This window comes from Hyphomonas johnsonii MHS-2 (assembly GCF_000685275.1).
Taxonomy (GTDB): Bacteria; Pseudomonadota; Alphaproteobacteria; order Caulobacterales; family Hyphomonadaceae; genus Hyphomonas; species Hyphomonas johnsonii.
Genome location: NZ_ARYK01000002.1, coordinates 230,687 through 418,710, shown reverse-complemented (window position 1 = coordinate 418,710; position 188,024 = coordinate 230,687). Strand labels below are relative to the sequence as shown.

General features: G+C 58.2%; 151 protein-coding genes, 5 tRNA genes, 6 pseudogenes and 1 riboswitch (1 of these 163 cut by a window edge). Of the genes and pseudogenes, 72 read left to right on the top strand and 90 right to left on the bottom strand.

The features are described 5' to 3' along the window. Nucleotides 1-89: 89 nt before the first annotated feature. The gene (locus HJO_RS06770) at nucleotides 90-1,070 is read left to right on the top strand and encodes a hypothetical protein (protein WP_156945453.1); all 981 of its coding nucleotides are present in this window, start codon (nucleotides 90-92) and stop codon (nucleotides 1,068-1,070) included. A gap of 364 nt (nucleotides 1,071-1,434) precedes the next feature. On the opposite strand, the pseudogene HJO_RS06765 reads toward HJO_RS06770, so the two are convergent. The 3 genes and pseudogenes from HJO_RS06765 to HJO_RS06755 form a co-directional block, all read right to left on the bottom strand. Further along, nucleotides 1,435-2,139, bottom strand: a pseudogene (locus tag HJO_RS06765) (IS6 family transposase). 383 nt (nucleotides 2,140-2,522) lie between these two features. Beyond that, nucleotides 2,523-5,765, bottom strand: coding sequence for a DEAD/DEAH box helicase (locus tag HJO_RS06760; RefSeq protein ID WP_035615216.1), 3,243 nt, complete (start codon nucleotides 5,763-5,765; stop codon nucleotides 2,523-2,525). Then, complete coding sequence (locus HJO_RS06755; RefSeq protein ID WP_206741818.1) at nucleotides 5,758-6,627, bottom strand: hypothetical protein; 870 nt, start codon at nucleotides 6,625-6,627, stop codon at nucleotides 5,758-5,760. Before HJO_RS06755 ends, HJO_RS06760 begins: the two co-directional genes overlap by 8 nt. 244 nt (nucleotides 6,628-6,871) lie before the next feature. Between HJO_RS06755 and HJO_RS06750 the strand changes: the two genes are divergently transcribed. Next, nucleotides 6,872-7,765, top strand: coding sequence for an IS481 family transposase (locus HJO_RS06750; RefSeq protein WP_035615214.1), 894 nt, complete (start codon nucleotides 6,872-6,874; stop codon nucleotides 7,763-7,765). Between the two features lie 34 nt (nucleotides 7,766-7,799). Here the strand turns inward: HJO_RS06750 and HJO_RS18920 are convergent, their stop codons facing one another. Together HJO_RS18920 and HJO_RS18915 are read right to left on the bottom strand one after the other, a co-directional pair. Continuing rightward, complete coding sequence (locus HJO_RS18920; protein ID WP_084141690.1) at nucleotides 7,800-8,069, bottom strand: RNA polymerase sigma factor; 270 nt, start codon at nucleotides 8,067-8,069, stop codon at nucleotides 7,800-7,802. 332 nt (nucleotides 8,070-8,401) lie between these two features. After that, nucleotides 8,402-8,649 (bottom strand): annotated as a pseudogene (locus HJO_RS18915) (IS6 family transposase); the annotation flags it as partial. A 71-nt stretch (nucleotides 8,650-8,720) separates the two neighbouring features. On the opposite strand from HJO_RS18915, the pseudogene HJO_RS18910 reads away from it, so the two are divergent. Continuing rightward, nucleotides 8,721-8,894: pseudogene (locus HJO_RS18910) on the top strand (CRISPR-associated protein Csx16); the annotation flags it as partial. A gap of 198 nt (nucleotides 8,895-9,092) precedes the next feature. Here the strand turns inward: HJO_RS18910 and HJO_RS18380 are convergent. Beyond that, nucleotides 9,093-9,201: transfer RNA gene (locus HJO_RS18380), tRNA-Ser, on the bottom strand. Then, nucleotides 9,180-10,262: a tyrosine-type recombinase/integrase gene (locus HJO_RS06745; RefSeq protein ID WP_035615212.1), complete on the bottom strand. Its 1,083-nt coding sequence runs from the start codon at nucleotides 10,260-10,262 to the stop codon at nucleotides 9,180-9,182. The genes HJO_RS18380 and HJO_RS06745 overlap by 22 nt, the downstream gene beginning before the upstream one ends. A 1,362-nt stretch (nucleotides 10,263-11,624) precedes the next feature. Here HJO_RS06745 and HJO_RS06740 point away from each other — a divergent pair. The 6 genes and pseudogenes from HJO_RS06740 to HJO_RS18120 all read left to right on the top strand — a co-directional run bounded on the left by HJO_RS06740 (nucleotide 11,625) and on the right by HJO_RS18120 (nucleotide 20,677). Then, nucleotides 11,625-14,249, top strand: coding sequence for a hypothetical protein (locus tag HJO_RS06740; protein WP_156945452.1), 2,625 nt, complete (start codon nucleotides 11,625-11,627; stop codon nucleotides 14,247-14,249). Between the two features lie 1,064 nt (nucleotides 14,250-15,313). After that, nucleotides 15,314-15,844 (top strand): hypothetical protein, encoded by a 531-nt coding sequence (locus HJO_RS06735; protein WP_156945451.1) that lies wholly within the window; start codon nucleotides 15,314-15,316, stop codon nucleotides 15,842-15,844. A 641-nt stretch (nucleotides 15,845-16,485) separates the two neighbouring features. After that, complete coding sequence (locus HJO_RS06730; RefSeq protein ID WP_162173789.1) at nucleotides 16,486-17,748, top strand: hypothetical protein; 1,263 nt, start codon at nucleotides 16,486-16,488, stop codon at nucleotides 17,746-17,748. Nucleotides 17,749-18,110: 362 nt separating this feature from the next. Next, nucleotides 18,111-18,221 (top strand): annotated as a pseudogene (locus HJO_RS18905) (SEC-C metal-binding domain-containing protein); the annotation flags it as partial. Between the two features lie 57 nt (nucleotides 18,222-18,278). Beyond that, entirely contained in the window at nucleotides 18,279-19,844 is a 1,566-nt protein-coding gene (locus tag HJO_RS06725; protein WP_035615201.1) for a DUF3892 domain-containing protein, read from the top strand. 242 nt (nucleotides 19,845-20,086) lie between these two features. Next, on the top strand, nucleotides 20,087-20,677 hold the full coding sequence (locus HJO_RS18120) for a hypothetical protein (RefSeq protein ID WP_084141684.1): 591 nt from the start codon (nucleotides 20,087-20,089) through the stop codon (nucleotides 20,675-20,677). Nucleotides 20,678-20,720: 43 nt separating this feature from the next. Here HJO_RS18120 and HJO_RS06720 read toward each other — a convergent pair whose 3' ends face one another. The 10 genes from HJO_RS06720 to HJO_RS06675 all read right to left on the bottom strand — a co-directional run bounded on the left by HJO_RS06720 (nucleotide 20,721) and on the right by HJO_RS06675 (nucleotide 31,399). Then, the gene (locus tag HJO_RS06720) at nucleotides 20,721-21,344 is read right to left on the bottom strand and encodes a tyrosine-type recombinase/integrase (RefSeq protein WP_035615198.1); all 624 of its coding nucleotides are present in this window, start codon (nucleotides 21,342-21,344) and stop codon (nucleotides 20,721-20,723) included. 141 nt (nucleotides 21,345-21,485) lie between these two features. Next, nucleotides 21,486-24,608: an efflux RND transporter permease subunit gene (locus HJO_RS06715; protein WP_035615195.1), complete on the bottom strand. Its 3,123-nt coding sequence runs from the start codon at nucleotides 24,606-24,608 to the stop codon at nucleotides 21,486-21,488. An 11-nt stretch (nucleotides 24,609-24,619) separates the two neighbouring features. Beyond that, nucleotides 24,620-25,858, bottom strand: coding sequence for an efflux RND transporter periplasmic adaptor subunit (locus tag HJO_RS06710; RefSeq protein ID WP_035615193.1), 1,239 nt, complete (start codon nucleotides 25,856-25,858; stop codon nucleotides 24,620-24,622). After that, the gene (locus HJO_RS06705) at nucleotides 25,855-27,147 is read right to left on the bottom strand and encodes a TolC family protein (protein WP_035615191.1); all 1,293 of its coding nucleotides are present in this window, start codon (nucleotides 27,145-27,147) and stop codon (nucleotides 25,855-25,857) included. The genes HJO_RS06710 and HJO_RS06705 overlap by 4 nt, the downstream gene beginning before the upstream one ends. Before the next feature lie 69 nt (nucleotides 27,148-27,216). Then, the gene (locus HJO_RS06700) at nucleotides 27,217-27,573 is read right to left on the bottom strand and encodes a hypothetical protein (RefSeq protein ID WP_156945449.1); all 357 of its coding nucleotides are present in this window, start codon (nucleotides 27,571-27,573) and stop codon (nucleotides 27,217-27,219) included. A 302-nt stretch (nucleotides 27,574-27,875) separates the two neighbouring features. Then, complete coding sequence (locus tag HJO_RS06695; protein WP_035615188.1) at nucleotides 27,876-28,604, bottom strand: DUF6994 family protein; 729 nt, start codon at nucleotides 28,602-28,604, stop codon at nucleotides 27,876-27,878. Continuing rightward, complete coding sequence (locus HJO_RS06690) at nucleotides 28,583-29,221, bottom strand: hypothetical protein (protein WP_035615185.1); 639 nt, start codon at nucleotides 29,219-29,221, stop codon at nucleotides 28,583-28,585. Before HJO_RS06690 ends, HJO_RS06695 begins: the two co-directional genes overlap by 22 nt. Before the next feature lie 81 nt (nucleotides 29,222-29,302). After that, nucleotides 29,303-29,920: a hypothetical protein gene (locus tag HJO_RS18375; protein ID WP_156945448.1), complete on the bottom strand. Its 618-nt coding sequence runs from the start codon at nucleotides 29,918-29,920 to the stop codon at nucleotides 29,303-29,305. 162 nt (nucleotides 29,921-30,082) lie between these two features. Beyond that, nucleotides 30,083-30,664, bottom strand: a complete 582-nt coding sequence (locus HJO_RS06680; RefSeq protein WP_035615182.1) for a recombinase family protein — start codon at nucleotides 30,662-30,664, stop codon at nucleotides 30,083-30,085. A gap of 306 nt (nucleotides 30,665-30,970) precedes the next feature. After that, nucleotides 30,971-31,399: a MerR family transcriptional regulator gene (locus HJO_RS06675; RefSeq protein ID WP_035615180.1), complete on the bottom strand. Its 429-nt coding sequence runs from the start codon at nucleotides 31,397-31,399 to the stop codon at nucleotides 30,971-30,973. Between the two features lie 83 nt (nucleotides 31,400-31,482). Here HJO_RS06675 and HJO_RS06670 point away from each other — a divergent pair, with 83 nt between their 5' ends. From HJO_RS06670 to merA, 4 genes are read left to right on the top strand one after another with little or no spacing between them, the layout of a single operon-like run. Further along, on the top strand, nucleotides 31,483-31,860 hold the full coding sequence (locus tag HJO_RS06670) for a mercuric transporter MerT family protein (protein ID WP_051618362.1): 378 nt from the start codon (nucleotides 31,483-31,485) through the stop codon (nucleotides 31,858-31,860). A gap of 15 nt (nucleotides 31,861-31,875) precedes the next feature. After that, entirely contained in the window at nucleotides 31,876-32,211 is a 336-nt protein-coding gene (locus HJO_RS06665) for a heavy-metal-associated domain-containing protein (protein WP_035615426.1), read from the top strand. Nucleotides 32,212-32,214: 3 nt separating this feature from the next. Further along, nucleotides 32,215-32,415: a mercury resistance system transport protein MerF gene (merF, locus tag HJO_RS06660; protein ID WP_035615178.1), complete on the top strand. Its 201-nt coding sequence runs from the start codon at nucleotides 32,215-32,217 to the stop codon at nucleotides 32,413-32,415. A gap of 24 nt (nucleotides 32,416-32,439) precedes the next feature. Further along, entirely contained in the window at nucleotides 32,440-33,861 is a 1,422-nt protein-coding gene (gene merA, locus HJO_RS06655; protein WP_035615176.1) for a mercury(II) reductase, read from the top strand. A gap of 453 nt (nucleotides 33,862-34,314) precedes the next feature. Here the strand turns inward: merA and HJO_RS06650 are convergent, their stop codons facing one another. Beyond that, entirely contained in the window at nucleotides 34,315-35,364 is a 1,050-nt protein-coding gene (locus HJO_RS06650; RefSeq protein WP_035615174.1) for a hypothetical protein, read from the bottom strand. Nucleotides 35,365-35,725: 361 nt separating this feature from the next. Here HJO_RS06650 and HJO_RS18115 point away from each other — a divergent pair, with 361 nt between their 5' ends. Then, nucleotides 35,726-37,240, top strand: a complete 1,515-nt coding sequence (locus HJO_RS18115) for a caspase family protein (protein ID WP_162173788.1) — start codon at nucleotides 35,726-35,728, stop codon at nucleotides 37,238-37,240. Nucleotides 37,241-37,824: 584 nt separating this feature from the next. Here the strand turns inward: HJO_RS18115 and HJO_RS06640 are convergent. From HJO_RS06640 to HJO_RS06620, 5 genes are all read right to left on the bottom strand, one after another. Then, nucleotides 37,825-37,914, bottom strand: a tRNA-Ser gene (locus tag HJO_RS06640). Between the two features lie 73 nt (nucleotides 37,915-37,987). Then, a complete protein-coding gene (locus HJO_RS06635) occupies nucleotides 37,988-38,749 on the bottom strand; it encodes an ABC transporter ATP-binding protein (RefSeq protein ID WP_035615170.1) in 762 nt (253 codons plus the stop codon). Further along, entirely contained in the window at nucleotides 38,742-39,734 is a 993-nt protein-coding gene (locus HJO_RS06630; protein WP_035615168.1) for a FecCD family ABC transporter permease, read from the bottom strand. The genes HJO_RS06635 and HJO_RS06630 overlap by 8 nt, the downstream gene beginning before the upstream one ends. Next, nucleotides 39,731-40,558, bottom strand: coding sequence for an ABC transporter substrate-binding protein (locus tag HJO_RS06625; protein ID WP_156945447.1), 828 nt, complete (start codon nucleotides 40,556-40,558; stop codon nucleotides 39,731-39,733). Before HJO_RS06625 ends, HJO_RS06630 begins: the two co-directional genes overlap by 4 nt. A gap of 10 nt (nucleotides 40,559-40,568) precedes the next feature. Further along, nucleotides 40,569-42,413, bottom strand: a complete 1,845-nt coding sequence (locus HJO_RS06620) for a TonB-dependent receptor plug domain-containing protein (protein ID WP_035615164.1) — start codon at nucleotides 42,411-42,413, stop codon at nucleotides 40,569-40,571. Nucleotides 42,414-42,582: 169 nt separating this feature from the next. Further along, nucleotides 42,583-42,774: riboswitch (cobalamin riboswitch) on the bottom strand. 77 nt (nucleotides 42,775-42,851) lie between these two features. On the opposite strand from HJO_RS06620, the pseudogene HJO_RS18110 reads away from it, so the two are divergent. Further along, a pseudogene (locus HJO_RS18110) lies at nucleotides 42,852-43,001 on the top strand (DsbA family protein); the annotation flags it as partial. A 39-nt stretch (nucleotides 43,002-43,040) separates the two neighbouring features. Here the strand turns inward: HJO_RS18110 and HJO_RS06615 are convergent. From HJO_RS06615 to HJO_RS06555, 13 genes are all read right to left on the bottom strand, one after another. Then, nucleotides 43,041-46,292, bottom strand: a complete 3,252-nt coding sequence (locus HJO_RS06615) for an error-prone DNA polymerase (RefSeq protein ID WP_035615162.1) — start codon at nucleotides 46,290-46,292, stop codon at nucleotides 43,041-43,043. Continuing rightward, nucleotides 46,289-47,902, bottom strand: a complete 1,614-nt coding sequence (locus tag HJO_RS06610; protein WP_051618361.1) for a Y-family DNA polymerase — start codon at nucleotides 47,900-47,902, stop codon at nucleotides 46,289-46,291. The genes HJO_RS06615 and HJO_RS06610 overlap by 4 nt, the downstream gene beginning before the upstream one ends. Continuing rightward, nucleotides 47,799-48,449: an ImuA family protein gene (locus HJO_RS17620; RefSeq protein ID WP_051618360.1), complete on the bottom strand. Its 651-nt coding sequence runs from the start codon at nucleotides 48,447-48,449 to the stop codon at nucleotides 47,799-47,801. The genes HJO_RS06610 and HJO_RS17620 overlap by 104 nt, the downstream gene beginning before the upstream one ends. Nucleotides 48,450-48,606: 157 nt before the next feature. Further along, on the bottom strand, nucleotides 48,607-49,377 hold the full coding sequence (locus HJO_RS17615) for an energy transducer TonB (RefSeq protein WP_051618359.1): 771 nt from the start codon (nucleotides 49,375-49,377) through the stop codon (nucleotides 48,607-48,609). Then, nucleotides 49,374-49,793 (bottom strand): ExbD/TolR family protein, encoded by a 420-nt coding sequence (locus HJO_RS06595; protein WP_035615158.1) that lies wholly within the window; start codon nucleotides 49,791-49,793, stop codon nucleotides 49,374-49,376. The genes HJO_RS17615 and HJO_RS06595 overlap by 4 nt, the downstream gene beginning before the upstream one ends. After that, nucleotides 49,790-50,191: an ExbD/TolR family protein gene (locus tag HJO_RS06590; RefSeq protein WP_035615155.1), complete on the bottom strand. Its 402-nt coding sequence runs from the start codon at nucleotides 50,189-50,191 to the stop codon at nucleotides 49,790-49,792. Before HJO_RS06590 ends, HJO_RS06595 begins: the two co-directional genes overlap by 4 nt. After that, on the bottom strand, nucleotides 50,166-50,870 hold the full coding sequence (locus HJO_RS06585; RefSeq protein ID WP_051618357.1) for a MotA/TolQ/ExbB proton channel family protein: 705 nt from the start codon (nucleotides 50,868-50,870) through the stop codon (nucleotides 50,166-50,168). Before HJO_RS06585 ends, HJO_RS06590 begins: the two co-directional genes overlap by 26 nt. A 36-nt stretch (nucleotides 50,871-50,906) precedes the next feature. Further along, complete coding sequence (locus HJO_RS06580; protein WP_035615149.1) at nucleotides 50,907-51,587, bottom strand: Fe2+-dependent dioxygenase; 681 nt, start codon at nucleotides 51,585-51,587, stop codon at nucleotides 50,907-50,909. 19 nt (nucleotides 51,588-51,606) lie between these two features. Beyond that, entirely contained in the window at nucleotides 51,607-53,793 is a 2,187-nt protein-coding gene (locus HJO_RS06575) for a TonB-dependent receptor (RefSeq protein ID WP_035615146.1), read from the bottom strand. Nucleotides 53,794-53,929: 136 nt separating this feature from the next. Beyond that, nucleotides 53,930-54,889: an FAD:protein FMN transferase gene (locus HJO_RS06570; RefSeq protein WP_051618356.1), complete on the bottom strand. Its 960-nt coding sequence runs from the start codon at nucleotides 54,887-54,889 to the stop codon at nucleotides 53,930-53,932. Between the two features lie 2 nt (nucleotides 54,890-54,891). After that, nucleotides 54,892-55,710: a DUF4198 domain-containing protein gene (locus HJO_RS06565; RefSeq protein WP_035615144.1), complete on the bottom strand. Its 819-nt coding sequence runs from the start codon at nucleotides 55,708-55,710 to the stop codon at nucleotides 54,892-54,894. Nucleotides 55,711-55,755: 45 nt separating this feature from the next. Beyond that, on the bottom strand, nucleotides 55,756-56,277 hold the full coding sequence (locus tag HJO_RS06560) for a DUF2271 domain-containing protein (RefSeq protein WP_035615141.1): 522 nt from the start codon (nucleotides 56,275-56,277) through the stop codon (nucleotides 55,756-55,758). A gap of 7 nt (nucleotides 56,278-56,284) precedes the next feature. Next, a complete protein-coding gene (locus HJO_RS06555; protein ID WP_241764685.1) occupies nucleotides 56,285-56,965 on the bottom strand; it encodes a PepSY-associated TM helix domain-containing protein in 681 nt (226 codons plus the stop codon). A gap of 188 nt (nucleotides 56,966-57,153) precedes the next feature. Between HJO_RS06555 and HJO_RS06550 the strand changes: the two genes are divergently transcribed. The 3 genes from HJO_RS06550 (at nucleotide 57,154) to HJO_RS06540 (ending at nucleotide 62,800) form a co-directional block, all read left to right on the top strand. After that, the gene (locus tag HJO_RS06550; protein WP_035615138.1) at nucleotides 57,154-58,344 is read left to right on the top strand and encodes a CaiB/BaiF CoA transferase family protein; all 1,191 of its coding nucleotides are present in this window, start codon (nucleotides 57,154-57,156) and stop codon (nucleotides 58,342-58,344) included. A gap of 205 nt (nucleotides 58,345-58,549) precedes the next feature. Next, nucleotides 58,550-59,665 (top strand): efflux RND transporter periplasmic adaptor subunit, encoded by a 1,116-nt coding sequence (locus HJO_RS06545; RefSeq protein ID WP_084141668.1) that lies wholly within the window; start codon nucleotides 58,550-58,552, stop codon nucleotides 59,663-59,665. A gap of 6 nt (nucleotides 59,666-59,671) precedes the next feature. Beyond that, nucleotides 59,672-62,800: an efflux RND transporter permease subunit gene (locus HJO_RS06540; protein ID WP_035615135.1), complete on the top strand. Its 3,129-nt coding sequence runs from the start codon at nucleotides 59,672-59,674 to the stop codon at nucleotides 62,798-62,800. A 55-nt stretch (nucleotides 62,801-62,855) separates the two neighbouring features. Here the strand turns inward: HJO_RS06540 and HJO_RS06535 are convergent. The 10 genes from HJO_RS06535 to HJO_RS06490 form a co-directional block, all read right to left on the bottom strand. Continuing rightward, nucleotides 62,856-62,932, bottom strand: a tRNA-Arg gene (locus HJO_RS06535). Nucleotides 62,933-62,948: 16 nt separating this feature from the next. After that, a complete protein-coding gene (locus HJO_RS06530; RefSeq protein ID WP_035615132.1) occupies nucleotides 62,949-63,257 on the bottom strand; it encodes an ETC complex I subunit in 309 nt (102 codons plus the stop codon). 524 nt (nucleotides 63,258-63,781) lie between these two features. Further along, nucleotides 63,782-64,939 carry an alpha/beta hydrolase gene (locus HJO_RS06525; RefSeq protein ID WP_162173787.1) on the bottom strand — a complete coding sequence of 386 codons (1,158 nt, stop codon included), beginning with the start codon at nucleotides 64,937-64,939 and terminating at the stop codon, nucleotides 63,782-63,784. Between the two features lie 167 nt (nucleotides 64,940-65,106). Then, nucleotides 65,107-65,331, bottom strand: a complete 225-nt coding sequence (locus tag HJO_RS18530) for a hypothetical protein (RefSeq protein ID WP_162173786.1) — start codon at nucleotides 65,329-65,331, stop codon at nucleotides 65,107-65,109. A gap of 149 nt (nucleotides 65,332-65,480) precedes the next feature. Then, a complete protein-coding gene (locus HJO_RS06515) occupies nucleotides 65,481-66,152 on the bottom strand; it encodes a DUF6796 family protein (protein WP_338390242.1) in 672 nt (223 codons plus the stop codon). After that, complete coding sequence (locus HJO_RS06510; protein ID WP_035615124.1) at nucleotides 66,149-67,783, bottom strand: CRTAC1 family protein; 1,635 nt, start codon at nucleotides 67,781-67,783, stop codon at nucleotides 66,149-66,151. Before HJO_RS06510 ends, HJO_RS06515 begins: the two co-directional genes overlap by 4 nt. Nucleotides 67,784-67,808: 25 nt before the next feature. Next, nucleotides 67,809-68,342 carry a DoxX family protein gene (locus HJO_RS06505; protein WP_051618354.1) on the bottom strand — a complete coding sequence of 178 codons (534 nt, stop codon included), beginning with the start codon at nucleotides 68,340-68,342 and terminating at the stop codon, nucleotides 67,809-67,811. Continuing rightward, complete coding sequence (locus HJO_RS06500) at nucleotides 68,339-69,124, bottom strand: HvfC/BufC N-terminal domain-containing protein (RefSeq protein WP_035615120.1); 786 nt, start codon at nucleotides 69,122-69,124, stop codon at nucleotides 68,339-68,341. The genes HJO_RS06505 and HJO_RS06500 overlap by 4 nt, the downstream gene beginning before the upstream one ends. Continuing rightward, nucleotides 69,114-69,971: an MNIO family bufferin maturase gene (bufB, locus tag HJO_RS06495; RefSeq protein WP_035615117.1), complete on the bottom strand. Its 858-nt coding sequence runs from the start codon at nucleotides 69,969-69,971 to the stop codon at nucleotides 69,114-69,116. The genes HJO_RS06500 and bufB overlap by 11 nt, the downstream gene beginning before the upstream one ends. Nucleotides 69,972-70,007: 36 nt before the next feature. After that, complete coding sequence (locus HJO_RS06490; RefSeq protein ID WP_035615115.1) at nucleotides 70,008-70,379, bottom strand: BufA1 family periplasmic bufferin-type metallophore; 372 nt, start codon at nucleotides 70,377-70,379, stop codon at nucleotides 70,008-70,010. 371 nt (nucleotides 70,380-70,750) lie between these two features. Here HJO_RS06490 and HJO_RS06485 point away from each other — a divergent pair, with 371 nt between their 5' ends. Continuing rightward, nucleotides 70,751-72,262 carry a hypothetical protein gene (locus HJO_RS06485; RefSeq protein ID WP_156945444.1) on the top strand — a complete coding sequence of 504 codons (1,512 nt, stop codon included), beginning with the start codon at nucleotides 70,751-70,753 and terminating at the stop codon, nucleotides 72,260-72,262. 89 nt (nucleotides 72,263-72,351) lie between these two features. Here the strand turns inward: HJO_RS06485 and HJO_RS06480 are convergent, their stop codons facing one another. Both HJO_RS06480 and HJO_RS06475 read right to left on the bottom strand, forming a co-directional pair. Beyond that, nucleotides 72,352-73,308 carry an alpha/beta hydrolase gene (locus HJO_RS06480; RefSeq protein WP_084141663.1) on the bottom strand — a complete coding sequence of 319 codons (957 nt, stop codon included), beginning with the start codon at nucleotides 73,306-73,308 and terminating at the stop codon, nucleotides 72,352-72,354. Next, the gene (locus HJO_RS06475; RefSeq protein ID WP_051618352.1) at nucleotides 73,305-74,102 is read right to left on the bottom strand and encodes an IclR family transcriptional regulator; all 798 of its coding nucleotides are present in this window, start codon (nucleotides 74,100-74,102) and stop codon (nucleotides 73,305-73,307) included. Before HJO_RS06475 ends, HJO_RS06480 begins: the two co-directional genes overlap by 4 nt. Before the next feature lie 164 nt (nucleotides 74,103-74,266). On the opposite strand from HJO_RS06475, the gene HJO_RS06470 reads away from it, so the two are divergent. From HJO_RS06470 to HJO_RS06460, 3 genes are all read left to right on the top strand, one after another. Continuing rightward, entirely contained in the window at nucleotides 74,267-76,453 is a 2,187-nt protein-coding gene (locus HJO_RS06470) for a TonB-dependent receptor (protein WP_035615111.1), read from the top strand. A gap of 72 nt (nucleotides 76,454-76,525) precedes the next feature. Next, entirely contained in the window at nucleotides 76,526-79,078 is a 2,553-nt protein-coding gene (locus HJO_RS06465) for an alpha-L-rhamnosidase-related protein (RefSeq protein ID WP_156945443.1), read from the top strand. Further along, nucleotides 79,075-80,478, top strand: coding sequence for an MFS transporter (locus HJO_RS06460; RefSeq protein ID WP_035615106.1), 1,404 nt, complete (start codon nucleotides 79,075-79,077; stop codon nucleotides 80,476-80,478). The genes HJO_RS06465 and HJO_RS06460 overlap by 4 nt, the downstream gene beginning before the upstream one ends. Nucleotides 80,479-80,627: 149 nt before the next feature. Here HJO_RS06460 and HJO_RS06455 read toward each other — a convergent pair whose 3' ends face one another. Genes HJO_RS06455 through HJO_RS06445 form a run of 3 tightly spaced genes read right to left on the bottom strand, consistent with a single transcriptional unit; the run spans nucleotide 80,628 to nucleotide 84,877 of the window. After that, entirely contained in the window at nucleotides 80,628-81,416 is a 789-nt protein-coding gene (locus HJO_RS06455; RefSeq protein ID WP_035615407.1) for a DeoR/GlpR family DNA-binding transcription regulator, read from the bottom strand. Between the two features lie 45 nt (nucleotides 81,417-81,461). Beyond that, the gene (locus tag HJO_RS06450) at nucleotides 81,462-82,760 is read right to left on the bottom strand and encodes a sugar isomerase (protein WP_035615405.1); all 1,299 of its coding nucleotides are present in this window, start codon (nucleotides 82,758-82,760) and stop codon (nucleotides 81,462-81,464) included. A gap of 11 nt (nucleotides 82,761-82,771) precedes the next feature. After that, entirely contained in the window at nucleotides 82,772-84,877 is a 2,106-nt protein-coding gene (locus HJO_RS06445) for a bifunctional rhamnulose-1-phosphate aldolase/short-chain dehydrogenase (protein WP_035615103.1), read from the bottom strand. Between the two features lie 104 nt (nucleotides 84,878-84,981). Between HJO_RS06445 and HJO_RS06440 the strand changes: the two genes are divergently transcribed. Beyond that, on the top strand, nucleotides 84,982-86,394 hold the full coding sequence (locus tag HJO_RS06440) for an FGGY-family carbohydrate kinase (protein WP_035615101.1): 1,413 nt from the start codon (nucleotides 84,982-84,984) through the stop codon (nucleotides 86,392-86,394). Between the two features lie 83 nt (nucleotides 86,395-86,477). On the opposite strand, the gene HJO_RS06435 is transcribed toward HJO_RS06440, so the two are convergent. Both HJO_RS06435 and tesB read right to left on the bottom strand, forming a co-directional pair. Further along, nucleotides 86,478-86,554, bottom strand: a tRNA-Pro gene (locus HJO_RS06435). A 126-nt stretch (nucleotides 86,555-86,680) separates the two neighbouring features. After that, the gene (gene tesB, locus HJO_RS06430; protein ID WP_035615091.1) at nucleotides 86,681-87,553 is read right to left on the bottom strand and encodes an acyl-CoA thioesterase II; all 873 of its coding nucleotides are present in this window, start codon (nucleotides 87,551-87,553) and stop codon (nucleotides 86,681-86,683) included. Nucleotides 87,554-87,734: 181 nt separating this feature from the next. Here tesB and HJO_RS06425 point away from each other — a divergent pair, with 181 nt between their 5' ends. Next, the gene (locus tag HJO_RS06425; RefSeq protein ID WP_035615089.1) at nucleotides 87,735-89,522 is read left to right on the top strand and encodes a long-chain-acyl-CoA synthetase; all 1,788 of its coding nucleotides are present in this window, start codon (nucleotides 87,735-87,737) and stop codon (nucleotides 89,520-89,522) included. Nucleotides 89,523-89,526: 4 nt separating this feature from the next. Here the strand turns inward: HJO_RS06425 and HJO_RS06420 are convergent, their stop codons facing one another. The 4 genes from HJO_RS06420 to proB form a co-directional block, all read right to left on the bottom strand. Continuing rightward, a complete protein-coding gene (locus HJO_RS06420; protein WP_035615087.1) occupies nucleotides 89,527-90,996 on the bottom strand; it encodes a RimK family protein in 1,470 nt (489 codons plus the stop codon). 121 nt (nucleotides 90,997-91,117) lie between these two features. Further along, the gene (locus HJO_RS06415; RefSeq protein WP_035615085.1) at nucleotides 91,118-91,597 is read right to left on the bottom strand and encodes a GNAT family N-acetyltransferase; all 480 of its coding nucleotides are present in this window, start codon (nucleotides 91,595-91,597) and stop codon (nucleotides 91,118-91,120) included. Between the two features lie 9 nt (nucleotides 91,598-91,606). Beyond that, nucleotides 91,607-92,746, bottom strand: coding sequence for a hypothetical protein (locus tag HJO_RS06410; protein ID WP_156945442.1), 1,140 nt, complete (start codon nucleotides 92,744-92,746; stop codon nucleotides 91,607-91,609). Nucleotides 92,747-92,883: 137 nt separating this feature from the next. Next, nucleotides 92,884-93,999, bottom strand: a complete 1,116-nt coding sequence (gene proB / locus HJO_RS06405) for a glutamate 5-kinase (RefSeq protein WP_035615080.1) — start codon at nucleotides 93,997-93,999, stop codon at nucleotides 92,884-92,886. 89 nt (nucleotides 94,000-94,088) lie between these two features. Here proB and HJO_RS06400 point away from each other — a divergent pair, with 89 nt between their 5' ends. Then, complete coding sequence (locus tag HJO_RS06400) at nucleotides 94,089-94,319, top strand: MJ0042-type zinc finger domain-containing protein (RefSeq protein ID WP_035615078.1); 231 nt, start codon at nucleotides 94,089-94,091, stop codon at nucleotides 94,317-94,319. A 17-nt stretch (nucleotides 94,320-94,336) separates the two neighbouring features. On the opposite strand, the gene obgE is transcribed toward HJO_RS06400, so the two are convergent. The 4 genes from obgE to HJO_RS06380 form a co-directional block, all read right to left on the bottom strand. Further along, on the bottom strand, nucleotides 94,337-95,371 hold the full coding sequence (obgE, locus tag HJO_RS06395) for a GTPase ObgE (protein ID WP_035615076.1): 1,035 nt from the start codon (nucleotides 95,369-95,371) through the stop codon (nucleotides 94,337-94,339). A gap of 9 nt (nucleotides 95,372-95,380) precedes the next feature. Next, nucleotides 95,381-95,905, bottom strand: a complete 525-nt coding sequence (locus HJO_RS06390) for a GNAT family N-acetyltransferase (RefSeq protein WP_051618351.1) — start codon at nucleotides 95,903-95,905, stop codon at nucleotides 95,381-95,383. Nucleotides 95,906-96,028: 123 nt separating this feature from the next. Next, entirely contained in the window at nucleotides 96,029-96,298 is a 270-nt protein-coding gene (gene rpmA / locus HJO_RS06385; RefSeq protein WP_035615072.1) for a 50S ribosomal protein L27, read from the bottom strand. A gap of 38 nt (nucleotides 96,299-96,336) precedes the next feature. Further along, nucleotides 96,337-96,999, bottom strand: a complete 663-nt coding sequence (locus HJO_RS06380) for a 50S ribosomal protein L21 (protein WP_035615069.1) — start codon at nucleotides 96,997-96,999, stop codon at nucleotides 96,337-96,339. A 181-nt stretch (nucleotides 97,000-97,180) separates the two neighbouring features. On the opposite strand from HJO_RS06380, the gene HJO_RS06375 reads away from it, so the two are divergent. Next, nucleotides 97,181-97,270, top strand: a tRNA-Ser gene (locus HJO_RS06375). Nucleotides 97,271-97,580: 310 nt separating this feature from the next. Here the strand turns inward: HJO_RS06375 and HJO_RS06370 are convergent. Next, entirely contained in the window at nucleotides 97,581-98,327 is a 747-nt protein-coding gene (locus HJO_RS06370) for a FadR/GntR family transcriptional regulator (protein ID WP_035615067.1), read from the bottom strand. A gap of 516 nt (nucleotides 98,328-98,843) precedes the next feature. On the opposite strand from HJO_RS06370, the gene HJO_RS06365 reads away from it, so the two are divergent. The 8 genes and pseudogenes from HJO_RS06365 (at nucleotide 98,844) to HJO_RS18900 (ending at nucleotide 111,397) form a co-directional block, all read left to right on the top strand. Then, nucleotides 98,844-101,075: a chondroitinase-B domain-containing protein gene (locus tag HJO_RS06365; protein ID WP_051618350.1), complete on the top strand. Its 2,232-nt coding sequence runs from the start codon at nucleotides 98,844-98,846 to the stop codon at nucleotides 101,073-101,075. A 2-nt stretch (nucleotides 101,076-101,077) separates the two neighbouring features. Continuing rightward, entirely contained in the window at nucleotides 101,078-103,300 is a 2,223-nt protein-coding gene (locus HJO_RS06360) for a heparinase II/III domain-containing protein (RefSeq protein ID WP_051618349.1), read from the top strand. A 1-nt stretch (nucleotide 103,301) separates the two neighbouring features. Further along, nucleotides 103,302-103,667 (top strand): cupin domain-containing protein, encoded by a 366-nt coding sequence (locus HJO_RS06355; protein WP_035615065.1) that lies wholly within the window; start codon nucleotides 103,302-103,304, stop codon nucleotides 103,665-103,667. After that, nucleotides 103,664-104,977: an MFS transporter gene (locus tag HJO_RS06350; protein ID WP_035615063.1), complete on the top strand. Its 1,314-nt coding sequence runs from the start codon at nucleotides 103,664-103,666 to the stop codon at nucleotides 104,975-104,977. Before HJO_RS06355 ends, HJO_RS06350 begins: the two co-directional genes overlap by 4 nt. 51 nt (nucleotides 104,978-105,028) lie before the next feature. Continuing rightward, nucleotides 105,029-105,784, top strand: coding sequence for an SDR family NAD(P)-dependent oxidoreductase (locus HJO_RS06345; protein WP_035615061.1), 756 nt, complete (start codon nucleotides 105,029-105,031; stop codon nucleotides 105,782-105,784). An 89-nt stretch (nucleotides 105,785-105,873) separates the two neighbouring features. Then, nucleotides 105,874-106,893: a sugar kinase gene (locus tag HJO_RS06340; RefSeq protein ID WP_035615058.1), complete on the top strand. Its 1,020-nt coding sequence runs from the start codon at nucleotides 105,874-105,876 to the stop codon at nucleotides 106,891-106,893. A gap of 547 nt (nucleotides 106,894-107,440) precedes the next feature. Continuing rightward, entirely contained in the window at nucleotides 107,441-110,395 is a 2,955-nt protein-coding gene (locus HJO_RS06335) for a TonB-dependent receptor (RefSeq protein WP_156945456.1), read from the top strand. Between the two features lie 297 nt (nucleotides 110,396-110,692). Further along, a pseudogene (locus HJO_RS18900) lies at nucleotides 110,693-111,397 on the top strand (IS6 family transposase). 72 nt (nucleotides 111,398-111,469) lie between these two features. Here the strand turns inward: HJO_RS18900 and HJO_RS06325 are convergent. Further along, on the bottom strand, nucleotides 111,470-114,100 hold the full coding sequence (locus HJO_RS06325) for an ATP-binding protein (protein WP_035615054.1): 2,631 nt from the start codon (nucleotides 114,098-114,100) through the stop codon (nucleotides 111,470-111,472). A gap of 296 nt (nucleotides 114,101-114,396) precedes the next feature. On the opposite strand from HJO_RS06325, the gene HJO_RS06320 reads away from it, so the two are divergent. The 4 genes from HJO_RS06320 to HJO_RS06305 all read left to right on the top strand — a co-directional run bounded on the left by HJO_RS06320 (nucleotide 114,397) and on the right by HJO_RS06305 (nucleotide 121,821). Further along, on the top strand, nucleotides 114,397-114,969 hold the full coding sequence (locus HJO_RS06320; RefSeq protein WP_035615052.1) for a hypothetical protein: 573 nt from the start codon (nucleotides 114,397-114,399) through the stop codon (nucleotides 114,967-114,969). 42 nt (nucleotides 114,970-115,011) lie between these two features. Further along, nucleotides 115,012-117,276, top strand: a complete 2,265-nt coding sequence (locus HJO_RS17610; protein ID WP_084141657.1) for a M12 family metallopeptidase — start codon at nucleotides 115,012-115,014, stop codon at nucleotides 117,274-117,276. A gap of 24 nt (nucleotides 117,277-117,300) precedes the next feature. After that, nucleotides 117,301-118,872, top strand: a complete 1,572-nt coding sequence (locus HJO_RS06310) for a hypothetical protein (RefSeq protein WP_156945441.1) — start codon at nucleotides 117,301-117,303, stop codon at nucleotides 118,870-118,872. 228 nt (nucleotides 118,873-119,100) lie between these two features. Continuing rightward, nucleotides 119,101-121,821, top strand: coding sequence for a hypothetical protein (locus HJO_RS06305; protein WP_156945440.1), 2,721 nt, complete (start codon nucleotides 119,101-119,103; stop codon nucleotides 121,819-121,821). Nucleotides 121,822-122,112: 291 nt separating this feature from the next. Here the strand turns inward: HJO_RS06305 and HJO_RS06300 are convergent, their stop codons facing one another. Both HJO_RS06300 and HJO_RS06295 read right to left on the bottom strand, forming a co-directional pair. Further along, nucleotides 122,113-123,261 (bottom strand): acyl-CoA dehydrogenase family protein, encoded by a 1,149-nt coding sequence (locus tag HJO_RS06300; protein WP_084141654.1) that lies wholly within the window; start codon nucleotides 123,259-123,261, stop codon nucleotides 122,113-122,115. Between the two features lie 200 nt (nucleotides 123,262-123,461). After that, the gene (locus HJO_RS06295; protein WP_035615043.1) at nucleotides 123,462-124,139 is read right to left on the bottom strand and encodes a Fe2+-dependent dioxygenase; all 678 of its coding nucleotides are present in this window, start codon (nucleotides 124,137-124,139) and stop codon (nucleotides 123,462-123,464) included. Between the two features lie 81 nt (nucleotides 124,140-124,220). Here HJO_RS06295 and HJO_RS06290 point away from each other — a divergent pair, with 81 nt between their 5' ends. Then, nucleotides 124,221-125,087 (top strand): hypothetical protein, encoded by an 867-nt coding sequence (locus HJO_RS06290; protein WP_035615041.1) that lies wholly within the window; start codon nucleotides 124,221-124,223, stop codon nucleotides 125,085-125,087. Nucleotides 125,088-125,341: 254 nt separating this feature from the next. Here HJO_RS06290 and HJO_RS06285 read toward each other — a convergent pair whose 3' ends face one another. After that, entirely contained in the window at nucleotides 125,342-126,340 is a 999-nt protein-coding gene (locus HJO_RS06285; RefSeq protein WP_035615039.1) for an LLM class flavin-dependent oxidoreductase, read from the bottom strand. 151 nt (nucleotides 126,341-126,491) lie between these two features. On the opposite strand from HJO_RS06285, the gene HJO_RS06280 reads away from it, so the two are divergent. The 3 genes from HJO_RS06280 (at nucleotide 126,492) to HJO_RS06270 (ending at nucleotide 128,438) form a co-directional block, all read left to right on the top strand. Further along, nucleotides 126,492-127,070, top strand: coding sequence for a hypothetical protein (locus HJO_RS06280; RefSeq protein ID WP_035615036.1), 579 nt, complete (start codon nucleotides 126,492-126,494; stop codon nucleotides 127,068-127,070). Nucleotides 127,071-127,262: 192 nt separating this feature from the next. Further along, complete coding sequence (locus tag HJO_RS06275; RefSeq protein WP_035615034.1) at nucleotides 127,263-127,607, top strand: hypothetical protein; 345 nt, start codon at nucleotides 127,263-127,265, stop codon at nucleotides 127,605-127,607. 123 nt (nucleotides 127,608-127,730) lie between these two features. After that, nucleotides 127,731-128,438 carry a Crp/Fnr family transcriptional regulator gene (locus HJO_RS06270; protein ID WP_084141651.1) on the top strand — a complete coding sequence of 236 codons (708 nt, stop codon included), beginning with the start codon at nucleotides 127,731-127,733 and terminating at the stop codon, nucleotides 128,436-128,438. Nucleotides 128,439-128,472: 34 nt separating this feature from the next. Here the strand turns inward: HJO_RS06270 and HJO_RS06265 are convergent, their stop codons facing one another. Then, nucleotides 128,473-132,375, bottom strand: a complete 3,903-nt coding sequence (locus HJO_RS06265; RefSeq protein WP_084141648.1) for a FecR domain-containing protein — start codon at nucleotides 132,373-132,375, stop codon at nucleotides 128,473-128,475. 44 nt (nucleotides 132,376-132,419) lie between these two features. On the opposite strand from HJO_RS06265, the gene HJO_RS06260 reads away from it, so the two are divergent. The 9 genes from HJO_RS06260 to ccoS (HJO_RS06220) all read left to right on the top strand — a co-directional run bounded on the left by HJO_RS06260 (nucleotide 132,420) and on the right by ccoS (HJO_RS06220) (nucleotide 142,234). Continuing rightward, a complete protein-coding gene (locus HJO_RS06260; protein WP_162173785.1) occupies nucleotides 132,420-134,387 on the top strand; it encodes a CHASE2 domain-containing protein in 1,968 nt (655 codons plus the stop codon). Nucleotides 134,388-134,521: 134 nt separating this feature from the next. Continuing rightward, on the top strand, nucleotides 134,522-134,887 hold the full coding sequence (locus tag HJO_RS06255) for a hypothetical protein (protein WP_035615028.1): 366 nt from the start codon (nucleotides 134,522-134,524) through the stop codon (nucleotides 134,885-134,887). 496 nt (nucleotides 134,888-135,383) lie between these two features. Beyond that, complete coding sequence (gene ccoN / locus HJO_RS06250) at nucleotides 135,384-137,027, top strand: cytochrome-c oxidase, cbb3-type subunit I (protein ID WP_084141645.1); 1,644 nt, start codon at nucleotides 135,384-135,386, stop codon at nucleotides 137,025-137,027. 5 nt (nucleotides 137,028-137,032) lie between these two features. Then, complete coding sequence (ccoO, locus tag HJO_RS06245; protein WP_035615026.1) at nucleotides 137,033-137,776, top strand: cytochrome-c oxidase, cbb3-type subunit II; 744 nt, start codon at nucleotides 137,033-137,035, stop codon at nucleotides 137,774-137,776. A 4-nt stretch (nucleotides 137,777-137,780) separates the two neighbouring features. Further along, entirely contained in the window at nucleotides 137,781-137,954 is a 174-nt protein-coding gene (locus HJO_RS06240) for a cbb3-type cytochrome c oxidase subunit 3 (protein WP_035615023.1), read from the top strand. After that, nucleotides 137,954-138,844, top strand: a complete 891-nt coding sequence (gene ccoP / locus HJO_RS06235) for a cytochrome-c oxidase, cbb3-type subunit III (protein WP_035615020.1) — start codon at nucleotides 137,954-137,956, stop codon at nucleotides 138,842-138,844. Before HJO_RS06240 ends, ccoP (HJO_RS06235) begins: the two co-directional genes overlap by 1 nt. 227 nt (nucleotides 138,845-139,071) lie before the next feature. After that, on the top strand, nucleotides 139,072-139,863 hold the full coding sequence (locus tag HJO_RS06230) for a DUF2189 domain-containing protein (protein ID WP_035615019.1): 792 nt from the start codon (nucleotides 139,072-139,074) through the stop codon (nucleotides 139,861-139,863). Beyond that, the gene (locus tag HJO_RS06225; RefSeq protein WP_051618345.1) at nucleotides 139,860-142,085 is read left to right on the top strand and encodes a heavy metal translocating P-type ATPase; all 2,226 of its coding nucleotides are present in this window, start codon (nucleotides 139,860-139,862) and stop codon (nucleotides 142,083-142,085) included. The genes HJO_RS06230 and HJO_RS06225 overlap by 4 nt, the downstream gene beginning before the upstream one ends. Further along, complete coding sequence (gene ccoS / locus HJO_RS06220; RefSeq protein WP_035615017.1) at nucleotides 142,085-142,234, top strand: cbb3-type cytochrome oxidase assembly protein CcoS; 150 nt, start codon at nucleotides 142,085-142,087, stop codon at nucleotides 142,232-142,234. Before HJO_RS06225 ends, ccoS (HJO_RS06220) begins: the two co-directional genes overlap by 1 nt. Nucleotides 142,235-142,242: 8 nt before the next feature. On the opposite strand, the gene HJO_RS06215 is transcribed toward ccoS (HJO_RS06220), so the two are convergent. Together HJO_RS06215 and HJO_RS06210 are read right to left on the bottom strand one after the other, a co-directional pair. After that, a complete protein-coding gene (locus tag HJO_RS06215; RefSeq protein WP_035615014.1) occupies nucleotides 142,243-142,704 on the bottom strand; it encodes an RrF2 family transcriptional regulator in 462 nt (153 codons plus the stop codon). 269 nt (nucleotides 142,705-142,973) lie between these two features. Then, nucleotides 142,974-144,701: a chloride channel protein gene (locus HJO_RS06210; RefSeq protein ID WP_035615011.1), complete on the bottom strand. Its 1,728-nt coding sequence runs from the start codon at nucleotides 144,699-144,701 to the stop codon at nucleotides 142,974-142,976. 360 nt (nucleotides 144,702-145,061) lie between these two features. Between HJO_RS06210 and HJO_RS06205 the strand changes: the two genes are divergently transcribed. Beyond that, entirely contained in the window at nucleotides 145,062-145,418 is a 357-nt protein-coding gene (locus HJO_RS06205; protein WP_035615008.1) for a DUF488 domain-containing protein, read from the top strand. Between the two features lie 90 nt (nucleotides 145,419-145,508). Here HJO_RS06205 and HJO_RS06200 read toward each other — a convergent pair whose 3' ends face one another. Continuing rightward, nucleotides 145,509-146,438 (bottom strand): LysR family transcriptional regulator, encoded by a 930-nt coding sequence (locus tag HJO_RS06200; RefSeq protein ID WP_035615005.1) that lies wholly within the window; start codon nucleotides 146,436-146,438, stop codon nucleotides 145,509-145,511. Between the two features lie 313 nt (nucleotides 146,439-146,751). Here HJO_RS06200 and HJO_RS18100 point away from each other — a divergent pair, with 313 nt between their 5' ends. Continuing rightward, a complete protein-coding gene (locus tag HJO_RS18100) occupies nucleotides 146,752-146,934 on the top strand; it encodes a YdcH family protein (protein ID WP_084141636.1) in 183 nt (60 codons plus the stop codon). Nucleotides 146,935-147,036: 102 nt separating this feature from the next. Continuing rightward, entirely contained in the window at nucleotides 147,037-147,465 is a 429-nt protein-coding gene (locus tag HJO_RS06195) for a GreA/GreB family elongation factor (protein WP_035615002.1), read from the top strand. Nucleotides 147,466-147,572: 107 nt separating this feature from the next. Here the strand turns inward: HJO_RS06195 and HJO_RS06190 are convergent, their stop codons facing one another. Together HJO_RS06190 and HJO_RS06185 are read right to left on the bottom strand one after the other, a co-directional pair. Further along, on the bottom strand, nucleotides 147,573-147,806 hold the full coding sequence (locus tag HJO_RS06190) for a hexameric tyrosine-coordinated heme protein (protein WP_035615000.1): 234 nt from the start codon (nucleotides 147,804-147,806) through the stop codon (nucleotides 147,573-147,575). 76 nt (nucleotides 147,807-147,882) lie between these two features. Further along, complete coding sequence (locus HJO_RS06185; RefSeq protein WP_035614998.1) at nucleotides 147,883-148,299, bottom strand: RrF2 family transcriptional regulator; 417 nt, start codon at nucleotides 148,297-148,299, stop codon at nucleotides 147,883-147,885. A 226-nt stretch (nucleotides 148,300-148,525) separates the two neighbouring features. Between HJO_RS06185 and HJO_RS06180 the strand changes: the two genes are divergently transcribed. The 6 genes from HJO_RS06180 to HJO_RS06155 all read left to right on the top strand — a co-directional run bounded on the left by HJO_RS06180 (nucleotide 148,526) and on the right by HJO_RS06155 (nucleotide 154,386). After that, nucleotides 148,526-149,014 carry a hemerythrin domain-containing protein gene (locus HJO_RS06180; protein WP_035614996.1) on the top strand — a complete coding sequence of 163 codons (489 nt, stop codon included), beginning with the start codon at nucleotides 148,526-148,528 and terminating at the stop codon, nucleotides 149,012-149,014. Next, on the top strand, nucleotides 149,014-150,213 hold the full coding sequence (locus HJO_RS06175) for an NnrS family protein (RefSeq protein WP_035614994.1): 1,200 nt from the start codon (nucleotides 149,014-149,016) through the stop codon (nucleotides 150,211-150,213). The genes HJO_RS06180 and HJO_RS06175 overlap by 1 nt, the downstream gene beginning before the upstream one ends. A 305-nt stretch (nucleotides 150,214-150,518) precedes the next feature. Next, nucleotides 150,519-150,875: a hypothetical protein gene (locus tag HJO_RS06170; RefSeq protein WP_035614992.1), complete on the top strand. Its 357-nt coding sequence runs from the start codon at nucleotides 150,519-150,521 to the stop codon at nucleotides 150,873-150,875. Between the two features lie 45 nt (nucleotides 150,876-150,920). Then, a complete protein-coding gene (locus HJO_RS06165; protein WP_035614990.1) occupies nucleotides 150,921-151,331 on the top strand; it encodes a hypothetical protein in 411 nt (136 codons plus the stop codon). A 117-nt stretch (nucleotides 151,332-151,448) separates the two neighbouring features. Beyond that, nucleotides 151,449-152,033, top strand: coding sequence for a sigma-70 family RNA polymerase sigma factor (locus HJO_RS06160; protein ID WP_035614987.1), 585 nt, complete (start codon nucleotides 151,449-151,451; stop codon nucleotides 152,031-152,033). Then, nucleotides 151,999-154,386, top strand: a complete 2,388-nt coding sequence (locus HJO_RS06155) for a protein kinase domain-containing protein (protein ID WP_084141633.1) — start codon at nucleotides 151,999-152,001, stop codon at nucleotides 154,384-154,386. Before HJO_RS06160 ends, HJO_RS06155 begins: the two co-directional genes overlap by 35 nt. An 11-nt stretch (nucleotides 154,387-154,397) precedes the next feature. Here the strand turns inward: HJO_RS06155 and HJO_RS06150 are convergent, their stop codons facing one another. The 10 genes from HJO_RS06150 to ccoN (HJO_RS06105) all read right to left on the bottom strand — a co-directional run bounded on the left by HJO_RS06150 (nucleotide 154,398) and on the right by ccoN (HJO_RS06105) (nucleotide 163,867). Continuing rightward, nucleotides 154,398-155,102, bottom strand: a complete 705-nt coding sequence (locus tag HJO_RS06150) for a metallophosphoesterase family protein (protein WP_035615390.1) — start codon at nucleotides 155,100-155,102, stop codon at nucleotides 154,398-154,400. Nucleotides 155,103-155,254: 152 nt separating this feature from the next. After that, nucleotides 155,255-155,629 carry a hypothetical protein gene (locus HJO_RS06145; protein ID WP_035614983.1) on the bottom strand — a complete coding sequence of 125 codons (375 nt, stop codon included), beginning with the start codon at nucleotides 155,627-155,629 and terminating at the stop codon, nucleotides 155,255-155,257. 334 nt (nucleotides 155,630-155,963) lie between these two features. Then, nucleotides 155,964-156,158, bottom strand: a complete 195-nt coding sequence (gene ccoS / locus HJO_RS06140; protein ID WP_051618342.1) for a cbb3-type cytochrome oxidase assembly protein CcoS — start codon at nucleotides 156,156-156,158, stop codon at nucleotides 155,964-155,966. Continuing rightward, the gene (locus HJO_RS06135) at nucleotides 156,155-158,458 is read right to left on the bottom strand and encodes a heavy metal translocating P-type ATPase (RefSeq protein ID WP_241764682.1); all 2,304 of its coding nucleotides are present in this window, start codon (nucleotides 158,456-158,458) and stop codon (nucleotides 156,155-156,157) included. Before HJO_RS06135 ends, ccoS (HJO_RS06140) begins: the two co-directional genes overlap by 4 nt. Then, on the bottom strand, nucleotides 158,377-158,880 hold the full coding sequence (locus tag HJO_RS06130; RefSeq protein WP_035614978.1) for a FixH family protein: 504 nt from the start codon (nucleotides 158,878-158,880) through the stop codon (nucleotides 158,377-158,379). Before HJO_RS06130 ends, HJO_RS06135 begins: the two co-directional genes overlap by 82 nt. After that, entirely contained in the window at nucleotides 158,877-160,334 is a 1,458-nt protein-coding gene (gene ccoG, locus HJO_RS06125) for a cytochrome c oxidase accessory protein CcoG (RefSeq protein ID WP_051618340.1), read from the bottom strand. Before ccoG ends, HJO_RS06130 begins: the two co-directional genes overlap by 4 nt. A 22-nt stretch (nucleotides 160,335-160,356) precedes the next feature. Further along, nucleotides 160,357-161,241 (bottom strand): cytochrome-c oxidase, cbb3-type subunit III, encoded by an 885-nt coding sequence (gene ccoP, locus HJO_RS06120; protein ID WP_035614976.1) that lies wholly within the window; start codon nucleotides 161,239-161,241, stop codon nucleotides 160,357-160,359. Then, nucleotides 161,234-161,395 (bottom strand): cbb3-type cytochrome c oxidase subunit 3, encoded by a 162-nt coding sequence (locus HJO_RS18800; protein WP_035614973.1) that lies wholly within the window; start codon nucleotides 161,393-161,395, stop codon nucleotides 161,234-161,236. The genes ccoP (HJO_RS06120) and HJO_RS18800 overlap by 8 nt, the downstream gene beginning before the upstream one ends. 12 nt (nucleotides 161,396-161,407) lie before the next feature. Then, the gene (gene ccoO, locus HJO_RS06110; protein WP_035614972.1) at nucleotides 161,408-162,178 is read right to left on the bottom strand and encodes a cytochrome-c oxidase, cbb3-type subunit II; all 771 of its coding nucleotides are present in this window, start codon (nucleotides 162,176-162,178) and stop codon (nucleotides 161,408-161,410) included. A gap of 12 nt (nucleotides 162,179-162,190) precedes the next feature. After that, nucleotides 162,191-163,867 (bottom strand): cytochrome-c oxidase, cbb3-type subunit I, encoded by a 1,677-nt coding sequence (gene ccoN / locus HJO_RS06105; RefSeq protein ID WP_051618339.1) that lies wholly within the window; start codon nucleotides 163,865-163,867, stop codon nucleotides 162,191-162,193. Between the two features lie 412 nt (nucleotides 163,868-164,279). Between ccoN (HJO_RS06105) and HJO_RS06095 the strand changes: the two genes are divergently transcribed. The 3 genes from HJO_RS06095 to HJO_RS06085 all read left to right on the top strand — a co-directional run bounded on the left by HJO_RS06095 (nucleotide 164,280) and on the right by HJO_RS06085 (nucleotide 166,538). Then, nucleotides 164,280-165,422, top strand: coding sequence for a PAS domain-containing sensor histidine kinase (locus HJO_RS06095; RefSeq protein WP_084141626.1), 1,143 nt, complete (start codon nucleotides 164,280-164,282; stop codon nucleotides 165,420-165,422). Then, nucleotides 165,419-166,045: a response regulator transcription factor gene (locus tag HJO_RS06090; RefSeq protein ID WP_035614970.1), complete on the top strand. Its 627-nt coding sequence runs from the start codon at nucleotides 165,419-165,421 to the stop codon at nucleotides 166,043-166,045. Before HJO_RS06095 ends, HJO_RS06090 begins: the two co-directional genes overlap by 4 nt. A gap of 100 nt (nucleotides 166,046-166,145) precedes the next feature. Next, the gene (locus HJO_RS06085) at nucleotides 166,146-166,538 is read left to right on the top strand and encodes a response regulator (RefSeq protein ID WP_084141623.1); all 393 of its coding nucleotides are present in this window, start codon (nucleotides 166,146-166,148) and stop codon (nucleotides 166,536-166,538) included. Nucleotides 166,539-166,699: 161 nt separating this feature from the next. On the opposite strand, the gene galK is transcribed toward HJO_RS06085, so the two are convergent. Next, nucleotides 166,700-167,734 carry a galactokinase gene (gene galK / locus HJO_RS06080; RefSeq protein WP_035614967.1) on the bottom strand — a complete coding sequence of 345 codons (1,035 nt, stop codon included), beginning with the start codon at nucleotides 167,732-167,734 and terminating at the stop codon, nucleotides 166,700-166,702. Then, the gene (locus HJO_RS06075; RefSeq protein ID WP_051618335.1) at nucleotides 167,731-168,810 is read right to left on the bottom strand and encodes a galactose-1-phosphate uridylyltransferase; all 1,080 of its coding nucleotides are present in this window, start codon (nucleotides 168,808-168,810) and stop codon (nucleotides 167,731-167,733) included. Before HJO_RS06075 ends, galK begins: the two co-directional genes overlap by 4 nt. 117 nt (nucleotides 168,811-168,927) lie before the next feature. Here HJO_RS06075 and HJO_RS06070 point away from each other — a divergent pair, with 117 nt between their 5' ends. Continuing rightward, a complete protein-coding gene (locus HJO_RS06070; RefSeq protein WP_156945436.1) occupies nucleotides 168,928-171,003 on the top strand; it encodes an alpha-galactosidase in 2,076 nt (691 codons plus the stop codon). Then, nucleotides 171,000-172,973 (top strand): beta-galactosidase, encoded by a 1,974-nt coding sequence (locus tag HJO_RS06065; RefSeq protein WP_035614957.1) that lies wholly within the window; start codon nucleotides 171,000-171,002, stop codon nucleotides 172,971-172,973. Before HJO_RS06070 ends, HJO_RS06065 begins: the two co-directional genes overlap by 4 nt. Before the next feature lie 21 nt (nucleotides 172,974-172,994). Here HJO_RS06065 and HJO_RS06060 read toward each other — a convergent pair whose 3' ends face one another. From HJO_RS06060 to HJO_RS06050, 3 genes are read right to left on the bottom strand one after another with little or no spacing between them, the layout of a single operon-like run. After that, a complete protein-coding gene (locus HJO_RS06060; RefSeq protein WP_035614954.1) occupies nucleotides 172,995-173,198 on the bottom strand; it encodes a YgaP family membrane protein in 204 nt (67 codons plus the stop codon). Beyond that, the gene (locus HJO_RS06055) at nucleotides 173,195-173,662 is read right to left on the bottom strand and encodes a thioredoxin domain-containing protein (protein WP_084141620.1); all 468 of its coding nucleotides are present in this window, start codon (nucleotides 173,660-173,662) and stop codon (nucleotides 173,195-173,197) included. Before HJO_RS06055 ends, HJO_RS06060 begins: the two co-directional genes overlap by 4 nt. A 9-nt stretch (nucleotides 173,663-173,671) precedes the next feature. Further along, nucleotides 173,672-174,946, bottom strand: coding sequence for an NAD(P)/FAD-dependent oxidoreductase (locus HJO_RS06050; RefSeq protein WP_035614952.1), 1,275 nt, complete (start codon nucleotides 174,944-174,946; stop codon nucleotides 173,672-173,674). A gap of 153 nt (nucleotides 174,947-175,099) precedes the next feature. Between HJO_RS06050 and HJO_RS06045 the strand changes: the two genes are divergently transcribed. From HJO_RS06045 to HJO_RS06015, 7 genes are all read left to right on the top strand, one after another. Then, the gene (locus tag HJO_RS06045; RefSeq protein ID WP_035614950.1) at nucleotides 175,100-175,459 is read left to right on the top strand and encodes a rhodanese-like domain-containing protein; all 360 of its coding nucleotides are present in this window, start codon (nucleotides 175,100-175,102) and stop codon (nucleotides 175,457-175,459) included. After that, nucleotides 175,446-176,447 carry an efflux RND transporter periplasmic adaptor subunit gene (locus tag HJO_RS06040; protein WP_035614947.1) on the top strand — a complete coding sequence of 334 codons (1,002 nt, stop codon included), beginning with the start codon at nucleotides 175,446-175,448 and terminating at the stop codon, nucleotides 176,445-176,447. The genes HJO_RS06045 and HJO_RS06040 overlap by 14 nt, the downstream gene beginning before the upstream one ends. After that, complete coding sequence (locus HJO_RS06035; RefSeq protein ID WP_051618332.1) at nucleotides 176,444-179,701, top strand: efflux RND transporter permease subunit; 3,258 nt, start codon at nucleotides 176,444-176,446, stop codon at nucleotides 179,699-179,701. The genes HJO_RS06040 and HJO_RS06035 overlap by 4 nt, the downstream gene beginning before the upstream one ends. Continuing rightward, a complete protein-coding gene (locus HJO_RS06030) occupies nucleotides 179,701-180,021 on the top strand; it encodes an ArsR/SmtB family transcription factor (RefSeq protein WP_035615369.1) in 321 nt (106 codons plus the stop codon). Before HJO_RS06035 ends, HJO_RS06030 begins: the two co-directional genes overlap by 1 nt. A gap of 177 nt (nucleotides 180,022-180,198) precedes the next feature. After that, on the top strand, nucleotides 180,199-182,124 hold the full coding sequence (gene asnB, locus HJO_RS06025; RefSeq protein ID WP_035614946.1) for an asparagine synthase (glutamine-hydrolyzing): 1,926 nt from the start codon (nucleotides 180,199-180,201) through the stop codon (nucleotides 182,122-182,124). 160 nt (nucleotides 182,125-182,284) lie between these two features. Next, nucleotides 182,285-183,601 carry a serine hydrolase domain-containing protein gene (locus HJO_RS06020; protein WP_084141617.1) on the top strand — a complete coding sequence of 439 codons (1,317 nt, stop codon included), beginning with the start codon at nucleotides 182,285-182,287 and terminating at the stop codon, nucleotides 183,599-183,601. 139 nt (nucleotides 183,602-183,740) lie between these two features. After that, on the top strand, nucleotides 183,741-184,817 hold the full coding sequence (locus tag HJO_RS06015) for a bile acid:sodium symporter family protein (protein WP_241764679.1): 1,077 nt from the start codon (nucleotides 183,741-183,743) through the stop codon (nucleotides 184,815-184,817). Nucleotides 184,818-184,836: 19 nt separating this feature from the next. Here HJO_RS06015 and manD read toward each other — a convergent pair whose 3' ends face one another. The 3 genes in view from manD to uxaC are tightly spaced (at most 5 nt apart) and all read right to left on the bottom strand, a layout consistent with a single transcriptional unit that may run on beyond the window. After that, the gene (manD, locus tag HJO_RS06010; protein ID WP_035614942.1) at nucleotides 184,837-186,045 is read right to left on the bottom strand and encodes a D-mannonate dehydratase ManD; all 1,209 of its coding nucleotides are present in this window, start codon (nucleotides 186,043-186,045) and stop codon (nucleotides 184,837-184,839) included. Beyond that, complete coding sequence (locus HJO_RS06005) at nucleotides 186,042-186,977, bottom strand: sugar kinase (protein WP_051618331.1); 936 nt, start codon at nucleotides 186,975-186,977, stop codon at nucleotides 186,042-186,044. Before HJO_RS06005 ends, manD begins: the two co-directional genes overlap by 4 nt. A gap of 5 nt (nucleotides 186,978-186,982) precedes the next feature. Continuing rightward, on the bottom strand, nucleotides 186,983-188,024 hold the 3' portion of the coding sequence (uxaC, locus tag HJO_RS06000) for a glucuronate isomerase (RefSeq protein ID WP_035614940.1). 398 nt of this gene lie beyond the right edge of the window; only the last 1,042 of its 1,440 coding nucleotides appear in the window; its start codon lies beyond the right edge, outside the window; it ends in the stop codon at nucleotides 186,983-186,985.

Genomic DNA, 188,024 nt, shown 5'->3' with positions numbered 1-188,024 from the left:
CCAACTGCTCGAAGCATCGAAAACGACTGCTGTCGAATAGAGCGGCGGGGCACCCACAGGACAATCGTGACTTAAGTTAGGAAATGCTCATGATCAATAAATTAGTATGCGCTGGATTGCTGACCGTGGCATTCACGGCATGTGCCTCAACGTCCGTATCGGCGGTCCCCACGGCGACAACAGAGGAATTCCGGACCGTTAACTGGGCCGTCGTCAAGGCTACCGAAGTGCAATCCTTGAATGCTGATCTGGAGGTTGGGAAGCCTACGGTTGATGTCGGTCTGTATTATCCGTCCAATCTCCACAAGGATGCAGTTGCGATATTGCCGCTGGATGGCCTTCTGGAGGAGTTTGCAAAGGCCAAACGGGTCTTTGCGCCCACGGGTGTGCAGCTCAAGCTACTGTGGGTCAAGACCGGAGAAGTGGATCCGGGGTTTCTTGCGATCAACTCGACGAGTGTCCGTTCAGAGATGCCCTCGGGTGGCTATGGCAACATGTATGTTCAGAGTGGGCAAAGTCCGTCTGAATTGTCGGAAGGGGCACTCGCGGCATTCGAGAGTATAATCGAACCAGCCGAGAACAATAACAGGACGGTGTATCTCCTAGCGTTGCAAAACGTCTACATGACCTATTTCGAAAAGCTGGATGAGAATGGACGCAACTGGGCGCCGAAGGTCGTGAATACGTCTGGCCTTTCATTTCCGTCCTATATGTACGGAGACAGCATACCGGATCGCATCCGTGGAGTGATAACGCTGACCAAGCACGATGCGAAGAACAAGCTAACCATCGCGCACGAACTCGGCCACAAGCTCATGAATGTGAGCCATGAATACATGTCCGTCAGTCCCCAGCATGAAATTCGGTCCGAAGACGGCTTGATGCTGTATGGGGCTGGTACCCAGATCCCAGCGGGTCTGGACGGCCGCTGGCATCAGGAACGTCTGCTTTTGTCTCCATACATTTACCGCCAGGATTCTTCAGGAGAGAAGACCTGGAATGAGGACTACCGTGCTGGTGGATTCTACTACGATCCGCTTTACGAAGACTACGCCGTAGAATTTGAATAACCCCTCGGGGGAGATTGGCTAAAGTGCGACCCCCACTCGAGTCGGGTTTCTGGCAACGGTACGTTCACGCCACACTATGCCAAACCCTGCCTTTCTCCCCCACCCATTTTCAGGTGTTAAACAGGCGCTGTCAGTCAAATGTGAGCTCCGTCTCCGCTATTCGCGGTCCAGCGGGTGCTAGGCGACGAGAAGGTCGCGCCATTCGCGAAGAGCGGCGTCTCTTTTTTTGTTCGAACCGGGTTCTGGTGTTGATGTGCCTTTCGAGATTGAAGTGATTGTACACTGACGAATGGATTGAAACGAACTCTGCAGGTGCTGTCAGTCGAATACGAACCAGTCTCCGATATTCGCGGACGAGCAGGTGCTAGGCGACGAGAAGGTCGCGCCACTCGCGAAGCGCGGCGTCGCGTTTCCGTTTGAATCGAGTTCGGGAGTTGATGTGCCTTTCAAAATTGAAGTGATTGTACACTGACGAATGGATTGAGATGAATTTCTGCAAACTTCGCATCCGCCGGAAACGTGGCATGGCCCTCTCCCGTCTTCGGAACGGTAAGTGCGAATTCTCGGCCCGGTTGTTGAGATGACGACCGGTTTCCTGGCGCGTCTCATTTCCAATCATCTTCATTGCCGCCCGATAGGAGGGACATTTGTCCGTTACGACGACGTGCGGATTGCCATACCTCTTCATTGCTTTCTTTAGAAATTTCAACGCCGCAGCCTTGTCACGCTTCTTCGTCACGTACGATTCAAGGACTTCGCCCTCGTGATCCACCGCGCGCCAGAGGTAGTGTCGCTCGCCTGTGATTTTGACGAATACCTCGTCCAGGTGCCACTGCCATTGCGGACTCCGACGCATCGATTCCGACCGACGTTTCCGGATCTTGTGTGCGAATTAAGTGCCGAACCGATCGACCCAGAGACGGACGCTTTCGTGGCAAATGTCGATCCCACGCTCATGTAGTAGGTCTTCGACATTGCGCAGAGACAGCGGGAATCTGACATACATCATCACGCCAAGCTGGATGATCTCAGGAGAGGTTTTGAAGTAGCGGAACGGATTTTTCGACATGGGATGAGGCTACTCGCCGAGATCGATCACCTCAAGGTCGTTTGCGCTGACAGTGCCCTTGATGGTGTCAGAGAAGAGGTTTCAAACGTGTCCTCCTTTGACGAACTCGAAACGTTGCAAAATGAGGCAGAAAACCTCGCATCCAATGCCGGAGTCCTATGGTCTTCTGTAAGCGCCCCCTTTGATGACAAAAGAATGGAGATGGAGGTACGTTATGGAGACCACGATCCGAACTATGAGCGGTCAACAACAAAGACGTCTCGAGCTGTATCCGACGAGGCAAGCATTCGTAGTCTTTTTGGCACTTTACGGGATCGTTAGCCTTTAACCTGAAGCCTGAGGCTCCCTCACTCATCGGGCGAGTCTGCCCCTATTTACCGTTGCTATAAATTATTATTGAACGCTTTACTTATCCTGTTATCCCAAGCTGCGTGAGTTTGAACGCGCCCCAGAAGCCTCTTGTTGTCGGAGGCGAAGAACAGCATCTCCACTTCATTGAAGCCTTTGCGTACAAGTGTGCCGAGACAATCAATCAGTTGACGATCAAGGGTCTCTTGCTGTCCGAAAGGATCAACGTCTTCGACCATGTGGGCAATGAGGCCTATGGCAAAGGAGATACCTCGCTGGACTATGGTGCCTGCAAGCTCGCGTGCGCGCGGGCACGTCTTTTTTGTCTCGGATTTGTCATCCGGTGATCCTCCAAAAATTATTTCAATCTCGCGCAAAGGCTTGCCATCCACCCACGCGATTAGAGCTTCTTGAAGCATGTCGAGGTCATCGTTTGTAAGCTCGAGGGTCTTTGCTTTACCACAGGCGGTAAGAATACTGCGCCTAATGTCTTCAAGCAGCGCCGCTCGGGCACTTTCGTCCTCCTGCAGCCATTTGATCATCCATTTCAGCCAGTCGCTTACTGTCGTTGGCAGCGACCCCATATCGCCTGTAATCCTCGCCTTAAGATCGATGAGTAGTTTTGCGGGCAGTCCACTTTGCGACGAAAGAAGCGCTACGTTCTGATCGACACCATCTATCTCTTCGCTTGTAATAGCCTGCTTCAAAGCCTCGATCTTGTTGTCAAAAGTTTGTGTCTCCCCCTTTTGCTTCGCTACAAATGCGCCGAGAGATTTACGCAAATCAAAGAGGGGTATCGTCGTGCTCGCCTCTTCTGTGCCTCTCAAGACCGCCATGCGATTGATCGTGTAATTGACATCGGGATCAGTCATCTGACCTTGCATCACCCGGTCGAGTACAACTTCGAGGGGATCAGAGATAGTCACGCAATGGTCGTCTTCCGGCAGAATCGCCTGGAGTTTTTGTACGACTTGGTCGTCCAATGGTTTGTCTTGCTGAAAAGAGATAATGGGCTCGGGGATGAGGAGCACCAAACCGTTCGCAAGATGGCCCGCCCTTCCTGCTCGCGCGGCAGAGTTTAAAATCTCATGGGCTTCAAGACTCTCGCGCCCACCTTTCAATGTGTTGGCACGCTTGTCTCCTGCTAGTATGGCGAGCTGTGCGGGCAGATTGAGGCCTTGTGCCAATGTCGGCGTAGCGACAATGACCTGTGCGCCGGCATGACGCTTGAACATCTTCTCTGCGATGTCTCGCTCCAGTCTAAGCATGGCGGAGTTGTGAGGGACTGCCGAAGTTGGCCCCGTAAGAAGGGAGTGGTCGAGTCCCCCAAGTTCGGTTTCTAGAGCATCCCAGCGTTCTTGCTCATTCGAAGTAATCTCGATTTCGCTTTCCAACTGGTCAGAAATATCGTTCGCCACAGAAACGGCATCCCGCTTTGTGTTGACAAAAACAATAGTTTTCAGGCCGCGCTTAGCGGCAACAATGGCAAGCTCCACAGCGACCTGATTGGCATTAGGAGTAAGTTGAAGGGGGCCATATTTAATGTGCCCAGCAATAGTGACCCGGTATTCGAGAAGTTGGGTGCGCATGCAGTGAGCCGTTGCCTCCTCTCGGGACAGCCAGTTATGTTGAAGCCCCCAAATCGCATACGGAATGGCGGTTAGCTCTCGCGCTGCAAGTTTCCGCAAATCTTTTGCACGCTTCTTCTTTTTCTTGTCCTCTAAATCCTGCACTTCGAGCGCGCGCTTGCGTGCATCACTGAGATCACTATCATTGTAAATGATAACGCCGCGCGCTTGGCGGCTAGGCTTCCAGAGCAAATCGACCGTGAGGGCCGACCTCCCGGTAAGTTCTTGGAGCCATTGGGCCAAATTATTGCCATTCTTGACCATGGCAGACAAGAGCAGCAAATCTGCATTTGGGGCGACATTACAAAAGCCGAGCACACACAACATTGCATCAAGCGCGCGCCGGATCTTCCCAGTCTCCGGGCTAAGAAGGTGACATTCGTCAAAAACTAGTAATCCTACGTCCTTGAATGCATCAGGAGCAAAGGAAAGCATGGCCAGACACCGTTCAGGCGTCATGACCTCGATCTCCTTGAAAACCGCATCTTCTAGCATCAGTAAGTCAAAGTCGTTGGAGACTACCGATCCGAGCAGCTCGCTCGGAAACATTTCCTGTAGGTCCTCGGTCAATTGCTCGACGAGAGCGTGGGTAGGAGCGAGGAACGCCACTTTTTTGCCACGCGCAAGTACGCCCGCAATCTTGAGAGATGACACTGTCGTCTTGCCCGCGCCAGTGGGCAGAATGACAACCGAAGAGACGCCTGTCTCATGGAACCCATTTTCGATCGCTTGGCGATGATTTGACCAGACAAATGGAAATTTCTCTGCGCGGAAACGCAACCACTGTTCCCAGATTCCCACATCGGCGCCGGAGGGCGCGGGGGTGTTTAAAAGGCTGGCGCCTGTGATCGAACCAGCTGCAGCGAGCAATAGGGACGCGAGATGATATGGCCCTGGATAGGAAACTATCAGACCTTCATATGTGACTTCCGCGATATCGTTACTGGACGATGCGAGGGAGAGGACGCGCCTAAACGCGTCTTGGGGTGAATCGAACCGCACACTTATTTGCTCGGGGGCGTCCACGCGAAGGATCTGCGCAGCCAGCATTTCAATTCCGGCACAGAGTGCCTCTAGCAACGCTGCAACTGCTCGGTCTTCCAAGTCGACGTATGTGACGTCGCGACGCCATCTCGATGCGCGCTCCAGGATCGAAGTGAGCCGACCTCTCGCGAGGTCTTTGATATGCTCGGATAAGATCGTTGCCTCGTACCACTGCACAAGGCTGTCTGTTTTTATATTGGCGGCGGCCTCATTGGCATCGGCATATTGTTCGGAAGCCAAAAAGAGAACGGCTGCTGCCAAACTTGGATCAAGCCGATCCCGGTCGATGTTCGGCGGCAACTCTTCATCGGCGATTGCTGCCACTTGTCTTCTGGAAAGGATTTGCTGTGCCGTTCCAGCAACAAACGCTGCCGCTGCGCGCGACGGCCCTGCCGGTTGCAATGAAACAACCAGTTCAAAAGTGTCCGCAATCCGTTCGAGACTCCAGACGCTTTCATCTTTGTCTTCTTGTGCTTCACCGCCCCTAAGGCGTATCGACGCTAATTCAGCATAGTGCGCAGTCAGGATGGCGGGCAACTCGTCGGGATCAAGACCCGGCAGTTCCGGCGCAGATCGCAACAAGCTGGCGGTGGCCGCGTCAAACATTGGCCTCTCCTTCGCTAAGTGATTCGATATATTCGATTGCCAGCACAGCCAACTTATCGAACCAATCCCGTAACTCAGGGGCGACGACGAGGCACGCACCTACTCGTTGCTTCTGTTCGATCTCACCTATTTTGCTATAATCCTCAAATAGTTCCTTCCTGCTTTCTTCGCTATCGAGATCGGTCGTGACCGCAAATGCTGCACGATACCGACGCTTAGTCCGGTCGGTTACCGCCGCCGCAAGGCGGGCTGCCGTTCCATCATCAATGCCTGCTTTTCCGAGCAAGGCTGCCGCAGCAGCTATGATTTCCGCACTTCTTTTATTATCGTGACGATCCCGAAAGGCTGGGATCACCTTATACTTGAACGTCTCAATCGGATTGTCTGAGCACTTGTCCTCAAAAACCGTTACTCGGTCGATTCGCGTCTTATCGCCTGATAGCTCCAACATAAGTCCATCGAGACCCTGCGCTGTGGCGCTGACATGAGGGGCTTTCATGTAGGCCGATTTCCCGTAGGTTTGTCGTGCGGCAATCCATGAAATAGCTTCGAAGATGAAGCCATCACGTTGCCAACGCGGATATCCCATTCGTGGGGTTTGCTTTTTTTCCTGAACCGTCAGCCTGATCTTGGCCTCAGTACTCAATTCCGGCAGTGTGAATGCTGGGGTCGCAGCCTGCAATTCAGAGAGGATGTGACTGGCCTGCGCGGCTTGCCCCATCGCGATAATAACGATCAGTTGGGCAAGCTGTTGGTCATCATCAACGCACCAACGCTCTCCGATGCAGTGCTCGTTTATTGAGCTTGGTTCGACACTGAGAGGTGGCTCCGAAATACCTTCTTCGATTTCAACGGTGCCCAACTGCTTTTCTCCTCAACCTTCGGTATATATTATCAGGCCTCGACAAGATTATCAGCTTGGTCAAGTGGCTCGGACTGAAAGTATCCACAGCCAGCCTAGTAGATAAGAACCTTAGTCTTAAAGTCATCTCGCTGAACTAGTGTTGGGGAGATCATTTTGAGGACATTGAAAAGGACTGTAGATAGGTACAATTCAGCGAGACACCTTCTTTAATCTCCCTCGACGGGGAAGAAAGGTGTTTTCAATGAACAGCGATCAGCGCGAGATACAGCGTAAACTTCGGGTTTTGGAACATGCCGACAGGATCGGTGATGTCAGCAAGACGTGTCGGTATTTCGGGATTGGCCGCGCCAGTTTTTATCGATGGCGCAAAGCTTACTCTGAAGGTGGCGAAGCTGACCTGGCGGCAAAAAAGTCCGTGCCACATAATCATCCGGACAAGATGCCGTCTGAGGTCGAAGAGAAGATCCTCCATCTCCGGCGCAAGTATCACCTCGGCCCGATCCGGTTCGTCTGGTATCTGGAGCGCTATCACGGCATCAAAGTTTCCGATGCGGGTGTCTATCGAACGCTCAAGCGACATGGCATGAATCGTCTGCCTCGGGGGACCCGATTGAGGAAAGTGCACACCCAGCGCTACAGTAAGCAAGTGCCCGGACACCACATCCACATGGACGTTAAGTTCCTGATCTTCAAAGGAAAACAGGGTCAAAAGGTCAACCGTTACCAGTATACGGCAATCGACGATGCAACGCGGGTGCGTGCCCTGAAGGTCTATAAGCGACACACCCAGGCCAGCGCCATCGACTTTGTTGATCACATCATCGAAAAACTCCCCTTCCGAATCCAACAGATACGGACCGACAATGGTCATGAGTTCCAGGCCAAGTTCCACTGGCATGTCGAGGACAAGGGAATCCGACATGTGTATATCAAGCCGAGCAGTCCTCAACTCAATGGAAAAGTTGAGCGCTCCCATCGATCCGACCAGCAGGAGTTCTATCAGTTACTGTCGTACAAGGACGATGTTGATCTCGAGGCAAAGCTGGACGAATGGGAGCGCTTCTATAACTTCGCAAGACCACATGGAGCCTTTGCAGGAAAAACGCCTTACGAAGCGCTCCGGGAAAGGCTATGATAGCCTAATCAGGTGTCTCGCTGATTGGTCTATATTACAATCGCTTTCTCCAATGGTCCCGCCATACGGATGATGCCGTCTGCATCAAGTATGCTTCGGCGTTAAGAATTTCCTGATCCGATAATCGGCTCGCGAGCCTGACAAAGACATCCTGCGTCAGATCCTCAGCCGTGGAGGGCTGGCACCCACGGCGCAGAAATGACCGTTTCAAAATGATCGCATACCGGCGATTCAAACCGTCCAACTGTTCACTCGACAGTCGGGCGCACTTTATTGGCTCCCTGTTTTCCCGGCGGTGCGTCATGAGACAGTCCTGGTTACGTTATCGCCAACAAAGCATGAGACACGCGTCGGAATCTGACAAATGGCTTTTGCAATTCGGATTGCCGCGCTTCGCACCGAGTATGAGAAAATGAGGCGCGACGGGTGAGGGCCTCAGGGGGAGGCCCGCCGCGCCTCTGAGGCGCTTGGAGTATACCTTCTTCATTCTAACCCGCTCTGCTGAGAGGAGATTGGACATTACGGCGCATTATCCTGCATATCAGGCGCCTTGGGATAGTAGACGCAGCGCAACTCAGTTTCCTCATTTTTTTCGCACCGCGTGTCGACACCCATTTCTGTTCATCCCTTATATCTCTCCAGACGCCACTGCGATTGCGGACTTCTCCGCATCGATTCCGACCGATGTTTCCTGATCTTGTGAGCGAAGTATGTGCCGAACCGATCGACCCAAGTGCGGACACTTTCGTGGCATATATTGATGCCCGCTCGTGAAGAACGTCTTCAGCATTACGAAGCGAGAGCGGAAATCGGACATACATGAGTACGGCGAGCTGGGCGATTTCGGGCGTTGTGTTAAAGTACCGAAACGGGTTCTTGGCCATTTCCTAAGGGCAATCACCAGGATCGGTCACCTCAAGTCCGATTCCCCTGAAAACACCATGACGGAGTTTATGGAACCCTGCCCGTCGATATTGCCTGCATCATATGTGAGCGAGGCGCCCGCTTCTTTTCCTTGCTGTTCGATCGGACCGGCACGGTGCGAGACGGTGAACTCGGGACCGAGGAAATGGTACAGCGAGGCATCCGTTTCGAGGAAGTTATAATCTGGCGACCTGACCCTGAATGATTTCGCCCTTCGTTATTGCAAAATGCGCAACGCGATAAATTCCTGTGCCGGATGCATCACAGGCAAATTTGCATGATCGATTGGTAAACATAAGAGCGACATGAAAAAGCGCCCCAATTTTTTGTGGTATAAAATGATGGCCGCGCAGCCGAAAAAAGAATAATATTCTTTATATTACAATGATTTGATGGGAATTGCTGGCGGAGAGGAAGGGATTCGAACCCTCGATACGCGTTAACGTATACGCCCTTAGCAGGGGCGCGGAGCATGTCCACAAGGCGCTGATTAACCGGCATTTTTTTCCTCCGGTTCGGCCACCTGCACAGCTTCTGCACTTTTTGCCTCCCAATCCCACCCATATTTCCGGGCTTCGTCTCCGATACCTGGGGCGACATGCGCGTAGCGTTCGAGCAGCTTTATCGACCCCCATCCGCCAGCCTGACGCACGCCCATATAGTCCTTCGTCTGGTCGAGCCGCCATGTCGCGAACCCGTGCCGGATCATGTGCGGGTTGAAGTCCTTGACGCCCGCTGCCTCGGCTGCATTCCGAATGAACGCCATCTTGGCCCCGCTGTCCTTGCGGACCACGTAGGGATTGCCACCACGCGCCCGGAACAGTTTGCCGGCCTCTCGCAGGTTAGGCAATCGTGACAGGGCGGCCATCGTTCGGGCTGGCAGCTTGACCGTCCGTTCCCGGTTGGCCTTGGTGTTCTCGGCCCGGAACCGGAGCGTGGCATAATCCATGTTCAGATCCGATGTGTCGAGCAGCAGGGTTTCCCCGATCCGCGAACCGCCACCTATGAGGGCTTCCAGCAATGCGGCCTGCCAAGGCGATCCGCGCCGACTGGTGGCGGCGTGCAGGATCATGGCGTCCATCTGTGCCGGCGTCACGAAATCTGTCGTGGCGGCCCCATCTGGCGGCCTGTCGATCGGCAGGGCGACCTTGGAATAATTGCAGATGGCTTTCAGCGGCCCGTGCCATTGGCGGCGCAGGGTGGCCGGAACGACGCCCGGATAGGCGAGACGCCCTTCCTTGTCCACAATGGCCTGTGTCAGCCGGTTCACTTCGTAGTGCCCAAGGCGCTTGATGATCGGTTCGAGGTAGCGGGTTTGCTCACGTCCCTCAATGTAAGCGACTGCTAGGTCTGCGACGGTTGCCGGGGTCTCCTGGTTGTCGAAGTTTGCGCGCTGGTATCTGGCGGCGATCTGTAGCAGGATTGCTTCTGCCTCGTCCTTGTCAGCAGTTCCAGTGCTCTCGCGCTTGACGGTGACTTTACACTTTCGACCGTCACGCCAAACGTAGAGGAATCCCGTGACGTACCAGTTGCCGTTGACGGCATCCGGTCGCCTCCAGAGTTTGATTGGCATTTCAGACCCTCCTTGAGAGCATTGAGTGTGTCATAGGTTATCTTGGATTTGCGTCCCCTTCGTTCGACAGGCAAGCCGAGGCGGCGCACCTGATCCCGGACCCATCGGGTAGGATTGGTGCTAACCGTCTCATCCACACCAAGCATTTCTGCGGCTTGTGGAATGGAAAGAAGGGGCTCTGGCACGACCACGGATCAGGCCCTTTTTCCTGCCAGCGAGGAATGCGTCCTACGCTTGTGGGGTTGGAGAATGTTTTCACCAATGCCCAATTGGCGGAAGTTCATCGCGGATGTGCCAGCGTGAAGGCTGGCGAACTTCGCTATCACGTCTCTCACAGTCCGGTGCATCCTCTTGGACGATCGGCGAGACGGGCATGTATCCTTTTCGACCTTGCGAACTTGCTCGTATAGGTCCTCTGCGGCTGCTTCTGCGGTAAAGTAGCAACGACACTGTGGGGAACCGCAATACGGGCAAGTAAGAGGTGTCCAATCGACGGATAATCCGTCACCATCTGGCGGGTCGATCCCGGCACCAATTCCAAATGAATCGTGTTCGTGTACTCTGTCTTCAAAGTCTCCGTCGAATACCCTACGCCCGATGGGCGAGATTGATGTTGTCTGAAATGGCATGATGCGCCTCCTTTCAGACTCTCAATAGGACAATGCCGAGGAACTTTACTGCGAATGGTCAGGATGGGGTCCATGGCCCTCGTTTTGTGAAGGGGGCCGGTCTGTTTTCTTGAACGACGTCAGCAATCTCTGGCTGCCCTGACGAAATTTCGTTGAACGGGTCAGATAGCAGGCAAACCACTGATCATGGTTGGATGCTGTCTTCGACCCCAATTTGAATAGTTGTTGTACACGCTAGGAATACCTTGAGTGAGTTTCATGACTTTCGCCCCACTAATACATGGGCATCAAGAACAATACATGGTTCGGGCGCAACGAAGTCTTTCAACACAAGACCTTCGTCCAGGAAGTATTACCGGCCTCGCTGGTCTCGCATGAACAATGAATGTCTAAAATGGAACATGGTTCATGTCGGATACCCGCCATTGGCACGCGGTCGTGTACATATCTGCGTCCCGATGAATGGGTGTCGAAAGGCGTTACAAGCCATCAATACATTGTCATGTAAAATGCAAATGAAACATGCGCCCCGCCAATTTGAAGGCCGATGCTCTTTTCAAACCCTTGGCCAGTTGATGCGCCATACGTTTCAGGTATTGCCAAGCTGCCGCTGGGTGGCTCCTGCTGGCGTTGTGCTTCATCGGCCCCACCACGATTCTTTGTTTTGCTTTCGAAACAATTCCCTTACACTCAACCTCGGATGGAGGGGGGGCTAGTGGGGATAATTAGGGTAATGCTGGGTGCGGTGGATCGCTGGCTTCGTCGATTTGGTCCATTGATCGTGACCTTCGGGACGGCGGTGCTCCTTTGCGGGCTGATGTTGTTTTGGCTATTCGGGCCTAATCTTGCGCCCTTCTTCAAGCCTGAATTTCCATTTGCGTTTCAATTCGATGTCGAGACTTGGCATTGGATCGCCGCGTGGGGCGGCCTATGGACCGCTCTGTCACTCGGTATCGGGCGAGTTGGTGGCCGTCGTAGGGGCATAATTGCGAGTGGCTTTCTGGCAATGTTCATGGGGGCTGGAACCTGGGCCGTTGGGCAGACGACCTATTTGGATTTTTCAAAGGCGGACATCGCAGCATCCGCTATTTCGGCATTCTGGATTGGATGGTTGGTTTTTCAGTTCGCAAGGCTTGAATTGCTATGGTCTGCGCCCGCTCCGGACCATGACACCACAAGACAGCCCCTCCTGTCCCTGGCCGACGGGAGGGACTTCACCGAGAATTTTGCCTATACATTTCTGAGTCTGTTCGGACTTGCTCTCGACGCTAGTCAGCGAATTTGGCCAGGCGCCGAATTGGCCAGCCGGAAAGCCATCGGACAACAATTCACGCCGTCACTAGTGTTCGCGATACTGATAGTCACGGCGTTCTTGCCGCTCCTGACGGGATTCTGGTTACGTGCTAGCCGAGACGCCAAGCGTCAGAAGCAGTCTTTCTGGCGTAAGGACGTCGTTACACCCCTCTGGTTCGCCCTTATATCCACAAGCGTCTTGGGCATCACATTGTTGGCCTATTACGCCGCGCTCTATGCTTCGGATACAATCAGTGCGGCGATCAGTTACGCCACCTTTGTTGGCGTGTTCTTGGTATTCGTAATGGTGATCGTTCTGCCACATGTAATGAACTATTACCGGCGCCGCAGCGAGGACTCCATCGCTGCGTACGACCAGACGCCGATTCAGCCGATGGGTATAGCAACTTTCGACGCGCCAGCATTGTGGCTCAGCTATCTCGACACGCTTTTAGTCAAGGTGGTGGCGCCGCTCTCGGGTGGGACACAACGGCGGTTTGCGCACGGCTACGTCATCTTGACCCTCTGCCTTCTTAGTTTGCTCGGTTTGGTGATTCCTAGACCATTTGGCCTCGTGCCCGTTGTCATCGGGATACTGTTGGCGATTGCGCTGGGACGACGCTGGGCCTGGGTCGAAGAGGATCGGGAAACCGCATCACGGCTCGAAAGCACCCGAGGGTCGAACATTCACTTGGGTTTCGAAAACGACCTGAAAGACGAAGCCCTGACCGGTTACGCCGGCTTGTTTATTCTCGTTCCGCTGACTCTGTACCAGATTCAGGACATTACCGGATTTGAACCAATATTCGACGAGCAGCCGGGTAACATACTTCTTACTTGGATTGTGTTTTTCGGCGGAGAATTAGCGAAGGCTGTACCGTTCGTAGACTGGTGGGATATTTATGGAAATAGTGAGGTGTCATCCACCGGAAAACATTTGACGTTTCTCTCCCGCGCTGCTGTTGACCTCGTGATTATGGCTGCGTTGTTTCAGGCGCTGAACATCTGGCAACGCAATCGAGTCCAGTCCATGCTTTTCAAGGACGGCCATCTCGATGCTTTCGACCCTTTCAAGGAAAAGGAGTTTTTCCAGGATGGCATCGTACGTTTAAAAGGCACGATGCCCCAAAGCGGGATGGACGACGCCGAAGATGCAAAGGCCAGATCATTCGAAACCAGAGTCGAAGAATTACGAAAAGCACATCGTCTTTTTGTTGAGCGCACCAAAAACGGACATCACGTTTACTATGAAATTCGCAAGTCTTTCGAGGAAAAGATCGTCGAACATGTCAAGCAGCGCGAGCGATTGCTAATCGAATCCTCGAGCGTCTATGAAAGTCCTGCGCCGTACAGTCGTCAGCGCTTGGCGGAATTGATCGACCCGAGCCAGCATGAGGATTTGCGTGCCGGCGCCCAATGGATGATTGAACGTTGGAACGTCCTCGTCGGCAGGCCAATTGATAAGCTTGGGCAAATTGCACGAAGATGGGAGACTTTGAATTTTCCGGACGCTTTCGATGATGAAAAGGCAATCGCTACGAGGGCGCGCCGAATACAGAAGATGGAGTTTGAGAAAATTTTGGTTGAACTTGCCGATCCTCAGTGGAGCAGTGGATTGCGTAAGAAGGAGATTAGCGACTTGATGCAATGCCTGCGACGGGTGCGCGCCGATGTCGAATTCGACTTTTCAAGAATCCTCTCATTTGAACTGTTTGGACGTATGAAGACGGTCTACGCGGTGATGTTCCTCTCCAAGTTCGTTCTAACGAAAGACCATCTCGACGACGATGAATCTTGGCGCCTGCGATTGATCGCCCATGCGGAGGGACCTGATACCGAAATCCAACTAGGTCGTGCCGCAATGCGTGCGCGTGTATATGATTCTGCAGCGAGAATTGCCTGCAATCACAGTGCCGGTGATCAAGCCCGCCGAGATGCGTTCGCCTTATTGGACTGGATGAGCCGGGCGGATGGATCGAAGTCGGGACGAAGCCACGCCTCCATGCGCGCCCTCGAGGTCCAACAATTTATAGCACAAGACGGTCTTTTTGGTGTCGACTCGTGATTGATGCGTCCGGCCAACTTTTCATTAGCTACCGAAAGTCACGTTAGCGGTCTTCGACAAAACGTTGCCGCATGTACGGTGTAGTAAATTTGTCGGCTGGGAATCGTCAGGCAAACGTTTTGACGTGCGGGGCAGGGGCGCTTTAGCCCGTAGGGCAAAGGTCCGGGACCGATCGTGGTGAGCGGGGGTATACGCGAGCGCTCATCGTTGAAGTGATGCCGGATCACTCTACGAGTCATCATGAATAGGTGAAAATTTACACATTGAAACACATAATAGTGCGTGTTTTGTGAATAATTTTTTCTTCTTCCAAAAGGAGACTCTCGAGTACCTCCAGTTGTGAACACCTTCAACCATATCGGAATCGAGTTTGTCCCAGTTCACGCTGGAAAAGACATTGGTGCTGCTGATTTTTCTGTCGCGAATTAATGCGTCGGGTATGTGAAGACGTAGCCGATCAACCATCAGGCGATTTTGCAGTCAGCGTTATAAAGCCTTGGGTGAACGTCATATATAATTATGGATGAGACATTCACGACGCCGAAAGCCAGAAAATAATTGCTCCCTGAAAAGGTCTGTCGCCATAAACAGGCTGCTCAGAATGGTGGCGGCCGACCCCAGACTCCGACCTGTACCTTTCAGGGCTCGCCAGAAGCCGATTCAGAAGATTGAGCAATATCCTGTTGCCCCTACAGCCATGCCGTCTCAGGACGTTGACGGGCGATCTTTTGCCACCGGTCTATCGGGTGAGATTCCTGCGACAACAGTTTCAATCAGGGAAGATTCCAAAGGATTGCACCTGATTGATAAATACTATCGCCCCGCAAATTGGAGGGGGGGCGGTATGAAGATGTGTCTGCTTTTACCAATACCATCGTCGTCTGAATTTTTTCAGTACGACAAAGGTGTTCTGCCGGATCATCGTCGCTGGAATCACGTTCAGTCGTGCATGAGTTCGTTGAGCCCGAAGGCTAATAGGATTCAGTTCACCGAGGCTTTCTGCATTTTGGCGGACGCTCTTCGAAATGTGATTGATCTGGACGCTGGCGATCGGGGATCAATCGATGGCTAATGTACAACCGATCGCCCTTTCCGATTACCATCCTCGCATTCAAGCCTTGGAAACAAGGAATTGGGCCAGAGGTCTTGTTCCTAAGGACATCACACATTTTCTGACAGTGACCCTGAAGAATCCGGACAGCAAATCGGACCCGGAAAAATGGAATGTGAGCAGTTCTCCTCAGCGTAGGGAGTTAATTTCACATATCCTATTTCGTTTCGATAAGCGACTGTACGGGAAAAGCCACATCAATCGAGAAGCGTCGAAGAAATTTCAATTCTTCATGCTCGAAGAAAATCGAGATAAGTGTGGGCACCCGACCTTTGCGCACATACATGGGGCCTTCGCATTTGGTGCTTCCGAACTGGTGAAATTGGCCGATAAGTGGCCCACAATCGAGACCGACATCATACAGCTAGTCCTGGATGAAGGATTGGAGCCCAACGTTTGTTGGCAAACGGCAGACGACGGAATTGCCAAATACATAACAAAAAACGCTGAGGCTTGCGTTGAAACTATTGCCATACGTGCGTGAACAAAAAGGTAGGTCACGGACCCGTGTCTACTTCGATCGCATGGACAATTCCTAAAGAACGCGTCTGATTTCTGCGAGGCGCCGGGAAAGAATAGTATCAAAATATTGATCAACATTCTTTTGCAAGATGAAGCAAACATGATTGAGAAGACCATCCGAAAACAGACGATAATTGTTCAAACAAGATTGCTTCGGTCAGAAAAACAATTGTTTCGAGTTTTTCAAAGAAAGTCTCCACAAGTATATCAGCCAATGATCAACAAACGCGCCCTCTTTACGAAATGTGACACTGATATTTGTTTTAAAGAATTCAGTACTGGTGCGCCCAATAATATAGGAGACTGACCAGTCAATACGTCCAGCAGGGACGGACACGGTCAGATGGTTACCGGCTTGTCGATGCGAAGCCCTTGGTTACATCGTCGGCATTTCATTGGCTCGAACCAGGTTGATATTCGGAAAAGCCGAAGGCGCCTAGTGAATGAATAAGCTTGTCCAAAAATGGTCCTGTTGCACTAACCCTTCCGGATAACGACCATTCTCGCAATTGATGAGTTTTCATTGCAAACATCACCGTGAGCTTCCGCCCTAAATACTCTTGCACGGCCGAGTCAGAGCGCCGCCCGCTGGAGGAATACGGTATGATAATCAGCAACGAGTCGGTAAACGGCATGTTCGGAAAACCCTATCAATCATGTAGAAATGATCGCCCCGCCGAATCGCCGTTCGGACATCGGAATTTCAACGAACTCGCTACCAGTGAATCCCATTTGGTTTACACAGTATGTGAATTGATCGGCCGGGAAAACCTGGCCTGGGTGACGCAATTTCTTGATTGCGCAATTCATCACGGCCCTGGCTCAATTCAGCACGACCCGAAAAAGCTTCAACGTGATTGGTACCGCTTCCTCCGTCAGGCATTTCCCAAGCACCATATTCTGACCTTTGCATTATTTGAAAATATCCTGCGCCAATTGAACTTGTCCGGCACGTCAAAGTCGTACCGATTCATTCATGACGTGACGACGATGCAGTCAGGCGAGGAGATTGGGGGAATCGACCCAGCTGGTGGGGGATTTTCGTCGGAGCGATGGCTCACTGAAAACATTCTAGGGTTCATAAAGAACCAATTGCCGCCCGAGATGTGGTTATCTATCGAAGCAAGCTCCTGGGCAGGATCGGAAGGCAGGGCATCCATCCTGCTTGAAATCCCCCATGTCTACTATCTGGTGGCTGTGTTTGATTCTGAAGGTGCACTGGTTCCGTATGACGTGATCCGGGAAGCCCTTTCGGGTCAGACGCAGGCGCGCAATGAGATGTTTATTCACCAGTTTTATTCGGCGACACGTTTGTTCGGGAGGGATGTAACCCGTCAGTGCGAAGCCAGGAACACCGCCATTCAAGCGCAACAGTGCATATATAACGCAATCAGGCGATCTGACCGTTACCTCAGCGATCGTGACCTACAGTTCCGTGCCGCCTTTCGAGGCGCGTCACCCGATCATGGGATTTCAGACAGTCTGATTATTGGCGAAAGCCTTGCTCGAGCCAACCGGGAGTACCGCTCCATCCCGGCTGGATCAGCGCTGGATCAGATCATCGTAGAGCGCCGACGCTTTCACGAAATGGCCGGCTTGATTTGCCCCAATGGCGGGCAGCCGGAACTGATTAAGCAGCAGGAACGCAGGATAATGCGGACCCCATGCCCAATGAAATGGAAAGATGGGAAAGTCGCTCTTTCGAATGACCCGGCAATCGGAGAATCTCATAATAACGATGGTCAGCCTACAATTTCAGACAAGAAAGCGTTGGGTGGGGTCATCGACGGATTGTCTTCGTATCCGTCTTACTGCGTCAACGGGTTGGCGACGTGGGTGAAGAACAAGATGCGGCCGAAGCCATGAGAACAATCTGACAAGCACTCAAAGTTCTTTCCCATTATCGCACAAAATTCCGCCGGTTATTGTCGGGGGATTCTGTCTCAATGCCTGGGCTTGGTTCGCAAGTTCAGGCTCAGAGGAATGACCGCTTGATCCCGGAAGCAGACGAAGGCGGGGCGGTTCTCGAAGGGCGGAAATTCGCCGCGGGCGGCCTTATGGCCAGTGGGGACAGATAAAGATCAGGACGACCGAAGCGTTGGATTGCGTCGTCCATGCTGTCGCGGTGTGCGGACTCGTCAGCGCTCGATTGAGTGACCGCGAAAGCGAGTTGCAAGGCATACGAAACTCGGCGACAATCGCGGAACTGATTCGATCAGCTTGGCTAGATCGTCATTGACAGGAGAAACACTGCAGTTAATTCGCAGAACAACCCAAAAATCGGTCGCAATGCGCCCTGTCCCTGTGGATCGGGGAAGAAGTTCAAGAGGTGCCATGGTGCCCCAAATGCGCAGGCGCAGTCAGGTCCTGCCGCGGAACCAGGACTTATTGCAGATATGGCCAAGGCGAAGGCGCTTGGCGCGAAAATCCAAAAAGCGGCGCATCAGAGAGAACAGGGGTTCGGTAAGCCGATTATTTCTGTCGAAGCGTCCGGCCAGCGCTTTTTGGTAGTCTGCAATCGCATCTACCATTCGCCGAACTGGCAAACATTTCACGACTTTTTGAGGGAATTTCTGTTCTCCCTTCTGGGGCCAGAGTGGCTCCGCGAGGAAACTGCTAAGTCACTGGAAATCCAACACCCTATTGCTCGCTGGGTTGTGATGGCCCAATCGGACGTGACTTCTGTGCCAATCATCAATGGCCTACGGCATGGTGATATGACCGGCTCGATGAAAGCGTTCATGCAACTTGCCTACAATCTGTATTTGATCGCTCACAACTCGCCCCCTGACGATGCGTTTGATCGTGTTCGTGGATACGTTGCGCGGCTTAAGCAGAGGCATTTCGGGAATTTCCTGGGCGCACTGTATGAGACCTATGCTGCTGCGGCCTTTTTGAAAGCTGGATTTAATATCCAGTATGAAGAGGAAAGCAAAGGCGAGAGAAGCTATACTGAATTTGTAGCAGTGTACCCGCAAACTGGCCGTACATTTTCGGTGGAGGCAAAGGCGAGGAATTCTTCTGGGGCGCCGCAAGATGACGAAGTTAAGCGACTGAGGGTGACGAGTAAGTTGATCACTGCTCTGAATAAATATTCAGAACATGAGCGGATTGTGATGATTGAACTGAACGTACCTGACGAGGTGAGCGAGGATTTAGCTAACCAGTGGCCCGCAGCCGCGATGGATCAAATTCGGTCGGCGGAAGGGCTCACGAACAACGACGGGCAAGAGTTTGATCCTGCCTACGTGATCGTCACCAATCACAACTATCACTCCCGGCTGGATGCCCGCGTGCAAACGCAAGCCTTGGGCTTTGGGTACAAGATTCCGGATTTCGCACCCGCGGTGCCAATCTCTAGCTTCTATGAATACGTGTGCTCGCAAGAGAGGCATGTGGAAATTGATGCGCTCATGAGCTCATTGAAAGATCACTCTCATATTCCCGCGACCTTTGACGGCCAGCCGCCGGAGTTGGCATTCGATCCAGACCAACGCCCGAGGCTGACGGTTGGCGAGGTTTATGAAATCCCATCTGCCGATGGTGATCCGGTTGCAGGTTTGCTTGAGAGCGGGACGGTGATGGAATCGCAGCAGTTGGCGTATTGCGTGCACCGCTTGGAAAACGGCACCCGCATTATCGCGACGCACCCCTTGTCAGACTCGGAAATGACCGTCTGGCGGCGTAATCCTTCGATTTTCTTCGGCGAGGAAGACCGGGTTAAGAAGCCAGCAGAGTCACCGCTCGACTTCGCAAAATTCCTGTATGAATCCTACAAGAATACCGACCGCACGAAATTGGAAGAGTGGCTTTCGCCTTGGGTGCCAGCGGCTGCGTTGGCGGAAATGGATCAAAAGCAATTAGCCGCGAGGTATTGCGAGGACATGGCAATGCAAATGTGGAAGACGACACAAGCAAACAAACCCGGTGGAAAAGTCAGTCGGAACTCCGCTGGGGACTGAAAAGTCAAAACCTGTTTTTGATAATGTGGGATGGTGCCCCGGGGGCGGAGAATGCCGCCCCAGACACCCGCGGGAAGGCAAGGGTAATCGTCCGCGCATGCAGCCGAATGGCTGAATAGGGCCTCGGTCATTGAGGCGTTTGCGAGTCGATGTCCCCTTTTGCGCCCGGAGCGGACGACAGGACTATTCGGCTTGGAGACATTTCAGTGGACCGCAGTTCGAATGAATGAGAATTAAGATCAATGACGACGTCACGCAAACCATCCAATCACATAGTCAACATCGACAAACTGCCCGAGCGCTATCCAACCCATGCGCACACTGAAGGCTTCTGGACTGAACTGGGACGCGCAGTAGCAACATTTGGATTTCTCGAAGAGATGCTAGGCAAAGCAATCTTCGCATTGAGTGCGACAAGGGAGTACGCGCAAGACGATCTCGATGCTGCCTATGAGAAGTGGTTGCCTCTTTTAGTCAAAGCTGTGTCTGACCCCTTGGGCTCGCTGATTGAAGAGTATGGGAAAGTCGCACGAGACTATACACAGCCGTTGATCGAAAACTTTGAAGATTTGATCGAAGAACTCAAACAAGCTAAGAAACTTCGAGATGTAATTTGCCACGGCTCATGGCGCATGCCTGATCAATCTGGCCGTTCACTCCCCTTATTTGTGAATCGAAAGGGGGAGATATTCGAAACATCTGTTGACGCTGAGTTTTTGGAGCAACTTCAACGCCACGTAGCTGAGCTAAGTTGTTTGGTTGTGAATTCGGTAACTCACAATGGCTGGCAATTTCCTGGATCCGGTGGTCCTGGCAATCCTGTATGGAGATAGAGTTGGCACCGCAACTAATGTCTCCTTTTGCGCCCCCTGGGGACTATAATTCAATGCTCTCGGCGAGCGCTAACGCATCTTCGACTTCGACGCCCAAATAGCGGACAGTGCTATCAATCTTCGTGTGCCCAAGCAGCAACTGCACTGCTCGTAAATTGCCGGTCTTACGATAGATCAAGGTCGCCTTAGTTCTACGCATGGAGTGCGTTGCATATGACGACCGCGGTAGCCCAATCGACCGGATCCAGCCTTCGACCAGGCGTCCATACTGCCGAGTGGACAGGTGTCGTGCCAGGTCTTTGCGGCTCGGGAACAGCCAATCATGGTGGTTCAGAGGCTTTTCTGCACACCAGTCTTCGATTGCGTCTCGGGTTTGCTTGGTCACTTCAAACTGGACAGCATTGCCTGTTTTGCTTTGGATGATTTTCGCGCGACTGCGGATTTCTGCGCCCATCCGAAGATCGGAGACGCGCAAGCTGAGCAAGTCGCACCCGCGTAGCTTGCTATCGATGGCTAGGTTGAACAGCGCGAGATCTCGTTTTTTGTCCGCCAACTGCAAGCGAATTCGGATTGCCCAGACCTGCTGGGGTTTCAACGGAGCTTTCTGGCCTACCAACTTGCCTTTGTTCCAAGGAATCCATTGTTCTGACGACTTGTCGAATGGCATCTGTCCTCTCCCCTCATGAAAGGGAAAGAGCGATGCAATCGATTTGCCAAAGCTCGGCGAGGTTTGATTATAAGCCAACCTGACTGCTATCGGCGATGATCCGCCGTGGGCTGCAATATCCACGACGGTCAACCTTCTCGATCAAACCGATACCGCATCTGTCACATGCGATGACTCGATCAGCGAGTGATGGCTGTCGGCCTCCGGCGCGAACCATCGATGCAAGGCGGGCATGACCAGCAGCGTGAGTAGGGTGGATGTCACCAAGCCGCCTGTCACGACGGTAGCGAGGGGGCGCTGCACCTCAGCCCCAACGCCTGTGGCGAAGAGGAGCGGCGCGAGGCCAAGCGCCGTCGTCATGGCGGTCATCAGCACGGGCCTGGCACGCAGCCCTGCGGACTCAATTGCCAGCTCGTCCAGGCTTCTGCCTGCACGGGCAAAGTCATCCATGAAGCTGACCAGCACCATTCCGTTGCCAAGGGCAATGCCGAACAGGGCGATGAAGCCGACCGTTGCTGGTACGGAAACCGGTAGGCCCGCGAGCCAAAGTGCAAGCGCGCCTCCGGTCAGGGCCAGCGGAATGTTCAGCAGGATCAGGATAGCCGATTTCAGCCGCCCGAATGTCATCAGCAGGATGAGAAGCACGATTCCCAGTGTGATCGGGATCACGACCGCGAAGCGGGCATTCGCCTGCTGCTGCAGCTCGAATTGTCCGCCCCAGACCAGCCGGTAGCCGGGCGGCAAGGCCAGTCGCGCATCGGTTATTCTTTGGGCTTCTTCCACGAAAGACCCGATATCCCGTCCACGTACATTTGCCTGCACGGCGATGAAACGTTCGCCATCCTCCCGCGTGATCTGACGCGGGCCAATGACAGTTTCGATCTGGGCCACCGTTGCGAGGGGTACACGTGCACCTGTCGGCGAGACAAGCACGACCCGGCTGATGGCTTCAGGCGTATCCCGGCTGTCCTCGCGCAAGCGCACGATGATGGGAAACTGCCGGACACCCTCGAACAGAGACCCGGCTTGCGCGCCGCCGACGGACGCGCGCAACGCATCCAGCGCATCTTCGACATCCAGCCCGTAGCGTCCAAGGGCGACGCGATCGACAGTGACGACCAGTTGCGGCGCCCCCGTAATCTGGTCGGCTTGCACTTCCGACGCGCCATCCACGCCCTGAAGCAGGGCTTGCAGGTCCCGCGACTTTTCCAGCAGGATCCCGGAGTCAGGCCCGAATATCTTCACCGCCAGTTCGGCGCGCGTGCCGGTGATCAGTTCGTCAACGGCCATGGCGATGGGCTGGCCGATACTCACGACAATGCCGGGATAGGATTCAAGATCCTCGGATATGGCCGTACGCAAGGCCTCGGGCGTCATCCCCTTGCGCCATTGATTGTGCGGCTGCAGTTCGACGAACGCCTCGGCGCTGTTTGTCGGATCGGCATGCGCGCCGACTTCACCCCGGCCAATGCGGGTGACGATCGACTTTATTTCCGGGAAATTGGCGAGAAGCCGCTTCTCGATCCGGGTGGTTGTCTGCGCCGCTTCTGTCAGAGAGATGGAAGGCGCCATCGTCACGCGCAACAGGATGTCACCTTCTTCAAGTGAAGGCGTAAATTCAGACCCGAGGCGCGATCCGGCAAGACCGCCCGCCAGCAGGAGCGCGACCGCCAGTCCGACCGCCGCGAACCGCTGCCGAACAAAGAAGCCTGAAACCCGGCTCACGCTATCGGCCAAGTATCCATTGCCGGCTTTGCCCACGCTGGATGATCGTCGCATCAGGCCATTCGCCATGGAGGGCGCGATCAGCGCCGCATAGAAAAGCGATCCTGTCATCGCCAGCGCCGCTGATGCGGCAAGCGGCCGGAAAGTCTTGCCCTCCACGCCCTGAAGCGAGAAGAGCGGCAGGAACACGACGATCACCACGGCGACGGCGGCAATCAGGGGCGCGATCACCTCTGCCGTGGAGCGTGCCACGATGGAGCGCTTGTCTTCGGGCGGCGTCGCTTCGCGCAATCCCCGATCCACGTTTTCCGCGATCACAATGGCCCCATCCACCATCATGCCGATAGCGATGGCGACGCCGCCCAGCGACATGAGATTGGCGCTTATGCCAAGCACGTGCATGGCGATGAAGGCGAAGCCTACAGAAAACGGGATGGACAGGACGACAACCAGGCTCGGCCGCCACCCGCCAAGGAAGATGAAGACCACGAGGGCAACCAGCAGGGCGCCTTGCCACAGGGCAGTTGTAACCGTGGCAGCTGCCTTGTTCACCAGCGTTCCCTGATCATAATAGGGCACAGCTTCGACCCCTTCCGGCAGGCTGGCATTGATCTCTTCAAAGCGCTTCTGAACCCGGGCAATTACATCCGAGGTGTTGGTGCCGTACAGTTTGAGAACAAGCCCGGCGACGACTTCGCCTTCGCCATTGGCTGTTGCGAGCCCCTGTCGTACGCCGCCGCCGACAATCAGGTCGCCGACGTCGCCCACCCTGACAGGGCGGCCATCATCCACTTTCACGACGATTTCGGACAGATCATCAACACTATGCGCAAGGCCGACCCCGCGCACCGTGAACTGCTCTGACCCGATCTCGATGAACTGGGCGCCTTCGGTCCGGTTACCACGCTCCAGCGCGGTCATCACGTCATCGATCTGAATATCGTAGGCCAGCAATGCATCCGGATCGAGCTGGACCTGATATTGCTTTTCGAACCCGCCAAGTGACAGAACTTCTGTCACGCCGGGCACCGTCTGCAGCTGGTACTTGATGATCCAGTCCTGGATCTCACGCATCTCAACGAGGTCTCGCGTGCCGGTTTGGTCGTCCAATCTGAAATAGAGGATGATGCCAAGCCCTGTCGAGATCGGCCCCATCTTGGGGTCACCGAAGCCTTCAGGAATGTTTCCGCGCGCCTCGGCAAGGCGTTCGCCGACCACTTGCCGGGCAAAATAGACGTCCGTTCCATCTTCGAAATAGATGTTGACGACGGACAAGCCGAAATTGGAGACCGAGCGCATGTTCTTGAGTTTGGGCAAGCCCGACATGGCCGTTTCGATAGGGTAGGTCACGTATCTCTCGACCTCTTCCGGGGCCAGCCCCTCGGTTTCGGTGAAAACCTGAACCAGCGAAGGCGTGACATCCGGGAAGGCGTCAACGGGAAGGGCCCGGAAGGCAAACAGGCCACCGAGCGTCATGGCGAGGGCTGCAATGGCCGCTAGAAGACGTCCACCTGAAATGCGGTGCATAAAATTGATCATGGTGCTGAATCCTAGTGTGCGTGTCCGTCGCCAAAAGCGTCTTTCTCAAGCTGGGCCTTCAGGGTGAAGGCGCCGCTTGAAACGAAAGGCTCGTCCTCGGAAAGGCCTGACCTGATCTCCACGAAGCCCCCGGAACTTGCGCCGGTCGTCACAGGTCGCGGAGCAAAGCCACCCTCGACTGGCACGAAGACGGAGGGCTGCTCTTCAACGGTTTGCACGGCATCTTGCGGGACGCGCAGGACGTCACTTTGACTTCCAACACCGATCTCTGCAGTTATGAACTGGCCGGGACGCAAGTGTCCCTCAGGATTGTCGACGATGACGCGTGCTGTCGCCGTCCGGGAGCCCTCGTCGATGACCGGAAGGATGAACGCGACAACTGCCTGCGTGATCGCTGTACCGTCATCCGCCTTTAGCGCCACCTGTGCGCCAACGCGAATGCGGGCTATGTCCTGCTTGTAGACCGCGATGTCTGCCCAGACGACACTGTCATCAAGGATGGTGAAAAGGGTATCCGCGCCGGCATCGCCTGCAGACACTGTTTCCCCAAGTGTGACCGTGCGCTGAACGACCATGCCTGCAATCGGTGCTGTCAAATAGGCATTTGAATTGTCCCCGTCATCCGCACCTGCAATGCCAGCCAGGGCCGCATGACTGACGCCGGCCGCATGCAATTCATTCTCGGCGGCGTCGCTTGCGGCTTTTGCTGCGTCATATACTGCACGCGCTGTTTGAACGTCTGCCTCCGACGTAATCTTGTCCGCCCAAAGCTGCTCTTCTCGGGCCAGCGCCTTGGCGGACAGTGACCTGCTGGTCTCGGCATTCAGCCAGGTTGCTTTCAGGCTTGCAAGTTCCCGGCTTGTGATCAGTGCCAGCGTGTCACCCCGCTCGACCACATCTCCTTCGTTGGCATAAAGCCGGGCAATTATGCCGCTGACTTTTGGAGATACTTTTGCAACCCGGTCACCGTCGAAACGGATTTCGGCTGGCAGGCTCAATGTTTGCCCCATGGCGCCGGTTGAGGCGTTTTCCACAGCAATACCGGCTTCGTCAGCGGCCTGCGCCGTTAGCCTGACAATGTCATCATGTTCTTCCGCAGCCGGTTCCTGATCATGGCCTTCCTCAATTTCATCATGCGCATGCTGGTCCGTTTCTGCCGTAGCATCTGTACGGGTTCCATTTGCGCCGCATGCAGCCAGAAGGATCGCCAGCGCCGCGATTGCCGCCTTTGGCGTCAATGTCTGTCTCATTGGAAATCTCCATCAAAAGGGGCAGCACCGATGATGCTGCGCAGGCGCAGGCTTTCGGCATTGAGGTCCCGGTTGGCCGCAATCACCGCCATCGAGGCTTCGATGAGCCCCTTGCGGGCATCGAGGGTGGTGGTGAGGTCGAACTTTCCTGCCGCGTAGCCCTGGACCGAGGCGTCATAGGCAGAGCGGGCAGCCGGCAAGGCAGCGTCTTCCAGCAGCGTGAGGCGCTCGCGCGCCGCCCGCACCTGTGCCACGGCGGCCCGCTGGCTGGCCAGCAGCTTGGCCTCCACCGCGAGCCGGTTCAGCCTTTCCGCATCGACGCGATAGCCTGCGGCCCGTGCGGCATCCCGGTTCTGGTCGAACAGTGGAACGGGAACACGAACGCCCACAAGAAAGGCATTCTCGCCCGACTCTTCAAACTGCCTGATCCCGGCAGAGACCGTCAGGTCGGGCATCAAAGACGCTCGGGCGACGTCGCGCTCCGCCCGCCTGGCGGACTCGCTGGCGGCGGCCATGGCGATTTGCGGGTGGGTCTCTTCACGGCGACCTCCCGCTCGCGGTTCAGATAAGGCGGTCCGGTCGATATCTGGCAAGGCGAATCGCGGCTCCGAACTGCCCCAAAGGGCAGCAAGATCATAGCGCTTCTGCTCAACCGCGGCGCGAGCCTGGTAGACGGCTGCGCGCAAGGCGGCCGCATCAGCGTGCGCCCGGGATTGTTCGGGTGGCGCAGCGGCCCCCGCCTCCACACGCTTCGACACCGTCTCAAGGAGCGTGTCTGCAAGATCGGCAGCCTGTTCTGCCAGGCCAGCGACCTGCGAGGCGGCCAGCAGGTCGTACAGCAGCAACGCTGCTTCCAGTTCCGTTTCGCGCAGGATCACAGCGCATTCAGCGGCACCCAGCGTCGCATTGGCCTGCGCAGCCTGCTGACGCTTCGAGCGCTTTCCTCCGAGCTGGAAGGTCTGCTCTATCGAGAACGTTGTTTCACTCTGGTCGAATCCCGCAAGCGGGCCGGATCCCGAGAAGTTCTCGACTTCCAGGCCAATGGAGGGGTTGAACCCGCGGCCCGCCTGCACGGAGTCTGCCTTTCGTGCCTGCGATTCCAGTGCGGCTCGGCGCACGTCGGGAGAGGCGCCGCGCACTTGCTCCAGAACGATATCGAGTGTGAGCGGCGTACCCGGTGTTATAGCCTGCGCATCGGCCTGAGGCCCGCTGCACGGCGCGGCAATCGCACCACCCGCAAAGGCGGTTGCGATCAGGATGCACAATGCACCCTGTCTGAATTTTGACATGGAGAATAAGTCCTCGTGGTAATCTGAATGACAGACGGGCAGCGCAAGAAGCGCCGCTATCGGGTCAGATTAGGCACGCGGTGGTCGATAGAGGCCCATGGGCTCGGCGAGCAATGCGGAGTCTTCACCGCGCAGGCGCAAAATTCCGTTCAGGTGAGGGGCGAAAGCAAACGGAGACAGTCCAGTTCCGACAATATGGAAATGACAACTGCCGCAACTATGCGCGTGGTGCTCATGGTCAGGCTTGTCTTTGTCATCAGGGGTTTCCAGACCGATGATCTGAGCTGCCAGATCAGCTGACGCGCATTCGATATCGAAGGCATCGACCGGATGGATGTCTGCGGCAGCCGAGCCGAATCCCATCATCACCATCAGCACGATGGCGAGCGCAATCCTGCTCATATAGGCTAGCGGTCCAGTCATCATGTCTGAGCCCATAGCAGACCCCGGTCCAATACTCACTACCGAAATTCACTTGCGATACGCGACAATCAATTGCGCGCCTTACTTGCCGTTGAATTCTGCGATTGGGATCAAACGGTCATTCCGGAGGTCGGCGCCGAACGGAAGGGGCCAAGAGGCGTCGTTTGACCGTCAATTCCTTATGTCTGGTTATGCGCCCATTGCAGAAGTTTAGGGTTAGCCGAAGTAGTGGCAGGTCGTCGCTGAAGCCAAACCTCGACATGCGCCACTTGGCAACTAGAAGGAAACGGGCTTCTACCGGGATATCAAGACGCGTTAACCTGGCGGTGGATTCGATGGTTACGTGCAGTCACAAACTGAATGCTACGACGTCGGTAATCTCTATACGTTTCCTCATTTGTCGGCACGGAGGTCGTGTTGAAGTCGTCGAATGGCATAAAGAACTCTACAGTGCTTCCATCCTCGGATAACAGGTCCTGTAGTAAGAAGAAGTCGACATAGCCATCAAAGTCATCAAACAAAGCAAAGAAACCGGGGTATCTCCCCAGCGTGTCGGCGAGAGGGCTTGTCTGCCCGATATAATGCCGGCGAATGCATTCCAGAGTGAGATCAAACCGGTCTGAGATTTTCCGATTGAAGCCTCGTGCTCCGTTAATACTCAGCTTGCCATCTACCCGGTTAGCCGGGAAAACCATCATCCCACCGATTGTGTAGCCAATTTTACGGAATGCCTCATTCTCTTCCTCATGAAACAAATCAATGATGTGCCTGAGAGCGTCGTATCCCGTATATGACGGGATTACAGAATCGCTGGAAAGCGAGAATTCGCCCAAATCGGAACGGTGATAGAGATATGCGCCTGGTGTCGTGTCATCCAACGCGAAAGTGCGACCATTCGGCAAAGACTTGCTCCAAAGATGCCGGTGATAACGCCGCAGTGTGGCACTGTGCGCGTCGGGGTCTTTACCGAACGCGTCAGTTCTAAAATCGAAACTGGTGTTAATTTGCACAACTATTCTCCCTGCCTCGGCCATGGCCGGTAAACCTCACTTCCCCACAGCACCCATACCTCACTGAAGGACGAACTGGCCGGTTTCGTTGCCACCTCGAAGCAGGCTTCAATCTCACCCGCATCAAAGCCATATGTCGCAACGTTGAGGAAGATCACCAGGCCCCATGAGGGATCATAGCCGCCACCAGCTTTGCCCAAAGCCCGTGCCCTGAGCGCACCTGGTACGGCGGCGATGTTGGCGTTTATCTCGGCGTTCTCGACATGGATCAAGGTGTTGGGCTTGCCGAGCGAGGCCTTATATTCATCCCCACGCCTGCGGCCCGGTAGGTCGGCCTCGGTGGCCTCATACAGTTGAGTCACATTCCCAACCTCAATCTCAAAGTCAGGCCGCTCACCACCGCACAGCCTTACACGATTGGCTCTGCGCGCTTTGCCGAACGTCGCAGCTATGTGGGAGTCACGGATGAATTGAAGCCCGCCTTGTATGAAAAAGTATTCTCCGGAAACAGCGGACAGGACGTCAAACCGCGCCTCCATCTCATCGGGCGTCATCCACAATTGAAGAGCCGCATGCGCCGCCTTCAATTCATTGGGGGTCTGGTAGCGGCCCTTGATCGGTACTGGGTTGGGGTTGTTCATGGCTCACGTTCCAATTCGCCCAAATGTATGTTCGGCAATTTTAACATTTTTCAAGCCGCTGCAGATTCATCGGGCAGAAACCTAGTGAGGTGGGGGCGCAATGGTTTGTGCATCGTGCCGTATACCGAACACGGACATCGGCATATCTAAAAAGTTACAGGTCTCAAGAATCAATTTTACGAAGGGGTCCTTAGGCTTTCGCTTGTCCAATGCTCCAAATAACTGTTCGACCAGATCGGGTATCGCTTTGCATTTACGGCAACCGTGGCAGTTACGGTGCTCCAGCCATATTGCCGCTAACTTATGTAGATAGGGGTCATCGAGTCCGACCAAATCATCCCGACCAATGTATTTGACCATTGCATCCGTCACCTCGTCGTTGGAGGCTTCGACGCGTTTCTCCGGCATGGGAAATTTCCCAGCACAAACCTCACAGCCAGAACAAGTGGCATGGTCATCCCACCATTCACAGGTATCCGGATCGACAGCGCACTCGGTATGAGTGCGTTGAGTAGAAGCAGAGCGGCCCACGAACCTATTTATCATCTTCTGGAATAAATCCTGGGTCAGACCATCGGCATACTTTCCACCATAGCCAGCCCATACTTCTGATATTCTGTCCAAATATGGATTGTTTGATTCACGTAAATCTTGCCGATCCATATGGACAAGCATTTCTTCTGTCAGTTTACTAATCATTCGATTACTCCTTCTGCCGATACATATAGGACAATCGATTAGTGATCTGCAGCGAAGGACGGACAGAATGTTACGGCGGATGGGGGGTAGGGGAGGACACCCAGTTCTTCATGCGCTTACAGGATGCCGCCAACCCTAGGAGGCATTCTATTATGTGCCCGGCTATGCAGCGTTTTTACTTACTGCTGAACGCCCACCGTTAGGCAGGTACCGATAAAGGGTCGTCCGAGACACACCCAGCTTTTCGGCAACGTCCTTCACAGAGATAGAGGCATCCCGCAGCATGGCGGTGGCAGCTTTCAGGTCTGAGGCAGACATTGCTTTCTTTCGTCCGCCAACCCGACCCCGGGCGCGAGCGCTCGCCAAACCTTCAAGTGTTCGTTCTCTCAAATGGGCGCGCTCGAATTCTGCAAGAGCGCCGAACACGTGGAAGATCAATCGGCCGGAAGGAGTGGTTGTATCGATTTCTTCCTTCAGCGACTTGAAGCCGACACCGACCTGTTCGAGGTGTTCAATCGTCTCGAGCAGCTGGCGCAACCCTCGACCCAGTCGACTCAATGACCACACGACCAGAACATCGCCCTCCCTGGCAAAGGTCATCGCCTCCTTCAAGACAGGGCGGTCACGTTGAGCACCGGAGGCGGTTTCGAGGAAGATGCGACCGCATCCACGTTTCTCGAGCGCGTCCATCTGGAGATCAGTATTTTGTTGGTCTGTTGAAACTCGGCAATATCCAATTTCCATGATGTGTCTCTCAAACGGTGATGCCTGACTATATGGAACACCTGGGAATGGAGACGCGGTTTTGAAACACTATCCAGAAACGAAATATGCGTTTTTTGATATATCGTCGGGGCGTCACGAAAACGAACGTTTCTGCATCGTTCGATATGCGACAGGCAAATCTCCTGGACCCACGTTACGACAATCCCCGCCACCATGAGAAGCAGGGCAATCCGCATAGATTCACCTTGGGGTGTTGTCGAAGTTGAACACTTGACCACTGACTGGAGGTCGAAGAAGGCAACTCGCACCAACGTGGCGAATGCCTTATTGGTTCGCTGCTCCCGCCAGCGCGTCAATGATTGGGCAATCGGGTTCGTTTCCTTTGGCGCATTCTCCGGAAATGCGTTTGAGGGTGCGTTCGAGTCTGCGCAGGTCTGCGATCTTCCGAGAGACCGATTTCAGGTGATTGGTGGTGAGCGCATGGATTTCGGCGCAGCTGTAATCTCCGTCGTCGACCAGCGAGAGAAGGCTGCGTATCTCCTCGATCGTGAAGCCGAGTTCACGACTTCGCAGGACAAATCTCAATCTTGATTGATCTGCTGCGGAATAGATGCGGTGTCCAGAATCCGTACGTGCGGGCTTATTTAGGAGACCGGTTGTCTCATAATACCTGATTGTTTCGGCATTGCAGCCCGATCGCTTGGCCAGCTCTCCTCGCTTCACACCTGATCTCGAAACCGTGAATTGTGCCATGTATTTTTCCCTTGAGCCTGTAGCCCCTACAGGGGTTAGCTTGTCACCCTGAGCCGCAACCGACAAGAGGACATCAAGCCATTTTGACCGAACTGACGCAAAACACGACAGACAAAGACAAACGGAGCGGCTTGCTGGCCACGGGCGGCGTGCTCGGCGCCATCCTGGCGTCATCCTGCTGCATCGTGCCATTCGCACTGATCAGTCTTGGCGTATCAGGCGCCTGGATCGGACAGCTTTCAGCGCTTGAACCGTTCAAGCCGTATTTTATCAGCGTGACCGTTCTACTGCTCGCGCTCGGATTCTGGCATGTCTATTTCAAGAAACCGAAGCCCTGCGACGACGGCTCCTATTGCGCGCGGCCAGAGTCCGGCCGGCTCACGCAACTTGCGCTCTGGACAGCTGCCGCCCTGGTTATTCTGGCGACCACTATCGATTTTTGGGCCCCTCTCTTTTACTGAATGCGGAGCAAGACCATGAAGAAAAGTATCATCGCTATGGCAACCATTGCCATCGTCGGGATGGGCGGATTGTCCGTTGTCCTCTCATCGGGATCGACCAGTGAGGCGCAGACCGTCTCGGCTGAAGCACCCCTTGCGACGGCATCCTTCTCGATCGAGAACATGACCTGCGCCACCTGTCCGATCTCGGTCAGGAAGGCCATGATGCGGGTGGACGGTGTCGAGACAGTTGATGTTGATTTTGCCACCAAGATTGCCACCGTCACCTTTGACCCGGCCGTCACCACAGCCGACACGATTGCCGCTGCGTCTACGGATGTTGGCTACCCGGCAACGCGCTCGGGCGCCTGATTCATGCGTGCCCTGTTAGGTGTTGGCGTAATTGGGACACTGATCACCGCCCTGTGCTGCTTTACGCCGATCTTGATCATGATTCTCGGGATTGTCGGCCTGTCAGCCCTCACCGGTTATCTCGATTATGTCCTGTTGCCGGCTCTTGGCGCCTTCATCCTGCTCACGCTTTATGCCCTCTGGCGTCGCAAGAGCCGGACCTGACCCCCAGCCCAGAAAGCTCATTCTATGACTCATACTTCTTCCGAAGGCCGAGACCATTACGACCTCATCGTCATTGGTGCCGGATCAGCCGGCTTTTCAGCGGCCATAACCGCAGCTGAAGCGAATGCGAGAGTTGCCTTGATCGGCTGGGGAACGATCGGGGGAACGTGCGTCAATATCGGTTGCGTGCCGTCCAAAGTCATGATCCGCGCCGCAGAAGCCTTGCACGGAGCACGCACTGCAAGCCGGTTCCAGGGGCTATCAGGCGAGGCCAGGATTGATGACTGGACAGCGCTGATGGCCGATAAGGACAATCTTGTCGAAACTCTGCGGAACAAGAAATATATCGACCTTCTGTCCGACTATGAGACTGTCGACTATATTGAGGGCAAAGCGGTTTTGACCCAAGGCGGTGTGATGATAAGTGAGCGGTTTGTAAAAGCAGACCGGACAATCATCGCAACTGGTGCCTCACCAGCCATTCCTGATCTCCAGGGCCTGTCCGAAACACCTTACCTTGACAGCACAGCCGCACTCGAACTGGGCGCCTTGCCGGAGTCCCTGCTTGTAATGGGCGGGGGCTATATCGGGTGCGAACTCGCCCAGATGTTCGCCCGGGCAGGCACGCAGGTCACGCTGGTCACACGCAGCCATCTGTTGCCAGAGGCCGAGCCGGAAATTTCGTCTGCCCTCACCGACTATCTTGCGGATGAGAACATTACCGTCAGGACCGGCCTTGATTATGTCAGTACTCGAAAAACCGAAGCGGGCGTTGCGCTGACGATTTCGGTTGGCGGTCGGGAGGAGACACTGGAGGCGGGGCATTTGCTCCTTACGACAGGTCGCCGTGCCAATACGGCCAAGCTTGGCCTCTCGGGCATGGGTATTCAGACCCATGCAAATGGCGCCATCCTGGTGGATGAACGCATGCGCACAACCCGGCCGGGCGTCTACGCAGCCGGCGATGTCACCGGACAGGACCAGTTCGTCTATATGGCGGCCTACGGTGCGAAGATTGCGGCCAGGAACGCTCTCGACAGCAATTCGCTTGCCTATGACAACGCTGCCATGCCGTGGGTCGTCTTTACCGATCCGCAAGTCGCGGGGGTCGGACTGAGCGAGGCCCAGGCGATCAAGGCCGGCCATTCGGTCAAGACGTCGATCGCGCCGCTGGGCCAAGTGCCACGCGCCTTGGCCGCGCACGATACGCGTGGCCTGATCAAGCTGGTCGCTGATGCGGATACGGACGTGCTGCTCGGAGCGCAGATTCTCGCCCCTGAAGGCTCTGATTCCATACAGACGATGGTAATGGCATTGAAATTCGGCATGACCGCCAAAGCCCTGGGGGAAACGCTGTTTCCTTACCTGACCACCGTCGAAGGTCTTAAATTGGCCGCCCAAGGGTTCGGCAAGGACGTCGCCAAGCTTTCCTGCTGTGCAGGTTAACATTAAGCGTGAAGAACATGCCTGAAGTATCGCCAGTGAGCACAGCCTTGGAACGGTCACGCAGCGCAACCTCATGCGTATGATATCGCTCTCACCAACAAAGCCCGGCCTCCATGCGCATAATGCGCACCTCACCGTGAACAGTAAGCCAACATTCTCACTTGTGTGCGCCATAACTCTCTGAAATACGTCGATTAATCAACGTTCGTGCGCAAGGTATCCGCCCTCCGAAGGCAGAGGTTTCAGGTTCAGACCCTACTGAGTGTATCAACAATGCGTCGATTGTGAAGAAGTCCAGCAGTCCGCCTGATGTCAGGCAAACGAACATCTTTGATGTTGACGCCATCAGGCAACAGCAACTTTGTTCCAGCGATTGTCGACCAATATGTGAGACGAAACCCGATAAGTCATTTCGAATAAAGTCGGGTGCTTTACGGCACCAGATCGTCGCCTTCACAGTTCAGGCCCATCGTCCTCGGTCGCCAAAAGCTGCCGGCACGCTCTATCGATTCCGTGGTGATCATCACATTCAATTGAGCGCAGACGTTCCAAGTTCCATTTGATCCGGCTGTGTCGGCAATCGTCATCCAGCACTCTAATGCCACTGGAGGTCAAAGCTGTATGAATCAGGCTCATGGTTGCATTGCTGACCGAGCTGTTCCGCATGCCACGGACTTCGGTGATGACGTAACCCCCGATGCGGGGTTCAATCGAAAACACTGCGGGTTCGGGGCCGCCGAGCACGTAGAACGCCACCTTTCCGGCCGCCACTTCATCGATAAAACTCCGCAGGCAGTTGCGAAAGCGAATGGCAACGTCGGAAAGCTGGCGGGCGTTCCAGATCGGTTCGATTAGGTCGTGATCAATATGTGGCGGGATCGGAAACACTGTTGACCTGTCGACGAACTCAACCAGCTTGGCGAAAAAATCCGCACGCCTCTCGACATGCCGGAGCATACGCAACAGAGTCTCGGCTTTGATGTCGTCATCGCAAATGCGCGCCAGAACAGCGACCTCGATCGGGCGGCGCAGATGGCGAACCACCTTTTCTGCACGAAGCGCAGGACGAAGTTCATCCAGGATAGAAACCAGAATGGGGGAAATGGTTTTGGTGTGGGTCAGAATCTTCTTTGCTTTGGCGCATTGCAACACGTTCCAGAGTGTCCGGTAGGACGCAGCAGGCCACAACGGGAACGTCAGAGACGCCAGGATGCCATGCAGACCGATGGGATATGGGTCTGCAAGAATGCGGACGGCGTCGATCCACCTCTTGGCAGTCAGTTGTTCGAAATCGATTGCATCAGCATGGATGCCAGCGACCGCAATACCGATCAGGTGCATTCGGGCCGGCGAAAGGGCCAGAAAATCGAAGTGGGGGAATTCGAACAATTCAGCGATATCGGCGGCCATTTCGCCTGCCGAATTGATCAAGCTGCAAGAGACACGGATGTCTACAGCGCTGCGGCGTTCGCCAACGCCGAGATTGTGTTTGGAGGTTGGCATGAGACTGAGGTCCTTTTGAAACTCATAAACTCATGATCGTCTCCTGGTTGGTTTGGCCGCCGGGATAGCCTGGCGGAAACATTGATGTGGGGGACCTGTATCGCTGTTCAATAGAAAGGTTGATCGTTAAGACATGTAGACCATGCCCGATGCATCGTCAGAGAGTACGGCCTTGGGACGGTCGGGGCCGTTTAGCCCTAAGGCGCTGAATGTGAATAAACGTTATAGCATGGCAGAGGAAATACAGCCGGATCTGAAAAGTGGGCTTAGTCCATAATAAGGATATTGCAGGTGCGTAGATTATTGGGTGACTTATCAAAGCTGTCGAAAGTATAGTGAAGTGTTTTGAGGGGACAAAATCGTGTCACTTTGGCAGGTGCTTCTTATTGCAATCATATTGATAGCCAATCCCCTCGCAGCAGCGGAGGCGCCTGCACAAGAACCACGAATTGCGCTTATTATTGCAAACTCTGACTATGTTTCTTCTGGGTGGGACCTATCGAACCCATCCAATGATGCGACTCTAATGGCGGAGGCGTTGATAAAAGTGGGCTTTGAAGTTCATACGGTTATCAATGCTTCCCGCAGTGAAATGGAAACGGCATTTCATGAGCATGGAGATAGACTTGCCTCCGCAGGAAGCGATGCGACCGGTTTCTTCTTCTATGCTGGGCATGGGGTTCAATCCCAAGGATTGAACTATCTCGTTCCTGTCGATGCAAAAGCATTAACTGAAGCTGATATATGGGCTCAGGCGCCTAGGCTTGAAAATGTATTCCGTCACTTGGCCCGCGCGAAAAACAGGCGAAACTTTGTCGTATTGGATGCATGCCGGAACAATCCGCTCCTGTCGTCAACCCGAGGTGTGACAGGCGGATTAGCATCAATGAATGAGGCCTCTGGCACTTTGATTGCTTATGCCACTGCTCCAGGTGCCGTGGCCGAGGACGGTAACGTGAACAGTCCTTACGCCCAAGCGCTTGCAACAATTATCGTTACCCCAGGCATATCTGTAGAATCACTGTTTCGCCGAGTGCGAACAATGGTCGAGGCCGAAACTAAGAACCGTCAACGGCCTTGGATGGAGAGCGGCCTCTCAGGATACGCTGATTATTGTTTCGCTGGATGCTCAACAACAAGCGAGCAGTCGGATGCCGAAGCGCAAGCCTTCGCAACGGCGATCACGGTGAACACGCTAAAGGCATTAACGGATTTCCGTTCGAATTTTCCAGCAAGCCGAAATTTGAAGTATGTAGATGAGCAGATAAGCCAGCTACGATCCATTTCGGACCCACTAGAAAATCGTCAAACGATCGATCGAAATATTATCGAATCTTCAGCCCACATGGCTGGACGCACAGTTGCTGAACAAATCGATGACCTTCGCACCAAGCGTATTGGACAAAAGTTTTATATCAGGAAAAGCGGAAGGCTTGGCAATGGGTCTACAAAGATCGGCGACTTCATGATCCTGTCTGAGCCGTGTTTGGGGAATGCCTACTGCGCAGGTGCGTCCTGGAGTGGCAGCGCTGATACATGGTCAGCTTCGGCTGGAAAAGGCCCGCCATTTTCAACAGAGAAATTCTCTTCTGAACCGCTCTTGGGCGACGACTACTTTACCGTGGTTGGCATAAAAGAGATCACTGATTTTTCAAAGCTGAATCGGAACATTTACGGGATAGATTTCACAAGAATGACAGGACAATCTCATTACGTTTATGAACTGAAAATGCGTTCAAAAAAGTTCTATTTGCTCATTGGTGGTCACCAAAATATGGCACTTATTCCTGACGAAGAAGCGGTCGTATTTGACCCGCTTTCGTTGGCAACGCGCGAAACTGAAAATGGTATGATAGTAATAACTAACGATCGGTGAGAAGCGAATAGCGGTCGGAAAGGGCGTTTTATCATCGTCGCAAGGGATCATGCGATGTTGACACGTTTCTGTTCAGTTCTCGTCTGCAATGGGTGCTTTTGAGTGGTTGTCGACCGCTAGTGCATTGAAGTCATGGTCTTCCCACTTCGTTTACACCGAGAGGGTCAGCGACTTCGTTCCGGCAGTCGAACACGCCTTACCGAGTGATTCTGACATGGCCTCGTCAGGGGGTGGTGATACTTGTACTGACGGGGACGAGAGAGAAAAAAATGCGGCCGCCGTCGTTCTATGACAGAATCAACACCTTCATAGGAGAGTGCGGTATTTCTGTAATACTAGCGGGTTCCGTCCCGAAACCGGAAAGGCTGTACTCACTTCGTCGGAGCGCCCTTCAAATACGGGACTGACGTTTCAACTTTGAAACAGTTCGTCAGAACGGTCCGAGAACACACCTGCACCGTTTCTGCACCGTCTTGAACGAGAATCTCCCGTCTGTTCACGTTGTGAGCCGTCAGTGTCTGGATGCGGCTCGGCGAGAGTTTCCAGCGGCTGTTCGTCAATTCTGCTGTATTTATTGGGATTGCTGGCGGAGAGGAAGGGATTCGAACCCTCGATACGCGTTAACGTATACGCCCTTAGCAGGGGCGCGCCTTCAGCCGCTCGGCCACCTCTCCACGCGAGCATGTCTCTAGCCATCATCGGCCGGTCGCGCAAGCGTACATGGGCATCGTGCAGCAGCTCCGGTTTTCATGCTGCCCCGTCAATCTCGACGCTGAGCCCGCTCACGCGCGCCCGGACACCATACACGGATTCAAGGCGACCGGCCGTGAGTGTGTCTGCCGGCGATCCGTCGGCCACGATCCGCCCCTCCTTCATCCAGAGGATGCGACTGGCATAGCGCGCAGCCAGGGAAATATCGTGAAGCACCACGAGGGCGCCTCCGCCGCCGGCAACATAGTCGGCGATAAGTTCCATGATCCTGAACTGGTGGCGCGGATCAAGGGCGGCGACTGGCTCGTCCGCAACCAGGAGAGGGGCGCCGGCCGCAAAGGCGCGGGCGCAGTGGACGCGGGCAATTTCACCCCCGGACAGCGTATCCGTCCGTCTGTCGGCAAGGTGCTCCAGATCGCAGGCCGCCAACGCCTTTTCAACGGCGTCCCGGTCCGTTGCCTGAAGCCGGCCCAGCGCAGCGCCATGGGAAAAGCGGCCAAGCGCCACCACATCCCGAACAAGGTTCGGCCAGGCGAGCGGGCGGATTTGGGGCAGGTAGGCGATGCTTTCGGCCCGGGCCATGGGCGAAAGCTGGCTCGTGTCGTGCCCGTCGATCGTCGCCGTGCCGTTGGAGCGTCGTTCGAGGGCAAGCGCTGCACGCAGCAGACTGGTCTTGCCGGCGCCATTCGGACCGAGCGCGACGATGAGTTCACCAGGCTGCAGCTGGAACGACGCATTGGAGACAAGCGAGGCGCCGTCACGCACGACAGAGAGATTTGTGACGCACAATTCAGTCATGGACCGCCCGCCTTTGCATGGCGATCCAGGCAAAAGCCGGTGCGCCGATGAGGGCGGCGACGACGCCGAGCTTCAATTCGTTGGTGGTTGGCAGGACGCGAACGAAAATGTCTGCGACGACAAGGATCAGGCCGGCCAGCAGCGCGGAAGGCATGAGAGAGCGGGCGGGGTCGTACCCGACGAAGGGCCGCACGATGTGTGGCGCGACGATGCCGACAAACCCGATGGCGCCACCCAGGGCAACGGACGCCCCGGTCGCGAGCCCTGCGCCGAGAACGGTGAAGATGCGCTGGTGGCGCAGGTTGAGGCCGACACCACTGGCGGCCTCTTCGCCAAGCGTCAGGGCCGAGAGCCCCCGGCGCGTCGCGAGCAGGATTGCACCGCCAGCGAAGAAGAATGGCGCCGTGAGGCCGATTTCGGTGAAGCTGCGATTGGCGACGGAGCCCAGCATCCAGTTGATCATGTCTGACAGGGAGAAGGGGTTCGGCGCGAGGTTCATGAGCAGGCTCATCGCTGCACCGGCAAAGCTCGACAGGCCGACACCGATGAGGATGAGTGTCACCACGGACTGCGTTCGTATGGCGGCGAGGGCGATCAGGGCGGTGGCAGCCAGAGCGCCGGTGATCGCGGCGACGGGGAGTGCCCAAGGGGAGATGGCGGTGAGGCCGTAGTAGAGCGAGAAGGTGGCGGCAAGGGAGGCGCTGGCCGAGACGCCAAGCACGCCAGGCTCGGCGAGCGGGTTGCGCAGGAGTCCTTGCAGAGCCGCACCGCTGATCCCGAGTGAGGCGCCGACAAGGAATGCCGCGATTGCCCGGGGCAGCCGGATCTGCCACACGACGAGGCGGTCACCGGCATCTGCGCCGCCAACAAGGGCCGCAAGGACGCGGTCGGCCGGGAGGGGAGTGGAGCCAATGAGGCAGGCCGCGACAATCGCAACCAGGCAGGCGGCGGCGAGCGCGGGCAACAGCAATGCGCGGGTGGTCATTCGGGTGTTCCTTCCGCCAGGGCCTCGATGGCATCCATCAGGAACCATCCACCGCAGGTTGTCCATGCGCCCTGCAATGGCACGACGTCCCGATCGCTGAGTTGGGCCTGCGCAACCGGGTGGTTCATCGGGCTCCAGGCATCGGGATGGTTGGCAAGGCTTCCGAAGAAGGCCGCGACCACGACGTCTGGCTGATCATAGGCAAGGCGTTCGAGGGGGATTGCCCGCCAGCCGGATGTTTCCTCGAAATTCGTGAGCCCCGCTGCGACCAGCATGGCGTGAATGAGTGAGCCTGGCCCGGACGTTACGCCCGCCGGCGTAAGGTAGAGCGCCCGCTTCTGATCCGACCGCACGTTGAGGGCGTCCAAGCGTGCTCGCATGTCTGTCACAAGCGCCTCGCCGCGCTCTGGCTCGCCCAGGCCATCGGCCATTGACTGTATATTCGTCATGACGGACGGAATGTCGCCGGCCCAGCCGACATTGAGAACCGGCACGCCGGCCTGTTCAAAGAAGGCTGCTGCATTCGGTCCGCCGCCATAGGAGCGGACCACAAGGTCGGGTTTCAGGATCAGGACGTCCTCGGCGAGCGGCCGGACAGTTGGTGCGCCCTTCGCGGCTGCATGCATGTAGGAGAAGTCCTTTGCCGCGTCTGGTGACACGGCGAGTATGCGGTCGCGGTCCGCCAGTTTCAGCACGAACTGGTCGGCGCAATAGTCGAGACTGACGATCCGGCTCGGGCGGTCGGTCCCGTTCACCTGCGGCGCATCCCGGGCGCTGCAGGCGGCAAGGCAGAGCCCGACCAGAAGGATCATCAGTCTCGACACGTTTGCTTCCTCAGTAGTGCAGGCGAATTCCGACAGAACCTGACAGGCCGGGGGTGCCGTATCCCAGGATCTGCTGGTAGTCTTCGTCGAAGAGGTTCTCAACCCGGCCGAAGACCTCCACCCCGTTGGAAAGTTGGTACCGACCGGTAAGATCCACCCGGGTCCAAGCATCCGATGTCGATCCGTCAAAGGCTGGCTCTTCACCATTGTACCTGACAAGGACAGCTCCGGAGAGCGGACCATCCGGATCGAGCGAGAACGTGATGTCACCCGACTGTTCCGGCACTTGTATCAACTTGGTGCCGGTTCCGTCCTCGGCATTGATATAGGCGTAATTTGCCGCCACGCCGAGCCAGCTGGTGAACTGGTAACCTGCATATGCTTCGACGCCCCGGGAGTTGACCTTGTCGATGTTCTCGTAGCCGCCGACCGCGAACGCGAAATTGATCATGTCATCTGTCGTCTGATCGAAGTAAGTAATTCCAGCTTCCGCACGCCCGTCTCTCGACCGCCAGTCGGCACCCAGATCGAAGGCTTCGGACGTTTCCGCCTTGAGGCCGGCATTGGGGCCGGTAGCGCCACAGCAGAAGAAGGTTGTCTGGAAGATGGTTGGCGCCTTGAATCCCTGGCCCCAGCTTGCGCGCAGGGTGACCTGTTCTGTCGGATTGAACGCCGCAGCGACGCGACCGGTCGTTTCGGATCCGAAGCGCTCATGGTCGTCGAGCCGCAAGCCACCGGTCAGCGTCAGGGACTCGACCGGTTTGTATTCATAGAGCGCAAACAGGCCATTGATCCACGTGCTTTCGCCATCGGCCGACGAATCTTCACGTTCGGCGCCGAAGGCCATCTTGTTGCGATCGTCGATGTTCAGGGTTCCCTGGTAGCGATAAACGACGCGGTCTCCATCGGTCGAAAAGCTCTCGGTTCCGTTTGTGAAGTTCTTGCGATCGATCTGCGCGTAACCGACGAGGAGCAGGTTTTCGAGCCGCCCGTCGAACAGGGGCGCCTTGAGGGAGATATCGCCAGAAAGCTGTCCGGTTTCGCTGCTTTCGTCGCCGTCGGCAACGCTGCCCTGTGCCGTGCCGTCGAAGCTGTCGAACTCCGTTTCAGCATCGTTCCACAATAGGGTGGCGCTGAGTCGCGCGTTGGATGGCAGGTTCAGTCCCGCCTTCGCCGAAGCGGTCAGCGAGTCGAACCCGTCGTCTTCTGTATTGCCATTCTGCTCGTCGGCCCTGGATATTCCGTCAGTGCTCATGCCGGTCAAGGCAACGCGGAAATCACCAGCGTCACCGGAATTGCCGATCGAAGCGCCGCCGCGAAAGGTGTTGAATGAACCGTATTCGCCAAAGGCAGAGCCAGCCAGACGCTTCTCGGGTTCCTTTGTCGTGATGGAAACAACACCGCCAATCGCGTCTGTGCCCCATAGCGTTGATTGGGGGCCCTTCAGGATTTCGATTCGGGCTATGTTTTCGGTATCGAGGCGGGCGAAGTCATATCCGCCGCCGGGGGCCGTTGAATCATTCACGGGTACGCCGTCAATCAGGACAAGAGTCTGCTCGCTTGACGCCCCGCGGATGCGCACCGTGGCGGTGCCGCCAAAAGTGCCGTTCTGATTGACCGTCACCCCCGGCGCAGCTGCGATCGCATCACCGGCAAAATCAAAGCCCAGCCGGGAAATGTCGTCGGCCGTGATGATGGACACGCTGGATCCCATTTCGGTCGCGGGCTGTTCCAGACGTGATCCTTCCACGATGATCGTGTCGAGCTTGGTCGTGTCAGTGTCGTCGGTTTGTGCGAACGCCGGCGTCACGCCAGAGAGTGCAACAGCGCCCAGGAGGGCTGCTTTGTAGTACATGGTTTATTCCCCCGCACCCGCCGCCCGTCATGGAGGTGCGTTCAATAGCAACATGCTGGCCCCACCGTTGCCGGTGCGGGCGGCCAGGCCAATTTTCGGAGTCGCTACAGAGGAAGGGCGCCTTATGGCGAAATCCCTATCCCGCCCGCTGAGAACTATTCCCGGTCTCCGGACGAACGACGCGATGGCAGGTCTCCTGGCTCACCGATCAATGCGTCTGGCCGTCTTCCCAGGAGACTCGTCTCCCAGTGACTTGTTTGGCCATCGGCTCCCGGCTGACAGTTGCGGGTACAGCACCGGAATTACACCGGCTTCCCTCTTAGCCCCCTTTAACAGGGGCACCATCTGAGAGACGTCATGTTGCAAGCGCGAAAGGCTGTCAATAGACGTTCAGGCATCTGGGCTCGGCGCGCGTGACGGGGCTGATTGATGCTGACGCAGGATCCGGACGTGAAAGCTGAACTGGTTGCGAATACGGCGCGGGCTGTCGAGCGTGGTGCCTTCGGATCGCCGACATTCCTCGTCGGTGACGAGATGTGGTTCGGCAAGGACCGGTTGCGTGATGTCGTGGAAGCGGCGGCAGTGTAAGGGGGGCCTTGGCGGCCCGGTAGCGAGTCCTGTTATTGCCTAATGAAAGTCGCGGCTGGGCGGGATGATGCGCACGTTGCGGGGATGGTTCCGCGATGGCGGAGGCGGGTTACGTCCTTCCCTAACAGAATGGGCAATCTCGTCGGCATTTGCCAGAACCGATTTCAGCGGATCTCCGCCGGTATTTTCGGACAGGCGGTCCAGGTCCGCTGTCCGGTCAATCAGTTCGGTTGCGACGATGTGGGTGACATTGTCCGCTGTCTGGACCCTGCCGCGGACCATGAGAATGCGGGCTCCCATCACGACGGCGCGGAAACGGTCAAAGACTTTCGGCCATACGACAAGATTGGCGATGCCGGTCTCATCCTCGAGCGTGATAAAGCAGACCCCGCTGGCAGAGCCAGGTCGCTGGCGCACGAGCACGACGCCGGCTGTCTGGACCCGCGCGCCATTCTTCAGGCCGGTGGCCTGTTCCGTCGTCACAAGCTTCATGCGGGCATAGTCGGATCGGAGAAACCTCAAGGGGTGGTCCTTCAAGGACAGGCGCATGGACTGGTAATCCTGCAGCACATGTTCTGATGCCGGCATGGCGGGAAGGCTGACCGGTGTTTCGGCGCTCTGCTCGGCGATGTCGGCGGCATGGAAGAGGGGGAGCGTACGCTCAGCGGCTTCGCCCCGCACCGCCCACAGGGCCGCCCGGCGGTCGCGTGCCATAGACCGGAACGCATCGGCATTGGCCAGCAATTCGACGGCTCGTCTTGCGATGCCGGTGCGGCGGCGAATGTCCTCCGGTGCGTCATAGCCACCGCCGCGTTCCGCCATCAGGATTTCCATTTCGTCCTCGCGCAGGCCGTCGACCTGCCGGAAACCCAGCCTCACCGCGCAATGGCCTGTACCGCCGGGTTCCAGCGTGTTGTCCCAGTCAGAGAGATTCACATCCACCGGCCGCACTTCCACACCATGTTCCCGGGCGTCGCGGATGATCTGGGCCGGGGCATAGAACCCCATTGGCTGGCTGTTCAGCAGCGCTGCGCAGAAGACATCCGGATGATGGCATTTCAGCCAGGCGGAAACATAGACGAGAAGGGCAAAGGATGCGGCATGGCTTTCCGGGAAACCATATTCGCCGAAGCCCTTTACCTGGTCGAAACAGCGCTGGGCAAAGACCGGGTCGTATCCCCGGGCGATCATCCGGCCGACCATCATGTCTTCATAGTTCCGGATCGTGCCGAGCTTGCGGAATGTCGCCATGGACCGGCGCAGGCCATTGGCCTCATCAGGTGTAAAGCTGGCGGCATCGATGGAAATCTGCATCGCCTGTTCTTGGAACAGCGGCACGCCCAATGTGCGTTTCAGGATGCGTTCCAGTTCGTCGGGCGGGCCGTGCTCCGGTGACGGCGACGGGTAAGAGACCGGCTCGATCTTCTTCCGGCGTCGCAGATAGGGGTGCACCATGTTGCCCTGGATCGGGCCAGGCCGCACGATCGCGACTTCGATGACAAGGTCATAGAATACGCGCGGGCGCAGCCGCGGCAGCATGCTCATCTGCGCCCGGCTTTCGACCTGGAAGACGCCGAGGCTGTCGGCCTTGCAGAGCATGTCATATGTTGCGGTGTCTTCCGGCGGCAGGCTGGCAAGATCGAGGTCGATGCCCTTGTGGAGACGCAGCATGTCGAAAGCCTTGCGGATGCAGGTCAGCATGCCGAGAGCGAGCACGTCGACCTTCATGATGCCAAGCGCACTGATGTCGTCCTTGTCCCATTCGATGAATGTGCGCTCGTCCATCGCCGCATTGCCGATCGGGACTGTCTCGGTGAGAGGCCCGCGCGTCAGCACAAAGCCGCCGACATGCTGCGACAGGTGGCGCGGGAAACCGATCAGCTGGCGGATCAGGATGATGGCCCGGCGGATCATCGCGTTCGCGGGGTCGAGCGCCGCCTGCCGGATCTGGTCTTCCTTTATCGTGCTACCCCAACTGCCCCAGACCGTTCCGGCAAGGGCTGAGGAAATATCCTCCGACAGGCCGAGCGCCTTGCAGACTTCACGCACGGCAGAGCGGGGACGATAGGAGATGACGGTCGCCGTGAGGGCGGCCCTGTGGCGGCCATAGCGGCGGTAGACATACTGGATCACCTCTTCGCGCCGCTCGTGCTCGAAATCGACATCGATATCCGGTGGTTCGCGGCGTTCCTTTGACAGGAACCGCTCGAACAGGAGGCTGGTTGTGCCGGGATCGACACTCGTGATGCCGAGGCAGAAGCAGACAGCGGAGTTCGCCGCCGATCCGCGCCCCTGGCAGAGAATATCCTTTCCACGGGCCCAGGCCACGATGTCATGGACGGTCAGGAAGTAGGGCGCATAATCAAGGGCGGCGATCATGGCGAGCTCCTTGTGAAGCGCGGCGCTGACGGCTTCCGGAATGCCGGTCGGGTATCGCCGGTCCGCCCCTTTCCAGGTGAGGGTTTCAAGATGCTCCTGCGGGGTCTTTCCAGGTGGTACGGGCTCGTCCGGATACTCATAGGCGAGTTCATCAAGGCTGAATGTGCAGCGGTCGGCAATCACCTGCGTACGGGCGAGAGCCGGCTCGAACCCCCTGAACAGGCGCGCCATCTCGTCCGGACTCTTGATATGGCGTTCTGCATTCGCGGCGAGGCGGAACCCGGCCGCATCGATCGTGCAGTGTTCGCGGATACAGGTCAGGACATCCTGCAGCGGACGGCGTTCCGGCATGTGGTAGAGCACGTCATTGACGGCGACGAGCGGCACGCCGGCCCGTGCGCCAAGGTCGGCCAGCCGCGCGATGCGTTCCCGGTTGCGCCCGCCATAGTCATGCCGCGCAGCGAGATAGAGGCGGCGGGGCCATTCGCGGCCGAGCCGTTCCAGGGTTTCCGAAAAGGCGGTGCCGGGGTGGTCAGGGGGAATGGCAATGAAGACCTGGCCTTCGCCATGGGTGATGATGTCTTCAAGGGAAATCAGGCAGTCGCCCTTTTCGGCGCGCCGCTTGCCGAGGGACAGGAGGGCCGAGAGGCGCCCGTAGGCGGCCCGGTTCTCCGGGTAGCAGATCAGGTGCGGTCCATCGGTCGGCACCAGCCGCGCGCCGACCAGCAGTTTCAGCCCGGCCTCCTTGGCGGCGACATGCGCGCGCACGACTCCCGCCAGCGTGTTGTGGTCCGCAATGCCGATGGCCGAAAGGCCAAGGGCCTTGGCCTGGATAACAAGTTCCTCGGCGTGGGATGCCCCGCGCAGGAAGGAGAAATTGCTCGTGACGGCCAGTTCGGCATATCCGCTCATGCGAACAGCCCGTGTATGTACCAGGCGGGCGGCCCGCCCCGGCCATCGTCGTAAAGCCCGTTGCGGAACAGCCAGTAGCGCGCCCCGGCAGCATCCTCGACGCGGTAATAGTCGCGGGCGCGGGGCAAGTGCCTGACGCGCTCGCCGGGGCCGTCCTGTTCGGGCGGCGGGGGGATGTGGCAGCGCCACCATTCCGGGCTGATCCGCTCGGGCCCGTCCGCCCTGAGCACAGTGCGGGGCAGGCGGCGCCAGGTGAAACGCAGGGGCGGGCCGTCGGGCACTTCGGCCAGCACGTTGATCGGCTCGGGGCGCGACAGGAACCGGATTGGCCTTGGCCCCGCGGCGGATCTTTTCATGGCACCGTCGACGAGGGTTCCGTCGAAAGGGGCGTATTGCTCGGTCCGCTCGGGCAAGTGGCTTTCCACCGGGACAGCGATTCTTACGACGTCTTCGCCCAGCCGCGCCATGATCCGATCGGCCAGTGCGGCGAGGACGACATGATCTGTGTCGACGCCAGCCAGGTCCCCGGAAAGGGCAACCGTGCCAGCCTCCATCGGTCCGGTGCGGTGGGCTTCGAGCAGCAGGAGGTCGATGCCGAAACCCGGGTCGAGTTGGTCAACCCGCTCCCTGAACAGGCGGAGGATATGCAGGGGATTACGCACCGCCCGGGCGACTGCGATGCCGACGGCGCCTGATGTGCCATCCGAGCGAAAGGCATGCAGCGTGAATTTCCGGGCGCCCTTGCCGGAGACTTCAAGTTTTGTGCAGAGTTCTGCGGCCAGTGTTTCCAGGCCCAGCCGGATGGCGTCAGCACTGAGCAGGGGGTCAGGGCAGGAAAGGCGTACGGCGCAGGCGGGGGTGGGGCGCAGGGGGTGTATGGGTTCGATGCGGCGGCCGAGGGCCTGGTCGAGCCGCAGGAGGACAGCATCTGCGGTCGCCTTCGACCGGAAGCGCCGCGCCAGCGCCTTGCGGTCGATAGCGTAGAGCTGGCCAATATGCCTGAGGCCGAACCGGCGCAGCAGGGTGTCAGTCTCAGGCGACAGGCGCAGGGCGGAGACGGGCAGGGTGGCGAGGCCGGCCTCTTCCTCTCCCCTGTCCAGGATCATGCCGGGCGCTGCGCGGGCAAGGGCGCTTGCCGCGCCGGGTGTACTGGCGAGGCCGGCGCGGTGAGGAATGCCGCCCCGGTCCAGCAGTTTCGTCACCTGCGCCAGCATGTCTCTTTCCCCGCCATAGAGGTGGGCACAACCTGTCACTTCCAGCATCAGCCCGTCCGGCCCATCGAGGGCGACCAATGGCGCGATCCGGATCATCCAGGCGGCAAGGGCTTCTAGCGCGAGCTTGTCGGCCGCGCGGTCCACCTCCTCTGACACAATCGCGGGAACGCGCGCCCGGGCATCGGCAAACCGCAGGGGTTCGGATATGCCTTTTGCCCGGGCGGCGGCATTGGCGGCGACAACGCACAGCCCGTGTGCCCCCGGTTCGGTCAGGACAAAGGGAACCTGCGGATCAGGCGCGCTGGCGGTGACCGTGTGGGAGGGCTGCGCGCGCCGGGCCCGCATGAGCCGGGTCAGTGGCCATTCCGGAAACCATAGAGAGAGATAGCGTTTCATTGTTCAGCTCGATGTCGAAAACCTTGCCCGTCATGTGCGGGGCCTGCCGGGCGCGCTCGAGAACAGCCCGCCAGCGCGGAAAGCCGGGAGCGCGGGGGTCGAACCTGTTGGGCGCAGACGGGCGGGCGCTGACCCGCCAGCGGGCAGAGGCGGCGGTTGCACCCGCGCATGTGTAGGGCATGAGCAGGATGACCGGCACATTGTGGCGGCCGGAGGCGAGGGCGAGCCGGCGGCTGGCGGTGAAGTCAATGGCCTCCAGTTCTGCGACAACCAGGCTGACAGCGCCGGACCGCACGGACTCTTCGGTGGCCCAGAGCGTGTCGGACAGCTTGTTCGTGCAGATGGACAGGATGGCGGGCGGTTTCGCGCGGAGGTCGGGCAGGCCGGCCTGCATCAGGTGGCCGTGTTCGCGCGTGACCCGGCCCTGTGCGATCCAGGCAACGGGGCCGGGGCGGATTGCGCTGGCCGCCATTGAAAATCCGGTCAGGGCCGGCCAGCAGCCAAAGGCGGCCTCGCACACTTCGTGGACGCCCATGCTGCCGGGCATTGGCGGGCAGGCATCAGGCTGTGAGGCCCGGTAAACATTGGGGGGAAGGCAGGTTTCTCCACGCATATGTTCTTATTTTGTTCTTTTGGTCCGGAGTCAAGCGGAGCACCGGAAAAGAGCGTATTTTGCGGTGGATTACGCCGGTCGGATCCGCCGGTCAGTTCAGCGAATAGGAGATGGGCACCGTGAAGGTGAGATCAGTACCGTGCAGGGGAGGCGGAGGGGGTGGCACGGGGGAGGCGCGTTCGAGCAGGGCCAGTGTGGCCTCGTCGAGGATGCGGAAGCCGGAACCGGTATCGATCCGCTGTTCAAGGATATTGCCCGCACTATCCACCCGGAACCAGACCTTCACAACGCCCTGCTGACGGCGCGACCTGGCGGGATAGGGATAACGCTTGTGCTTCATGAACCAGGCCTGCAGCAGCCCTGCATATTCGGCCTGGCGCTTGTCGACGCCGCCGGGCACGCCGAATTGCGGGCCGGGGTTGGTGCCAGGCTGGCCAGTCGTGCGTGCAGGTGTGGCGGTGGCGGTGCGGGGGCCGGAGGACGAGGTGCGGGCAGGTTGCGCCGTCGTCACTGGCGCGGCCGCAGGGGCTGTGTCCACAGGGGCCGGTGCGGGTGTGGGGAGGGGGGGAGGTGCGGGTGTTGTGGTCGGGGCCGGTTCGGGTGTGGGTGGTTCGGGTGCGGGAAGGGGGCGCTGTGGGGGTGGTGGAGCCGCTGGTTCGGGGTCGGCGGGCGCTTCACTCTCATCACCGGCATCTTCGAGTGCGCCGTCCAGCGTGCCGATGGGCGCGAGGAGGATTTCGTGCTCGGTCTCCACGGGCGGGGGAGGTGTATCGGACGTGATGTGGATTCCAGCAAGCCCGACGGCATGCGCGGCGAGCGCACACAGGAAAGCTCCGATCCAGACAGCCGCGCGCCAGTTCATGGCGCGGCCTGCAACCTGGTCGTCAGTTTGACCCGGCTGGAACCGGCGGCGCGCAGTGCTTCGAGAACTTCAACCACTTTCACCGCCTCGACACCCTTGTCGGCAACGATGCGGACGGGCTGGTCAGGATCCGCGCCGAGGGCGCCGGCCAGGGCCTGGTTGAGGTCCACGCCTTGCAGGACACGGTCACCCAGTGCGAGGCGGCCATCGGCGGACATGTAGATCATCAGGGCGGCGGCGTCGCTGGTGGCTTCCGCTGTGGAGGCTGGCGGATCAACCTCCATGGGCTCGGCCTCGCGGATGGCGCCGGCGACGAGGAAGAAGATCAGAAGCAGGAACACGATATTGATGAGCGGCATGATGCGATCATCAATGCTGGCCATTCGTTTCGTGTCTGATCCGGCGCGCAGCTTCATTGGAGGCTGTCCTGCCGGCGCAGCGAGATCGACCGGGCCCCGGCCGCTTCGAGGGCGTCCATGACCGATACGCAGGCTTCAAGGCCGACGCCCGGCGCAACCTGGATGACGACAGGGTCGCCCGAGGCAAGGCGCGGCTGGAGCGTGGCGACAAGCGCGTCCGGTGCCACGCTCTGCCCTTCGAACCGGATGCCTTCGGTCGTGAGGTCCAGCGTGACGAGCGCGTCTGTCACGTCCGGCACGGATGCCAGGGCGGGTGTCACCATGTCCATGCTGCGCCGGTCAGCGAACGTGGAGGTCAACATGAAGAAAAGGAGCAGGATGAAAACGACGTCAATCAGCGGCGTCAGGCTGATCTTCGTCCCTGCCGGCTTAAGCTGTGGCTGCGCGAATTTCATCTGGTGCGCTTTCGGTGCGTCGGGTGAGGTCAGGCGTGAAGATGCGGGTGACGGCGTCCTCGGTGCGCCGGGCAACCAGCAGGATGGAGCGGTCAAACCAGTTGGCGACGGCGACGACGGGGATGGCGACGATGAGGCCCGCCGCGGTGGTCAGCAGGGCTGCCCAGATGCCGCCGGACAGGATTGCCGGATCGACGTTGCGGCCGGCCGCCTCCATCGCGCGGAAGGCCTCGATCATGCCAAGCACTGTGCCGAGCAGGCCAAGCAAGGGTGCCAGCGACCCGATGATTTCGAGCAGGCCGATGTGCGAGCGCAGGGTGTTGATCTCCGACGAGGCGACGCGCTCGACCTCTTCGCGCACGGCCGCCTCTGTCACATCGCTGCGCAGGGACCCGCGAATGGCCGTGGCGACCGTGGCCGAAGCCGGATCCTTCGCGCCCTGGACGGCGGCGAGCGCTTCACGCTTGCGACCGTCGCGGAACAGGCTGACAGCCTTTTCGACATTGTTGCGGCGGGCGAGACCAGCGACCGCGAACTGGACCAGTTTGTAGATGATGATCGTCAGCGCCACCACGGACATCGCGATGAGCAGCCAGACAACCGGACCACCGGCAATGACAAGGTCGAAAGGACTGCTCACCGTTTGGGCGGTGGCGGGTAGGGGGGTGGTTGAGTCCATGGTCAGTGGCCTTTCAGGATCGGTCGGGACTGTGGGTCAGGCATCGGCCCACCGGCGTATGAGGTTGTGGTAGACGCCGGTCAGCTGGACGACCGACGGATGATCGGGAGTGGTAGCGTTCAGGGCCTGGATACTGCTGTCCAGTTCGAACAGGAGCGTCCGCTGGCCGTCATCGCGCACCATGCTCTGGACCCAGAAGAAGGAGGCGACCCGCGCGCCGCGTGTCACCGGCATGACACGGTGCAGGCTGGTCGACGGATAGAGGATCATGTCGCCCGCAGGCAGCTTGACCGAATGCGAGCCGTAGGTGTCATCAATGACGAGTTCGCCGCCGTCATACGTGTCCGGCTCGGCCAGAAAGAGTGTCGCAGAGACATCCGTCCGGATACGAAAGTCGTTGCCACGCATCGGCCGGATTGCGTTGTCGACATGGTTGCCGAAATTCTGGCCGCCTTCGTAACGGTTGAACAGGGGCGGGAAGACCTTGAGGGGCAGGGCGGCCGAAATGAACAGGGGATGGCGCTGCAGCGCATCGAGCACCCGGTCACCTGCCTCGCGCGCCTGCGGACTGTCATCCGCCAGCTGGGCATTGCGCTTTGCGCGCGCTGCCTGGGCGCCGGACGTGGCGTTGCCATCGCGCCAGTCTGCGCCGTCGATCAGCTGACGGATGCCTGTGACATCCGGCTTGGTGAGGACTTCTGGAATTCGGATCAGCATGCAGGGATTTCCGCCGGGGCTAGAACTTGAATTTGAGACTGCCGACAACCGACCGGCCTGGCGCAATGGTGGCCATGTGCGTGGTGTAGACGCGGTCATAATAGCGTTCGTCGGTCAGGTTGTTGACGTTGAGCTGGAGCGCGATGTGCGAGGTCAGGTCGTAGGACGCCATGGCGTCATACTTCCAGTAGCCATCGACGCTCTTCGTGTTGGCCGTATTGCCGAAGCGTTTCGACACATAATTGGTGCCACCGCCGACGGTGAGGCGCGGGAGGACGTCATATGTCGTCCAGAGCGTGAAACTGTTTTCCGGCGTGTTCGGCATCTGGTTGCCGACATCGGCCGTGTTGATCGGACCCGCGTCGATGATTTCAGAGTCGAGATAACTGTACCCGGCAAAGATGTCCCACGCGTCGGTGATGGACCCGGTGGCGCTGAGTTCGATGCCCTGGACGCGCTGTTCACCGATCGCCTGCTGCGGTGCGCCCCGGCCGGCCTCGACGGCAACGTGCCCGTCAACGACCTCTGTTCGGAAGATCGCGGCATTCAGGGCGATGTCGCGGCCCTCCGGTTCCCATTTCACGCCGAGTTCGTAATTGCGGGCCCGTTCCGGTTTCAGGTCTTCATCCGAAATCGAAATATTGTCGCCGCCGTCGCCCGCCGTCACGCCGGACGGACTGGCTGAGGTGGCGAAGGAGGCGTAGACGCTGGTGTTGAACGCCGGCTTGTAGACGGCGCCGACCTGATAGGTGAACAGCGTGTCGTCATTGTTGAGGTCGGTGGACGTGTCAGTGCGGAAATCATCGAGCCGGAGGCCGAGATTGAGGATCCATTTTTCGCTGAGGGTGATCGAGTCGAAGACATAGGCACCGAACGTGTCGACGTTCGTGCGGGTGACAGGATTGCGTGAGATGGCACCCGTCCACGGATCGTTCGGGTTCGGATTGTAAAGGTCTGTGCAGTTGTAGCCACTCGGTGCGCCGGCGCCGAACAGGTCGCATTCGCCGCGCGGGATTGCGATTCCGCCGGGCGCAAGCTGGGACACGGCATAGGTGCTGCGGTCCGTGGTCTCGTAGGCGAATTCGACGCCGGTCGAGAGGCTGTGGTCCAGGCCGCCGAGGCTGAAGCCTGCCTGCAGGTCGGTCTGGTTGACGAAGCTTTCAGTGGTGGAGTTGGAACTCTTCACGTTCCTGAGGACAAGGCCGTTGACGATATTGCCCTGGCTGTCGTCCGGGTTGCTGGCGATGTAGGCGTTGCTGGAGCGCGAGACACGCGTGATGTTGCGGAGTGTCACATAGTCGTTGAGGGCGTGGGAGACCTCGAACTGGCCGGAATCGGTCTTGGTATCGTGGAAGTCGCGGTTGAGCAGGCCGTAGAAATTGTCGGGGTCGATGCCGCTGACGGGCTGGCCGGTGTCAAGATCGAGCGGATGGCCATAGTCGATGATGCCGTCGCCTTCATAGTGGGAATAGCTGGCGGTGAATTCCGTTGGCGTATTGAGGCCCCAGGTGATGGTCGGCGCGAATCCCCAGCGGTTGTCAAAGACCGCGTCGCGGCCCGGAATGCCGGAATCCTGCCACATGCCGTTGACGCGAACGGCGACCGTGTCGGAGAGCGCCTCGTTGATGTCGAGTGTGGCGCGCTGGTGGTCTGCGTTGCCGACAGCGGCAGAGCCGGCGATGAAGTCGTCCGCCTTGGCAGTCTTGGTCACGAGATTGAGGCTGCCGCCCGGTGCCCCACGGCCGGCAAGCGCGCCATTGGCACCGCGCGAGACTTCGATCTGTTCGAGATTGAATACGTCGCGTGACTGGGCCGAGGCGTCACGGATGCCGTCGACCATGATGCCGCTGGTGGACTCGTATCCCCGTATGAAGGGCCGGTCGGCGAAGGGCTGGCCGCCCTCGCCCATGGCCATGGTGATGCCCGGCACGGTGCGCAGCGCATCGACGAGGGTGGTGGCGTTTGTGTCCTCGAACACTTCCTCGGTGACGACGGTGACAGAGCGTGGCGTGTCGATCAGGGGCGCGGTGTATTTCGGCGACTCGGGCTCGGCCTTGTAGTCCGGCGCTTCGGCTTCGATCGTGACTTCGCCGATCTCGACCGGGTCTGCCTGTGCGGCCAGCGGAAACAGAACGAGCCCCAGCGCGGTGGTTGCCAGAAGCGTGTTGAGTTTGGTTTGGCCGGTTTCGGCAGTCTTGAACGGCATCGTTTGGTTCCCTTGGTGACCCATATTGAGAATGCGAATTACTCGCAATAAAAAGTTGGCGCAACCCCTTTTGAGAATAATTCTCAAATAGTTTTGATCGGCCCGATGGCGCGGGGCAGCGCATTGCCCCGAGGCGTCAGGCCAGCATCTGCGCCAGGACGGGAGACGCGCGCGCAGGCTGGTTGCGGAACTGGAAAAGGGCCGCGAGGCCGTGCTGAGTTGCCAGGTCAAGGCCGGTCGCTGCGCCGCCCGCGAAGAGGCCCGTGGCCCAGGCGTCGGCCAGGGCGCAGGAAGCATGCAGGACGGTCACGCTGGCGAGGTCGCCGCTGTGGTGCGTGGCGTCAGCGTGGCTGACAATGTGTGACACGCGCTCGCCGTCGCTGAAGCGCACCTTGCGGTAATCGCCGGACGTGGCGATGGAACGCCCGCAGAGGGCGACGCGCCAGCCGGGACCGGTGGTGGGTGTCTCGATATCGACCCACCAGGGCAGGCCGTCAGGCTTCACGCCGCTGGCGGTGAACTCGCCGCCGATGTCGGCAAGATAGCTGGTGATGCCGAGCGCGCGCAACGCCCGGCCCATCTCGTCGACGGCGTAACCCTTGGCGACGCCGGAAAGGTCGAGAAGGGCAGGTGTGGTGCGCGTGAGCGACGCGGCGGTGAGAGCGAGGTGGCGCCAGGCGGCGTGGTCGCCGTCAGTGGCAGCGGTGCCGCCGGTGTCGGGGCCAAAGCCGCGCCTTGCCACTTCGGCGCCGAGGCAGGGATTGAATGCGCCGTCGGTCAATTGGGCGACGTCCAGCGCTATGGCGAGCACCTGCCGGAATGCGGGCGGGACGTCCATCCGGGTGCCGGGGGGCAGGCGGTTGAACCGGCTGATCAGGGAGTCCGGCTCCCATGTGCTCATCTGGTGGATGATCTCGTCGAAGACCGATTCCATCCGACAGCGGATGTCCTGTGCATCCAGCCGCGGTGGCGCGTGGCACGCCAGCGACCAGTTCGTGCCCATCGTCTCGCCGCGCAGGTGTATCGACGCCGTACCGAGCACAGGGCGCACGGAGTCGGCACGCGATACATCGTGCGGGACGAGCAGGTTCAGCATGGCTAGAGCGGCAGGGCTTCGAATGTTGCGGTGTAGGACGTGCGCACTTTCATCGCCATGCCGTCGACGGTTGTCTCGCCTTCGGAGCCGGTCGTGAGCCAGTAAGGGCCGGGCAGCTCAGGCGTGAAGGTGAAGACGCCATCGGCATCAGTCTTCACTGACAGCTCGCCGGGCGTGTCGCGGTAGCGGTCATTGCCGGGCAGGATGGTGACGTCGAGGCCGCTGGCAGGTGCACCGTCCAGCAACAGCCTGAAGCTGACAGGTTCACCGGTGAAGACATCGTTCGGATGGGTGACAGGCTGAAATTCGAGACCCGTTCCCGTTGGCGAGAAGACCTCTGTGGAGGGCGCGCCGAGCGTAACGAAGGTTTCGACGCTGCGCTGGGCCTGGGACACTTCAACGCCCGGCTTCTTGTCGATGCCTTCGGCGCGGAGTGTTTCGAGCGTACCGCGCCAGCGCTTGCGCTCGCCATTCTCCATCCAGCCGGCGAAATAGGACGGCGCGCCGGCCGTTGAGATGCGGTAGGTGCCTTGCTGGTCCATCCGGACATCGAACATGGACCGGATCTCGCCCTCAGCGGCATGCGCGATCGCGACATGCGAGCCATCCGGCGCTGTCACGGTGATCGAGGCCGGGTCGATGGCGTGGTGATTGGGGAAGAAGAGGTCGTTGGAGATGGCCGCGTCAACGGTCACCCATTGTGCATCGCCTGACAGGGTGAATGTCGAAGGCAGCAGCCAGGCGCGGTGGGCGCTCGCGCTGCCGGCCATTGCGATCACCAGCGACGAGGCGGCAAGCAGTTTGAGGGTGAGGCGTTTCATCGGATCATTCCTTGTGTGGCGTCACGCGGCCGGACCGCATTCAGGTTAGTTTTCGGGGATGAGTTTCAGGGCGACGGTGCCGAGTTCGGTCTCGCCGCTCACCGTCAGGTCTGCCTGTCCGTCGGACGGCCAGTGGAAGGGTATCTGCACCATTTCCCGTCCGCCGACTTCGCGGACAGCTTCCACAGTCAGGACATAGTCGCCCGGTGTAAGCGCCTGGATCGCGAGGGAATCGCCGGGGATGCGCAAAGTCTGCAGGCCGGGCGCCTGCGTCGGGCCCGACACGCCATCGACCGGCATCTGGAGGTCGCGACCAGCGCGGCGCCACCATTGGCGCAGGTCCTTGAGCCAGGTTTCACCCTCGTCCGCGCCACGTTTTTCCTGCTGGTACCAGACGGCGAGATTGGCCGCGACAGTGTGGTCAGGCCGGGCGATCCAGGCGGCAATGTAGGGGCGGTGGTATTCCGCGACATTGAGCTGCGGGATGCCAATCTCGATTTCCATGGAGTCGGCGAGAGCGGGTCCCGACAGGAGGGCCATTCCGGCCAGGCTGAATAGTGCGCGCATGATATCCTCAGGTGTGAGCAAAGAAGATGAGAAGGAGGGCAGGGATGCCGAGGCCGGCGAAGGCGAGCGGCCATGTGCTGGCGCGCCGTGTCGAATGGATCTGCAACAACCACAGGCCGGACAGGCAGAACAGGATGGAAGCGACGGCAAAAATGTCGAGGAACCATGACCATGCCGTGCCTGTATTGCGGCCCTTGTGCAGGTCGTTGAGGTAGGCGACGGCGCCGCGCCGAGTGGTTTCGTAGGTGACCTCGCCGGTTGCCCGGTCGATGCTGAGCCAGGCGTCGCCGCCCGGGCGGGGCAGGCCGACATAAACATCGACATCGGTCCATTCAGCCGGCTGCCCGGACGCGTGGACACCGAGGTTGCGCTTGAGGAACCGCGTGACCGTTCGCGGCAGGGTATCTGTCGTGCCGTCAGCCGGCCCGGACGAAAGATCACTCACCAGGTCGGGTGTCAGGGTGGCGGTCGATTCCTTCACCTGCGGGTGGGCCGGAATGTCGGCCGCATGGTTCAGCGTGATGCCCGTCGCCGCAAAGAGGACCATGCCGATCAGGCAGATCGCGCCCGACATCCAGTGGATCGTGCGCACCTGCCGCTTTACGAAGGCATACCGGAGGGCACGCTGGCCGGCCGCGTTGCTGCGGCCCCGTTTCACGGTGGTGGTCTCGGTCAATTGTGAGGTCACGGCTGTCAGGTGTCCTGAGGAATAAACATGCGGGTGCCTATCATGCAGAGGTTTGCTAATGCAAGTCATTCTCATAAATTAGGTGTGCGTCATTCTGCGGGTGCCGCGTGCCTGAGAGGCCATGGGCGTCTTGCCCCTGCGCCGTTCCATGCCTAGTCACCGCGCAGTCAGTGAGTGAGGAGACAACAATGCCGGGCACAAATTTCCTGTCGGACATTCGGGTGGCGGACATGACGACCGTGATCTTCGGTCCCTATTGCACACAGACGCTGGCGGACATGGGCGCGGATGTCATCAAGGTGGAGCCGGACGGCGGCGATGATTTTCGCGAAGTCGGCAAGCCGGCGGCGACCAGAGGCATGGGGCCGTGCCACATGACGATCAACCGCGGCAAGCGGTCAGTCGTCTGGGACCTGAAGTCGGAAGCCGGGCAGGAGGCCATCCGCGCCCTGATTGCGGGCAGCGACGTGTTTATCCACAATATCCGCCCCGATGCGGTCGAGCGACTGGGCCTGACGTTCGAGGAGGTCAAGACGATCAAGCCGGATATCGTCTATGTCCATTGCCTCGGATTTGGCACGGATGGTCCCTATGCTGGCCGCCCAGCCTATGACGACCTGATCCAGGGCCTGTCCGGCGCCGCGAGCCTGCTGCCCCGTGTGGACGGTAATCCCAAGCCGCGGTTCATCCCGACAGCCTTCGCCGACAAGGTATCCGGCCTGCATGCCGTGTACGCGACCCTGGCGGCGCTGCGTCAGCGCGACAAGACGGGCGAGGCGGTGCATGTCGAAGTGCCGATGTTCGAATGCATCACGCACTTCCTGCTCGAAGAGCATTTCTACGAGGCCGTGTTCGACCCGCCGGTGGGCCCGGTCTGCTACCAGCGCCAGGTGGACCCCTCGCGCCAGCCGCTCCAGACATCCGACGGCTGGATCGTGGTGGCCCCTTATGTCGATGCCCGCTGGGTACGGCTGTTCGATGTGCTGGGAGCGCCGGAGGAGCTTCAGGATGAGCGCCTGTCCGACCGTCGCGGCCGATATTACAACATGGCCTACATGATGGAGCGCGTTCAGTTCCATCTCACGGCGCAGCCGACCCGGTACTGGCTGGATGCGTTTGCCGCGAGCGATATTCCGGCCGCACCCGTCAATGACATGGGCGAATTGCAGGACGATCCGCACTTGCAGGCGGTCGGGTTCTTCCGGAAGCGCGAGCATCCGACCGAGGGTGGGTATTGGGAAACCCAGCCGCCGGTGACATTCCGGGGGGCTGCGTCCCGCACCATCCGTCCGGCCCCCCTTGTCGGCGAGCATACCGATGAAGTGCTGGCAGAGCTCGGATTGGGCGTTCCGGCGCGTCGCGAAACGGATGCGAATTAGGCCGGAATTCGTGCAGGTTTTGCCGACGTCCTTGGTAATATGTTCGTTATTTGCTGGCAGGATGCAATTGACACATACTGCTTTACATTGCCGGTGTCCGGGCTAATTGCGAAATTGTACCGCATTTGCCCTCGGTCACCGTTTCCGACGTTGGACGGCGGCCGGAAGGCTGTCCGGTGGTAAAAGGACCCGATAAGGCACCCAGATGGCGCGACTTGTCTCCCGTTCCCGTGCGCACAGGCCGTTGGCATTGCTCGTGGCGCTGCTTGCCGTGTTTGGCCTGTCGGCCCTGACAGCAGCGGCGCAGGCCCGCGCGCCGGCCAGCGTGTTTGCCGCCGAGGTGGCCGAGCAGGAATTTTCGATGCGGATCGAAGCGCTGGGTACGCTGATGGCGAACGAGCGCGTTGACCTGACGCTGAACGTGGCCGACCGGGTGACCGCGATCTATTTCGACGATGGCGAGCGTGTACTGGCTGGCAAGACGCTGCTGTCGCTGGCCCAGCGTGAACAGGTGGCACTGGTGGAATCGGCCGAGGCGACAGCAGAAGAAGCGCGCCGCCAATATGACCGGACACTGCAGCTGTCGAAGCAGGATGCCATTGCGCAAACCAGCCTGGATGCCGCGCGCCGCAACCTTGATTCCGCCAATGCGCAGTTGCGCGCAGTGCAGGTACGCCAGAAGGACCGCGTGCTGGTGGCGCCATTCGACGGCGTGCTGGGGTTCCGCAATGTCAGTGTCGGATCCTATGTGCGGCCGGGCGATGTTGTTGCCACGCTGGTCGATGACAGCCAGATGAAGATGGACTTTACCGTGCCATCGACATTCCTGCGCGCCCTGACCGAGGGCACGACCGTGCAGGCGTCGACCGATGACCTGCCGGGCATGGCGTTTTCAGGCACGATTGCCAGCGTCGATAACACGATCGATCCCGTGACCCGCTCCGTGCGGGTGCGCGCGATCCTGCCCAATCCAGACCGGTTGCTGAAGGCCGGCATGTTCATGCGTGTGGCGGTTCTGGCCGACTCCCGCATGGCCCTGTCGATACCCGAAGGCGCGATCCAGCCGGTGGGACCGGATAATTTCGTGCTGCTGCTGGAGACGTCGGGAGACCAGACCATCGCGGTGCGTCACAAGATCGAGATCGGCCTGCGCCAGGGCGGCAATGTCGAAGTGATTGCGGGGCTGGGACTCGGTGACCGGATCGTCACGGAAGGCGCAATACGTGTGCGGGACGGCGCCCCCGTTATCGTGCGCGAACGCTCTGCCGTCCTGCCCAGTGCCGGCGCGTCAGGCAATGGCGCGGCAGCGAACGCGAACTAGGCCCGGATGCTGCTCTCAGACATCTCCGTCAAGCGCCCGGTTTTCGCCTCGGTCCTGTCGCTCGTCCTGATCATTTTCGGCCTGGTGGCCTTCAACCGTCTGCCCCTGCGCGAATATCCGGACATTGATGCACCGATCGTATCGATCGATACGCGCTATCCCGGTGCCGCGGCGAACGTGATCGAGACCCGGATCACACGGGTGATCGAAGACCGGATCGCCGGTGTGTCCGGTATCCGGTTCATCGATTCAAATTCCACGGATGGCCGTTCGCGTATCAGCGTCGAATTCAGCATCGACCAGGACATCGATGCGGCCGCCAACGATATCCGCGACCGGGTATCGGGTGTGCTGGACCAGTTACCTGCGGAAGCCGACCCGCCGGAGATCGAAAAAGCCGATGCAAATGACGACGTCATCGTCTGGCTGAACCTTGCAAGTGACAGCCTGACCACGCCGGAACTGTCGGACTATGCCGACCGCTATCTGGTCGACCGGTTTTCGGCGCTGGACGGTGTGGCGCGGGTGCGTGTTGGCGGCGCGCGTGACTATGCGCTGCGAATCTGGATCGACCGGCGCGCACTCGCCTCGCGCAATCTCGCCGTCAGCGATATCGAACGCGCCCTGCGTAGCGAGAATATCGAGGCGCCGGCCGGCAGCCTTGAATCGGACTCGCGGACATTCACCGTTCGCATCGAGCGCGCGTTCAAGACACCGCAGGACTTTGCCAACCTCGTGATCACCGAAGGCGACGATGGCTATCTTGTCCGTCTTGGTGACGTGGCCCGCGTCGAGCGCGGAACGGTGGAGGATCGCAACACGTTCCGGGGCAATGGCGTGCCGATGGTCGGGCTGGGCATCGTGAAGCAATCGACAGCGAACACGGTTGAGGTTGCGGCCGCGGCGCGCGCGCTGGCCAACCGGCTGAATGACACCCTGCCCGAGGGCATGAACATTTCCCGCAGTTTCGACAGTTCGGTATTCATCGATGCGTCGATCACCGAAGTGTATCGCACATTGTTCATCGCCGTCGGCCTGGTGACACTGGTGATCTTCCTGTTCCTCGGCAGCCTGAGAGCGACGATCATCCCGGCGATTACCGTTCCGGTATCAATCATCTCGACATTCATCGTCCTGTTCGCCCTGGGGCTTTCGATCAACCTGCTGACGCTGCTCGCGCTGGTGCTGGCGATCGGCCTGGTCGTCGACGACGCCATCGTGGTGCTTGAGAACATTCACCGGCGGATGGACGAGTATGGAGAAACCTCGCTGGTGGCGGCCTATCGCGGTTCCCGGCAGGTCGGGTTCGCCGTGATCGCAACAACGCTCGTGCTGATCGCCGTCTTCATCCCGATCACGTTCCTGCAGGGCGATATCGGGCGCCTGTTCACCGAGTTCGCGCTGACCATGGCGGCGGCTGTTGCCTTTTCGAGCATCCTGTCGCTGACCATCGTTCCGATGCTGGCGTCCAAGATCCTGAAGCCTACAGCATCGGGCGGCATTTTCAGCTTCATCCCGTTTCTCATCAATGGCGCGTTCGGCGGGCTGAAGGCGGGTTATGCCTGGATACTCGACCGGCTGGTGCACCGTCCGATCCTTGCGGCAATCATGCTGTGCGGCATTTTCGGGGGCGCCGTCTGGCTGTTCCAGAACATCGACGAGGAATACGTGCCGCGCGAGGATCGTGGCAGCTTCTTCGTCAGCGTGCGCGGCGAAGAGGGCGCATCCTTCGACTACATGTCGACCTATCTCGACGAAATCGAACGCCGGTTGCTGCCCTATACGGACTCAGGTGAAGTTTCGCGCCTTCTGCTGCGAGCGCCCGGATTCGGGAGCTCCGGTTTCAACCAGGGCTTCGTCATAGTTGTGCTTGATGACTGGGCGAACCGGCGGCCGGCCGACGAGATCATCCAGGAGGTCAACGGAAAGCTGTCCGACCTGCCGGGCATTCGCGCATTCGCGATCATGCGGCAGGGCCTTGGCGGCGGGAACAGCAAGCCCGTGCAGTTCGTCATTGGCGGCCCTTCGTATGAACAGCTGACGCAATGGCGCGACACGTTTGTTGCCGCCCTCGAGGCGAATAATCCCGGACTGGTCGATATCGACTGGGACTACAAGGAAACCCAGCCGCAATTCCGCATTACGATCGATTATGACCGCGCGGCGGACCTCGGCGTGACGGTCGATGAGATCGGGCAGACCCTGCAGACCATGCTCGGCTCGCGCCGGGTCACGACCTATACCGACGACGGTGAAGAATATGACGTGATCCTGGAGGGTGTCAGATCAGACCAGAATACGCCAACTGACGTGCAGAACATTTACGTCCGTTCGTCGCGGTCCGGCCAACTGATCCCTCTGTCGAGCCTGACGACGATGCAGTCGATGGCCGACAGCCCCAGCCTCAACCGCTACAACCGCGTGCGATCGATCACCATCGAGGCCGGCCTCGCGCCGGGTGTGTCGCTGGGCACGGCGCTTGCCAACATGGAGCGGATCGCCCGAGAGTCACTGCCGCAGGAAGCGACGATCGACTTCAAGGGCCAGTCGCTGGACTTCAAGGCGTCCGGCACCTCTATCGTGTTCGTCTTCGGGATCGGGCTCGTGATCGTGTTCCTGGTGCTGGCCGGGCAGTTCGAGAGCTATCGGCACCCGATCATCATCATGCTGTGCGTGCCCGCGACGATCGGTGGCGGGCTGCTGGGCCTTTGGCTGACCGGGAATACGCTGAACATCTATACGCAGATCGGCCTGATCATGCTGGTCGGCCTGGCGGCCAAGAACGGCATCCTGATTGTCGAATTCGCCAACCAGCTGCGCGACAAGGGGATGGAATTCGATGCGGCGCTGCGGGAGGCGGCGCTGGCGCGGTTCCGGCCGATCGTGATGACGAGCCTGACCACGGCGGCCGGGTCGATACCGCTCATCCTGTCGGCGGGGGCCGGCGCGGAGACCCGACAGGCCATCGGCGTGGTGATCCTGTTCGGTGTGACGGCGTCGATCTTCGTGACGGTGCTGTTCGTGCCGACGGCATATGCCCTGCTTGCACGCAAGTCCGGATCGCCGGGAGACGTTGCCCGGCGCCTCGACAAGGAAGAGGCGCAGGCCGATCTCGGTGCGGCACCGGCTGAATAGCGCGTCTCATTTACCGGCTTCCGGCAGCGCTCGCCGGATCAGGTGGCCAGGCAAATGGTGACCCCTGCAGGACTTGAACCTGCAACCGTCGGATTAGAAGTCCGGTGCTCTATCCAGTTGAGCTAAGGGGCCGGATGGGCGCCGGACCCTAATGGGTCCAAGGCTGCTTGCGGTCAAACGAGAAATTCTCGCTATACGACTTCACCAGACGCTTGCGCTCGCGGGATTCTTCGACGCGGAAGACCAGGCCTTCCCGACGGGCATAATCCACCGCTTCTTCCTGGGTCTCGAATTCGAGACGAACCTGGCCCGACGTATCGTCGATACTGGTCCAGCCCATAACGGGGTCTGCGGTCCGCCGGGCGTCGGGCTTCACGAATTCCAGGTACCAGGTATGCGTCTGGCCACGTCCGGAAGTCATGGCACTTTTCTGGGGTCTGTAAATCCGCGCTTCCATCTGACAGCCTCTTGCCTCGAGAAAGTTCTGGTCGGAGCGAGAGGATTCGAACCTCCGACCCTCCGGCTCATGCCAGACAGGTTGGTGGAAGGAGCCCTCCGCAAAACCACTGTAAACACTATACATCAAGTGGGTTTGGACCCCGCTTTCCGCAATGCCCCCAAACGCCTGATGCCAAATAGGCCGCGATCCGAGGTGCAATGAAGCCGGAATAGCGAGGCTCGGCCCCGCCCGCAACCATTATAGTGAGTTGGTCCATTGATGTGCCCCTTGCGATTTTTCGGCTGCAACAGGCGGAATCTGCGACGGAATGGGCACGAACCGGCGGGCCTCCGGAAACCACCCGGACGTGTCGAAATGCCTGAACAGGATCAGTCGACCCTTGACCACGCATATTTGCCCATCAAGCTCGACCTGTTGGCGAGAGGCGCAGCGGTCCGAGTCCGTTTTCGCGCGCGTCCGCGAGTTTCGACCATCGAAATGTGATCGTCTTCGGCAACACGCGTTTCTCAACTCCGTGGGATTCAGGGGGTTATTTGCGGAGCGTCTATCAAACGGCAGCCGTCAGGGCTGTGCAAGGATCCGAAGTATGAGGGCGTGTAAGTCTTGTCGATGCTCCAGAAATTGAGATCGAGGTGCTTGAGTGGGCGCTCCGCGTCGGCCGGCCTGGCGCCCGTGCGCATCGTGATCGCAATATCCGATAATACGCCGGGGTGGCGCCGAAAATAATTATGCCGGTCATAGTCTCCGGCGTCCTGAACGAGGATGAAGTGGACAGACTTTACGCCCTGAAACACGGCGCGCGATTCCGCAGACATCTGATCGGGTCGGGCCGCGCCAAACCGGGGCGATCCGAAGACCCAACTTGCGATGCCAAGAGCGTTGTCTTCCGGATAGAGGTATACATCTATCTGCCCGAATCCGATCCCGAACGTTTCGGCGACGAGGCGTTGCTCCATGACGCCGAGGTCAATATCCGGAGCGGCCAGAATGAGTGTTTCGATCCGGTAGGTGTCGCGCATCGACAGGTCTGCCCCACGGGATTCAATCAGCAATTCCCTCAAAGCCGTCGTGACGATCGATGCGCCATGACTGTGGGCGATCACCACGACTTCATCGACGGCCTCTGTCGCCGCAATCAGTCGCAACGTTTCCTTCAGGTGGTAGACCGAGAAATCGCCATTCTGGGTGTCACCAAGATAGCCAAGGGCCTTGTGCCCGCCCGTCGGCCAGCTGAACAGCAGGGGAATGCCGGACCTGCCAGACGCAGACCAGAGTTCAAACAGGTTGATTGCGCCGTCTTCAAAGCTGTTATTGAAGCCGTGCACGAAGAGCACAACTTTTCCGGTTCCGCGCTCCGCCAGCTCGCCGGTCAGCTCGTCCTGGAATTGCGCGCCAGCGTTTTGGTATTCGGCAATAGCTTGCCTGTCACGGGTGAGCACGCCCTGTTCTATCGCAAAGGCGAGCGGCGTGCCTGGGAACCGAACGGCTTCCGCAATCCGCGCGTGAGCGTAGGTCGGGGGGGCTTTGTCGATTGCGTGCCCGGAAATGTAATCTGCATAGGCCTCTGCACTCATATTCGCAGGCTCTATCGTGACGTATCCGAAAGCCATCGAACTCGACCGGTTGTTGCCATAACCTTCCGGATCGTCGGCGCGGTTTCGGTTCGTGATGTAGAGCATCTCCGGATTTTCGCGGCAGATTGACGGGGCGCGCTGTGGCAAAGACGGGGCGGGCATTTCCCAGGCGTTCGGCGAAATGGCCGCAGGGTAGGTGCTCGCGCAACCTGCGACGAAGAAGCATACGAACAAGAATGGAACCAGTCTCATGTGCGTGCCCTCATGCCAAATCATGGATCGCCAAAGTGCAGTAAGCCTGATGCCCAGGTTCCGCCAATCAAGATCGCAAGGATGAGCGACACATAGCATTGCGGAAGCACCGCAAACGCCAATGGGCAAACATGCCCGGCGGTCAGCTCGAATCCGGATGCGATCACGGCGAGGCCGACAACCGGCAACCAACCCGTGAGGAAAACGACCTGACGCGGCCTGCCGGTCAACAGCGTCGATACCAAGACAAGCCCATATCCAGCCAATACCACGAAACAGGCCGGAAGGGGGCCAAGCATGGGGCACGCAGATCCGGTGGACATGTGCGTGCCTGCCAGTGATGCAGCCGGAACCAGGCCGAGTATTGAGAGGAATGCGAGAACAAGGCGGTGCTTCACAATTCACTCGCTTTACGGACGTTCAGCAGGGACAGAATGAAAAGCACTGCATGTGCCGTATTCATGGCCGTTGGCAGCACGAGCCAGCCAAATTCCGGCGCAACTGTGTAAAACCCGAAGATGAGTGCCAGCAGCGCAGCAGGACTGAACAGGGCCATCCAGCGTGGGTAGCGCGACACACCCTTCAGGATGACGGCGATCCAGACGATAGAAAATGCCGTCGTCACGATACGAAGCGCATTGACGAGCGGTTCGTGCAACGACACCTGTCGCGCAAGCAGGTCTGGATCGGCCCCGCCGACCTGGATCGCCTGGACAGTTGCGGCAAGCAGCGCGCGCTGACCCATCCAGACAGTCGCCAGGATGAATGCCCATGCACAAACAGCAAAGATGATGAAACGGATCTTCGGCGATGCGGGCAGAAGATTACCGGTCAGATGCCAGTATCCCATGAGGTAAAGCGGCGCAGAGGCGATGGCTAGAAAGTGCCCGACCATCAGCCTGCTCCGACTGATCTCCAGAAAGTACCCATAGGCGGGATCGGTAAAGACCCCGCCTGGAACCATCTGGATCAGGCCCTCGCCAAGGCCGGTCATCACAGCGCCGGCGAGGCCAGCCAATCCGAACCAGAAAAGCCCTTGAGAGCGAGTGGGAGTGTCCCCTGTCATGGCCGAACCGTCCGCCAGTCGATGACCTGGCCTGCTGCGACATTGTCGAGTGACCTTGTGGCGCCTGTGGAAAACCGGATCGACACACGGTCAGCTGATGTTGCGTCACCCAGTCCGACAAACATGTCTGACGAACTGTCTGAAGAAAGGCCTTGAGCGGGCACTACCTGGCGAACGAGTGACCGCCCGGCGACTTCCACGTCGATGCGGGCAGTATATGCGGCCACTGAATCATCCAAGCGTATCCTGATGCCATGACGATCCGGTGTGCGATTGAGGAGCGCCCGGGTGGGCCCTTGGAGATTGGCCCATATGAGGTCCGGCAGGCCGTCGCCGTCGAAATCGCCGACGAGTGGGGCGATTGCGAACAGCCTGTTCGCGGCGCCCGCGCGCTTCTCGACCGGGTGGAATCTCTTGCCCTTGGCGTTCTGCAGGACCTTGCCGGCATACCTGTGAATAATGGCCGGTTGTCCAAACTTTGCGTAGTTTTGCGCGACGGCAATATCTTCCCAGCCGTCGAGATTGAAGTCGGCGGCGACCACGCCCCACCCAAACCCGATGCGGGCAGCCCGCATGGCCTGTGCCTGGTCACTGAACGCGCCATGGCCATCACCTGCAAACAGCATGTAGTCGGGATTGAACCGGGCCGATTTTTCAAGGTCACCGCGCAAGAGTGCCGATGGCAGCGTATGCCCGACATTTGAGAAATAGAAGTCCAGACGGCCATCGCCCGTAAAGTCTCCGGCCGCAATGCCCATCGGGTAAGAGTAGACTGACGGGTTCTCCAGGGGCTTGAAAGGCGGTGCGCCGTCATTTCTCCAGGTTTCGACCCGGCCAGTGTCCTCGGCGACAACGAGATCTGAATCACCATCGTCATCAAAGTCGGCAAAGACGGCCGTAAACGTATTGTGCTGACGCCTTATGCCCCATTTAGTCGACACGTCCTCGAACATGCCCATGCCGTCGCCCTGCAGCAAGTAGCTGTATCCGCCGTAAGGGCGGGTGAAGATCGTTTGTCCTTCCACCCTGTCGTTGCTGACATAGCCCGAAACGTAGAGATCGACGTCACCGTCTCCATTTACGTCTCCTGGCGCAATCGAAAGGGCGGTCGTGCCATCTTCGGGTGTGAATATGATCTTGCCGTCGCCCAGCCGGCCTGACGTGTTCCGGTACAACCAAACGCCGCTCTCTCGCGCAACAATCAGGTCGGTCCAGCCGTCTCGGTCCACGTCAACAGAAACACCGCCCATGGTCGCGTCTCCGGCTGGTTTTGAGAGGTCATGCGCCTGGCTCCTGCTCTCAAATCTTCCAGACACGCTGCTATAGCTGAACAGGCCATCCGGCTGGTCGCGCCCCCCACCCAGAAAAACGTCTTCGTGAAGATCGTGGTCGGTGTTGATGACGACCCCGGCCATGAAGGGGAGTGCGCCCGTCTCGGCCTGGATGTCGGACCGGTTGTGGAATGCCAGATCAACCGCAGAAAATGTCAGATCGGTTTTACCCTGCGGTTGCCATTCGAGTTGGAACAGCCGAAAACCAAGCCAGCTCGAGCTGAGCAGCATGACGAGGATCGTTCCAAGGCCGAATGCTCCACAGCCGAACCAGAACCATTTGCGCACAAAACTCTGCATGTCCTTCTTCCCCCCGGTCCTGAGTTCAAACGCCGGGGCGTTCGAGTTTGATCAGCCTGTCGACCGAGAATAGACCCGGGCCACGGGCCAGGATGACAAACAGAAGCGCTGCCCACCAAACGTGGCTGCCCCACCAGCTGTCTGCGTCTGGAAAAACAAGGCGCTCGATCACCAGCGTCATCGTCAGGAGACCAGCGGCGGCGAAGCGTGAGGTCAGCCCGAATATGAGCAGGATCGGAAGAAGGATCTCCATGATACCCGCCATGTTGGCGAACCGCTCGACGATCCACTGCATCGTCGGCGCGTACGTTCCCTCGACTTGGTCTGTGCAAAGCACGAGGGCCCCGGCGCGCTTTTCCTCCGGGCAGAAGAACTCGTAGAGGAAGAGGTCGTACTTGTCGGGATTGAATGACAGGAAACCGTTCCATTTAGTGAAACCGGACATCAGGAACACCCGGGCGACTGCCAGGCGGGCCGCCAGTAGGGCAAAGGGTTCAAGAAGGTCTGCCTTCTGTGTGAACCAGGTATATCCGGATATCAAAGTTGTTCTGATCTTCATTGTGAGGTCCCCTGAAGTGATGTGGCGTTGACAAAGATGCCGGATGCGAACGTGCCGGCGATAAGGCTGGAAAGGTCAATGTCGGGCTGGGCAGAGAGAGCCATTTCGCACGCCGCGCCAATGGCGTGGCCCCGTGCCAGAGATTGGAGGAATGTGTACTCTCCGTGGCTGAGCTGGCGCATTCGGACCTCTCCATCTGGTCTCCAGAACAGGACATATTCTGTCCGTTGTGGGATCGGCGTCTCCCGAGACGGAGCGTTTCCAGCGTCGAGGGCGGACCAGAGAGCGGTAAGCCCCCAGTCCGTTTCAACAAGGCGAGCGCTGGGGCTCAAATCGATAAGGGTGTGCATCAATGCGTCGGGGCCATGCCTGGCGACGCTGTCTGCCGACAGTGGCCTGGCGTCGCTGGCCAGATGCGCCGCAAGCCATGCGCGGTCGAGGAGTGCCAGGTTCGATAGCCAGGGCAGGCCGTGCTGTGAATCGGCTGCGGCGAGGAAGGGGGGCAATGAGGCACCATAGCCCACGAGGCTCCGAACCGAAGGCGGCTTGGAAGCGACATAGGCACGCGCCATTGCGCCAAAGAATTCGTCACCCATCATCCGCGCGAGACGCGAGTAATTGGATCGCAATGCCTCGACACAGGCTAGTATGCCGGAATTCCGATAAACATTCGCGCGCTGCCCCGGGTGTGCATGATCTTTCATGAGGGGCTGCAGCGCCACGGCGCCAGCCTGGCCTGATGCGAATTCCGAGACGGTCTCAATGTGCTTTTCAAGTCGCATTTGGAGCAACCTCCCGGGCGTCTGTCAGGATGCGAGAGGCATTATGGACCTCAACGAGCAGGTCGTTGAATTCCGGAATATTGCCATCACGCTCGATCAGCACGGGCTTCGGCCCCCATGTGCGCAATGCCAGAGCAAGCAAGCTCCAGACATCCTCGCTGACAGGCGCGTCATGACTGTCGATCAGGAATTCGGCGCCAAGCGCTGGATCCTGTGAATGTCCTGCGACATGGATTTCACCGACGAGATTGGCCGGGATGGATCTGATGTATGCGCAAGGATCGATGCCAACATTGTTGGCGCTTACCCAGATATTGTTGATGTCCATGAGAAGTCCGCAGCCGGAGCGCCGGGCGACGTCGGTCAGGAACTCGGGTTCATCCAGGTCGCAAGCGAAGGGCAGGTAGTTGGTCGGGTTCTCAATGATGATGCGGCGACCAAGTGCAGTCTGAAATTCGTCGACCCGATTCGCGAGATGCTGCACAGCTTCCTGTGTCCGGGGAAGAGGCAGCAGATCGGCGTGATAGCGGTTCTTGTGAGCAGAGAACGTCGCGTGCTCTGATACCTGAAATGGTTCGAACCGGTCGATCAGGGCGATGAGTGCCAACAGGTGTTCGGGATCGAAAGGGTCCAGCCCGCCGAGGGACGCGCCGACGCCGTGAAAGCTCAGTGGGCGCTTGTCACGAATGGCGGCGAGCCAGGCCAGGCGAGGACCGCCTTCAACCATATAGTTCTCGGGGTGAACCTCGAACCACAAACCTTCGACCTCGGTCTCGAGCGCCGGCCGGAAGTGTTCCGGCTTGAGCCCGAGACCGGCGCTGGGAGGAGGGGGCGCTGGAAATCTCATGAATGTGATCCGAGGAACTGTGTGGCCGCGCCGGAATCAGGCGGGCGTGTTACGGTCGAGTTCGTTGAGCGAGGCAGCGCCTTCGGGCGTCACGATGAATTCGCAGGACCCTTTGGGCGCGTAGGTCCAGGCGTTACCCTGGAAGTCGACTGTTGATGTGCCTTCACAGCTGGTGCCTTTGCCAGCTTTGCAGTCATTCTCGCCAGCAAGCGCAATGCCGTAGCATTTGTCTTTCCGGCCAGCGAGACGTTCGCCACCCAGCCATTGGGTGATTGCGGATTGAACGTCTGCAGGCGCATTTTCAGCGACTGTCAGCTGAGCGTTCGGTTTGGCATTGGCTGCGCCTGCGACAGCGGCGAGTGCGAGACCGGCAAAGACCGATTTGGCGATAAAGCTGGTTTGGGACATGAATCGTTTTCCTCTTTAGTGGCAATGGTTCGCCCGGCGAATTGCCGGTGCGAAGCCACTGCTATCGGGCGCAGGAGGAAAAGGACAATCACGACATGCCCAGTCGTGTTCACGGATACGCGAGTCGAGATTGATCGGCCCCGAATTCAGTCCATTCGTCAGTGTGCAGGCACTTCAATTTCGAGCGGCAGGTGATGTCCGAATGGGCCTGCACAAGTATACGAGCCAGCTTCCGCACGCCCGAAACACGTATACCCGGGGCGGTGAGAGAGGATGCGAAGGGGTTTCTTTTGACAAGGGTTGCTGCACCGGTACAAACCGGACGATGATCGGCACGGACTGCAAACCCGGGATCAGATCAGGAGCAACGCATGAAGACCATGACCCGTCGCGATCCAGGAACGCGCCCGTGCGCACGCCAGCCAATGCGCAGCCAGGCGATTGGTGCGGCGCGGCAATGTCTCGTGGTCCTGGCAATGATGTTGTTTATTGGGCCCGCGGCGATGGCTCAGACAAAATTCGGTGGCAATGCCCAGAAACGCTGCCAGGCGCTCCAGCAATGGGTTGGTGTGCAGGACACGACAGTCGATCTGGCCCGTATATTCAGAGACGAGCACTTCGTGCCGGTGTTCGGCAGGTCCTATGACAGCATGAAGGACAAGCATCTCAGAGGCGTCTATCGAACCCTCTATGGGTGTGCCCTTCCGCGGAATGTGTCTGACGCCCTCTACACCGCTTTCGCTCCCATCTCATATCGGACACTGGACAAGAACGGCGCTAAAAATCGCTACATCACGTTCAGGCAGCTTGTGGATTCGGCCCGCGGACAAGGCCCACAGCCCAAAGGGCCTTATCTGTTACACAAAGCTGGTCTCCGCATACATTCCCAGCCCGATCTGGATATTCATTTTCGCGCCGGAGAATGGCAACAGGCGAACGAAAAACGATGCGGCGCAGACGGAGACGCGACCAGACTGGTTGCCGTACACAAGGTGGACGATGACTTTCCGATCACAGAAGAATATCTCCGCCGGGTGCTTTACAGCGGCCTGATAGATGAACTGATGTCCAAGTCTTGCCCAGCCTCGACGGCGACCAATGTCAGTCACTACTTTTCGGAGCATCCGATCAACAGGGATGCTCAGGAACTGTCGGAGGAAGCGGCCGTCAATACATCTCTGCAACGAAAGGTGCTTTCTTCCTGGAGCCGTCCGTCCAGGCCCGGAGACGTGAGCTTCCGCGGTTTGCTCAAGGATATTCGCGGGTACGCCTACACCGATGTGACCAGATATGTTCGCAATGGACAGAAGGCTGATTGGCAATTGCAGCTGGCAGAAGAGAAGCTTAGAGAAGCCGAAGCAGCTCGTCTCGCCCGAGAAGCGCGCATTGTGGCGCGCCAAGCCTGGTTTGAGAAAGAGAAGCCGGCGTCGAACTGGCCGCTTGGGGATGATGCCCTGTTTGACATCTACATGCTGGGCGGTGCGTCGACAGTGCCGGCGCCGCACTTTCGCGAGCGTCCCGAAAATGACCGCAACAGCGGTGGTTCCAGGATCGTGGAAAACCGGTTCACGGTGCTGGCCTATGTCGAAACCGCTTCCAAGCGCTGCGGTGCGAAGACACCGAATGGCGCCACAGTATTTGAACTCAGTTCGCAGAGGGGCGATGGTCCCATCAGCACGGCACAGGTAACGGTGGATCGGTCGCTCGCCGACACATACGAAACGACCAAGCGGCTGATGGGCATCTCATACAGGATACTGGACCTGTATGAGGTGAAGCAGGCGAGCGCCCGCATGGAGCCCTTGTTCGACCAGTGGGTATGCGGGGGGCCAGAGTGGGCGCGCTTCATCCGCGGGCTGGACGTCATTTCAATCAATCGATGAGCGATGTGGGGATTTGCGAGTCGACGCCTGGTGCCAGGCTTCCTCGTCTCCACGCCGCCAGCGGCGGAATGCCCGTGAGACAGATTCGCTCATGTTTCGAGTGTCTGCTTCAGCCAGTTTGCCGCGTCGTGGATGGCCTTGTCAGCGTGAGGCAAGACAGCGCTCATCGACGTGAAGCCGTGAATGGTGTCCGTGTACTCGTGAAGCTCGTGCGGAACGCCAGCCTTGGTCAGGCGATCGGCCAATGCGTGGCTATCGTCACACAACGGATCGTTTGTAACGGCATTCAAAAAGACCGGGGCGAGCCCCTCGAGCCTCGCCAGGCCGGGGGAGGCTTCCGGATCACTCCAGCGCGCAGCGGAGTCACCGACATACAAACTCCGGAAATATTCCATCGCCCGCGTCTCGAGGACGAATCCGGTCGCATTTTTGATGAAGCTCGGATGAGTGTAGCGAAGATCATAGACGCCGTAAAATAACGCAATTGCGCTCAATGGTTGGCCTGCATCCCGGAGCGCGATTGCTGCCGAAAGCGCAAGATTGGCACCAGCTGAAGCACCGCCAATCCCGAGCCGGTCCGGGTCAATTGCCAAACTGCCGGCGAGGGAGGCAATGGATACAGCTGCCGCCACGATGTCATCGCGCGGTTCGGGAAAAGGGTGCTCCGGCGCAAGAGCATAGTCGATTGAAATGATATCTACGCCAGACCAGGCGCACAGCTTCAGCAGTTTGAGGTGCTCGAAGTCAAGATCTCCCACGATCCAGCCCCCTCCATGCGCATAGATCAGCGCGGCATTCTGTGTGCCACGATCACCTGGTTGATAATGCCGCGCCGCAATCTGCCCGCGATCGGTATTGATCGTCAGGTTGTTGTATCCGGCACCATCAACGGAGCCTGCATTCCAGGCCTTGGCCTTGGTGCTCGCACCGATACGCGCCATCGCGGGGGGGATGTCCCACAGGCTGGGGGTGCCGGGTGTCGCAAGTTGGGCCGCTGCCTCCAACATTTTGCTGACTTCCGGATGGAGACTCACTTTTGCGGTCATGTTCTGCCGAGTTCCTTTTCAGTTTGTCGGGCGATGCTCTTGATCTGGGAAATGACGGTTTGCGTGCCCGCTAGGTCGGGATGCAGTCTCATGCCCATCACATTGAGAACTGCGAAGAGGTTGCCTGACTCATCCATGATCGGCGCCGCGATTGCCGATACGAATGGTGACAAGCTGCCCTTGATATATGAGAAGCCATCTTCGTGAACTTTGGCTTTCAGGCGATCGATCGCGCCTTTTTCGAGCAGGCCTGGAAACACTTCGCCGCCCTTCAGGGCGGCTAGCTCATCGCGTACGATGGCTTCAGTGTGCTCAGTGGGCAGGAAGGTCAGAAAGATCCTTCCCATGGCTGTCGTGAGCAGGGGTGGGTTGAGGCCAGAATTCATGACGAGCAGTGTCAGCGGTTCCCGGCCGCGAGACCAATGTGCGACCGTCGGGCCGCGTTCCGACCAGATTGCCAGATACACCGTGCGACCGGTTTCGTCGCGGGCGCGGCGGGTCGCAGCAAGCAGGACGTCATATTGGTCGCGATGGTCTATTGCGGCGAGGCCGATCTGGCGCGCTTGCGGACCGAGGATGTATTCGCCTGAGCCGGTATCCTGTTCAACGAGCCCGGCGCGTTTCAAGCTCACGAGGTAACTGTGCGCACGGCTCGGCGACAGACCGGCATCGGCTGAGATGCGTTTGAGCGCCGCTCCGCCTCCCGCCCGAACAAGCGCATCGAGCAAACGTGCAGCAACCTCAACGGATTGAACACCTTTCTGATTGTCGCTCGGTCCTGACGTGCTGGCCATCTCTATCCCCCGCGGACCCATTCCCTCGTTTCACTATTAGCGAACGTAATCGCGATTGACAAAATTCGCAATTCCTTATTCGTTCACATCAAGCGAAAGTTTTCGCGAATAGAGAATGTTTGCGTCGGGCGACGGGTACAGACACCATTTTTCAGGAGGAAATCATGAACGGCAACAAGATCAGGGCAACAGCTTTTCGACTGATCGGTGTCTCGGCGCTGGCGCTTGCGGCGTCCATGCCCGGCATCGCGCAGGAGCAGGATGAGGACACGGCGCGACTGGGTACGATTACCGTAACCGCCGAACGCAGAGCGGAGTCGATCCAGAGCGTGCCCATCGCGGTTACCGCATTGGATGCTGCCGCGCTCGACGCGCGCCAGATCGCGGAAGTTCAGTCTCTCAAATCGATCGTACCCAATATCGTGATCGAGGACGCGCCAGGCAGCGGGACGAGTGTCAAACTGTTCTTGCGCGGCGTCGGCACGGACAATCCGGTCTTTTCCGGGGATGGGGCTGTTGGCGTGTATATCGACGACGTCTTCATCGCGCGCGCGCTGGGTGCCAATTTTGACTTGTACGACGTTGATCGCGTTGAAGTCCTGCGCGGGCCGCAAGGCACTCTTTATGGACGGAACTCGTCCGGTGGTGCTCTCAAGATACAAACAGCTGACCCGGTAATGAACGAGACGCTGGTCAAGGCAGAGGTCGCAGCCGGCAATATCGGGCAGATCGAAGCCAAGGCGGCGTTCAACCTCCCGGTCGTCGAAGACAAGCTTGCAGCGCGCGTATCGCTCTTCAGTTCGAGCCACGATCCGATTCAGGAGAACATTCTCGATGGCAGTGGCGCCTTCGACAAGAGCACTCAGGGCGGCCGTGCCAAGTTGCTTTGGACCGCTTCGCCGGACGTCAGGGTCGTGTTGGCGGCAGACTTTGTAAGGGAGCGGAGCTTGCCGGGCGAGGGCGTTTCGTTCAGGGACGAGGACCTGAATTTTGACGGCATCGTCGATTATTCCTATGATGGAAGTCTTTATACGTACTATAGCGGACTCAGTAATCCCTACCAATCGGTGGATAATTCCGGACTGACGGCACATGTCGACTGGGATCTCTCCGGGGGCATGAAATTCACATCCATTTCCGCCTACCGTGAGTTGGATTTTGGTGTTCGCGCAGATTCGGATGGAACTGTTGCGGCGCGTTTTGAGCCTAACCAGAGACTGGAAAACCAGACCTTCAGCCAGGAGTTCAATCTGTCTGGTGGTGGCGACCGATTTAATTGGCTTGGCGGCCTGTACTATTTTCAGGAGCAGAATGACTTTCTCTGGGATCTCACGGTGTTCGGGAATCTCGGATCGCCACAAAACTTCCAACTATTTGACCAGAGCACTGAAGCCTGGGCGGTCTTCGGACAGGCGACGTTTGATGTCACCGATAAACTCAGTGTGACGGGTGGCTTGCGATACACTGAGGAAACGAAAGATTTTCACGCGGACGGATTCGACAAGACCGGTCCGGCGGTGGCCGAGGGCGGAACACCGACAGGCACGCCCGCATTCACGTTTGACGACAGCAAGGATTTTGGCAACACGTCGTATCGCGCCAGTGCCGACTATGCATTCACCGAAAATATTCTGGGCTATGTCAGCTATTCAACGGGATATCGCAGCGGTGGATTCAATGGTGGGGCGCGGACGTTGGCACAGGTCGCTGCGCCGCCGTTTGATGATGAAACTGTCGACACTGCCGAGATTGGCATGAAGAGCGATTGGGCCAATGGGCGCCTGCGCTTCAATGCCACATATTTCTCTTCTGATTTCAAGAACCTGCAGGAGGCATCCCTGCAGGGAGGCGGATTCGCAACACTGAACTCAGACGCTGAAATCAGCGGGTTTGAAATTGAAGCGAGCGCGCTCCTTACAGACGATTTCCGGGTTGGATTTCAAGGGGGCACGCTGGACAGCGAAATCAAGCAAAACGGAAACCGCGCCAAGTATACGCCTGAGTTCGCCTACTCGGTCACGGCAGATTACAACCGTTCCCTGGCAAACGGAGGGGAATTCTTTGCATCCGCGAGCGCAGCTCATGAGGATACCTACTTTCCCGGAATCGATAATGATCCGGTTAGGGAAGTTCCCGCACATACGATTGTTGATGCCAGGATAGGCTACAAACTGCCTGGCGGTCAGTGGGAAGTCGAATTGGCCGGCAAGAATCTCTTCGAGGAAGAGTATCCCACGCACAGCTTCAACATAAACCTTCCTCCGCCGCCTGCCGGACCAGGCCGGCTGACAACGATCATGTATCCCAACCGTCCGAGAATGGTGGTGCTGCGCGTGCGAGTGAAGATGTAAGTGGAGCTTGTCGCGAGTTGCCGGGTTCGCTCGGCAACTCGTTCCTTTTCTTCGATACGGGAGCAGCCAGACTTGCGAACCAAAGCGGACTTCATCTGGTCACCGGATCAATCGGTCAATCTCTCGGCCTATGGCGCGATGATGCATGGCGGATCGAATCGGCGAGATGATGGCGAGAATCGCTGGTTCTTTCTCCGCCGCAGTTTCGACCTAGACCAAGCGCCCAGCCATGCCGACTTGTCCTTGACGGTTGATGGCCGGTATCGGTTATCGGTCAATGGAACATATGTCGGCTTCGGTCCGGCCCGGTCGGTGCCGCAAAGGAAAAGTGTCGATCATTACGATTTGACAGGTCATCTGCGCGCGGGTCGAAACGTACTTGCGGCGCTGGTTTACGTGCCGGGAACGGATTTGGCCTGGTATCAAGCGATGCGTGGATCTTGGCAGCCGGTGTTCGGTGATGGTGGACTTTGGGCTTTTCTGGAAGGTGTGTGTGGGGGAGAATCCTTCGAGATTGCGTCGGATGAACTTTGGAAAATCAAGCAAGCTGATTGCTGGCGCCAGGATGTCCCGCGCGAGGGCTGGGGACAGGGGCATATGGAGGACATTGATGGCGTAGAGTATCCAGATCGGTGGTGCGAAACGGACTTTGATGATTCTGGCTGGGATTTCGCGCGCAGAATGAAGGCGGAGGGGGACTGCGACGACCAAGCAATCGGGCGAGGAAGGAGTTATCCATTTCCAGTGCTGACGCAACGGATACCGCATCTTCTTGAGCATCACCTGGAATCCGCTACGGATATTGTCTGGTCCGGTGCCGTATCGCCGCTACCGGACCTGCCCTTGAACGAGCGCCTGTTCAGGGAGGCGCCCTGCGCCGACAATATCGCCGGTGCTGTCGAACCTTCTGCATTACTGTCTGACCGTGCAGATTGCGTATTGAAAACGTCCGGCGACGCGGATGCAGCAATTGTCCTGGCGTTTCGGTATCATACAGGATTTCCGTTCGTGGAAATCGAAGCATCAGGTGGGGAAATCATCGAGATCGCGGTGTCAGAACGGTTGCCTGGTGAGTTCGACGGCGGATCAGCCGGGCCACTTCGGCACATGGGCGTCCATGCCGTGTCGAATCTCTTGCGTTATACTGCTCGTCCGGGGCGCCAACGCATTGAGAAGTTTGAATGGGCGGCAATTCGCGCAATGCAGGTAACCGTCAGAAATGCGCCAGAGGGACTCATCCTGCGCGCCGCGGGATCCCGTGCCATTTCCTATCCGGTGGCTCGGTCCGGGGTATTCACCTGCTCGGATCCCGAGTTGTCGAGGTTATGGGATATCGGCGCGAACACAGCGCACCTTTGCATGCACGACGCCTGGGAAGACTGCCCTGGACGAGAGAAACGACAATGGGTGGGAGATGCGGCGGCCGCATTCCAGATCGCATCGTCAGCGTTCGGGGCGGACGCAATTGAACTCCACCGGAATTTCCTTCTCTCTCTGTCTGATGCACAAAGGCAGGATGGTCTGTTTCCCATGTTCGGCCCGGGCGATCAGGGAGAAAACGGGGTGGTGATCCCGGATTTCAGCCTTCACTATATTATGTCTGCCGCGACGTATTTAACCTACACAGGTGATCTGGCGACGGTTGAAAGCATCATGGCCGCAGTCGAGCGCAGCCTGGACCGGTTTGCTGCGTGGCGTGGGCCGAACGGCCTTTTGTCCGATATTCCGGAGTGGAATTTCATTGAGTGGGCCAACGTTGGCCGGGACGGGGAATCTGCCGTGATCAATGCGCTCTATGCAGGTGCGCTGGCGGCCGCCGCTTCGCTTGCTGAGGCGGTTGAGCGACCGCGCCTGCGGACAAGATGGCTGAACATTCGTGACCAGGTAAAAGATGCCCTCAACGCCAGGTTATGGTCACCGGAGCGAGGAGCATATGCCGATTGTGCCGATCCGGTCTCGGGGAAAAAGAGCGCCCGGATTTCGCAACAGGCCAATGCGTTGATGATTGTGTTCGATCTCGCTCCCCGGCATCGCTGGGATCAGATGCTGGATGTCGTAACTGACCGGCGCCGGGTTCATACAACCGCCGCGCCACCGATCGTTGAAACCGATCAGCCATTCGATCCTGAATCGGACGTTGTGGCCGCCGGCACATTCTATTCCACGTTTCTGTTCGACGCCCTCGCCAGGGGAGGGCGTTTCGGGACTGCGCTAGATGCGATGCGGAGCGCGTATGGGCCGATGCTGGATTCAGGCACGACAACCCTCTGGGAGAGCTATGCGCCGAATGCCAGTCTCTGCCATGTGTTCTCCGCTAGCCCGGTTCACCATCTCAGTGCCAACATCCTGGGTGTCCGTCCAACCAGCGCGGGTTATCGCTCTGCGAGTGTTGCGATCTCGCCATCCGGGCTGGACTGGGCGAAAGGCACTGTTCCTACGCCCCACGGTAACGTCGATGTCGATTGGACTTTGGTGAATGACACGCTGAATGTGTGGGTCAAAGCGCCAGACGCGATTGTCATGACCGTGCAGACGCCTGCAGGCTTTGAGCCTATCAAGAGGTCTCAGCAGAGATTTGTGTTCAGGAGGCTCCATGACCTGCAACGGCGGGGGCAGTTGAATTGACAACTTCCAGTCCTCTGCGCCTGCGCCACATTCTGGGATGGTCCAGTGGCGGCTTTGCGGTCGCTGTTTATCTCGGCGTTACAATCAATTATTTCCTGTTCTTCCTCACTCAGGGCGCGACCATTCCTGTTGGCATGGCCAGTATGGTGCTTTTGCTCCCGAGGCTATGGGATGTCGTGACGGACCCGATCATGGGAGCGATTTCCGACAGGACAAGAGGGCGCGCCGGACGGCGGCGTCCATGGATTTTGTTCGGCGGACTGGTATTCGCTGTCAGCTTCTACTTCATGTTCGCGATACCGGATTTTGATGCTGCCTGGCAGCGGGCCGTCTGGGTCACAGGCTTCTACATGCTGGTCGGCACGGGCTACACCATGTTCGAAGTCCCGCTCAACGCGATGTTGCCAGAGATGAGCCAGGACTACCGACAGCGCGCCCGGCTGGCTGGGTACAATATGATCGCGATACGGACCGGACTGATCGCGACGATGCTGGTGGGCCCCTATATCTTTGCTGCGGACGCCGATGTGGCTGCCGGTTTCCGCCGTATCGGACTGTTTGCAGCCGTTGTGATCGCAGTGGCGAGCATCGTCGTGTTCACCACGACTGGGGATGCTCCGAGGGTCGAGCGCCCACACAAGAAATTCCACTTGCGTCAGGAGTTGTCCGCACTCTGGAAGAACAAGCCGTTCAAGGTCCTGTTTTGTGCGCACTTGCTGAAATTCACGGGAATCGGTGCGGCCGGTACGTGTGTGATCTATTATTTGGTGTTTGTGTTGAAAGCGCCACCTCAGTCAGTTGGCGTCGTGCTTTCGGCGACGGCTGCCACGGCCACCTTGTTCCTGCCGCTTTGGATGTGGCTGATGCAGAAATGGGGAAAAAAGCAGGCCTACTCTGCCGCGTTGCTTATTCTCTCTTTCGCCATGCTGCCGCTCCTGTTTGTCCAGCCGGACGCATTCGACTTTTCATTCAAGATTCCTTTTGTGGCAGAGGCCGTGAACGGCGCCGTGATAGCGGTCGCGGGCATTTTGATCCTGGCTTCGCTCGGCGATTCCGGCGCCATCCTGGCACCCAATGCCATGATCCCCGACACGGTCGAGGCAGATGAGCTTCAATCAGGCACCAGGCGTGAGGGAACCATTCTGGGGGCCTGGACCTTCAGCCGGAAACTCGGCATGGCGCTGGGCGCCTATGTCGTTAGCCTTATGCTTGGCTGGTCTGGATTTGTCCCGGGGGCGACGTCCCAGTCTCCCGAAGCGCTCAACGGCATACGCCTGGGCTACGTCCTGTTCCCGGTCTCGTGCTATATCGCCGCCTGGTTGATCCTGCGAAAATACACGCTCAGTGAAGCTCGGTTTGAAGAAATCAAGGCGGATCTGGTTGGCCGCGCCGAGAGATAGATGCCCGAATTCAGGACTGACTGTCCTTTGAGGCGCCCCTCTGGCGACGGGATGAAGCGGACAAAGCAGTGTCGTTGCGAGTATTCCCAGGGCGGGGACGGGATCGGAACCGGAAACCCCAAAGTCGGAGGCGGGCGCGATGGCCTGTCCTATGCCACGACCAGATTCACGCCGGCCGCTTCAATAACCGCCGCCGCCTTGTCCGTTATCCGGTCGTCCGTAATGAGGGCATCAATATCTTCCAGCGCGCATACGACACTGCCGGATGACTGATCGAACTTGCTCGCGTCCGCCAGTACGATCACTTCTTCGGCTCGCTCAATGAAACGCCGCTCGCTTGCGACGAGGACAACGTCATCCTGCATCAGCCCGCAGGCTCCAATTGCTGCGGCACCCATGAACAGTTTTGGTGCGTGAAACGCTGGCGTCAGGTCTTCTCCAAACATGGGCAGAATAATATTCTGTTCAGGAAAGACCGCACCGCCCGGCACGAGGACCCGCGTGCCATTCTGGCCGGTAAGCGCCAGAACGATGTGAAGAGAGTTGGTCAGAACCTGCAGGCCGAGGCCTTCCAGATGCGGGCACATCTGCAACGTTGTAGACCCGCCATCAATCATGATGCCTTCGCCCTGTCCGCACATTGCAGCGGCAGCCGCGCCGATCCGCTTCTTTTCGGGCAGGTTGCGGGTGACGTTCTCGGCAAACGGTGTTCCCCCAAGCCGCATTGCGGAGAGCGCGGCATGCGCCGGTGTTTCGGCGTCCAGTGCCTTGGCGCCACCGCGGACCCTGATCAGCCGGCCCTGCGCATCGAGGCGTTCGAGATCGCGTCTGATGGTTGCCGGCGAACCCTCAAGCTTCTGTTCCAGCTCGCGAAAGCTGATAAACCCCCGAACGGACAGGAGATCTAGGATGGCGGATTCTCGTTCTGTCGCGTGCATGCCGACCATTCTGTCTGCTAACGGCTAATAATCAATCAAGTTCAATCAGACAATTCCCGATCCGAGCCCGACGGGCTTGCGCGCCTGCGACTTGCGCTCGCGATACTTCGACGTGCGATAAGCCTGGATCATGTCGATCGCCCCCCCTTTCTCCTGGCGTACCTTGGCAAGGATGGGAGAGGTGTCTGTCTTGTAGGCAGACCGCAGCGCCTGGAACGCCAACATGGTGTCGTTTGCCTCCTGGGCGGCGGTCAGGCCTTGGCGATCTACGAGAATGGCTTTGGTGTAGGCGGTCAGGATGGCATCAGCTGACGCCATCATTGATTCGATCGGATCGGTCACGTTGTGGGACTGGTCGATCATGTAGGCCGGATTGAAGCCCTCACGCGGGTGCAATTCGGCTTCGATGAGTTCATTGAACACGAGGAACAATTGGTGAGGATTGATCGAACCGGAATCGAGGTCGTCGTCACCGTATTTGGAATCGTTGAAATGAAAGCCTCCGAGTTTGCCGAACCGGTGCAGGCGGGCGACAATCTGTTCGATGTTCACATTGGGCGCGTGGTGTCCAAGGTCGACGAGGCACTTGCATTTGTCGCCGAGCGATTGCGCTGCCAGGATCGAGCTGCCCCAATCTGAAATGACGGATGAGTAGAAAGCGGGTTCGAACATCTTGTGTTCCAGCAACATGCGCCAGGTACCGGGAAGCGCCGCGTAGACTTCAGCGGCTGAATCGAGATAGCGGTCCAGCGACCGGCCGAGGTCCTGCTGGCCTGGGAAGTTGGTGCCATCGCCGACCCATACGGTCAGGTCTGTCGAGCCGAGCTTCTGCCCGATTTCGATGCATTCGATATTGTGTTCAACAGCCTGCGCACGGGTGGCGGCATCGGTCGAGGACAGAGAGCCGGTTGAATAGGAGTGGGCTTGTCCGAGCTGATCCTGGAAAGTGTTTGAGTTGACCGCATCAAAGCCGAGGCCCAAGCTTGCCGCTTCCTCGCGCAACGCGCTGTAGTCGTCCACTTTATCCCAGGGGAAGTGCGGGCTGACCCGCGGTGTCGCCTGCGAAAGCTGGTTGATGACGGCGCAGTCTTCCAGCTTTTCGTGGATATTCGTTGGCTCGCCCGGGATTGGGAACTTGGCAAAACGCGTACCGCCGCGACCAGCCCCCCATGAGGGAACTGCCACCGTGAATTCGGCGACCTTGTTTTTTACCACATCAATATCAACGCCAGTACGCGAGAGTTTCCGACCCAATGCATCATAGTCTTCATCCACTGACGCCATCAACGCGGCGTTGTGCTCTGCAATGAGTTCAGTGGAGATTGGAAGGGTGCTGATTGTCATATTGGTCTCCATTAGCGGGTGAACGCCTGGGCGTTGCCGGCATCCACATTCAGCATGTTTCCTGTCGACTTTGCCGACATATCGCTCGCAAAGAAATAGACAGCCTCCGCTACATCTTCAGGCAGCACATCGCGCTGGAGCATCGATCGCATGCGATAGTGCTCCTCCAGTGCCTCACCTGAATCGATGCCGTGCGCGCTGGCGCGCTCCTTGCGCCAGTCGCCATCCCAGATGCGAGAGCCCTTGATCACGGCATCCGGATTGACGACGTTGACCCGGATGCCGTGGGGCGCTCCTTCCAGCGCAAGGCAGCGGGCGAGATGGTTCGCTGCGGCTTTGGCGGATGCATAGGCCGAAGCGCCTTTGGCGGCTGCGACTCCGTTTTTCGATCCGATGAATACGATTGAGCCTTCGCCCTGCTGCTTCATCAAGCTGAAGGCTGAGCGCGCTGTCAGGAAATACCCTTCAGCCAAGACGTCGAAATTCTTCCGCCACAGAGCGCGCGTGGTTTCCTCGATCGGAGCAGATGATGCGATGCCGGCATTTGCCACGAATATATCGCATCCGCCAAACTCCAGCGCAGACAATGCGAAGGCCGATTCAACAGCCTCTTCATTTGTCACGTCGCATACGGCAGCACGAACGACGTCCCGTCCGAAACGTTCCTGCAGGCGTGACTCGACAGCGCCGAGCGCACTTTCGTCCCGGTCCAGCAGCATAACGCAGGCTCCGTCCGACATCAGGCGCGTTGCTGTTGCTGCCCCGATACCGCCAGCCGCGCCGGTGACAACGGCAATCTTGCCAGCCAGCGGTTTGGGGGGAGGCATGCGTTGGAGCTTGGCTTCTTCAAGAGCCCAATACTCAATGTTGAATGCTTCCTGTTCGTCGAGGGCAATATATTCGCCGATTGCCTCAGCGCCCCGCATCACGTTGATGGCATTGCCGTAGAATTCGCCGGCAATGCGGGCCGTCGCCTTGTCTGCGGCGAAAGTCATGCGCCCAACACCGGGAACCAGCACCACGACGGGATTGGCGTCGCGCATCGCCGGGGCCTTTGGTCCGGCGCAACGCGCGTAGTAAGCCGCATAGCGGTCGCGATAGCTTGCGATCGCGTCTGCCAGATAGGCGTCGTCGTCAAGATGCGCCGGGTCGAGCGCGAGGGGTGCGATCTTGGTGCGCAGGAAGTGATCAGGACAGGATGTGCCGAGCGGTACGAGGCGAGAAAAATCTGCAGAGCCGATGAATTCCATCGTTTCCTTATCGTCGGAAAAGTGTCCGATTTTCGTGCGCGGCCCTGTCATCAGGCTACGGATTTTAGGCATCAGCGAAGCGGCCAATGCGCGTCGGTCGGGCTTGGGTGCAACGATTTCACCGCCAAAGGCCGGCGTGCTTCCAGCCTTTTCATTGAGGTAGTGTGCCGCATCGGCGATCAGTTGGACCGTGTGTTCGTAGCAGGTCCTGGCCGTATCGGCCCAGCAGATGATGCCGTGGCCTGCCAGGATCACGCCTTGCAGGCCGGGATTCTCTTTCACATAGTCGCGGATCATCACGCCAAGGGTGAACCCGGGACGCTTCCACGGCAGCCAGCCGATCTTTCCGCCCCAGATTTTTTGAGTGGCCTCCTCGCCGCCAGAGGACGCGGCCAACGCAATAATTGCATCCGGGTGGACGTGGTCGATGTGTGCGAATGGCAGGAGCGAATGGAGCGGCGTGTCGATGGACGCGGCGCGTGGGTTCAGATTGAATGTGCAGTGGGGCAGGTAGCCGACCATCTTGTCGTCGTCTTCCGGGCCATCATAGTGGCGTTCGAGATCCAGGAGCTTGGATTGGTAGAGCGTGGAAAATCCATCCAGCTTCATGGAGCCGATATCGCCGCCGGACCCTTTCACCCACAGGACGTCTACCTTCTCGCCTGTCAGCGGGTCGACCTCGCGGATTTTCGCTGACGTGTTCCCGCCACCGAAATTTGTCACCGTCAGGTCTGATCCAAGCAGGTTCGAGCGGTAGAGCAGGAGCTGTCCGGCAGAGAGGCGCTTTGCTGTCGGCTCGTCCCAGAGGCTCGTTGGAACGGCGAACTTCGTTGCGGGCTTAGATTCAGATGGCGACATCGTATCCATGGCGTTTCAATGCTCCTGATGACGGAATTTACAGCGCTTAACATTTCAAATTGTCAAAAACAATCAAAATAGATAGTTATCAATCAAAACGAGGAGGGCAGATCATGCAGGGCAACGCGATCGTTGTGCTCGACGTCGGAAAGTCGATGAGCAAATTGAGCCTCTGGACATCAGGCGGCGAGTTGATCGACCGGAAAGTCCGACCCAATGCGCGGTGCCTGGATGGTGATTTCGCTGTACTGGATGTTGCAGGCATCGCGCCGTGGGTCATCGACACGCTCTCTGCCTTCGGTCATCAGGCGCACATTGCGCACATTATCCCGGTCGCACATGGCGCCGGAATTGCGGTCATTCGCGATGGCGCCCTTGCACACTTGCCGCGCGACTATGAGGCGGCGGTTCCCGGACCAGTTCGAGACGCCTATCTGGCAGAACGTGACTCGTTCGCGATCACAGGATCGCCAGCGCTTTCGGACGGGTTGAACGCGGGTATCCAGCTGTACCAGATGGCGCAGGAGGTCCCCGACATTTTCGATGGCGCGACGTTGATGCCGTGGGCACAGTTCTGGGCGTGGTTCCTCTCCGGCGTCGCAAGATCAGAAGTCACGAGTCTTGGATGCCACACTGACCTCTGGGCCCCACGGACGCATGACTTTTCGCCAATGGCGAAACGGCTCGGATGGGCAGAAAAATTCGCGCCGCTCGCTCTTGCAGGCGATGTAATCGGGCACATCAGTCCGAAGCTGGCTGGTCTTACAGGCCTGGCGGGCGACGTTCAGGTGCATTGCGGCCTGCATGATTCGAATGCGGCCCTGATTGCTGCGCGCGCCTTCCCGGAAGTGGGTGAACAGGATGCAACGGTCTTGTCCACGGGTACCTGGTTTGTTGCCATGAGGTCTCCAAAAAGCGCTTTTGATGCAGCCAGCCTCCCGGCGGGACACGACTGCCTGCTGAATGTTGACGCATGGGGCCAGGTGGTGCCGTCGGCACGTTTCATGGGCGGCCGTGAAATCGAAACATTGACTGGAGATGACGCAAGGCGGGTCGACATCAAGCAGGACCAGCCGGCGCTTCTGGCGGCCGTTCCCGGCCTGGTCGGGCGGGGCGCCATGCTGCAGCCAACATTCGCACAGGGCTTCGGCCCGTTTCCCAGCGGCCCGGGGCAATGGATCAACGCACCGGAAGACTGGCTGTCGCGGCGCGCAGGTGCGTGCCTGTACGCGGCATTGGTTGCTGATGTCAGCCTTGACCTGATCGGGGCACACAACACGATCCTCATCGAGGGGCGGTTTGCCGAAGCGCAGGTGATGGTTCAGGCTTTGGCGGCATTGCGCCCCCATGAATCCATCTACACGTCCCACGCAATCAATGACGTGTCGTTTGGTGCGCTAAGCTTGATCATTCCCGGCCTGAGGCCAAAGGAAAACCTCAAGCCAGTCAAAGCGCTGAATGTCGATCTCGCGGGCTACAGGCGCGAATGGCGGCGCATTGCAGCTGGTGCCGAAACGTCTGCCTGACGGGAGATTGTCCGCGCGCGTGCGGGGCGGGGAATTTTACCGGGAAATTCTCAATCGGTCCGGGGGGCGCCCCGGGAAGTGATTGGTCGGAGCGAGAGGATTCGAACCTCCGACCCTCTGGTCCCAAACCAGATGCGCTACCAGGCTGCGCTACGCTCCGGAGTCCCGTAATAATGGGCCCCCGCTTTGGCGCAAGCCCTTTTCAGCTGTGATTCCGAACTGTTTTCAGCGCAGCGCAAAATTTGTTGCCAATCAGGGCATTATTACCGGGCTGGCGGCAGAAAGATCAGGTTTTCGGCTTTTTCCGGCGCATCAGCCCTTCCTGGGCGACGCTGGCGACCAGTTTGCCGCTTCGATCATAGACGCTGCCCCGGTTGAAACTGCGCCCGCCGCCCGCAAACGGGCTGTCCATGGCGTAGAGATGCCAGTCCGAGAAATTGACCGGTGCGTGGAACCAGATGGCATGGTCGAGGCTCGCTTGCATCAGTTGTGGGTCGAACCATGTCAGGCCATGCGGGCGATTGCCGGTGCCCAGCAGGCTCATGTCCGACGCATAGGCCAGCAGGCACAGGTGCAGTGCAGGGTCATCACCAACGTCGCGGGCAACCCGGAACCAGACCTGGTGCACGTCGCTGGCCGGTTCCGGATGGAAGAGATGTAGCGGCCCCACGTCACGCATTTCGATGTCGCGTTCGCGTGTGAACTCATCACGCAGGTGTGCCGGCACCTCGTCGACGATATCCAATCGCCGCTCGCGCAGGCCTTTGAGCGTCTCGGGGGCTGGCACGTCCGGCATGTCATGCTGGTGTTCCCAGCTTTCCTCCGGCACCTGGAAACTGGCGGCCAGGTTGAAGATCTGCTTGCCGTGCTGGATCGCGACCACGCGCCGCGTCGTAAAGCTGCCGCCGTCCCGGGCGTGGTCCACCTGGTAGATGATCGGTACTTTGGGGTCGCCAGGCCGGATGAAATAGGCGTGCAGGGAGTGGCAAATGCGGTCCGGTGTCACCGTACGCTGGGCCGCGACGAGGGCCTGCGCGATCACCTGGCCGCCGAAAACACGCTGGTTGGTCTGCTCATCGGGGCTTTGCCCGCGGAACAGGTCGTGTTCGAGCCGCTCGATGTCGAGCAGGGCCAGCAAATTTCCAACAGGATCGGTCATTTCGCATGCTCCATTCAGAATCTGCCGGACGTACCAGACAGCGTCGCTGCTGCAAACCCTCGTTGGAGGTGACTGGCGTCGCAGGCCCTTGGCAAGGCTGACGATTTCGTGTGCATCTTGTGTTCACCGGGATGCCTCGCATATGGTCCATACAGCCCCCCCGTGAAAGACACTTTCCCCTATGAACCCGATTTCCATTCTCGTCCGCGAGGCCAAATTCTTTCGATCCATCCAGGGACTCCTGAAGTGGACCAAATCGATCTCACCGGACTCCAAGCAGTTGGTGGCAGATGACATCGAGGGGGTGGTTGACCGCCACGGGGCGAACGTTGCTTTCCGTTTCGAAGGGGCGCTCACGACATATGACGAGTTCGAGGCCCGCGCGAACCGGCTAGCGCATTGGGCGCTCGAGCGCGGCCTGAAGGCCGGGGACTGCGTCGCATTGTTCATGGAGAATCGCCCGGACTATGTCGCGACATGGTTTGCCATGTCGAAAATCGGGGTCGTCGTTGCGTTGATCAACTCGAACCTCGAGGGGGAGGCGCTGGCGCACAGTATCAACATCGTCGATGCCCGTTACGTGATCACCGGCACCGAGCAGGACGATGTCGTGACAGGCGCCCTGGACTTGCTGACGTCCAATCCGCCGGTCTGGACTCTTGGCGGCAAGGTTGGCGACGATCTTGAGGGCGCGCTTGCCGGCATGCCGGCGACACGGCCACCCCGGGATTACCGGGCGCCGCTGCGCGGCCGCGACCTATGTCTTTACGTGTACACTTCCGGAACCACCGGAATGCCCAAGGCCGCCAAGCTGACCAACGCGCGCACGCAGGGCATGATGGCCTCGTTCATCTCGCCCTGCCACATCACCCCGCGCGACCGGATCTACATCACGCTGCCGCTCTACCACGGCACGGGCGGCCTGTGCGCCGTCGGGCAGGCACTGTTTACAGGTGCCAGCATAATCCTGCGCCGCAAGTTCTCGGCCAGCGCGTTCTGGGACGAGGCGGTTGCCGAAGGCGCGACATCGATCGTCTATATCGGCGAGCTCTGCCGCTACCTGCTGAACCAGCCGGTGGGGCCGAACGAACGCGCGCACAAGATCCGCACGGGCTTTGGCAATGGCCTGAGACCCGAGATCTGGGCGGAATTCCAGGAGCGGTTCAATATCAACCACCTGTGCGAGTTCTACGGATCGACCGAGGGAAATGTCAGTTTCCTGAATTTCGACGGGAAGATCGGCGCGGTCGGGCGGATTCCCGGTTGGCTGGAAAAGCAGTACGCCCACATCGCGTTCGTGAAATTCGATGTTGAGACGGAAGAACCGGTCCGCAATGCAGACGGCTTCTGCGTCCGCGCGGACATAGACGAGCCCGGCGAAGCGCTCGGCAAGATCGGCGACGATGTCCGCAACCGGTTCGAAGGCTATAATGACGAACAGGCGACGAAGAAGAAGATCCTCCACGATGTCTTCGAAAAGGGCGATCTCTGGTTCCGGACCGGAGACCTGCTGCGCAAGGACAAGGACGGGTATATCTATTTCGTCGACCGCATCGGCGATACCTTCCGCTGGAAGGGCGAGAACGTGTCAACCAACCAGGTCGGCGAAGCCCTGTCGCAGATAGACGGCATCTCCACGGCGAATGTCTATGGCGTCCAGGTGCCGGGAACGGATGGGAAAGCCGGCATGGCGGCAATAACAACGGACGGCGACGTCGATTTTGAAGGCCTTTACGCTGCGCTCAGTGCGCGCCTGCCGAGCTATGCTGTTCCGATATTCATCCGTGTGCAGCGCGATGCGGAAACGACCGGGACTTTCAAGTACCGCAAGGTGGAACTCGTCAAGGAAGGGTTCGACCTGGACGACGTGACCGACCCGATATGGATGTACCACCCCGAACGGAAGGAATATGTCCCCTTCACGCACGACCGGTACGAAAGCCTGAGGGCCGGCGCCTTCAAGTTCTGACCGGTCAGGCCACGCGGCCCATACGTTCCTCCAGGCGGGTGGAGAACCATGAAATAATCCGGCGCCACAGCTCGTCTTTCATCACGGCGCCCTCGACATCATGATCGATGCTGGGATTGTCATTGATCTCGATGATCACGACGCCCTTTTCCGTTTCCTTGAGGTCCACACCGTACAGGCCTTCGCCAATGAGCCGCGCCGCGCGCACGGCGGCATCAACCACTTCCGGCGGGGCGTCTTCGACGGGCATGGTGGTAAACCCGCCCTCGGTCGACTTGCCGCCGGGGTTGTGCTTGACGATCTGCCAGTGGCCGCGCGCCATCCGGTACTGGCAGGCATAGAGGGGCTCACCGTTGAGAACACCGATGCGCCAGTCGAACTTGGTCGGGATGAATTCCTGCGCGATGATGAGCGCCGTGTCGTCGAACATGCCCTTCACGGCCGACTTCAGTTCATCGAGACTTGTCGCCTTGACCATATGGTTTCCGAACGAGCCGTCAGGCGTTTTGAGAATGACCGGTGAACCAAGCAGTTCGAACACGGCGGCAAGGTCGGTCTTTTTGTCGAGGATCTCGGTACGGGGGATCGGCAAGCCGGCCTTTTCGAGGATTTCCTTCAGGTACACCTTGTTCGTGCAACGGATCATCGAATGGGTGTCATCGATGACCGGCATGCCCTCCTGCTCGGCGCGTCGGGCGAAGCGGTAGGTGAAATTGTCGATCGCGGTGGTGGCCCGGATGAACAGCGCATCGAATTCGGCGAGGCTGGTCAGGTCGGAAGGATCGATGATCTCGACTTCCACGCCCATCTTCGCTGCGACATCAGCCAGGCGCTTGATCGATGCCGGTTTGGACGGGGCGTGCTGTTCCTTGGGATCGACCAGCACCGCAAGCGACCATTTGGCAGGAGTCCGGGGTTTCGGTGCGCTGATCCGTCCGCTCGTATAGGTGCCCATGGCCTCGAGGAAGAACTCCCGGCGCTGGTCTTTCAGCTTGTGGGGCGACATCATGCGGACACGGGCAATGCCGTGCGGTGCGCTGGCGTCGAAATCGACCTCAAGGGCCGGCGTCCGGAACCAGTCCGACACTTCGCGCGCGAGCCGTTCGTAGCCCGGAATTTCGGATTTCGAGAAGGCCACGAACAGGCTGTCGATTTTCGGTGCACCCTTGGCCAGGGCCTCGCTCAGACGCTCGCCAAGATCGGGCAGGGCGTGCGCGTACAGCCCCTTGGCTGACAATTCGACCATAGTCTGGACGCTGGGGCTGACGCGGTGGCCACGTGCCTCGGCCAGAAGGGAAGCATAATAGCCTTCCGACTGGTAGGAATAGGACCGTGACAGGTTCAGGATATACGGCCTGCGCCCCGCAAACAGGGTAGGTTTGGAGATATAGTCACTGACGCGCAGCACCTTGTGGGGCGTTTCGGCCTGAGAAATATCGCTCATCGTTTCGACGAGAATGACCCATTCGGTCATGCCGGATCGTCCGATATGGGAATGATCAGGAAATCAAAGGTCATGGAATTGTTCTCAATCTGGAATGAGAGTGGAGCATTGCATAGATGGTATTTCATGAGTCCGTGCGGGCCAACACTGGTCATTCAGTGCCGGCAATTGCGGCAACGGTCTTGCGCATCCGCAAGGCCGACCAGCCGTCCGCATAGTAGGCTTCCTCGACCTGGAAGCATTTGTAGCCAAACCTGTGGTAACGCTTCAGTAGCGTGTAGTTATTCTCCTTGATCTCTAGGTTGAGAACACCGAGCTTCATTTGCACGCACGTCGTCTCGACGGCTTTGAACAGGTCTTCGCCGATGCCCTTTCCCTGAAATTGGGGGTCAATTGCAAGGCTGTCAAAGTATCCCGCATTTTCGTCGCGTTCGACGAGTAACAAGGCATAGCCGCAGACTTGGGCGCCGTCGGTGGCGACGAGGACCTGGTTCACGTCGTCTGCAACGAGATCCCGGAATTCCTCCCGCGAAAGCATCTTGTCCGAATAGCCATCGCGGAAGCACAATTCCTCGATTTCGGCCAGGCGGGCGCAATCAGGTCCCTCCGCAGTTCGTATCAATACGGTCATTGCCAGCCTCTATCGGTTTCGGACGGTCAAGAACAGGACGAATGCAGACATCAACACGACGACGGCAAGGGCGCCCTGGCGTTCCACGGACAGGGCCACCGCCATGTCCAGCCCCTGTCGACTGGAGAAGCCGATGAAATAATCGAGGACCGCAAACAGACCGGTAATGGTGATGATGTTGATCAGGACAGACAGGAGGAAGTTGTTCTTGCGGACCCGCCGCTCCTCGAGATTCCCGATGACACCTTCCAGTCGGTCGACCATGTCGAGAAGGGTCTGCTTGTCATCGTCGATTGCCCAGGCCTTGTAGCAATGGCCGTAGATATCTGAATCCATCCAGGATGCGCAATTGGCGCCAGGCGAAATCTTGAACAGCAGGCCGATGGCACGCTGCTTCAGTTTCAGGAAGGCATCGAATTCCTTCGGTGCGATCTGCCGCCTGTCCAGAATGGTCCTGCGCTGCCGCATGAGGGCGTCCGAAACAAGTTGGATCGCGCTGAATGCCATCTGGGTGCGGGCCAGCCAGAAACGCGCCGTGCTGTAGGTCTCTGCGGTGGCTGCGGGTGTCAGGGCGACCCAGCCGCCCGTCTTGCCCATGACAACAAGCTGCAGGGCGTCAGACTGCTGTGTGGATTCGTCGGCGGCCGCCTGGCTGCGGCCGATGATGCCCTCGAAGGCATTGATACCTTCGGCCCGGACGCCGTCGGTCAGCACATTGATCGAGAAGTGCCAGGTGAGCGCTGCGCCCTTGCCCAGATAGTCCTGTGCGCGCCTGATCAGGGCGTGGCCGGCGTCGAGCTGAAAATCACAGATTTCTGTATAAAGCGTCCGGAGCGTTGCGTCCGGGACCGTCGCGAAATCGGCCAGGTCCAGGCAAAGTTCGAGATAGGCCGAAAACGTATCGAGCACGACCAGGCGCGCGCCTGTCACCGCGCGGCCCGCTATCTGCGTCTCTGCGCTGCATGCAAGGTCGATCCATTTCAGACCCGGGAAGAGGGAGTGCCGGTTCTGGAAGAAATCGAATTCGGCCCCGGTCTGCCAGTCCGGACCGGCGGGAACGGTGAAACCACCGTCTGAATGGAACGGCATGATAATCGCGATATGGGCGCCTTGCGGAACGCAGCTATGCTCGGAAGGAAGGTCTGTCACGTGGTGCAACCGATGAATGATATGTCTGGGGCAAATTGCATGCTTGAGCCGGTGTGCCGGGTCGAACGGTCACGAAAACTCTATGCACCGGATTGTTCGACTTACAACAGAATTATCAGTGCGAACCGGGTTCGCCCTCACACGCACACCAGGTCGTCGCGGTGGATGATTGCGGGCCGGCCGCGATAGCCGAGCAGGGTTTCGAGCTCCTCACTCTGGTGGCCACTTATGTGCAGGATTTCTGCAGACCCGTAAGAGGTCACGCCCTTGGCAACAACCTCGCCATTTTCGCGCTTTATCGCCACCGCGGCGCCCCGCTCAAACACCCCCAGCACGCCCGTCACACCCACAGCCAGGAGACTCGCGCCCCCGCGCAGCGCTCTCGCGGCACCCGCGTCGACAAGGACAGTGCCTTCGGGTTTCAGGTGGCCCATAAGCCAGGCCTCGCGCGCCCGCGCGGGCGTGATCGCTGCAGCGATCAACGTTGAGCGTGCGCCTTCTGCAATGGCGGCAAGCGGCCGATCCCGATTGCCCTTCGTGATAATTGTCGAGCACCCTGCCGCATGGGCGATCCTGGCGGCTGCCAGCTTGGTGACCATGCCGCCTGATCCAACGCCGGCGGCGGCATTCGCGCCCGTCGCCATGGCGTCATGCTCGGAGGATATCTGTTGCAAAACAGGGATGTGGGTTGCGGCCGGATCTGTGTTCGGGTCAGCCGTGTACAATCCGTCGATATCCGACAACAGGACCAGCAGGTCTGCGCCCATCATCTGTGCCACGCGCGCCGCCAGGCGGTCATTGTCGCCATACCGGATTTCGTCTGTCGCGACGGTGTCGTTTTCGTTGATGACTGGAACAATGCCGGCATCCAGCAGGGTGTCCAGCGTTGCTCGTGCATTCAGCCAGCGCTGGCGGATTTCCGTGTCGCTCAATGTCAGCAGCGCCTGGCCGAGCGCTATCCCGTGCGGCGCAAAGGCGTCGGCCAGCGCCGTCATGAGGCGCGGCTGGCCGATGGAAGCGGCGGCCTGTTTCTGGTCGAGCCGGGACGTGGTGTGCGTGCCGAGAGCGGCCCGGCCGAGGGCGACTGCACCGGATGAAACAAGGATGACCTGCTTGCCGCGCGCGCGCAGGTCCGCGAAGTCTGTCGCCAGGCGTGCCAGCCAGTCTGTGCGCGGCATGCCGTCTTCGGCGATCAGCGTCGAGCCGGTCTTCACCACGATGCGGTTTGCCTTGTCGAAAATGTCGTCGGTCATACGGTGAGGCTCATCGGGCGCTGGCATTTCCTGTGGCGCTGTGCTGTCTGGAGGGCAGATTCGTATCCAGCTATTGCAAGGCCCGTTCCATGCCCCAATTCGACATGATCATTCTTACGCCAGCCGCCGCCGCCAATGCGGATGTGCTTGAGCACACGGCCGGTACGCCGGTGCGGGAGGGGGGCGGTGACGAGACCTATCGGTGCGGAGCCTGCAAGACCAAGCTGCTGGTCAATGTTTCCCACCACGATGCGCATGGTGTTGTCGTGAAATGCGGCAAGTGCGGGAAGCTGAATACCGAACCTCACCACCATCATTGAATCATCGCGCTGGCATGTCAGGGCGACCATGACGGGTCGTCTCCGGTCGCTTCAGCGTCCGCCTTCAGGCCCAACTGCTTCACGATCGCAAACAGGGCGTCACGCACGCCTTCTCCGGTGACGCCGGAGATCAGCAGGGGCGTGCCCTTGTAGGCTTTTTTCAGCTGCCTGGCCTGTTCAGCAACGAGTTCTGGGTTGAGCGCGTCGATCTTGTTCAGGGCAACGATTTCCGGCCGGCTGGCGAAGTCCGGATCGTAGTCCTCCAACTCCTTGCGAATCGTCCGATAGGCGCCGGCGACGTCATCCTGTGTGCAGTCGATCAGGTGCAGCAGCACCTTGCAGCGCTCGACATGGCCGAGGAAGCGGTGCCCCAGACCTGCGCCTTCCGCGGCGCCTTCGATCAGGCCGGGAATGTCAGCCAGCACGAACCGCGTATTGGGCCCGAGATCGACAACGCCAAGACCGGGGTCCAGCGTGGTGAACGGGTAATCCGCGATTTTCGGATTGGCCGCGGTCACGGCGCTGAGAAAAGTGGATTTTCCGGCATTTGGCAGGCCGACGAGCCCGGCATCCGCAATCAGTTTCAGGCGCAACCAGATCCAGCGCTCCTCGCCTTCTTCACCGGGATTGGCCCGGCGCGGGGCCTGGTTCGTTGACGATTTGAAGCGCAAATTGCCCCAGCCGCCATTGCCGCCGCTGGCGAGCAGGACGCGCTGCCCGACCTCGGTCAGGTCAGCGATCAGTGTTTCCTGGTCTTCCTCGAAGATCTGGGTGCCAACGGGCAGTTTCAGGGTGACGTCGTCACCCCTGGCCCCGGTACGCTGCTTGCCCATGCCGTGGCCGCCGCGCTTGGCCTTGTGATGCTGTTGGTAGCGGTAGTCGATCAGCGTGTTCAGGCCTTCGACCGCTTCGGCCCAGACATCGCCGCCCCGGCCGCCGTCACCGCCGTCCGGGCCGCCATACTCGACGAACTTCTCACGCCGGAACGACACGCACCCGGCGCCGCCCCCGCCGGATTTGATGTAGACTTTGGTCTGGTCAAGGAATTTCATCGGGTTCTCTTACGCGTTTCGCGCGATGCGCGCCATGTGGAAGTGATCAACCGTTTCGCCGCGCCCAAGGCAGAACATCGGGGCGCGGTCGGCTTTCATGAAGCCGAGCTTCTGAAGCACACGACCCGAAGCGGGATTGTCGGCAAAGTATCCTGACACGAATGCCTTCTCACCACGGCTCTCCAGCCACCCCAGTACGGCGCCGGCCGCTTCGGTGACCAGCCCCTTTCCCCAGACCGCCGGTGCGAGCCAGTAGCCGAGATTGAAAGGTGCGTGACGGCCAGAGCGATTGGCGCCCATTATGCCGAGGAAGCCATCATCAAGTGTGATGGCAAACACGTGGCCAGTATCATTCTCGCGGCCAAGGTCGTGCGTCGCGATCCAGGCCAGAGTCTGTGCCTTGTTCTGGTTCGGGGCCACGCGGGCCAGATTCCTGTGAATCCGCGGATCCTGGATGATTTCTGTGATCGGCCCGGCATCAACTGGCCTGACCGGGCGCAGGACCAGCCTCTTCGTTCTCATCTCGTCGCTCATGTTCGCCTCCTCAGGCAGGACAGGGCAGGGGAGGACAAAGAAAAAGGGGAAGCAGTGGCCTGCCTCCCCTTCGGAATGATCGTCTTGCGATCCGGCCACGTTCCCGCGGCCGTGCGTCAGCCGCTATTCTGCTGCGCTCGCGAGCGGTACAATATTGACGTACATGCGGCCGCCGGCCTTCTTGGCAAACTCGATATTGCCTTCGATCAGCGCAAAAAGAGTGTGGTCGCGGCCAATGCCGACGCCCTTGCCTGGCCATTTCTGCGTGCCACGCTGGCGCACAATGATATTGCCCGGAACGACATGTTCGCCGCCATATTTCTTGACGCCGAGGTATTTCGGGTTCGAATCGCGACCGTTACGTGACGAGCCGCCTGATTTTTTGTGAGCCATGGTTTGCTCCTGTCCTGTCTGAGGGCCTTATAGCGCCCTTATGCGTCCTTGGCGAATTCTTCGGCTTGCTTGACCCACTCGTCGCGGGTGATGCGGCCGGGGAAGCTCATCTCTTCTTCCAGCTCGACGATCTGATCTTCCTTGAGGGCTGCGACCTGCCAGAAGTAATAGATGCCGGCAGCATGGAGCTTTTTCTCAAGCACCGGGCCGACGCCCGAGATCTTTTTCAGATTGTCGGGCTTGCCTTCGAGATTGGCAATGCGGCCGCGGGCATCAACGGCCGGCTTGGCGGCAGTTTCGGCCTTCGGCGCAGTTTCAGCGACAGGGGCCGTTTCAGCCTTCGGAGCAGCGGCCTTCTTGGGCGCAGCCTTTTTGGCGGGCTTTTTACCGTCAGCGTTGATCGAAGTGATCGTCACCGTTGTGAGGTGCTGCTTGTGGCCGATCGTGCGCCGGTATGTCTGGCGCTGGCGCTTCTTGCGCGTGATCAGCTTCGGACCGCGCATGTGCTCGGCAACTTCGGCGGAAACAGTCGCGCCAGCCACGAGAGGCGCGCCAACCGTAACGGAATCACCGCTTCCGAGCATCAGGACGCTATCGAACGTCACGTCTTTACCGGCTTCAGCATCCAGTTTCTCGATGACGAGCGTATCGCCTTCGGAGACTTTGTACTGCTTGCCGCCTGTCTTGATGACCGCGAACATGGGTCTCATCCTTCCGGTATGAAATCAAAATGGAATATGCGCGAAACCGTCGCCGGTCCGCGCCTGAAGCCGGGGGTAAACACCAATCCTGTTCTGCTGTCAAATGTCATCTTCAGGCGTTGTCAGGCGCTTGCACTTTCTGAGCGGCCAGTATAGTGCAACCAACCTTCAAGGCCTCTGCGGAGAGGTGCTAGAGTGGTTGAATAGGCTAGTCTCGAAAACTAGTGAACTCGCAAGGGTTCCGAGGGTTCGAATCCCTCTCTCTCCGCCAGAGACATTTTATAGTCTCTGCGGCAGTGACCCCGCCGGATGCTGCGATTACCGAAATCCGGGAAGCCGCGAATGAACGAGCGCATGTTCCTTCCGAGGGAGACCGTTAGTTCGAGCAACCGGCACTCTTGTCAGCATTCCGAAGCGAGAGTGGAAATCGCACCTACATTACTCCCCCCGAGTTGGCTGACTTCGGGCGAGGTCTTGAAGTAGCGGAACGGGTTCTTGATAATATTAGAGGGCCAATCACCAGAATCGATCATCTCCAGCCCTGGCGCCCTGACAATGTTTCGCCGCTCAATCCGTGCCCATCAGGCGCCGATATTTGTCCGCAGGTAGCGTTCCCTGTTCTCGTGGGATTTTCGTTTGGCATCTTCAATGGCTTGCTGTTCCGATGCATCGAGAAGTGCTCTCAAAAGCCTCGAGAAATGCCCCCGCATGGCGGCTCTGGCCGCGTCCGGATCACGGCGCCTAAGGGCTTCCATGACTTCGGAGTGCTCGTTCACGCGGTGGTCGGAATCCTTGTGGCACACGGCTGAATAGACGCGCTTCACGGCAGCGATTTCTGTTCGCATGCGCCAAAGCGTTTGCAGCATGAACACGTTCGCCTCATTGCCTGTCGCCTTTGCAATCAGCATGTGGAATTCCTGATCAGCCGCCTCTCCGTCCGGAGAGTCGTGCGGAGCGTTTGCCATCTTCCTGACGGTTGCTTCGAGCCCGGCGATTTGATCGTCGGTGATTGTTGTTGCAGCAAGCGCGGCGCACTCAGATTCAAACAGAAGGCGTGTCTGGGTCAGCTCGAACGGGGTAACTCCCGGTAGGGCCAAGCCACCGGCGGCGAGCGAGTCACGCACGTATACGCCTGAGCCGACCTTGATTTCGACGCGGCCAACGGCCTCAAGTGAGATCTCCGCCTCTCGAACAACAACCCGGCTGACGCCGAACCGTTCGGCCAGCTCGCGCTCGCCAGGCAAACGTGTGCCCGGCGGATAGGAGCCGGATTCGATCATGTCGAGAATGGCGCGGGCGACAGTGTGATAGAGCCGCTTTTCGGACATTCTGGTCTTCCTCTGTTGACGGTCAAAGTGAGCACAATCATCCTGCTCCACTCAACCCTGGATACTTTCAAAACATACAGTACAGGAAAAAGGTTTACAAGATGGTATAACCAATTGTGCGATTGCGGGCCTGAGCGATCAAATGGGGGCCAGCTGCCATCTGGCGAAACTTGTCATGCGCCCGGATGTGGTCGACACCCTGACAATGAGCGCCCCGTAGATGCCTGGCGATCGCTACGCATCCGAACGTATTCATAGCCAGAATTCACTTCGGAGCCGGGCCAGGGAGGATTTGGCTCCATTCCATTGGACTGTACGCAATCTGCATATTGGTGTGTGACATGGCATGGGATTTACGGAGAATCCCCGATGTGTGGGTATATTCTGCCCTGGAATTTGCTGCGAAGACAGCAAACGTCTCTACCCTTGAGCAATATTGGTATAGAAGATTGGTTGACATATTGATCCGCGCCGTTAGCTATTGAAAAAACCGCAAAAGCGGTGAGGGAGGTTTCGATGGCTTTTGGAAGACTGGCGGTCGCGTCGGCGATTTTGATTCTGGGCAGTTGTAGCGGGCAGGCGCTCAAGCCCGCCCAGGCCGTCTATCCTTTGCCGGCTGAAACGGGCGCGATGATACGGGTTGCCACTCAGGATGCCTTTTCCGAAGCCGTCGCATCAGCCAAGCCGGGCGATCAAATCGTTCTTGCCGATGGCACCTGGCAGGATTTCGATGCGCTTTTTCAAGCCGAAGGGACACAGGAACACCCTGTCCAGCTGACGGCTGAAACACCGGGAAAGGTCATCCTGTCAGGACAATCAAGTCTCAGGCTTGCCGGAAATCATCTGCTTGTATCGGGACTTGTGTTCAAGGATGGCTATACGCCCCGCAGTGAAGTCATCAGCTTTCGGCGTGATAGCGAGGCATTGGCGAACAACACGCGCGTCACGAACGTTGTCATCGATGGCTACAGTAATCCCGATCGCACGCAGCGCGATCTTTGGGTCGGCCTTTACGGCAGGAACAATACGTTCGACTTCAATCATCTCTCGGGAAAGCTGAATGCGGGCCCCACGCTCGCCGTGCGCCTGGATACAGCAGCCAGCCAGGAAAACAGGCATCGGATCAGGCACAACTATTTCGGTCCGCGCCCGGTATTCGGCTCAAACGGCGGTGAGACACTTCGCATAGGCACCAGCCACTATTCGCTGACCGATTCCCTGACCATCGTGGAGAATAACTTCTTTGACCGGTGCAGCGGTGAAGTGGAGATCATCTCGAACAAGTCCGGCGGCAATATATTCCGTGGCAATACATTCTATGCATCGCGCGGAACGCTGACGCTGCGTCACGGCAATGGAACGTTGGTAGAAAACAATCTGTTTGACGGCGCAGGTGCACCGTATACGGGCGGCGTGCGGGTCATCAATGCCCGGCAAACAATCCGGAACAATTACTTCAAGGACCTGACAGGCAATCGGTTCTCCGGCGCGCTTGTCATCATGAACGGCGTGCCGGACTCGCCCATCAACCGCTATCATCAGGTGGTTGGCGCCGTGATCGAGAACAATACGTTTGATGGCGTCGCGGCGATTGAATTGGGAGAAGGGTCTGACGCCGAGCGCACGGCCACTCCCGTCAACTCTGTCTTCAGCCGTAACCTAGTGGTCGGCGCTGATGGTGGCAGTCCGATCAATCTGTATGACGACATGGGTGGCGTGGCTTTTTCCGGGAACCTGTCATCTGCGGCCCCGCCGGCCGTTATCGCGGGCGGATTTGACCTCCGCCAGAATCTGACGCCGTCCGGTGGCGCGTTTCTGGCAATGATTGATGGCGCCGGAGCATCGGGCACTTATGGGGTCGCAAAAGACCAAACGGGTGTGTCCTGGTATCCCAAGGCCTCCGAAGCGTCGCCATTTGAAGGCGGCCGGGACATTCAGCTGCAACCAGGCACGGACGTCCTGTTTACAGCCCTGAAGACGGCTGAACCGGGCGATCACTATACGCTTGCACCAGGATCATACCGCGAATCGAAGATTATCCAGGTCGATACACCTGTAACCATCGCGTCGCGCGGGGGCGACGTTGCGGTCCTGTCGTTCGAGCGCTCGCACCTGTTTGTTCTGACCGGCAATGGAAGCCTCGCGCTTGGCGGCCTTGTCGTAAGCGGTGACGCCGCGCCCGATGGATCAGGCAACAGCTTTATCAGCACCAGCTCAATACGTGGCAGTGGAAATCACATTCTGTCACTCAGCCATATTCGGGTTCAGGACTTCGATGTGAACAGGGGCTTCTCGGTCGTCTCGGCTGCCAAGGGCTCATTCTTTGACCGAATAGATGTCGAGAATTCTGACTTCGAGAACATTTCGGGAGCCGTCTTCAAGCTCGATGAAGAAACCGACGACTACGGGATCTACAATGCCGAATTTCTCAGCATCAGGGACAGCCATTTCAAGATGATCGGCGGCCCCATCGCGGCCGTCTATCGCGGCGGCCGGGATGAAAGCACATTCGGGCCGCATGTCGATGTGACCGGATCAAGTTTCGAGACGGTCGCGAATGGCGACCAGCCCCTGATGGAGCTGTATGGCATTCAGAAGGGCAGTTTTACGGGAAACACGGTTGTGGGTGCCAAGCCTATCGCCCTGACGTTTACGACCGGGCTCCCGGTCTTCACATCCAGCGGCAATACCATTGATGGGGCGACCCAGGACGCGTTTGCCGACATCGCTGACGAGAGGAACCGCTAGCTGTGTTGAACCAACCCTTCTCCCATCCAGGACATTGGGCCCGCACGGCAGGCCTGGCGCTGTTCGGCATCACGCTGGTAGCTTGCTCAACCGCAAATCCTGTTGATGTGCATGCCCGTCCAGGCGTCGCTGCACCGTCCGGCGAAACACTGTTCGACCACTCCATCGCCGCATTGAGGGCGTCGGTTGATGAGCGGCGAGCGGAAGGTGTCGATGTGCCTGTCCCCGTTGATGCTGGCGGCGGCTACACCCATGAGCAGCACAAGCAGAACGCCAAGACAATCTATGAGGCCGGCATGCTGTATCAGCTGACCGGCGAGTCGAAATATCTCGACTTCGCAGCGCGTATCCTTTCCGATTATTCAGACCTGTATCCAACGCTCGGTCTGCATCCGCAGGTCAATCCCGAAACACCCAGCCGCCTGTTCTGGCAGGGCCTGAATGAAGCGATGTGGCTCGTCTATGCTGTTCAGGGCTATGATGCCATCCAGGATGACTTGTCCGCCGAACAGCGCAGCAAGATCGAAGACCAGCTCCTTCGTCCCATGGCAGACTTTCTGTCAGTGGGCTCTCCGCAGACATTCGACCGCATCCATAATCACGGCACATGGGCCGCCGCCGCGGTCGGCATGACGGGGTATGCGCTGGGTGAGCGCGACTATGTCGAAAAGGCGCTCTATGGGCTCGATAAGTCAGGAGACGCCGGGTTCATCAAACAGGTGGACGCGCTTTTCTCGCCGGACGGTTACTATGCAGAAGGGCCCTATTATCAACGCTTCGCGCTGATGCCGTTTGTCTTGTTTGCCCAGGCCATTGAGCGGGGTGATCCTGAACTCAGGATCTTCGAGCACCGCGGCGGCGTGTTGCGCAAAGCCATTACGGCCAACATCCAGGAGACCTATGGCGGACGCTTCTTTCCGATCAATGATGCGATACGGGAAAAAGGCCTGAACACAGCCGAGCTGCGTTACGCCGTCGCGATAGCCTATGATCTGACGGGCGATGCCTCCCTGCTCAGCATCGCGCAGCAGCAGAAAAGTATTGTGCCGACCCCGGAAGGCAAAAAGCTTTCAGATGCCATTGCGGCAGGCAAGTCAAAACCATTCGCGTTCAAATCACAAAAACTGCGGGACGGACCGGATGGCGACCGTGGCGCGCTGATCACGCTGCGCTCAGGGCCGGAACCGGACGCGGCGGCACTGGTCTTCAAGGCAACGTCCCAGGGCTTGGGCCATGGGCATTTCGACCGCCTCGGACTGCTCTATTATGACAATGGCGATGAAGTGGTGGCAGATTACGGCGCAGCAAGGTTCCTGAATGTCGAACCAAAGGATGGCGGGCGCTATTTGCCGGAAAATGCGAGTTGGGCAAAGCAGACGGTGGCGCACAACACATTAGTGGTCGATCAGTCCAGTCAGTTTGATGGCGATTGGGAAGAGGGCGAGGCGTATACGCCGACAATCCTGGCCTTTGATGACACCGTGGGCGCAAGCTACGCCGCAGCTGAAATCACCACCGCGTATACGGGGGTTACCTACCAGCGCGTCGTGGCAATGGTTGATCGTGATGGCGGCGGCTCGTACGTGATCGATGTCGTGCGCGGCGCGAGTGATGCCCCTCATACGTATGATCTGCCGGTCCACTTCAAGGGCCAGCTGATCGAGACGAATCTGCCATTCACCTACGCGGTCGCACAACTCGTTCCGCTCGGCATTCGCGCTGGTTACCAGCATCTCTGGAAAACTGCCGAAGCCAGTGGGGTCGCTGCTGGCGTGACGTCTGATCTGTCCTTTTTGATTGATGACCAGTTCTACACCCTGACCTTCACGGCGCGCCAAACGCTCGGTGCCTACCTTACCCGGCTCGGAGCGAACGACCCCAACAACAATCTGCGCAACGAGCAAGCGATGATCCTTCGCGCGACGGGCAAGGATGCGACGTTCCTTTCGGTGTATGAGCGCCATGGTCGATATGACAATGACGAGGAAGTCACGGTCTTTTCAGGCGGCTCTGTAGAGCGCCTTGATATCAGCCGGTCTGGACGTAGCGATGTCTATACTGTCATTCCGAAAAGCGGCGGCAGTATCCGGGTGCTGTTTTCAGACGATACGGCGCCGACCGCGACCCATCAAATTCAGCTCGATGACCAGACCGTCAACTGGAATGGTCCTGTTGGCCTGCACATTTCGGCTGGCACTGAACACAGCACCAAAGGGGAGAACTAGAATGACGGCGCACATTCAGTCGAAGCTGTTCATGACCAGCCCGCGGCATGAGGCAGAAGAGCTTGGAGGCGGTATCTACCGCACCCTGCTCGGGCATGATGACAGGATACTGATGGCCAAGGTTTGGTTCGACGGTGGCGCGGTAGGGGACGTACACAAACACCATCATTCCCAGGTGTCCTATGTGCTTTCTGGGAAGTTCGAAGTGGAGGTCGATGGGCGAAAGCAGGTCCTTGACGTCGGAGGCTGCTTCTTCGTTCCGTCAATGGCTCTGCACGGGTCTGTCTGTCTGGAGCCGGGAGTCCTGTTGGATGTGTTCAGCCCGGCGCGCGAAGACTTTCTTGGTGGGGAGGCTGTCTCGTCATGAAGATCAAGGGGCTCAGGTGGTGGGTCGTGACGCTGGTCGCGTTAGCCACTGTTATCAATTACATCGATAGGCAGACGCTTAACGTGTTGTGGCCTGCGCAGATCGCGCCAGACCTTTTCCCTGAAATGAGTGCCGATGGGCACAAGCACATTCTGGGTATTGTTTCGGTTGTCTTCATTTTCTCCTACGCCTTGGGTCAGGCGATTTTCGGGAAGATCTTCGATTGGGTCGGAACACGTCTCGGCTTCGTTCTCTCCATCGGTGTCTGGTCTTTGGCGACGGCGGCCCACGCATTCGCTCAAGGCGTTTTGAGCTTTAGTGTCTTCAGGTCCATTCTGGGGATGGCTGAAGCAGGAAACTGGCCGGGCGCCGCCAAGGCGAACGCTGAATGGTTTCCGGTTGATGAGCGGGCGTTGGCTCAGGGCATCTTCAATTCAGGCGCGGCCATCGGCGGCATTATCTCCATTCCATTGATTGCCTACCTGGCGATCTTCCTGGACTGGAAGCTGATATTCATTCTGGTCGGAGCGGTTGGCCTGTTGTGGCTTGTGCCATGGCTGGTCATCGTGAAGGCTCCGCCAAAGTATCATGCCTGGTTGAGTGATGGTGAGCGCGAGTACATCCTCAGAGGACAGATCAATGAGGACTTGAACGATGACGGAAATCTGGATGGAGGGTATAACCCCTCCACGCCTGAGCTTCTTTCGCGCAAGCAGAGCTGGGGGGTGATCATCGCATCTGCCGCGATTGATCCCATCTGGTGGTTGTTCATTATCTGGATCCCGACCTATCTCTTTGAGGTCCACGATTTCAACATTAAGGAGCTCGCGGCTTCAGGATGGCTGCCTTATGTCGGTGCGATGATCGGGGCGTGGTTTGGCGGCCTCCTGGCGCAAAGCCGCCTGAAAGCCGGCTGGAGTGTCAACAAGACACGCAAGTTCACAATTACCTTGGGTTGCCTGATCATGCTGCCGGCACTGCTGGCGATGGCTGTTGCCGTGACTCCCGCTTTGGCGCTTGGCCTGATGTTCGTCATCCTGTTCGGCTTCCAAACGGCCATCGGGAACGTCCAGACCCTGCCCAGCGATTTTTACGGTGGCAAGACGGTCGGAACATTGTCCGGGTTCGCTGGTATGGCCGCCAAGCTCGCGGCGGCTGGCCTGACCTATCTTGTGCCCTGGCTGACGATGGGCGCAAATTACGCGCCGGTCTTTGTCCTGGGCGCTGCTCTAGCCATCACGGCGATCGCGAGCGTGTGGATCTTGTGTGGTGAGATTCGCCCCCTCAAGCCCCGCACCATCGCGGCCTAAAATCATCGCCTGATCCTTTGACCATCGATCTGCAAGTAACAGGAAAAGAATATGAGTGACCTAAAAGGTAAGACAGCCATCGTGACCGGTGGCTCCCGCGACATCGGCCGGTCCTGCTCCATCAAGCTGGGAGAACAGGGCTGCAATGTCGTCGTCAACTACAACGCCAACCAGACTGCCGCTGACGAGACAGTCGCAGCCATCAAGGCGGCTGGCGGCAGAGCCATCGCCGTGAAGGGAGACATGACCAGGAAGGCTGACGTGGACAGGCTCGTTGCCAAGACGGTCAAAGCTTACGGAGCTGATATCCATGTTCTGGTAAACAATGTTGGCGGCTTGGTAGCGCGCAAGAAACTCGCCGAGATGGACGAGGAATTCTTCAATCACGTCATGGCTCTGAACATGAACTCGACATTCCTGGCAACACAGGCGGTTGTTCCGCATATGCCAAAGGGAAGCTCGATCGTGAATCTTGCATCACTGGCCGGCCGTGACGGCGGGGGTGGCGGCGCGTCTGCCTACTCTGTGTCCAAGGGGGCGGTGATTACCTTCACACGGTCGATGGCCAAGGAACTTGGCCCTGAAGGCATTCGCTGCAATGCGCTCTGTCCTGGCATGATCGACACGACATTTCACGATACGTTCACGCCGGATGCTGTTCGAAGGAATGTCGAGAGTTCAGTGCCCTTGCGTCGTCAGGGTCATCCCGATGAGTGTGCGGAGACGGTAGTGTTTCTCGCGTCTGAAAAGTCGGCCTACATCACAGGCGCGAACATTGATATAAATGGCGGTATGTTCTTCTCGTAAGGTGACGGCCTCCCTGCTGCTTCAGGTGGACCGGCGCGTACTCTGGGACTGCGCGTCGGTCCATTGTCTTCAAATCAGAAAGTGTGGATATGACAGCCACCATAGTAACCCTCGGTGAACTGATGATGAGGTTGTCGCCGCCACGCAAGTTGCGCTTGAGGCAGGCGACGTGTTTCGATGTTTGCCATGGCGGTGCGGAAGCGAATGTTGCGGTATCCCTCGCAAATTTCGGCGTTGTCGCGCGCTTTGTTTCAGCTTTGCCGGACACCGAACTGGGCACTCAGGCGTTGATGACGCTGCAGGCACAGGGCGTCGATGCGCGCTTTGTGTCTCGCAGCGATGGCCGCATGGGCCTTTATTTCATGGAAGAGGGGGCAGACTATCGCGCTGGTTGCGTGATCTATGACCGTGCCGATAGCGCCTTTACACACCTTGATGCGGCAAGTGTGGATTGGGATGCCGTTTTCGATGGTGCAGACATGTTTCATCTGAGTGGCATCACGCCGGCGATATGCGCAGCAACGAGGCGCCTGGCGGAGCGGAGTGTTGCAGAAGCCAGAAGCAGCGGGGTGCCGGTCTCCATTGATCTCAATTATCGAGAGCGTTTGTGGACTTACGGTGTGGCGCCTTGCGATGTCCTGCCGGCACTGGTCGAGCAGGCCGACACGCTGATTGCCGGCCGGGGTGATTGTCCTGCCTGTCTCGGCATCGACGGAGATGGTGAAAACGGTAGCGATGAATGGGCGCATTCACTCGGCGTGAAGCTGACAGACCGATTTCCGAACCTGGCCAATATTGCCATTACAATCCGCTCGTCCACAACCGCTGAGCACCATGAGTGGAAGGCCTTCCTGCGCCGGGGCGACAACGCGGTCTTCTCGCGTGCCTATGACATGCATGGCGTCATCGACCGCGTGGGCACAGGCGACGCATTCAGCGCGGGTCTGATCTACGGGCTTGTCCAGCATCAGGACGCGCAAGAGGTGGTGGATTTCGCCGCTGCCGCCAACTGCCTGAAACACGCCATCAGAGGCGATGCGAATTGCGTCACCGTCGATGAGGTCAAGGCCCTCGCCAGCGCGACCTCATTTGGGCGATTGAGACGCTAGGCAGGCGCCGGGCCTGCGCCACTGCAAGCGATTCTGGTCGCACTCGCGGCGTGTGGCCACTCTCCCGGTGCTTTCGTTGATCTGCAAAAGTGTGGCCCGTTTCGGTACGGGATCGCGTTAGTTGGCCATGGCCGCAATCTGTGCACGAGGCGTCAGCGCAGTCGGCTTCGCATCCGTACCACCGAGAGCAGGTTGCCATGCCATATGTACGGTCCAGATTGACTACCAATTCAAATTGATTGGAGAAAAAACGTGCTGTGCCGGCCTGCATTGGTCCGTCAGTTGTGTCGTATTATTGCTACATGGCAACAGAAAACCATAATTGGTAGGACCAATAAATCAAAATAAGTAAACCAAAGCGGTTGACACTTTATGGGGTTGCGTGTTGGCTATCGGTCAAGCCTTCGCCTCGAGATGAAGTCTGAGATAATTCCAAAGGGAGAGAACCGGAATGCCAACTCAATCACAAAAGAACTCCGTCCGCTGTGGACCTAGCCGGTTTTGGCGCGCTGGCTTGCTTGCGGGTGTGGCGTTGCCGCTGGGCTCGATGGCTTTGGCGCAAGAAGACCCTGCAGCGGTGCCGGCAGCCTCGGTTGAGGGAGAGGCGCGCCAGGACGTCGTTGTTGTTACCGGGATCCGGGCCTCGCTCGCGACGGCACTCAATGAGAAACGCGCGGCTGACAACCTGGTCGAGGTCATCCGGGCAGAAGATATCGGCAAGCTGCCGGATCAAAACCTCGCCGAAGTTCTTGAGAACATCCCGGGCGTCCAGATCACGCGTGAAGCAGGTGTTGGCAAAGGCGTTCAGATCCGCGGTACGAATTCAAACCGGACAGAGATCAACGGTGTATCGACGGTGGGCTCTGGCTCTGGCCGCGGCGGCATCAGCTTCGAGGACGTTTCTGCTGCCATGATCGCAGCCGTTGAAGTTACCAAGGCGTCCGAAGCGAAAACGATTGAAGGTTCCGTCGGCGGGACCATCAACCTGCGAACAATTCGTCCGCTTGATCTGGACGATCGTCTGTTGAGTGTGCGCATTCAAGGCGAAGACAGCAGTCTGACAACCGATGGCATCAAGCCCAGATTATCCGGCGCCTATGGTGACAATTGGACAACATCCGCCGGCGAGTTCGGAGTCGTGGCGAGCTTGAGCTATGCTGAACAAGATGCGACCGCCTTCCGTCCGCGCGTCGATCGCGACAATTTCGTCGCAGCAGATGGCGGCTCCGCGAACGCCCAAGCGTTCAATTTTCTGCCCATTCAGTTCCTGATCCAGGACTATGACAACTACGAATCGGAAACGACCAATTTTTCCGGTTCGTTGGAGTTCAGGCCAACTGGTCTTGAGAACATGAAGTTCTATTTTGATGCAATCGTGAACGATCAGGAGCGCAGGGAACAGAGCTCTCGGGTACAGGCGTCAGGCGTTTCCGATCTTGCTGGTACATCGGTTCCCGATCAGTTTGAAACGGTCAATTTTGGCTCCATTGGTGGCCAGAATCTCGGTAGCGTGGAAGCGGCGGTCCGGGGCGTCATTCCCGTCCAGTCCGACGGGAGTGACGGAAACCTGCGTCTTTCGGGCGATACAAACTCTCGCCTGACGGACAGCCGGATTTTCCGATTGGGTACAGACTGGACCCTCGGTGACAAGCTTTCAGGGCGCGTCGAGATTGCGACCGCAACGTCTGACACCAAGACCCCCAGCATCAATACGACGCTCAATTTCCTCAACCCGAATGCGCCCACCTCGCCGACGTACACGGCAAACGACAACGGCACGCCGTTCGCCTACGATCTGACAGGGGGCAGACTGACATGGGGTATCGCCTATGATGCCCCCTTCGCGCCGACAGCTGCGGATATGGTTGATCCTGCGAACTATGCGCTTCAGCAGGTGCAACTCTCAAAAAGCAAGGCAGAGAACTCCGAAGACGCATTCCGGGCCGATTTTACGTACGAGGAAAACGAGAGCTTCTCCTTTGACTTCGGCTATCGCTTCAACAAGACGACGAGCCTCAATGACGATATCACCTCAAACGTCTCCTTGAGTCTTCTGCGCGACAGTCCAACGGGGGATCTGTTCGCAGACCTTCTCGCTCCGGGGCCGAACAACTTTAATGCAGCTGATGGAAGAGCGCTCTATGTGCGCGATTTCCTTCTCATCAACCCGGATATCGTCGCTTCAGATCCGCAGCGGGTTCTCGACACGCTGAACGCCGCTATTGCGGCGAACAATTTGATCACGGGTTCAACCCGCGGTCCGATCAGTGCACCAACATCGGCCCAGGCGGCGTTCTTCGATATCGAGGAAAAGACCCATGCCTGGTATGGGCAGGCTAATTTCAGTGCCGGCATGTTCCGCGGCAATGCCGGCCTTCGCTACATCCAAACCGATATCGCGTCGACCGGAAACACGATCGTCGGTGGCGTGGCAGCGCCGACGACGACAGAGGGCAGTTATGATTTCGTGCTTCCGCGGTTCAACCTCGTGGCAGACGTTCGTGACGATGTGGTTTTGCGCGCCAGTTGGGGCAAGGATATCCGACGCCCGGATTTTGACGACCTGTCCACATCGTACACGTTTACCACGAGCCCTAACCCGGCTGTAAATCTGGGCAATCCGGGCCTGGAACCTCAGGTAACGGAGTCCTTTGACCTCGGGGCAGAATGGTACTTTGCGCCATCGGCCGTGCTGAGCGTCGGAATTTTTCAGAAGAAGCGCACCGGACTGTTTGTCTCTCAACAGGAAAATCCGGTAGAAACACCTACGGTGGATGCCAATGGCGTTACACAGCTGGTTCGTGATGTTACCGACCCTTGCGAAGGTGGTGGTATTTTCAACCCCATCTCTCCTCGGAACGTTTTCGCGCCGCTAGATCCTGTTACGAACCTGCAGACAACCTCGGGTGTTGCCGGGGTATGTGTTCCGTCAGCGCAACTGGTGAACGATCCGGGGGAAACCACCCAGAAAGGTGTTGAGGTTGCCTTCCAGTATGATCTGTCAGCGTTCGAGGACAGACTCGGCTGGGCCTCAGGCTTTGGTGTTGTGGCAAATTACACCCACCTTAGCTTTTCCCCTGGTGAGGGCGTTTGGGAAGCCACATCGCGTGCTGCGACGGTTTTTGCCGCCAACGGTGCCACGGATGTTCAGTTGCCGGTGACGGAGATTGATCTGTCTGAGGATTCCTACAACACAACGCTGTACTATGAAAAATACGGGCTTTCAGCCAGAGCGCGTTATACGTGGCGTTCAGCCTACCGTTCGGAAGATTTCGGCAGCACCTCCAGTTATCCTTGGGGCTTCCCGGTTATTCAGGAAGCCAGAGGACAGCTCAATGCCAGTATCAACTATGCTGTGAATGAACATCTGAACATCGGAATTGAAGGTGTGAACCTGACCGAGTCGCCTGTCGAGCAGTCGTGTGTCAACGAAGGCGGCCTGCTGTGTTTCCAGGGCCTTACGGATCGGCGTGTCGTCTTTGGTGCCAGCTACAACTTTTAGAGAAAAGTTCCGTTGGAACAACAGCGGCCCGAGTCAAACGAAGAGCGCCTCACTGATGTGGGGCGCTTTTCTTGAGCGGACAAACGTGAGTATCGAACGTCGAAAGACTTGCGCCGATAAGAGAAACCGAGATTTGAAAACGAAAGTGTCTTGGCGTTCAGCTGAGTCAGAAGGGCAAAGACACATAGCGATCTGAACGGCGCGGATAGCAGATAAAAAGCCATTGTGAAGGGTTATGACGGCATTGTCAGCGGAACCGGGGTCGAGACGGCGCATCCTGGCGTTTAGCCTCAGGAAATGACAAAATCACCCTTTCGCTATTTTAAGACATCGCCTGAAATCATCCAGCTCGCGGTGATGATGTACGCGCGGTCTCCGCTGTCTTTGCGCAATGTCCAAGACTTGCTGCATGAGCGCGGCAACGATATCTGCCACGAAACAGTCCGGCATCGGGTAGACTGATTTTGGATCTATTTCGCCCATAGGATCCGGAAGCGTCGGTCAGGAAGAATGAGACAGTCGCCGCAATGGCAGTTGCATCTGGACGAGGTGTTTGTGAAGATCGGTGGGCAGACTCACTATTTGTGGCGTGCCGTTGACCATGAGGGTGAAACCCTGGAGTCCTTCGTTACGAAGTCACGCGATAAAGCTTCAGCCCTGAAATTTATGCGAAAAGCGATGGAGCGTTACGGCAATCCGCAGTTTGTTGTGACAGATCGTTGCCGCTCATGCCGTGCCGCAATGAAGATGATCGGAAACGAAGCGCGCCAGGAAACTGGCCGGCATCTCAACATTCGGGCCGAGAATTCACACCTGCCCTTCCGAAGGCGAGAGTAAGCAATGTTGCGATTTCGTCGCATGCGAAGTCGGCAGAAGTTCGTCCCAATCCATTCGTCAGTGTACAATCACTTCTACTTCGAAAGGCACATCAACTCCCGAATTCGATTCAAACAGAAACGCGACGCCGCCCTTCGCGAGTGGCGCGACCTTCTCGTCGCCTAACATTTGCTCGTTCGCGAATAATGGAGACGGGTTCGCATTGGCCTGCCAGCATCAGCCCGACAGCGGCCGCGATCAGGTGTTTGGCAGCAGCCAGGGTTCGTTCTGAATTCTCAAGATGACATCAGTCCGGCTGGTTGCATTCAGTTTTTTCAGGATGGATGAGACGTGATTTTCCACCGTTCGGCGCGAACGCGAGAGCGCGTCGGCGATCTCCTGATTGGTGGCGCCGACTGCAAGCTCGCGCAGGACTTCCTGCTCGCGGTTTGTCAATCCCATCGGGTGTGAGCGGGCGGCGGAATACGGACCTCTGGGCTCTTGCGCCAATGCTCCCTGAATTCCCCGCTCTATCGCAATATTGCGGCATTGGGTGACGAGCGGTCGCGCCTGCATTTCTACAGCGATGCGGTGCGCGGAAATGATATCGGTGTGGCCTCCGCAAAGCATCCGAAGATAGGCTTCGTGATATTTCATCCCCAGACCACCAAAGGCGCGGGCTGCTGCGTCCAACTCGCCGGCCTCGATATGCTGATAGGGTGGGGGGAGATCGCCGAACATACGCCTCTCCAGATCCAAGCCGCACCGCAACCCCCAGAACCAGAGTTCAGCCATGCGCCAGTTCATGACAGAATCCTTTCCCACCGAAAGTACGGCGTTGAGGTGCTCTTCTGCGACAGATGGCGTGCCATCCAGCGCCGCGGCCTCAACAAAGGTAGTTCGGACGGGAACAATATACTGGGATTCGCCGGTGCTGAGGGCAGCGCGCAGCGCCTCCGAAAGCGCGGTGTGAGCGCCCGGCCGCCCTAGTCGTACGCGTGCCTTGGCGAGGACAATCTGCGCCGGAAGCTTCATCAGCAGTGTTTGATTGCGCCTGTCCATGACGCCCTGGGCGATGGTCTCTGCGTCTGTCAGGCGGCCCTGGGCAAGCCGTAGATGGGCAAGCCATCCGATCAGATAGAAAGTCCACGAATCCAGATCGTGTTCCGTGTCGAAAGCAATGCCGTCTGAAAGGACCTGCTCGGCCAGAGCGAAATCCCGGAACTCGACGGCGTACTCCGAAAGGTTGGTATACACTCGAGCGACGTCTTCATGGCGCCCGAGCTTGCGGGCCAGTTGCAGGCTTCTCTCCATGTCCGCCAGCCCCTCAACGCTGCCACGAAGAAGTTTTGCCGATCCGACATTGTTGAGTGCGTGAATAAGCACGTCGTCACTGTCAAATGCGGCGGCCATATCGATAGCCCGTTCTCCCCAGGCAATCGCTTCCGGCATGCGATCATTCAGCATGTGGAACTGGGACCTCATACTGAACGCCATCGCCTTTTCCGCCGAGGCCCCTTCGTTTTCGAAGATTTCAACAGCGCGGTCGAGAAATTGAAGCGCCTTGGATGCCTCGCCCCGATACCAGTAGAGGCGCGACAGCCAGCGCAGATTTTCGCCGACCTTGTCGGTTCGGCCCAATGCGCGCCAGAGGCTGACTGCGTGCTGCCGCGCATCGATGACATCGTCGTCAATTTGCAATGACAGACCCGCTTCATAGGCCCAGTTTTCGTAGAGCGTTGCAGCAAGCTCAGTATCCGCATCACTGACGAAATCCAAAGCTGTCGCGAGATGGCCCGTCGCTTCGCGGTGCGCCCCGATTTCGGCGGCTCTTCTTGCCGCAATCGGGGCGTACTCCAACACGGCGGCCGAATTCAACGCACCGGCAGCATGGTGTACAAGCTGGTCCAGTGGTGGGTCATCGCGGTTCAGGAGGGTGGCAAGCAGCTTCTCGTGGATCTCGGTCTGTTCGTTTCTGGTGAGTCGGTCGGCAGTTGCCAGCCTTGCCAGTTCATGACGAAACCTGATCAAGCCATCCCCGTCCTGTTTGAGCAGTCCATGACCGATACAGCCTTTGGCGAGGATGTCGACAGGCTCTTCGAACAGCCCATCGAGCAGGGTCAGATCGATCGGCACAGGAATGAGGCTCGCCGTTTCCAGAAAGGAGCGCTCCGGCGCGGTAATCCTGTTGAGCCTGCCATTGACGACTTCCCGGACTGACCGTGGGGCGACCGTAATTTCGTTGCCCTGTGAGGCGAGTAATTCGGTCACAAAGAAGGGGTTTCCACCTGACACGGACAGGATCTCGTCGGTCGAGAATTTTTTTGAATGATTGAGCTGAGCAATGCCATCGAATGACAAGGGTTTAAGGGTGATATGATGCACTGATTTCGAGGGTAAGTCGCCAAGTACCTGATGAAGCGGGTGGGCCTGGTCGATTTCGTCATCCCGGTAGGTCGCGACCAGAACGATTGACAAGGCCGATATACGTCGCCCGAGGAAGCGCAGGAAATCCAATGTGCCAAAATCAGCCCAGTGGATATCTTCAATGATCACGACGCCAGGCCTGTCGGGACTTGACGCTGCGCTGAGGATTGCGGGGAACAGCCGATCCGCCCCTGACCTCATACTTGCCAGTTCTGCGCATTCTCCGCCCAGACTCGCCGCGATCTCCAGCACAGGGCCCAGAGGTCGGGGGGTGAACAGCGCGTCGCACATTCCAGAAGCTATTTGAGCGCAATTGTGCACATCCGCAGCGAATGCTTCCACAAGTGACGTCTTGCCGATGCCAGCTTCGCCAGTGAGCAGCACAACAGAGCCGCGCCCGAGTCGCGCGGTCTCAAGCAGCCCCTGCAAGGTTTTCAACTCGCTTGCTCGTTCAATCAACATTGCTGTCAGACTAGGCGAGCGACGGCGCTTCGCTCAAACACTATTTGTCACTATCTGCAGGTTTTTCTGCAGATCTAGTCACCAAATTCGGTCGATTGGCCGCAACATCGCGGGAAGCAAGGTTCTAATCAAGCGTGTCGAAAACCAGGTATGCTGTTTCCGAAAAATGCGTAGCCTGCCGGATATGATCCCATCCTTATCGGAAATAGGCTTTCCCACTGTTGAATACAGTGAGGAATGGAATGGTTCGGCGTACGGCAAGGTCGAGTTCAGATGCAGGGTGGCGCTGGCAACTCATGACGGCTGGTATACTGGCTGGGGTGCTCATTCTCGCGAGTTGTTCGAAGGCTGAATCGAGCGGCCCGGAAACCAGTGATACGCCGTCCGCACCTAGTGTGAAGGCTGTCGTCGACGGCAGGATTGTTGCGACCATCGGCGGTGAAAAGCGCGAGTGGTATGTCACGCACGTCGATAGTGACGGGGAATGGAAAAGCGGCAGTTTCTGGCGGGATGCACCGATGAAGTCGGCTCATCTGGCGATTTCGGGTCTCACTGAAAAGGACATCAAACCGACGGGCAAGGGCGACATGCGCCTCAGTATGATCGTCACCAATTTGAGCGGATCGCCGCAGGTCATGAGTTCGCAGATGTTCTTCCTGCCTGACGGGCCGGTCAAAGCCTGGGCGTCTGATGAGAACGGGAGCTTTGCCGTCGTGGTAGATCACGTATCGATAGATGGAGATTTCCTTGAGTTGGAGGGGGATTTCGCGGGCGAAGTCGCCCTCGACGCAAAGTATGACACCGAAATGCCGCGAACCTTCAAGGTCGAAGATGGAGCGTTCGATGTTCGTGTCCGCAAGTATGACTAGCATTGGCAGAACAGGCGTGTCCGCATCGTCGAGGAGTGAAAGATGTTAGTGAGGTCTTTGTATGCCCTGGCCGTGGCGTCCGTCATCGGGTTGTCCGCTCCGCTCGCCGTTTCGCAGGAAGAGACGCCTGCAAAGGCAACTCCTCTGGAGCCGCCAGCGACTCTTTCCAAGCGCCCGGTATTGCCCAAGTCCGACACAAATCGATCGACCAAGCTGCGGTTGCCCAGCGGCAAGGTGATCGACAAAAAAGACCTTGTGAGGAAAGAGGGGCCGCCCACGATCACCATACCTGACAAGGTTGTGCGACCGGAGCCAACGATCAAGCCTCCGGCGTTCCCGGAAGCCGAAGTTCGGTGGGAAACTATCACGGCAGTTCTTCCGGGTGAATCGGATCCGTCAATCATCCCTTATGCAATCGAGAATGGAATTGCGGTCCTGGATGGTGATATCGAACTTGGGCCTGTTAACCGACTGGCCGATATCTGGGCGTTGCCAGAGCCATTGGAAGAGGGGGGGGCGTCCGGCCAGCAGGCAACGACGACCCGCAGGCAGGGGCTTAATGCGCTCGTCAACACCGACGCCCTATGGCGGAACGGTCGCATTCCTTACACGGCGACGGGATTGCCAGCTGCGGACCAGGCCGCGCTCGATGCGGCTGTGCGCTCACTCAATTTGAAGACCAATCTCACGCTCGTTCCGCGTACCACTGAGGCTGATTATGTCGCCGTCGTGATCGACAACACGATACCGGGCGTCGGCAGGTCCTCACTTGGCCGACAAAAGGGGCGTCAGGTGTTGCGGCTCAAGGCAGGAAGGTGCGGTTCAGGCTGCATCACCCATGAATTCCTGCATGCGGCTGGATTCGCGCATGAGCAGAGCCGGTCCGATCGGGACAACTATATCGACATACTGGAGGACAATATCCTCAAGAAAGGAAAGGGCAATTTCAAGTTCAAGAAGGGCTCGCAACCGGTAGGTCCCTACGATTTCAGGTCGATCATGCACTATTCGGCAACGGCGTTTGGAAAAGAGTGCGAAGGTGGGGCAACATGCACGACGATCCGGGCCAAACCCTCAACCAACTATACTGGGCGACTGGGCGGCAGTGTCCTCACAAACACGGACATTCTTGGCATCAATGCAACTTATCCGGTGACGAGCCTGGCGAGTGGATATGACTGGGTTGATGGCGCGATTGCATCATTTGTTGCTGTCGGCGACCTCAACGGAGATGGAAAAGCGGAGTTCGCAGTCGGCCGGCGTGCGACGGGACGTGACCGATTGAAAATTTATGACGGTGGGGCTTCCGACAACAGATCGATTGTTTTCTCAGCCGGAGCTGATTGGGGGGATGGCGCATACCTGACGGACGTCGCATTCGGCGACGTGGATGGCGACGGATTGCTGGAGATCGGCGTGACGCGGCGGTCAACAACAAACAATCGCTATTTCATCTATGATGACCTGCAGCATGGAGGAACCCTGCTGACATCCGGCGGCGCCGATTGGGGCAGCAGCTACTACGCGACCAGTATCGCGTTCGGGGACATCGATAATGACGGACGTGACGAGTTTGCAATCGGCCGCAAGGCCGGGGAGCATGGCCGCTACTATCTGTTTGATGATGCCAAGGCCGGCGCGCCATACAAACGGCTTCATATCGGGGGATCAGATTGGGGAAGTGGCGGCTACACAACAGCCTTGGCGTTCGGGGACACGGACGGGGATGGCAGGGATGAACTCGGCGTAGCCCGGAAGTCGGGCATGAATATGCGCTATGAAGTCCTGAAATGGACGGGAAGCGCACTTCAGCAGGTCGGCTCGGGTGGCGCCGACTGGGGTGATTCCTATTACGCAAAGGCAATTGCCTTTGGAAACATTGACGATGATCCGGGTGAGGAAATGTTGGTAGGAAGGGTCGCAGGTGAGAATGCGCGCTTCTTCCTGCTGGATGACCAGGCGCACGGATTTGCGCTAATCGACAAGGGCGGGGAACTATGGGGGGACGCATACTTCGCGGTTGCCGTTGATTTCGGCGACGTGGACGGCGACGGCGATAATGAAATCGTCGTCGCACGTCACGCGAAAGAAAATAAGCGGTTGATGGTGTTTGACTACGATTCGGTAACGCGAAAGATTCGACCGCTGCCTTACAATGAAGCCTTTCCTGGAACGATCAGCGCGATGGATGCCGCGACAGGAGATATTGATGGCGATGGCCGGGATGACATCATCGTCTCAAATACGGCACGAAAGCAGGGGCAGGCGCGGTTTCAGCTGTTGCTGTCCGGAAAACACGTCAACTGACTGCAGACCCGATCAGGAGGAACAATGGCCCATCGCATGATTGCCCTACCTTTGCTGTTGGCCATGAGCGCCATCATCGCCTTGCCGACCATGGCGCAGGCTGGTCCGACGCCCCGCGACCTGGACAATGTGTCTCGCGAAAAAATCAAGACGATCCCTTCCCTTGATAAGGAAGGCGCCGCAGCGGACGAAGAGGCGCCCGCGAAAGAACCAGCGTTCCCAATCGTGCGGAAGGTGGAGAAGCCGCTCCCTTCCATTTCCACCCGGGACATCCTGAGTGATCGCGCATCGACGTCAACTTCACCTGGCTCTTCCGGGAGCACATCCGACTCCGCGCCTGCAGCGGTCACGACCCAGCTCACAGGACCGGAGGGTGAGCCCAGATACTCCGCTGTGTCAGGCACTGATTCGGGCAACACAAGGATCGTTGACCTGAAAGATACCTTCATCAGTGGCATTCTGTGGCGAGAAAAGAACAACAAGCCCTGCAATATGCGGTTCTGGACACTCGATCATGCGTTTGGCAAAGAATCCTGGGAGCCATGTACCGGCATTGGCGCGGCTGCGGTTTTCGATTCAGGTCATGAAGTGCGGTTGGAGCAGGGGACGGCAATAGGCCGGATCCAGGTTTGCGAATCCCGGAACTCGAAGCGCATTAAAGGCATCAAGGTGTATGGTGATCGCATCAATGCGGACGGAACCACAACCTATCATCCGGCTATTTCCACAGACGAACTCGCCAATTGCAAGACATGGAAGCAGGATGTGCTTTGCCCGACCGGCACGCTGTCGACCGGGCTTGTCATCCATTATGAGCAAGGAAACACGCCGGCGGCGACGGGGCTGCAATTGGTTTGCCGCGCCGTTGGTGTCGAGACTGTCACAGTCAAAACCGATGAGGCACCCGTCCCGTTCGAGCCTCTGGACGTCACGCCGACGTTAAAGCCAGCCATTCTCGGCGACGCCCCTGGAGACAAGAGTGACAAAGGCAACGAAGTGACGGAAACCACACCTGAAGTGGGCTTCGCAACGGGAGCGCCCACTTACACGGCGATTTCTGGCCGTCGGGGGGATCAGGCCTACACGTTCGAGTTCGGCACACGGGCGCTAAGCCGAATCGATTGGAGCGAAAAATCCGACAAGGCATGTCGGCTCTCACTTTCCTCATTGCGGGAGGGCGAGGACACGGCTGTCAGGATCATTGAGCAATGCTCCCGTGGAGAATCATTTGCCTGTGAGAACGCCACCTGTTCGGGCAATAAGTGGCTAGGTGGTGAGCATACCGTGAACATTATCGGGCAGCGCCCTGCAATTACGGCCTTGAGTGTTTGCACCAACGGAAAGTCCAATGGGCGGGTGAAGGGCATGGAAGTTCGTGGTGGTGAGATCCTCGACACGGGCACCGTGTCTTCGGTGACTGACGTGTCCAAGGACAAGCTCTCTCACTGCAGGGACTGGAAAACGCTCGTTATATGTCCGTCAGGTTCAGTGGCGACAGGCGTGCGCGCCCATTTTGACCCCGGAAAAGGCACGAGCAAGAATGTGGCCCAACTCGTGGGAATGCAGCTCGCGTGTCGAACGGTTGAGGTGGACTGAGTCCGTTTGGGGCCAGTTCCTGTCGTGTCAAAGGAAGAGATACCGGGACTTTGCGATTGCCAATTGCTTGTTGCTGCGTGCCTGCGCGGCATGGCGGATGTGGCGCCGGTGGTCGCAAATCGGCGGGATGGGACGGGAACGGGTGACTGAACCGGTTCGCCTGGCGCTGCCGCCGTGTGGGCGTGGTGCAGGCATGTCTGGAAAGGTGGGACTATGCTGACAGGGCTCATGCGCATCTACGCAATTGGCATCGCTATTCTAATGAGCGGTTTACAGGTTTCGGCAGAAGAATGGCCAATCAAACGCTTTGAGGTCGTTGCGCTCGAGCCGGCAGGCCATGCAGACATGATTGCGGGGACCGAAAAAATCCCCGTCCTTGTCACCCGCATGCTGCGAAGCGTGAATATTGATCCTGATCAGATTCTCGATTTTTCAGAGGTGGAGCTTGATCCGGAAACCAAGACTGCGATGGAAAGGTTCCTGAATGACGCGGCCGGGCTTTATGAGAGTTGGGGGTTCGGTCCGCCCAGCCTGGAGCCTGTCGTGGAACTCGAAAACGGCGCCATGGCCCACAGAGTATACCTGGTCAAGAATGTCATCATCAATGACACGCATTATTCAGGGATGAAGATCGGTAGCTGCGAGGGGATGTTTTCCGAAAGGATCATCCTCCTGTCTGCTGACGCAATTCTATCAGCCAAAGAGTACGCGCCGGACGGGACCGTTCTGAATAATGGGCGGATTACGGTAAATGGATACGCCACACTCGCGCATGAGCTGTTTCATGCCGTTCAGCATGGAAGTGTGTTTGCTTCGCGGTGCTCAAAATTCACGGGTAGTGTTGGCGATTGGATAACGGAGGGTCAGGCAGATGCGATTGCGTGGGATGCCGTCCGCAGGTTGCGGAACGCCAATCCGGATGTGACACCAGGCAAGAGCTGGGGGCTGCGGGATTACCAGTTTTCACTCCCGATTCCTTCCGTCAGACCTCCCGAGACAGACGGCTACAGGACATCTTCCTTCTGGAGATATCTTGCTGAGACAGCATCGGGCGGCACACCTGGCGCTGAGCCTCAAAGCGTCGACTACAGTTTCATGGCGAGCATGTTGGCGACTCCGGCTGTCGCCAGGGATTGCAACGAGACCAGCGATGCTCCCTGCCGTGCGGAATTATTCTGGCTCGACCGCAATCTGCGCACACAGTTCGGAAAGCCGCTCCGTGATTTGTATGCGCTTTTCATGCAGGCATACGGACAATATGATACTGCTCGGGTCAGGGATGTGACGCACAGCTGGCGGGGTGAGGCGTTTCCAAGTTGTTATCCCATTGTGTTCCGCAAAACGGATGATCCTGAATTCGGAAATGCCGTCAATGTGCACCACGTCCAGGTCGACACGTTCAATGCGAATGCGACCACCTGCTTCCTCGTCACACCAGTGGGATACGATAGTGACGTTCGCGTCAACGTGCGTGTGGACGACTCAGATGGCCACTTTTCCATACAGGACCTTGCTGCCGGTATAGAGGGGCCGCCTTACCGGTCGGAGAATGCGAAAGTGGAGCGCGGTCGCAATGATGGCGACCCCCGCATGACGTCCTGGGAGTTCGACTTCGAGGGGAAGGAATCAACGATGTTCTTTCTCAGTAATGTCGCCGACAATCCGGCGAAAACATCTGTTCTGGATGGCCTGCCGGTGACCCTTATGGTGGTCAAGGAATATGGTCGCATGAGCAAGGGTAAAGGTGCCGGCGTGCCTGGGATCGAACAACCCATGCGGATTGAATTCGACAAGTTCGGCCCCAAGGACGTTGTCAGGACCACAACTGAAATCCACCAGAAGGCAGGATTCCTGCGCCCATGCATGGTTCGGCTTACCATGCGGAATTCGAAATCAGATGTTGCCATTGAGGTTGCGATGGACCATGAGGGGCCGATATTGCCGGGAACTTATGACATTGCCTATCTGGAACACGGACAATATCAGCCAACGGATGAGCATCCGGACGAGTTCGTCGTCTCTTTCGGGCTTGGCAAAGACGGCCACTATATCGGAAATCGCCAGATCGCATATGGCGGCCAAGTGGGAACCGTCGAAATCACTGCGTTTTCGCCAGATATCATGGCAGGACGTGTTCGCGTCCTGGGAAAAAAGGAGCTAACTGGCTACCTGCGCAAGGAGCAGAGGGCGCAATATGACGCTGCACCAGAGTCGATGTCGGTTGAATCAGTGTTCAGTGTCTTGCCCCGGGTTCATCCGGGCGGGAAAGGCCTGCTTGCAAACGACAATTGCTTCGATCCGGACCCGTCCAAATGGTACGCCGCCTCTTCACCCGATATCAAAGCACCCCCTCCGGCACCGACTGATGCCGGTGACACCTCTTCACCGAGGCGCGATGGCGACGACCCGGTCGAGGAACGTGAAGCAGAGGTTTCAGCGCCCCCCACTACATCTTCGGACGCTGGCAAGACGAGCACCGCGCCCGGTTCAGCTACAAGCGGAACCATATCAGCTCTATGCCGTCCCCTGTATTTCACGGAGACTCAGTCCTTCAATGCCAATCCGGAGCTGCCGTTTCGGTTCAATAAGCCAGTCGGTTGGCAAGCAGAGCTCTTGGATGGACCGCGTTCTGGGAGGATATCGTCGCCAGACTATCCAGATGGCGGGATCGAGTACAATATCCGCTGGCTTGTGAGACGATCCGACAATGCCCAGTCCGAGGCAATGCGGAAGATACTGGGAGAAGTCGTCGGTACTGTGAACTACGGGGCAGAATCGGTACCCGTCTACAGCTACCAGATGGGAGATACCCTCAACACTTATGTGACGCTCCCGGTTGGCGACCGGTTCATCGACGTCGAACTGCTCTTCAAGGGTCGCCGCTCATGCGACATGAAACCCGTAGAGGATTTGCGCGCACTCTTTCTCAATTCATTCCAGGCCAAGTAACCTGCGGAGGGAGTCGCCAGCACTTCGGTGCCAGGGCGTAGGGCGGGAGTATTTGGCTTAAGGAGAGGGCCGGGACACCGTTCTGCCACTTCAAAACTTCATCCGAGATCATCCAGCGGGGCGCGATGTATGTCAGATTTCCTGTCTCGTTTCGCAACGGCGCCGACATGCTCCTTGGGCGCAGACATTGATGTTTCCCACGACAGCGTCTGCTTCACGGCAGCTGTTTCGTCACGCACGTCGCTCAACTGATAAGAAAGCGGCGGTCAGCTTTGCCCAAGCTTGCCGTCGCTAAGGGCAGCCAATTGCTCTGGCAAGGATGTTTCGGTGGATTTCGCTCGTGCCGGAATAAATCGTCGCCGCCCGGGTGGCGAGGTATTTTGCCTGAGCGAAATCGCTATGCGGTGCTGCCATCAGCCCTATTTCGGTTATGGCCTGATGCAATTCGGTTGCAAGGAGTTTCAATGCAGACGTGGCTGGCGCTGGCGCCACGGCACCCTGGCCAGCCCCAATACGCATTTCGAATGCCTCGAAATCATCAATTTTCCGTCCCAGGTCCAATAGTCTGGCCTGCACCGTCGAGTTGGTGCCACCCGATTCCGCCGCCTCGCGTTGCGCAGCCCGGTGCGCGCGTCGCAGGACGCCGGTTGTGGTATTGTTGGAACGCGCGATCGACATCAAACGCTTGGCTGTCTTCCAGCCTTCACCAATGTCACCAATACGGTCTGATACAGGCGTGCGGACCTTGTCGAAGAATACTTCGTTGGTCTCACACTCGCCATCAAGGAAGCGGATCGGGCGGACCTGAATTCCGGGTCGGTTCATTTCGACAAGGAGGAATACAAGGCCCTCTCCACCTCGCGATCTCGGGTCAGTGCGGGCCAAAAGAAACATGTGCGTGGCGTATTGCGCGAAGCTCGTCCAGAGCTTGCTACCGGTGAGAACAAAATCTTTGCCATCTTGTTCGGCTCGCAATGACAGGGCGGACAAATCTGAGCCGGCCTGGGGTTCGGAGAAGCCTTGGCACCATTCATGCTCACCACACAAGATCGCTGGCAAGTAATGCTCTTTTTGTGCCGGTGTCCCATCCTCAATGATCAGTGGGCCGATTGTGCGGATGCCCGATGATTGCAGGATCGGCGCATCTCGCTGGGCACAGGCGTTCTCAAAGTAGAGCCGCTGCGCTGTACTCCAACCTGCTCCGCCATATTCGACGGGCCAGGTTGGCGCAAGCCAACCCTGTGCATGGAGCTTGTCTCGCCAAATCTGGCAGGCGTCCGGAGCAGACTTGAGCCCCGTCGTCTGGCGACCCGCCTGGCATAGGGCTTCGGTCAGGGCGTCATCAAGGAATGCTTTCACGTTGGAGCGAAAGGCCTGATCGACATGCCCGGCTGCAATGTCCCGTTCCGCTGGAGGTGGAGTCAAGCCTGCGCCATCCATCTCGGTCTCCGTCCGTCTGGTCAAAGATAAGGCTACGGCGCGCGGCGCACTGGCGGCAATAAGGGATTATACGGGGTATGTCCGGCCAGTCGCTCTGACTGGTCTCCATCCCATGCAGGCGGTCAGGCTGCCTTCGCTCGCCTTCCTCAGCAGACGTTGGGTGTAGAATGCGCCGCGTCAGTGTGCGGCAGAGGGCAAGTTCACGCGGCACTGAACTTGCGGATCAGGTTCGCTATTACCTTGTCCAGTATCAACCGTTCCGCGGATTGCGGTGCCAGCTGAGGGGACAGACTCGCCCGCAGGTTCTCAAGGTCAAACACCATTTCGCGCTCGCCAGCATCAGGGATGGTGCTTTCAATCCAGCCGACGACGGCGAGCCGCGCTCCGCGTGTTACTTCAGCGACGCGGTGTAGAGATGAGGAAGGATAAAGAACAAGAGAGCCGGCGTCCGGTTTGACGCTGAGCGTCTCACCGGCGCGTTCTATGACGAGTTCTCCACCGGCATAGGACTGAGGATCGGATAGAAACAGCGTGTAGGAGAGGTCTGTTCTTATCCGCGAGTCACCGGTGCCCATATGGGCATTGTCGATGTGCAATCCGTACGCTCCGCCTTCCACAGTCTTGCTCACCACTGGCTCTGAGAACCTTCGGGGCTGGCCGGCAGCGCGAATAACCGGATGCGCGGAAATGGTAACGAGCAATTGTTTGCAGAGCTTGACGCCCGTGCGCGAGGAAAGGTCGGCCTGGAGATTGTGTTTGACGTGCTTGGCTGTCGATCCGGCAGTTTCCGCCCCGTCCCGCCAGCGCAACGTTTCGATCAGTGCGTGCGTTTCGAGCAACCCTTTTTCGTCAAGCATATCAGAGATCGTCAGCAGCATGGCCGCTCCACTTGCGAATAAGTTGCAATTACTGGCAGTATGCTTAGAGCAATGAAAACGGGTTTTAAAGGTCGCAATCCTATGGACATCACAATCAAGCGCTGGACACGTCTTGGTCTTGGGACCGTGATGGCAGTCGGGGTGATCGGCGCATGTGGTCGGCCGGAGAGTTCAGCCAGCTCTCGCGGCGAAGAACACCCCCAACCTTCTGCAGAGATGCCTGCTGAGGCCATGCCCTCACGCGAAGCTGGCAACGTGGCGGTCGCATTCAGTGGAGAGGGTGGAGAAGGAGAAGGGGGCGTTTCGGTGACAGCGGCTGCAACCGATGCAGTCGTCTACAATTCGGCGCTTGCGATTGCAGAGGCGCATGTCGTCGCGGCGCGAGACGCCTATATCGCAGGTGAACATGAAGCTGCTGGTGAGATGTTTGCCCACCCGGTTTCGGAAGTCCTGTTTGACCTTCAACCCGTTCTGACCGCGCAGGGAGTGGATGATTTCTCCGACCTGCTCCTGGATGCGTCGGCCGCGGCTTTGTCAGGGGCAAGTGTAGAGGAAATCGCCGCGCATACCGACAGGATCATTGCCGCATTGAGAGACGCTTCAACCAAGGCTCCCGATGATGAATCAAGTAGTGCCTTTGTGGCCGCAGGTGTGTGCGCTGACCAGATTGAACGCGCCGCAGACATGTACCGGATCGCCGCTACGTCCGATCATTATGAGCCCTATCTGGACGGCTACGGATTTTACAAGGCAGCCAGAGCCGCGTTCGAGCGAAGCGAAGCCGCCATTCGATCTGAAAACCCCGACGCTGGGGTGAGTATAGAAGCAGCGTTGCATTTGCTCGCCGGCGCCTATCCATCTGCGCTTCGGCCGTCGGCGCTTGATGCTGATCAGTCTGCACTGACCGTTGCCGCCTCCAATGTCGTCCTTTCTACCGGGGACAAATAGCGCAGTATTTCGCAAGGTCGGTACGCTTTGCAACGGATGAACAGATCATTTGTCCGCAGGTGCGAAATAGGCACGTACTGAGTCCTGACCAACCAGGTTCGTATGCCATTGGCAATGGCGGCCTCTTTGGCATGTTGCGAGACGTTCACATCTTCTTCGAGCTTGAATTATCTGAAGGCCCAACTTCACCCGCGCGCGGGGTGGACGGCATGCCTGAATGAACTTTGAATCCGGCTCAAAACAGGCCGCGCCGCTCAGGCGTGCGCAACCAGTTCGGACAAAATACCTGCAACTGTTTCAAACGACCGAACGCGTGCTGCGTGGTCATGTATCGTTCCGGTCACCATCAGTTCGTCCGGCTTATGTTTGTTGATGATTGATTCCAGTTGCCGCTTGACTGTCGCAGGGGACCCGACCGCAGAGCAGGACAGCGCCTGGTGTATTTGAGCCAGTATGTCAGCCGGGACTTCAGCAGCGAGGTCATCGGTCGGAAGAGGTAGTTTGCCTGGCTTGCCCGTGCGCAGACGCGCAAATGCCAGCATTTGAGACGAGCGCAGAAAATTGGCTTCCGCATCTGTGTCCGCTGCGCAGACCCCCGCTGCAATCATTACGTAGGGTTCAGCGAGCGTCTCGGAGGGGCGGAAAGTCGAGCGATATATTGACAGGGCCTGTTCCAGCATTGCCGGGGCAAAGTGCGAAGCAAATGCGTAAGGCAGGCCGAGGAAGGCGGCGAGTTGCGCGCCATAGAGACTCGAACCGAGGATCCATACAGGAACATGTGTGCCTGTTCCTGGGACGGCGCGAACAGCGGCACCGTCCGGTGCGTCCTGAAAATACCCGATCAGTTCCTGCACGTCTTGTGGAAACCTGTCATCGGCCGCCAGGTGACGGCGGAGTGCGCGGGCCGTGGCCATGTCGGTTCCAGGCGCGCGGCCGAGTCCCAAATCTATACGATCGGGATAGAGAGTTGCGAGCGTGCCGAATTGTTCTGCCACCATGAGGGGCGCATGATTGGGCAACATTATGCCCCCTGCGCCCACACGCAGGGTCGACGTGGCCCCCGCGACATGGCCGATCACGATGCTTGTCGCGGCGCTGGCGATACCCGGCATGTTGTGATGCTCTGCAAGCCAGTAGCGGGTGTATCCGGCCTTTTCCGCGGCGCGAGCCAGATCGACTGTATTTGCCAACGCGTCTACTGCGGTTTTTCCCTCAGGAATGGGCGAAAGATCAAGGAGCGAAAATTTCTGCATGACAGCGTTCCTTTAGTACAGGCCGCTTGGTGGCAAGTGGCGGAGCCCCGGTCAATCAAAGTTTACGGATGCGTATCCTCCAGCGCTGCCGGGTTTCAAGTATCAGTAGAATATTGGAGAATTTCACAGGTAACGGGCCTGGCAAGGCAGCTTGCTCAAATACCTGTTTCCGTCACCTGTTTTGGAGGGTGTGAGCCAGTTCACTGCGGCGCAACACAGCATCGGTCAGGTTGTCCTCATCGCCGCAGGAAAAGACACGCGGCTCCAACACGAACACAGGACGCCCATCATGTCACACATCATCTCCCGCAGAATGGTCAGCAACGTTCTTGCGCTTCTGGCTGCATCCATTTTTTTCTTTTCCGGCCAGATGGCCAGAGCTCAATCGATAGACCTCGAACCGCAGGCAGTGCTGGCTGGAAGCAGCTGGGGAATTCAAACCCCGCAAGGCACAAACATGTCCTGGTTCAACGCTGACGGTACGTGCACTGGAATGGCCCAGATGGCCCGCAACAACCCTGTGAGCTACAAGTGCAGGTACGAAGTCCGCTCTGCTGGGCAAGGCCGTATCGCGCTGTCGGTTCGTTCAAACATTGACGGTTACCGCCAGACAAGCACCGAAACCCTTCGGATCATGCCGGACGGAAATCTCTATAATGAGAGCGCTCGTGCCATCGCCTATCGCCTGCGCCCGGACGGGACCCCGTTCAGCGACACGCGTCGCCGCTAGCCCGATCCAGAACCGTTTGACGAGCCGTGCCCTTGGGGGTGCGGCTCGCTCGTCTTCAGAAGGGATATTGTCTGCTTTTTCGACATCGGTGTGAGCCTGCTCACATCCTTGAGCACGTGCGGCGCGCAATAAGGGGCATGGGTCGTCTGGCATCCCGTCTGCGCGGCCATCCAACCAGCAAGGAACCTGGAAATGAACACCGGCAAGATCTTCATTCTCGCAGCGACAATATTCACCTGCCTGGCCAGCACCGCGTCAGCTGATATCCGAGGGATTCCCGATCCGTGGATCTGGGATGATCTGTGGGGCATTGAAAATTCCTATCCAAGTGACCCGTACCCGATGGAAGATTGCAACCGGGACCCGTACTTTGTCAGCGATCCCGGATACTGGGATTACGATGACATCTACTGCTCCTGGTATGGCGCTTATGAATGTATCGAAGTGCGACCGCTGGGCGGAGACACCTATGCCGATCCTGCCGAAAGCGAAGCGGCGGATGTCTACCGCGTTTTCATGGAGTTGATGAATTTTTGACGAGCGAATTTCGTATCATGTTATGCCCTGCGTCCCGGCCCTGAGAGGTGGCCGGGGCGAACTCACATGTTGACCTTGTGATGCCCTCTGAGGATAGTCTGCCCTTCACGGAGGCATTCCTGCATGAGCGACCAATCCATTCGAGATCTCTTGCAGGCGTCTCGCATGTTTTCGGGCCTTGATGCTGAAGCGCTCGACGAACTGGTTTCGCGAGGGCGGGTTCGGCGTGCCGGCCGCGGGGAAGTCCTGTTTTCTGTTGGCGATGAAGGCGATGCCATGATGGCGGTTCTTTCCGGCCGCGTTCTGCTGACGCGGGTGACGCGGGAAGGGAAGGAAATTGCGCTTGATGCGATGGAACGCGGGCACATTTTCGGCGAGTTCTCGCTGATTGACGGGGAGCCACGCTCTGCTGACGCAGCGATGGTCGAAGCGGGTGAACTGTTCGTGCTCCAGCGAATGGCCTTTCTCAATTTGTTGCAGCAACAACCCAAAATAGCCATTGCGATGCTGGGTGAACTCGTTCGGATCGTGCGCAAGACAAATCGTCTGGTCGAGAGTGTTTCGTTCCTGGAGCTTGGTCCGAGATTGGCCCGCTTGTTGCTGACCCTCGCGGAGCGAAGCGAAGACCGGGAAGATGGCTCGATAGCGCTCGCATCCCGCTATACACAAGGTGAACTGGCCAAGCGTATCGCGGCCAGTCGGGAGAGCGTGTCCAAGCAGGTTGCAAACTGGGAACGCGCAGGCGTACTGGCCAAGGAAGAAGGCCGGATCGTGATCATGGACGTTGAGACGATCAATGAGCTTGCTGACGATGTCGATATTGAACGCTAGGTCACTTGGCGATCACATGGCCTGAATCCCGGGGTCACCACCTGCGGGAGAAGCCAGCACGCACCTGATAGGCAGACGCTTTCCTGCCGGGAAAGAACGGGTCGTCGTCGGACGCCGCAGCCGTGCCGGAAAGCGTGAACAGCCATGTCTTGTCTCTTGATTCCTTCGAGAAGTTGCCGGTCAAGACCGTGGCGCTATCCAGCTCAATCAGGTTGGTCCCATCGGCAAACCGCTTTCCAATGTGCGCAAGACCGATCTGTGCACGGAAAAAGCGCGGATCAACCCACGTGTACGCCACTGATGCTGTATGGTCCGGCACGAGCGGCAAGTCATTACCCGCATACGGGCCCGAGCCGGATATTTCCCCATCGCTCAGGACCAGGCTTGATGACGCCGCAGTGCGGTCGCCGAGCTTCCATTCCACTGTGCCGTCAATCACGGTGAGCCTGGCCTTGTCAGAGAAGAAAGCACTTTGTTCGAGGCGCTCGCCGGATCTTGATGCGCTCGCGTTGCGCATCTTCTGGTGTTCCGCCCCGACGCTGACGAAGACCTGGTCGGTCACGTCGCGCTCAAAGCGCAGGATTGCACTATCGGTCTCTTCGGCGAAGATTCCCTGATTGCGCTTCGGCAAAAGGCCAAGCGCCCCGAGAGGCGAAATCGTGTCGACGCCGAATGGGGTGCGTGTGCGCTGCAGGACCAGCCTTATTTGCTGTTGTTGGCTTGCCCATGCGATGCCCAGGCGCGGGTCGACAGTCAGGTCTTCGGACGAGACCGAAATGCCCAGATCAGGCAGACGAAAATCCGAGCGCAGGAGCGTCGGGTAGAGGCCCGCTTCAAGGCGCCAGTGCTCATCGGCGCGCCATACGGTGGAAACGTGAGCTTGCAACATCTCAGACTTCGTTTCCTGGCGCTCTGTCGCGGGAACGGCGGTTCCTAGGTCGAAGATCGAAATCTGTGCGGCATTGTCGAAATCGACGAGCGCGCCGACGCCCGAAATCTGGAATATGTTTTCAATCCGTCGAGTCGTGTTTTCGATGCTGCCGTATTCGACGCCATAGCTGACGTCGGATCCATTTACGGAAAGCAGACGGCGCACCTGAAGCGAGAGAAGATCCGCGTTAGACTTGATCTTGCGTACCGGGTCGTCATCGTCTCTCAGCGGTAACAGGCCTGCGCCGATCTGATCTGTGATGGGCAGCGCGGGTGGAGGATTTACCGCCACGAGTGCCTCGTTGGGTATGCTAAATGCGGTATCGTAAAGGCCGCGGCTGGCAAAGTCCTGCGCGGCGTCCACGCCGAATGATGCCGCCAGGGACAGTTCCAGGTCGGACAAGGTGTTGCCGAAAGCGCCTGGGTTCTCATAGTCGCGATCGCCGTTCCCGTAGGCCACCCTGAACATCCAGCGGTCGTTCCACGCATTGATGCGCGTATAGCCAAGATCGATCGCCGTATTGATGTTTTGCTCCCGGTCGTCGGGATCGAGAGTGGAAAACTGACCCGGCAAGCCGCGTTCGCTTGCGTCCAGTGTCAACCGACCGACAAACCCGTCCCGTCCGTTCCTGACAGTGCCGAAACGAAGCGATAGTAGCCCAGACTGCGCCTCGTTATTGTCCCGCGCAGCGGAGGAATCATTGACGCTCAGGAATGCTGCATATGCCAGCGGGTGATTTCCGACGCGGGTCAGGCCCTGAACCTGACCGGAGGACTCAATGCCCTGTGCACCGGCTTCACCGTAAGAGGCGGAAACGCCTATGGCTCGTTCGTGCCGTTCCTTGCGATAGAATTGCGCGTGCCGCAGCGGGTAGGTCACCGACAGCGGATCAAGCAGCAAACCAGTGGAGGTGCTTGACTGGCGTGCCAGGCTATCGGGGTAGATACCGGCATAGGCGAAGGCGGTGTTGGCATTGAACTGGTTGGCGACCTGGCTTGAATATCGTTCCCCTTGCGCATCCAGCCCCATGTTCCGGAAGGCTGATCCGATATCGATACGGCCACTCTGGCTGGCCGGAAGGTCGACAAGGCCGGCGCCGCGGCTTCTGGCATCGGCTGCGAACGCCGCGCGGGCCAGCGCGATAGCATCGCCCGCACGATACTGATCCTGCGCCATCACGGAGCCTGCCTGCGCACTGAAGGCGTCATTCGGATCGAGCCGGATTGCATTGTTCATCATCTCGACGCCGAGATCGTGTCGTCCGGCCTGCCAATGCGCCATCGCACCAAGCGCCGTTGCGCCCGGGCGCGCCGGGTTGGCCGAGATGATGCGCCCTGCGGCCATGGCGGCCTCTTCGGCTCGGTTTTGCATCAGACGGATCACCGTAATGGCCGACTGGATCTCGGGATGAAGACGCGCCCCTTCCGACAGGGCGGCAAATACCGCTTCAGCAAGGTCCAGCCTGTCCTGGGCAATGTAGGCGAAGCTCTTCCCAGTCAGTGCGTAGGGTTCCAACGGTTGGATCGCGAGCGCGCGGTCGTACGCGGCGAGTGCGCCAGTCCGGTCTCCGGCCGATGCTCTCAGCTGTCCCAATGCGGTCCATGCGCCGACAGCATCGGGGTTCAGTACCAGGACACGGTCCAGGGCCGCGCTCACTTCCTCGAAGCCAACGCCGCCCGCCGACGCGAGGTACAGACTGCGCCAGTACCATGCGGTCGCATTTTCAGGGGCAATGTCCACAGCCGATGCCGTCGCGATGTTCAACGCGGCATCATCGCCGTTCATCACTGCAACCAGTGAAGCAAGCACCGCCACGCGCACATCGTGATCGTTTGTCTGGGTCAGGTCCTGACTGATTATCGACGCCGATTCGATGCGGCCAGCATATATTTCGAGGTAAGCGCGCAAGGCCTTGCTCGACACATCGCTTCCGAAGCGCCGATCGTAGGCTGCCAGGAACCTCAAGGCGTCATCAAACCGCGCCAGGTCAAGATTCGCACCGACGCGCAGCGCCAGAACCAACCGCGCGAGGGCCTCCGAATGCCGGCCGTCGACACTGGGCTGCGTCTGTGCCTCGCCGGACACTTTGATCAGGCCTGAGTGGCCGGGTTCTGCCCCTTGCAGGTTGACCGGTTGAAGTGGTGTGATGCTTTCCACCTGATCAAGCAGGTTGAGGGCACCCTGAGGATCACGTTCCACCACCTTCAGGATTGCAGCTGCCACCATGTGGTGCTTGCTACCGGAGGCCGGGTTGGCCGCAAGAGCAGCGCGTAGGTCCGGAATCGATCCTTTCTGGATGGCTTCAAATGCCGCGCGCTCGCCCGATCCGGCGGCTTCGTCGGCAACCGCGTCAATAGGCAGGAAGATTGCCCAGTCTGATCGGGGTAACAACGCCCATCGCGGGCGGTCAGGGGAACTGACAACCAATTCTATCTCGGGGGCTTCTCCAGGGCGGGCGATAGCAGAAATGCCAGATCCGACGCGTATCTCTCCGAATTCGTTGAAGTAACGCACTTCGCCGTCAAGCACGACCAGGCGCGACGCGCCGTCGCCGAGAACTTCCATATACCAGTCGGTTCCACGGATAGCGGCTGTTGCAGTTGGTGTTTCGATAATCAGTGGGCGGTCCGGCTTGCTGGCGCGCGACCAGAACCGACCGGCCGACAAGACGAACTTGCGAGCTGAGCCGCCCGTGCCCTCCTCGGAGATTTGAAGTTTGGAGTTCGCATGAAGTCGCATTTGCGTGCGATCCTTGAACGAGATCCCCAGTCCCCCAAACTCACCCGTCCGAAGGAAGTCGCCGTTGATCAGGGCCTGCGTTACGGTTGCCTTGCGCCAGTCAGTCAGCTCTGTCGGGAGAAACTCCTCTTCTCCCTTCGTATCGATTATCTCACCGATGCTCTCCTGCGGACGGTCAGACACGACTTGAGCGATGGCTGCCGAGCCCTGCACCGCGGGTAAAAGGCAGGCAAGAACCAGCCATTGCCAGAGTTGACGTTTAATCATTGAATGTCCCCTATTCGAACCAGTCGAAAATGATGGGGCCCTGCTTGTCAATACTCCGCACTTTTTGGGCGAACACGTCCGCGCGCAGAAAATCGGTCGCCGGCTGGGTCGTGGCTCTGTGGCTTGCCGTCACCCTGATGGGCGCGGCGGGGCTTTTGAGGGGGGCAGATCGCCTGCTTGCGGATTCGGTTGGAAGTCTGTTCGAGGCGTCTCACGCGCGTGACGATTTTGTTATTGTCGCCATCGATGCGCCATCCTTTCAGGATGTTGGCGAACAGTGGCCCTGGTCCCGGGACATTCACGCTGAACTCGTCCGGCAGCTGCATTCGCTTGGTGCTCGTGCCATTGTCTTCGATATCGTTTTCGAACAGTCGACTGACTCAGATGCCCATTTCGCCGACGCGATGAGGACTGCCGGGAATGTCTACCTTGCAGCCGAGCGCGCGACGACCCGGACTCCGCAGGGCCAAATCGAAACATTGGCCCTGCCGACCGGACGTCTGCTCGAAGAAGCCAAAGGCGTAGGTATTGCCGGCGTGGATCTTGATCCGGATGGCCGGTTACGGCGGTTGCCAAACTCTGCAGACAGTATCGCCTACATTGTAGCTGCTGATCTGGCAGGGGAGACGTCGTCTCCTGCATCTGGCAAGAACAAACGATACATCCGGTTCGCGCGGGGGCAACACCGTCTGAGCAAGGTGTCCTACTATCAGGCGCTGTCGGCCACAGACATGCTCCCACCGGGCACATTCACCGACAAGATCGTCCTCATCGGTCTCGCGCTTGAGGCTAGCCCATCCGCATCGAAAGCGACGTCGGACGGTATCAATGTACCTTATTACGCATCGGCCCACGGCTTGATGCACGGCGTCGAAGCGCAAGGCAACATTGCTGCAACGACGATCGCTGGTGATGCTCTCCGTCCAGCGCCAGCCTGGATAGTTGTATCATTGTGGATCGTGGCGATGTGCACCAGCTTGTGGATCGCTATATGGGCCCGGACGGATATCGTGCGCGCGTCCTTGGTGTTGGTGTCCGGCGCGCTGGTTCTGTTGCTCGCCTGCGGCGTTGCGCGCGCGGGCAATGCTGTCGTGGCCGATAGTGCGCCCTTATTGGGGCTCATCCTGATTGGGAGCGGGTTTGTTTCGCGCAGCGGCTTGATCGCGTTCCAGGAGCGTCGACGGATAGCAGACGGATTTGGCCGGTATGTGTCTCCGGATGTCCTTCAGCGCCTGCTCGATGATCCGTCCATGCTATCACTCGGCGGCGCAATGCGCGACGTCTCCGTGGTGGTCACAGACCTGCAGGGTTACACAACACTGATGGAATCCGTTGATCCGGAGAAGGGAGCCGACGTCATTCGTGAATACCTCGACGAATTGGGCCAGGTCGTGCTCCGGCACGGCGGTATGATCGACCAGTTTGTCGGCGACAGCATCATTGCGCTCTTCAACGCACCGACATGGCAAGCAGATCACGCCATGCGCGCGCTCGACTGCGCGAGGGACCTCGTTGAAGCCGGGCGCCAGATGAGCATCAGGTTCCAGGCCAATGGCATCATGCTTGGCGTAACACGGGCGGGCGCGGATTGCGGGCAGGCCATGGTTGGTAATTTCGGCACACAGCGGCGCTTTCATTACACCGCGATGGGAGATGTAACGAATATTGCGTCCCGGCTTGAAGCGGCAAACAAGACGCTTGGCACCAGCCTGCTGGCCACGGCCGGACTCTTTGAGGCCGCGGGCAAACCGGACGGGTTTCTACCTGCAGGCCGCCTGCTTCTGCCCGGTCGCGACGAGCCTGTCACGACCGTCACACTCTCCACATCACTTTCGGAATCTGAGCTTAACCAATGCACCAGCCTGTTCGGAGAGCTTTTGGGGCCTGATCCCGACAAGGTCGCCACGATTGAGACCATGCTTTCGGATGCTCAAGCCGGATCGGCGTATTTTCAGGCACTGGACCGTTTAGCGGGGCTTGCTCGTGGGGATGTCGTCGAGACACGCAAATAGTGAGGAATTCAGGAAGAGCTGTAATATTCGACTCCTGTGAAGTGGCTCACATCGCCATTCGGGGGGCTCTGGCAAAACATGTTCATCAGCCGGGGCGAACAACCGCTTCGGAGATGCAGACAAGGACCTGAACCATGAAAAGCTTCACGAAAACAGCCGCCGCCGTCATCGTCGCCCTCTCGGCTTTTGCCGGTGCTGCCAGCGCGCAGGACTATGGATACTGGGCCGAAGGCTCGATCAGCCCCTGGGGTATGGAAATGTACGACCAGTACGGTGACTCACACTATGTCGACCCATACGCCTACGACTCCCAAGTCGACAATTACGGCAACGTATATTCCAGCTACAGCGGCGAAATGGACCCTTCCATCGGTATGTACGATCTCTCGCCGATCTCGCCGAACCCTTACGACTACTCTTCCGGCGGAAGCTCGACGTACGTGCCATACGAAAATCCGGTCGACTCGCACCAGTCCTTCATCAATTCCATCTGGGAATAGAGCGCCTCCACATCGACTGATGCCGACATAGCTGGCCCCGGACAAAACGCATCCGGGGCCTTTGCGTCGACTCTCCGTTGAATATCGGACTGCCCGGACCGCTTATACGGATGAAACCAAACCAGAAATATCAAGTACTCTGTCTTTCGAGACTGAAGGGTTGCCACTGGGCGGGGCCCCGATTTTGCGTTCTGACAGTTCTGTTGGCTGGATTGCACCAGCCCTGTCGAAGGTCCCGTTGCGCCAGGCAGGCCTCCTGCTGCTGAGCCGGCGCAGTGTCTGTCAGGTTGCGTTACTCATTGTGCTGCGACGACTCGTGATACTTGTGCCGACGCCCTCCGATGGTGGTGTTGCCTTCTTGGCGCGTGGCCCAGCGAGAGCAGTGTAAGTCAATTTGACGCTCCTATAGATATAGATAGCATGTATCTTTACCTGTAATACTAGGAACGTAAATTGATTGAATTGGTTCCCAATCTGAGATCGAGGCGAGACCTGCATGATTTCCCAACTCACGCCCGGCGAACGGCAACTCGCCTTGGTTCTCAGTATCTGTCTCGCCGCCGTCGGCGGCTTCCTGGCGATTGTCGGGAAAGACGATATTATTGCTGTTCATGGGTTGATGGTCTCCGCCGTCGCCTACCTTCTTGTATTCATTATCGGCATCGAATTCTTCAAGCCGAGTCCCTCTCCTCGGCGGATTGAAAAGTATTACGATGATCCGACAAAGGCCGGGATCGTCCTGGCGCTTGTCTGGGGAATTGTGGGAATGGGGGTCGGCGACTGGGTTGCGTGGCTGCTCGTCTTTCCGGAAGCGACATTCGATGCCGGCTGGGCCAGTTTTGGTCGCTTGCGGCCAGTCCACACAACGGGCGTGATCTTCGGGTTTGGCGGCAACGCGCTTATCGCCACATCTTTGCATGTCATGCAGCGTACGTGCAGGACGCGATTGCCAGATCAGCTCAGCCCGTGGGTCGTGCTTGTAGGATACAACGTGTTCTGTCTGCTGGCCGTGACAGGCTATATGTTGGGGATAACGGCGTCGAAGGAATATGCCGAACCCGAATGGTATGCCGACCTGTTCCTTACGGTAATCTGGGTGAGCTATCTGATCCTGTATCTGCGAACGTTAAGGCGCCGCGAAGAGCCACATATCTATGTCGCGAACTGGTACTTTCTCTCTTTCATTGTCGTCGTTGCGATCCTGCATGTGATCAACAACCTTGCGATTCCCGTATCGCTTGGTCATGCCAAGAGTTATTCGTTGTTCTCTGGCGTGCAGGACGCAATGACGCAGTGGTGGTACGGACACAATGCTGTGGCATTCTTCCTGACGACCGGCTTTCTGGGCATGTTGTACTACTTCTTGCCAGTGCGCGCAGGGCGCCCGATCTTTTCCTATCGCCTGTCGATCATCAGCTTCTGGGGCATCACGTTCCTGTACATGTGGGTGGGGTCACATCACCTGCATTACACTGCGTTGCCGAACTGGGTTCAGACGCTCGGCATGACATTCTCGATCATTCTGGTCGTGCCCTCGTGGGCCTCTGCGGGCAACGCCTTGCTGACGCTCAACGGTGCCTGGCACAAGGTGCGTGATGACGCGACGCTGCGCTTCATGATGGTGGCGGCGGTGTTCTACGGATTGTCGACCTTTGAAGGGTCGTTCATGGCGATCCGTCCAGTCAATTCGTTGTCTCACTATACAGACTGGACTGTTGGGCATGTCCATTCAGGCGTGCTCGGATGGGTCGCGATGATCACTTTCGGGTCGATTTATACCCTGGTGCCGTGGTTGTGGAAAAAGAAGGCAATGTACTCGAACGCGTTGGTCGAATTGCATTTCTGGCTCGCGCTCATTGGGACGCTTATCTACGTCTTTGCGATGTGGAACTCGGGTGTCATTCAGGGCCTGATGTGGCGCGCCTATAACGAGAACGGAGCGCTGGCCTATTCCTTCATTGAATCCGTCGAGGCGATGAAGCCCTATTATGCAGCCCGCGCTGTTGGCGGCTTGTTCTTCCTGACGGGCGTAATGGTCTGCTTCTACAATGTACTGAAAACGATAAGAATGCAGGATGACGCTACCGTCGTCCCCGAAAGGCCACCACTGCTGGTGGCTGCACCGGCTTCTGCGGAGTAGAGTTGATGCTTGAACACCATCGCAAACTTGAGCGGACCGCTATCGGCTTTGTCCTGGCAATCATGCTGGTCGCGTCGATCGGCGGATTTATTGAGATAGCGCCGCTCTTTACAATCGATGAGACGGTGGAGGACGTTCCGGACATGCGCCTGTATACGCCACTGGAGCAGGCAGGCCGAAACATCTATACGCGTGAAGGGTGCTATGCGTGCCACTCACAAATGATCCGCACCCTTCAGGATGAAGTTGAGCGCTACGGGCCTTACTCTCTGGCGGTCGAGTCCAAATATGACCACCCGATGCTATGGGGATCCAAGCGGACCGGTCCGGACCTTGCGCGGGTGGGCGACAAGTATTCTGACGCCTGGCACGTGAAGCACCTGATGGACCCGCGCTCGGTGATGCCGACATCGGTCATGCCGGCCTACAAGTGGCTTGCTCGTACGCCGCTTGATTACGAGGATCTCGGTCTCCACCTGAAAACGCTGCGAAAGGTCGGAGTGCCGTATACTGACGCGATGATTGAGCATGCTGCCGCCGATGCATTTGGTCAGGCCAACCCGAACTCAGACGAAGCTTATGACCTTGAAGAACGGTATGGCGAAGATTCCAACATTCGCGTTTTCGACGGCGACAGTGCTCGCCTGACGGAAATGGATGCCCTGGTCGCGTATCTTCAGATACTGGGGCAGCTGACGGATGCGTCCTATCAGGAGACGCCCCTGCAATCCAACAAAGGAACGGAGTAAGCGGGTGGCAGATCACGAAACCTTTGTGGCTTTTTCCAAGTCGTACGGTTTGTTCTACATGCTGGCCGTGTTCGCTTGCGCCGTTGTGTATGCATGCTGGCCGTCAAACCAGAAGAAATTCGATGACGCGGCCAGCAGTATCCTTGTCGATGACGAGGTGAACGAGGATGAAGAGTGATGTCAGAGCCTGAACGCGACCCGCACACTGGACGCCTGACGACCGGACACGATTGGAACGGTATCAAGGAACTCAATTCTCCCGTTCCAAAGCTCGTATGGTTCTTTCTCATTCTGACGACAGTCATTGCAGTCGTGATGTGGGTGCTACTACCGACCTGGCCGACGGGCAGGGACTATACCAAGGGCATTCTTAACACGAACCAGTACAAGGTTCTGGACGCGAGCCTTGAAGCGGGAGCCAAGCAGCGTGCCCCCTGGACACATACGTTCGAGACGACAGGTTTTGACGAATTGCAAGCTGATCCGGCTGCGATGCTGATCGTTCGAGAGAATGGCCGGCGGATGTTCGAGGATAATTGCGCGATGTGCCACGGCCGGGACGGGCAGGGAGGGCGCGGCTTCCCGGATCTCACGGATGACCAGTGGCTGTGGGGTGGCTCTCCTGAAGACATCATGGAAACCCTGCGTGTCGGCGTAAATAACAAGCACGACGAAGCCCGTTTGAGCCAGATGCTTGCGTTTGGCAGAGACGGGATACTTGACACAAATCAGCGTCGGCAAGTCGTTTCATACGTTCAATCCCTGTCCGAACATGATGATGCGAGCCATGTTGCTGCGCTGAAACCCGCCGATATCGAGGCCGGGCGCGACGTGTTCGCGATGCAGTGTGCGACATGTCATGGCGTTGACGGGAAGGGACTCCCGACGATGGGTGCCCCGAACCTCACCGACGATTTCTGGCTTTATGGCGGACGGCGTTCAGATATTGAAGAGACGGTATATGGAGGGCGTCAGGGTGTAATGCCGTTTTGGGAGGACCGTCTGGATGAGGTGGATCGCAAGATACTGACGCTGTATGTTCTGGACATGGGGGAGCGCCAGAAATGACCGATCTGCCTTCGCCGGCCACTGCACGTTCGCGAAGCTCCGGTTGGCGCCCGCTCTGGATCGTCCTGAGTGCCCTCGGCGTCCTGCTGGTAATCGCAGCCAACGTGCATCTTGTATATGTGGCGATCCGGTCCCAGCCAGCGTGTGTGGATCATGTAAAATCACTGGATGTCTCAAACGAAATGTTTCGAGCCGCCAAGCCCAGCTGTTAGGAGGGAGTCGCTGACATGACCAACCAGGACATTCCTGCTCATCTGCCACCTTTGCGCCATGACTATGCCAGGCATTTGGGGCTTTTCGAACCGTTCCATTGGTTGGGAAAGGGAGTGCAGGACACGTTTCGCAAACCATTGAGCAGCTTGTTCTTTGGGCTGATGGTGTTTTGCGTATCGATCCTGATCGTCGGGGGCTTGATCAGATTCGGCGTGGATTACATCCTTTTGCCGGCACTCTCCGGATTCATGGTGGTTGGTCCGGCGATCGCTGTCGGCCTATATGAAAAAAGTCGCCGCCTGGAAGCTGGCGAGCCGATCAGTCTCTTTCGGATGATATTTGTGAAGTCGAAATCGCCAGGGCAGATCCTGTTCATTGGCGTCATTCTGATGCTCCTGATGGTGCTCTGGTTGCGGGCGGCGTTTCTTCTCTATGCCCTGTTCTTCGGCATGGTTCCGTTTTCAGGATTCGATCACCTGGTTGGCTCTGTCCTGATGACACCGCGCGGCTGGGCGTTGTTGGCGGTTGGCAGCGCTGTTGGCGGTCTGTTCGCATCTTTCGCTTTTGCGATCAGCGCGTTCTCAATTCCGATGTTGCTGAACGAAAAGAAGGATGCCTTCACAGCGATGGGGACCAGCATGGTGGTCGCCTGGAACAACAAGGAGGTCGCAGTCGTCTGGGGCGCGATCATAGTCGCATTGTTTGCGTTTTGCCTCGTGACAGCGTTGACGGGCTTGATTCTGGTATATCCGATCCTTGGTCACGGAACCTGGCATGCTTACAGGGCTTTGGCGGATGAAACATGACTCTCAGCCTTCGAGACAACGAGGTACTGCTTGCGAGTGAACCAGCCGGTCCGGGGCTGCGTAAATCCATATACTCAGTGCCGGGCATGTCGTGTGCCGGGTGCATTGCGAAAGTTGAAAGCGGGCTCGGCAAGCTGAGCAGTGTCACGCAAGCGCGGGTCAACCTCTCCACAAAGAGGGTCGCTGTAACGTGGGATGAAGCCCAAGGCGTCCCACCGATACAGAACACCTTGTCTGACCTCGGGTTTGAGTCTCACATACAGTCACAGATGGTGAAAGTGCGTGATACCACGCAGTCCAACCTGCTTCGTGCGCTGGCCGTCTCGGGCTTTGCCGCCGGCAACATCATGATGCTTTCAGTTGCGGTCTGGTCGGGCGCCAGCGACACGACGCGTGATCTGTTTCACTGGATTTCGGCGGCGATCGCATTTCCCACGCTGCTCTATGCTGGGCGGATATTCTACATTCCAGCGTTCCAGGCCATTCGCAAGGGACGGGTGAGCATGGACGTACCGGTCACTATTGGGCTGTTGCTCACATTCATGATGAGTCTATACGATACGTTCACCCACGGCCTGCACGCCTATTTCGATGCGGTAGTGACACTTCTCTTCTTCCTGCTGATCGGGCGCACGCTCGATCATCTAATGCGCCAGCGGGCGCGCGATGTGATCTCGGATCTGGAGAGACTGGTCCCCGATAGTGTCCAGGTTGTGGATGCCACCGGTGGGCATGCGTTCATGGCGACTGCCGACATCCTTCCCGGAATGACACTCCAGATCGCTTTGGGCGATCGCTTTCCCGTCAATGTGCGAGTTGTCAGCGGTGTCTCGGATGTCGATCTGTCGCTCGTCAGTGGTGAAAGTGTACCCAAGCGTACGGAACCCGGGGATGTTATCGTCGCGGGGGCATTGAATCTCACTGGACCGCTCGTCGTCGAAGCGATTGCCGCTGCAAACCAGTCATTCCTGTCGCAAATGATCGAATTGATTGAAGGTACGGAAGCGAGCCGTCACGCTTACAAACCCATCGTGGATCAAGTCGTCGCCTGGTATGCTCCAGTCGTGCATCTGGCTGCATTTTCCGCTTTCGCCGTGTGGTATTTTCTTGGGGCAGGTATTCACCATTCCCTCACTGTTGCTGTCAGCGTTTTGATCATCACGTGTCCGTGCGCATTGGGGCTTGCTGTGCCCATGGTCCAGGTCATGGCATCAAAAAGGTTGATGCAGCAGGGTGTCCTGATGAGAGATGGTGCGGCCCTCGAGCGCCTGAATCAGATAGATACAGTCATCTTCGACAAGACTGGAACGCTGACGTCCGGTATGCCTGAACTTGTGAATGCGGAGCAACTGTTGCCGGCGCACCTGGCAATCATCAAACGAATGGCGCGCCATTCGCGTCACCCTTATTCCAGGGTGTTGGCCGATCTGAGTATTGTCGGATCAGAATCCGGCTCCATCGGAAACGTGTCAGAACATCCTGGGAGCGGACTGGAAGCGGTTTCGGAAGACGGTATCTATCGTTTCGGCCGGGCGGATTGGGCGCTCAAAGATCAAACACAGTCTATCGCATTCCAAGGTCCCGTGCTGTCACGGAATGGCGAGTGGCTGGCAACGCTAGAGTTCGAGCATTCCTTGCACTCATCGGCGGCGCCGCTGATCCAGACACTGAAGGCGAGAGGATTGCCGGTCGAGATAGTTTCCGGTGATGCAACAAATGCAGTCAACAAAATCGCAGAGCGACTGCAAGTCGATTCAGCTTGCGCGGCCATGCTGCCAGCAGAAAAGCTCAAGCACATAATTGAAAGGGAGGCAGACGGTTCGCGCGTGCTGATGATCGGCGATGGTGTCAATGACGTCCCCGCGATGCAGGCGGCCTATGTCTCCATGGCGCCGTCCAGTGCAGTAGACATAGGTCGCAGTGCAGCAGACTTTGTTTTCCTCAGGGACGATTTGAGCAGTGTGTTGACGAGCCTGCAAGTGGCGCAGAAGTCGCGCGCGCTGATTATCCAGAATATTGCCTTCGCTCTGCTTTACAATCTTGTTGCCGTGCCAGCCGCTTGTGGCGGGTTGGTGACGCCACTTTTCGCGGCCATCGCCATGTCGGGTTCATCTATCGTTGTGGTTGCGAATGCCCTCAGATTGTCTGGAGCGCGTTCGGGTAATCAGTCGTTTCGTCGAAAGCGTGGCTTTCGAAAGCCAAGTTTGATGCCGGCTGAATAATGGAATCCTATTTCTTCCTCATTCCGGTATCCCTGTTCCTCGGCCTGGTTGGCCTTGGCGCCTTTGTCTGGAGTCTGAACTCCGGGCAGTATGATGACCTGGAAGGAGCCAAAGAACGAATTCTTCTGGACGACGAGGATGTTGACTAGATGGGCGTCTATTGGTCCAGAAGGGGGCCGCGCTGAGGCTGGTTGAATGGTTGGGGGCCGGTGAATTGCGAGGGCTTCAGCATCATGTCTTCAAGACTGAATTTGTCGAGCGCAGAGAGGAATGCGTTGAGCGCTTCGTTCAGAGGGCCGGGTAGCTTGCAATAGGCGGAAACCAGACAATTGTTGGGTGTTCCGAAACACTCGGCAAGCTTGAAATCCGGTTCGGTCAAACGTACCAGAGCGCCCAGATTGATGTGCGCCGGATCCTCACGAAGGCGCAGGCCCCCATTGCGGCCGCGTACAGCTTCAAGAATGCCTTCATGGCTTAGAAGATTGACGATTTTCATGACGTGTCCGCGTGACAAGTCATAGGTTTCGGCGATTTCGGAGATTGTTATCAGCCGGTCAGGATGGGACGCGGCCATAAGCAAAATACGTAACGCATAGTCCGTAAAGCTGGTTAGTCTCATGAAAATCTGACCTCAAACCTGTATAAAACAAGTAAACCTGTGGCGCTGCGATGCAAGGTTTTGTCTGGCGCGATTTCGTTATGAAACAGAGTGGAGGTGCAGTCTTTCGGGTGGCGGAAGCGAGATCAACATCAGTCATTCCCCCATCATACGCAACAATTCAACTGCAACGGTCTGGACGGATATATCGGCTCGCGACTTCCCATCAAACAGCAACGAGACACTGCGCGTCTCGAGAAGGCGAGTGCGTCTGCTTTGCAATCGGATCATCAAGAGTCCTGAGCGTCGTTCTTTGATGATGTCATGATCAGATCACGGAATGAACGAATCGACTCTTCATTGGCTGCCACCAGAAGATCGTCGCGGACCTGCAGCCGCGTGTCGCCAGTTGGAGTGATTTCGCCCTCGCCGCGGATGATGCCTACAATGACCACGCCCATGTCACTTAATCCGAGGCTGCGGACTTCGCGGCCAGCTACTGGCGATCCCGCCGGCATGAGGAGGCGGTAGAGCCGTTCCTTGCGCTGGCGTAGAGAGATGCCTTCACCGCCTTCCAGCACCGCCTGCAATTCGCTGTCCAGGATATCACGGTCAAGATGGACTTCCTGGCGGCGCAATAGATCTGCGGCGGTCTGGTAGAATGTTTCGCGATAGACCGGGCTGTCTGCGGGGGTGCGGGCCTGGTATTCATAAATCGTCGGATATTTTGTATTCCGGGACAGGACAAGTTGCACCAAAAAGGAGATTGCGACGGCGAGCATCGTTGGCATGATCAACGTGAAGCCCCCCGTCATCTCGATCACCATCACCATCGCGGCAATAGGGACGCGTGCGGTTCCTGCGAAGACTGCGGCCATGCCGACAACTGCCAACCAGTTGCTATCGATATCAATGTTCATGAGGTGTAACAGGCCGGCAAAACTACCGCCGAGCATGACTCCAACAAATAGCGTGGGGCCGAATACGCCACCCGAACCGCCAGACCCGACGGTGAGGGAGAGTGTCAAGATCTTGCCGAAGGTCAAAAGCACCAGGATCCAGACGGCCAGCCCTGTCCCACCTTGAAGCACGAATTGCATATAGCCATATCCGCCGCCGATGACCGGCGGCATTGCAATGCCGATCATTCCGACGGCCAGGCCACCGATGGCCGGTTTGATCGCGCGTGGAACCTTCAGCGCAACGAATGCGTCGCGGATCGTATAATAAATTCGAGGCATCAGCGCGCCTACACCGCCCGCCAAAGCGCCGAGCAGGCTGAACCACAACAGATCCAGGGGAACCAGATCGCGGCTGCTCTCCAGAAGCAGAAACAGGGGCGTGAATCCAGAAAACATACCCGTAATTGAGTAGGCGATCGAGGCAGAGATCAATGTGAAGATCAATGCGCCACCTTCGAAGGCCATGCGTGAATACAGGATTTCTACGGCAAAGATGGCTGTCCCCAAGGGGCTCTTGAAGATGGCCGATAGGCCGGCGGCCATTCCGATCAGGATCACGATCCGGCGTTCATCGTCAGACAGGTTGAAAATTTGGCCGATAATGGCTCCCATACCTGATGCGATCTGGGCCGTTGGTCCTTCATGTCCACCTGACCCGCCGGTGCCTATCGTGATTGCGCTCGCCAGGGTCTTTACGAAAGGCACACGCGCGCGCATCCTTCCCTTGTTTCGGTGGAATGCCAGTAGCGTGGCATCAGTGCCGTGCCCTTCTGTTTCAGGCGCCAATCCGAAGATCAGCAGGCCTGCCGCCAAACCTCCCAATGTCGTTGAAATTGGCAGACACCAGTACAGGCGCGTGAACGGCTGTGGGATGTCCGTCATTGCATGGGCCGTCTCGACGTCGATCGTCTCATACCCGCCAACCGCAGCGAGGACATAGGTATCAAAAAAATGCAGGAGAAGCAGGAAAAGTTGCGCGCCCAGCGCCCCGACAACACCAAGCACGACGCAAATCAAAATCAAACGCGGCGTGCGTTGAAGGTTTAGCAGCCACATGTCAGCCTCTCCCTCTTGGCGGTCGTGTCGGGATTCGGCCTAACTCTCTGACAGGCGTATTTCAATAGCCCGGGGTTGCATTGATACACTTTTTTGGATTTGCCGGGGCGGTAGAGTCAGTCGCGCTTGATCTGATGTGATCGAGCAGAGATGCCTAACCTCCATTCTTGGTGAACAGCCGTTGCGATGATCTGAGGCTGTGCTCCAATTCGTTGGACGAACGCCGTGATGCGCATCAGATTTTCAGCCTCTTACTCAATGCAATTGCGATTGAAGCGGCGTCGGCACATGATCAATCCTGCTACACCGTGTTTCGGTCTTCGTGAATTCGCTGACTGCAGGCGAGAAGGGGGTGCGTAAGTGAACGTCAACATAAAGCGGGCCTATGAGGCCCCGTCGTCTGAGGACGGCGTGAGGGTACTGGTCGACAGGCTTTGGCCACGTGGCGTTAGCAAAGACGAGGCCCGAATAGACCACTGGCTGAAAGACCTCGCACCGAGCACGCCGCTTCGGAAATGGTTCGGCCACGACGAGGGGCGCTGGGAGGAGTTCGTGACACGGTATGCTCATGAGATCGACGCGCACGGCGAGGAATTCGATCGATTATCCAAATTGGTCGAAGAGGGGACGGTCACACTTGTCTATGCGGCACGCGATGAGACTCACAACAATGCAGTCGTCCTGAGGAATATTTTGCAGAATCGCCACTCGAGTTGAATGGTTCGCATCGATTGAACGCGCGCCGCATTCTTGTATGTATGCAGACGGAACTTTTCTGGAGACTGGGGGCGATCGGAAAGCGATAGGCTATCTGGAGTGGCCGAGGTGATTTTCACTAAGCAGTTCGGCTGCGACATGCTGCAATGCGCTTCCGAGCGTGATCAAATTGGGCGCCAGGGGCGACGACTCCCGCCAGATAAGCGAAATCGGGTGGCTCGCCAGCTGGTGTTCAATGCGCCGGATTTTCAGGTGTGGGTCGCGCCGTGCTTCCGATAGGGCGTAGAGACTGGGTAGCACGGCGATGCCTGCACCCATCTCAGCCATCTGGCGCACCGAATCCAGACTCGTTCCTTCGTATTCGTTGCTGATGATGGCACCTGCAGCATCGGCAATGTTCTCGATTGCGACATTCAGCCGGTCGCGGCTTCCCAGAGTGAGAAAGAGGCGGCCCTCCAGATCCGAGAGGGCGACAGGATCTGGATCTCGCGCAAGCGGATCGTCTGGCGCGACACATATCCACAACTCTTCGTCAAACAATGAGACGTGGTGGACGCGCGAATGGTCTGCGACGGATGAAATGATCGTATCAAACAGGCCTTCGTGCAGGTGCGTTTCAAGATCATTGGCGGGCTCTTCTCTCACATGGAAGCGCAAAAGCGGGAATTTGGCATGCAGTTGTCGAACCGCCAGCGGAAGGAGGTACGGACCAACAATGGGCAATACCCCTATGCGGTACAGACCTTCCAGCTGGTCGGCATCGTGGCGCGCGACTGCTTTCAAATCCTCGACATCCCTCAGGATATGCTTGGCCCTCGCAGCAATTTCCAACCCCTTGGGGGTCAGCAAGGCGCCGCTAGGTGCACGTTCGATCAACACCGCTCCCAATTCTTCTTCCATGTTGGATATCTGGGATGACAGTCCGGGCTGACTGACATTCAACCGCTTTGCGGCTTCACCGAACCGCCCAGTCTCGGCGATGGCCGTCAGGTATTGCAGTTGGCGCAGCGTTGGTCTCATCCATAATATCCAGTTATCGCAAAACAACATTATTACGATTTGAATTATGGGTTGTCGCTTCCGATTTCAAGAGAAACACACCGACACGTAGACGCAAAAGGAGACCGCAAATGTTGTCCGCCGCCGATTTCCCAACCTGCTTTCCCTGGATGGACGAAAAGCAGGGCGACCGAGGACGTAGGCGAAGCGCCGTTACTTCAACCCAGATAGGAGTGGCGCGCTGGGAAGATGATGGCGGCGCGGTTCGAGCGCTGCATATCCCAGGGGCTCGCCGAATGGGGTTGCGCGAAAAGCAAGTCAAAGGAGAGCGTTGATGGCGACTGAAGTTCGTGGAGATGAAAGACTGATACGGTCGTTGCGCACCAAGCATGCTGAACTTGACCGGCTCATCACTCAGGAAGAAAGGCGGCCGCTTCCCGATTCCACAAGATTGCGGGATCTCAAGGCTCGGCGTCTGGCCCTGAAGGACAGAATTATGCGCCAGTTGGGAGAATAATCTCTGCCAGCGCGGCGCTCATATCGGACGCCCGGCCCCGCCTGAAACCAGACCAAGGCAACCTCGAGAAAATTCACAAATAAAAGTGAGGAAACTATCTAGATGACTATTGTTGACCGAGGGAACGATGAATCCCGTACGAAGATACACATGAACGCGCTTGAGTTTGATGCGTTGAACGCGTTGGCCAATGCATTGACCTGTAGCGAGCCGGAATTCGCCGGGCTGCTGCTCGGCGAACTTGATCGGGCGACCGTGTATTCGTCTGGAGCGTTGCCGGATCAAACTGTCGTAATGAATTCGATTGTTGAATATGTTGATGAAGTCAGCGGCAGGATTCGGATCGTCAAATTGGTTTTTCCGAACCGCTTGGGGGCGTCGACATCGCATGTTTCAATTACGTCGCCTGTGGGAATCGCGCTTATCGGCCTTTCGGTTGGCGACACCACGATGTGCCGCTTTCCGAACGGCCGTCAAAGACGCCTGCGGGTCCTGGGCGTCACGCCGCCAGACGAATCGAGCCTGGCGTAAGCTGAAGTCACGATCGCTTGGCTGCGTTTCGCCGGCTCCCGTCGGCGCATTCCGAGCTTACGATTCCGCCACGGACCCCGTGTAGGCAAGTCTTGTATTGTCGTAGTTCATGCCTCACCGCGCCAGAAATTGTTGGCGGCCGAAACAGTCGCAAAGTGAGTCGCTATCACCTGGCTGACGGCAACAAGTGCTGATGCGTTTTCGGCATAATCGGAGCGCAGGCGATCGCGCACCTCAGCATCTGGTTGGGTCACCTTGATTGCGACCCGGGCGAGCTTAACGGCCAGGTCATAACCTTCGGCTGGTGTCTTGACGATGAGGCTGGGTAGCCAGTCTGTCATTTTATAGTCCTTTCTTGCTGTGATGGTTGATCGTATGGAAACGCCTGAATTGATATGTGGATTCAGGGCAGGAAATTCAGGCAGGCGCCCGGGTCGGCAGGGCGATGTCGGCGAGTGTTGCCTTGTCGAGATCTCTCAGGAATGCCGCTTCGGCTGATCGCAAACGCGCTTTGACCCGGCATTGGCCATCAATCGTGCAGTTTCCCCTGTCTGCCGAAAGACATTCGACCAATGGCTGATCTTGCTCCAGAAGCTGAACAATTCTGCCCAGCTTTAGCTCCCTGGGTTTGACTGCCAATCTCGCGCCACCGCCAGCGCCTCGTTGGGTGCGGACGATTTGTCCTTGGGCGAGACGCTGCATGATTTTGGTCAGATGATTGCGCGACAAATTGAACTCGTCAGCTAGTTCGCCAGATGAAAAGGCTCGCTGTGGTTCGCTCGCCATACGCATCAACATGCGCAGGCCGTAATCCGTGAATGAGGTGAGGCGCATTGTCTCGTTTCCCGATCGCAAAATAGGTATTAGAAATACCTATTATCAAAATGGTTGGCGAATTCAATGTCTAATCCTTTCAGAATGCGCGACTCCACACTGGCTGCAATTCGCGGTTCAGGGCGACGCGGACATTGGGTTGGCAGGCCTTTCGCCTTGGTTTCAGCCGGTCGTCTGACTTGAACATCTCCGATGTTGGTTCAGCGCAATTTCCAAAGGACATGACATGACCACTTCCGTTCCGCTCCATGACGCCGCTGAACTCACACGTTACATAGAGGAACGATATCACGTGCGCCTGCGTGCGCAGCTTCCCGAGTTGGCGGCGCTTTCCGCCAAAGTGGAACAGGTCCATGCGGGGCGACCGGGTGTCCCCACAGGATTGGCCGATATCCTGACACGGATGATAGGCGAAATGGAAGTTCACATGAAAAAGGAAGAACTGATTCTGTTTCCGGCCATTCGAAACGGGGCTGGCCCAGTGCTCGGGCAACCGATCGCGGCCATGCGCCACGATCATGTTGGACACATTGAAGACGCCCGAACCATTCTCGGGCTCACGCAAAACTTGACCCTGCCGGAAAATGCCTGCCGGACATGGACCAGCCTCTATGATGGGCTTGGCGTGCTCGTAAGGGATCTGGAAGAGCATTTGCGGCTCGAGAATGAAGTCCTTTTCCCCCAGTTTGAAGCAACAGACCGGATGCAAGGCTGATGGCACAAACCGTAGTCCTGCGCCGCTCCCAGGCCCCTTGGACGATATTTTCCTACGGCTTTCGGCCATTCTTTCTCGGAGCATCGCTTTGGGCGGCTCTGTCGATGGCGCTTTGGATACCCTTCGTGTCAGGCATCGTAGTGTTGCCCACCGCATTTGATCCGGTGTCCTGGCATGCGCACGAGTTTCTCTATGGGTATCTCGGTGCGGTAATTGCTGGCTTCCTTTTGACGGCTATTCCAAACTGGACATCCCGGCCGCCACTCATTGGCTGGCCCCTCGGCCTCGTCTTTTTGCTATGGGTTGCTGGCCGGGTCGTCATGATGTTCTCGATGGGATTGCCGCCTTTCGCCGTGGCCATTGTTGACCTGTCTCTTCCTGTGGCGATTGCCGTCGTGGCAGGAAACGAAATCCTGGCAGGGAAAAATTGGCGCAATCTCATAATACTGGCGTTGCTCGCTGCGTTCATCTTGGGCAACGCGATTTTCCACTGGGAGGCGGCCCGAGGCAACTTCGCGGCACATGGCTATGGTTTGCGCATCGGATTGGGTGTGACCGTGATGATGATTGCCATCATTGGCGGTAGAATCGTGCCGCTGTTTACGCGCAACTGGCTGACCAGACGAGGAGGTGGGCGTCTGCCGGTTCTTCCGATGCAAACCTTCGACAAGGTCGCATTGCTCATCCTGCTGGCGGCGCTGATTGCCTTTGTTGTTCGTCCAGCAGGGACGGTGACGGCACTTGCGCTTGTGCTGGCTGGCGCTGCTCATACATGGCGCCTGATCCGCTGGGCAGGTGATCGGACCGTCGCGGAACCCCTGGTTTGGGTGCTTCACATTGGATACGCGTTCATCCCGTTGGGGGCATTTGGATTGGCGGGTAATGTGCTTGTTCCAGACTTGATAACGCCCAGCGCCACTCAACATCTGTGGATGACCGGCGCAATCGGGACGATGACACTTGCTGTAATGACGCGAGCGACACTGGGCCATACGGGACAGAATCTTGCTGCGAATGCGGGTACGCTCTGCATATATATCGCGCTATTGGCTGCTGTTGCGATGCGGCTGGCTGCCGGAATTTGGATTGATCACGCCATGTGGCTGTACACATGTGCCGGGGCCGCATGGTTTGCCGCGTTCGGCGGGTTCGCCGTGGCGTATGGGCCATTGCTTCTGAGAACCAAGACGCCTGTTTGAACCCCAGTTAGGGGATTGGTACGGCAAACGGACCCGGGGCAGGCGTTTATAGTTCTCGCACGCCGCGAACAGCGCGACTGACGCATTGCCCTGAACGTGGTTTCCCTAGCAGCTTGGCGAGCCTGCCGTTTCCCGTGCGACGTCACCAAGCAAGCCTAACCCCTCATTCTGCATGTCGAATCGCATGGCCTTGAACGCCAGATGCCAAATAGTTCTGTCCGTTCGTGGCCCAAACCTGCCTTTTCGTACGCCTAGTGAGATGAGGCCCTTTCAGACGGGCGCACCGATCCACAGGAAAATGCTCGATGAAACAGCGCGTAGGAAAATTTGGAACTGCGCTCTTCCTGAGCCTGATGATGGCGTGTCGCGTGGCGGCACAGGATCATTTCCCGAGCGATTGCACCAATTGGGCGGGCCCGGAAACGGCGCAACTTCGTGCATTTGACCTTGCCTTTCCGCAACAGGGGCAGCGGGCAGAGACCCCAGGCGGCACCCCCTACTACGGATCGTTTGCCGATCAATACACAGACGAAGGCGGGTGCGGGGTTGATGTTTATGAAACTCCATTGAGCCGTCTCGGTAGTGTGGAGTTCACGACGCCACCCTTCGTACCCTATGAGCCAAGCTCCAGCGCTCTGGATACCTTTCAAGGCTGGCCGTAGCGCCAGACAAAATTTGTTACTTACGCCAACAAGAAAGTCGGTCACATGTTGAAATCATCCATATCTGCTGTCCTGCTCGCCTGTGCAGTCGCCTTCGTCGGTACGCCTGCGATTGCCCAGTCTTCAGCCTATCAGGGCCAACCCGGCGTCAGCCAGGAAATGGCTTTCCTGGTCGGCAAATGGCGGCTCGCTGCCCAGCAGGGCACCACGATCTCGGAATTCCTTCCTGACGGGTCATTCATCAGCATGGCGTTTGCGCCCGGGGCACGCCAGGGCCAGGGGTCGACCGGTCAGTTCCAGGTGCTTCCATTGGGCAATGGTCGATTCAAGCTGATGATCAGAGTGAATCCAACCCAGCGCGGCCAGCGACCGCGAGTTGTCGAAAACATCATGCAGATCACCCCTGATGGAAGGCTTTATAACGAAACAGCCAAGGCGTTTGCGCAGCGCTTGTAGCCGGTTTCCAGGTGTGCGCTGCATTCCTGAGCCCTCGCCATTTCGACTTTTCATCGTTCGGCCGGTGGCTTGCAGCGGCGAACACCATGCGCCAGATTGCGTGGAGGGGGAGTTACGATGTCCGATACTGATCGAAATGAGGCCAAAGAACTGCTTGACGCTTGGCGCAGCGGTGATCTGACGTCACGGGATCGCCTGTTTGAACTGCTTTATGCGGAATTGCGCAAAGTCTCGGGTGCGCTCATCCGGGCCGAGAGCAACAGCTCACTGTCGACGGGTGACCTCGTGAACGAGGCCGTGCTCCGGCTCATGCAACTCGAGCAAATCGAATGGACCGATAAAGCGCATTTTCTGGCGCTCGCAGCCCGCACCATGCGGCGCGTCCTGATCGACAATGCCCGAAAGAAACTTTCCAACAAAAGGCATCATCGCAAGGTGACATTGATTACCAGGGTCGCGGGTGCGGGAATGGACAGGATAGAGTTTGATGTGCTCGATAAGTCCCTGATCCGGCTAGGGGTCATTGATCCCGACATGGCTGAAATTGTCGAGCTTAGGTACTTTGGCGGCATGAGTTTCGAAGAGATTGCCGAGGTCAAACAGTCCTCGCCATCGACCATCAAGCGCAACTGGCGCGTCGCGAGGGCCTGGCTTCTGGATTCCTTGAATGAGGCGCGCAGCGATGACCATCAGATCACTTGAGCAACGGGCGATGGCGTTGTTGGCGCTGTCTCTCGATTACGCTTCGGATGTCCGCGCAGACTGGGTTCGCAAGAATTCCGGTGGCGATACGGCGCTGGCCAAACGTGTGCTTGATCTACTTGCGGCAGACGCCAGCAGCGAAACGGCACTGCGCACGGGCGGTGCGGGCCATGACGCGGCAGACCCGATTGCCCCTGAGCGTGTCGGTGCCTATCGGATTACCGGATTGATCGGGCAGGGCGGAATGGGGGCGGTTTACCGCGGCGAACGCGCGACCAATGATTTCGATCATACGGCCGCGATCAAGGTTGTTCGACCAGGCGTCCTGTCAGACACATTGGTTGAACGGTTTCAGCGGGAAAGACAGATTCTCGCAACACTGAATCACCCGAACATCGCGCGCCTCTATGATGGTGGGCAGATGATTGATGGTTCACCCTACATGGTGATGGAGTATGTCGAAGGGCGCTCCATTATCGATTGGGCAAACGATAACAATTCAACCACCACACAACGTCTGACGCTGTTTCGTGACCTCTGTGGAGCTGTCAGCTACGCCCACCAGAATCTGATAATTCACCGGGATATCACCCCGTCCAATGTCATGGTAACGGATGAGGGTAACGTCAAACTTATCGATTTCGGGATTGCCAAGCCGCACGATGTTCATGATGGCGGGACAACCGATGCAGCATCGGACTCCCTGGCGAGCCTGAGCTTTACACCGGGTTATGCTGCCCCGGAGCGTACGACGGGCGCCCCAGCAAATACCCTGTCGGATGTCTTCTCACTTGGTCGCATCCTTGGTGTCCTGATCGATGTTCCGAACCAGACCGAGGATATTGCCGCAATCATTGGCCGGGCAACCGCGAACGACCCGGCCGCACGTTATCAATCGGTCGCGGCGCTTGTCAGCGATCTCGACAACCTGGCAGGCGGCTTTCCGGTCAAGGCCCGTGAAGGCGGAGCTGGATATCAGTTCGGCAAGTTTTTCGCGAGACGAAAGCTGGCCGTCACCTTTGGCAGCCTCGCCTTCCTTGGTCTCGCAGGCGGCCTCGCAACAACGCTGTTTCAATACCAGCGTGCGGAGGCAGCACTGATGCGCGCTGAAGCCAGATTTGACCAAGCCCGGGCACTCAGCAATTCCCTGATTTTTGATTTCTATGACGACTTCGCCAGGATTTCCGGCACGCTGCAGTCGCGTAAGGATCTTGCCGATCTCGTGCGGACATACATTCAGGACCTCGCTGTCGATCCGTCTGCACCAGATGATTTGCTGCTCGATATTGGCTCGATGAGCCTGAGACTATCCGACATTTACGGTGGCGTGGGTGTCGCGAATCTCGGGGAGACAGAGAGAGCATACGCGTTGCTCCTTGACGCCGAAGACAAGCTGCAGACGCTCCTGGCACGCAACCCCGACAATACCGAAGCGCTTGCCCAGATGGCCATGGTCAAACGCATGCTTGCGGTGCAAAGCCTCAATTACAAGGGAGATCCGGTGGCGGCAGCGCGGTATAATGCAGATACGCTGGCGCTTGCTTCACGCGGCGCAGCGCTTGGCGGTGATACGGAACGCACCTTTCTTCGCCATTTCTGGAGTGCGCGCACCGACAATCTGAAGATTCTGTCTGAATTGGAAAATTACGAGGAAGCGCTCGCATCTGTGCAGCAATGGCGATCCGAACTGACGCCGGAAATGTTCGACCGTCTCGGTGGTGGTGAGGAAATGGCAGCTTATATGTCAGTGCAGGAATCGGAATTTCTGTTCGAGCTGGGCAGGTTTTCTGAGGCAGTACCCTCCCTGCAGTATGCGATCGGGTACCGCGAAGCAAAACTGGCTGAAATGCCCGAGAATTACTATCAGCAGACGCAATTCATGACGGCCATTGCGGCGCTGTCCCGCGTTTACCGCGAAACGGGAGATGTCAATCTCAGTAGAGCTTTTGCCGAGCGAGCTGTCTCGCTGGCTCGTGCAATCATGGACGCTGATGCCGAAGACGCCGGCGGGCCTGAAGGACTTGCCAGCATGTTGGATACGCTTACGCGGGTAGAACGTGCGGCGGGCAACTGGTCGGCGGCGATATCTGCCTCAGATGAAGCGATTGAACTCAATCGACAGCTTGTCAGCCAGTTTCCGGACACGCCATTCTACCAGGAAAAATTGCTGCAGGCATTGGTCTTGAATGCCCAGCTGTCGCTGGAAACAGAGCGGCGCGCAGCGGCATGTGCGGACGCGACCGAGGCAGAGCAGCTTATGAAGGTTCTGGGCGGTCTCGGGAGTGGAGAAAATTCACTTGGATCCGGATTGATCGGTGATTTTCAAGAGGTGCAGGCAAAATGCTTGCCTTGACCGCTCTGATTTCAGGTTGAGACAAATCTGATCGGCTCTTCCGGGGCGATGATCGCTGCGGTCAGGCGCCCCCCGTAAACGGCTCCGGTATCAATGTTTATGCGCCGCTGAAGCGCACCGGAAATCTCCGGACAGAAGTCGTCGGTGGGTGTATGTCCATGCACCACACGCCAGCCATCTAGCGCGGGGTTCTGCCACGTGTCTGAGTTAAAGAAATGCTCCTGGCGCGTCCACAGACGTACGGAGTCGGCGCAATTGGGGTAGGTTGCGACATCTATCCCGGCGTGCACGAAAATCAGACGAGCTTCCTCATCACGGTAGATGCTTGGGAGGGCTTCGAGCCACTCTATATGTGAAGTGGGAACTCGGTCCCAGCCGCGCTTTTCATAACTCGTCAGGGTCTTGCGGCCGCCATTGGTCAGCCAGGTGGCGTACGCGCCTGGATTTGCATTGGACAGCGCGTCCAGCATCATCTGTTCATGGTTTCCACGAAGGCTGATAACAGGGCAGGGTGCCACAGCTTCCAGTGTTCGGACTGCCTCAACGACGCCGCAGCTGTCGGGCCCACGGTCAACGTAGTCACCAATGTGTATGATGGTCATGTCCCGGTCTGGAAAACAGCTGCGCTGATGGTCGAAGATAATTCCGTGCAGCAGGTGCAGGCGTTCTGCCTCCCCGTGAACATCGCCAATCGCATAGTTGATCATTTGGCGCATGGTGGCATCTCGCCTGAAAATGGACTCGCGAAAAACCGACAGGCGGCGGTGTCCCCCGACCGCCGCCTGCCTATCACTCAGCCACGTCCCCAATTGTCCAGCTGAGAATTTGAACTGGCAGTCCGGCACCTGTTATAGGGCGCCGGCCGCGCCTATTCGTAGATCGAGTTGATGAAGGCTTCATGCGAGTCAGCGGGCTGCGAGTACGGAAGGTCGCTGCTCGATGTCGACCCGCCTGACCCGTAGCCGCCTGAGTAATCATAGCCGGGCTGAACCGGGGTCAGGTCATAATAATCGAGGCTTGGGTCAAGCTCACCATTATAGGAGCTGATCACGTTGCCATACATGTCGACCTGGCTGTCATAGGCATAGGGATCGACATAGTGCTCATTGCCCCACTCGTCGACCATGGTCGAACCCCATGGTGAAATTTCACCCCAGTTATTGTAGTCTTGTGCTGCGGCGGTACCCGCAAGGATGGCCAATGCGGCGGAGGCAGCGGCGAAGGTCTTGATGACGGCTTTCATTGGTCTTGTCCCCTTGGGTGGTGTGGCCTCCCCGAAATTGAGGTGGCTATACTGAATAAGGCGCAGCCGAAGCGGAAATCGGTCCAAAAAAGTTTCAACAAAATGATGGTGTGCACCGGCTTGCCGTCACGGGATGATCAGGCGACCGGGCAAACCAGCGTCCCTTTCTGGCGTTATGTCCCGAAAAATGACCGGAATTTCCTTCTGGGAGCCCCATCACATCACCTGAAATCACCCAGTTCCAGATATGATGTGCGCCAAACCTGCGCATTCACCTGTGGAATCCAAAGCCTGCATGCTCGTTGCCTTGGAGGCACACCGAAAGGGTGAAACACTATTCGGCTGAATTCCTGAAAGCGTCGTCGGCCGAGGCTGGCTCACCCATCGGTTTATCCTCGTCGATCAGGATGCGATGCGCTGCACCTTCGGGGTCATCAAATTGCCCTGATGTCGCCGCCCAGAGGAATGCCGCAAGGCCGAGGCCGCCAAGCGCTAGTGCGACCGGAATCAGGTAGACGATGATGCTCATGAGGAACCGCTTTTGCCATGCCTAATTCGCAGGGCATTCAGCGTGACGATGAGCGAAGAGGCCGACATCGCGATGGCGGCAATGAGGGGGGTGACATGCCCCGTTACCGCAATCGGAACGGCAATCAGATTGTAGGCGGCCGCGAGACCGAAATTTTGGAGCATTATCTGCCGGGCGGATTTTGATATCCGGAGAATCGCCGGGATGCTGCCCAGGCCACCCGCATAGACCGCATCGCTCGCAGACTGGCTTATATCCATTGCCCCACCGGGCGTCAGCGATGCGTGAGCCAGTGCGAGCGCACCGGCATCGTTCAAACCATCCCCGACCATCAGCACGCGCTTGCCTTCGTCCCTCAGCGCTTCAAGCCGTGCCGCCTTATCCTGTGGGCTAACCCTCGCAGACCAGACGCCGATGCCCAATGCGCCTGCGGTCCGGGCGACCGCGGACGGTCGATCCCCAGACAGGATTTCAAGCGAATATCCCTCAGTCTCCAATGCCCGGACCGCTGCTTTTGCATCGTCGCGCAATTGTTCCTCGAAGGTAAAGGCGATGGGCGGTTCAGACCCGCGTGAGAACCAAAGCACAGGCCCTTCGCCAGCAACCTCTCCGCCAGCTCCAACCCACTCTGCCGAGCCCAGCCTGCAAACATGCCCGTCAATATTTGCCTCGAGCCCAAGGCCCGCATGCTCTCGAATACCGGTCGCGAGCGGTCCGGCTCCAGCGGCTGTCACGAGTGCGCGGGAAAGCGGGTGCCGGCTGGCCCGAGCAAGCATCGCCGCAATCGGAAGGGCCTTCCTGGTGTTTTCTGTGACCAGGCATACAGGCTCGCCGAGCGTCAGGGTGCCTGTCTTGTCAAATACAATATGATCAATTGCCGCCAGGCGCTCCAATGCGTCGCCGGACCTCAGGAAAACACCTGATCTGAACAGCTTGCCGGAAGCGACCATTTGAGCCGCCGGTGCGGCAAGCGCCAGTGCGCAGGGACAGGTGATGATCAAGGTCGAAACAGCAATAAGAATTGCTTCGCGAACACTGGCGCCTGCGACGATCCAGCCGAGAAACGACAGCGCGGCAGTCGTGTGCACGAACGGCACATATAGCGCCACCGCCCGGTCCGCAATTTTCCGGTATGTTGAACGTCTCTGTTCACCTGCCTCCATCATTGTCGCGATATCTGCCAACAATGAGTCCGTCGCTGGCGAAATCGCCTGTCCGATCAGGGCTGCCCCGAGATTCACCGACCCGGCAAATACGACCGTTCCTGCATTCACGAGGCGTGGCAAACTTTCTCCAGAGACCAGTTGTTCATCGATCTCGCCCGCGCCTTCCGCAATCGTCATGTCGATGACAGCCTGCTCTCCTGGTGACAGGAGGATCATGTCGCCGGCGATGATCTCGTTCGCGCGAACGGACTCGATTGCCCCCGTACTGTTCTGACGCCTGACCGACCTGTTCTTGAGCGCCGCCAAATCGTGCGCAGCCCCGGACGCCCGCCGCCGGAGTCTCGCATCAAGAAAACGGCCGATCAGCAGGAAAAAAATGAGCATGATACAGGCATCGAAATAGGCATGCGGGCCACCCTGTATCGTTTCCCAGATGCTGACCCCCATAGCCAACCAGATCGCGAGGGACACCGGCACATCCATATTGACATGCCCGTGCTTCAGCGCACGCCACGCCGATAAAAAGAAGTGCCGCCCGGAAAACACGACGACCGGCAGGGCAATCATTCCGGAAATTGCGTGAAAAGCCTGGCGTGTCGCGGCTCCCATCTCGCCTGCGCCGCCCCATACGGACACCGACAGCAGCATTATGTTGGCCGCAGCAAACCCTGCGACGCCCATGGCGATGAGGAGGCTGCGCTCTTCGGCCTGATACGATGTCCCTTCGGAATCCGTGCCGCTCGCGGTGACACCATATCCAAGTTCGGAAACCGCAGTGGCGATTTCGTTTCCTGTGAGTGCGCCGGTCCAATCAACGCGCATGTGCCCTGTCGACAGGTTCAGACGCGCGCCTTGCACTCCAGGCAACGCATTCACGGCGCTTTCAATCTTGGCGATGCACCCTCCACACTTGGCGCCCTTCACACTTAGATCTAGCCGTGAGGCGTGTCCTGCCTTGCGTACAAAGGCTTGGATGTCTGTACCGGGCAGGGCGGATTTCGAAAGCGGCAAGCTTGAAGCGCATTCGGATGCGTTGGTATGAGAAAGAGCGTTCATCGAATGGTTATGGTCTTGCGAGCAACAAATTTGGGTGAACTGCTTTCTGCGTCCCGAACCTGTGCAATGATCTCCCACTGTCCCGCCTGAAGGTCACCGACATTCGCATGATACCGTCCACCCAGATCGGAAATAAGGTCGAACTCATGGTCGGCATTGGTTGTCGCAGGCCTGCGTAAGGCCGCATTCACAGACTTCCCCGTCAAAGGCTCGCCGGTTGATTCTTCCAGATAGACGACAAGCATGTCTCCCTCGAGACCGACGGCGGCCTGCCAACCAAGGCGCGCTTGTTCGGCTCTCTGCTCCAGGGTCGCATTATAGTTTAATCCCTGCAGGTATGATTTCTTCACATCTTCGCCCGGAAAGCTTGTGATCGCGTAGAATAGAAAAATTCCGTTGACGACAAACATCAACCCGAAAAAACCGAGAAGCCAAAACAAGACTTGGTAGCCTTTCAACGTCTTGTCGCCACTCGCGCTCTTGATGTTTGCGGTACTCATTCTCCACCCCTCATGAATGAAACGCGGTTTGTAACAGTTTCGCCGGTTTCGAGATCGGTCACGGCAAAATCGAGAGACTCTGTTTTCCCAGTTTCGGGAGCGCTTACCAGAACGCGATAGCGATCCACACCATGCGCTGCTACCGGAACCTCGAAGGAGCTTGCGTCATCATGCGGCAACCCAATGACCTTCACAGACAGTCCCTCCGGCCCTTTGACAGAAACGCTCACAGTGCGGGGCTTCGTGTTCTTGTTGACGAGCTTCAACGTATATCCGTTTTGAATGTCACCATCAGAAAGCCTAACGAAGGGCGGCGAGCGGTCCTTCAGAAGGTTCAATTCAAATGTCGCTTTTGTCGACAGGCCAAACAGCATCAGGCCACCAATGGCGGCTATAAGTGCTGTGTAGAGGATTGTACGCATGCGTATCAGGCGGTACTTCGGCGGCTGAACCTTTGCGGCGCGGGCCTCTACCGCCACATCGGTGTCATAAGCGATGAGTCCGGTCGGACGCCCGACCCGTTTCATCATGGCATCACAGGCGTCAATGCAAAGAGCGCAATGGATGCATTCCAGTTGCGCTCCGTCGCGGATATCAATTCCCATGGGGCACACCTGGACGCATTGGTCGCAGTCAATGCAGTCGCCTCGTTCGCTCCAGTCCTCGCTCTTTCTCTTCGGCCCGCGTGGCTCACCACGGTCATAGCGGTAGGTGACATTAAGGGCGTGCTCGTCGGTCAACGCACCCTGAATGCGCGGCCAGGGACACATATAGGTGCAGACCTGTTCTCGCATCATGCCTGCGAGGAAATAGGTCGTCAGTGTCAGGATTCCAGCAAACCAATAGGCCGAAAGGGGGGCTTCACCGGAAAACCAGCCACGAGCAACGGTTGGTGCGTCATGCCAATAGAGGACAAATGCCCCGCCGGTCCAGAACGCAATGATCAACCAGACGATGTGCTTGCCGACCTTGCGCCAGAGCTTGTTGAAGGTGAGTGGGGCCTTGTCGAGGCGCATTCGGGCAGCCCGGTCGCCTTCAAAGGCCCGCTCGACCCATATATATAGATCGGTCCACACAGTTTGCGGACAGGCATAACCGCACCAGACTCGCCCCAGCAGGGATGTCACCAGAAAGAGGGCCAACGAGGCCAGGATCAGCAGCCCGGCGAGGTAATAGGCTTCCTGCGGCCATATCTCGATGAAGAAGAAATAGAATTTTTCGGATGCGAAGTCGGCAATCACCGCTTGGTCGGGAATGCCCTCACCGCGGTCCCAGCGAATCCAGGGAACAGCATAATAGACGCCCAGCGTGACAGCCATAACGATCCACTTGACCGTCCGGAACTTTCCATGCGCCAGTTTTGGATAGATCTGCTTGCGCTTGGCGTAGAGATCCTGATGCGATGGAGAGTTTCCGCCGCCGGGCCGATCCAATTTGAGGGTGGTTTTTGTCATTTGCCTGCCTCACTTGCTGGCCTCACTCGCCGCCGCCCAACGAATGAACGTACACAGCCAGCGCCTTGATCGAGGCGTCGTCCAGCCGGTCGCCCCATGCTGGCATATGTGAGTTTCGGGCATTGTAGATGGTGCTGTAGATGTCGTCGCGTTGCCCGCCATACAACCAGTCGGTATCGGTCAGGTTAGGGGCGCCTAGCGTCCGGTCTCCCATACCATTTTCGCCATGACAGGATGAGCACTGCACGCTCCATAGCGGCGCAGCGCGGTTGACGGCTTCGGTATCATCGCTCCGCCCCGAAAAGTTCAGGACGTATTCGGTGAGGTCATCAATCTGCTGCGAGGTGAGGAGCTTGTCCCGCCCGAAACGAGGCATGGCGGAAAAGCGGGTCGCATCATCTCCCTCGTGTCGGATGCCATGACGCAACGTTGTCTCGATACCGTCCAGCGTGCCGTCCCAAAGCCAGACGTCATCCGCAAGCACAGGGTAGCCCTTTGCACCGCGTCCACCGGCACCATGGCAAGTCGCACAGTTGTCCCCGAACAGGCTTTCGCCCATTGCGAGTGCAAATTGCTGGAGGTCCCTGTCGGTCTGGATTTCTTCCAGCGATGCGCCAAGCAGCGCATTCGAGCTCACGCTACGCTCGACGTTCAGTTCTGCCATCGCGACGGCGACGTTGTCCCGGTCTGACGCGTTCCGAATGCCGGGTGTATTGGTACCAAGCCCTGGCAGGGCCGGAATGGCCGGCATCAGGATCATGTAAATCACGGCGATCCCGATACTGATGTACCACACAATCAGCCACCACCGCGGCAGCGGGTTGTTTAGCTCGCTGATGCCATCCCAGGAGTGTCCGGTCGTCTCGATACCGGAATGTTCGTCGACGGGTTTGTCTTCTTTACTCATCGTCGGGCCCCTTGTCAGACAATGGCAGCTGCGCTGCATCCTCGAATTTCGATTTATTGCTCGGCCACAAAGCGTAAGTGAGTGCTGCAGCGAACATCAGAACAAAATAGATCAGTCCACCGGTTTGGGCGAAACTTGAAAGAGCCTCATACATCGCACGTCACTCCTATCGCCTGTTGCCGAGATCTTCGGCCTCATACGTCGAGAAATCGACCAGGGTTCCGGTCATTTGCAGGTAGGCGACCAGCGCATCCATTTCGGTGATGCGCTGAGGATCGCCGTCAAAATCACGCATTTCAAAGGAATTTTCGCGGCCAGCGGCCTCTCCATATTCAGCCACCAGGTCATCGACATAATCGTAGCCACGTTCATTCGGGTCGGCCTGAGCGAGCAGGTGGCCCTTCGCATTCTCGATCATGCCGTCGGTGTAAGGGACACCGACAATGCGTTCAGTGCGCAACCGATCTTCCACCTGCCTTATGTCAAGCGACTTGCGGGCAAGGAATGCGTAAGGAGGCATGACGGATTCAGGTACCAGCGAACGGGGGTCCTTCAGGTGATCGACTTGCCACTCGGCAGAATACTTGCCGCCGACCCGCGCCAGATCGGGCCCGGTTCGCTTTGAGCCCCATTGGAAAGGGTGGTCGTACATGCTCTCGGCAGCCAGGGAGTAGTGTCCGTAGCGTTCGACTTCGTCTCTCAGCGGACGAATCATCTGGCTATGGCAGACGTAGCAACCTTCCCGCACGTAGATATCGCGACCAAGCAGTTCGAGAGGCGTATAAGGCCGCATCCCGTCTACTTTCTCGATGGTGTTATCCATGTACATCAGCGGCGCCATCTGGATGATCCCGCCGATTGACACGACGATCAGGATGCCGACCGTCAGCAAAAGGGAATTGCGTTCGAGCAATCCGTGCTTGTCCATGAGTCCCATTTGTACGGTCTCCTATTCGGCAGGCTGGAGCATCGGACGAACGCCTTGCTCGGCAGGTGTAAGGTTGATCGCGTCCGTGGCTTCGCCGTGGCCGAGTACGGTGCGGACGAGGTTGTAGGCCATGATGACTGCGCCGGAGAAATAGAGCAGCCCACCCAATGCCCGGATCATGTAGCTGATGTGCTTGGCTTCGACAGTCTCGACAAAACTGTACTCAAGGAAGCCGAACTGGTTGTAGGCCCTCCACATCAGTCCTTCCGTGATGCCAGCAAACCACATGGATATCATGTAGAACAGGATGCCGATGGTCGAGATCCAGAAATGCCATTCGACCAAGCTCTTGGAATACAGGGCCTTGCGTTTCCACAGCCAGGGAACCAGGCAATAGATCGCGCCAAACGATATATAGCCGACCCAGCCAAGCGCGCCGGAGTGGACGTGTCCGATGCCCCATTCCGTGTAGTGCGACAGGGCGTTGACGGCGCGCACGCTCATCAACGGGCCTTCAAAGGTCGCCATTCCATAGAAGGCGAGTGAAACAATCATCATCCGCACGACCGGGTCGGTCCTCAGCTTGTCCCAGGCACCGGACAGGGTCATGACACCATTGATCATGCCGCCCCAGCTTGGCATCCAGAGCATGATCGAGAACGCCATGCCGAGTGTCTGGGCCCATTGCGGCAGGGCGGTATAATGCAAGTGGTGCGGGCCGGCCCAGATATAGATGAAGATCAGGGACCAGAAGTGCACGATCGACAGCCGATAGGAATAGACCGGGCGGTTCACCCGTTTCGGGATGAAGTAGTACATGATGGCCAGGAAGCCGGTGGTGAGGAAGAACCCGACCGCATTATGGCCATACCACCATTGCGTCATTGCGTCCTGGACACCAGAGAACACCTGTACCGATTTCGACCCTGTCAGACTGACAGGAACCGAGAGATTATTGACGATGTGCAACATCGCAATGGTGACAATGAAGGAAAGGTAGAACCAGTTCGCCACATAGATGTGGGGTTCCTTGCGCTTCCACAAGGTTCCGAGGAATACCAAAAGGTAGGCAACCCAAACCAGCGTCAGCCAGAGGTCTGCATACCATTCCGGCTCTGCATATTCTTTCGATTGGGTAACGCCGGCCAAGTATCCGGTTGCCGCAAGAACGATGAATATCTGATAGCCCCAGAAGACGAACCAGGGCCACATGCCGCCTGCGAGCCGGGTACGACAGGTGCGCTGGACGACGTAGAAGCTGGTCGCCATCAGGACATTGCCACCAAACGCAAAGATCACGGCGGAAGTGTGCAGCGGGCGCAGGCGCCCGAAATTGGTCCACCCAAGCTCGGGGAAGTAGAAGAGGTTTGGAAATGTCAGTTGCGAGGCAATGATTACGCCGACCAACAGGCCAGCGATGCCCCAGAACATTGATGCAAAGACGCCCCATTTGACGATGGTGTCTTCGTATTCGGATTCGTCGAACGGATTGCGCTCACCCAGGCCCCCGGCCCACAGGCTGAGGCTGGCGATGAAGAGTGTTGCCAGCGCAACAAACATCCACGCATGCATTTCCATCGCTGCGTCCTGAGCGCGGCCCGCGATGACCAGCGCCAGCAGGAGAAAAATTCCCAATATGCCACCGACGGCAAACAGACTTGTATTGTCGCGAGGCGTGGTGGCGTGTGTCCGGACCATGTTCAATGTCCCCCTGATTTCCTATTCCAAGCCCAATACCGTTCACCGGCATTGACCTGTATAAGGGAACATACGTATGTGCCGCCTCGCCGCGCCTCTGCGATAAAAGGGGGCGAAATCATGGAGGCAGACACATGAAATGGCACGCGGGCGTCGCTGTCGGACTGGGCTTGGTCTTGATCGGCGCATTGAAGACTTGGGCGCACGTTGAGGCGGCAAGAACACTGACCCTTCCAGGCTGCCTCGGATCTGAATTCGTGATCCGTCTGGGGGCGCCAACAGCCATGCAGGTGCATTGCTGGGGCTGTTACGCCGTCCTGATGGGCCTTGTTCTGATTGCGGGTTCTTTCGCTTGGTCGCGCTGGGAACGACAGATTATGCGCCCGGCCCTTTCGGTCCGATCCGGAGCGTAATGCCCAAGCCATTCGACTCCCAGGACGATCATTCCCTAAGGTCGCTACTTCACACCGTCCTGCTGTCGGTACCGGACGCAATGATCGTGATCAATGAAACCGGCGAAATCGTCGCCTTCAGTGCAGCGGCCGAGAAGCTGTTTGGATATAGCGTGGCGCACGTTACCGGCAAGAATGTCCGCATGCTCATGACGGAGACTGACCGCGCTCACCATGATCAGTATATCGCAAACTATCTCGACACAGGTGAAGAGCAGATTATCGGCATTGGGCGAGTGGTTGAGGCCAAGCTGGCCAATGGCGACAAGATTCCGGTCGAGTTGAAAATCGGTGAAGCCAAGGTGGGCGATCAGCGCCTGTTCACCGGTTACATCCGGGACGTGTCGGAACGCCAGGCCGCAGAGCACCGCATCAGTATAATGCAGGCAGAACTATACAATTTTTCGCGCCTGAGCGCCGTCGGCACGATGGCGTCCGCGATGGCGCACGAGCTGACGCAGCCGCTGACGGCAGTCTCCAACTATCTCGAAGCCGCCCGGGACTTGTTGGACACACCCACTGAAGAAGTGATCTCAATGGTCAAGGAGGCGCTTGGCGCAGCATCGGCGCAATCGGTTCGTGCAGGACAGATCGTCAGGCGATTGCGGGACTATGTCTCGAGAGGTGAGATCGACACAAGACCGGTCGACATCGGCCCATTGATCCGCGATGCAGCTTCGCTGTCCAAGCTTGGAATGGAGGGGCCGCTTCCCCGTATCATCGTCAGGATAGAAGCTGACCTGCCGATGGCGCATGCCGACCGCCTGCAAATACGTCAGGTGATTGTCAATCTGGTCAAGAACGCGATCGAAGCGACGAGCAATATCGCATCTCCGCAGATCTGGATCACGGCATCCCGCAGGGACGAACTCCATCTGCAGGTCGATGTGCGTGACAACGGCCCAGGCCTGGCCGAGCATCCGGACCACACCCCTTTCGATCCCTTTCACAGCTCAAAACCAAACGGAATGGGACTTGGCCTGTCGATCTGCCAGACAATCGTTGATGCTCACGGTGGCTCGATCTGGGTGGAGGCCAATCAGCCCTGTGGCGCTGCATTCTGCTTTACGCTAAAAACCGTGGAAACTGGACAGGACGCTTGAGAGATCAAAGATACATTCACCTGGTGGACGACGATGAAGCGATCCGCCACTCGGCGAGTTTCATGCTGCGTCATGCTGGCTTCACGGTGCGCACATACCGCGACGGTGTGCATTTCCTGGATGAACTGGACCCGGCCCAGGCCGGCTGCATTCTGCTTGATGTACGTATGCCGGTTCTGGACGGGATTGCCGTTCTTGGCGCACTAAGTGAACGTGGCATCGATATGCCGGTGGTCGTCCTCACCGGACATGGGGACGTTTCGGTCGCGGTCGATGCCATGAAGGCCGGTGCAATCGATTTTATAGAAAAGCCCTACGAAAAGCAGGTTCTGCTCGAAGCGATTAATGCCGCGTTTGACCGCCTGGACGATACCGTAGCCCAGCGTACCCGCGAAACAAAGGCGCGCGCGCTGTTGGCCGTTCTGACACCGCGCGAACGCGACGTACTTGAACGGCTGGTCGAGGGCATGACAAACAAGACGATCGCGGCTGACTTGAGTATTTCCGCTCGGACGGTCGAAATCCATCGCGGGCATCTGATGGAGAAACTTGGCGCCGACAGCCTGTCAGCGGCTCTGAAGACGGCGTTTCAGGCTGGCATCGGCCTTGAAGATCATAAGTAATTGTCCGTAACGACAGGATGATTATGTCTCAGCTAATCTATGCAATCGATGAGCGGCCGGATCGTCAGAGCGTACGCCTGCACGCGAGCAAGGACTTTGCATGGTGTCTTCAGATTGGCCTCAGACAATTGGGAAACTTCTCCTGGTTGATGATAATGATGCCGTGCGCAGATCTTTTTCAATCATGCTCAGGGCGCGTGGGTACTCCGTGGAAACCTACCGAAGTGGCGTAGAAGTCCTGTGTAACCGCGTCCTGCCGGACGTCGATTGCCTTTTGATAGACTACAAGATGCCTGGCATCGATGGGCTCGAACTATTGGGGCGCTTGCGTTGCAAGGGCCTGTTGGTTCCGGCGCTGATGATCACGGGCTATATCTCCTCAACTTTGGAAGTCCGGGCGCGAGCGGTGGGTTTTGCCGACATAATTGAAAAGCCGCCGCCGGTGGATCTCCTTGTTGAGCGCATCCAGCGCCTTTTCGAGCCGCCAGCGTAGAACAACATGTACCGCTTCCAACGGCATGGTGCGGAAGCGGGGCGACGGGACCTAGGCGCGGCCATGTCAAAACGTGCGCGACTGATATGCGGGCAGGGCCGCGAGCACCCTTCCAGACGCGTCGACTATGCGCAGCATTTGAGGTTGGCAGGAGGCCTGCGTCAGGCGACTCGCGCGATTGAGGGATGGCGAAGTTTGAGAGCACTCCACCATGTCTCCACGTGATCCGGATCAACAAGCGCGACGATACAACCACCGAATCCCGCACCCGTGATCCGGGCACCGTCAGCGCCGAGGCGGACAGCATCTTGAACGAGTTGGTCAACCTCCTGAACTGAGACATCCATGTCGTCGCGCAGCGAGTCGTGGCTCTCAATCATCAATTGGCCGAATCTTGAACGGTCGCCTGCGCGCAATGCGGCAATGGCGTCTAGAGACCGCTTGGCTTCGGTTGCTGCATGTCGCGCTCGGCGGCGGAGGGGATCATCGAGCGTGGTGATCGACACCAGGTCGGCGTCACACAGGTATTCCACGCCAAGTGCCGCGGCGGCAGCAAGGCACTGGTCGCGCCGGATCCTGTAGCGACCGTCGGACAGGGCCCGGTTGACACCTGAGTGAATAACCACAATTGCCCACGTCTCGGGCAGGCTCAGCAGCGCGTAGGAACAATCTCTTGTATGAAGTGCAAGGGCCACACCGGGCTCTCCCAGGGCAACAGCCATCTGGTCCATGATGCCGCACGGGACGCCGATGAAATCATTCTCGATTTTCTTAGCTGCGGATGCCAGTGAAGCCCCATCGACATTGCCATTTCCGATACTTGCCGCTTTGAGCGTTGCCACGATGATGGCAGCTGACGAGGACAGGCCAGCGCCAACTGGAATAGTGCTGTGGACGCTCAGGTCCTGTCCGCCCTGGATCCAGTTCTGGTCCCTCGCATACTGCAATGCGCCGCGCACATAATCTGACCAATGGCCTTCAGCGGGGGCGTCAACGGAAAAATCCTGGATTGCCTCGAAGTTCGTGGACCTGATCCGGTCCAGGGTCATTCCGTTGGCGGCTAGCTGCACCGTCACTGAGGGTGCCAGCGCCATTGGCAATACAGTGCCGCCATTGAAGTCGATCCACTCTCCGATGAGGTTCACACGGCACGGAACCGTCGCCACCTGCGCGGGGAGCCGGGAGGATCTCGTCATACTGCCCGGAGCCTTTCGGCTGCCTGTTCCGGCACGACATCGACTGTGAATATACCGGTAAACTGTTCCACGCTGGCGAGGTATTTAAGCCGGCCGGCATCGCGCATGACCGGGAAGAACTGGACAGTGAATTGAAACTCATCCCCTGCTTCACGCGGCGCGGCCTGAAAGCTCATCATGTAAGGCATGGGCACACCGAACAGGCCATCGAGTCGGCGCGGAATATCGCCGAGCATTCGGGCGAGCGCCTCGATGCCCGCTCCATCAAGGTCCCAAGGGCCACGGCAGGGCCGGTTGGGCATGATCCATGTCTCAAATGGAAACCGTGCGAAGGGTGGAGAAAACGCGGTGCAGTGATCGTCTGAAGCGATATCGAAGACACCGTTCCACGACGCATGGTCCGCGATCAGGTCATAGCCGGATGCGAATGCCCGTGCAGCCGTTGCCTGTGGCTCAGGGACAATGGCAAACGCGTAGATCTGACCGTGTGGGTGGGGAAGTGTGACTCCAACATCCCGACCCCGGTTTTCGAATGGCAAGACATAGGCCGCGCCACCTTCGAAATGTGCCTTATACCTGTCGATGAGCGCTTCAATAAGCAATACGCGCCGCTCCTGCCCTATGCTTTGCAGGTTCCCTTCGGACTCGTCTGTGTAGACAATCACTTCGCATCGTCCATTCGCAGGACCTGTTGCCCATTGGCTGGGGCGCGATTGGTCTCCATCGGTTTGCAGGCTGGAGAATTGATTGTCAAAGACAGCCAGTTCGAACGCCGAGAAAGGGATTTCCGTGGGCGCTGATCCCGGACGCCCGGGAGCGAGAGGATCCGCTGCGGTTGCGGGCATGAACGTTCGTGCCTGGCGGTGCGGCGAGTAAATAGCCCACGTGTTGCGAAGCGGGTCGCGGCGAATTTCTGAGCGATGGTTGCCGGAACTGACCAATTCAGGACCTGCTACGCCTAATGGGGGCTCGAACCCGTAGAGAGATACCTTGCGTCCATCGGATTTGATATGGTCACGCCGGAACAGCGGCCGCGAGCGCCCCGCGAGATTCACGATTGCTTTGTCTTCTTCCATGGGGCGCGCCAGTATTCGGTTCTGATTTGAATCTAGTTAAATCATGCTGGATGGATTGCGATAGGGTTGATCGAGGCGCACGCGGTCCTGACCGTGGCGCGATATTGGGATATTGTAATGAAATCAAGTTCAATCAGTGGAGGTGGGTTGACCTGCGCGGTGGCATGGACGCCGGAATCCGGGTTCAGGCTGGCATTCCTTGGTCCGGATGAGGCAGACGATGGCGCAATACGTTTGCGCTTGGAAAAGTTGCCAGCCAGCCCTGATATCGTACCGGGCGCCAGTCTGATGGCTCAGCGAGGCACGGGCTATGCAGGCGTTGGCCTGTTGGATGCAGTCTGTTTGCCAGAGCGATTTGCCGTCAGGCTGCTCCCATCGGGAATGCGCAAGGTCTCGGACACGCTGCTCGTGCTTGAAGCAGCGGACCCTGCCTGCAACATTCGGGCGGAAACATCCCTGGAAATAAGCGACGGCGTGCTCACTGTCTCGACATGCATTTTCAATGAGGGATCAGGCAATGTAGACGTCCATCGCTGCGCTGCCGGCTTGTTGCCGCTAGATGACTGGAGCAGCGACGTAATCCTGTCCTTTGGTGCCTGGGCCAGGGAAGGGCACATGTCGCGGATTCCCATTGAGTCGGGGCGTATCCAGTCTGTGTCCCGCCTCGGCCGAACGGGTTTTGACGGCTCGCCTGCGATGCTCGTTTGTGAACGCTCGGCAGGCGCCGACAACGGACGCGCGCTATGCGCGCATCTGGCCTGGAGCGGTAGTCATTCGGTCAGCGTCGAGCGTCTCCCCGATGGTTCGGCAGAACTCTGCGCGGAAGCGCTCTACGAACCCGGCGAAATCCAAATCTCCACCGGGGGGCGGTTTACTACCCCGAAGCTCATCGTCGCGGTGGCTGGGAATGGATTTCAGGAGTTGAGCAATAGGCTGCATGCGTTCGCCCGTACGCGATCGCGTCGCGTGTCGCGGCCCGTGCACTTCAACACATGGGAGGCTTGTTACTTTGATTTCGACAGCGACTCTCTTCGCAAGCTGGCGACCCAGGCCGCCGAAATTGGCGCAGAGCGGTTTGTTCTGGACGATGGCTGGTTCATCGGACGGCGCGATGACTCGAGCAGCCTTGGCGATTGGGAGCCGGACACTGAACGGTTCCCGGATGGGCTCGGGCCACTGATTAGCTATGTGCACAGTCTCGGAATGACGTTCGGACTGTGGGTTGAACCGGAAATGGTGAGTCGCAACAGCGCTCTCTATCGTGCGCATCCGGAGTGGGTCCTGGGATACCCTGATGCCGACGCTCCCACCGGGCGCAACCAGCTTGTCCTGGACCTGTCGAACCCGGATGTGCAGGACTACCTGTTTGTGACGCTTTCCAAATGCCTGGATGTCGGTGGCATCGAGTACCTCAAATGGGATTGCAACCGTGAGCTATATCCTGCGGCAATTGATGGACGTTTTTGCGCGCATTTGCATACGCTTGGCGTCTACGCGTTGATGGATAGACTGCAGGCGCGGTTTCCTGAACTCGAAATCGAAAGTTGTGCCAGCGGCGGAGGCAGGATCGATTTCGGCATTCTCCCTCGTGTGACCAGGTTCTGGGCAAGCGATGCCACCGATGCGCTGGATCGCATTCGCATCAATCAGGCCCTGTCCCGGTATGTGCCGGTGGAAATGATTGGCTCACATGTCGGACCGTCACCCAACCACATAACAGGACGAGTGTTCTCGATCCGCTTTCGGGCTCTGGTGGCCATGTTCGGTCATTTCGGACTGGAACTCGACCCATCCGCTTTATCGGATAAGGACAAGATCGCGCTTGCGGATGCCGTCGAGGTTTACAAACGGTTCCGGGGCTGGATGCATTCGGGCCGTATCCGAACGTTGCCCACGGCCGACAAGCACCTTGATGTGACTGTATTGGAATCAGCGGACGCTGAAAATGTGCTCGTTCGTGTGTTGAGAACGGGTATGTCTGCCAGGCCGTTACATGCTCGAATCGTGCTGCCAGAGCTTCAGTCCGGATCTGCCTACGCTGTTTCGGAAGTCGCTTTTGATGGTGGCCCTGACAGCATGATTGGTCATTTTTCGGCTGAAGCTCTGACCTGGTCCGGATTGGACATGGACCCCCAAAAACCCAATCAGGGGCGCCTGTTTTACCTTAGCCGCCTGGAGCCCGGACGATCATGAACCTCGGTGTTTGCTACTATCCTGAGCATTGGCCTGAGGCTGACTGGGCTGATGATGCGCGGCGCATGCGGGCGCTCGGCCTGGACCTGGTGCGTATCGGTGAGTTTGCGTGGTCGAAGATCGAACCGGCGCCGGGCGTATACACCTGGTCTTGGCTCGACCGTGCGATAGAGGTGCTGCACGCTGAGGGGCTGGGCATCATCCTCTGTACGCCCACTGCCACGCCGCCCAAATGGTTGGTCGACCTGCATCCTGAAATCCTGCCATGGGATAAGCACGGTAACCCAAAAAGATTTGGATCGCGGCGCCATTACTGTTTCTCATCTCCAGCATATCGGCGGGAAAGCGCGCGGATCACTGAAGCGCTGGCGCGTCGCTATGGCGACCATCCAGCTGTGGTCATGTGGCAGACGGACAATGAGTACGGGCACCACGGAACGCATGAGAGCTACTCCCCGGATGCAGCAAGGGCATTCCGGCGCTGGCTGCAGCGCAGGTATGAATCGATCGATTCCCTGAATACGGCATGGGGGACCGCATTCTGGTCTCAAGACTACAGGTCGTTTGACGAGGTCGATCCTCCGAATGCCACGGTCACCGAATCCAATCCATCTCAGCATCTCGACTACCAACGCTTCTCGAGCGATGAAATCTGCGAGTTCAACAGGGAACAAGTGGATATCCTGCGTCGCTACAGTCCCGGCCGACGGATCGCCCACAATTACATTGGAGATTTCACAAAGCTTGACCATCATGCAATCGGTGCATCGCTTGATATCGCTGCCTGGGACAGTTACCCGATTGGCCTTCTGAGTGAGGGAGATGCCAGTGAGGCGGACAAGGCGCACTGGCTTCACCACGGCCACCCAGACTTTGCCGCGTTCAATCACGACGTCTTTCGGCAGTGTTCGGCGCAATGGGGCGTCATGGAACAGCAGCCGGGCCCTGTGAACTGGGCCACACATAATGCGGCGCCAGCACCAGGAATGGTGCGTCTATGGACATGGGAGGCTTTCGCGCACGGCGCCGAATTCGTCAGCTATTTTCGCTGGCGGCAAGCCCCCTTCGCGCAGGAACAGATGCACGCAGGGCTCTTGTTGCCCGACCGCCAGGAGACGGCAGTGCTGAAAGAGGTCGCGCTGGTTTCAAGCGAACGAGACACGATCGGGACCCCGGAAACAACGCTAGCCCGTGTCGCGATTGTCCTGGACTATCCAAGTCTTTGGCAACAGGAAATCCAGCCACAGGGGCGATCAGGTTCGGCGCTCAAATTGGCACGCGCACTCTATTCCGGCTGTAGGAAATTGGGGCTCGATGTGGACATCATTCCACAAGGTGCAGACATGAGCGCGTATGCGCTCATCATCCTGCCAAGCGTTTCGATCCTGGATGCGGAGATGTGCGGACGACTGCGCGACAGCGGCGCGAGTGTCCTCGCGATGCCTCTCACGGGATCGCGAACATGCGATGGACACATCCCCGAGAACCTGTCTCCCGGCCCGTATGCGAACCTGCTGCCCATGCAGGTGCGCGTGTTTGAAAGCCTTCCGCCGTATGTGAAAATCGGCGTCAATTTGGATGGCCAAGCATTCTCCGGTTCGCTTTGGCGTGAGTCCGTGACAAGTATCGCGCAGGCGCTGGCTGTATTCGAAAATGGTGAACCTGCCTGGCTTCGGAATGAACGCATGCATTATCTTGCCTGCTGGCCGGACGAGCCCTTCCTGTTGCATGTCCTTCGTCGGATATGCCGGGAAGAAGATCTGGAAGTTCGTGACACCGGTCGAGACCTTCGCCTCCGCCGTGCCGGGAATATCCAGTTTGCCTTCAACTATGGCTCGGACGCCATAGACCTTGCATGCGTCGGTGCGCCGGAGAAGGGTGCAGACTATCTGATCGGAGCGCGAGTCATGCAGGGCGCAGGTGTCGCTGCCTGGCGCATTCAGCTTGTGCTGCCCGACAAGATGGAGTGAGCCGCTTGCACACGGCGCAACTCAATGAAATGCGCTGCCGGATTTGACGCCCGCCCATTTGAAGATCACCGCAGCCGGACAAAAACCGGTAAAGGCAGACTGCAACAGGTTGAGCCCTGCAAAGGCGTTGAGCAGGTAGAAGGCAGGGTGGATCCAGTAGCCCAGCGCCAGGCTGAGCAAGACGACGGTGCCGGCGAAAGCGAATATTGCGCGGTCGAGGTTCATGCGAAATCTCCAGTCATGTTAAAAGTTGAAAGAATCCAGCGGGTAAGCGCATCCCCGGCGAGCGCGCCGGCCTGATGAGCGACCTTGGTCCCGTTTGCGTAGGCGACCAGCGTTGGGATGCCGCGAACACCGAGGGCGGCAGAGGCAGATTGGTTCTTGTCGGAATCGAGTTTGAACAAACGGACCCGACTCGCGAGGGTTGCCGCTGCTTCCTGGTATGCTGGCGCCATCATGCGACATGGGCCGCACCAGGGGGCCCAGACGTCAAGCACGAACGCACCCGTATCCCGTCGCTGCAATTTTGACAGCATTGCCGCATCAATATCGACGGGGGAGGGGGTGGCGAGGGATTGATGACACTTTCCGCAGGTGCCGTGGGTCAGGTCGCGGCCGAACGCGGTGCGATTGACCGCGCCGCACGCGTGGCAGACAAGCATCTGATGGGATGGAGGGCTATCAGTCATTGCCGGTTCTCACTTCTTCAGCTTGTGTGTCTTCAGCATTCCGAGAGCAGCGTTCTCGAAGAATGTTTCAGTCTGGCCCGTGCGGATCTTTCGAAGAAAGAATTTCTCAAAACCCACCTTTGCCAAGTGAACCCAGCTTCCGGATGCGGACCAGTTCACGTTGCGCGGCGGTATCTGCGGCTGCGCGATGAAGGCGACGCCGCCGTCTCCGAAGTCGGCGATACAGATCGCGTTCCAGGTCGCTTCGTGTGTTGGCTCCTTGCCCTGAATCAGTGCGGCGATGTTCTCGGTAGTGGCCGTCACCATGGATTCAATCATGAAACCAGTCTTGGGAACGCCGACCGGCACGGGCGTCGGGCCGGTCGGCGCAATCGCGATACAGACGCCTATTCCAAAAATGTCAGGATAAGTCGGATTGCGCTGATGTTTATCCGTGATGACGAACCCTTTCGGGTTGACCAAGCCTTCGACGCCGCGAACCGCCGCAACGCCGCGAAAGGCAGGTAGCAGCATGGAGAACGACATTGGCAAAGTGTGCCCGGCTTTGATCGACCCGTCGGCGTTCATTTCATCGACCAGCATTTCGCCGTCAGAAATCTTCTTGACCTGTGCGTTGGTGATCCACTTGATGTGGCGCTCGCGCATTTCACTCTCGAGCAGGCCCTTTGTGTCGCCGACGCCATCGAGTCCGAGGTGGCCGATATAGGGTTCGGGGGTCACGAAGGTCATCGGCACCTTGTCCCGGATTTTCCGCTTCCGTAGTTCGGTTTCGATGATCATTGCGGTTTCATAGGCGGGGCCGAAGCAGGATGCGCCTTGAACTGCGCCGACAACAATCGGGCCTGGGTTTTTGCAGAATTCTTCAAAGGCCTTGTGGCCGACAACGGCATGGTCGATGTGGCAGACGGATTGGGTGTGACCATTTTCAGGGCCGAATCCTTCGATCGCGTCAAATGCGAGCTCCGGACCCGTGGCTATCACGAGATAGTCATAGGCAACCTTGGTGCCGTTTTTCAGGCCCACAGATTTGTTCTGCGGGTCAACTTTCTCGGCCTGTCCTACGATGAATTCTATGCCGCGCTTCTTCAGCGGACCCGCAAGGTCGATCACGATGTCCTTGCGATCACGCCACCCAACGAGAATCCAGGGATTGGATGGCACGAACTGGTAAAAGTCGGTTTCGTTGATGATTACAACGTCATCAGAGCGCCCAAGCTTCTTGCGAAGCTCGTATGCCGCGATCACGCCGCCCAGACCCGCACCCAATACGACCACACGCGCCATGACACTCGCCTCCTGAATTGTTCTTGTCGAAACGACCATATATGTATATGCGAGAATTATAAAATGCGCATTATGTCACATAGAAGTGACTGCGCTCCGCCGTTAGATTGCTGACGCTGCCTCAACCGGGGTGGCTCCACTTGAGGAAGCTATATGTCCGACCATCGCGATTTGTCCCCCGATTCAGTGTTCAGCCGGCTGAAGGCCAGCGAGATCATCCTGATTGACGTGCGCGAGCCCGCCGAATTCGCGAACGAGCGTATTCACGGTGCGCTTCTTCACCCGTTGTCGACTTTCGAGGTCAAGGCGATTCCGGAATCCGACCGGCGTATGGTTGTGTTCCAGTGCGGATCGGGGAAGCGCTCGCGTAAGGCGCTCGACATGTTTATGGCGGCGACCGGGTGTGAAGCCAGTCATCTGGAGGGTGGGATTGGGGCTTGGAAGGCAGTCGGCAATCCAACCGTCAAGATCAACCCGTCCACAGGTCAGGTTGAAGATCATGGCCATTACTAGCTTTCCCGCCTTCCTTCTGGCGCTGGGTTTTGCCTTTGTCTCCGGTTCAGGAGTCGCGGCGCAGACGCTGACCGTGCAGGAGAGCATTGTCGTCGACTATCGCCCCGTCGTTGCGCGCGTGGAATCGGGAGACACGGCGACAGCGAGGTCCCGGCTTCAAGGTGTAGTCACACGTCTGGCCATTGATGAGGGCGTTCAGGTCAAGGCCGGCACGGTCGTCGCCGTGATTGTCGATGGAACGCTGCAGCCGCAGCTCGCGGCGCTGTCGGAGAGGATAAGTGGGCTCCAGGCCCAGGTACGCCAGAAGGAAGCGGACATTGCCCGCCATGCGTCCCTGCAGGCCGACGGATTCTATCCAGCCGCCCGGCTTGAGGAAGAGCGCACAGCCCTGAATGTTTTGCAACGGTCGCTCGGCTCGGCCACGGCCGAACGCAGGGCTCTCTTGGCCCGGCAGGCGGAAGGACAGATCAAGGCGCCCGCCGACGCACGTGTGACCCAGGTCAACGTTGTCGATGGTGCTATTGTATCGCCGGGAGAGACAATCGCGCGATTTGCGACCCTGGACGGTATCGTGCGCCTGTCTTTGCCCGAGCGCCACGCGTCGCAGATTTCTGAGGGCGGGACAGTGACCCTGCGCTTGCCCTCCCGCTCGGGCGACATTCGGACTGCAACCGTCATCAAGGTGTATCCGGAGTTACGAGATGGCGCTGTCGTCGCTGATGCGACTGTACAGGGCGGACTGGATGCGCTGGTCGGCGAACGAGTGGACGTTCTCGTGTCGGTGGGAGAGCGCCGTGTCATCCAGGTGCCCGCGAATTATGTTTCGACCCGCTACGGAGTGGATTTCGTTCGCGTGAAGGTCGCTGATCGGTTCGTCGATGCGCCTGTGGCGCTTGCTGCGCCGCTGGTTGACGTGAATGGACAACTGGAAGTGCTGTCCGGGCTCCGCGTCGGTGACGTCATAACACTCCCCGAGACGCGGAAATGAAGACCGATATTTCCGGTGCGATCACCCGCGCGACCATCCGATCACCTCTGACGCCGCTCTTCCTGCTTGCGGCGCTTGCCGTCGGTCTGATTGCGCTCATGACAATCCCGCGGGAAGAGGAACCGCAGATTTCGGTTCCGATGGTTGACATCATGCTGTCAGTCCCGGGGCTCAACGCGGCTGACGTTGTCGAACAGGTAACCAAGCCGCTCGAAGAGATCATCAAGGCCATACCCGACGTCGAGCACGTCTATTCCCAAAGTCAGGACGACCGGGCCCTGGTCACCGCACGCTTCCTTGTCGGGACCGATGCGGATGCGGCGATCTTGCGGATACATGAGAAGATCCAGGCAAATATGGATCAGATACCGCCCAATGTGCCGATGCCTCTGATCATCGGCCGCGGGATCAACGATGTCCCGATCGTTACGCTGACGCTTTCGCCCGAGCCCTGGACGGGTGATGTGTGGACCGATACGTCGCTGCGCCTGCTGGCAGACGAGTTGCGGTCGGAACTAATGAAGGTAAACGACGTCGGCGTCACGACGGTCACGGGCGGGCGGCCTCTGGAAATGCGGGTAGAGCCGGACATCGAAGCGATGGCGTCTTATGGTATTCCCCTGCAAACGCTGGTCGAAACCGTCCGCCAGGCTGCCACATCAATGCCTGCCGGTGTGGCGCGGCGCGATGGTGAAGTTCTCAAGGTCGATGCGGGCGAACAGATCAATTCGGTCGGCATGTTGCAGCGACTCGAGTTGCGCGGCAGCGCCGGGCAGCCGGTGTATCTGTCAGACGTCGCGACCGTCCGGGTGGTCGGCAGCGAGACGGAATCGCGGGCATGGACTCTCGATCGACGCCCGGATGCATCAGGATTTGATGCGGCTCCAGCCGTTACGCTGGCGCTCGCGAAACGGCCGGGCGCGAACGCTGTGAAAGTCGCCGAGGCAATTTTGGCGCGTACCGACACGCTGAAGGGCGGCCTTGTGCCCGAGGGCGTCCGGGTCGAAGTCACGCGCAATTATGGCCAGACCGCCGACCACAAGGCCAACGAGCTGCTTTATCATCTCGGCCTCGCCACGGTGTCGATCGTGATCCTGATTGCGTTTGCGATCGGTTGGCGCGAAGCGCTGGTGACATTGATTGTCATACCGACCACGATTCTGCTGACACTCTTCGCGTCGCTGATGATGGGCTACACAATCAACCGGGTGAGCCTGTTTGCGCTGATTTTTTCGATCGGTATCCTTGTCGATGATGCCATTGTCATCATCGAAAACATCGCGCGCCATTGGGCGATGGATGACGGACGAACACGGACAGAGGCAGCAATCAATGCCGTGTCCGAAGTCGGAAATCCGACGATCATTGCGACATTGACCGTCATTGCAGCGCTTTTGCCGATGATGTTCGTGTCCGGATTAATGGGGCCATATATGGCCCCGATTCCGGCGAACGCATCAGCGGCGATGGCGTTTTCCTTTTTCGTCGCAGTGGGAATAGCGCCATGGCTGATCATGAAGATTGCCGGTGGTGCGAAGGCGACCAGCCATTCCGGTCATGCGAAGGAAACCCGCATCAGCCGTTTCTACCGCAGGGTCGCGGCGCCAGTGGTGGCGTCGCGCCGCAGCGCGTGGACGTTTTTGCTGGTAATCGGCTTTGCAACGTTGGCTTCGCTCGGACTGTTCGCCACCAAGTCCGTGCCTGTCAAATTGCTGCCCTTCGACAACAAGTCCGAACTGCAGGTTGTTGTGGACTTGAAGGAAGGCGCCTCCGTGGAAGACACGGAACGAACACTGTTCGCTCTTGCTGACGCGATGCGCGACGTCGAGGAAGTTGAAACCATCCAGGCGTATGCCGGCACGGCCGCTCCGTTCAATTTCAATGGGCTGGTGCGGCATTACTTCCTGCGCAACACATCTGAGCTTGGAGACCTGCAGGTAAACCTGTCAGAAAAGGAAGACCGCAAGCGCGCCAGTCACGAAATCGCCCTGGATTTGCGGGAACGTCTCGCGGCCGTTCCTTTGCCTGCTGGCGCCAATGTCAAGGTTGTCGAGGTCCCGCCTGGACCGCCGGTGCTGTCGACTCTCATGGCGGAAATTTACGGCCCGACTCCCGATGTGCGGCGACAGACCGCCGGAATTGTCCGAAGCCTGTTCGAGGAGACGGACTTCATTGTCGATGTAGATGATTCCCTTGGCGAGCCCGCGCGGCGTTTGAGAGTTGCCGTGGATGAACCAAGGGCGGCAACCTACGGTGTCGCACCTGGCGACATTCTCGATACGATTACTTTGGCTTTTACGGGACAGACGGTCGGCGCGGCGCCGCGTAGCGAAGGGCGGGATCCGCTCGACATTCGCATCCGGCTTCCGAAGGCTGCCCGGAACTGGTCGCAGGAAGTCGCCGCCATTCCGGTGCCGCTGCGCGCGGGAGCCGAGGGGCAGGGACCGGTTGAACTCGGCGCTGTTGTCGAGGTCTCAGAAACAGAAGGATCTCAACTGATCTTCCGGCGAGACGGTCATTTCGCTGATCTCGTCACAGGTGAGCTGGCCGGAAAGTTTGAAGCACCAATCTATGGCATGTTCGAAATTCAGGACCGTATCGACGCCTTGGACTGGGCAGGGGTGGGGCTCGAAAAGCCATTGGTACGCATGTATGGCCAGCCGGACGACGAATCGCATGTCAGCATCCTTTGGGACGGTGAATGGGAGGTGACCTACGTAACCTTCCGCGACATGGGCCTGGCCTTCGGGGTCGCTCTTGTGGGAATTTACATCCTCGTGGTCGCTCAGTTCGGGACGTTCCGGGTGCCATTGATAATCCTTACGCCAGTACCGTTGACGTTGATTGGCATCATGCTTGGGCACTGGATGTTCGGTGCGGCGTTCACTGCTACGTCAATGATCGGCTTCATTGCCCTTGCGGGAATCATAGTTCGCAATTCGATTTTGCTGGTTGACTTCGTGCGCCATCGCCAGGACAGCGTGACACCCTTGAAGGATGTGCTGCTCGATGCTGGCGCGGTTCGCTTCAAACCGATCTTGCTGACGGCGCTGGCCGCGATGATCGGTGCGTCGGTCATACTGACGGACCCGATTTTTCAGGGGTTGGCAATTTCCCTGTTATTCGGCCTTGCCTCGTCGACCGCCCTCACTGTTTTGGTCATTCCGGCAATCTATATAGCTATTCGAGGCCCCGACTGGCTGCCGGCCGGACCAGCGGCTCAAGAAGAACCTGCAACCGAGGAGACCCGATGATGGCCCGTCACAAACCTTCCACACCAGAAGCTTTCGAGGTGATCTCCGGCCGTGTTCACGAAGCTGCGGGTGTGCTCAAGGCAATGGCCAGTGATACGCGCCTGAAAATTCTATGCGCCCTGAGTGAGGGGGAACTTCCAGTCAACCAGCTCGCGCAGATGACCGGGCAATCCTCGTCGGCTGTTTCACAGCATCTCGCCAAGTTGCGCTCCGCTGGCCTGGTGACGGCGCGGCGCGAAGCGCAGACCATTCACTATTCATGTACCAACGGGATCGGCAGGGCGCTGGTCGATACGCTTTGTGATTTTTATACAGGCTAGCCCCGGTTTCCGGTGAGCCCGGCACTTCAGGCACTGCCACTTCCTCCTTCACGTTCCTTGAGTCGCGCCGCCCGCGACTACCACCGTAGATGGTGGTGGTTCCGCCAGAATTAGGGTGACAAATGGAGGGATACCGTCTTGACTGGCCCCTTCGGGAAGAGTGCGAGGGGCAGATTTGTGTGTGGTCTAGTTGCAGGAATTGGACGGCGGGTCGTCGAGCGGTCCGCCATCGAGAAGGGACTGACCGCAATCCACCATCGCGGTCCTGATGAGACCGGTGTCTGGCAGTCGAATGACGGACATGCATTCCTGGCGCACGTCCGTCTCTCCATCGTTGGCCTAGATAATGGCTCCCAACCCATCACCAGTGCGGACGGGAATGTCCATATCGTCGTGAATGGGGAATTCTATGGCTACCAGGCCCTGAGGGACGAGCTGCGGCAGGAAGGTGTTGTATTTCACACTGATACTGACAGCGAAGTGGCCTTGCACCTTTACCTTCGCCGTGGATTGCAGGCGCTCGAACGGCTGAGCGGCGAGTTCGCGATCGTCATCATGGACGAGCGCAAGCAAGCGCTGATCGGGATCCGCGACCGGTTCGGCATCAAGCCCCTGCATTACGCCATACACGAAGGGACTGTCTATTTTGCGTCGGAAATCAAGGCGCTGGCTGCTGTCGGCGTGCCTGTTGCCTGGGATCTTGAAGCCACCTATCTCGAAGCGTTCTGGGTGCGTGACCATGAACGGACGCTGTTCAGGAATATCCATTCCGTGCCCCAGGGGCACTATGCGATTGCCAAGGATGGCAACCTGCAAACCTACCAATACTGGGATTGGAAATTTCCCGTTGCCGAAGACATGGACAGCGATACCAGGACCGACAAGGATATCATCGACCAGTTCAGGAGCGTGCTGGAAGCTGCGATAGCAGGGCGGCTTGTGGCTGACGTGCCGGTCGCCTGCTATCTCAGCGGCGGCATAGATTCCTGCGCAGTGCTTGGTCTCGCACAGCCATATCTGCGCAAGCCGATCGAATGTTTCACGCTGTCATTTGACAATCCAATGTATGACGAGCTTGCGATTGCCGAGAAACAGGCGGCCTTGTCGGGTGCCAATTTCAATCCGGTCAGGGTGACGCGTCAGCAGCTGGCAGACGCCTATGCTCAAACCGTCTGGCATTCCGAGACACCCTTGGTCAATTGCAACTCGGCCGGGAAGTTCCTTCTGAGCAAGGCAGTCAACCAGGCCGGTATCAAGGTCGTTTTGACGGGCGAAGGCTCCGACGAGATGCTCGCCGGATATCCGACATTCAAGCGTGACGCCCTGATGCACCACCCAGAGGGTCGGTCGGCGGACGAGACCGAAAAACTGCTCGAGGTGATGTTTGAATCGAATGCGGCGACGCGGGCCATATTCATGCGACAGGGCAGTGATGACCCCTTCATGAAAGAGGTCGAAGCCCGCATCGGCTGGGTGCCATCGTTCATTGAAACCTACAACCAGCTGGGCCGGATCACCACGAGCGTGTACCGGGAAGAGTTGACGAATTCCATGGCGACGGTGAATCCCATTGCGAACGTACTGGATCGCCTGCCGATATCGATGGCTGTATCCGGGCGTGCGCGTCTGAACCAGGCCTTGTACCTGAATTCCAAGACACACCTTCCGAACTTCATCCTGACGGCCCTTGCCGACCGAATGGAGATGGCCCATTCGGTCGAAGGGCGCGTGCCATTTCTCGATCACAAAGTGGCCGAATTCGCCGCCAACATGCCCCTGCGCATGAAGGTCAGCGGTCTCAGCGAAAAGCATGTCCTGAGAGAGGCCGCTAAACACGTCCTGACGGACGAAGTGTACAAACGCGAGAAGCACGCATTTTCGGCGCCCCCGGCCACTGCAGACGATGACCCGATGATGACGTTTTACCAGGACGTCCTGGCATCAAAGGCGCTGGACGAGCAGCCCATATTCGACCCTGCAAGGGCGCGGAACGTTTTCGGTATGCTGAAGATGATGCCCGACGATCAGAAGATCGCCTTTGAAGGTCTGCTCCAGAAAATTGTCTCTGTGACTCTCATGCACGAACAGTTTTCGATGTCGTGACGCAGGTCGGGTAGTGGGACAGGCCATGTTCTTACCAAGGTGTTTCACGGATCGACCACATTCGAGGTCTCGCTAAAGCTGAACGATAACCAAACGCTGGTAAACGCTCCGAAGCAGATTGCAGCTCGGCGTGCGCATCCCGGGCAGTTTGGAGTTGAACATGTTCGGTCATTGGTGGCAGGTGGGTGGAGCCGTCCTCGTCGGAATTCTGGCGGTCGCTGGCCTGCTGGGCGTCCTTTTCAAGGACACGATTTATCGGCTCGTCCTGGCGCTTTCCCTTTTTTCCGGCGCTGACCAGAGCAATCGGTTCAACCGGATTGCCGATATATACCCCACGTCGACCGTGCCGGCGTCGCGGCGCCCGCGGCCTTTTCCAGAAGGCGCTGCGATCGGCTTGCCCCGTAAGTTCCGGTTCGAGGATGGCTATTCGCAATCTGATGAATTCCTCAATTCCACGGACACGTCCGCTCTCCTCGTCCTGAAGGATGGCGAACTATGCTTCGAGCAATATGCCCTGACGGGCGGTCCCGACGTAAACTGGCTGTCATGGTCGATGGCCAAGAGCTGCGTTTCTGCGCTTGTCGGCATCGCCATCGAAGAAGGGTTCATTCAGTCGATCGAAGAACCAATCACCAAATATGTTCCCCAACTCGAGGGCTCCGCATACGGAGGTGTGCGGATCAAGGACGTGTTGCAGATGAGCTCGGGCGCATCCTGGAACGAAGATTATAGCGACCCGAAATCTGACATAAACCGGTTCGCCCGGGTGTTTGCGTTCGGCAGGTCGTTCACGAAGTTTGCAGTGTCGCTTAGGCCGGCGCGCGAACCCGGGAAGTACAAGCTCTACAACTCGGTTGATACCCAGGTGCTGGGCCTTCTCGTGGCGGAAGCGACGGGATGCACATTGACCGAGTATATGCGGGTCAAGCTCTGGGAGCCCATTGGCGCAGAATCGCCGGCCCACTGGATTCTTGACAGCGACGGCGTTGAAATGGCTTTCGGCGGACTGAACGCGACGGCGCGGGATTACGCGAAGCTGGGTGAACTCTATCGCAATCACGGCCAGTGGCATGGTCGGCAGGTGGTGCCGTCTGACTGGGTCAGCGCATCGCTGACGCCGGATGCGCCGCACCTGGCAGTGAATGCGGAGACATTGCCCGACGCGCCCCGTGGCTACGGGCAGGATCTCGGCTATGGGTTTCAATGGTGGCTGCTGGACGGTGACGAGGGTGAGTTCGCCGCGATGGGCATCTATAACCAGTTCATCTACGTGAATCCGTCTCGTAATATCACGATAGTTAAATTGTCGGCCAATCGGCAATATGGCGTCGGACAGACGGAAGCCTACAGCCGCGAGATGGAATCGATTGCCCTGTTCCGCGCCATCGCACAGACGGCTGGCAAGGTGCGGCAAGACGATGAGCAGGATGCCGAAGTCCCGATGACCATGCCTGCGCGGCAAGGTACCTGGGGGTAGGTACTGCGGGTGGCATAGGGGGGCGTCGCTCCATGCCTGTCGCCAAGCGGGCGATCTTGTGCGTCTGACCGGGAATATGTGTTGAGTGGCTGGTGCGGCGCCGATAGGTTGGCGCATCTCAATGCTGGCATATAAGGGTATGGCGCGTTTCCGGGCCACCCGGGGTCGGGCAGGAGCTAACTGGGCCATCCAGCGAACAGGGGCTTTTATGAAAGCGCGGATTATCGCGGCAGCGCTCAGGATTGACCGGTTCCTGCTCTTGCTGGTCGCTACAGTGGTAATTGCCAGTATCCTGCCGGCGCGCGGCGACTTTGCCGATATCGCATCGCTGGTGAGTGATCTCGCAATTGCCCTCCTGTTCTTTCTGCATGGTGCGAAGCTGTCCAGGCAGGCGATCATGGCCGGCATTCGCGCGTGGCCGGTTCACCTTCTTGTCCTGCTCGCCACGTTCGTGATGTTCCCGATATTCGGGGTTGTTGCGCGACAGGTCGCGGATATCTGGCTGGATCCGAATATTGGCGCGGGGATACTCCTGTTGTGTCTCATGCCGTCCACCGTCCAGTCATCGATCGCCTTCACGTCAATTGCGGGCGGCAACGTACCGGCTGCTGTTTGCAGTGCCTCCGCGTCAAGCACGATCGGCGTGTTCCTCACCCCGCTTCTTGTGGCCATGCTGATGTCGGGCAGCGGGAGCGGCGGCTTGTCGCTGGACAGTATATACGCGATCGCTCTGCAACTGCTCCTGCCGTTCGCGGTGGGCCATCTGGCGCGGCCACTCCTCGTCAGATTCCTCGACCGCTACAAGGCGCTCGTCACGAAGGTTGACCGTGGTGCAATCCTGTCCGTTGTCTACGTTGCCTTCAGTGCCGCCGTGGTTGAAGGCCTCTGGTCTCGCTATGCACCGTCAGATCTTCTCTGGACGCTGCTGATCTGCACAGTGATCCTGGGGTTGGCACTGACGACCACAACGACCGTTGCCCGTCTGCTCGGCCTGAAGAAGGAAGATGAAATCACGGTCGTGTTCTGCGGATCGAAGAAAAGCCTGGCGTCGGGTGTGCCAATCGCGAGCGCACTCTTTCCCGCGGCGATGGTCGGGCCGTTGATCCTGCCTTTGATGCTGTTCCACCAGATCCAGTTGATGGCTTGCTCCGTGATTGCGCAGCGTTACGCGACCGCCCGCGCCGAGGCGGAGGCCGAGCCGCCCGCCTCCGCCTGAACACGCGCGCGAGCGGACTTCACCAGTTCCACAACGTACCATCCGTCAGGCGCGCAATCGGCAGTTGCTTGGGTTCGTAAGGATATTTCGCCGCAAGACTCTCGTCGATATCAACGCCTGTGCCCGGTGCGTCTCCTGGATGGAGATAGCCATCCTTGAACGTGTAGGCGTGCGGGAAAACGGCGTCCGTTTCCGGCGTGTGTCGCATGTATTCCTGGATGCCAAAATTCGGCACCCACAGATCGAAGTGCAGCGCGGCGCCCATGCAGGCCGGCGACAGGTCCGTCGCGCCGTGGCATCCGGTCCGCACCTGGTAGAGCGCCGCGAGACCGGCGATCTGACGCAGCTGCGTGATGCCGCCTGCGTGGACAACGGTTGTGCGGATATAGTCGATCAGCTGGTTCTGGATCAGCTCCCGGCAATCGTGGATCGAGTTGAAGATTTCGCCCACGGCGAGGGGTGTAACCGTGTGCTGGCGCACGAGGCGAAAGGCCTCCTGGTTTTCTACGGGGGTACAATCCTCCATCCAGAACAGATGGTGCGGCTCCAGTGCCTTGCCCAACCGCGCGGCCTCGATAGGGCTCAGGCGATGGTGCACGTCGTGCAGCAATTCGATATCAGGCCCGTGCACTTCGCGCAGGCGTTCGAACAGTTTGGGTGCGGTCTGGAGATAGCGCGAAGTGTCCCACAATGTCTCTTCCGGCAGCGTGCTGTCGGCCGGTTCGTAATACATGCCGCCCTTGCCGACACCGTAGGCGCCCTTGACGCCGGGTATGCCCGATTGTGCCCGGACGGCCCGGTAGCCCATGTCAATGTAGCGGCCCACTTCGTCGACCGTTTGTTCGATGTCGGCGCCGTTCGCGTGTCCGTAAACCAGCACGCCGTCGCGGGATGCACCGCCCAGCAGTTGGTAGAGCGGCATGCCGGCAGCCTTGGCCTTGATGTCCCACAGGGCTGTGTCGACCGCCCCGATAGCAGCCATTGTGACGGGCCCCCGGCGCCAGTAAGCGCCGCGGTAGAGGTATTGCCAGATATCTTCGATCCGGTGTGCGTCCCGGCCGATCAGGAGTGGGATAAGGTGGTCCTCGAGATAAGCGACAACAGCTTTTTCCCTGCCATTGAGTGTCGCATCGCCAATGCCATGCACACCCTGGTCGGTTTCGATTTTCAGGGTCACGAAATTGCGGCCGGGACAGGTGACGATGACGCGCGCGCTGGTAATCTTCATGATGGGTCCTCAAGGTCAGACAGGCGGGGGAGGGCGGTACGAGGCACGATCGCACCCGGATGGGCACAGATCGCTGACGCGGTTTCGGATGCGAAGCGCAGGCAGGTGGCGGGCGCGAGACCGGCGTGCGCCCCGACGAGCCAGGCAGCGTTGAACCCGTCTCCCGCTGACGTCGTGTCGATCACTTCAGGCGGCACCACGAAGGGGCTGGAATGAACTGCCTCGCCGATACGGCACATTGCGCCGCCCTTACCGGCCTTGATGATGACCGCGTCGGCGCCGCTGAATTCCGGTCGGTTGAGAATGGAAAGGGGCGTTGCTTCGCTGAACAGGGCGGCTTCATCTTCGAGACCTGGAAACACGATCGAGCTGATGCGGTAAAACCGCCTTACCCAGTGCTGCGCCGCCTCGACACTGTTCCACAGTGCGGGACGGTAGTTCGGATCAAAGGCGATGCGTGCGCCCCGCCCACGGGCCTTGAGGCAAAGCAACTCGAGTGCGCTGCGTTGTGCTTCATGGAGAACGGCGAGCGTGATGCCGCTGACATAAACGATGTCGGCTAGGTCCAGCGCCAAACGCTGGTCGGCCTGTAATGTATCGACGAACCGGCGCGCAGGTGAGTTCGCGCGCCAGTAGGAGAAACGGCGCTCGCCATCGGCATCCGTTGAAATCATGTAGAGGCCAATTGGGCTGTCCGGGTCCCGGTAGACACGCAGGCTGACATCCAGCCCGTTCGCGAAGGTCTCGAACCGCCTGGAGAGGACGTCTCTGCCGATGGCAGACACGAATTCGGTGTGCCACGCATCCGCGCCGAGCATGCCGACATAAGCAAGCGTGTTGAAGACATCTCCCGCGAACGACAGCGCGATCTGTCCTGCGGGCAGGTCCAGCAGTTCACCCATTGCTTCACCGAGGCCGACGATACGCGGCATGCAATTCAGTCCATTCCTGTTGGGCGGGAATCAAGCTTGTAGGCGTCGCGGACCAGCCGATCCGTCAGTTCGAACGCAAGGTCGAATGCTTCGTCGGCGTCCAGCCGCCCTTCAGCGACAAGGCCTGCGAGATAGCGGCAGTCCATCCGACGGGCGAGGTCGTGGCGGGCCGGGATCGACAACAGGGCCCGCGTGTCGTCATTGAATCCGGCTGTGTTGTAGAAACCGGCGGTCTCCGTCACCTGCTGACGGAACCGCATCATACCCTCCGGGCTGTCATGGAACCACCACGGTGGCCCCAGGCGCAGGCACGGATAATGTCCGGTCAGGGGGGCGAGTTCCCGCGCATACGTGGTTTCATCCAAAGTGAAGACGATCAGCGTCAGATCAGCATTATTGCCATGCTTGTCGAGCAACGGCTTGAGGGCGTCCACGTAGTTCGTGGCGACCGGTATATCCGCGCCCTTGTCGGTCCCGAATTGGGCGAAAAGGGCTGGGTTATGGTTCCGGAAACTTCCGGGATGCAGTTGCATGACGAGCCCGTCGTCCAGGCTCATGCCCGCCATTTCCGTCAGCATTTGCGCTCGGAAAAGTTCGCAGTCTTCGGGCGAGGGACTGGGCAGGCGCACCCGGTCAAACAGCGCACGGCATTCTGTGACTGACAGGTTGGCGGTTCGCGCTGTGGGGTGCCCATGGTCTGTCGCTTTTGCGCCCATGACCTTGAAAAAGGCACGCCGCACCCGCAATGCCCTCAGGTAACCCTCCCAGGTATCCGTCCTCTCGCCGGTCAACACCGCCAGTCGGTCGAGGCGCTCCGCCAGCCCGACGCGGGCCGGGTCTAGGACGTCGTCGGGGCGGAACGTGGTGACGATACGATCGCCCCATCCATCCGCATTGAGCGTCCCATGGTGATCAAGCGGGTCGAGCGCGCCTTCTGTTGTGGCAAGGAACTCCACCTTGAACCGGTCAAGGATCGCGCGCGGCCGGTAGGCTGGGGTGGCGAGGGCTTCGGTGATCGTGTCGTAATAGGCGTCTGCCGTGCCGGCA

What these genes read in the sequence shown, in the direction of transcription:
- HJO_RS06040 (WP_035614947.1), top strand. Translation starts at nt 175,446, where the DNA reads ATGGCCATTACTAGCTTTCCCGCCTTCCTTCTGGCGCTGGGTTTTGCC.
- HJO_RS06305 (WP_156945440.1), top strand. Translation starts at nt 119,101, where the DNA reads ATGCGCATCTACGCAATTGGCATCGCTATTCTAATGAGCGGTTTACAG.
- ccoP (WP_035614976.1), bottom strand. Translation starts at nt 161,241, where the DNA reads ATGAGTAAAGAAGACAAACCCGTCGACGAACATTCCGGTATCGAGACG.
- HJO_RS06310 (WP_156945441.1), top strand. Translation starts at nt 117,301, where the DNA reads ATGGCCCATCGCATGATTGCCCTACCTTTGCTGTTGGCCATGAGCGCC.
- HJO_RS06505 (WP_051618354.1), bottom strand. Translation starts at nt 68,342, where the DNA reads ATGAAGATCAGAACAACTTTGATATCCGGATATACCTGGTTCACACAG.
- HJO_RS06210 (WP_035615011.1), bottom strand. Translation starts at nt 144,701, where the DNA reads ATGTGGCTGCTAAACCTTCAACGCACGCCGCGTTTGATTTTGATTTGC.
- HJO_RS06530 (WP_035615132.1), bottom strand. Translation starts at nt 63,257, where the DNA reads ATGGAAGCGCGGATTTACAGACCCCAGAAAAGTGCCATGACTTCCGGA.
- HJO_RS06705 (WP_035615191.1), bottom strand. Translation starts at nt 27,147, where the DNA reads ATGTCAAAATTCAGACAGGGTGCATTGTGCATCCTGATCGCAACCGCC.
- HJO_RS06145 (WP_035614983.1), bottom strand. Translation starts at nt 155,629, where the DNA reads ATGAAAGCCGTCATCAAGACCTTCGCCGCTGCCTCCGCCGCATTGGCC.
- HJO_RS06075 (WP_051618335.1), bottom strand. Translation starts at nt 168,810, where the DNA reads ATGGAAGAAGACAAAGCAATCGTGAATCTCGCGGGGCGCTCGCGGCCG.
- HJO_RS17610 (WP_084141657.1), top strand. Translation starts at nt 115,012, where the DNA reads ATGTTAGTGAGGTCTTTGTATGCCCTGGCCGTGGCGTCCGTCATCGGG.
- HJO_RS06420 (WP_035615087.1), bottom strand. Translation starts at nt 90,996, where the DNA reads ATGACCGAATGGGTCATTCTCGTCGAAACGATGAGCGATATTTCTCAG.
- HJO_RS06650 (WP_035615174.1), bottom strand. Translation starts at nt 35,364, where the DNA reads ATGCCAACCTCCAAACACAATCTCGGCGTTGGCGAACGCCGCAGCGCT.
- HJO_RS06320 (WP_035615052.1), top strand. Translation starts at nt 114,397, where the DNA reads ATGACGGCTGGTATACTGGCTGGGGTGCTCATTCTCGCGAGTTGTTCG.
- HJO_RS06415 (WP_035615085.1), bottom strand. Translation starts at nt 91,597, where the DNA reads ATGACCGTATTGATACGAACTGCGGAGGGACCTGATTGCGCCCGCCTG.
- tesB (WP_035615091.1), bottom strand. Translation starts at nt 87,553, where the DNA reads ATGACCGATCCTGTTGGAAATTTGCTGGCCCTGCTCGACATCGAGCGG.
- HJO_RS06565 (WP_035615144.1), bottom strand. Translation starts at nt 55,710, where the DNA reads ATGAAACGCCTCACCCTCAAACTGCTTGCCGCCTCGTCGCTGGTGATC.
- HJO_RS06580 (WP_035615149.1), bottom strand. Translation starts at nt 51,587, where the DNA reads ATGCTGATCCGAATTCCAGAAGTCCTCACCAAGCCGGATGTCACAGGC.
- merF (WP_035615178.1), top strand. Translation starts at nt 32,215, where the DNA reads ATGCGTGCCCTGTTAGGTGTTGGCGTAATTGGGACACTGATCACCGCC.
- HJO_RS06725 (WP_035615201.1), top strand. Translation starts at nt 18,279, where the DNA reads ATGGCCAAGGCGAAGGCGCTTGGCGCGAAAATCCAAAAAGCGGCGCAT.
- HJO_RS06715 (WP_035615195.1), bottom strand. Translation starts at nt 24,608, where the DNA reads ATGATCAATTTTATGCACCGCATTTCAGGTGGACGTCTTCTAGCGGCC.
- HJO_RS06290 (WP_035615041.1), top strand. Translation starts at nt 124,221, where the DNA reads ATGGACATCACAATCAAGCGCTGGACACGTCTTGGTCTTGGGACCGTG.
- HJO_RS06610 (WP_051618361.1), bottom strand. Translation starts at nt 47,902, where the DNA reads ATGAAACGCTATCTCTCTCTATGGTTTCCGGAATGGCCACTGACCCGG.
- HJO_RS06545 (WP_084141668.1), top strand. Translation starts at nt 58,550, where the DNA reads ATGGCGCGACTTGTCTCCCGTTCCCGTGCGCACAGGCCGTTGGCATTG.
- HJO_RS06255 (WP_035615028.1), top strand. Translation starts at nt 134,522, where the DNA reads ATGAAAAGCTTCACGAAAACAGCCGCCGCCGTCATCGTCGCCCTCTCG.
- HJO_RS06215 (WP_035615014.1), bottom strand. Translation starts at nt 142,704, where the DNA reads ATGAGACTAACCAGCTTTACGGACTATGCGTTACGTATTTTGCTTATG.
- HJO_RS06500 (WP_035615120.1), bottom strand. Translation starts at nt 69,124, where the DNA reads ATGCGACTTGAAAAGCACATTGAGACCGTCTCGGAATTCGCATCAGGC.
- HJO_RS06590 (WP_035615155.1), bottom strand. Translation starts at nt 50,191, where the DNA reads ATGAAATTCGCGCAGCCACAGCTTAAGCCGGCAGGGACGAAGATCAGC.
- HJO_RS06175 (WP_035614994.1), top strand. Translation starts at nt 149,014, where the DNA reads ATGGCACAAACCGTAGTCCTGCGCCGCTCCCAGGCCCCTTGGACGATA.
- HJO_RS06550 (WP_035615138.1), top strand. Translation starts at nt 57,154, where the DNA reads ATGCCGGGCACAAATTTCCTGTCGGACATTCGGGTGGCGGACATGACG.
- HJO_RS06470 (WP_035615111.1), top strand. Translation starts at nt 74,267, where the DNA reads ATGAACGGCAACAAGATCAGGGCAACAGCTTTTCGACTGATCGGTGTC.
- HJO_RS06475 (WP_051618352.1), bottom strand. Translation starts at nt 74,102, where the DNA reads ATGGCCAGCACGTCAGGACCGAGCGACAATCAGAAAGGTGTTCAATCC.
- HJO_RS06665 (WP_035615426.1), top strand. Translation starts at nt 31,876, where the DNA reads ATGAAGAAAAGTATCATCGCTATGGCAACCATTGCCATCGTCGGGATG.
- HJO_RS06150 (WP_035615390.1), bottom strand. Translation starts at nt 155,102, where the DNA reads ATGCGCCAAATGATCAACTATGCGATTGGCGATGTTCACGGGGAGGCA.
- HJO_RS06190 (WP_035615000.1), bottom strand. Translation starts at nt 147,806, where the DNA reads ATGACAGACTGGCTACCCAGCCTCATCGTCAAGACACCAGCCGAAGGT.
- proB (WP_035615080.1), bottom strand. Translation starts at nt 93,999, where the DNA reads ATGACCGACGACATTTTCGACAAGGCAAACCGCATCGTGGTGAAGACC.
- HJO_RS06095 (WP_084141626.1), top strand. Translation starts at nt 164,280, where the DNA reads ATGCCCAAGCCATTCGACTCCCAGGACGATCATTCCCTAAGGTCGCTA.
- ccoP (WP_035615020.1), top strand. Translation starts at nt 137,954, where the DNA reads ATGTCAGAGCCTGAACGCGACCCGCACACTGGACGCCTGACGACCGGA.
- HJO_RS06455 (WP_035615407.1), bottom strand. Translation starts at nt 81,416, where the DNA reads ATGCACGCGACAGAACGAGAATCCGCCATCCTAGATCTCCTGTCCGTT.
- HJO_RS06365 (WP_051618350.1), top strand. Translation starts at nt 98,844, where the DNA reads ATGGCTTTTGGAAGACTGGCGGTCGCGTCGGCGATTTTGATTCTGGGC.
- HJO_RS06165 (WP_035614990.1), top strand. Translation starts at nt 150,921, where the DNA reads ATGTTGAAATCATCCATATCTGCTGTCCTGCTCGCCTGTGCAGTCGCC.
- HJO_RS06335 (WP_156945456.1), top strand. Translation starts at nt 107,441, where the DNA reads ATGGCTTTGGCGCAAGAAGACCCTGCAGCGGTGCCGGCAGCCTCGGTT.
- HJO_RS06635 (WP_035615170.1), bottom strand. Translation starts at nt 38,749, where the DNA reads ATGACTGAATTGTGCGTCACAAATCTCTCTGTCGTGCGTGACGGCGCC.
- HJO_RS06735 (WP_156945451.1), top strand. Translation starts at nt 15,314, where the DNA reads ATGGCTAATGTACAACCGATCGCCCTTTCCGATTACCATCCTCGCATT.
- HJO_RS06510 (WP_035615124.1), bottom strand. Translation starts at nt 67,783, where the DNA reads ATGCAGAGTTTTGTGCGCAAATGGTTCTGGTTCGGCTGTGGAGCATTC.
- HJO_RS06035 (WP_051618332.1), top strand. Translation starts at nt 176,444, where the DNA reads ATGAAGACCGATATTTCCGGTGCGATCACCCGCGCGACCATCCGATCA.
- bufB (WP_035615117.1), bottom strand. Translation starts at nt 69,971, where the DNA reads ATGAGATTTCCAGCGCCCCCTCCTCCCAGCGCCGGTCTCGGGCTCAAG.
- HJO_RS06180 (WP_035614996.1), top strand. Translation starts at nt 148,526, where the DNA reads ATGACCACTTCCGTTCCGCTCCATGACGCCGCTGAACTCACACGTTAC.
- HJO_RS06675 (WP_035615180.1), bottom strand. Translation starts at nt 31,399, where the DNA reads ATGGCACAATTCACGGTTTCGAGATCAGGTGTGAAGCGAGGAGAGCTG.
- HJO_RS06130 (WP_035614978.1), bottom strand. Translation starts at nt 158,880, where the DNA reads ATGAGTACCGCAAACATCAAGAGCGCGAGTGGCGACAAGACGTTGAAA.
- HJO_RS06585 (WP_051618357.1), bottom strand. Translation starts at nt 50,870, where the DNA reads ATGGACTCAACCACCCCCCTACCCGCCACCGCCCAAACGGTGAGCAGT.
- HJO_RS06355 (WP_035615065.1), top strand. Translation starts at nt 103,302, where the DNA reads ATGACGGCGCACATTCAGTCGAAGCTGTTCATGACCAGCCCGCGGCAT.
- HJO_RS06225 (WP_051618345.1), top strand. Translation starts at nt 139,860, where the DNA reads ATGACTCTCAGCCTTCGAGACAACGAGGTACTGCTTGCGAGTGAACCA.
- rpmA (WP_035615072.1), bottom strand. Translation starts at nt 96,298, where the DNA reads ATGGCTCACAAAAAATCAGGCGGCTCGTCACGTAACGGTCGCGATTCG.
- HJO_RS06630 (WP_035615168.1), bottom strand. Translation starts at nt 39,734, where the DNA reads ATGACCACCCGCGCATTGCTGTTGCCCGCGCTCGCCGCCGCCTGCCTG.
- HJO_RS06065 (WP_035614957.1), top strand. Translation starts at nt 171,000, where the DNA reads ATGAACCTCGGTGTTTGCTACTATCCTGAGCATTGGCCTGAGGCTGAC.
- HJO_RS06085 (WP_084141623.1), top strand. Translation starts at nt 166,146, where the DNA reads ATGGTGTCTTCAGATTGGCCTCAGACAATTGGGAAACTTCTCCTGGTT.
- ccoN (WP_051618339.1), bottom strand. Translation starts at nt 163,867, where the DNA reads ATGGTCCGGACACACGCCACCACGCCTCGCGACAATACAAGTCTGTTT.
- HJO_RS06230 (WP_035615019.1), top strand. Translation starts at nt 139,072, where the DNA reads ATGACCAACCAGGACATTCCTGCTCATCTGCCACCTTTGCGCCATGAC.
- ccoG (WP_051618340.1), bottom strand. Translation starts at nt 160,334, where the DNA reads ATGACAAAAACCACCCTCAAATTGGATCGGCCCGGCGGCGGAAACTCT.
- HJO_RS18100 (WP_084141636.1), top strand. Translation starts at nt 146,752, where the DNA reads ATGGCGACTGAAGTTCGTGGAGATGAAAGACTGATACGGTCGTTGCGC.
- HJO_RS06390 (WP_051618351.1), bottom strand. Translation starts at nt 95,905, where the DNA reads ATGAGCGACGAGATGAGAACGAAGAGGCTGGTCCTGCGCCCGGTCAGG.
- HJO_RS06020 (WP_084141617.1), top strand. Translation starts at nt 182,285, where the DNA reads ATGTTCGGTCATTGGTGGCAGGTGGGTGGAGCCGTCCTCGTCGGAATT.
- HJO_RS06695 (WP_035615188.1), bottom strand. Translation starts at nt 28,604, where the DNA reads ATGGCCGAGGCAGGGAGAATAGTTGTGCAAATTAACACCAGTTTCGAT.
- HJO_RS06700 (WP_156945449.1), bottom strand. Translation starts at nt 27,573, where the DNA reads ATGATGACTGGACCGCTAGCCTATATGAGCAGGATTGCGCTCGCCATC.
- HJO_RS06370 (WP_035615067.1), bottom strand. Translation starts at nt 98,327, where the DNA reads ATGTCCGAAAAGCGGCTCTATCACACTGTCGCCCGCGCCATTCTCGAC.
- HJO_RS06490 (WP_035615115.1), bottom strand. Translation starts at nt 70,379, where the DNA reads ATGTCCCAAACCAGCTTTATCGCCAAATCGGTCTTTGCCGGTCTCGCA.
- HJO_RS06480 (WP_084141663.1), bottom strand. Translation starts at nt 73,308, where the DNA reads ATGACCGCAAAAGTGAGTCTCCATCCGGAAGTCAGCAAAATGTTGGAG.
- HJO_RS06325 (WP_035615054.1), bottom strand. Translation starts at nt 114,100, where the DNA reads ATGTTGATTGAACGAGCAAGCGAGTTGAAAACCTTGCAGGGGCTGCTT.
- merA (WP_035615176.1), top strand. Translation starts at nt 32,440, where the DNA reads ATGACTCATACTTCTTCCGAAGGCCGAGACCATTACGACCTCATCGTC.
- HJO_RS06575 (WP_035615146.1), bottom strand. Translation starts at nt 53,793, where the DNA reads ATGCCGTTCAAGACTGCCGAAACCGGCCAAACCAAACTCAACACGCTT.
- HJO_RS06285 (WP_035615039.1), bottom strand. Translation starts at nt 126,340, where the DNA reads ATGCAGAAATTTTCGCTCCTTGATCTTTCGCCCATTCCTGAGGGAAAA.
- HJO_RS06445 (WP_035615103.1), bottom strand. Translation starts at nt 84,877, where the DNA reads ATGGATACGATGTCGCCATCTGAATCTAAGCCCGCAACGAAGTTCGCC.
- HJO_RS06770 (WP_156945453.1), top strand. Translation starts at nt 90, where the DNA reads ATGATCAATAAATTAGTATGCGCTGGATTGCTGACCGTGGCATTCACG.
- HJO_RS06440 (WP_035615101.1), top strand. Translation starts at nt 84,982, where the DNA reads ATGCAGGGCAACGCGATCGTTGTGCTCGACGTCGGAAAGTCGATGAGC.
- HJO_RS06400 (WP_035615078.1), top strand. Translation starts at nt 94,089, where the DNA reads ATGCCCCAATTCGACATGATCATTCTTACGCCAGCCGCCGCCGCCAAT.
- ccoS (WP_051618342.1), bottom strand. Translation starts at nt 156,158, where the DNA reads ATGAGCATCATCGTCTACCTGATTCCGGTCGCACTAGCGCTTGGCGGC.
- HJO_RS17620 (WP_051618360.1), bottom strand. Translation starts at nt 48,449, where the DNA reads ATGCCCGGCAGCATGGGCGTCCACGAAGTGTGCGAGGCCGCCTTTGGC.
- HJO_RS18375 (WP_156945448.1), bottom strand. Translation starts at nt 29,920, where the DNA reads ATGATTAGTAAACTGACAGAAGAAATGCTTGTCCATATGGATCGGCAA.
- HJO_RS06615 (WP_035615162.1), bottom strand. Translation starts at nt 46,292, where the DNA reads ATGAGCGGATATGCCGAACTGGCCGTCACGAGCAATTTCTCCTTCCTG.
- HJO_RS06300 (WP_084141654.1), bottom strand. Translation starts at nt 123,261, where the DNA reads ATGGATGGCGCAGGCTTGACTCCACCTCCAGCGGAACGGGACATTGCA.
- HJO_RS06560 (WP_035615141.1), bottom strand. Translation starts at nt 56,277, where the DNA reads ATGCGCGCACTATTCAGCCTGGCCGGAATGGCCCTCCTGTCGGGACCC.
- HJO_RS06200 (WP_035615005.1), bottom strand. Translation starts at nt 146,438, where the DNA reads ATGAGACCAACGCTGCGCCAACTGCAATACCTGACGGCCATCGCCGAG.
- HJO_RS06155 (WP_084141633.1), top strand. Translation starts at nt 151,999, where the DNA reads ATGAGGCGCGCAGCGATGACCATCAGATCACTTGAGCAACGGGCGATG.
- HJO_RS06485 (WP_156945444.1), top strand. Translation starts at nt 70,751, where the DNA reads ATGAAGACCATGACCCGTCGCGATCCAGGAACGCGCCCGTGCGCACGC.
- ccoS (WP_035615017.1), top strand. Translation starts at nt 142,085, where the DNA reads ATGGAATCCTATTTCTTCCTCATTCCGGTATCCCTGTTCCTCGGCCTG.
- HJO_RS06345 (WP_035615061.1), top strand. Translation starts at nt 105,029, where the DNA reads ATGAGTGACCTAAAAGGTAAGACAGCCATCGTGACCGGTGGCTCCCGC.
- HJO_RS06380 (WP_035615069.1), bottom strand. Translation starts at nt 96,999, where the DNA reads ATGTTCGCGGTCATCAAGACAGGCGGCAAGCAGTACAAAGTCTCCGAA.
- HJO_RS06425 (WP_035615089.1), top strand. Translation starts at nt 87,735, where the DNA reads ATGAACCCGATTTCCATTCTCGTCCGCGAGGCCAAATTCTTTCGATCC.
- ccoN (WP_084141645.1), top strand. Translation starts at nt 135,384, where the DNA reads ATGATTTCCCAACTCACGCCCGGCGAACGGCAACTCGCCTTGGTTCTC.
- HJO_RS06515 (WP_338390242.1), bottom strand. Translation starts at nt 66,152, where the DNA reads ATGACAGGGGACACTCCCACTCGCTCTCAAGGGCTTTTCTGGTTCGGA.
- HJO_RS06170 (WP_035614992.1), top strand. Translation starts at nt 150,519, where the DNA reads ATGAAACAGCGCGTAGGAAAATTTGGAACTGCGCTCTTCCTGAGCCTG.
- HJO_RS06030 (WP_035615369.1), top strand. Translation starts at nt 179,701, where the DNA reads ATGGCCCGTCACAAACCTTCCACACCAGAAGCTTTCGAGGTGATCTCC.
- HJO_RS06050 (WP_035614952.1), bottom strand. Translation starts at nt 174,946, where the DNA reads ATGGCGCGTGTGGTCGTATTGGGTGCGGGTCTGGGCGGCGTGATCGCG.
- HJO_RS06015 (WP_241764679.1), top strand. Translation starts at nt 183,741, where the DNA reads ATGGCGCGTTTCCGGGCCACCCGGGGTCGGGCAGGAGCTAACTGGGCC.
- HJO_RS06760 (WP_035615216.1), bottom strand. Translation starts at nt 5,765, where the DNA reads ATGTTTGACGCGGCCACCGCCAGCTTGTTGCGATCTGCGCCGGAACTG.
- HJO_RS06740 (WP_156945452.1), top strand. Translation starts at nt 11,625, where the DNA reads ATGCTGGGTGCGGTGGATCGCTGGCTTCGTCGATTTGGTCCATTGATC.
- HJO_RS06195 (WP_035615002.1), top strand. Translation starts at nt 147,037, where the DNA reads ATGACTATTGTTGACCGAGGGAACGATGAATCCCGTACGAAGATACAC.
- HJO_RS06045 (WP_035614950.1), top strand. Translation starts at nt 175,100, where the DNA reads ATGTCCGACCATCGCGATTTGTCCCCCGATTCAGTGTTCAGCCGGCTG.
- HJO_RS17615 (WP_051618359.1), bottom strand. Translation starts at nt 49,377, where the DNA reads ATGAACTGGCGCGCGGCTGTCTGGATCGGAGCTTTCCTGTGTGCGCTC.
- HJO_RS18800 (WP_035614973.1), bottom strand. Translation starts at nt 161,395, where the DNA reads ATGTATGAGGCTCTTTCAAGTTTCGCCCAAACCGGTGGACTGATCTAT.
- HJO_RS06185 (WP_035614998.1), bottom strand. Translation starts at nt 148,299, where the DNA reads ATGCGCCTCACCTCATTCACGGATTACGGCCTGCGCATGTTGATGCGT.
- HJO_RS06595 (WP_035615158.1), bottom strand. Translation starts at nt 49,793, where the DNA reads ATGAAGCTGCGCGCCGGATCAGACACGAAACGAATGGCCAGCATTGAT.
- HJO_RS06160 (WP_035614987.1), top strand. Translation starts at nt 151,449, where the DNA reads ATGTCCGATACTGATCGAAATGAGGCCAAAGAACTGCTTGACGCTTGG.
- HJO_RS06525 (WP_162173787.1), bottom strand. Translation starts at nt 64,939, where the DNA reads ATGCTCTACATCACGAACCGAAACCGCGCCGACGATCCGGAAGGTTAT.
- ccoO (WP_035615026.1), top strand. Translation starts at nt 137,033, where the DNA reads ATGCTTGAACACCATCGCAAACTTGAGCGGACCGCTATCGGCTTTGTC.
- manD (WP_035614942.1), bottom strand. Translation starts at nt 186,045, where the DNA reads ATGAAGATTACCAGCGCGCGCGTCATCGTCACCTGTCCCGGCCGCAAT.
- HJO_RS06540 (WP_035615135.1), top strand. Translation starts at nt 59,672, where the DNA reads ATGCTGCTCTCAGACATCTCCGTCAAGCGCCCGGTTTTCGCCTCGGTC.
- HJO_RS06265 (WP_084141648.1), bottom strand. Translation starts at nt 132,375, where the DNA reads ATGATTAAACGTCAACTCTGGCAATGGCTGGTTCTTGCCTGCCTTTTA.
- ccoO (WP_035614972.1), bottom strand. Translation starts at nt 162,178, where the DNA reads ATGGGACTCATGGACAAGCACGGATTGCTCGAACGCAATTCCCTTTTG.
- HJO_RS06270 (WP_084141651.1), top strand. Translation starts at nt 127,731, where the DNA reads ATGAGCGACCAATCCATTCGAGATCTCTTGCAGGCGTCTCGCATGTTT.
- HJO_RS06070 (WP_156945436.1), top strand. Translation starts at nt 168,928, where the DNA reads ATGAAATCAAGTTCAATCAGTGGAGGTGGGTTGACCTGCGCGGTGGCA.
- HJO_RS06340 (WP_035615058.1), top strand. Translation starts at nt 105,874, where the DNA reads ATGACAGCCACCATAGTAACCCTCGGTGAACTGATGATGAGGTTGTCG.
- HJO_RS06680 (WP_035615182.1), bottom strand. Translation starts at nt 30,664, where the DNA reads ATGGAAATTGGATATTGCCGAGTTTCAACAGACCAACAAAATACTGAT.
- HJO_RS06720 (WP_035615198.1), bottom strand. Translation starts at nt 21,344, where the DNA reads ATGCCATTCGACAAGTCGTCAGAACAATGGATTCCTTGGAACAAAGGC.
- HJO_RS06620 (WP_035615164.1), bottom strand. Translation starts at nt 42,413, where the DNA reads ATGTACTACAAAGCAGCCCTCCTGGGCGCTGTTGCACTCTCTGGCGTG.
- HJO_RS06730 (WP_162173789.1), top strand. Translation starts at nt 16,486, where the DNA reads ATGATAATCAGCAACGAGTCGGTAAACGGCATGTTCGGAAAACCCTAT.
- HJO_RS06750 (WP_035615214.1), top strand. Translation starts at nt 6,872, where the DNA reads ATGAACAGCGATCAGCGCGAGATACAGCGTAAACTTCGGGTTTTGGAA.
- HJO_RS18120 (WP_084141684.1), top strand. Translation starts at nt 20,087, where the DNA reads ATGACGACGTCACGCAAACCATCCAATCACATAGTCAACATCGACAAA.
- HJO_RS06570 (WP_051618356.1), bottom strand. Translation starts at nt 54,889, where the DNA reads ATGCTGAACCTGCTCGTCCCGCACGATGTATCGCGTGCCGACTCCGTG.
- HJO_RS06450 (WP_035615405.1), bottom strand. Translation starts at nt 82,760, where the DNA reads ATGACAATCAGCACCCTTCCAATCTCCACTGAACTCATTGCAGAGCAC.
- HJO_RS06350 (WP_035615063.1), top strand. Translation starts at nt 103,664, where the DNA reads ATGAAGATCAAGGGGCTCAGGTGGTGGGTCGTGACGCTGGTCGCGTTA.
- HJO_RS06690 (WP_035615185.1), bottom strand. Translation starts at nt 29,221, where the DNA reads ATGAACAACCCCAACCCAGTACCGATCAAGGGCCGCTACCAGACCCCC.
- obgE (WP_035615076.1), bottom strand. Translation starts at nt 95,371, where the DNA reads ATGAAATTCCTTGACCAGACCAAAGTCTACATCAAATCCGGCGGGGGC.
- HJO_RS06710 (WP_035615193.1), bottom strand. Translation starts at nt 25,858, where the DNA reads ATGAGACAGACATTGACGCCAAAGGCGGCAATCGCGGCGCTGGCGATC.
- HJO_RS06005 (WP_051618331.1), bottom strand. Translation starts at nt 186,977, where the DNA reads ATGCCGCGTATCGTCGGCCTCGGTGAAGCAATGGGTGAACTGCTGGAC.
- HJO_RS06055 (WP_084141620.1), bottom strand. Translation starts at nt 173,662, where the DNA reads ATGACTGATAGCCCTCCATCCCATCAGATGCTTGTCTGCCACGCGTGC.
- HJO_RS06745 (WP_035615212.1), bottom strand. Translation starts at nt 10,262, where the DNA reads ATGCCAATCAAACTCTGGAGGCGACCGGATGCCGTCAACGGCAACTGG.
- HJO_RS06275 (WP_035615034.1), top strand. Translation starts at nt 127,263, where the DNA reads ATGAACACCGGCAAGATCTTCATTCTCGCAGCGACAATATTCACCTGC.
- HJO_RS06060 (WP_035614954.1), bottom strand. Translation starts at nt 173,198, where the DNA reads ATGAACCTCGACCGCGCAATATTCGCTTTCGCCGGCACCGTCGTCTTG.
- galK (WP_035614967.1), bottom strand. Translation starts at nt 167,734, where the DNA reads ATGACGAGATCCTCCCGGCTCCCCGCGCAGGTGGCGACGGTTCCGTGC.
- HJO_RS06295 (WP_035615043.1), bottom strand. Translation starts at nt 124,139, where the DNA reads ATGCTGCTGACGATCTCTGATATGCTTGACGAAAAAGGGTTGCTCGAA.
- HJO_RS18920 (WP_084141690.1), bottom strand. Translation starts at nt 8,069, where the DNA reads ATGACGCACCGCCGGGAAAACAGGGAGCCAATAAAGTGCGCCCGACTG.